This is a genomic window from Streptomyces sp. NPDC002867 (genome assembly GCF_053591895.1).
The window spans coordinates 57,672-279,453 of sequence record NZ_JBSFUR010000004.1 but is presented as its reverse complement, the minus strand read 5'-3'; the positions used below and the strand labels follow the sequence as shown (position 1 = coordinate 279,453).

The window sequence follows — 221,782 nt, the reverse complement described above, 5'->3', positions numbered from 1 at the left end:
CGATCACGTTGACCTCGTACATGCGGCGCCAGTCGGCGGGATCGCCCGTGGCGACCGGGTCGGCGCCGAGCGCGCCGCCCGCGTTGTTGACGAGGACGTCACAACGGTCCAGGGACGCCGCGAAGGAGTCGACGGCCGGCCGGTCGGTGACGTCCAGCGGGTGGGCGGTGGCCTGGTGGCCGGCGGCGGTGATCTCGGCGGCGACGGCCTCGATGCGGTCCTTCCGGCGGGCGGTGAGGACGACGTGGAAGCCTGCGGCGGCCAACTGCCGTGCGGTGGCTGCGCCGATGCCGCTGCTGGCTCCGGTGACGACGGCGACGGGGGTCCGGGCGGTTGTCATGTCGTGGCTCCTCGCGCGTGTGATCGAACTGCGGCCAGGATAGGTCGGCAAGGTGACGCGCTGATCTCCGCACGGGGAGCGCAGCGGCCCCGCGGGGGTGAGGCCGTACAGTGGCCGGACTGCGGCGGGGGTGGGTGGGATGCGCCGGGCCGTGCGGCGCATGCCCCGGCCGGCTGGCTCGCCGGGGGCGGCCGGGACGCGCCGGAGTGACGGGCAATCAGGTGTGTAACGGAAGAATCGGTATCTTCGGTTCATGTGTGTGATGCGTAGGGTGCTGTCGGCCGGGGTCGCGGCGTTGGTGTTGGTGGTCGCCTCGGGTGCGGGCGCGCGTGCGGGCGGGGACTCGGGGCCGGGGGGCGTCGGAGCGGCCGGGGCCGCCGGGGCCTCGGGCATCGTGGCGCCGGAGGCGGACGTGGCCCACCACGGTCATGTCTCCTTGGCTGACGGGTGGCTCAGGATCTCCCTGATGACCAGCAACCACGGTCCCTCCAGCCTGGAGGACGCCACGGTGAGGCTGGCGTTCTCCCTGCGGCCGATCGGTGAACTGCGGCTGCCCAAGCGCTGCCTGTGGGCGGGCGAACGGGTGGTGCTGTGCGGCACGGGCCCGCTGGGCGCGGACGGGGTCGGCCACAAGACCTCCCTCCGGCTGGGGATCACGGGCGACCCGGCCGAGGCGGTGGTGAAGATCGACACGGTGTGGAACGGCGGGGCGACCGACCGGGATCCGGCGAACAACAACCACAAGGTGGTCGCGCCGGCCACCGGGGATCCGTACGCCTTCTGACCCGTACGCCTTGTGACCTGAGCGCCTTCTGGTCCCGTACGTCCTCTGGTCCGTACGCCTTCCGGTCCGTACCTTTCGATTCCGGCCGTCCGGCCGACCGGTGCCTCACCGGCCGGTCAGACGGCCGGCCCGCGTCCCGTCGCCCAGGCGATGTAGCCGTCGGGGCGGACGAGCAGCGCGGTGCGCCGGCCGGACGCCCAGTGCGCTCTTATGACACGGCCGGGTGCGGCCGGGGCAGCGGCGGTCTCGGGGGCGGCCTCGTCGGCGGGGCCGATCAGCACGAACTCGCCCTTGCGCAGCAGCTCGTAGAGCCTGCCCTCGGCGAGCCGCAGGTCCGGGGCGCGCCGGCCGGTGAGGGGGTGTGCGCCGCGCGGTGCGCGGTACGAGATGCCGATGCCGGAGACGACGCCCAGGGCCTTGCGTGCCGCAGGCCGGACGCTGCCCAGGATGCGGGCGGCGAGCGAACGCGCTGCGTGCTGGAGGGGAGTGTGGGCCATCGCGAGGCGCACGATCGCTCCACTGCTGCGCAGGACCATCCTGCCGACGGGGTGCCGCTCCGACTCATAACTGTCGAGCAGCGCCTCGGGGTCCGGGGCGAGGCCCTGGATCACCGAGGCGAGCTTCCAGGAGAGGTTGGCCGCGTCCTGCAGGCCGGTGTTCATGCCCTGGCCGCCGGCCGGGGAGTGCACGTGCGCGGCGTCGCCCGCGAGGAAGACCCGGCCGGCGCGGTAGGCCGGGGCCTGGCGCTCGTCGCTGTGGAAGCGGGAGATCCAGCGGGCGTCGTGCATGCCGAAGTCGCTGCCGAGGGCCCGGCGTGCGATCTCGCGCACTTCGTCGAGGGTGACGGGCTCGCTGTCGGGGACCTGCCGGGTGCGGTCCCACCCCATGACGCGGTACCAGCCGTCGCCGAAGGGGGCCATGAAGGCGAACGTGCCGCCCGCTCCGTTGACCGTGAGGAGGCCGGGGGGCTCCTCGGCGAGGCGGACGTCCGCGAGCACGATGGACCTGATGACGGACGCGCCGGGGAACGGCAGGCCGAGCGCTGTGCGCACGCCGCTGCGGATGCCGTCGGCGCCGACGAGGTAGCGGGCGCGCAGGGTGCTGCGGGTGCCGTCCGCGCCGCGGAGCTCGGCGGTGACCGACGCCGGGGTGTGGGCGGGGGACTGGTCGAGGCCGGTCAGCTCCGTCCCGTGGCGGAAGTCGACGCCCGCGGACCGGGCCCGGCGCTCGAGCAGCTTCTCCACCTCGTACTGCGGGGTGATCAGGAGGAACGGGAAGCGGGACGGGAGGGTGCCGAGGTCGAGGGAGAGCCGGCGGAACAGGCGCAGTCCGGTGATCGGCGTGCCCTTCGACACCAGCTCGTCGGCCAGGCCGCGGGCATCCAGCAGCTCCAGCGTGCGGGCGTGGACGCCGAAGGCGCGGGTGAGGTTGCTGGTCTCCTGGGGACGGCGCTCGACGAGGGTGACCGAGACGCCGGCGCAGGCGAGGTCGCCCGCCAGGAGCAGACCGGTCGGGCCGGCCCCGACGACGATCACGTCCGTGTCGAACGGGCCGGGTCCGTCGGCGTGCTCGGTCGGTGTGGTGCGGGCTGCGGTGCTGGGCTTGCCGGGCATGGCTGCCTCCGGTTGGTCGACGGCTGTAGGTCAACACCTGTTGGTCAACGCTTGTTGGCAAATGTAGAGCGGTCGCCTCTGGCGTGTCAACACCTGTTGGCCTACAGTCGTTGGCATGACGACGGAAGCACCCGGCACTCCCCGCCGCTCCGATGCCACCAAGGCCGCGATCCTCGAAGCCGCCCGCGAGCGCTTCGCGGCCGACGGGTACGAGCGGGCGACGATCCGGGCCATAGCGCGCGACGCGGGCATCGACCCGTCGATGGTCATGCGCTACTACGGCAACAAAGAGGGGCTGTTCGCCGCCGCCTCCGAATTCGACCTGCGCCTGCCGGAGTTGGGCGCGCTGCCCGGCAGGCATGCCGGCGCGGTGCTCGTCGCCCACTTCCTGGACCGGTGGGAGCACGACGACGTGCTCACGGCGCTGCTGCGGGCCGGTGTCACGAACGCCGCCGCAGCCGAGCGTGCCCGCTCGATCTTCCGTGAGCAACTGGGGCCGGTCGTCGCGAGCCTGTCACCGGACCCGGCCGACGCCCCGCGCCGCGCCGCGCTCGTCGCCTCTCAGATTCTCGGCATGGCCCTCACCCGGTATGTGCTGCGCTTCCCGCCCGCCGTCGAGATGACCAAAGAGGAGGTGGTGAGCTGGCTGGCCCCGACGGTGCAGCGCTATCTGACGGGTGAGCGCCCCTGATCTGCGGTGAGTGGTCGCCCGGCAGACGCACCCGCTCCCCGGGACGGCCCGGCCTCCGGGCAGCCCGCTCCGGCGGCCGAGGCTTCGGCGGCCCCGGCCTCTGCCGGTGAAGGCCATGGAGGACTGCTCCGTACACTTTCTGCATGACGCAGAAGAACTCGGACGGCGCCGCGCGGGGCCGGCTCATGGGGGAGCTGTCCACGGCATCGCGTCGCTACATGGCCTCGTACGCCCTGTTCAACCAGGCCCTCGCCGATCATCTGGGGCTGCATCCCACGGATCTCCAGTGCCTGAACCTGCTCGAGCTCGAAGGCGGCCCGGTCACGACCGGGCGGGTCGCGGAGCTGACCGGGCTCACCACCGGTTCGGCGACCCGGCTGGTCGACCGGCTGGAGCGCGCCGGATATGTGACGCGGGAGCGCGACACGCACGACCGGCGCCGGGTTCTCGTGGCGTGCGTGCCGGAGCGGATGGCCGAGTTCGGGGCGCTGTGGGCCCGGCTGGGCGGGGCCTGGGTGTCGATGATCGACGCATACGCGGACGAGGAGATCGCGCTGCTCACGGCCCATATGCAGCGGACGGTGGAGCTGAGCGCGACACAGGTGGAGCGGCTGCGCGTGGGCGACTTCGACGCGTAGGGGCGGCAGCCGGACGGAGCGGCGGGTCCGCCCTCACGCCCCCGCCGTGCGCAGGGCCGACGCGACGATCGCCTCCAGGCGGGCGTGGTGGGCGCCGCGCCAGTAGACGCGGTCGCAGACGGTGCACCGGGCGAACACGTCGTACGTGCGCTGTGTGCCCTGCTCCAGGTGCTCCTGCACCGAGTCCTTGTCGGCGTCCGTCAGGGGCCCGTTGCACGCCGTGCACCGCGTCCAGGGCGCGAGCTCCGGCGCGAACCGCTCCAGTACGTCCGTGAGTTGGTCGTCGGGCCGGTCGCTGTAGACGTACGCGCCCGCCCAGATCTCCCGGCGCCGCAGCAGGCCCCGGTCGCGCGAGAGCAGCACCCGCCGCTCCTTCGCGGACTGGGCGGCCAGGGCGGGATCGCCGATGTCCTCGTTCTCGTACGCCGCGTCCACGCCGAGGAGGCGAAGCCGCCGCGCCAGCGTGCCCAGATGGACGTCGAGCAGGAAGCGGAGCGGCGCGCCGGGGACACGCTGGGGCCGGTCGACGCCGCGTACCTCGACGTGTTCGCCTTCCTGCGGAATGTGCGAGACCGGCACCTGGCGGCCGTCGACCAGCAGGCGGCCCGCCTCCGTGAGCGGGACACCGAGCGACTCGACGACATGTCCGAGCGTCGACGAGCCGTCCGTGACGACGGCGGTGCGGCCCTGGCGGCGCTCCGGCGGGAGGAAGAGCCGCAGCTCAGGGGCGACGCTGAAGGTGATTTCCGGTCCGTTCACAGCGCCAGCATGTCACCGGCCGCACGGTGGCAGCCACCGGTTTGCTCAGCGTCCCGCGCTAGACGCGGAACGCGTCCGCGTGCTCCTCCGCCCACTCGGCGAACGTCCGCGCCGGGCGTCCGGTCAGTTCCTCGACGGTGCGGGTGAGCGGCGCGGGTGAACCGTCCGTCGACGCCCAGTAGTCGAGCAGGGCCCGCGCGAACGCGGCGGGCAGGTAGGCGGATACGGACTCCTGCCACTGCTCCGGCGTCACCGCGCGGATCTCGATGGGCGCCGCGCGGCCCGCCGCGCGTTCCAGGATCGCGATCTGCTCGGCGAAGGTGAGGGACTCGGGTCCGGTCAGGTGGTACGCGCGCCCCCTCGGCCCGGGATCTGTGAGCACGGCCAGAGCGGCCTCGGCCACGTCCCGCTCGTGGATCGGGTCGCCGTAACTGCCCGGGTAGGGAAGGTCGATGACGCCGGTGGTGCGCAGGGCGCGCGCCCACTGGAGCGCGTTTCCGGCGAACGCGCCGGGGCGCAGGACGGTCGTGGCCACCGGTCCGGCGGTGAGGGCCTCTTCGACAGCGAGGTGGTGGCCCGCGAGGGGGTCGGTGGCCGCGTCGGCGCCGAGGACCGAGCTGGACGACAGCAGGACGATGTGGGAGACGCCTGCGGTGTGCGCCGCGTCGACGAAGGCGTCGATGTGGGACGGCTCGGCGTACAGGAAGACGGAGTCGACGGCTTCGAGGGCCGCGGGGAAGGACGACGGGTCGTCGAGGGCCAGTCGTACGGGTTCGAGGCCGTCCGGGAGGGCGAGCTTGCCGGGGGCGGCGGATGCGGCCCGGACCGAGGCGCCGCGCTCGTGCAGCAGGGAGAGCAGGGCCGAGCCGACTTTGCCGCGACTGCCGGTGACGAGGGTGGTCATGGGAGCTCCTCGGACAAGAGAGTTTTCGTGACACATAATCTGCGTGACGCAGATAAATATCCGGGGAAAGGGCCCGCCTCGTCAAGCGGGCCCTCGTCGTGCTCCCGATCGCCCGCTACGGCACGACGCGGAAGTGGGTCGTGACACGGGCGCCGCCCTCGTCCAGGACGTGGAACGCGACGCCCGGCGGTGCGGTGCGGTCGGTCAGCGTCTCGCCGCTCTCCCACGGCAGGCGCAGCGTCGAGACGACCCCCGGGGCCACCAGCAGTGGCCGGCCCGCGAAGGTCGTCGCTCCGGCAGTGTGGGCGTGGCCGGTCAGGATCGCCGGGACGTTGTCCCGCCCGGCCAGCAGGTCCGCCAGGCGGTCGGCGTTCGTCAGGTTCGTCGCGTCCAGGTACGGGTGGTGGATCACGGCCGGCGGGTGGTGGAAGGCGGGAAGGGCGGGGGTGTCGCCCAGGTCGTCGAGCGTGTGCTCCAGCCACCGCAGCGTCTCGTCGTCGAAGCGCCCGGCGTCCTCGCCGGGGATCGTCGAGTCGCACAGCAGGAGGGCGTAACCGCCCACGCGGTGCAGCCGGTTGACGGGCGACTCCGGCGCGGCGGCGGACGTGTCGCCCAGCAGCACCTTGCGGTAGGCGGCGCGGTCGTCGTGGTTGCCGGGGCAGGTGACGTGCGGTGCGCTCAGGCCGGACAGCAGCTCCGCCGCCTGTGCGTACTCCTCGGGCGCCCCGTGGTCCGCGATGTCGCCGGTGACCAGGACGGTGTCGGGTCGGCGGCACAGGGAGTTGAGATAGGCGATGGTGCGCACGGCGCGGTCGGTGGCCCGCTCCGTGCCGTCGAGATGCAGATCGCTGATGTGGGCGAGCAGCATGGATCCCCCTCCGTCATGACACGCGACTAATGGTTGGGTGAGTCTATTCCGTTAGTCGGCTGCTCGTGAGGTCGAGGCGCCAGTCGTGGGAGCGCAGCACGTTCCCCGGCGGGTACTCGACCTCGCGCTCGCCGAGGAGCGTGAAACCGGCCTTGCGGCACACGGCGTTGGACGGGACGTTGCCCACGGAGGGGAACGCGTGCAGTGTGCGGTGCCGCCGCTCGGCGCGCGCCCGCTCGATCACCGCCAGCGTCGCGGCGGTCGCGATCCCGAAGCCCTGGAACGCGGGCAGCACGGCCCATCCTGTCTCGTAGATCTGCTCGCCGTCCCAGGTCTGCTCCCAGAAGCCGACGGAGCCGGCGGACAGGCCGGCGTCGTCCCCCTCGGCCAGGACGATGCGGAACACCGGCCGCGGCCGGTGCGGTCGGCGCTCAGCTCCACATAGCGCTGATGCCGCGTGATCAGCTGTTCCTCGGTCTCGGGACCGCCGAGGTGGTCCATCAGCTCCGGCGCGTTCACGGCGCACAGGAGCTCGAAGTCGTCCTCGGACCACGGCTCGATCCGTACCTTCACTGTGTCGATGCCCATGCCCGGCACTGTAGGGGCGGGGTGCGACGAGGGGCCCGTACGGCGGGACTCAGCGCGGGGGACGTGCGTACGCGGTCGGCGGGACGCCCACCGTCGCGGTGAAGTCCCGTACGAGGTGGGCCTGGTCGCTGTAGCCGAGTTCGGCGGCGAGCGCGGACCAGTCGAGCGCGGCCGTGTCCGTCCCGGCGCGCTCCAGCGCCTCGTGGATGCGGTAACGGAGGATGACCCACTTCGGGCCGACGCCGACGTACGCGGAGAAGAGCCGTTGCATCGAGCGCGTCGACACGCCCTCCGCGGCGGCGAGTTCGGCGACGCGCCGGATCGAGCGGTCGGAGCGGACCCGGTCGACCAGGGCCATGGCCTGCGACGCCTGCGGGTCCGGCGCGGGGGCGAGGCCCATGAGGAAGGCGTCCAGGGCGGCGACGCGGGCGTCCTCGTCGTCCGGGCCGACGACCCGGCGGACCTCCGCGGCGACGTGCGACGTCCCGGTCGCGACCGGCCCGACGCGTCCCTCCGATCCGTCCGGCTCGTCGGGGCCCCGTACCGGGCCCAGGTCCGCGTACGCCTGCGTCAGCGGGACCCGCCGGCCCGTCCAGTCCGACACCGGGCGGCCCGGTGCGAAGGGCCGGAACCCGCCCGGCCGGAACTGCACGCCGCACACCCGCCCCCGGCCCTCCAGCTTCTGCGTGAACAGACCCAGGCCGATGCCCGCGATCTCGGCCCACGGCTCCTCGTCGCCGTACTGCTGGAACACCAGGTTCACGGACGGGTGCGGCACGACGTGGGAGGCGTACGGCTCGGTCAGGTCCCAGTCGATGAGCCAGTAGTGCTCGAGGTAGGGGCGCAGCTCGGGGGCCGGCTCCCGGCGGCGGAAGTCGACGCGGGCGAGCAGCTCCCGGGCTTCGACGATGCCCCGGGTGTCGCGTCGCGGACCTGCCATGCGCCGATCCTAATCCGGGCGACTGTCGCGTTTCTTCAAGACGGGGGAGGCGGTGCTGCCTACGGTCGGACGTATGACGAACACCATCAGCGACCTGTTGCGAGCAGCCGCCGAACGCTCCGTGCCGGTGGTGCGCGGCATCACCGACGACCGGCTCGGCGATGCGACGCCGTGCGCCGAGTACGACGTGCGGCAGCTGGTCGATCACCTCTTCCAGGTGGTGGTCGACTTCCAGCTGCTGGCGGCCAAGAAGGACGCCGACTTCTCCGCGGGGCCGGACCGTGTCGGGCACGGCGACTGGCGCGAGCAGTTCGCGGCGGAGGCCGAGGCGCTCGTCGAGGCGTGGGCGGCGCCGGGAGCGGACCAGGGCACCACGGGCGCCATGAACATGTCCGCGGGCCTGGTCGGAAGGATGGCGCTCGGCGACCTCGCCGTGCACGCCTGGGATCTCGCGCGGGCCACGGGGCAGGAGTACACGCCGGATCCGGTGGTGGTCCGTGAGGTGCTGACCGCGTTCGGGGAGCTCGCGCCGACCGCCCGCGCGATGGGGGTCTTCGGCGAGGAGTACCCGCTGCCGGACGGGGGAGCGGGCGCCTCCGACCTCGACCGGCTGCTGGCGCTGACGGGACGCGACCCGGGATGGCGCCGGCCCCAGCGGGCACGCGGGGCGCGCTCCGGGCGCGAGCGGCGCGCATGAGGCGTGCGTCACCACCACAGGTGACCGGCGAGCCCGCCCTGTACCGTCCACCGCCGCCGGTCACGGGCGGGCGCGCCCCCTGCACGTCCACGGCCGTCGGCCACATGCACGCGCCCGTGCGCGTTCACCTCCGTACATCTGCCGGACGGACACCGTTAAGCTGCCGGGTCACGACCGGCAACAGATGGAGATGTGGACGTGTCCCGAGCGCGTGTGGGTGTGGCCGTACTGACGATGGGCTCCCGCCCTGCGGAACTGCGGGCCCTGCTCGACTCGGTGGCCGCTCAGGACCATCCCGCCACCCGCGTCGTCGTGGTCTCCAACGGCGCCCCGCTGTCCGAACTGCCGGCAGGCGTCACGGGTGTCGAGCTGCCCGAGAACCTCGGCGTGTCCGGCGGGCGCAACGTCGCCATGGAGCGGCTGCGGGAGTTCGGCGACGTCGATGTGCTCGTCGACCTGGACGACGACGGGCTGCTCATCGAGACGGACGTCTTCAGCCGTATCGCCGCGATGTACGACGCCGACCCCGCGCTCGGGATCGTCAGCTTCCGCATCGCCGACGAGACCGGCTTCACCCAGCGCCGACACGTGCCGCGCATCGGGAAGACCGATCCGCTGCGCGGCGGCCAGGTGACCACGTTCCTCGGCGGCGGGCACGCCCTGTCGATGCGGATGCTGGAGCGGGTCGGCGGCTGGCCGGACGACTTCTTCTTCACGCACGAGGAGACCGATCTCGCCTGGCGCGCCCTGGACGACGGCTGGAAGATCCTCTACGCCCCCGAGCTGGTGCTCCAGCACCCCCGTACGCCTCCCACCCGGCACGGCGTCTACTACCGGATGACCGCCCGCAACCGTGTCTGGCTGGCGAAGCGGAACCTCCCGGCCCTGCTCGTGCCCCTCTACCTGGGCTCGTGGACCGCGCTCACCCTGGCGCGCACCCGCTCGGCGCCGGGTCTGCGCGCCTGGTTCGGCGGATTCGCCGAGGGCGTCCGTACGCCGTGCGGAGAGCGCCGTCCGATGCGCTGGAGCACGGTGTGGCTCATGGCCCGGCTCGGCCGGCCGCCGGTCGTCTGACCCGGCGGACGAGGGGCGCGCGAGGTCAGGGCCACACCAGGCAGTACGGCTGGTGGCCCGCCTCGTGCAGACGATGGCTGAAATCCTGCCATTCGTGCAGCAATTGGTAGACGTTGAACGCGTCCCGGGGGCCGCCCCGGTCCGGGACCGTCGACCAGATGAAGGCCGCCGCGCCCACCGACTCCTCGCCGATGCCCCGCAGCGGGTCCACCACGGTCATCGGCAGCTTCACCACCGCGTAGTCGGGGTGCAGCACCACGAGCTCCAGCGGCGGCACCTTGTGCAGCGGCATGCCCTGGATACCGGTCAGCACCATCGCGGCTATGGTCTCCGGCTTGATCTTGGTGAACATGCCGCCCATGCCGAGCTCGTCGCCGCCCAGCTCCTCGGGGCGCATCGAGATCGGCACCCGTGCCGCCGTGGCGCCGTCGGGCGCACCGAAGTACTTGTACGTCACCCCCAACCGGCCGCTCCTGCCTCCCACGGGATCATCCGCTTCGCCTCGCCGGTGCTTTCCACGCCGGGCAGGCTCAGGACCCAGGTCGTCGGTCCCCTCGCCCAGTCCGCCACCGCGATGCATATCTCCACCCGACCACTCGCAGCCCCCGCCGCGCAACCAGATCATCGTGACAGTGACCTCCCCCACGAACGTGTGGTGAAACACCTGTCCGCAAGATCGCCCGGGCCTCTGAGACCATGGTTTCCGTGAGCTTTCCCTATGACGCCCCAGTTTCGCAGACACTTTTCGACCGCGCGTCCCTCGTGACGCCCGGCGGCGTGAACTCTCCCGTCCGTGCTTTCCGTGCCGTGGGCGGTACGCCCCGGTTCATGGTGTCCGGCACCGGCCCGTACCTGACCGATGCCGACGGCCGCGAGTACGTCGACCTCGTCTGCTCGTGGGGGCCGATGATCCTCGGGCACGCCCACCCCGAGGTCATCGAGGCGGTGCAGGCGGCGGTCGCCCGCGGCACCTCCTTCGGCACGCCGGGCGAGGGCGAGGTCGCCCTCGCCGAGGAGATCGTGGCTCGTGTCGAGCCCGTCGAGCAGGTACGGCTGGTCTCCAGCGGCACCGAGGCGACGATGTCGGCGATCCGGCTGGCCCGCGGCTTCACCGGCCGGTCCAAGGTCATCAAGTTCGCCGGCTGCTACCACGGGCACGTCGACGCGCTCCTCGCCGCGGCGGGCTCCGGGGTCGCGACGTTCGCCCTGCCGGACACGCCCGGCGTCACGGGGGCTCAGGCCGGTGACACGATCGTGCTGCCGTACAACGACCTGGAGGCCGTGCAGGCGGCCTTCCACAACCACCCGGGCGAGATCGCCTGTGTGATCACGGAGGCGTCGCCGGGCAACATGGGCGTGGTGCCGCCGCGGCCCGGCTTCAACCAGGGGCTCAAGGACGCCTGCGCGAAGAACGGCGCGCTGTACATCTCCGACGAGGTGATGACCGGCTTCCGCACCTCGAAGGCGGGCTGGTACGGCGTCGACGGCGTGGCGCCCGACCTGATGACGTTCGGCAAGGTCATGGGCGGCGGGTTCCCGGCCGCCGCGTTCGGCGGGCGCCGGGACGTCATGGCGCACCTCGCGCCGGCCGGTCCCGTCTACCAGGCGGGCACGCTCTCCGGTAACCCGGTGGCGACCGCCGCGGGCCTCGCGCAGCTGCGCCTGCTGGACGACGCCGCGTACGAGAAGGTGAACGCGGCCTCGAAGAACATCCAGGCCCTGGTGACGGACGCCCTGACCAAGGAGGGCGTGGCGCACCGCCTGCAGACGGCGTCCAACATGTTCTCCGTCTTCTTCATCCCGACCGAGGTCAGGGACTACGAGGACGCGAAGAAGCAGGAGGCGTTCCGCTTCAACGCGTTCTTCCACTCGATGCTCGCCGACGGCGTCTACCTGCCGCCGTCCGCGTTCGAGTCCTGGTTCGTCTCGACCGCGCACGACGAGCGGGCGATCGAGCGGATCGCGGCCGCGCTGCCCGCCGCCGCCCGAGCCGCAGCGGAGGCCACCGCATGAGCACCAGGGACATCACCGTCGTCCATCTCATGCGCCACGGCGAAGTGCACAACCCGGACGGCGTCCTCTACGGCCGCCGCAGCGGCTACCACCTCTCCGAGCTCGGCCGGCAGATGGCCGACCGGGTCGCGGAGCACCTGGCGGCCCGGGACATCACGCATGTCGTCGCCTCCCCGCTGGAGCGGGCCCAGGAGACCGCCCAGCCGATCGCCAAGTCGCACGGTCTGACCCTCGAGACCGACGAGCGGCTGATCGAGGCTGCCAACGTCTTCGAGGGCAAGACCTTCGGCGTCGGCGACGGCGCGCTGCGCCAGCCGGCCAACTGGAAGCACCTGACGAACCCGTTCCGGCCGTCCTGGGGCGAGCCGTACGTGGAGCAGGTCGTGCGGATGTCGGCCGCGCTGGAGGCGGCGCGGGACGCGGCGCGCGGCCACGAGGCCGTGTGCGTCAGCCACCAGCTGCCGATCTGGGTCGTGCGCAGTTTCGTCGAGAGGCGACGGCTGTGGCACGACCCGCGTCGCCGGCAGTGCACCCTCGCCTCGCTGACCTCGTTCACGTACGAGGGGGACAGGGTCGTGTCGGTCGGATACTCCGAGCCGGCCCGGGATCTCGTCCCGCCGCATCTTCTCGCCGGCGCCAAACCCGTGAAGGGCAAGTCCAAGGCATTCGGCGCCTAGCCCGCACGGGAAATGGCGTAGAAAAACCCGTCCCGCACATCAGGAACCCCCGCGTTCCCCACGGCATCTCTCCCTGTGCCGGTTTGGAAAAGCTCCCCCCGACCAGGGGAGCGCGGATGGGGACGATATGCGCGACATCACTCGACGGGGCCTGCTCGGAGCGGGACTTGGGGCCGCGGCCGCGGTCACCGTGGCGGGCTGCGGCTCCAGTGGCCCGGGCGGCGCCGGAGGTGGTGCGCCCGGCCGGGGCGGTGACCAGGGCAAGGGCGCGAAGCCCTCACCTTCGGCGACAGGGGGCCGGCCGATCGGCGACGGCTCCACGTCCGACACCGGGAAGCAGCCCCATCAGCCGGAGCGTCCCGTTCCGCTGGAGCCCGGGCAGACGCCGCCGCAATTCGTGATCTTTTCCTGGGACGGTGCGGGTGAGGTCGGCAACGGTCTCTTCCCGCGTTTTCTCGAACTCGCCAGGAACCACGGCGCGGCGATGACCTTCTTCCTCTCCGGTATCTATCTGCTGCCCGAGTCGAAGAAAACGCTCTACCGCCCGCCGAACAACTCGATCGGCGCCTCGGACATCGGTTATCTCACCGACGAGCACATCAAGGACACGCTGAAGCACATACGCCAGGCATGGCTCGACGGCCATGAGATAGGCACCCACTTCAACGGGCATTTCTGCACCGGTTCCGGATCGGTGGGCAACTGGTCGTCGGCGGACTGGCGCAGCGAGACCGACCAGGCTGTGAAGTTCGTCACCGAATGGCGCACCAACAGCGGCTGGCACGACATCGACCCCTTGCCTTTCGACTACCGCAAGGAACTCGTCGGCGGCCGCACCCCGTGTCTGCTCGGCCAGGACAAGCTCCTGCCCGTCGCGAAGCAGCTGGGCTGGCGGTACGACGCCTCCTCGCCCGGCGGCCGCCAGACGTGGCCCGACAAGCGGCTGGGCATCTGGGATCTGCCGCTCCAGCAGGTGCCGTTCCCCGGGCGCTCCTTCGAGGTGCTGTCCATGGACTACAACATGCTGGCCAACCAGTCCCACCAGGCGACGCAGGGCGTGCCCTCGCGCTTTCCGGGCTGGCGCAGGCAGGCGACGGAGGCGTATCTCGCGGGATTCACCCGCGCCTACGAGTCCAATCGCGCACCGTTCTTCATCGGCAACCACTTCGAGCAGTGGAACGGCGGCATCTACATGGACGCCGTGGAGGAAGCGCTCAAGGGCATGGCCGGCAAGAAGGACGTACGGCTGGTCTCCTTCCGGCAGTTCTGCGACTGGCTCGACGTCCAGGATCCGCAGGTGCTCGCGAAACTGCGCACCCTTCAGGTCGGCGAGTCCCCCGCGGGCGGTTGGAACGCATTCCTTAAGGCTTCTTGACAAGGGGCCTTATCGGGCACGCAGGGGGGTGCGGAAGATCGCCGCCAGGGCCATGCGAAACTTTTCACATGAGCCTCAGCCGTGCCCCCCGCGCCGCCCTGTCGACCGCCCTGGTCGCCGCAGGCGTGCTCACCCTGTCGGCCTGTGGCGAGGGCGGGAAGTCCGGAGGCGGCGGCGACACCAACTTCGTCACCGGCTCCGGCGGCATCGACACCGTCGCCAAGGGGGAGCGGCAGTCCCCGAACGAGCTCAAGGGCGAGACCCTGGAAGGCGAACCGCTCGACGTGGCCGGCCTCAAGGGCAAGATCGTCGTGATGAACGTGTGGGGATCATGGTGCCCGCCGTGCCGTTCCGAAGCCCCCTATTTCGCGAAGGTCGCCAAGGAGACCAAGGCGAAGGGCGTCGAGTTCGTCGGGATCAACACCCGGGACAGCAAGAAGGGCCCGGCGCTCGCTTTCGAGAAGGACTACGGAATCGAGTACCCGAGCCTGTACGACCCGATCGGCAAGCTGATCGTCAACGGCTTCCCCAAGGGCAGCCTCAATCCTCAGGCCATTCCCTCCACGATCGTGCTCGACCGGGACGGAAAGATCGCGGCCCGCTCGCTCAAGGCGCTCGACGACGAGGAACTGCACAAGATCATCGACCCGTTGATCGCGGAGAAGTGATCCTGTGACGTTCCTTGCCGCGGCACCGGACGTGTACGACACGGTCTTCGGCGGCGCCCTGCTTCTCGCTCTGCCCATCGCCCTGCTCGCCGGGCTGGTGTCCTTCTTCTCGCCGTGCGTGCTGCCGCTCGTCCCCGGCTACCTCTCGTACGTCACCGGGGTCACGGGCACCGACCTCGCCGAGGCGAAGCGCGGCCGGATGGTCGCCGGTGCCTCCCTGTTCGTCGTCGGCTTCACCGCCGTGTTCGTGTCCGGCGGGGCGCTCTTCGGCTACTTCGGTTCCACGCTCCAGGGGCACCGGGAGATCCTGTCCAAGGTCCTCGGCGCGCTGATGATCCTGCTGGGTGTCTTCTTCATGGGCCTGATGCCCTGGCTCACCCAGCGCGAGTTCCGCATCCACAGGCGGCCGGTGTCGGGCCTGCTGGGCGCGCCGCTGCTCGGCGCGCTGTTCGGGATCGGCTGGACGCCGTGCATCGGACCGACGCTGTCCGCCGTGACGGCGCTCGCCGCGAGCGAGGCCAGCGCCGGCCGCGGGGCGCTGCTGACCGTCGCGTACTGCCTCGGCCTCGGGCTGCCCTTCGTCCTCGCGGCGGTGGCGTTCCGCAAGGCGCTCGGTGCGTTCGCCTGGGTCAAGCAACACTACGCATGGGTGATGCGGATCGGCGGCGTGATGATGATCGCGACCGGTCTGCTGCTGCTCACAGGTGTCTGGGACACCATGGTCCAGTCGATGCAGAGCTGGTCCAACGGCTTCACGGTGGGGATCTGAACGTCCATGAGCACGTACGACACCGACGAACGCGAACTCGGCGAGGCTGGCGCACAGCTGTCCACCGCCCCCACCGACAACGCGACGGACCAGGCCGTCGGCGGCCCCACCCTCGGCGTGATCGGCTGGGCGCGCTGGTTCTGGCGGCAGCTGACCTCCATGCGGGTCGCGCTGATCCTGCTCTTCCTGCTCTCGCTCGGCGCCATCCCCGGCTCCCTCGTCCCGCAGAACAGCGTGGACGAGATGAAGGTGCAGGCGTTCAAGGACCGCCACGAGGTCCTCGGGCCCCTCTACGAGAAGCTGCAGTTCTTCGACGTCTACAGCTCGGTGTGGTTCTCGGCGATCTACATCCTGCTGTTCGTCTCCCTCATCGGCTGCATCGTGCCCCGCTCCTGGCAGTTCGTCGGCCAGCTGCGCGGGCGCCCGCCGGGCGCGCCGCGGCGGCTGAACCGGCTGCCCGCGTACACGACGTGGCGCACGGAGGCCGAGCCGGAGCAGGTGCGCCGGGCGGCGCTCGCTCTGCTGCGTGGGCGCCGTTTCCGCGCCCACGAGGCGGGCGACGCGGTCGCCGCCGAGAAGGGCTACCTGCGCGAGGCCGGCAACCTGGTCTTCCACGTGTCGCTGATCGTGATGCTCGTGGCGTTCGCGGCGGGCCAGCTGTTCAAGTCCGAGGGCGGCAAGCTGGTCGTCGAGGGCGGCGGCTTCTCCAACACGCTCACGCAGTACGACGACTTCAAGTCCGGTTCGCTGTTCGACACCGACGACCTGTCCCCGTTCAGCTTCACGCTGGACAGCTTCACCGGCACGTACGCGAAGAGCGGCCCGCAGCGCGGCACGCCGCGCACCTACGAGGCCGCCGTGACCTGGTCCGGGCCCGGCGGCACCGAGAAGAAGCAGGTCATCGAGGTCAACAAGCCGCTGGAGGTGGACGGCACCAAGGTCTTCCTCAACGGCCACGGGTACGCCCCCGTCGTCACCGTGCGGGACGGCAAGGGCGAGGTCGTCTTCCAGGACGCGGTGCCGCTGCTGCCCATCGACAACAACATCACCTCCACCGGTGCCATCAAGGTGATGGACGGCTACCGCGACAAGGACGGCCGCAAGGACCAGCTCGGCTTCCAGGCGTTCTTCGTGCCGACGTTCGCGGGAGACGGCAAGGGCGACATGTTCTCGCAGTTCCCGGGTCTCGAGTACCCCGTGCTCGCGCTCACCGGCTACCACGGCAGCCTGGGTGTCGATGCCGGTCTGCCGCAGAACGTGTACCAGCTCGACACCAGCAAGATGAAGCAGTTCACGAACGCCGACGGTGAGATCCTCAAGCAGCGGATGCGCCCCGGCGAGACCATGAAGCTGCCGGACGGCGCGGGCTCCATCACCTTCGAGGAGGAGGTCAAGGAGTGGGCGACCTTCCAGATCACGCGTCAGCCCGCCACCGGCTGGGCGCTGACCGGCGCGATCGCCGCCATCGCGGGCCTCGCCGCCTCGCTGTTCATCCAGCGCCGCCGCGTCTGGGTGCGGGCCGTGCGCGGTGACGACGGTACGACGGTCGTCGAGATGGCGGGCCTCGGCCGCAGCGAGTCGGCGAGGCTCCCGGAGGAACTGGCCGACCTGGCCGCGACCCTCCACTCAGAGGCGCCGACGGCGCCTGAACCTGTAGACGTTCCTGCCGAAGGGGCTGAGAAGTGACTCTCGCCGCCGCAACCGCCGCCGCAGCCAACGAGAACCTGGCGCAGATCAGCAACTACCTGATCTATTCGTCGATGGCCGTCTACACGCTGGCCTTCTTCGCGCACATCGCCGAGTGGCTCTTCGGCAGCCGCAGCAAGGTGGCCCGCACGGCCGCCGCGCTCACGGCCCCCGCGGAGGAGGCCGCCGCCCCGCCGGTCACGGTCACCAAGGCGGGCGCGACCGCGGTCCTCGAGAGGCCGAAGGTCGTCACCCGGGCCGCGAGCGGCACCCGGGACGTGCCCGACGGCCCCGGCGCGCACGGCGGCACCGAGCAGGGCGACCTGTACGGCCGCATCGCCGTGTCGCTCACCGTCCTCGCGTTCCTGCTGGAGGCGGCGGGCGTCGTCGCCCGTGCCCTGTCGGTGCAGCGGGCGCCGTGGGGCAACATGTACGAGTTCTCCACGACGTTCTCCACGGTCGCCGTCGGCGTGTACCTCGCCCTCCTGCTGGCCGGGAAGAACATCCGCTGGGCCGGCCTGCCGCTGGTCACCACCGTCCTGCTGGACCTCGGCTTCGCCGTGACGTACCTGTACACCGAGAGCGACCAGCTGGTGCCCGCCCTCGACTCGTACTGGCTGTGGATCCACGTCTCCACCGCGATCTTCTGCGGCGCGGTCTTCTACCTCGGCGCGGTCGGCGCGGTGCTCTACCTCTTCCGCGACGCCTACGAGCGCAAGCTCGCCAGCGGCGGGCAGCCCGGCAGGTTCGCCACGTCGGTCATGGAGCGGCTGCCCTCGGCCGCCTCGCTCGACAAGTTCTCCTACCGCGTCAACGCGGCCGTCTTCCCGCTGTGGACGTTCACGATCATCGCGGGCGCGATCTGGGCCGGCGACGCGTGGGGCCGCTACTGGGGCTGGGACGCCAAGGAGGTCTGGTCGTTCATCACCTGGGTCGCCTACGCCGCCTACCTGCACGCCCGCGCCACGGCCGGCTGGAAGGGCCGCAAGGCCGCGTACATCGCGCTGGTCGCGTTCCTGTGCTTCCTGTGGAACTACTACGGCGTGAACATGTTCGTGAACAGCCTGCACTCGTACGCGGGCGTCTGAGGCCGCCCGTGAGGTAGCGCCCGCGCCGACCCCGCGGGACGCTGGAGGCATGAGTGACGTGATCCCCCAGGGCACCGTCGAGACCCGGGACGACGGCACTCACCTGCTGCGGTACGAGCTGCACCTGCCGCATCCGGTGATCCGGGTATGGGACGCCGTCGCCACTCCCGAGGGTCTGCCGACCTGGCTCTGCGCCGCCGACCTGCTCGAACCGAGAATCGGCGGCGCGGTGAGGTTGCGCTGGCTCAACACCGACGCGGAGGGGCGCCACACCTTCGCGGAGGGCCATGTCACGGCGTGGGACGTGGAGCGGGTCGCCGAGTACACGGTCACCGTGCACGGCCGCGTCCGCTTCCACCTGGAGCCGCACGGCGACGAGAGCACGGTGCTCCGCTTCACCAACGAACTGCGCTGCGACGACGAGGTGCTGCTCGACTGCCTGGCCGGCTGGCACAACCACTTCGAACTGCTGGTCGCCGCGCTGGAGGGCAGGCCGACCACCGACTGGTCGGCCTGGACCGCCGAGCGCTGGCAGCAGCTGCGCGACGCCTACGCGGCCGCCTGACCGCGGAACCGCTCAGTCCTTCCTGACGATGCAGTCCACCGGCGGCGGCTTCTGGTCCGGCCAGGAGAACTCCTCGAACCGCAGCGTCCCGTCGGCGGCGAGCCGCACGATCGGCACCGCCTTGTTCCGCGGGTTGCCGTAGTTGTCCAGGCAGATCCAGCCGCTCGCACCGTTCACCCGGAGCGAGCCCGTCAGGTGCGGCCACTGGGCCGTCACATCGGTCAGCGCGGGAGCCTTCGCCGAGCCGCCGGTCGCGGGCAACGTCCGCCCGGGTGTCTCGACCCAGGCGTCCGGGTGGGCGAGCGCCGCGTACTTCAGCGTCACCCGCGGCTTCTTCTCGCCCGGCCGCAACGCCAGCGCCTGCCGGTCCAGTTTGTCGTCCGAGCCCAGGTAGGACGCCTCGTCGCCGGTCAGAACGGTGAAACCGCGGCGCGCGCAGCCCGCCCTGCCGAGCTCGGAGAGGAAGATCCGCAGCGGGGTGTGGCGGCCCGCGAAGAACACCGTGTGGGCGTCGGTGTCGCAGATGTAGTGGGCGATGCTGTTGAAGACGTTGCCGAGATTGCCCGGGTTGTCCGGCTCCTTGCTGGACGTGAACTGCGTCGGCTCGTAGACCTGGTCCGGCAGTTGCTCGTTGAACGCCTCGCGCAGTGTCTGCGCGTAGCGGTCGTCCGGATTCGTGTCGTACACGAGCAGCGCGCTGCGGTCGACGGACTTGGCGTGCGACACCAGCGCCCGGGCCTCGTCCCTGTTGGTCGGGGACACCCGCGCGAGACCGGGGATGTTGGTGATGTCGTCGGCGGTGATCGTCGAGCCCACCATCGGAATGTGATGACGGGCCAGCAGGGCGACGGCCTGCTTGTTCGCGGTGTTGCTCGTCGCGATGCCCGTCACCGCGCGCAGCTGCTCGGGACCGTCCGCCATCGTGACCAGCTGGTTCGCCACGGTCTCCCAGTGGTGGCCGAGGTCGCCGGTGTTGGCCAGCAGGACACGGATCTTCGGCGGCCTGCCCTCGGCACGGTTGGCGAGCTTCTGCTGGATGTACACCCCCTGGAGCTCGTGGCGCATCTTCGTCAGCTGCTCCGGCGCCCTGGAGGTGAACGGCATCATCACCGCCACCGAGACCGTCAGCTGCTCGGAGTCCTCCGCGCTCCGGTTCTCGACGGCGATGGCGCGCGCGACCTCCCGTATCTCCTTCACCCCGAAGTCGTAGCCGGTGGCCGAGACACCGATGCACTCGTCGCTGTCCTCGGGTTTCACCACGCCCTTCGCGCACGAGCGGGTCTGATCGAGGACGCCCGGCCCGAACAGCACGCCCAGCACGACCGCGGTCACGACCCCGACACCGATGAGGATCTTCGTCAGGTTGTTCATCAGTCCATCCCCCCACTCGCCCGGCCCCGCCGGGAGCAGTCGCACTCCCGCAGCGGACGGCCCGACCGGATGCTCTCCGCCCAGTGCGTGGCGGCGTCGGTGAGTACGGAGCTGTCGGCGACGTCGTCCCGCAGGGCGTGCAGCGCCCCGTGGACCGCCGCCTCCAGCCGCGCCTCGGGCAGCTCCAGCCAGTCCTGCGCCAGCCAGGCGGCGTTCAGCAGCCGCTCGACGCGCCGCTGCGGCTCACGGTGCCCGCCCGTGAACGCCAGCCTCCGCCGCTCCGACAGCCCCTCGAAGCCGGGCGCGGACGCGATGTGCAGCAGCTCGTCCAGCCAGGCGGCCGTGTCCGCGCGGCCGAGCGAGCCGGTGAGATACGCGACCGCGCCGCCGGTCCGGCCGATCGCCAGCTCGTGTTGGTACGCCTGCCAGGAGTCGGGGCCCGCCGCCGCGTAGTGCATCACGAGCCGCGAGTGCATACCGAGCCACGACGAGTGGTCGGCGTCCAGGTGGTAGAGCCGGTACAGCAGCAGGGTGCGCAGGCAGTGGTCGGCCACGAAGTGCCGGTCGCAGCGCGGCCATCCGTCGGAGTCGAGCGCGTGGCGCAGCTCCGGCGTCGTCATGCCGGCCGCCGCCGGGAGCAGCAGCTCGGCGGAGCGCGCGTCGGCAGCAGGGGAGACCCGGGTGAGCAGGTCGCCCAGCTCCCCGGGGGCCAGCTCCTCCCGCAGCGCCTCGGCGACCGTCGGCCCGGTGGCCGCCTGCCGCGGTGTCGCCGGCCGGTGCCGCAGCAGCGAACGCAGCGTCAGCGTCGCGAGGGCGGTCGGCGCGGGCGGGCCCGCCGGGCCGGGCGGCACGGCGGCGCCGTCCGCCGTCCGCAGCTCCTCGATCGCGTCCGTCATCCGGGTCATGGCCAGCGGCCGTCCGCCCGTGAACCGGTAGAGCGCGCGCGGCAGTCCGGGCGGCAGCATCGCGTCCGGATCGACGTGGCTCAGCAGCCCGTCGGAGGTCTCGGGACCGGCCGGAGGCAGCGGCGGATACGGCACCACGACCATCGGGTGCACGCACAGCCCGTCGCCCCGGCCGCCCGCGAGGCCCACCGCGGAGCTGAGCGACGCCAGCCGGTGCGCGCCCTGCAGGACCGGCGGATCGCCGCGCCGGAACGCCGCGTACACCACCACCCGGTCCGGATGGCCGGTCGACCGGTGGGTGAGGCAGTCGCGCACCAGCTGCTCGCCCAGCTCGTCGTGGGCGTTGTCGAGCAGCATCAGCGGGCGGCCGGTGCGCAGCAGCCAGCCGGCGGTCGTCCGGTACGCCTCCTCCAGGTCGGCCCGCAGCGCCTGACCGAGGAAGTACTCGGCCCGCCGCCGCTGGTCACCGCCGAGCCGCAAGTGGCTGCCCAGCAGGGTCAGCCCCCAGCGGGCGCTGCCCTGCGCGCCCGGATAGGCCCCGTACCAGCCGACGGCCTTGCGGCTGCCGCGCTGGAACAGCTCCTGGAGCAGCACCTCCACCGACACCTCGATGAACTTCTGCACCGGCGGCAGCGGCATGGGCAGCGCCGCGTACGCCGCCATCAGCTTGGCCACCCAGCTCTGGACGACCGCTGCCCAGTTGCCCCGGGACGGCGAGATCAGCTCCAGGCGGCGCAGTTCGGCGGCGATGCGATCGTCCTGGTCGGCGTTCCACGTGCCGGAGGCGACGGCGACGAGCCCCGCGAACAGCCGGGTCATGTGCAGCGTCGGCACCCGTGGGGGCCCGGCGCTGGTGAAGCCGATGCCGAGCAGCCGCAGCGCCTCCGTCACCAGCGAACGCGACTCCGGCGACTCGGCCGCGCCGGTTCGCAGCGTGTCGTCGGCGCAGTCCAGGTACGCGGTGGGCGTGACCGGTCCGCAGACGTCCCGCAGCCAGGCGAAGTCGTACGACTTGCCCATGCCGCGGCCGCCGACGACGGCGACGACGGGAGGCGGCAGGGCCTTGCAGGAGGGGCGGGACTTCCAGCCGGCGACCTCGGTGCCGGTGAGATGGGACGTGAGCTGCGCGAGCAGTTCGCTCCTCGCGGCGAGTTGATCCCTCAAAAAACAACTCCCGAGCGGTCAAGTGGCGCCGGGGAACAGGTAGTTGATGACGATGATATGGCCCGCGAGGCAGGTGGGGGAGGGGATTGACCCGCTTTCGTGTTCAGTCCGTCACGCGCCGTCGCGGGGCTCCGGCGGGGCCGGGTCATGCGTCGCCGATGTCCTCGTTCCACAGCGCCGGATGACCTTCGACGAAGTCCCGCATCATCGCCGCGCACCCGGGATCGTCCAGCAGCACGATCTCCACGCCGTGCTCCGCCAGCCAGTCGTGCCCGCCGCTGAAGGTCCGCGCCTCGCCGATCACGACCCGGGAGATCCCGAACTGCCGCACCAGCCCGGAGCAGTACCAGCACGGCGAGAGCGTCGTCACCATGGTGGTGCCCCGGTACGACCGCTGCCTCCCGGCCGCCCGGAACGCCGACGTCTCGGCGTGCATCGACGGATCGCCGTCCTGCACGCGCCGGTTGCGGCCGCGCCCCAGCAGCGAGCCGTCGGCCCCGTACAGCGCGGCCCCGATCGGGATGCCGCCCTCGGCGAGCCCCGCACGGGCCTCGGCGACGGCGGTGGCGAGCCACCTGCGGGCCTGAGCATCGTCCATGCCCGGACTCTTCCCCCGGCGGGCCCCGGCGCCACCAACAGGTCCACGCCGAGCGAGGACTCCAGGGACCGGATCTGGCTCGTCACGCTGGACTGGGCGTACCTCAGCTCGGCGGCCGCCCGGGTGAAGCCGAGGACGGTGGCGACCTTCTCGAAGGTCACCAGGAGCCGCAGCTCCATCAGCTGTCCTTGTCCTCGCCCTGCTCGCGGCGCTTGAGCTCCTCCTCACGGCGGCGCAGGTCGGCCTCCCAGTCCTTGAGGAGCGACTCGTCCTTCTTGTTCTCGTCCTTGATGGACTTCAGGAACTCGGGGTTGTCGTCGGGAGCGACCCACTCCATGCGGTGGTTGCGGTGCCACTCGGAGGGGGTGCGGCCACCCGCCGGGGCGTGCCGCATCTTCCCGGCGGCGAACCAGACGATCGGCCCGACGATCCAGAACAGCAGGATGATGAAGATCCAGGCGATCTTGGGCAGATGCTTCGCCTCGTCCTCGGGCGTGTTCAGGCAGTCGATGAACGCGTAGATCGTCAGCGCCAGCGGCAGGATGTACATCAGCGCCCTGAGCATGTGGGACAGCCCCCTGGAGATGTGGGCGGAGCCGTGTTCCCCGGCCCCGGTGACGGGCCCAGGGTAGCCCGTGGCCGATACTTGGCCCATGGCTTACGACGATCTTCGCTCCTTGCTCCGGGCGCTGGAGCGCGAGGGCGACCTCAAGCGCATCAAGGCCGAAGTCGACCCGTATCTGGAGGTCGGGGAGATCGTCGACCGGGTGAACAAGGCCGGCGGCCCCGCCCTGCTCTTCGAGAACGTGCGCGGCTCGGCGATGCCGCTGGCGATGAACGTGTTCGGCACCGACCGCCGGCTGCTCAAGGCGCTCGGCCTGACGTCCTACGACGAGATCAGCGACAAGATCGGCGGACTGCTCAAGCCCGAGCTGCCGCACGGGTTCGTCGGGGTGCGCGAGGCGTTCGGCAAGCTGGGCTCGATGGTGCACGTGCCGCCGAAGAAGGTGAAGGACGCGCCCGTGCAGGAGGTCGTCCTCACCGGCGACGACGTCGACCTGGACGCCCTGCCCGCGCTGTTCACCTGGCCCGAGGACGGCGGCTCCTTCTTCAACCTGGGACTCACGCACACCAAGGACCCCGAGTCCGGTGTGCGCAACCTCGGTCTGTACCGCCTCCAGCGCCACGACCGGCGCACCATCGGCATGCACTGGCAGATCCACAAGGACAGCCGCAACCACTACCAGGTCGCCGCCAGGCGGGGCGAGCGGCTGCCGGTCGCGATCGCCTTCGGCTGCCCGCCGGCCGTCACGTACGCGTCGACGGCGCCGCTGCCCGGCGACATCGACGAGTACCTGTTCGCGGGGTTCGTCGCGGGCAAGCGGATCGAGATGGTCGACTGCAAGACCGTGCCGCTCCAGGTCCCGGCGAACGCGGAGGTCGTGCTGGAGGGCTGGCTGGAGCCGGGGAAGACGCTTCCCGAGGGCCCGTTCGGCGACCACACCGGCTTCTACACGCCGCAGGAGCCGTTCCCGGCGCTGACGATCGACTGCGTGACGATGCGCAAGCGGCCGCTGCTCCAGTCGATCGTGGTGGGCCGGCCGCCGACGGAGGACGGCCCTCTGGGCCGTGCCACCGAGCGCTTCTTCCTCCCGCTCCTCAAGATCATCGTGCCGGACATCGTGGACTACCACCTGCCGGAGTCGGGCGGTTTCCACAACTGCGCGATCGTCTCGATCGACAAGAAGTACCCGAAGCACGCGCAGAAGGTCATGCACGCGATCTGGGGCGCGCACATGATGTCGCTGACCAAGCTGATCGTGGTCGTCGACGCCGACTGCGACGTCCACGACCTGCACGAGGTCTCCTGGCGTGCGCTCGGCAACACGGACTACGCCCGTGACCTCACGGTCGTCGAGGGCCCGGTCGACCATCTCGACCACGCCTCCTACCAGCAGTTCTGGGGCGGCAAGGCGGGCATCGACGCGACGCGGAAGCTCCCCGAGGAGGGCTACACCCGCGACGGCGGCTGGCCCGAGATGGTCGTGTCGGACCCGGAGACGGCGGCGAAGGTCGACCGCCGCTGGAAGGAGTACGGCCTGTGACCTCCGCTGCCGCGGCCGTCCCGCAGCCCGGACGCACCAGGGCGTTCCTGCGTCTGGTGATGATCGAGCACTCGGTCTTCGCGCTGCCGTTCGCCTACATCGCCTCGCTCACCGCGATGTTCCGGCACGACCGCACCGTCCACTGGGGCGAACTGCTGCTCGTCACGGTCGCGATGGTCGGCCTGCGGACGTTCGCGATGGCGTGCAACCGGATCATCGACCGGGAGATCGACGCCCGTAACCCGCGTACCGCCTCGCGCGAGCTGGTGACCGGCGCGGTGTCCGTCCGCTCGGCGTGGACGGGCGCGCTCGTCGCGGTCGTCGTTTTCCTCGGTGCCGCGGCCCTGCTCAACCCGCTGTGCCTGGCGCTCGCGCCCGTCGCCGTGGTGCCGATGGTGGTCTATCCGTACGGCAAGCGGTTCACGAACTTCCCGCACGCCATCCTGGGGCTCGCCCAGGCCATGGGGCCGGTCGGCGCGTGGATCGCGGTCACCGGCGCGTGGTCGTGGGAGGCGGTAATCCTCGGTCTCGCGGTGGGCGTGTGGATCGGCGGCTTCGACCTGATCTTCGCGTGCCAGGACGTCCAGGCCGACCGGGCCCACGGCGTGAAGTCGGTCCCCGCGCGCTTCGGAATCCCGGCGGCGCTGTACGGGGCGCGCGGCTGCCACGTCGTGACGATGGCGCTGTTCGCCTGGTACGCGCTGGCCACGGACGCGGGGGTGTTCCTGTGGCTGGGGCTGGTGATCGTGGCGGCGGCGTTCCTCTACGAGCACACGATCGTGCGCCCGCACGACCTGTCGCGTCTGAACCGGGCGTTCTTCACGGTGAACGGTTTCATCGGGATGGCGTTGTTCGTCTGCGCGCTGCTGGACCTGGTGGTGCGTGGCCTCACCGTCTGACCGGCCCGGGGCCCGGGGCCGGATAGGCTCACCCATGTGGAGCCGCAGGAGATGAACAGTCGTCGGCCGTGGGTCGTGGGGGTGTCGGGTGCCTCCGGCACGCCGTACGCCGCCGCCGTGCTGCGGGCGCTGCTCGCCGCCGGCGAGAGCGTGGACCTCGTCGTCAGCCGGGCCTCACGGCTGACCCTGCTCGACGAGACGGGGATCGCCTTCCGGGACGCGCACTGGCGGGACGACCTGCGTCAGTGGCTGGCCCGAGGGGCGGACGGCAAGCCCGACACGTTCGACGTCGACGTGGCCGGGGTGCGCCACTGGGCCGCGGGGGACCTGGCCGCCGGTCCGTCATCGGGGTCGTACCCGGTCAAGGGGATGCTGATCGTGCCCGCGTCCACCGCCTGTGTGGCGGGTGTGGCGCTGGGACTGTCGAAGGACCTTCTCCAGCGGGCCGCGAGCGTGACGCTCAAGGAGCGGCGCCGGCTGGTGGTCGCCGTGCGGGAGACCCCGCTGAACGGGCAGACCCTCAAGCATCTGGTGACGCTGGACGAGGCGGGCGCCGTGGTGCTGCCCGCCTCTCCGGCGTTCTACGCGGGGGCGACGCACATCCAGGATCTGGTGGACTTCGTCGCGGGGCGGGTGCTGGACGCGGCCGGGGTGCCGCATCGGCTGTACCGCCGTTGGGAGGGGGAGCTCGGTGGTGGCTCCGCGGCCGATTAGCTCTTCCTGCCGCGGCGCGGTGCGCGGGTCCGGTCGGCCCGGCGGGCGGCGGAGGGCTGGTGGGCACGCGAGCGGTTGGCCAGCTCCTGCAGCTGTCGCATGTGGGCGTAGGCCATCTCGATCGTGTACACGGTGAGTGTCATCTCCTGTATGGATCCGGATCCTTGTGGGATCAGCTGTGATCGTTTGAGTAAATCGCAGGGTGTCGACCCTGCATGCCTTAGATTCTACACGTAAACTCGCGGTACCGCTGAATAATGGAAGGCTTGAGTCTATGGACGCCGTGGATAGGCAGCTCATCCAGGCCCTGCGCGAGAACGGCAGGGCCTCGTACGCCGAGCTCGGCCGGCTCGTCGGGCTCTCCGGCCCCTCCGTGACCGACCGCATCAACCGCCTGGAGGCGGCGGGGGTCATCACCGGTTACCGCGCCACCGTGGACGCGGCCTCGCTCGGCCTCGGCGTCACGGCCCTCATCGGCATCTCGCTCTCGGACGCCGCCGACCACGAGGACGTCGCCCGCCGGCTGCGGGACCTCGCCGAGATCGAGGACTGCTGGTTCATCGCCGGCGACGACTCGTACATGCTCAAGGTGCGCGCCAGCGACGTCGACGGCCTGGAGAAGACCATCCGCAGGCTCTCCGGCACCCGCGGCGTCTCGCGCACCCGCACCACGATCGTCCTCTCCACCAAGTGGGAGAACCGCGTCGGAGACCTTCCCGACGAGGCGTGAGTCACCCGCCGCCCGCCGTACCGCCCCGCCCGTGAAGGGACGCCAGGGCGGGGGAGTACGGTGGGCGGAGCCTGTTTTACGTGGAGATATGGGAGGCGGCCAGGTGGACGCTGGACTCAAGCGCGAGCTGGAGGAGAAGGTCCGGGCCGGTGAGCGGCTGACCCGTGAGGACGGCATCGCGCTCTACGCGTCGGACGACCTGGCCTGGCTCGGCGGTCTCGCCCACGAGGTCCGCACGCGCAAGAACGGCGACGTGGTCCACTTCAACGTCAACCGCCACCTCAACATGACCAACGTGTGCACCGCGTCGTGCGCCTACTGCTCGTTCCAGCGCAAGCCGGGCGAGAAGGACGCGTACACCATGCGCATCGAGGAGGCCGTCCGCCTCGCCAAGGCGATGGAGAACGAGAACCTCACCGAGCTGCACATCGTCAACGGCCTCCACCCCAACCTGCCGTGGCGGTACTACCCGCGTTCCCTGAGCGAGCTGAAGAAGGCTTTGCCGAACGTCTCGCTGAAGGCCTTCACCGCCACCGAGATCCACCACTTCGAGACCATCTCGGGGCTGTCCGCCTCCGAGATCCTCGACGAGCTGATCGAGGCCGGCCTCGAATCGCTGACCGGCGGCGGCGCGGAGATCTTCGACTGGGAGGTCCGCCAGCACATCGTCGACCACCGCACCCACTGGGAGGACTGGTCGCGCATCCACCGCCTGGCGCACGAGAAGGGCCTCAAGACCCCGTGCACGATGCTGTACGGGCACATCGAGGAGCCGCGCCACCGCGTCGACCACGTCCTGCGGCTGCGTGAACTCCAGGACGAGACCGGCGGCTTCCAGGTCTTCATCCCCCTGCGCTACCAGCACGACTTCGTCGACATGCAGGACGGCAAGGTGCGCAACAAGCTGCAGGCGCGCACGACCATGGCGACGGGCGCGGAGGCGCTGAAGACCTTCGCGGTCTCCCGCCTGCTGTTCGACAACGTCCAGCACGTCAAGGTCTTCTGGGTGATGCACGGCGTGCAGACCGCCCAACTCGCCCTCCAGCACGGCGCGGACGACATGGACGGCTCGGTCGTCGAGTACAAGATCACGCACGACGCCGACAACTACGGCACGCCGAACAAGCTCACCCGCGACGACCTGCTCGACCTGATCCGCGACGCCGGCTTCCGCCCGGTCGAGCGCAACACGCGCTACGAGATCATCCGCGAGTACCCCGGCCCGGACGCCTCCCGCCGTGAGTCCCCGCAGCCGATGCGCGTCTGACGTCCAGTGACTCCGCCCCCGAGGCCCCCGGCCCGGGGGCGGAGCGCCGCGTCCGTCTCGGACCCCGGAATTCTGTGTGCCCGCCGCCGGGCTTTTCCTACGCTGGGGCGCATGGCTCTCACCTTCGAACTCGATCCGCCCGGCGGGCCGGCTCTGCGTGACGGCGTGCTGGAGCTGTGGGCCGACGTCAGCAATGCCGGCGGGGCCGTCGGCTTCGTGCCGCCCGTCACGGCCGACGACATACGTCCCGAGTGGGTCAAGCACCTGACGGCCATGGCAGAGGGCCGGATGCGGCTGCTCGTCGGGCGCGACGAGGACGGCGAGATCGCGGCCACGGCGTTCCTCGCGCTCAACACGCACCGCCTGATGACCCACTGGATCTGGCTCTACACCGTCATGGTCCACCCCCGTTACCAGGGCAAGGGCTACGGCCGCGAGCTGATGGCCGCCGCCGCGGAGGCCGCCCGGGGGCTCGATGGCATCGAGGCGATACGCCTCACCTGCCGAGGGGGCACCGGCGCCGACCGGTTCTACACCGCCTGCGGGTACAAGGAGGTCGGCCGCGTACCGGGCGCCATCCGCGTCGCGGACGGCGACGACCGCGATGACGTCATCATGCTCCTGCCGCTGAACTGATCCGCCCTCCCTCCCCCGGCTACCGCTGGGAGGTGCACCCACCGACCACCACCCCTCATCGAGGCCCTGCGGGACGCCCCTTTTGTCGGGCGTGCTTCACTGGACGGGCACCTCTGTCGTCAAGGAAGAAGGCCCGCCGTGTCCGCAGGAAAGTCGAGCGCCGCGATCCGGTACACCGCGCTGCGGCTCGCGATCTTCGTCGGCTGCTTCGTCGTCGTCGCCGGTCTCGTCCAGGTCGGCGCCCTGCCCAAGGGCCTCGGCGACGCCAACTTCGCGTGGGTGGTCCTGCTCGCCCTCGTGCTCTCCGCACCGCTGAGCTTCGTGCTCCTGCGCAAGCAGCGCGACGCCATGTCCGAGCAGATCGTCACCAAGGTCGACCGGGCCAAGGCGCGCCTCGAGGCCAACCGCTCGCAGGAGGACGGCGTCACGCGGTAGGGACGGTCGCCTTGGGCCGACGGGGCCCGAAGGGGATCCTCCCCAAAGGGGAGCTTTGAGGTTCTCAAAGTTCAAGTGTTAACGTGTTCGGCATGAAGACAGCAGTGCGCCATCACACCGCCACGAGCGTCCCGCTCGTGGCGCGCCTGCATGTCGATCTGTGCCGCTGTATGTCCGCGGTCTGTTGCCGCCAGTTCTGACCCGGCATCACAGCGGCGCAGCGCATCCGCGCACGGGCGCCGCATCCCTGTTCCCCGTCTGTCCCCGCTACGCCCCTGTGGAGTGTGCCCGTGTCCGCGACCACTGTGTCCGCGTCCGGTAACCGCATACCGAAGATCCCCTTCTGGGCCCAGATCGTCGCCGGTCTGGTGCTCGGCGTCCTGCTCGGCTGGTTCGCCCGCAGCCAGGACGTCGCCTGGCTGAAGGACACGCTCGACCAGGTCGGCTCGATCTTCGTCCAGCTGCTGAAGCTGGCGGTCGCGCCGCTCGTCTTCTTCGCGATCCTGGTATCGATCACCAATCTGCGGAAGGTCAACAACGCCGCCCGGCTGGCCACCCGCACCCTGCTCTGGTTCATGATCACGTCGCTGATCGCGGTCGCGATCGGCCTCGCCATCGGCCTGGTGACCAACCCCGGCGCCGGTACCGGCCTCACCCCGAAGGACGGCCAGAAGCCCGAGAACGCCGGCTCCTGGATCGACTTCCTCACCGGCATCGTGCCGACCGACGTCATAACGCCCTTCACCGAGCTGAACGTCCTCCAGATCGTCTTCATGGCCGCCGTCGCCGGCGTCGCCGCGCTGGGGCTCGGCGACCGCGCCAAGCCGATCCTCGCCCTGAGCGAGTCCGTGCTGGAGCTGCTCCAGAAGGCCCTGTGGTGGGTCATCCGCCTCGCGCCGATCGGCACCGTCGGCCTCATCGGCTTCGCCATCGCCGACTACGGCTGGGACCTGATCGGCAAGTACGCCACCTTCACCGCCGACGTCTACATCGGCTGCGCCCTGGTCCTGTTCGGCGTCTACCCGCTGCTGCTGGCGACCGTGGCCAAGGTCAATCCCGTCCAGTTCTTCAAGGGCGCCTGGCCCGCGATCCAGCTGGCGTTCGTCTCCCGCTCCTCGGTCGGCACCATGCCGGTCACGGTCAAGGTCACCGAGCGCCTCGGTGTGCCGAAGGAGTACACCTCCTTCGCCGTCCCGTTCGGCGCGACGACCAAGATGGACGGCTGCGCCGCGATCTACCCGGCGCTCGCCGCGATCTTCATCGCGCAGATCTTCGACGTGCAGCTGGGCATCAAGGAGTACGTGCTGATCGCGTTCGTCTCGGTCGTCGGATCGGCCGCCACGGCGGGGCTGACCGGCGCGACCGTGATGCTGACGCTGACCCTGTCCACGCTCGGCCTCCCGCTGGAGGGCGTGGGTCTGCTGATGGCGATCGACCCGGTCCTCGACATGATGCGGACCGCGACGAACGTGGCCGGCCAGGCGCTGGTCCCGGTCCTGGTCGCCGCCCGCGAGAACATCCTCGACCGCGACGCGTACAACGCGGCCACCTCCTCCCCGATCGACGAGGCCGAGGTGCAGGGCGCCGAGCGCGAGGTCGCGGTCCCGGCCGCCGCGTAACGGCCCGTCCACAGGCGAAGCGCCCCGGATCCGGCGGATCCGGGGCGCTCGTGCGTTCGCGGGGCGGGCGGCGCCGGGGAGCGGAACCGATCACATCCGGACGATCTTTCTCCTGGCCGTTCTCCGCTGTTCGGCCCGTCCTTCCCCCGGGTCGTAGTCTTACCGCTGGGTAAGGGCACGGGGCGGGAGGAACGTTCGACAATGGGTGCTGTGAAAGGCGTGAGGGCCAAGCGGATGCCGCGGGCCGTGCGCGAGCAGCAGATGATGGACGCCGCCGTCCACACCTTCGGGCAGCGCGGCTACCGGGCCGCGTCGATGGACGAGATCGCCGAGCTGGCGGGGGTCTCCAAGCCGCTCGTCTATCTGTATCTGAACTCCAAGGAAGAGCTCTTCACGGCGTGCATCCGGCGGGAGGCCACGGCCCTGACGGAGGCCGTGCAGGCGGCCGTCGAGCCGGGTCTGTCGGCCGACCGGCAGATGTGGGCCGGCCTGGAGGCGTTCTTCCGGCACACCGCCGAGAACCCCGACGGCTGGGCCGTGCTGCACCACCAGGCGCGTACGCACGGCGAGCCGTTCGCCGCCGAGGTGGCGAGGATGCGCGAGTACATCGCCGCCTTCGTGACCGGCCTGATCGCGGCCGCGGCCCGGCAGGGCGTGCCGCCGGCGGGGCACCGCGACGCCGAGCTGGCCGAGCGGGACGTGGCCGGCCTCGCCCAGGCGCTGGTGGGCGCCGCCGAGTCGCTCGCCGGCTGGGCGAACGAGGCCGGTGGGGTCTCGGCGAAGGAGGCGGCGGGCCTGCTGATGAACTTCGCCTGGACGGGGCTCGATCGGCTCATGCGCGGGGAGCGCTGGAGCCCGCGGTGACGTCCCCGGGCCCCGGCTCGCCGTCGCTCCGTCCGGTCGGCGTTCCCCGGCGTCAGGACGGCGGCGGGCTCTCCACCATGACCACCTCGAACTCCTCCAGCGACCGCAGGGTCGCCCGCGCCTTGCTCGTGGCCTCGCCCCGCAGCGCGGCGACGGGACTGCGCGAGGCCGCGAGGCTGTCCTGGTCGGCGTAGAGCGTGCCCACCGCGCCGCGCCCGGCGGCGCGGTCGACGAGGAGCGATCCGCCGAGGAAGCCGCGCATGGTCCGCAGCCGTGGCAGGACGCCGTTCTCGAAGGCGTCGACCAGGCTGTCCGCGTCGGAGGGGGCGAAATCCAGCCGGGCCAGCCGGAAGCGGGCGCCCTCGGGGACCGACTCCGCGCGGGCTGCGACCGCGGCCTCCCAGTTGTCGACCGTCACGGTCGTCGCGAACGACGACAGCACCTGGGCGCGCACCTTCCCCATGCGGTCGGCGCTCGCCCGCATGGCCGCTTCGTCCTCCCACCACGTCCCGGTCACCAGCTTGCCGAGCTCGCGGTCCGCGAACATGCCCGCGCCGCGGAAGCCGGGTTCCGCGACGAGTTGCTGCCTGCCTTCCGTGGTCAGTGCCTGCACGGCCTGGTCGAGCGTGGCCGGATCACCTGTCGCATACGTCGTACGAACGAACATGACTCCATGCGACGTCCGGTCCGCACGGCAGGCAAGGCGGTCCGTGCGTTCGGGTGACGAGTCCGCGGGGGAACCCGGACAGCCGGGCGAAGCCGCCGGCCAGGCGGCAGCGCCCGCTCCGGAAAGGGCAGGAGCCCCGTTCCGCAGGGAACGGGGCTCCTTGGTACTGCTAAGTCGTGCGCGATCGCCGACCCGTGCCGATCAGGCCGGGGTGACGTTCTCCGCCTGCGGGCCCTTGGGGCCCTGGGTGACGTCGAAGTTCACGACCTGGTTCTCCTCGAGGGAGCGGAAGCCGGTCGCGTTGATCGCGGAGTAGTGGACGAAGACATCCGGGCCGCCGCCGTCCTGGGCGATGAAGCCGAAGCCCTTTTCAGCGTTGAACCACTTGACGGTTCCGGTAGCCATAAGCCCTCCTATGGGCCAAAGGGTTGCCCTGCTCCAGAACCTGCAAGAAGTCTGAAAACTACAAAAGCCTGCGGGTTACATGCTCCGCAGGCTCTGTACTGCAAGGGAAACCAAACTGCAACTTGCGTCGAGCCTAGCACGCAGCGTGCGCACAGCGGTAGAGGGAAAGATCACGTCACCCGGACGTTTGATTCAGGGCCCGGGGCGCTGACGAAGCGCAGTTCGGACGGGCCGCACGGAGGTCACCGCGCGGCCCCGGCGCCTGCCGCGGCAGGGCACGGGTCTAGCCTCACGATGTGGACAGTCACGGTGAAAGCACAGCAACCGACATCCGTCGCAGCCGGCCGCGCGTCGGTCACATCCAGTTCCTGAACTGTCTCCCTCTTTACTGGGGGCTTGCCAGAACGGGAACTCTTCTCGACCTGGAACTGACGAAGGACACTCCCGAGAAGCTCAGTGAGCGTCTGGTGCGCGGCGAACTCGACATCGCGCCGATCACCCTCGTGGAATTCCTGCGTAATGCCGACGACCTGGTCGCATTCCCCGACCTCGCCGTCGGCTGCGACGGCCCCGTGATGTCCTGCGTGATCGTCTCCCAGCTGCCGCTGGAGCAGCTGGACGGGGCGCGCGTCGCGCTCGGGTCCACCTCCCGCACGTCCGTGCGCCTCGCACAGCTGCTGCTCGCCGAGCAGTACCGGGTGGCGCCCGACTACTTCACCTGCCCGCCGGACCTCGGCGTGATGATGCAGGAGGCGGACGCCGCCGTCCTCATCGGGGACGCCGCGCTGCGCGCCTCCCTGCACGACGCGCCCCGCCTCGGCCTGCGGGTCCACGACCTCGGGCAGATGTGGAAGGACTGGACCGGGCTGCCCTTCGTCTTCGCCGTCTGGGCCGCGCGCAAGGACTACCTGGCCCGCGAGCCGGTCGTCGTGCACCAGGTGCACGAGGCGTTCCTCGCCTCGCGCGACCTGTCCCTGGAGGAGGTCGGCAAGGTCGCCGAGCAGGCGGCGCGCTGGGAGAGCTTCGACGCCGAGCTGCTGGAGCGCTACTTCACGACGCTGGACTTCCGCTTCGGGCCCGAGCAGCTCGCGGGCGTACGGGAGTTCGCGCGCAGGACGGGGCCGACCACCGGCTTCCCCGCCGATGTGGACGTGCGGCTGCTCGACGGCCGCCGCTGACACCCCACCCCCTAGTCTGTTGGCAGTCTGTTGACCGGACGGTCTGTGCCAGGGCCTTGCTGCCAGGGCTGACGGGGGAGTTGAGATGCAGCCGCTGGATCCGGGTGAGCCGCGCGTCATCGGTGCGTACCGGCTGCTCGGCAGGCTCGGCGCGGGCGGGATGGGCCGCGTCTATCTGGGCCGCAGCGCGGGCGGGCGTACGGTCGCGGTGAAGGTCGTCCATCCGCATTTCGCGCTCGACGACGAGTTCCGGGCGCGGTTCCGGCGCGAGGTCGAGGCCGCGCGCCGGGTCGGCGGGGCGTGGACCGCCCCCGTACTGGACGCCGACCCCGACGCGTCCGTGCCCTGGGTCGCCACCGGTTACGTCGCCGGCCCCGCCCTGTCCCGGGCGATCGCCGGTCACGGCCCGCTGCCGACGCCCTCGGTGCGCGTGCTGGGCGCCGGGCTCGCCAGGGCGCTGGTCGCGGTGCACGCCCTCGACCTGGTGCACCGGGACGTGAAGCCGTCGAACGTGCTGCTCACCCTGGAGGGCCCGCGGCTGATCGACTTCGGGATCGCGCGCGCCACCGAGGGCACGGCGTCGCTCACCTCCACCGGCGTCTCGGTCGGCTCGCCGGGCTACATGTCCCCCGAGCAGATCCTCGGCAAGGGCGTGACGGGCGCGGCCGACGTGTTCTCGCTGGGCGCGGTCCTCGTGTACGCGGCGACCGGTGAGGCCCCTTTTCCCGGCGACTCCTCGGCCGCGCTGCTCTACAAGGTGGTGCACGAGGAGCCCGAACTCGGCGCACTGGACGGCGGGATACGGGATCTGGCGAGTGCCTGCCTGGCCAAGGACCCGGCGGCGCGGCCGACGCCCGCCGAGGTCGCGGAAGAACTCGGTGACGGCGCCGAAGCGGGCTGGCTGCCGGGCCCGTTGGTGGAGGAGATCAGCCGCGCAGCGGTGGACCTGCTGCACCTGGAGTCCTTCCCCGCCGAGCCGGTCGCACCCGCGGCCTTGGACCCGGCGGCGGACCCGGCCGCCTCGGGCCCGGTCGCGTTCTCCAGCCCGGCCCTCGGCGTCTTCGGCCCGCCGGTCGAGCCGGACGGGGTCGCCGCACCGTGGGGCAGGCCGGCGCCGGCCGTCGGTCACGAGGCCGCCACGGCCTCCGGCACGTCCCGCCCGGCCGACGGCAGCGGCATCTCCCTCTCGGCGAGCGGCGGCGGCAAGGGCCGCAGGGTCAGCTGCACGCTCGCCCTCACGGTGGCCGGCGCCCTCGCGGCCGTCACCCTCGGCAGCGGCTTCCTCCTCGACCTGTGGCCGGGCCGCGGCGGCGACGGCAAGCAGGGTGCGAACGAAGCGGCCGAGCCGCCGCCCGCCGCGGACGCGTCCCCCTCCCCGAGCAAGGGCGACGAAGTCCCGGCGGCGTTCCTGGGCACCTGGTCGGGGCCCGCCACCGAACGGTCCGGCCTGCCGCACGGCACCGTGACCGTCACGTTCAACAAGGGCACGAAGGGTCAGGACGTCGTCCGCAGCACCAACGCGATCTCGGTCCTGGGAGTGAGCGTCGAGTGCTACGGCGTCGGCAGGCTCACCTCGGCCACCTCCCGGATGGTGCGCATCGAGGAGCGCACCGACCCCGAGCGCGAGGGCACGGCCGGCAAGTGCACCGGCGGGAAGGCGGCGCTGGTGTTCACGCTCGCCGACGACGGCACCCTGCGCTACCGGTCCCACGAGGAGGCCGCGGGCACCCCGACCGCGACGCTCACGAAGGTGCGGCGCTGAGCGGGCGTCGCGGGACGGGGAGGCCCGCGGCCGGGCGCCGGGGCCGTGGCGTAGCCTGGATCGGTCCGTAGATCCACAGAAAACCGCCGAAGGGTGACGCCCGGTGACCGAGAAGGCCGACCTTCAGTCCGTCCTGGACCGTGCCGCCGCAGGCGGGCGGATCACAGCCGAGGAAGCGCTCGACCTCTACCGCTCCGCGCCGCTGCACGCGCTGGGCGCAGCGGCGGACGCCGTGCGCCGGCGCCGGTACGCCGGTACGGAGCACATCGCGACGTACATCATCGAACGCAACATCAACTACACCAACGTCTGCGTCACGGCCTGCAAGTTCTGCGCCTTCTACGCCCCGCCGAAGGACACCGCCAAGGGCTGGACCCGCGACCTCGACGACATCCTGCGCCGCTGCGCGGAGACCGTCGAACTCGGCGGCACGCAGATCATGTTCCAGGGCGGCCACCACCCCGACTACGGCGTCGAGTACTACGAGAAGCACTTCGCGGCCATCAAGAAGGAGTTCCCGCAGCTGGTGATCCACTCGCTCGGCGCGTCCGAGGTGGAGCACATGGCGCGGATCTCCGGCGTCACCGTCGAGGAGGCGATCACCCGCATCCACGCGGCCGGCCTCGACTCCTTCGCGGGCGCCGGCGCCGAGTTGCTGCCGGAGCGCCCCCGCAAGGCGATCGCGCCGCTCAAGGAGTCCGGTGAGCGGTGGCTGGAGATCATGGAGATCGCGCACGGCCTCGGTGTCGAGTCGACCTCCACGATGCTGATGGGCACGGGCGAGACCAACGCCGAGCGGATCGAGCACCTGCGGATGATCCGCGACGCGCAGGACCGCACGGGCGGCTTCCGCGCCTTCATCCCGTACACGTACCAGCCCGAGAACAACCACCTCAAGGGCCGTACGCAGGCGACGCTGTTCGAGTACCTGCGCATGATCGCGATCGCGCGTCTGTTCCTCGACAACGTCGCGCACATCCAGGGCTCCTGGCTCACCACGGGCAAGGAGGTCGGCCAGCTGTCGCTGCACTACGGCGCGGACGACCTCGGCTCGATCATGCTGGAGGAGAACGTCGTCTCCTCGGCCGGCGCCAAGCACCGCTCCAACCGCATGGAGATCATCGACCTGATCCGCAAGGCGGGCCGCGTGCCGGCGCAGCGGACGACGACGTACGAGCACATCGTCGTGCACGAGGACCCGGCGGACGACCCGGTCGACGAGCGCGTGGTCTCGCACATCTCGTCCACGGCGATCGAGGGCGGGACGGCGCACCCGGAGCTGAAGCTGCTCAGCGCCAACTGAGGCCGCTTTGCTGACCATTCACGTCGCGGACCGGGCGGCCTTCACCGGCCGCACGGACGCCGACGCCGTGGCCGTGGACGGCGGGCTGATCGTCGCGGTCGGCCCGTACGAACGGCTGGCCGGTGAGCGCCCGCAGGCGCGGGTGCGCCGCTGGTCCGGGCTGCTGCTGCCCGGGCTGCGCCATCCGCAGGCCGTGCCACTGCTGGAGGGTGCGTACCACCCCGATCCGCGCGAGGCGGACGAACTCGGCACGGAGCCGCTGACGGGCGATGCCCTGGAGGCGCTCGCGATGGACGACACGCGCTGGGGCGCGAGCGCCAGGCGCGGTCTCCAGCGGCTGCTGGCGCACGGAGTCACCGCCCTCGCCGGACCCTTCACCGTGCCGGCCGTGCGGACGGCGGTCGCGCGGTCCGGGCTGAGGGTGCGCGACGCGCGGCGCGGCCGGTACGAGGGGGACGCCCTCGCGCTCGATCCCGTCGTGCACTTCCCCCTCAACGCGCTGCTCGACGGCGACTTGAGCGCCGGCGGCGCCGCCGACTTCGCGGTGTTCGACGTCCCCGTCGGCGAGCAGCCGGCCCGCGCGCTGCGCCGGGGCGGTGCGGCCACGTGCGTCGCGACCGTCCTCGGAGGCCGACTGGTGTACCGGCGGAGGTGAGCCGGGCGCGACGGCGCGCGCCGGGCGCGCCCCGAGACCTGCACACCGCGTCGGGCACGGCGATCCGCGACCTCGCCATCGACCACGCGCGGCCGGCCGGACCGGCTCCACGGACGCGCCGCCGGGCCGCCTCACGGGGGACGCCACCTGGGAGGCGCCGCGCCCGCGGGCAGTCACGGGGCGTCCGCCGGGCCGCTCGACGGGGCGGGCTGCTTGAATGGGACCGTGACCCGAGCAACCTTGGCCAAGCAGCCGCACGAAGTCGCCTCGATGTTCGACGACGTGGCGGCGAACTACGACCTCACCAACGACGTGCTCTCGCTCGGCCAGGACCGGCGCTGGCGCAAGGAGGTCGCCAAGGCCGTGGACGCGCGCCCCGCGCAGAAGGTCCTCGACCTCGCGGCCGGCACCGGCACCTCCTCGCTGCCGTTCACCGCGACCGGCGCGTACGTCGTCCCGTGCGACTTCTCCCTCGGCATGCTCCGCGAGGGCAAGAAGCGCCACCCGTGGCTGCCGCTGACCGCGGGCGACGCGACGAAGCTGCCGTTCGCCGACGACGTCTTCGACGCCGTGACGATCTCCTTCGGGCTGCGCAACGTGCAGGACACCGACCAGGCGCTGCGCGAGCTGTACCGGGTCACCAAGCCGGGCGGCCGTGTGGTCATCTGCGAGTTCTCGCACGCGACATGGGCGCCGTTCCGCACCGTGTACGAGGAGTACCTGATGCGGGCCCTGCCGCCCATCGCCCGCGCGGTGTCCTCCAACCCGGACGCGTACGTCTACCTCGCCGAGTCGATCCAGAGCTGGCCCGACCAGCCCGCACTCGCCCGCAGGCTCCAGCAGGCCGGCTGGACGAAGGTCGCCTGGCGCAACCTGTCCGGTGGCATCGTCGCGCTGCACCGCGGCACCAAGCCCCAGCAGTAGGCAGCAGGCGTGGAACACCAGTCCATCGCCGTGGACTATCAGGCGGTCCTGGAGCAGATCGCGCAGGACGTCGCCCCGCTGGTCGGCAGCGGCAGGCCCGCCGAGTACATCCCGGCCCTCGCCGGGGTCGACCCGCAACGCTTCGGCATGGCCGTCGCCGACCTGCAGGGCAACGTGTACGGGGTGGGGGACTGGCGCCACCCGTTCTCCGCACAGTCGATCACCAAGGTCTTCACGCTCGCACTGGCGCTGGCCGCGGGCGGCGACGGCCTGTGGGAACGGGTGGGCCGCGAGCCCTCGGGCAACCCCTTCAACTCGCTGGTGCAGCTGGAGTACGAGAACGGCATCCCGCGCAACCCGTTCATCAACGCGGGCGCCCTCGTCGTCACCGACGCGCTGCAGACCCTCACCGGCGACGCCAGCAGCGAACTGCTCGAATTCCTGCGGGAGGAGAGCGGGAACAAGGACCTCGCCTTCGACCCCGAGGTCGCCGAGTCGGAGTCCGCGCACGGCGACCGCAACGCGGCGCTCGCCCACTTCATGGCCTCGTACGGCAACATCACCAACCCCGTCCCGGCCCTCCTCGACCACTACTTCTGGCAGTGCTCGATCGAGATGAGCTGCGCCGACCTGACGCGCGCCGCCCGCTTCCTGGCCCGGCACGGGCTGCGCGCGGACGGCTCGCGGCTGCTGACCCGCAGCGAGGCCAAGCAGATCAACGCGGTGATGCTCACCTGCGGCACGTACGACGCGGCCGGTGACTTCGCCTACCGCGTCGGTCTGCCCGGCAAGAGCGGGGTCGGCGGCGGCATCGTGGCCGTCGTGCCGGGCCGCTGCACGCTGTGCGTGTGGAGCCCGGGTCTCGACGCCCGCGGCAACTCGGTGGCCGGGGTGGCGGCGCTGGACAGGTTCACGACGCTGACGGGGCTGTCCGTGTTCTGAGGCGGGAACCGGCGGGTGGCAGGATGAGTCAGTTGCTTACGTGCTCCTCATGGAGCGTCAACTTCCGTCCCCACCCGTTGCGTTCGGAGTCTCCCCATGGCGTCGTACTGCGGCCACTGCGGTGCCCCATCCCCGGATGAGGCCCGCTTCTGCATGACATGCGGCAAGGAGCGGCCGGCCGAGACCGCCCCGCCGGCGCCCGTTCCCGTCCCGGCGCACGTTCCCGTCCCGGCGCAGACCCCGGCGCCCGTGCCGCCCCCGCCCGCGTACGGACCCGGTCCCGCCGCTCCCTCGCCCGTGGCGGCCTTCTTCCGGCGGGCGCTGCGCGGCGACTGGGCGGCATCGGTGCGGGCCGCGCTCTGGCCGACCGGTCTGCTGCTCCTGCTCGCGACCGCGCTGGCGATCCCGTCGTACGGACAACAGGACGAGGTCGTCGTCGGCTGGAGCGACCGGCTGCGGATCGCCCTCGCGCTGCTGATGCAGGGATTCGGCGGCGGGTTCAAGCTGAAGGCCGCCGACGGGACCGGGTTCGGCACCGGAGACTCCTCGGACGGCGGCCGTTTCGGCTGGGGGGACTCCTCGGGTGGTTACGGCGACGGTTCCGGCGGCTCGGGCTTCTCCGACTCCGGCATGGAGGCCGTGACACAGGGCACCGCGTCGCTCTCGCTCGTCCCGCTGACCGTCACCGTGCTGTGGATCGCCGCACTGTGGACGGGAGCGCGGATGCTCCGTGCGCGCGGCGCGGGGCTCGAAGCGGCCGTGCGCGTCTCGCTCGTGGTCACCGCCGCCGTCCTCGTGCTCGGCCTGTTCGCCCAGCCCGGGATCGCGGGCATCGAGGTCTCGGCGTCACCGCTGCTCGCGGCGCTCGGCGCGCTGGTGCTCTCGGCGGTCGTGACGGCCGGGGTGCTCCAGCGCGACGACCTCGCCGCGTGGCTGGCGCAGCGCCCCGCCGCCCGGTCCGCGGTCCGCGCCTTCGGCACGGCGGTCCGCGCGCTCGCCGTCGTCGTCGCGCTGTGCTCGCTGACCGGCTTCGCCGTCTACGCGGCCAACGACGACGTGGACGGTACGGCGCTGCTGATGGCGCTGCCGCTCCTGCCGAACATCGGCCTCACCGTGCTCGGTCTGGGCTGGGGCGTGCCGGTGACGTACGACGTCCGGGGCGACGCCGTCTTCTTCGGCTGGGGCTCCGAGCACGGCAGCTTCGGCCTGGGCGAGATCTCCGACGTGTGGGGCCGCGGGGCGGTGGCGGGAGCGGTGGCGCTCGGCGCCGTCTCGGCGCTGATCATCGGCGTCTGGGCGGCGCGGCGTTCGGCCGACCGGCGCGAGCAGCTGCTGGCGGCAGCGTTCGTCCTGGGGCTGGTGCTGCTGTTCACCGGGGTCTGCGGTGTCTCCGCCGAAATGGCGGGCGGGCTGGCCGGCTTCGGCGGCCAGGGCTTCGCCGAGATCGCGCCGAGCGTGCCGGACGCGCTGCTGTTCGGGCTGATGTGGGTGGGCGGCGCGACGTTCGTCGGTTCGCTCCTGCCCGGGCGGCCTGGACAGTGGCCGGCGGCGCAGGCGACGCCGTACACCCCGCCGCCGGTGCCGTACGGGTCCGGGGCGGCGCCCGCACCGGCGCCGTACGCACCGGGACCGCCCGCGCCCGGGGCTCCCGCGCCCGGCCAGCAGGCGGGCGGTCCGGAAGCCCCGGCGGCCGGTGCCGCAGGCGGCGGTCCGCACGACCCGTACACCGTGCACCTCGGCGCCCCGGCGATGTCCGGCACCGCGCCGCCGGCCGCCGGACCGGGCGGGGGAGCGACCGGGGACCGCAGGCGCAAGGTCCTGCTGTGGACGGCGACGCTCACCGCCGCGTTCGTCATCGGCGGCGGGGCGACGGCCGGGCTGCTGATCTGGCAGGACCAGCAGGACACGGACCACGCACCCACGACGCAGGACCGGCGGTCCGCGCCGCCGGCGCAGACGCCGGACGCCAAGCCGCAGGCGACGCCGTCGCCCGCCGCCTCGCCCTCCTCCTCGGCGTCGCCCTCGCCGCCCGCCTCCCCCGGCGGCACCCTCCCCGCCGGCTTCGTGGTGCGCGAGGACCCCGCCGGGTTCAGTGTGGCGGTCATGGAGGGCTGGACCCGCCGGCAGGCGGGCAGCCAGGTCTTCTACGAGGCGCCCACCGGAGGCGAGTACCTGCAGATCGGCGTCATCCGGAACACCCCGATGAGCTCGTACGAGAACTTCACCGGCCTGGAGAAGAAGCACCTGGCGAACGCCGCGAGCGACTACCGGCGCCTGCGGCTGGAGCAGAACACCTACCAGGGCCGCCCGGGAGCGCTCTGGGAGTTCACGCACATCCCCGAGCCCGACGAGGGCGGCCTGGTCCGCCACGTCATCGACCAGGCCTTCGTCGCCGCCGACGGCACCGAGTACGCGATCCTCGCCGCCGGTCGCGCCGACCGCTGGGACCCGGACAAGGACGTGGTGTTCTCCACGGCGGTCGCCACGTTCACGGCCGGCTGAGGCCGTCCGCCAGCTCCAGCCGGAAGCAGTAGCCGGTCTGCTGCGACGCCGGGGTCGTGAACGTCTCGGCGAGCTCCATTCCGAGCCGCCGGACCACGGCGATGGACCGCTCGTTGCGGGAGTGCACCATCGCCACCACGCGCTCCACACCCGCCGCTCGTACCCGCTCCAGCGTGGTGCGGGCGGCGGCCGTGGCGTAGCCCCTGCCCCAGGCGGAGCGGGCGAGCCGCCAGCCGATCTCGATCTCGCCGACCGGCCCGAAGTTCTCGTGCGGCCACGGCTGCGCGCCCGTGAAGCCGACGACCTCTCCGTGCTCGTCGAGGATCGTCCAGAAACAGAAGCCGCGCTCGGCGTCGTGCTTGCGCTGCCGGGCGGTGAGCTCCTCGTACACCGACAGCTCGGCCGGCCTGCCCCCGTGGAACTCCATGACCTCGGGGTCGGCGAAGACCCGGTGCCAGGCCAGGGCGTCCTCGTCGGTGGGGACGCGCAGCTGTATGTCGGGGAGCGGCCTGCTGCTCATGTACGGAGCCCTTCGGTCGGCGGAACTGATCGCCCCCATAGACTGCCCATGTCCTGTGCCGTTCGGTACGCAATATCGAACCGAATCGAATCGAATCTTCGGGAGAATCCGCCGTGACCGAAGCCCTTACCGAGCACACTGCCGATGTGATCGTCGTCGGGGCAGGCCCGGCCGGCTCCACGACCGCGTACTACCTGGCCAAGGCCGGGCTCGACGTCCTCCTCCTGGAGAAGACGGCGTTCCCGCGAGAGAAGGTCTGCGGCGACGGTCTCACCCCCCGCGCCACCAAGCAGCTGGTCGCGATGGGCATCGACATCTCGGAAGAGGCCGGCTGGCTGCGCAACAAGGGCCTGCGGATCATCGGGGGCGGCGTGCGCCTCCAGCTGGACTGGCCGGACCTCGCCTCGTACCCGGACTACGGACTCGTCCGCAAGCGCGACGACTTCGACGAGCAGCTGGCGCGGCAGGCGCAGAAGGCGGGCGCGCGGCTGTACGAGCGCTGCAACGTGGGTGCGCCGATCGTCGACGACCGCACCGGCCGCATCACGGGCGTGCACGCCAAGCTCGGCGAGGACAAGACGCCGGTCACCTTCCACGCGCCGCTCGTCGTCGCCGCGGACGGCAACTCCTCGCGCATCTCCCTCGCGATGGGCCTGCACCGCCGTGAGGACCGCCCGATGGGCGTCGCGGTGCGTACGTACTTCACCTCCCCGCGCCACGACGACGACTACCTGGAGTCCTGGCTGGAGCTGTGGGACCGGCGCGGCCCGGGCGAGGACCGGCTGCTGCCCGGCTACGGCTGGATCTTCGGCATGGGCGACGGCACGTCCAACGTGGGCCTGGGCGTCCTCAACACCTCCGCGTCCTTCAAGGAGTTGGACTGGCGCGAGGTGCTCAAGGCGTGGTGCGCCTCGATGCCGGAGGACTGGGGCTACACCGAGGAGAACATGACGGGCCCGATCCGCGGCGCGGCCCTCCCCATGGCGTTCAACCGCCAGCCCCACTACACGAAGGGCCTGCTGCTGGTCGGCGACGCGGGCGGCCTGGTCAACCCGTTCAACGGAGAGGGCATCGCCTACGCGATGGAGTCCGGCCAGATCGCGGCCGACGTCATCGTCCAGGCCCACGCCCGGCAGACCCCCGCCCAGCGCGAACTGGCCCTGCACGGCTACCCGAAGGTCCTCAAGGACACCTATGGCGGCTACTACACGCTGGGCCGCGCGTTCGTGAAGCTGATCGGCAACCCGAAGGTCATGAAGGTCGCCACCCAGCGCGGCCTGACGCACCCGCTGCTGATGAAGTTCACGCTGAAGATGCTGGCGAACCTGACGGACCCGACGGGCGGCGACGCGATGGACCGCATCATCAACGGCCTGTCGAAGGTGGCTCCGCGTTCGTGATCATTCAAGCCGGATGGCTTGGGCCAGTTGTGGCCTACGGGGCACGCCCGTTCTCACCCCGACGTACGGCATCGACGGCGACCAGAGTCGTACCTGTACCCGCCGTCGTCCGCAGCCTGGCGGAGACCGGCGTGCTTGAACTGGTGCGCCCTGTTCATGGAGTCCACGGCGTCTTCGCCATCCCGGACGAGCCACTGAAGGTGAGCGACGTACTCGACCATCAGGCGCCGGTTGGGAGCGGCTTCGTGGCCAAGTCCCTTGCCGTGCAGAGTGACCACTGCGGCGGCCTGCCGATGCAGGGCGGCCACCAACCCCCAGCCGACCTGAAACGGTCGACGGTTCTCGGGGGCGGGAGCATGGTCGGCGGCACCGCTGACCAGCAGCTTGGTCAGAGCCTCCAGGCCAGGCACTGCCAGCCTGTTGAACTCTCCGGTATCTACGGTCATACGCAAATCGTCCCGCACGTGGTGTCCCGTGCGCACCACAGTTTCCGATCTGACACAGAACCGTCCGGTGCACCCATGAAAGGCCCTCTATGGAAACAGCACACTCTCGCGATGGGCAGCCCACTCCCGGGCGGCGGCGGTGAGGGCGGCACGGTGCGGCAGTGGCCGAGTCCGTTCCCAGAATTCCCACGCGCGGAAGACGGTGTGCGCGAACGTGGTGACTGTGGCAGGGGCGGCGGCGCTGTACGCGGGGACCTGCCGGGCGATTGCTTCGGCCTGCTCCGCAGTGTGGCCGGCGGAGATGAGCCGAGGGATGGTCAACGCGGTGTCTGCCCATGTGGGGGCGGGGCAGGCCAGAGCCCAGTCAAGTAGCAGCAGCTTGCCGACGGGGGTTACCAGCATGTTGTGCGGCGACATGTCTGTGTGAGCGAGTCCTCGACCCTGCAGCCCGGCTGGAACATCCTCGGGAAGGAAGTCGGCCCACCGTGTGTGAAGCGGCTTCTTACGCAGCGCCTCAGGCCATGGCACCTCGGACACGACGGTGAGCGTCCGCACAAGGGGGGCGAGATCGTCGGACCCCGGTGTCAGGTCCGGGTAGCGTCCATCGACGTACTCGTACCCGTACAGCAGCCACCCGCCGGCATCGACGTCCCAGAGGACGTGGGGCGCGCGAGGCGCGTTCCGGGTGACTTGCGCCTCATGGCGGTACACCCAAGCCTGTGGGTCGTCACGGCGGGTGCCCTTAACGAACATTCGGCCCGCTCGTGTGTCGACGGTGCAGGCGAGTCGAGACATGACGCCGTGCGGTGCGGTCGCGGCCTCCTCGACCGGGCCCGTGTGGTGCTCGACGGCGGTCCGGGTTGCAGCTGGTAGGTCATGCCATTCGATGCGGTCCACCGCCGGTCTCCCTGCGTTGGTCGAACAAAAGGGGCCGGCCCCCGGCCTGGCCACAGCGTGGCACAGACCAGAGGCCGGCGGGGGCACCGTCAGGGATGGAACGGGCTGTCCGAGCAGTTCGCGTGGCACTGCGAGCACTCGGCGAGATCCAGCTCGGGCCAGAACTCCATGTCGATCTCGTACCCGGCGAGTGTGATCGCGTCGACCGTCCGGGCACGGAGGGCCCTGCCGCCCCCGTGCTCCTCCGGGTCGAGGTATCCGGGCTGGTGGTCCAGGAATCGACCGAACTTTTCCTCGCAGAACTCCCGATACGCCTTGGTGTGGAGCAGGAAGGCGTGCCAGAAGTCGTCCACGAGGGGCGAGGGGCTGAGCGGCCTCTCGCTGTAGTCGCACGCGGCGAGGAAGGCGAGCATCTGCCCGACGCCGAGGTCTGCCTTCTCCTCGGTCAGCTGTGGGAACTTGGCGCGCATGTTGTCGACCAGGGTCTCGCGTAGTTCCGTGCTGATCAGCGTCCGCGCGTCGGTCGCCGTGCGCTTCTGTGTGGTGGTCACGTTCCGTGCCTCCTTGTGTTGGACGGTGCTTCGGACGTGGTGGTGCGCACCGCGGCGGGCCCCGGTTGGCGGCCTCGGCCGCGGTGGAACCCCGCCCGCCCAGGGGGAGCAGGAAGCATCCGGGCGGGCGGGGGCCTTATGCCGCTTCCGGGGCCGCGTCGGGGATGGTCAGTGCCGGGCCGTCGGCTCGCGGGCTGTCGAGGCCGGCGCCTACGAGCATCCCGAGACAGGTGAAACCGGTAGCCGTGCCGATGGCCCAGAGGACGTTGAGGAAGAACCCGACAGGATCGGAGAGGCGCCGTAAGCGGGCGGAGGCGTGGCGGGCGCTCACAGCTTGCCCCCGTGTGCCGCGTCGCGCAGTTCGAGGATGCGCCCAACCTGGTAGGCGTACAGCTCCAGCTGCGCGGGGTCGAGCACGAGCAGGGATTCGCTCGTCCCGCCGTCCTCGTAGTGGACGGTGACAGGTAGCCCGCCCTGCTCAGCGCGCTGGTCGTACATCACGTCTCGCTTCTGCGGCCTGATGCGTGTGACCTGAGCGGGGACAGGGCGCAGGGTTGTTCCGTCGTAGGGGGCGGACCACTCGTCGCCGCCTCCGGGCGGCACCAGGCCATAAGTCCGTCTGCCGTCGCCCGGCAGCGCCACGACGACGCCGATCTCGCCCTTGGCGGTATCCCGAGCGAGGTCGCCGAGTCGGGGATAGAACGGTACGGCGGTCCCTAACTCGCCGCCCTGGGAAGGGAGATGGGGGTTTCCTCGTCCAGTCATGCCCCTGACGCTAAGAGTGCGCCAGGGGCCCAATATGAATCAGAGGAATACGACCCTCATCCGTCGAGGTGGAACCGGTCCGACATGCGGCGCAGCTTCTCGCGCGTCGCGGAGCGTTCGGCGTAGACGATGCTCCGCAGCGTCGAACGGGCCATGGGGTGGTTGCGCACCAGCTGTGGGGCGATGCGCTCGGCGGTCTCAAGTTCGGCGAGTGCCTTGTCGCGGTTTCCGTCCCACAGCCAGGCCCGGGCGAGGTCCATGTGATGGTGCCCCTGCCGGGAGTTGGGCAGGGCGGCGACCAGCTCGGGACTCGTACGACGGTTTATCGCGAGTGCTCGGGTCTGGTCGCCGGATTCCAACGCGACGCTGATCGCGTGAATCTGCACGTTGCCCGGTGAGAACGTCACTGAATGCCGGTCGTAGACCGGCGGGCCCTGGTGGTTGGTGATGCGTTCGGCTGCGGCGCTGGCGTGCGCGATGCGGTCCTCGGACTCCGACGGGCGGCCCGCGCGGGCGGCCGACACAGCGGCGCGCAGGTGCAGAGATCCCCACATACGGACGGCGAGAGGGTCGCCGCGGTCGTAGTCGTCCTGGATGCTGCCGAGAGCCTTGTCGGACAGTGACAAGGAGTCGTCCCAATCGGCGGTCGCCCACATGTCCCATACGCGCATCCAGTCGGCGAGTGCGGGCATGACGGGGTCACTGGACAGGCGGGCAGACCATGCCGCACGCTCTGCGGCCATGGTGATCAGTTCCGCGTGTCCGAGGGCATGGGCGGCCGTGTGGGCGAACTTGCAGGCGACGGCGTAAATGGCGTACGCCTCTTCGCGTTCGTGGCCGTTGGAAACCTCGGCGAGCGCACGCGCCTCACGCAGGAGGTCCGGCAGCACACGCAGGATGGCCACGTTGGCGGCGGCGTCTCGTAGGCGATGCAGCCTGGTCATGTCGTGCCATAGTTCGCTGGATGGCCGGGGGTTGCCCTCGAATACCGGCGTGAGGTCGTAGCGGCGTAGTTCACGCAAGATGGACGCGGCGGCGACCTGCCACTGATTGTCAGCCGGGCTGCTGGTGTATGGGCGCCCGATCAGATCGTTGGGATGAACGTGCAGCTCTGCCGCGATGGCGTTGAGCAGGCCAACACGGTCGATCTCGATTTGTCCGCGTTCCATCTTGGACACCCACCCCTGAGACTTCCCCAGGGCGGCGGCGAGGTCCGCCTGTGGCATGCCCAGGCGCAGGCGCGCGCGGCGAACACGGCGGCCGATCTCCTCGGCTTCTTCCAGCATGCGCGGGGCTCCATCCGTTCGGGCTCTCTCAGAACGGTACCCATGAGCCGCGGTGGGCGTCTTGCGTGGCGCTGGAACGACAGCACGCCCCGGTCGTCTGCGCAAGCCGGACCTGCGCGGCAGCCACAAGGAGCTCAATACGGCTCTGCACGAGCTGCACAAGGGGCCGGGCGGCACGTCGTTGACGCCCTGGTGGAAGCCCTCGCCACACGACACCACGAACAACGCCTGACGCACTCGAAGATCGCCGATGGCCCCTGCCGAGCATCGGCGCCCTGGTCGGCCTCGTCGGCCTCATCCTCGCCGCGCAGTGAACAGGGGCTCGGCGAAGGCGCCGTCGAGCTGCTGCTCGGGGGTGGTGTCCTCGTCGAGCACGCGTCCATCGATCCACACGCACGCGAAGTGCAGACCGTGCGCCCTGCTGCCGTGCGCGTGCCGGATGTCGGCGGCGTCCGGGTCGGCGAACTCCCAACGCCGCGGGTCGTGCTGCGCCCCTGCTCGCCGTACTGGACGGTGGCGGCGAGGGTGTCGGCGAGACCGAAGATCATCCGCTCGACGGCGAGGCCGGTGTCGAGGGCGTCAAGGTTGGCCGGTGGGCCACACATCGGCGGGCGGGGTCTCGACGACGAGCAGCAGCTCGCCTCACTGCTCACGGATCGTGCGCAGTGCCGCGACGGTCTTGTGAGCGGCGACTGCTCGGTTCATCGGCTGCTCTCCTCGTCGTCGCCCGTGCACGCGCGCCGGATGTCCTCGACGAGCTGCTGCTCGCTGTCCCCCACGATCGCGGCGAGCTTGTCGGCGAGCTGCTCCACGCGGGCGAGGCGTGCGGCGTGCCGGTCGCGGTCGCCCTCGGTCTCGACGAGGCACTCGTCGGCGGTGGCGAGGGTGCGGTGCAGCCGCATCGCGGCGACCGGGTCAGCGGTCGCTCTCGCTCCGGTCGGCTGATGCGGAGCCATTGGGGAGCCGCCGGGGGGTGATGTTCGGTACGCAGTCGGGACAGGCGCAGACGGTCCGGCCCCGCTCGGCGGCTCGGCGCACGGGACGGCGTTGACATCGCCGGTGCGGGCGGGGAATTCGACGAAAGCCCGATGGCCGGTCGAGGCGACGGCATACGCTTGCCCCACGGAGGACAGCGGGGGAGCAACTGCCGAGGCGGGGGATGTCTGGCAACCAGAGCGCGAGCGGCGAGCGACGGCCCGAGGAGTCCCATTCCGCCGTCAGCATGCAGGGGAGAGCGCAGACATCGGGCTCCGTGCACCAGGCTGGGGGCGGACAACTCAACCTCACCAACAGCAGCAACAACAACGTCTTCTACCTCCCCCCGCCCGGCCACCCCGGTGCCGCGGCACCCGCCGACGGCGCTGCCGCCGACCGGTCCCGGGCCCACGGCAAGAGACGCATCGTGCTGGCAGCGGCCATCGCCGCGGTCGTCGGCGCGGCGGCCGCGTACGCGATGACCGATGGCCGGATCTCGAATGGCACCAGCCGTCAGCCCGACTCCTCACCCGACGGCACGCCGGGCGGCGGCCCGCAGACGGGTGGCGACCGACCGCGGGTGACCGGTCCCAGCGCCGCACCGGAGGAGGAGACCGGCACTACGAGCCCGTCCTCCCCGCGCCCCGAGCCCTCAGTCCAATGGAGCGGCGTCATGGTGCTCGGCCTGGAGGGCAAGGAACTGGACGACGGCCAGCCCACCAAGCCGTCGCAGTTCTCCTACGGCGATCTCGTTATCGGGTCGGGCGCCGACGGCGGTTTCGATGTATACCCCGGCAGCCAGGGGGCCGTGTCGCTGTGGCGGACCGACGGAGACCTGCCGGACCACGAGGCCTGCGCCGGCACGGTCGAAGCCGCCGCCGCTCCCTCCGTCCCCGTGCGACCGGGCACCGTCCTGTGCGTGAAAACCGACGGCGGCCGGGTCGCCCGCCTCCGGGTGACGCGGATCCCGGAAGGGGTCATCCCCGCCGTGGAGTTCGACGCGGTCGTCTGGGGTTCTCCACCCGGCGCGCCCGCGGACCGATGAACAGGCCGGACACGGTGACGCCCGCGTACCACGCCTCTCCACATGAGCCCGATTGACGACCATGCAGAACTGTCATTCCCGGAGGTTGACATGGATCCACTGGCAGCGGCCGCCGCGACCGCGCTGGTCGGTGCGATGGCCACCGACGCCTGGCAGCAGGCGCGCACCTCCGCCGTGGAGTTGTGGCGGCGCGTCCACCCGGAGCGGGTTCCGGCCGTCGAGGCCGAGCTGGCGGAGGTACGTGCCGAGGTGCTGGAGGCACGACAGAGCAACGACCCCGAAACCGAAGGCCACCTCGCTTCGGACTGGCAGCGCAGGCTCCAGCGGCTGCTGCGGGAGGATCCCGACCTGGCACGGGAACTTCGCCGTGTGCTCGACGAGGAGCTGACCCCGCTCCTGCCGACGGCGGAGGACCGGTCACACCACGGCACGCTGGTACAAGAGGCAAGGGCCTCGGGCGGCAGCCACATCTACCAGGCAGGCGGCGACCAGACGAACATCCACCGCTGAGCCGTCGAGCAGGCGGAGCAGGCCGCGCTCGCGGCCCGGGTCACCTCCGGGAGCCGCGGGATCCACCACGCCGAAACCCCCCGGGAGCGGCCCTGCTTCCCGGGCTGCGGGGCCTGCGAAGGTCTCCATGCTCATGCGAACGCCTGCGACCGAGTACCTCTGACCCGGACTTGCCAAAGTGACCCCGAAGGCGTGACCGCCCGGCGGGCACAGGGGGACGGCTGGAGGAACGGGCGGCCGAGCGGTCGTGGGTGGTTCGAGCGTCGCCCGCGTGCCGGGTCACGAAGGGGCGGACTCAGCGGTCCGCGGCCGAGACGTAGACCCGCAGGCCCGTCAGGCTGCCCAGGTCGGGCAACGGATGGGCGGGCCACGCGCGGGCGTACGCCGGGGGGCGTCCCCCGTCCGCGACCACGACGGCGACCGGCCGGTGGTGCGCCGCGGCCGCGAGTTCCTCCGGCGTGATGCTCTCGTCGTGGCCCCAGGGCTGGCGGGAGGCGCAGCCGGCGCGGAACGCGATGCGGATCGCCTCCGTACCGCTGACCACGCACGGCGGGCGCACACCCAGGGCACGCAGTTCGGCGGCGATGCGCCCGAGATCGGCGGTGCTGCGCCGCACCCGGTCCGCGGCGCTGTCGGCTACCCGGAACTGGATCGCCAGATGCACCGCCACGAACACCGCGACGATCGCGACGGCGATCCACCGCCCGCGCGGCCGGGGCCGGCACGCCCGGACGAGGCCGTACGCGACGGGCAGGGCGAGCAGGGCGTAGGCGGGCAGCAGGAAGCGCGGCGCCGCGTAGCCGACGGTGAACAGGTAGGGCGCGGCCAGCGCGGCACCGACGACGGTCGCGACCACCAGCGGCGTGCGGTGGCGGCGGGTGCGGGCGGCGGCCCACACGCCCGCGGCCACGAACAGCGGCAGGACGAAGAACCACAGGGCGGCCGCGGGGTGCCGCCAGGCCACGTCGCAGGGGCGGCACAGCAGGCGTCCGTCGAGGGCGCGTACGTGATCGTCGACGGAGAAGTACCAGCCCAGCCGGCCCTGGATCTCGCTGGCCCGCTCCAGCCGGGCGGAGAGCCCCCCGTACGAGACGTACGCCTCGACGATCCATGGGGCACAGCCGGCGACTACGCCCGCGGCGAGCAGGACCAGCAGCAGCGGCCACCGCCAGGCCCGCGTCACCACGGCCGCGACCGCGAGCGGCAGTGCGAGCCACACCGCGTCCGCGGGCCGCATCAGCGCGGCGAACGCCACCCCCGCCGCCATGCCGGCCGGCGCCCACCGGTCGCCCGGGCTCCGCGCGGCCCGCAGGAAGCAGCCGACCGCGGCGAGCGCCCCGTAGGCGACCCACAGGTTCGGCATCGCCTGCGAGGCGTAGAACATCGTGATCCACAGACTGGCGAACAGCCCGCCCGCGACGCCGAGGACGGGAGCGGGCAGCAGTCGGCGCCACACCCACAGCGCGAGGAACAGGCCACAGCCCGCCAGCACGGCCATGAAGACGCGCAGCGCCATGACGGAGGTGGTCAGTGCCGTGACGGGGGCGACGAGGAAGGTGATGCCCCGGGCGCGCGGCGCGCTGAAGAACGCCGCCGGCGCCTGCGGGCTCACCTGACTGACGTACACCGACTCGTCCCAGCCGAGCCCGAGACCCGGGGCGATCAGCGCGAGGTGGACGAGTGCGAAGGCGGCGGAGACGGCCGCGAGCCAGGGCAGAGCGTTCCCGGCGGCCGTCCCGGCGCGCGGCCCCCGCAGCACCTCGCCCGCCGCACCGGTCAGTGCCTCGTTGATCACGCCTGTTTCCCGCATGGCAGCCAAGATGCCGCTGGGTGCGGCCGGGCGCCCGGGCCGGCGCGGCAGTCGGACCAACGCGCGTTCCGAACGAGTGAGCCCGTGCCGGTCGTCTCGTCCGCTGGTTAGCATCCGGAAAGGGGCAGCCCACGGATGGCACGGAGGCCGTCATGCAGCAAGGACGCACATCCCGCCTGTCGGTGAACCGCTCACGGCTCGGCCACAAGGTGCGGTACGCAATGCGCCATCCCCGCCGCGTGGTGCCCCATCTGCGCCGGGCGGGCCGGGACGCGTGGCTGCGGCTGCGCCACCGCGGCGGCCACGTCGCGTACTACCGGGCGGTGATGGCGTCCGACACCGCGAGGAGCCCGGAGGCGGCGGTCGGCGGCGGGCCCTCGCACGACCGCTGGCTCGCCATCGGGCAGATGCAGTTCGACTACCTGCGTGAGCACGGGCTGCGGCCGCAGGACCGGCTGCTGGAGATCGGCTGCGGCAACCTGCGGGCCGGCCGGCTGTTGATCGACCATCTGGAGCCCGGCCACTACTACGGGATCGACATCTCGCCCGACATCCTCATCGAGGCGAAGAAGACCCTCGTCCGCTACGGGCTCCAGGACAAGCTGCCGTACCTGACACCCGTCGACAATCTGACCCTGGACTTCCTTCCCGACGCCGCGTTCACGGTCGTGCACGCGCACAGCGTCTTCTCCCACTCGCCGCTGGAGATCATCGACGAATGCCTCGCGCACGTGGGACGGATCCTCGCGCCCGGCGGCTTCTTCGACTTCACCTACGACCGCACCGAGACGCATGAGCACCAGGTGCTGGGCGAGGACTTCTACTACCGTACGGAGACTCTGGTACGGCTGGCCGCGCGCCACGGCCTCGCCGCCCGCTTCATGGACGACTGGGAGCGCCTGCCGCACGGCCAGTCGAAGCTCCGCGTCACCCACGCGGGGTGACGGGCGAAGGGAGGACCCATGCGGGTCGCGGTAGCGGGCGGCACGGGCCTGGCCGGGCGGCACGTCGTCGGGGAACTGCGGGCGGCGGGTCACGAGCCCGTGGTGCTGGCGCGGTCGACCGGCGCCGACGTCACCACGGGCCGGGGGCTGGACGCCGCGCTCGCCGGCGCCGAGGCGGTGATCGACGTGACCAACGCGGCGACGATCAGCCGCCGCAAGGCCGTCGCCTTCTTCGAGTCGGCGTCGCGCCATCTGCTCATGGCGGAGGAACGGGCGGGCGTGCGCCATCACGTGGCGCTGTCGATCGTGGGCGCCGACCGGGTCGGCCACGGCTACTACCAGGGGAAGATCCGGCAGGAGGAGGTCGTGGCGGCCGGTCCGGTCCCGTGGACGGTGCTGCGCGCCACCCAGTTCCACGAGTTCGCCGACGAGCTCCTCGACCGCATGCGAGGGCCGTTGGCGCCGATCCCGCCGATGCGCGTGCAGCCGGTCGCCGTCCGGGAGGCGGCCCGCGCGCTCGTCGGGCTGGCGCTGGGCCCGGCCGTGGGAATGGCCCCGGAACTGGCGGGCCCCCGCGAGGAGCTGCTGATCGACATGGTCCGCCGTGTGCTGCCGGCCCGGCACGAGCGGCGCTTGGTGGTGCCGGCCAGGTTCCCGGGCGCGGCGGGCCGCGCGATGGCGGCCGGCGGCCTGCTGCCGACGGGGCCCGGCCCGCGCGGCACGCAGACGTTCGACGAGTGGCTGACGCAACGGCGGGCGGCACGGGGCGGCCGGGCCTGAACCGCCGGGGCGCGGGCGCGCCCGGGGGGCCGGGTACGACGAAGGCCGCCGCTCCCGTTCCGGAGCGGCGGCCCGTCGAAGACGTCGACAGCCCTCAGAGCACGCGGACCGCGCCGCTCGCCGGGTAGCCGGACAGGTCCTGGATGACGACGCCCTTGCTCGGGTTCGCGGCGTCCAGGTACTGGCCGTTCCCGATGTAGACGCCCGTGTGGTACGCGGAGCCGGCGCCGCCCCAGTAGAGGATGTCGCCGACCTGGAGGTTGGAGGTGCCGACCTGGGTGCCGGCGACCGACTGGTCCTGCGAGACGCGCGGCAGCTCGATGCCGACCTGGCGGTACGCGGCCTGGACCAGGCTGGAGCAGTCCCACGCGTTGGGACCGGTGGCGCCCATGATGTACGCGTCGCCGAGCTGCGCCTTGAGGAAGGCGACGACGGTGGCGGCGGAGCCGCTCGCGGGGGCGGTGGAGGCGGACAGCGTGGTGCGCTCGGCGTTGCGCGAGGCGCGCGCCTCGGCCTCCGCCTCGGCGCGGGCCTTCGCTTCCGCCTTGGCCTTGGCCTCGGCCTCGCGCTCCGCCTCGGCCTTCGCCTTCTTGGCCTTCTTGGCCGCCTCCTCGGCGGCGGCGTCCTCCTGCGCCTGCAGTTCGAGGTCGAGCGCGACCTGCTGCGTGGCCTCGGCCGACTGCGCGACCGCGGCGGAGAGGTCGGTGGACGTGAGGACGGGCATCTCGATGGTCTGGGTCACCGGCTCGGCATTCGCCGGCCCGGCGGCTCCGGCCACCGCGATGGTGCTGAGGAAGCCACCGGCAACTCCGGTCCGGATCGCGACTTTCGACGCTCCGCGGCGGGGCTTCCGGTGGCTGGGTATGTGAGCGGTGTGGGACATGAGTACAACCGCTATCAGGGCCCGACGGTTCCCTTCAAGAAACGTGGGTTGCGCCACAGTTACGAACGGAACCTGTGAATCCGCTGCGGATGGACCTTTATTGACGCCGTAACGGGCAAACCGGGCATGCGTGATCACGGCTGTGATCATGGGCTTTCCGTAAAAGGTCCGAATTGCCGTCGGCCTATCACCCTCTCGCCCGGATGGCCAAGGCCGCTTTTGTTGAACTCTTGAGCGAGTGGCGCAGGTCACAGAACGGCCAACGTTCGGACCCTCGGAGGCTCGTGAACGCGCGCACGCGTCCACCGTTGTCCGCCCCGTCCCACGGTCGAGTGAGCGGATGTCCTCTATCACCCATTGCGGTCCATTGCCAATTTGCCTGCATGGGCCACCACTTGATAGAGCGCCACGCCTTTGACCAGCGGTAACCGCACCAGATGTCACGTCTGGTGATCACTCGGGAGCTTCACGTATGAAGATCACTGCTCATCCTCGTTCATGATCGTTCGTCGGGTGGTGGAGATCACAAACGCGATGCCCGACCCCGTGTCGCAGATCACAGACCGACAGGCATAGGATGCGGAGCAGTCGGGCTTGTGAACTGCCTCACATGTACACGATCTTCGCGAGGCGGCGAGGCGATGGCCCGGTGCGGTCCAACGGTCAAGGACGACTGGAAGGAGCGGGGAGGGTGAATGCTTACGCGCCCATCCTTGTGCTCGGCGCCCTCGGGGCAGGGTTTGCGATCTTCTCCGTGGTCATGGCCACGCTTATCGGCCCAAAGCGGTACAACCGGGCGAAGCTTGAAGCGTACGAGTGCGGCATCGAGCCCACGCCGACGCCGGCCGGTGGCGGCCGCTTTCCGATCAAGTACTACCTGACGGCGATGCTCTTCATCATTTTCGATATCGAGATCGTCTTCCTCTATCCCTGGGCCGTCACCTTCGACGCGCTGGGGATCTTCGGGCTCGTGGAGATGCTGCTCTTCGTGCTCACCGTCTTCGTCGCCTACGCGTACGTGTGGCGGCGCGGCGGCCTGGAATGGGACTGAGGGGCGAAGGAGCACTCCTATGGGACTCGAAGAGAAGCTGCCGAGCGGCTTTCTGCTGACCACCGTCGAACAGGCCGCGGGCTGGGTGCGCAAGTCGTCCGTGTTCCCGGCGACCTTCGGCCTGGCGTGCTGCGCCATCGAGATGATGACGACGGGCGCCGGGCGGTACGACCTGGCCCGGTTCGGCATGGAGGTCTTCCGCGGCTCGCCGCGCCAGGCCGACCTGATGATCGTGGCCGGGCGGGTGAGCCAGAAGATGGCGCCCGTCCTGCGCCAGGTCTACGACCAGATGCCCAGCCCCAAGTGGGTGATCTCCATGGGTGTTTGTGCCTCATCGGGCGGAATGTTCAACAATTACGCGATTGTGCAGGGTGTTGATCACATTGTCCCCGTCGACATCTATTTGCCCGGCTGCCCGCCGCGCCCCGAGATGCTGATGGACGCGATCCTCAAGCTCCACCAGAAGATCCAGAGCTCCAAGCTCGGCGTGAACGCGGAGGAAGCGGCCCGCGAGGCGGAGGAAGCGGCCCTGAAGGCGCTCCCGACGATCGAGATGAAGGGGCTGCTCCGGTGAGCGACGCGCGCGCGGCCGCCGGGCCGCAGACGAACACGAAAGCCGCACCTCTGCGCCGCGTGGGCGGAGATGGGGGCACCACCCAGGCGTCAGCTCTGGGGGACACCAAGGGGATGCAGTGATGACGGACCAGCCGAATCCGGAGAAGGAGCTCTCCGGGCAGAACCTTCCCGGGCAGCGCGGTGAGCACGGCGAGGAGATCCGCGTCCAGCGCGGCATGTTCGGCGCCAACAACGGAGGGGATACGTCCGGTTACGGTGGGCTCGTACGCTCCGTACGGCTCCCGGGACCGGCCACCCGCCCCTACGGCGGATACTTCGACGAGGTCGCCGACGAGCTCGAAGGCGCCCTGGAGGAGCAGGGCCTCCTCCCGGAGAACGCCATCGAGAAGACGGTCGTCGACCGCGGCGAACTCACCTTCCACATCACGCGCGAACACCTGGTCCAGGTGGCGAGGACCCTGCGCGACGACCCGGCGCTGCGCTTCGAGCTGTGCACCGGCGTGAGCGGGGTGCACTACCTCCATGACAAGGGCCGCGAACTGCACGCCGTCTACCACCTGCGTTCGCTCACCCACGGCCGGCTGATCCGGCTGGAGGTCACCGCGCCGGACAGCGACCCGCACGTCCCGTCGCTGGTGTCGGTCTATCCGACCAACGACTGGCACGAGCGCGAGACGTACGACTTCTTCGGGCTCGTCTTCGACGGCCACCCCGCCCTCACCCGGATCATGATGCCGGACGACTGGCAGGGCTTCCCGCAGCGCAAGGACTATCCGCTCGGCGGCATCCCCGTCGAGTACAAGGGCGCCCAGATCCCGGCTCCGGACCAGCGGAGGTCGTACTCGTGAGCGCCCACCGCCCCTCATCGACTCCCTCCGGGAGGCTCCAATGACCACCGCTTCCCCCCGCGAGACCACCGAGGGGACCGTGTACACGGTCACCGGCGGCGACTGGGACGAGGTCGTCCAGTCCGCGGCCAAGGCCGACGACCAGCGCATCGTGGTCAACATGGGTCCGCAGCACCCCTCCACGCACGGCGTGCTGCGCCTGATCCTGGAGATCGACGGCGAGACCGTCACCGAGGCCCGCTGCGGCATCGGCTACCTGCACACCGGTATCGAGAAGAACCTCGAGTACCGGACGTGGACGCAGGGCACCACGTTCGTCACGCGCATGGATTACCTGACGCCGTTCTTCAACGAGACGGCGTACTGCCTGGGCGTGGAGCGGCTGCTCGGCATCGACGACCGGATCCCCGACCGGGCGACGATCATCCGCGTGCTGCTGATGGAGCTCAACCGGCTCTCCTCGCACCTGGTCGCCATCGCCACCGGCGGTATGGAACTCGGCGCCACGACGATCATGATCTACGGCTTCCGTGACCGTGAACTGATCCTCGACATCTACGAGCTGATCACCGGCCTGCGCATGAACCACGCGTACATCAGGCCCGGCGGGCTGGCCCAGGACCTGCCGCCCGGCGCGGTGGACCAGACGCGCGAGTTCGTGAAGACGATGAGGAAGAACCTGCCGGAGTACGACAAGCTCGCCACCGGCAACCCGATCTTCAAGGCCCGTATGCAGGACATCGGGTACCTCGATCTCACGGGCTGCATGGCGCTCGGCGCCACAGGACCGATCCTGCGCGCCGCGGGCCTCGCCCACGACCTGCGCAAGACCGACCCGTACTGCGGCTACGAGACGTACGACTTCGACGTGCCGACCGCCGACACCTGTGACGCCTACGGCCGCTTCCTCATCCGCCTCGAGGAGATGCGCCAGTCGCTGCGGATCGTCGAGCAGTGCCTGGACCGCCTCGAGCCCGGGCCGGTCATGGTCGCCGACAAGAAGATCGCCTGGCCCGCGCAGCTCGCCCTGGGCCCGGACGGTCTCGGCAACTCCCTCGACCACATCAAGAACATCATGGGCACTTCCATGGAGGCTCTGATCCACCACTTCAAGCTGGTGACCGAGGGCTTCCGCGTCCCGGCCGGGCAGGCGTACGCCGCCGTCGAGTCGCCCAAGGGTGAACTGGGCGTCCATGTCGTCTCCGACGGAGGCACCCGTCCCTTCCGGGTCCACTTCCGCGACCCGTCCTTCACCAACCTGCAGGCCATGGCGGCCATGTGCGAAGGCGGCCAGGTCGCCGACGTCATCGTCGCCGTCGCGTCCATCGACCCCGTGATGGGAGGCGTCGACCGATGACGGACGTATCGCTGGGCATGCCGCAACTGCCCGCGCCCGACTACCCGGCCGATGTGCGCGCCCGGCTCGAGGCGGACGCGAAAGAGGTCATCGCCCGCTACCCGGACTCGCGCTCCGCGCTGCTCCCGCTGCTGCACCTCGTGCAGTCGGAGGAGGGCCATGTGACCCGTACGGGCATGCGGTTCTGCGCGGACGTGCTCGGCCTCACCACCGCGGAGGTCACCGCGGTCGCCACCTTCTACACCATGTACCGGCGCAAGCCGTCGGGCGACTACCAGGTGGGCGTCTGCACCAACACCCTGTGCGCGGTGATGGGCGGCGACGCGATCTTCGAGGAGCTCAAGGAGCACCTCGGCGTCGGCAACAACGAGACGACCGAGGACGGCAAGGTCACCCTCGAGCACATCGAGTGCAACGCGGCCTGCGACTTCGCGCCCGTCGTGATGGTCAACTGGGAGTTCTTCGACAACCAGACGCCCGAGTCGGCGAAGCGGCTCGTCGACGACCTGCGGGCGGGTCGGCAGGTCACGCCCACCCGCGGCGCGCCCCTGTGCACCTACAAGGAGACCGCCCGCATCCTGGCCGGCTTCCCCGACGAGCGTCCCGGCGCGGTCGAGGCGAGCGGCGGCGCCGGACCCGCGTCCCTGATCGGGCTCCGCCTGGCCAGGGGCGAGGCAGCCCCGGCGACGCGCGTGGTCCACCCGCGAGGCGAGGCGCCCCAGGAGCCGCCGCAGCCCGGCTCCGAGCACCTCAGCTCTCATGACGCACCGCAGCAGACATCGGCATCCGACCCGGAGCACCCGGCCGGACCTGTCGGCGAGGAGGGGGAGTGATGACCGTGTCCACCGAATACGGGGGCAGCTCCCGGCCGGAGACCGGCGGCGAGGCGAGCCCGGAGAAGCTGCTGGCCCCGGTGCTCTCCGCCTTCTGGGACGAGCCGGAGTCCTGGACCCTGGAGACCTACCGCAGGCACGAGGGATACGAGGGCCTGCGCAAGGCACTGGCGATGTCGCCCGACGACCTCATCGCCTACGTCAAGGACTCGGGCCTGCGCGGCCGCGGCGGCGCAGGCTTCCCCACCGGAATGAAGTGGCAGTTCATCCCGCAGGGCGACGGAAAGCCCCACTACCTCGTGGTCAACGCCGACGAGTCGGAGCCGGGCACCTGCAAGGACATCCCGCTCCTCTTCGCCAACCCGCACTCCCTGATCGAGGGCATCGTGATCGCCTGCTACGCGATCCGGTCCAACCACGCCTTCATCTACCTGCGCGGCGAAGTCGTCCCCGTGCTGCGGCGGCTGCACGAGGCCGTCCGCGAGGCGTACGAAGCGGGCTTCCTCGGCAAGGACATCCTGGGCAGCGGACTCGACCTCGAGGTCACCGTGCACGCGGGCGCCGGTGCGTACATCTGCGGTGAGGAGACGGCGCTGCTGGACTCCCTGGAAGGCCGCCGCGGCCAGCCCCGGCTCAGGCCCCCCTTCCCCGCGGTCGCCGGTCTGTACGCGTGCCCCACTGTGGTGAACAACGTCGAGTCCATCGCGTCCGTTCCCGCGATCCTCAACAAGGGCAAGGACTGGTTCAAGTCGATGGGCAGCGAGAAGTCCCCGGGCTTCACGCTGTACTCGCTCAGCGGCCATGTCGCGAGCCCCGGCCAGTACGAGGCCCCGCTCGGCATCACGCTGCGCCAGCTGCTCGACATGAGCGGCGGCATGCGGGCGGGCCACAGGCTCAAGTTCTGGACGCCGGGCGGATCCTCGACCCCGATGTTCACCGACGAACACCTCGACGTCCCGCTGGACTACGAGGGTGTGGGCGCCGCCGGGTCGATGCTCGGCACCAAGGCGCTCCAGTGCTTCGACGAGACCACCTGCGTCGTGCGGGCCGTGACGCGGTGGACCGAGTTCTACGCCCACGAGTCGTGCGGCAAGTGCACACCGTGCCGCGAAGGCACCTACTGGCTCGTCCAGTTGCTCCGGGACATCGAGAACGGGGCCGGCACCCTTGCCGATCTCGACAAGCTGAACGACATCGCCGACAACATCAACGGCAAGTCGTTCTGCGCGCTCGGCGACGGCGCCGCGTCCCCGATCTTCTCCTCGCTCAAGTACTTCCGCGACGAGTACGAGCAGCACATCACGGGCCGGGGCTGCCCCTTCGACCCGGCCAAGTCCACGGCCTGGGCCGACCGACACATCACGGAGGTGTCCGCATGAGTCCGGCGCACGCGCCCGGCACCGGCCGCGGCTTCGACTCGTCCCACCCGGAGGTGGACGCATGACCGTCACCACGTCCTCCGCCTCCGCCGGCGGAGCGGCGGCCCAGCCGCCGGAGGACCTCGTCTCGCTGACCATCGACGGCGTCGAGCTCTCCGTCCCCAAGGGGACGCTGGTGATCCGCGCCGCCGAACTCCTCGGCATCGAGATCCCCCGCTTCTGTGACCACCCGCTCCTCGACCCCGCCGGCGCCTGCCGCCAGTGCATCGTCGAGGTCGAGGGCCAGCGCAAGCCGATGGCCTCCTGCACCATCACCTGCACCGACGGCATGGTCGTCAGGACGCAGCTCACCTCGCCCGTCGCCGAGAAGGCGCAGAAGGGCGTGATGGAGCTGCTGCTGATCAACCACCCGCTGGACTGCCCGGTCTGCGACAAGGGCGGCGAGTGCCCCCTGCAGAACCAGGCGGTCTCGCACGGGCAGGCCGAGTCCCGCTTCGAGGGGAGGAAGCGCACCTACGAGAAGCCGGTGCCCATCTCGGCGCAGGTGCTCCTCGACCGTGAGCGCTGCGTGCTGTGCGCACGCTGCACCCGTTTCTCCAACCAGGTCGCGGGCGACCCGATGATCGAGCTCATCGAGCGGGGCGCGCTCCAGCAGGTCGGCACCGGCGAGGGCGACCCGTTCGAGTCGTACTTCTCCGGCAACACGATCCAGATCTGCCCGGTGGGGGCGCTGACCTCGGCCGCGTACCGCTTCCGCTCCCGCCCCTTCGACCTGGTCTCCTCGCCGAGCGTGTGCGAGCACTGTGCGGGCGGCTGCGCCACCCGCACCGACCACCGGCGCGGCAAGGTCATGCGCCGCCTGGCCGCCGATGATCCGGAGGTCAACGAGGAGTGGCTGTGCGACAAGGGGCGGTTCGCCTTCCGCTACGCCCAGCAGCGCGACCGCCTCACCACCCCGCTGGTGCGCAGCAAGGACACCGGTGAGCTGGAGCCGGCGAGCTGGCCCGAGGCGCTGGAGGCGGCGGCGGAGGGCCTGCGGGCCGCACGAGGCCGGGCCGGCGTGCTCACCGGAGGCCGGCTGACCGTCGAGGACTCCTACGCGTACGCCAAGTTCGCGCGGGTCGCCCTGGACACCAACGACATCGACTTCCGCGCGCGGGTCCACTCCGCCGAGGAGGCCGACTTCCTGGCGGCAGCGGTCGCCGGGCAGGGCCGGGACCTGTCCGGCACCGGAGTCACCTACACCTCGCTGGAGAAGGCGCCGGCGGTCCTGCTCGCCGGGTTCGAGTCGGAGGAGGAGGCGCCCGGCGTCTTCCTGCGGCTGCGCAAGGCCCACCGCAAGCACGGCCAGCGCACCTTCTCCCTGGCCACGCACGCCACGCGGGGCCTGGCCAAGGCGGGCGGCACGCTGCTGCCGGCCGCGCCCGGCACCGAGACCGAGTGGCTGGACGCCCTCGCCTCCGGCACGGGGCTGGACGGGGACGGCGCGAAGGCGGCCGAGGCGCTGCGCGCCGAGGGCGCGGTGATCGTGGTGGGCGAGCGGTTCGCGGCCGTGCCCGGCGGCCTCACCGCCGCCCTGCGCACGGCGACCGCCACCGGCGCCCGCCTGGTATGGATCCCGCGCCGGGCCGGTGACCGCGGCGCGATCGAGGCGGGCGCACTGCCGTCGCTGCTGCCGGGCGGCCGCCCGGCCACCGACCCGCGGGCCCGCGAGGAGACCGCCGAGGTCTGGCGCGTACGCGAACTCCCGCACCGCTACGGCCGGGACACCGGCCAGATCGTCGAGGCCGCGGCCACGGGCGAACTGGCCGCGCTGGTCGTCGCCGGTGTCGAGGTCGCCGACCTGCCCGACGTGGCCCGCGCGCGGGAGGCGCTCGACGCCGTCGGCTTCCTCGTCTCGCTGGAGCTGCGGCCCAGCGAGGTCACCGACCGGGCGGACGTCGTCTTCCCGGTCGCGGCTGTCGCGGAGAAGCCCGGCACCTTCCTCAACTGGGAGGGCAGGGTGCGGATGTTCGAGGCCGCCCTCAAGCCCGAGCAGATGACCCGGCCCCTCCCGCCGACCGACGCGCGGGTGCTGCACATGCTCGCGGACGCGCTCGACATCCCCTTCGGCCTCCCGGACCTGACGTCCGTACGCGCCGAGATGGACCGGCTCGGCCGCTGGGACGGTCCCCGCGCCGGCGAACCCGCCGAGTCGGCGAGGCCGCTGCCGCGGCCGGGCGCGGGCGAGGCGGTCCTCGCCGGTCACCGGCTCCTGCTCGACCAGGGCCTGCTCCAGCAGGGCGACGAGGCGCTGGCCGCGACCCGGCACGCCGCCGTGGCCCGGCTGTCGGCGGCGACCGCGGCCGAGACCGGCGTCAACGACGGCGACGAACTGCAGGTCTCCGGTCCGGCCGGATCGGTGCGGCTGCCGCTCCTGGTGAGCGAGATGCCCGACCGCGTCGTGTGGCTTCCCATGAACTCGGCCGGCGGCGGCGTGACGGCGGACACCGGTGCCCGTCCGGGCGAACTGGTCCGTATCGCGGCCGTGACGGGTGCCGCCGAGGCGACACCGGAGGTGCAGTCATGACCGCTCGAGTCACCCGCCGGCCGGCGGCCGCGCGCCTGCGCGACGCCGTGCGGCCGTCCAGGTCCTCGACCCTCGTCGGCCTGCCGGGCGCAGTCCCGGCCACCCCCGCAACGGAGGTGCACGCATGACCACGCTGGCTCATGTCGCCGAAGCACAGCGCAGCGTCCTGGCTCTCGAGGACCTGTCGATGTTCGGGCGCGACCCCTGGTGGCTCGTCGTCATCAAAGCCGTGTTCTGCTTCGCCTTCCTGATGGTGACGGTGCTCTTCTCCATCGTGTGGGAGCGCAAGGTCGTCGCCTGGATGCAGCTGCGCATCGGCCCCAACCGGCACGGCCCCTGGGGTCTGCTCCAGTCGCTCGCCGACGGCGTCAAGCTGATGCTCAAGGAAGACGTGATCGTCAAGCGCGCGGACAAGGTGGTCTACATCCTTGCCCCGATCGTCGCCGCGATCCCGGCCTTCATGGCGATCGCCGTGATCCCGTTCGGCCCCGCCGGCAACGAGATCTCGATCCTCGGCCACCGCACCACGATGCAGCTGACCGACCTGCCGATCGCGATGCTCTACATCCTCGCGGTCGCCTCGGTCGGCATCTACGGCATCGTGCTCGCGGGCTGGTCGTCCGGCTCGACGTACCCGCTGCTCGGCGGTCTGCGCTCGTGCGCGCAGATGATCTCGTACGAGATCGCGATGGGCGCGGCGTTCGCCTCCGTCTTCCTCTACTCCGGGTCGATGTCGACGTCGGCGATCGTGGAGGCGCAGGCGGACCGCTGGTACATCCTGCTGCTGCCGGTCTCCTTCATCATCTACGTCGTCACGATGGTCGGTGAGACCAACCGGGCGCCGTTCGACATGCCGGAGTCCGAGGGCGACCTCGTCGGCGGCTTCAACACCGAGTACAGCTCCATCAAGTTCGCGATGTTCATGCTGGCCGAGTACGTCAACATGGTCACCGTCGCGGCCGTGTCGGTCACCCTGTTCCTGGGCGGCTGGCGGGCGCCGTACCCGATCTCCGCCTTCTGGGAGGGCGCGAACCACGGCTGGTGGCCGATGCTCTGGTTCGTCCTCAAGGTCCAGCTCCTGCTGTTCTTCTTCATCTGGCTGCGCGGCACGCTGCCCCGCGTGCGCTACGACCAGCTGATGAAGCTCGGCTGGAAGGTGCTGATCCCGGTCTCCGTCGTCTGGCTGATGCTGGTCGCGACCGTGCGGGCGCTGCGGAACGAGAACTACGACTTCCAGCAGATCGTGCTGTACGTCGCCGGGGCCGTGATCGCCGTCCTGCTCCTGTCCTTCGTCGCCGACGTCTTCCGCGGCAAGAAGGAGAAGGAGGCCGAGGCCGCGAAGCCCGAACCGGGCCCCTTCGACCCGATGGCGGGCGGATTCCCCGTACCGCCGCTGCCCGGCCAGGAGTTGCCGCCGGTGCCGCGCAGGCGCCCGCGCCGCGACCGCGAACTGATCGCCAGCGGCGGATCGCAAACCGACAGTGATGGTCCTCGGGACGGAAAGGAGGCTGACGGTGTCTGAGGAATCCGAGAGCACGTTCCAGAATCCGGTCGCCGGCTTCGGCGTGACCTTCAAGGCCATGTTCAAGAAGCGGCTGACCGAGCAGTATCCGGAGCAGCAGAAGGTCACGGCGCCGCGCTTCCACGGCAGGCACCAGCTCAACCGCCATCCGGACGGGCTGGAGAAGTGCGTCGGGTGCGAGCTGTGCGCCTGGGCCTGTCCGGCCGACGCCATCTACGTGGAGGGCGCGGACAACACCGACGAGGAGCGCTACTCCCCGGGCGAGCGGTACGGCCGCGCCTACCAGATCAACTACGCCCGGTGCATTTTCTGCGGACTGTGCATCGAGGCCTGCCCCACCCGCGCGCTGACGATGACCAACGAGTTCGAGCTGGCCGACAGCAGCCGGGCGAACCTCATCTTCACCAAGGAGCAGCTGCTCGCCGGTCTGGAGGAGGGCATGGTCGACAGCCCGCACGTCATCTACCCCGGCATGGACGAACAGGACTACTACCGGGGGCTGGTCACGGAGGCCGCGCCCGGCACGGTCCAGCAGGTGGCCCACTCCAAGGGCGAGACCGTCCAGGAGGCCGAGTCGACGTTCGGCGAGGGCGAACCGGCCTCGAAGAAGGTGATCGGGGCATGAACCTGCTCGCCGCCTCCGTCACCTCCACGGGCGAGGCCGTCCAGTTCTGGGTGCTCGGCACCATCGCGGTCGTCGGGGCGCTCGGCACGATCCTGATGAAGCGGGCCGTGCACAGCGCGCTCAGCCTCGCCGGGACCATGATCGTCCTGGCGGTCTTCTACCTCGCCAACGGCGCGTACTTCCTCGGCGTCGTGCAGATCATCGTCTACACCGGCGCGATCATGATGCTGTTCCTCTTCGTCGTCATGCTGGTCGGCGTCACCGCAGCCGACTCGCTGAAGGAGACGCTGAAGGGGCAGCGCTGGCTGGCCGCCGCCTGTGGGCTCGGCTTCGGCATTCTGCTGATCGCCGGTATCGGCAACGCCTCGCTGAAGAACTTCAACGGGCTGGGCGTCGCCAACACCGCGAACGGCGGCAACGTCGAGGGCCTCGCCCGGCTGCTCTTCACCAAGTACGTCTTCGCCTTCGAGATCACCGGCGCCCTGCTGATCACGGCCGCGGTCGGCGCGATGGTGCTCACGCACCGGGAGCGCACCGAGCGGGCCAGGACCCAGCGGGAGCTGTCCGAGCAGCGCGTACGCGAAGGCAAGCACCTGCCGCCGCTCCCCGCGCCCGGTGTCTACGCCCGGCACAACGCCGTGGACATCGCCGGACTGCTGCCGGACGGCACCCCGTCCGAGCTCACCGTCAACCGGACCCTGCGGGACCGGGGCCAGATCCGCGATGTGTCGGCCGACGCGCTGGAGGATCTCAAGGCGATCGAGAAGCGCTCCGAGGAGCGCCTGGGACGCGGCCGGGACGAGCACGACCGGGACGGACAGGAGGCCAAGCGGTGAATCCGGTCAACTACCTGTATCTCGCTGCCCTGTTGTTCACCATCGGTGCGGCCGGTGTGCTGATCCGGCGGAACGCGATCGTGGTGTTCATGTGCGTGGAGCTGATGCTCAACGCGTGCAACCTCGCGCTCGTCGCGTTCTCCCGGATGCACGGCAATCTCGACGGCCAGATCATCGCGTTCTTCACGATGGTGGTCGCCGCCGCGGAGGTCGTGGTCGGACTCGCGATCATCGTGTCGCTGTTCCGTTCCCGCCACTCGGCCTCGGTCGACGACGCCAGCCTGATGAAGCTGTAAGGGGACGGACGAATCGTGGAGAACCTGATTGCGCTGCTCGTCGCGGCGCCCCTGCTCGGAGCGGCGGTGCTGCTCTGCGGCGGCCGCCGGCTCGACCGCACCGGCCACTGGCTGGGCACCCTGCTCGCCGCCGCGTCCTTCGTCATCGGCGCCGTGCTCTTCGCCGACATGCTCGGCAAGGGCGCGGAGGAACGCGCCCTGCACAGCACGCTGTTCAGCTGGATCCCCGTCGAGGGGTTCCAGGCGGACATCGCCTTCCGGCTCGACCAGCTGTCGATGACGTTCGTCCTGCTGATCACGGGCGTCGGCACGCTGATCCACCTCTACTCCGTCGGGTACATGGAGCACGACGAGCGGCGCCGCCGCTTCTTCGGCTACCTGAACCTCTTCCTCGCAGCCATGCTGCTGCTGGTGCTCGCCGACAACTACCTGCTGCTGTACGTTGGCTGGGAGGGCGTCGGTCTCGCCTCGTACCTGCTCATCGGCTTCTGGCAGCACAAGCCCAGCGCGGCCACCGCGGCGAAGAAGGCCTTCCTGGTCAACCGCGTCGGCGACATGGGCCTGTCGATCGCGATCATGCTGATGTTCACCACCTTCGGGACCTTCGCCTTCGGGCCGGTGCTGGAGTCCACGGGTGAGACCAGTGAGGGCATGCTGACGGCCATCGGCCTGATGCTGCTGCTCGCCGCGTGCGGCAAGTCGGCCCAGGTGCCGCTGCAGTCCTGGCTCGGGGACGCGATGGAGGGCCCGACCCCGGTCTCGGCCCTGATCCACGCGGCCACGATGGTCACCGCCGGCGTTTACCTGATCGTCCGCTCCGGCGCGATCTTCAACGCCGCGCCGGACGCCCAATTGGCGGTCGTCGTCGTCGGCGCGGTCACGCTCCTCTTCGGTGCGATCGTCGGTTGCGCCAAGGACGACATCAAGAAGGCGCTGGCCGGCTCGACCATGTCGCAGATCGGCTACATGATCCTGGCGGCCGGTCTCGGTCCCATCGGATACGCCTTCGCGATCATGCACCTGGTGACGCACGGCTTCTTCAAGGCGGGGCTGTTCCTCGGCGCGGGCTCGGTCATGCACGGCATGAACGACGAGGTCGACATGCGCAAGTACGGCGGCCTGCGCACGTACATGCCGGTCACCTTCGTCACCTTCGGCCTCGGCTACCTGGCGATCATCGGCTTCCCTGGCCTGTCCGGCTTCTGGTCCAAGGACAAGATCATTGAGGCGGCCTTCGCGTACGACGACGGCATCCGCGGCTGGATCTTCGGCGGCGTGGCCCTGCTGGGCGCCGGCATCACCGCGTTCTACATGACCCGCGTGATGATCATGACGTTCTTCGGCGAGAAGCGCTGGCAGCCCGCGCCCGACCCGGACACGGCGCCCAGCGTCGAGCCCGGTATCGAGGTGCACCCGGGTGAGATGCCGCACCCGCACGAGTCGCCCAAGTCGATGACGATCCCGATGATCGTGCTCGCCTTCGGGTCGGTCTTCGCGGGCGGTCTGTTCAGCCTGAACGAGTCCTTCGTCCACTGGCTGGAGCCGGTCACGCAGTTCGAGCACCCGCACCCCGTCATCGGCGTCCCGGCGATCACGACCTCGACGGTCGTCGTGCTGCTGCTCGGCGCGGGGCTCGCGTACCTGATGTACGGGCGCCGCCCGGTGCCCGTCACGGCGCCGCGCGGCTCGCTGCTCACCCGCGCCGCCCGCCGCGATCTGCTCCAGGACGACTTCAACCACGTGGTCCTGGTCCGCGGCGGCGAGCACCTCACGCGCTCGCTGGTATACGTCGACCACACCCTGGTCGACGGAGTGGTCAACGGCACGGCGGCCACGTTCGGCGGGCTCTCCGGCCGGCTGCGCAAGCTGCAGAACGGCTACGCCCGCAGCTACGCGGTCTCGATGTTCGGCGGTACGGCGATCCTGATCGCCGCGACCCTGCTGATGAGGGCGGTCTGATCGGTATGTCCGAAGTAGTGAACGCAGGCTTTCCTCTGCTGACGGCAACGGCCGTGCTCCCGGCGCTCGGCGCGATCGCCACCGCGGCCGTGCCCGCCGTGCGCCGGACGGTCGCCAAGTGGCTGGCCCTGCTGGTCTCGCTCGCGACACTCGTGCTCGCCGCGATCGTGCTCGTACGGTTCGAGCCCGGCGGCGACCGCTACCAGCACGTCGAATCGCACGCCTGGATCAAGGACTTCGGGGTGCGGTACGAGCTGGGCGTGGACGGCATCGGGGTCGCGCTCATCGCGCTGACCGCGCTGCTGATCCCGTTCGTGATCCTCGCCGGCTGGAACGACGCCGATCCGCAGGAGACCGGCAGCAAGCGGTGGCGGCCCACCCAGGGCTTCTTCGCGCTGATCCTGATGGTCGAGGCGATGGTGATCCTCTCCTTCGAGGCCACCGACGTCTTCCTCTTCTACATCCTGTTCGAAGCCATGCTCATCCCGATGTACTTCCTCATCGGCGGCTTCGGCGACCGCGCCCACGCGGGCACGGACGAGAACGCGGCGGCCCAGCGGTCGTACGCGGCCGTGAAGTTCCTGCTGTACAACCTGGTCGGCGGACTGATCATGCTGGCCGCCGTCATCGGCCTGTACGTCGTCGCGGGCAGCTTCTCGCTCTCCGAGATCGCCGAGGCCAGGGCGAGCGGTCAACTGGAGATGGCGACCACCACCGAGCGGCTGCTGTTCCTCGGCTTCTTCTTCGCCTTCGCGGTGAAGGCCCCGCTGTGGCCGCTGCACACCTGGCTGCCGAACGCGATGGGCGAGGCGACCGCCCCGGTCGCCGTGCTGATCACGGCGGTCGTCGACAAGGTCGGCACCTTCGCGATGCTGCGCTTCTGCCTCCAGCTCTTCCCGGAGGCGTCGAAGTGGGCGACGCCGGTCGTCATCACGCTGGCGCTGATCAGCATCGTCTACGGCGCCCTGCTCGCGGTGGGCCAGCGGGACATCAAGCGCCTGGTCGCGTACGCCTCGATCTCGCACTTCGGCTTCATCATCCTGGGCATCTTCGCGATGACCAGCCAGGGCCAGTCGGGCGCGACGCTGTACATGGTCAACCACGGCATCTCGACCGCCGCGCTGATGCTGGTGGCCGGCTTCCTGATCTCGCGGCGCGGCTCGCGGCTCATCGCCGACTACGGCGGTGTGCAGAAGGTCGCCCCGGTGCTCGCGGGCACGTTCCTGATCGGCGGCCTCGCCACCCTGTCACTGCCCGGACTCGCGCCGTTCGTCAGCGAGTTCCTGGTCCTGGTCGGCACGTTCGCCGCCTATCCGGTGGCCGGCATCATCGCGACCTCCGGCATCGTGCTCGCCGCGCTCTACATCCTCGTGCTCTACCAGCGCACGATGACCGGCCCGGTGAAGGCGGAGGTCAGCGCGATGCCCGACCTCAAGGCACGTGAACTGGCGGTCGTCGCACCGCTGATCGCGCTGCTGCTCTTCCTCGGCGTGTTCCCGAAGCCGCTGACGGACATCGTCAACCCGGCCGTGGAGCACACGATGTCCGACGTACAGAAGCAGGACCCCCGGCCCGATGTGGAGGCGGCCAAGTGAGCGCTACAGCTGTCCACAGCCTGTGGACGACGGCTGCGGAGGTCGAGCCGCTCGGCAAGATCCCCGCGCCCCACATCGAGTACGCCCAGCTGGCACCCGTGCTGATCGTCGTCGGCGCGGCCGTGCTGGGGGTGCTCGTGGAGGCCCTCGTCCCGCGCAAGGCCCGGTACCACACCCAGGTGTTCCTGACCGTCGTCGCGCTCGCGGCCTCCTTCGCCGCGGTCGTCGGGCTCGCCGCCGGTGGATACGGAACCACCAAGGCGCACATCGCCGCCATGGGCGCGATCGCGGTCGACGGGCCGGCGCTCTTCCTGCAGGGCACGATCCTGCTGGCGTCGCTGGTCGCCGTGTTCACGTTCGCCGAGCGCCGCCTCGACCCTGCCGCGCACGGCAAGCGCGTCGACTCGTTCGCCGCCGAGGGCGCAGCGGTCCCGGGCAGCGACCACGAGAAGGCCGCGGTGAAGGCCGGGTTCACCACCACCGAGGTGTTCCCGATCGTCCTGTTCGCGATCACCGGCATGCTGGTCTTCCCGGCCGCCAACGACCTGCTGACGCTGTTCATCGCCCTGGAGGTCTTCTCCCTCCCGCTGTACCTCCTGTGCGCGCTGGCCCGCCGCAAGCGGCTCATGTCGCAGGAAGCGGCCGTGAAGTACTTCCTGCTGGGCGCGTTCTCCTCGGCGTTCCTGCTCTTCGGCATCGCGCTCCTCTACGGCTACGCGGGCTCGGTGTCCTACGCCCGTATCGCCGAGGTCGTCGACGGCAGCATCCGCACCATCGACCCGGCGCTCGCCGACACGATGGGCAACGACGCGCTGCTGCTGATCGGCGGCGCGATGATCCTCATGGGCCTGCTGTTCAAGGTCGGCGCGGTGCCGTTCCACATGTGGACGCCCGACGTCTACCAGGGCGCACCGACCCCGGTGACCGGCTTCATGGCCGCGGCCACCAAGGTCGCCGCCTTCGGCGCGCTCCTGCGGCTGCTGTACGTGGTGCTGCCGGGCCTGACCTGGGACTGGCGTCCGGTCATGTGGGCGGTCGCCATCGTCACGATGCTCGGCGGCGCGATCGTCGCGATCACCCAGACCGACATCAAGCGGCTCCTGGCGTACTCGTCGATCGCCCACGCCGGCTTCATCCTCGCCGGTGTGATCGCCACGACGCCCGAGGGCATCTCGTCCGTCCTGTTCTACCTGCTCGCGTACTCCTTCGTGACGATCGGCGCGTTCGCGGTCGTCACGCTGGTCCGCGACGCGGGCGGCGAGGCGACGCACCTGTCCAAGTGGGCCGGTCTCGGGCGGCGTTCGCCGCTCGTGGCGGCGGTCTTCGCGGTGTTCCTCCTCGCCTTCGCCGGCATCCCGCTGACGTCCGGGTTCTCCGGCAAGTTCGCGGTGTTCAAGGCAGCGGCGGAGGGCGGCGCGGGAGCGCTGGTCGTGGTGGGTGTGATCTCGTCGGCGATCGCGGCGTTCTTCTACATCCGGGTCATCGTGCTCATGTTCTTCAGCGAGCCGAAGCCGGAGGGCCCGACGGTCGCTGTGCCGTCCCCGCTGACGATCACGACGATCGGCGTCGGCGTGGCGGTCACGCTGGCGCTGGGCCTCGCGCCGCAGTACTTCCTGGATCTGGCCGGCCAGGCGAGCGTGTTCGTGCGCTAGCCGCGGCACGCCCGAGGGCCCGGCCTCTCCCCGAGGAGAGACCGGGCCCTCTGCCGTGTCCGCGTACCGCCCGGGCAACCCGGCGGTGCTGCGGGTCGTCCTACCGGGGGCGGGACGAACGGCCGACGACCACGGGGGAGACATGACCCAGCAGCAGATCCGGCACCGAGCGGCGGAGGAGTCCGGCGGTGACCACATGTGGCCACTGGGGTTCCTGGGGCCCGCCCTGCTCCTGCTGCGCCTGCTCGAGGAGCACCCCTGGGCCTACTGGACCGCTGCCGTCATGGGCGCCCTGGGCTTGATCGGCGCGGTCTTCGCGATCGCGGGCGCGGGCCGGGACCTGGTGCGCCGGCGCCGCCCGTGGAAGGCGGCGTTCGCGCTGTTCATGCTGGCCTGCGGCTCGTTCATGGTCGTGGTCAGGCTCGTGGAGTTCTGACGGGCGGGCCCTCGGCCGCCCAGGATCCCGCCGCCGATGAGCGGCGGCGGGACCCGTGCGGGCCGGTCAGGCGGAGGGCACGACGCGGCCCGTGACCTCGCCGAGGCCGACGCGGACGCCGTCGGGGCCGGGGGCCCAGGCGGTGAGCGTCACCTCGTCGCCGTCCTCCAGGAACGTGCGCTTGCCGTCGGGCAGTTCGATGGCGTCGCGGCCGTTCCAGGTGAGTTCGAGGAGGGAGCCGCGCTGGTTCACCTCGGGACCGCTGACCGTGCCCGAGCCGAACAGGTCGCCCGTGCGCAGCGATGCGCCGTTGACCGTCATGTGCGCGAGCTGCTGCGCGGCCGTCCAGTACATCGTGGCGAACGGCGGCTCGGCCACCACATGACCGTTGAGCGCGACCGAGATGCGCAGGTCGAAGCCGCCGGGCTCCTCCTCGTCCGTGTCGTCGAGATACGGCTGCAGGGGGAAGTCCCGTGCGGGCGGCGCGGTCCGGGCGGCCTCCAGCGCCTCCAGCGGGGTGACCCAGGCCGCCACCGAGGTGGCGAAGGACTTGCCGAGGAACGGGCCGAGCGGCACGTACTCCCAGGCCTGGATGTCGCGCGCCGACCAGTCGTTGAGCAGGAAGAGCCCGAAGACGTGCTCGCGGAAGTCCGCGAGAGGGACGGGCCTGCCCCGCTCGGACGGGGTGCCGACGAGGAAGCCGACCTCGGCCTCGATGTCGAGCTTCACGGACGGGCCGAAGACGGGGGCCGGGTCGGCGGGCGCCTTCCGCTGCCCGGACGGCCGGACGACGTCCGTACCGGACACGACGACCGTGCCCGAGCGGCCGTGGTAACCGATCGGCAGGTGCTTCCAGTTGGGGGTGAGCGCGTCGCCGTCGGGCCGGAAGATCTTTCCGACGTTGGTGGCGTGGTGCTCGCTCGCGTAGAAGTCGACGTAGTCCGCGACCTCGTAGGGCAGGTGCATCGTCACCGCGTCGAGCGGGTGCAGCAGCGGCTCCACGTCGGGCCGGTGCGCGGGCACCGTGACCCAGGCGGTCAGGGCGCGCCGTACGTCGCGCCAGGCCGTGCGCCCGGCGGCGAGCAGCGGGTTGAGGCTGGGCTGTGCCAGCACCCCGGCGTACGGGGAACCGAGCGCGAGGGCGGCGGCTCCGACGTCGAGCACATGGCCGCCGATCCGGACGCCGAGCCTGCGGCGCTCCGGCTCGTCGGCCGTGGTGAAGACGCCGTACGGAAGGTTGTGCGGGCCGAAGGGGTCGCCCTCGGCCAGATCGAGCGGGCTCTGCTCGGACATCGGTGCCTGCCTCGCTTTCCACGGGTGTGGGTGACACGTTACGTGCCTGCCCGCCTGCCGCGGCAGGGCCCGATGGATCACACGGAGAGTGCTCCGGCGGGGGCCGTCGTCCCGTCAGTGCGCCGTGCGGGGCAGGCGCTTCTCCCAGGTGCGGTGGAACACGATCTCGTCGCCGTCGCGGCACACCATCTCGTCCGAGGCGAGGAAGCCGGCCGCGTCGCAGGTGAGGGCGGAGCGGGTCTCGACGCGGACGTCCCAGCCGAGTTCCGGCCGGTGGAGGCGGATCGTCCAGGCGGTGCGGGCCTGTGCGGAGAGCGGATCGTCCTGCCGGATCGCGTACGTCTCGCGGGCCTCCTCGGTGTGCTCCAGGCCGTCCGGGTGGACATGCGTGCCCCCTCGGTGGGGCGTCACGTCCAGGGTCCACAGGCCGTCCGCCACGTCACGCGTCAGCAGCAGGCGGGGGCGGTCCCCGTCGAGGGTCTGGGGGACCGCGACGGCCGGCGGCTCGGAGTGCTCGGGCTCGGCGAACGCGCCGCCGGGCCCGGCCGGTTCGCGGACCGGCAGGTCCAGCCGCGAGCCCGCCGGGTCCAGGCTGAAGCCCGCCGCGTCCGGATGCGGCCAGAGCCAGGGCCAGTACGCGGAGGAGACGGCGAGCCGGACGCGGTGGCCCGGCGCGAAGGTGTGCCCGGCCAGGGACAGGTCGAACGACACGTCCTCCGTCGTGCCCGGCGTCCAGGCGAGGGCCCGCTCCCGGCCCGCACGCGCGGCGAGGTCGAGGGCGCCGCGCGTGACGAGCGTGGAGGCGCCGTCCGGTGCGACGTCGCAGAGCCGGGCCACCGCCTGTCCGTGCGGCGCGTCCAGGCGCAGCCGCAGGGTTACCCGGGGCCGTCCCAGGACGACGACCGGCGCCGTGCCGACGGGGAACTCGAAGCAGAACGACCGCGCGTCCTCCTCCCGCTGGTCCGGCGGCAGATCGGCGGAGTGGCCCACGGGGCGCGTCCGGCCCGCGTCCGTCCCGGTGTGCTGCGGGGAAGAGACGGGTACGGGGGCGCCCGGGGCGGCGCCGAGCGCGTAGGGGACGACGGTGACGTGCGGCGACGGCCAGACGTCCTCGCCGGTCCAGCGGCCGGGCCCGGGCGCGGACGGTCCGAGCCGGCAGCGCAGCAGCGGCTCGGACAGCACGCCCGTGTCCCGGTCCTTCAGCCACTGGTCCCACCAGCGCAGCGTCTCCTGGAGGAAGCCGATCCCCCGTTCGGGGTCGCGGTCCGGGTACTGGCGCGGCCACGGCCCGATCAGTCCGCGCACCCGGTCCGCCGGCAGCCGCTCCACGAGCCGCAGCACGGCGTCACGGGCGGGGTCGTGCAGGCCGCTCACCGCGAGGACGGCCGCCCGCACCGCGTCCGTGTCGTCGCTGATCCCGGCGCTCCGCCAGAACTCGTCGCGCAGCGGGTGCGCCAGCCACCCGGGCACGCTGGGCTCGACGGCTTCCAGCCGCCGCAGCCACATCGCGCGCCACGCGTCCCCCGTGTGCAGCGGGTCCGGCGGCCGGGCGGCATGCGCGAGCCGGGCGGCGGCCCGGGAGTGCAGCGACTCGCCGGTGACCGATCCGCCGAGATAGGGCCCGTCGGTGTCGTACGGGTCGTCGCTCGCGCCCACCGCGACCACGGCCCGCAGGGGCCGCGGCGCGAGCGCCGCGATCTGCAGCGCGCTCCGGCCGGCCGCGCCGATGCCGATCATGCCGACCCGGCCGGTGCTCCACGGCTGCCGTGCCAGCCACTCGATCACCGCGACGCCGTCCGCGAGCTCGGCCGCACCGCCCTCCGGGCCGGGCACACCCTCGCTGTTGCCGTGCCCGCGCACGTCGACGCGGACGCAGGCGTAGCCGTGGCCCGCGTACCAGGGGTGGCGCTCCCCGTCGCGCACCGCCGTCGCGTCGGCGAGCCGGTCCGGCGCGTACTCGAGCAGGGCGGGCACGGGCTCGTCCGTCACCGGCCGCCACAGGCGCGCGTACAGGGCGATGCCGTCGGGCAGGCGGACGCGCAGGTCCTCGTGAGCCGTCTCGTACGGAAAGTCTCTGCGGATACGCATGGCTGTACCTCGGCGGCAGGGCCCCGCCGAGGGGCGGCGGGGGCCATCACAGGTAGGGGCAAAAGCCCCTGTTCCAGGTCATTGCGGCTGATCACGAACATACCGGGGGTGGCGGGAAGGCGCTCATGGTGATCGAAAGGCGACCGGATACGCTGACTTGAGTGAATCCAGCGACACATCGACAATCCGTGTGATCGTCAGCAGACAGGAGACCCCCTCGTGACCGTCGTCGGGCCGTTCGGGCTGAGCGTGCGGGACCAGGCTCTTGAGGCCGATGTCCAGACCGGATTGTCGGCTGTCGAGGCGGGCCTGCTCGACGCCACCAAGAGCGAGGTCCCGTTCATCACGGAGGCCGCACAGCACCTCGTCCGGGCAGGTGGGAAGCGTTTCCGCCCGCTGCTCGTGATGCTGGCCGCCCAGTTCGGCGACCCGCACGCGCCGGGCGTCGTGCCCTCGGCCGTCGTCGTCGAGCTCACCCATCTCGCGACGCTGTACCACGACGACGTGATGGACGAGGCGGACGTGCGGCGCGGCGTGCCCAGCGCGAACACCCGCTGGGGCAACTCCGTGGCCGTCCTCACCGGCGACTTCCTGTTCGCCCGCGCCTCGCACATCCTGGCCGACCTCGGCCCGGAGGCCGTACGCATCCAGGCGGAGGCGTTCGAGCGTCTGGTCACCGGACAGATCCTGGAGACGGCGGGCCCGCGCGACGGCCGCGACCCGGTGGAGCACTACCTCGACGTGCTGGCCGGCAAGACGGGTTCGCTGGTCGCCGTGTCCTGCCGCTTCGGCGCGATGATGTCCGGCGCCGACGAGCGGGTCGTCGACGTCCTCACGCAGTACGGGGAGCGGCTCGGCGTCGCCTTCCAGCTCGCCGACGACGTCCTCGACATCGCCTCCGACGCGCACGAGTCCGGCAAGTCGCCGGGCACCGACCTGCGCGAGGGCATCCCGACGCTGCCGGTGCTGCACCTGCGCGCCGCGGCCGAGGCGCACGGGCGCCCCGAGGACCTGGAGCTCGTCGCCCTGCTCGACGGCGACCTCAGCGACGACGAGCGGCACGCCGAGGCGCTGCGCCGGCTGCGCGAGCACCCGGCGCTGGAGCAGGCCCGGCGGGACTCCGTCCGCTACGCGGAGGAGGCGCGGGCGATGCTCGCCCCGCTGCCCGACTGCTTCGCGAAGGCGGCGCTGGAGGAGCTGTGCGACGCGGTGGTCCACCGCGCGGGCTGAGCCCCGGGACCTGCTCGCCCCCTACGGGGCGGGGGACTTGAGGGTGGCCGGTGTCATCCCAGAGGGGTACGCGGGTTTGCGCCCGCGGGCTGACGCTTCCCCGCGGCCGTTTTGGTCAGATGGTGAACACCACCCCTGACCAACCACGGAGGTAGGGCACACCATGGCACCGAACGACAGCGCACACTCCACCGAGGCGGCCGACGGCCTCGCGGCGGGGCGCCGCAAGGCCTCCCGCTATCTCGTCCCCCTCGCGGTGGCCGGGGTCGCGGCGGGGACGATCGGGCTCGTCCCGGCGCTCGCCGCCTCCGGTGACCCCGATCTGCCGAAGATCACCGCCCAGCAGCTGATCGAGAAGATCGCCGCGTCCGACACCGAGCAGCTCTCCGGCACCGTCAAGATCACCACCGACCTGGGACTGCCCGCGCTCGACGGTCTGGCCGGCTCGCTCGCGGGGGCGGGCGGCGAGGGCGCCGAGGGCTCCTCCGCCGACCCGCAGGCGCAGTTGACCGAGCTCGCCTCGGGCACGCACACGCTGCGGATCGCGGCCGACGGGCCCGACCGCCAGAAGATCTCGATCCTGCGGGACTCGGCCGAGTACAGCCTGATCCACAACGGCGACGAGATGTGGGGCTACGACAGCGCCTCGAACGAGGTCTTCCACGCCGAGGAGGCCGGCAAGGGCGAGGACGGCCCCGGTTCCGCCGAGAAGCGGGGGGAGGACCTGCCGGCCACGCCGAAGGAGCTGGCTGACGAGGTGCTGAAGGCCTCCGAGGGCACGACGTCGATCACCGTCGGCGGCACGGCCAAGGTGGCCGGCCGGGACGCGTACAAGCTGGTCGTCAAGCCCGAGCAGAAGGGCTCGACGGTCGGTTCGGTCACCATCGCGGTGGACGCGGAGACCGGCACCCCGCTGAAGTTCACGCTCACGCCGAGCAGCGGCGGCAAGGCCGTCGTCGACGCGGGCTTCACCAAGGTCGACTTCTCCCGGCCCGCCGCCTCGACCTTCGACTTCACCCCGCCCAAGGGGGCGAAGGTGACGGAGGCCGACAGGCTGGAGGGGGAGAAGCACGCCCGCGAGGAGTTCGAGGGCGGCCTGGCGGACTTCGCCGGTCCGGACGTCATCGGCGAGGGCTGGACCTCCATCGCCCGGATCGAGGCGCCCGGCGGAGCGGGCGCCGAGGCTCCGGAGAAGGGCGACGTCCCGGCCGAGGCCCAGCAGTTCCTGGACGCCTTCGGGGACAAGGTCACCGGCGCGTTCGGCGAGGGCACGGTCTTCTCGACGCGCCTGGTCAACGCCCTGCTGACGGACGACGGCACGGTCTACGTCGGCGCCGTGACCAAGGACGCCCTGGTCGAGGCGGCCAACCAGGACAAGTAGCGGCCGCGGCCGGGCCGGCTGCGGCCAGGCCCGCCGCGGTATCCGCCCCGCCGCCCCGCCGTACTCCCCGTACGGCGGGGCGCGCTCATGGGACGAGGCGCCGGACGGCCTGGCCGGCCGCGGGCCCGCGGCGGTGGCTTTCCGGCCTCGCCGGGGCCGGAGCCGTCAGAAGGTGAGCCTCCAGCTGTCGATGTAGCCGGTGTCGTACCGCGCCACGTCCTGCACCCGCAGCTTCCAGGCGCCGTTGGCCGCCTCGGTCGAGGCGTCCACCGTGTACGTCGTGATGACGTTGTCCGCAGAGTCGCCGCTGCTGGAGTTCTTCAGCCGGTACGCGGTCCCGTCCGGCGCGACGAGGTCGATCACCAGGTCGCCCCGCCAGGTGTGCTTGATGTCCACCCCCACCTTCAGGGCGGCCGGGGCGTTGCCCGTGCGCCCCGAGACGGTCACGGTCGAGGTGACGGCCGCTCCGGCGTCCGGGACGGCGACGTCGGCGGCGTTCTCGAAGAAGTCGCCGGGCGGGACGGTGGTGCCGGCCGACAGGGCCCAGATCGCATGGGCGACGGCGTCGCTGTTGCGGTCCAGCGCGGTGTCGTTGATGTTGGACGTGGTGTCGCACGAGGAGTGGTAGCAGCGGTCGAAGGCCTGACCGGCCGTGCCGCCCCACTTCTGCGCCTGCGCGCTCGTCTTGGTGCGGCTGGCGCCGGTGAACAGGCCGCCGACGGGTATGCCGACGTTCTTGAACGACGCGTGATCCGAGCGGCCGTCGCCCTCGGTCTCGATCTCCGTCGGGACGCCGAGCGCGGCGAAGTAGTCCTTGAAGGTCTGCTCGATCGCCGGGTCGTCGTCGTAGACGAAGTAGCCGGGGTTCGGCGAGCCGATCATGTCGAAGTTCAGGTAGCCGGAGATCTTCGAACGCTCCGTCGTCGGCAGGCTGTTCACGTACTGTCGCGAGCCGACCAGGCCCAGCTCCTCCGCGCCCCACCAGCCGAAGCGCAGGTGCTTGACGGGCTTCAGCTGCGCGCGGGAGACGGCGAGCGCGGTCTCCAGTACGGCGGCCGAACCCGAGCCGTTGTCGTTGATTCCGGCGCCGGAGGAGACCGAGTCGAGGTGGGCGCCGGCCATGACGGTCTGGTTGAGGTCGCCGCCCGGCCAGTCGGCGATCAGGTTGTAGCCGGTCGTGCCGTTGTACGTGAACTGCTGGACGGATGTGGTGAATCCGGCCGCGTCCAGTTTCGCCTTCACGTAGTCGACGGACGCCTTGTAGCCGGGCCTGCCGTGCGCCCGGCTGCCGCCGTTGGCGGTGGCGATGGACTGGAACTCGGTGAGGTGCGCCTTGACGTTGGCGAGGGGTATGTCGGGTGCGGCGAGCGCGGCCGCCGGGGCGCTCGGTGCACCGGGTGCGGCGGTGGCCGCAGGCGCGCCGGCCGCGAGCAGGCCGGCGAGGGCGAAGGCGGTGGCCGCGAGCGTGCGTCTGGGAACGGAGAGGTTCATGTGGGGGCTCCGGATTCCGTACGGGGATGGAACGGAACGTGCGTGACGCCCCGGGCCGGCGGGGCCCGGGGCGCTGGAGCTTGACGTGCGCTGTGCGTGCTGAATGTTCAGTGAGATGTTGACGTACCGTCAAGAGCGGGATCCGGACACGGGTGTTCGTATGCCGAACATCCGAACAGTCGTTACTGCACGCAGAATTCGTTGCCCTCCGGGTCCGCCATCACCACCCACTCCCCGCCGGGCTCCTTCACGTGCCGTACGACCGTGGCCCCCAGTCGCAGCAGCCGCTCCGCCTCCGCGTCCCTCTCGCCGGGCGCGGCGTGCACGTCGATGTGGAGGCGGTTCTTGACGGTCTTCGCCTCCGGGACGCGCTGGAAGAGGATGCGCCGCCCGAGTCCCCCGCCGGTGTTCTCGTCGTAGGGGTCGTCCGGATGGCGGACGGCGGCCAGATCGCGCCATGCGCGCCGGCCGTGCGATTCCACGGTGGCCTCGACAGGCACGCCGCCGTAGCCGAGGACCTGCTCGACGATCCGGCTGTTGTCCTCGACGAGATAGCCGAGGGTCTCGGCCCAGAAGTCCGCCTGGGCGTGCGGGTCGGAGGCGTCGACAACGAGCTTCCAGTGCAGTGTCATGGCAACCGGTCATAGTGGTTACATGGGTGGGACGGCAACGGAATCGCCGGGACTGGAACTGCGAACACGGGAAGGGCGCCCCCACCGCTTCGACGCGGGGGCGCTCTGTTCTGGACTGCTGACCACGGGCGGACCGGGTGAGTTCGCTCGCTACGAGGTGCTGGACGAGCCGGCCGGCCTCCTGCGCCGGGTGACGGCCGGCCGCCTGCCCGGGGGCCTCCTGCTGGACGTCGACGACGCCTGCCTGGCGGCGGTCCGCCGGCTGCGGGACGCCCTGTGGCGGATGGCCGGCGCCCACGTGCACGCCCGCGATCCCGACCCGGCGGATGTGGCGACGGTGGACGCGGCCGCCGCCGAGCCGCCCCTCGCCTTCGGCATCGTGGAGGACGGATCGCGGCAGTGGATGCCCGAGCGGGCCTGGGTGGCCCCGCTGCTGTCGACCGTCGCGCGCGACGCCGTGGAGCTCGTCACGGTCCGTACGCGCACCGCATCCGCGAGTGCGCCGCGCACAACTGCTACCTGCTCTTCGTCGACACCTCGCGGCCCGGCCGCCGTCGCCGGTGCGCGATGGAGCACTGCGGCAACCGCAGCAAGATGCGGGCGCACCGCGCACGCCAGGCCGAGGGAGACGGATCATGACCACCGGACTGACCAGGGACGCGGGCTGGGAGATCGGCGTGTCCAGGACCCTGCCGCTGCCGGCCGCGGCCGTGTGGGACTTCCTCGTGAGCCCCGAGGGGGTGGAGCTGTGGCTGGGCAAGGGCGCGCGGCTGCCCGCGGTGAAGGGGGAGACCTACGAGACGGCCGACGGCGTCACGGGCGAGCTCCGTTCCTGCCGTCCCGGCGACCGCATCCGCGTGACGTACGGCACGAGCACCGTGCAGGTCGCCGTCTCCGCCGCACGCTCCGGCGACGGGGCGGTGTTCCGGTTCCACCAGGAGCGCCTGGCGGACGCGGAGGAGCGCGAGCGCCGCAGGGCGCACTGGAGGGCGGTGGCCGCCGAGGTGGAGAGGGCGCTGGGCGCCGGCCGGGGACGGGAGTGACCGGCCGTCCGGCACGGGCGCTTTGCGACCGACGTCACGTCTTGAGCGCTCTGTTCCCGGTCTCACGTGAGGGGATGGATGCTTCGCCCCTCGGCGGGCCGCCCGGCTGCCCGCTGGTCGGCGTGGCCGCCGCGTACATGCCCCGGCTCTCGGAGTTCGCCTTCGAGCCGGGGCTCGTCGCCGCCGTCGACCAGCACGCGGCCGCCGTCCGGGACGCGCTGGTGCCGCTGGTGCCCAGGCAGCGCCGGTCCGGATCCCCGGTGCGCGCGGAGCCGGGCGAGGTGCTGCGCCGTGAGGATCTCACGGACTACGTCCTGGGGTTCACCGACTGGCTGTCGGAGATCGACTGGTCGGAGCCGGTCGGCTACGACTTCGCCACCCCGCGGCTCACGGCGGTCTGCTGGCTGATCCGCGAGCACGATCTGCTCGACGCCGCCTGGCGCGACCGACGGGCAGGGCCCGGTCGACGGCCGTCGACCGGGCCCTGCCCGTGCGCTGTGTCCCGGTGAGGCACACGGACCCGCGGGGTCACATCGGGTCGCGACCGGTGCCCGTCCCGGGGGGCATGTCCTCGCCCCACCCCCTGTCCTGGCTGCCACGCGTATCGGTGCCGCGGGCACGGCCGGGCCGGCGCTCGGTGACGGGCTGCCCGGCGGCGGCGTCCGCGCGGCCGCGCTGGTAGGCGGTGAGGGTGTCCTTGGCGCGGCCCGACTCGGCCTCGGCCGTGGCCAGCCAGCGCTCCCAGCGCTCGCGCATCGGGTTGACGAGACCACCGCCGACGCCCACGATCAGTATGCCCGCCATGGCGGCGAGCACGGCGATGAGGACGGGCCCGGTGACCGCCGTCGCGATCTGCGCCTGGCTGAGCGCCGCGATGACGCCGAGCGCCACGATGAAGCCCCAGGCCACGGTGGCGAGCACCCGGCCGTACGAGGTCTCGCCGAGGGCGCCCTGGACGATGTCGCGGACGGCGCGGGCGATGGCCATGGCGACGACGACGATGACGCAGGCGACGATCGCCTTCGGGATCCACGAGACGATGCCGTTGATCATCGTGCTCACCGGGTTGGGTCCGAAGACCCCGAAGCCCAGCTGCAGGGCGATCAGCATGATCGCGTAGTAGAGGATCTTGCAGATGATGCCGGTGGCGTCGTACTTCGAGTCCCTGAGGGTGTTCGAGACACCGCTGCGCTCGGCCATGCGCTCGAAGCCGGCCTTGCGCAGGAGGCGGTCGGCGACCTTGGCGATCGCCTTGGCGACGACCCAGCCGATGATCAGGATCGCCAGGAAGGCGAGGAACTTCGGAATGAACCTGGCCACTGCGGACCACGCGTCGGTGATTCCCTGACCGAAGTCGATCGAAAGTGCGAGGGGTGGGGACATGACGCGCTCGCTCCGCTCTGTGGGTTCCGCGGTCCGTGTGACCGGGCCTCGTCCTCCGGTGGTAACACCGGCCCCCAGGGGTGGCCTGCGCCCGGAGGCGGAGCTGGGCCGTTCGAGTGGAGATTGGGCCCTGCCGGGCGCGTCACCGGGAGAGGGCGAGGGTGAGGGTGTATCGACCGCCGGCGGTCGACAGGCGGCCCTGCGCACCTTGTGCCCGGGGCGCGGCCCGATCCGGGCGTGGCCCGGTGCGCGGGCGCTCCCCACCGGCAGGCGCGCTCAGTGGGGGCGGTCCCGGCCGGTCGGGGCGAGGGGTGCAGGCGTCCGGCTGCCGCGGGTCAGGCTGTGCGGTCCGGCTGGGCGGCGGGCGCCTGGGGCGTCAAGGACGCCTCCGGCAGGGGGGCGGTCTCGGGCGGCGCCGTTTTCAGGGCGTCCGCCGCGAGACGCAGCGCCTGTGCCCTGGTCCGGCGGGCCGTCCGCAGCGCGTCCCACGTCAGGCACGTCAGCGCTAGCCACACCAGCGCGAACCCGGCCCACCGCTCGGCGGGCATCGCCTCGTGGAAGTACAGGATCCCCAGCAGGAACTGGAACACCGGCGCCAGGTACTGCAGCAGCCCCAGCGTCGACAGCGGCACCCGGATGGCCGCGGCGCCGAAGCAGACCAGCGGTGCGGCCGTCACCACACCCGTCGCGGCGAGCAGCGCCGCATGGCCGGCGCCGTGGAAGCCGAAGGTCGACGAGCCGTTCGCCCCCAGCCACAGCAGGAAGCCGAGCGCCGGCAGGAACTGGATCGCCGTCTCGGCCGCCAGCGACTCCAGGCCGCCGATGTTGACCTTCTTCTTCACCAGCCCGTAGGTGGCGAAGGAGAACGCGAGCGTCAGCGAGATCCACGGCGGCCGGCCGTAGCCGATCGCCAGGACCAGCACCGCGCCGAAGCCGATGCCCACGGCCGCCCACTGCGCGGGCCTCAGGCGCTCCTTCAGCAGCAGGACGCCCATGGCGATGGTGACCAGGGGGTTGATGAAGTAGCCCAGCGAGGCCTCGACGACATGGCCGGAGTTCACGGCCCAGATGTAGACGCCCCAGTTGACGGTGATCACCGTCGCGGCGACGGATATCAGGCCCAGCTTGCGCGGCTGCCGCACCAGTTCGCGTACCCAGCCCCACTGCTTCAGCGCGAGCAGGGTGACCGCCACGATCGCCAGGGACCACACCATCCGGTGGGCCAGGATCTCCATCGCCCCCGACGGCTTGAGCAGAGGCCAGAAAAGGGGGACCAGGCCCCACATGCCGTAGGCGCCGATCCCGTACAGCAGCCCTGCCCGCTGTTCGTTCTGCGACTTCACTGACCCTCCTGCCCCTGCGCGCGCGTTCCCCCAAGAAGGTACGCGCGCGAGGGCGCTATGTCATGTCCGTATCGCCATACGGTCATGACGGATCGTGCCCGGCGCGGGCGGGGCGGCGGCCGCCGAGGCGTGGGGTCAGGAGGTGGCCAGCGCCGCCGCGACCGTCTCGGCGAGCGGCGTGGTGGGCCGCCCGGCCAGCCGCGCCAGATCGCCGGTGGTGCGGGCCAGTAGTCCGCGGCCGATGGCCCTGTCGACGTCGACGAGGATGCGGGCGAACGGCTCCGGAACACCCGCGCCGGTGAGGATGCCGAGGTGCGTCTCGGCCGGGACCTCGGTGTACGTGATGGTGCGGCCGGTCTGCCGCGACAGCTCGGCGGCGTACTCGGCGAGGGACCACGCGTCGTCGCCGCTCAGCTCGTAGGCCGCGCCCAGGTGGCCCTCGCCCGTCAGCACAGCGGCCGCGGCGGCCGCGTAGTCGGCGCGCGTGGCCGAGGCGATCCGGCCGTCGCCGGCGCTCCCGACGACGGTGCCGTGCTCCAGCACGGGGCCGAGGTTGCACGTGTAGTTCTCGGTGTACCAGCCGTTGCGCAGGAAGGTGTACGGCAGGCCGGAGTCGAGGACGAGCTGCTCGGTCGCCTTGTGCTCGGCCGCCAGGTCGAAGTCCGCGTCCGGCCCGCCCAGTACGCCGGTGTACGCGAGCTGTGCGACGCCCGCGGCCTTCGCCGCCTCGATCACGGCGGCGTGCTGCGCGACGCGTCGGCCGACCTCGCTGCCGGAGATCAGCAGCACCCGGTCCCGTGCGCGGAAGGCGCCGTCGAGGGTGGCCGGCTCGCTGTAGTCGGCGATCCGCAGCTCGACGCCGCGCGCCGCGAGGTCCGCCGCCTTCTCCTTGTCGCGGACCACCGCGGCGATCCGGTCGGCCGGGACGGTGGCGAGCAGCTCGTCGACGACGAGACGGCCGAGGGCTCCGGTGGCTCCGGTGACAACGATGCTCATGGGTGGTTTCTCCGTTTCGCGTACGGCATGTGCGTCATCCGCCTGGTGAAACCACCCTAGGGAGAGCGCTAACAATTCGAAAGTACCCACTTTGACGTAAGGTACTGGCATGGCCGTAAGCAGCAACGGGGCCGGCGCCCCGGACGTGAACCGCGAGATGTGCCCGTCCCGGCTGATCCTGGAGCACGTGACCAGCCGCTGGGGCGTGCTCGTGCTCGCCGCCCTGCTGGAGCGCTCGTACCGGTTCAGCGAGCTGCGCCGGCACGTCGGCGGCGTCAGCGAGAAGATGCTGGCCCAGACCCTCCAGACGCTGGAGCGGGACGGCTTCGTGCACCGCGACGCCAAGCCCGTCATCCCGCCGCGCGTCGACTACTCGCTCACCGGGCTGGGCAGGGAGGCCGCCCGGCAGGTGTGGGACCTCGCGCGCTGGACGGAGCGGCGGGTGGCCGACGTGCAGGCGGCCCGGGCAGCGTACGACGACGGGAAGGTCCGCGCGGCGGAGACCGCCTGACCAGGTCCGCGCCCCCGCCCGCCGACGCGCACGCGAAAGGGCCGGGAGCACTGCTCCCGGCCCTTTCGCGAGTGGGGCGGCCTCAGCCGACGACCGTCCAGGTGTCGTTGCCGGCGAGGAGCGCCGCGAGATCGCCCTTGCCGTTCCGCTCCACGGCCGTTTCGAGCTGGTCGGCCATGAGCGTGTCGTAGACCGGCCGCTCCACGCTGCGCAGGACGCCGATGGGCGTGTGGTGCAGCGTGTCGTTGTCGGCGAGCCGGGACAGCGCGAAGGCCGTGGTGGGACTGGGGTTGTGCGCGTCGTGGACGAGGACCCGGGACTCGTTCTCCGCCGTCACCCGCACCACCGCGAGGTCACCGGTCCGCTCGTCGCGGACCACGCCCTTGGACAGCTCGGGGCCGAACCGGATCGGCTTGCCGTGTTCCAGCCGGATCACGGCGTCCTCCGCCTGCTGCTTGTCCTTGAGGATCTCGAACGCGCCGTCGTTGAAGATGTTGCAGTTCTGGTAGATCTCGACGAGCGCGGTGCCCTGGTGGTCGGCGGCCTGCCGCAGCACCTCGGTGAGGTGCTTGCGGTCGGAGTCGACGGAGCGCGCGACGAACGAGGCCTCGGCCCCCAGCGCCAGGGAGACCGGGTTGAACGGGGCGTCCAGCGACCCCATCGGCGTCGACTTGGTGATCTTGCCGAGCTCGGAGGTCGGGCTGTACTGGCCCTTGGTGAGGCCGTAGATCCGGTTGTTGAACAGCAGGATCTTGAGGTTCACGTTGCGGCGCAGGGCGTGGATCAGGTGATTGCCGCCGATGGACAGCGCGTCGCCGTCCCCGGTGACGACCCAGACGGAGAGGTCGCGGCGGGAGGAGGCGAGTCCGGTCGCGATGGCGGGGGCGCGGCCGTGGATGGAGTGCATCCCGTACGTGTTCATGTAGTACGGGAAGCGCGAGGAGCAGCCGATGCCGGAGACGAAGACGATGTTCTCCTTCGCCAGGCCGAGCTCGGGCATGAAGCCCTGCACGGCGGCGAGGATCGCGTAGTCACCGCAACCGGGGCACCAGCGCACTTCCTGATCGGACTTGAAGTCCTTCATGGACTGCTTGGCCTCGGCCTTGGGCACCAGCGAGAGCGCCTCAGTCATTGATGGCCTCCTTGAGAGCTTCTGCGAGCTGCTCCGCCTTGAACGGCATCCCGTTCACCTGGGTGTGGCTCTGCGCGTCGACCAGGTACTTCGCCCGGATCAGGGCGGCGAGCTGGCCGAGGTTCATCTCCGGTACCACTACCTTCGGGTAACGCCCGAGCACGTCCCCGAGATTCCCCGGGAAGGGGTTCAGGTGGCGCAGATGGGCCTGCGCGATGGGCAGCCCCGCGGCCCGCAGGCGGCGTACGGCGGCCGTGATCGGGCCGTACGTCGAGCCCCATCCGAGCACCAGGGTCCCAGCGCCGTCCGGGTCGTCGATGTCGACGTCGGGCACCTCGATGCCGTCGATCTTGGCCTGCCGGATGCGGACCATGAAGTCGTGGTTGGCCGGGTCGTACGAGATGTTGCCGCTGCCGTCCTGCTTCTCGATGCCGCCGATGCGGTGCTCCAGGCCGGGCGTGCCGGGCAGCGCCCAGGGGCGGGCCAGCGTCTGCGGGTCGCGCTTGTAGGGCCAGAACACCTCGGTGCCGTCGTCCAGCGTGTGGTTCGGTCCGGTGGCGAACTGGACGCGCAGGTCGGGCAGTTCGTCGATGTCGGGGATGCGCCAGGGCTCGGATCCGTTGGCGAGGTACCCGTCGGACAGCAGGAAGACCGGGGTCCGGTACGTCAGCGCGATCCGGGCCGCCTCGATAGCCGCGTCGAAGCAGTCGGCCGGGGTGCGGGGGGCGACGACCGGCACCGGCGCCTCGCCGTTGCGCCCGTACATGGCCTGCAGCAGGTCCGCCTGCTCGGTCTTGGTCGGCAGACCGGTGGAGGGACCGCCGCGCTGGATGTCCACCACCAGCAGCGGCAGCTCCAGCGACACGGCGAGCCCGATCGTCTCCGACTTCAGCGCCACACCCGGACCGGAGGTGGTGGTCACCGCCAGCGAACCGCCGAACGCCGCGCCCAGCGCAGCGCCGATCCCGGCGATCTCGTCCTCGGCCTGGAAGGTGCGCACGCCGAAGTTCTTGTGCTTGGACAGCTCGTGCAGGATGTCCGAGGCCGGGGTGATCGGGTACGAGCCCAGGTACAGCGGGAGATCGGCCTGCTTGCTCGCGGCGATCAGGCCGTAGGACAGGGCGAGGTTGCCGGAGATGTTGCGGTACGTGCCCGTGGGGAAGGCGCTGGTGGCCGGGGCGACCTCGTAGGAGATCGCGAAGTCCTCGGTCGTCTCGCCGAAGTTCCAGCCGGCGCGGAAGGCGGCGATGTTCGCCTCGGCGATGGCCGGCTTCTTCGCGAACTTCGTCCGCAGGAAGGACTCCGTGCCCTCGGTCGGCCGGTGGTACATCCAGCTGAGCAGCCCCAGCGCGAACATGTTCTTGCTGCGCTCGGCCTCCTTGCGGGAGAGGCCGAAGTCCTTGAGCGCCTCGATGGTCAGCGTCGTCAGCGGCACGGGATGGACGTGGTACGCGTCCAGCGAGCCGTCCTCCAGCGGAGAGGTGTCGTAGCCGACCTTGGCCATCGCGCGCTTGGCGAACTCGTCCGTGTTGACGATGATCTCGCCGCCGCGCGGCACATCGCCGATGTTGGCCTTGAGCGCCGCCGGATTCATCGCGACCAGCACGTTCGGCGCGTCGCCGGGCGTGAGGATGTCGTGGTCGGCGAAGTGCAGCTGGAAGCTGGAGACACCCGGCAGGGTTCCGGCGGGGGCCCGGATCTCCGCGGGGAAGTTCGGCAGCGTGGACAGGTCGTTGCCGAACGACGCCGTCTCGGAGGTGAACCTGTCACCCGTCAACTGCATGCCGTCACCGGAGTCACCCGCGAAGCGGATGATCACCCGGTCCAGTCGGCGGATCTCCTTGTCGCCCGCGGGCCTGCGTTGCTCGCCGACGACGGCCTCATGGCCGCCGTTGGCCTCGTCGGCCTGATCGGCCGCGCTACTGACCTGGCTGGTCACTGAACTGGACCTCCCTCGAGGCGGCTCCTCCGGGCGGCCGGTCCACCGACCGTCCCACTGGCAACCCTACGACGGTAAGGGTCGCCTTCCCTGGACCGCTCATATGTTGGACGCCCCTATGAGACGTCGTGTCGCCATGGTTTGTCACGCTTCACCCGTCCCAGGATCCTCTCGCGTATCTCTTCCCCTCGTCATTCTTCGGTCCTGGGCCCCGGGTGTCGCCGCCGCCGCCGGATGCGGCGGGCGGAAGTTCAGGAATTCAGGTACGTCAGCACGGCCAGCACACGCCGGTGGTCCCCCTCGCTGGGGGAGAGGCCGAGCTTGAGGAAGATGTTGCTCACGTGCTTCTCCACCGCGCCGTCGCTCACGACGAGCTGCTTGGCGATCGCCGAGTTCGTCCGGCCCTCGGCCATCAGACCGAGGACCTCCCGTTCCCGGGGGGTGAGCCCGGCGAGGACGTCCTGCTTGCGGCTCCGGCCGAGCAGCTGCGCCACGACCTCCGGATCCAGCGCGGTGCCTCCGCGGGCCACTCGCACGACGGCGTCCACGAACTCTCGTACCTCGGCTACCCGGTCCTTCAGCAGATAGCCCACCCCGCGGGTGCTGCCCGCGAGCAGCTCGGTCGCGTACTGCTCCTCCACGTACTGCGACAGGACCAGCACGCCGACCGCGGGGTGCTCGCGACGCAGCTGCACCGCGGCCCGGACGCCCTCGTCCGTATGGGTGGGCGGCATCCGCACGTCGGCGACCACGACGTCCGGCAGCGCGTCCTGGTCCGCCAGCTCGGCAACGGTCTTGATCAGTGCCTGCGCGTCGCCGACGCCCGCCACGACGTCGTGCCCGCGGTCGGTCAGCAGCCGGGTCAGACCCTCCCGGAGCAGTACCGAATCCTCGGCGATGACCACCCGCACCCTGTCCTCCACAGTCCTGCGTCCCCCCTGTTCGATGATCCTTCCGCGCCTGCGCTGCCCAGCATTCCAGCTTCGTCTCGAGATCGGGTCCAGGCCGGCGGTATTGCCGGGATGCCGCGGCTGTCCGGCAGGCATGCGCAGGGCCGGGCGCCGCGCGTCCGGGGGACGCAGCGGGGGGCGGAGGGGCTGAGGGGACGACGGCGTCAGGGGGCGGGCAGGGCTTCGGGTGCGTCGCCGACCGGGGCGGGGGCGGACCGGTGGGGCCGGGCGGCTCCGGTGCGTCGCGGGGCCGGGCCGGTGGTGCCCGGGCGCGGCGTATCAGCCGCGCCAGGGCAGCTCCGCCGTGACGGTGGTCGGGCCGCCCGCCGGCGAATCGACGGCGAGGATGCCGTCCACCGCGCCCAGCCGGTCCGCGAGCCCGGCCAGACCGCTGCCCGCCGCCGGGGCCGCGCCGCCCCTGCCGTCGTCCGTCACCTGCAGCATGAGCCGGTCCTGCGAGCGCCAGACGTCGACCGAGGCCCGGGTCGCCCGCGCATGCTTGCTGACGTTCTGCAGGAGCTCCGAGACCGTGAAGTACGCGATGCCCTCGATCGCCGCCGCCGGCCTGCGGTCCAGGTCGACCTCGACCCTCACCGGCACCGCGCAGCGGGAGGCGACGGCGGACAGTGCGGCGTCGAGGCCGCGGTCGGTGAGCACGGCGGGGTGGATGCCGCGGGCCAGGTCGCGCAGCTCCTGCAGCGCCACCTTCACCTCGCCGTGCGCCTCGTCGACCATGCGGGCCGCCGCCTGCGGGTCCTCGGACAGCTTCTCCTTGGCGAGCCCGAGGTCCATGGCGAGCGCGACGAGCCGGGCCTGGGCGCCGTCGTGGAGGTCGCGTTCGATACGGCGCAGATCGGCCGCGGCCGTGTCGACGACCACGCCCCGGTCCGACTCCAGCTCGACGACGCGGGTGGCCAGCCGGGAGGGGCCGAGCAGCCCGGCCACCATCAGCCGGTCGACGCCGGTCAGCGCGCGGACGACCCAGGGTGTGGCCAGGGTGAGCAGCAGGCCGATGAGGCTGGTGACGGCGATCTCGAAGAGGGAGTCGAGGTAGAAGCTGTGCGTTCCGTCGCCGTAGAGCTGCAGCCCGTCGATGCCGGCGTACATGGGGAAGACCCACTGCCACAGCGGGTAGAGGAACAGCGCCCAGCCCGACGTCCACAGGGGCACCGCGAGGCAGAAGCCGAAGACGGCCCACGGGAAGTGGAGGACCGCGTACAGCAAATGCCGCCAGGAGGCCCCGCTCTTGAGGACGCCCCCGATCCAGGCGGCGGCGCCGCTCCTCCTGACCCGGACGGGCTCGGGCGCGGCGACGTCCACGTCCAGCAGAGCCCTGGCGCGGACCCGCTCCACCGCGCCGAACCCGCGCAGCACGGCGAACGACCCCGCGAGCAGCGGCACACCGAGGAAGGTGACGAGCAGTCCGGCGCTCGCGGCGGTCAGGGAGACGGCGAAGGCGAAGAGGAGCACGCTCATGGGCAGGCTGAGCAGGATCCATCCGAACTCCCGCCAGGTCCTGCCCTCCAGCGGCGCGCGCAGTACGGGGGGCAGGAAGTGCGTGCGTGCCCGGGGCACTGCGCCGTATCCGTGGTCCATGGCCATCGACGTGGTCCGTTCTGCGATGAGGTCTCGTTCTGCGGGGCGGGCTGTCATGTCCACAAGCCTGCTGGCGGGGCGCGTCGCCCACCATGAGGGCGGTATCCGTTCGCGCGGGGGGTTTTCCCCACCACGGGAGGCGGCCGGCGGCCCGGCGTCGCCCTCGTGCGGCGGGCCGATCCGCACCCTTCCTGAGGGCCGGCGATCCCGTCTCCTCGGCGACCGCGAATCGGAGACCCCGGTCCAGCGCCGGCGACCGCGGTCCTCGGCGCCGCGATCCCGGTCCTCGGCGCCGGCGACCGCGGGCCTCAGCGCCCGCCGTGCGCCGTCCGCGCGCGCCAGGGCAGCTCGGCCGTGACCGTGGTCGGGCCGCCCGCCGGCGAGTCCAGCGCGAAGAGGCCGTCCACGGCGCCCAGCCGTTCGGCCAGGCCCGCCATCCCGGTGCCGCCGTCCAGCCGCGCCCCGCCCCTGCCGTCGTCCACGACCTGGATGAGCAGCCGCTCGTCCGTCCGCCACACGTCCACCGACACACGGGTCGCCCGCGCGTGCTTGCTGACGTTCTGCAGGAGCTCCGAGACCGTGAAGTACGCGATGCCCTCGATCGCCTCCGCGGGCCGTTCGGTCAGATCGACCGTCACCGCCACCGGGGCTGTGCAGCGGGACGCGATCGCGGACAGCGCGGCGTCGAGCCCGCGGTCGGTGAGCACGGCGGGGTGGATGCCGCGGGCGAGGTCCCGCAGCTCCTGGAGCGCGAGCTTCACCTCGCCGTGCGCCTCGTCGACCATCGCCGCCGCGGCGTCGGGATCCTCCAGGAGCTTCTCCTTGGCGAGGCCGAGCCCCATCGCGAGCGCGACCAGCCGCGCCTGCGCGCCGTCGTGCAGATCGCGTTCGATACGGCGCAGATCGGCCGCGGCGGTGTCGACCACGACGCCCCGGTCGGACTCCAACTCGGCGATGCGCCGCTCCAGTTCGTCCGACGGCGACAGCAGGCCGCGCACCATCGCACGGTCCGCACTCGCCATGGCACGCGCCAGGAACGGCAGCACCGGCCACAGCACGATCAGCCCCACCAGCGTGAGGGCGAACGTCAGCACACCCCACGGCAGCCGGACGAACGAGTACAGCACCGTCCGCCACGCCACCGGGTCCTTCAGCCGCGACCAGACCCAGGGGACCAGGCCGCCGCCCTGGGGACGGCCGAGCGGGCTGGGCTCGTCGACCTCCACGCCGAGCAGCGCGCGGGCCCTGGCCCGCTCCGCCCGACCGATCCGGCGCGCGCCCGCGAGCCCGAGGGCCAGCAGGGGCAGGCCGATCACGGTGACCGACAGGCCCACACCGACGACCACGGTGACCGCGACGTAGACGAAGGCGAGCAGCGAGAGGGGGAAATCGCCCAGCAGGTGCGCGACCTCTTTCCAGGTGCGGCGGTCGAGAGCGAAGCGCACGGGGGGCGGTCCTCCGTTGTCCGGAGAGGCGTTGCTCGCGGTCATGAGGGCCAGCCTGCCGGGCGGGGACAGCGCACGCCATGGGGTTCCTGGGTGGGATCAGGTGGGGACAACCCCACCTGATCCCTGACGCGACTGCTTACGCTCCCTTTAGCAGGGCCTAGACTCCGGTGCGTAGGGACCGACGACGTCGAACGCCGTCGAACAGGCGCCGACGAGGTCAACGAGTCAGGGAGCGAGGGCGGACGTGCCGGAAACGACCGTGGTCGTCACCGCGGCGGACTACTTCCAGAGCTACTCGGTCGTCGGACTGCTCGCGGTGATCGGCGTGCTGTTCGTCGCCGTGGCCTTCGGCGCCGGGCGGCTGCTGCGGCCGGTGGTGCCGACGCCGGAGAAGCTGCTCACCTACGAGTGCGGTGTCGACCCCGTGGGCGAGGGCTGGGCCCACACCCAGGTCCGTTACTACGTCTACGCCTTCCTGTACGTGATCTTCGCCGTCGACTCGATCTTCCTCTTCCCGTGGGCGACCGTCTTCGCCGCCGGGGGCTACGGCGCGACGACGCTCGTCGAAATGTTCATCTTCCTCGGCTTCCTGGCCGTGGGACTGCTCTACGCGTACAAGAAGGGCGTCCTGACATGGGCGTGACTCCCGTGGACCTTCCCGAGCCCCGGCGGCTCGGCGCCCTGGCGCGCCTGGCCCCCGAGCCGATGAAGGTCGTCCTCAACTGGGGCCGCCGCTACAGCCTGTGGGTCTTCAACTTCGGGCTCGCCTGCTGTGCGATCGAGTTCATCGCGGCCTCCATGGCCCGGCACGACTTCATCCGCCTCGGCGTGATCCCCTTCGCGCCGGGCCCGCGCCAGGCCGACCTGATGATCGTCTCCGGCACGGTGACGGACAAGATGGCCCCCGCCGTGAAGCGTCTGTACGAGCAGATGCCCGAGCCCAAGTACGTCATCTCCTTCGGCGCCTGCTCCAACTGCGGGGGTCCCTACTGGGACTCGTACTCCGTCACCAAGGGCGTCGACCAGATCATCCCCGTCGACGTCTACGTGCCCGGCTGCCCGCCGCGTCCGGAGGCGCTGCTTCAGGGAATCCTCAAGCTGCAGGAGAAGATCGCCCGCGAGTCGCTCGGCGAGCGCTACGGGCACGGCGGGGGAACCCGCCCGTCCACCGCGGCACTGCGCAGCGGTCTCGTCAGCCCGCCCCTGACCCCCGGCGCGGGCCCCGACGCCGGATCGGAGGGCGAGCGGTGAACCCGTACGACAGCCTCCCGGACGCCGTCACCGAGATCTTCGGCGAAGAGGCCACCGCCGAACGCGGCTACGACCTCCTCACCGTCGACGTCCCCGCCGGCACCTGGATCGCGGCGCTGGAGATCGCCCGCGACAAGCTGGGCTGCACCTACTTCGACTGGCTGAGCGCGGTCGACGAACCGGGCATCGGCTTCCGCGTGTGCGCGCACGTCGTCTCCCTGGAGGGCCGTGCGGTCCGCCGGCTGCTCGTCCGCACCACCGTCCCGCACAGCGCCCCCTCGCTGCCGACCGCCGTCGACGTCTACGCGGGCGCGAGCTGGCACGAGCGCGAGACGCACGAGATGTTCGGCGTCGACTTCACCGGGCATCCGCACCTTGATCCCCTGCTCCTTCCCGAGGGCTTCGAAGGGCACCCTCTGCGCAAGGACTTCGTCCTGGCCGCCCGGGTGGCCAAGGCCTGGCCGGGTGCCAAGGAGCCGGGGGAGTCCGAGCACGGCGGGCCCAAGCGACGCCAGATGCTGCCGCCCGGCGTCCCCGACCCGAACGAGTGGGGCCCGCTGAAGGGCCAGCTCCCGCCCGCACCGGCCCGGCCGGCCCGCACCCCGCGTGCGGCCGCGGCCCCCGGCGCGACGGCCGACCGCCCGCCGCGCCGCACCCGCACGGCGAGCGAGGGTTCGGCGTCGCAGGCAGCTGCGGCTCCGGGCGATGCGGGCGAGGCCCGTCCGGCTCGGCGTACGCGCAGTGCGAGCGAGGGTTCGGCGTCACAAGCCCCTGCGGCTCCGGGCGATGCGGGCGAGGCCCGTCCGGCTCGGCGTACCCGCACGGCGAGCGAGGGTTCGGCGTCACAGGCGGCGGCTGCGGCGGCTGCGGCGGCTGCGGCGGCTGCGGCGGCTGCGGGGGATGCGGGGGATGCGGGCAAGGAAACTCCTGCCGGCCCGCGTACCCGCAGTTCCGACGCCCCCTGGCACCACGCCCGCCCCGCCTTCGACGATCAGCAACCGCCCGCGAGCGCGCCCGGCACGGCCCCCGAGGAGGCGGGGACGCCCGGAGAAGCCCCCGCAGCCACGCCCGCACCCGAGCCCGCGCCACGCGCCGAGCCTGAGCCCGAGCCCGAGCCCGAGCCCGCACCCGAGCCCGAGGCCGCACCCGAGCCCGAGGCCGAGGAGCCGAACCGACCTTCCGGAGGCGACCCCGCGTGAACGACGCCCTCGACGTCGCCTTCCGGCTCATCGTCGTCTTCGCCGTGTTCATGGTCCTCCCGCTGATCATCGGGCAGACCGAGCACAAGGTCATGGCCCACATGCAGGGACGCCTCGGCCCCATGTACGCCGGCGGCTTCCACGGCTGGGCCCAGCTCGTCGCCGACGGCGTGAAGTTCGCGCAGAAGGAGGACGTGGTCCCGGCGGACGCCGACCGCCGCATCTTCCAACTCGCGCCGGCCGTCGCCCTGCTGCCCTACCTCCTGGTCCTCGTCGCGATCCCCATCGGTCCGAGCGAGAGCGCGGTCGGCCAGGTCGTCGACGCCGGCATCTTCTTCGTCCTCGCGGTCATGGGCGTCGGCGTGCTCGGGTCACTCATGGCGGGCTGGGCGTCGGCCAACAAGTTCTCCCTTCTCGGCGGCCTGCGTACCGCCGCTCAGCTGCTCGCATACGAACTGCCGATGCTGCTCACCGCCGCGTCCGTCGCCATGGCGGCCGGCACGGTCTCACTGCCCGGCATCCTGAACGCCTTCGAGTGGTGGTGGCTGCCCTGGCAGATCGTGGGCGCCGTCGTCTTCTTCGTCGCCGGTCTCGCCGAACTGCAGCGTCCTCCCTTCGACATGCCGGTCGCCGACTCCGAGATCATCTTCGGTGCGTACACCGAGTACACCGGCCTCCGTTTCGCCCTGTTCCTGCTCGCCGAATACGCGGGCATCGTCGTCCTGTGCGGTCTGACCACCGTCCTCTTCCTCGGCGGCTGGCACGGTCCGTTCGGTGCCGACGGGCTCGGCTGGGTGTGGACCCTCCTCAAGACCGCGCTGCTGGCCTTCCTCGTCATCTGGCTGCGCGTGAGCTATCCGCGGCTGCGCGAGGACCAGCTGCAGAAGCTCGCCTGGACGGCCCTCGTCCCCCTCGCCCTCGCCCAGATCGCCCTCACCGGCATCGTCAAGGTGGTGATCCAGTAATGTCCCCGATCCCCGGCAGCGGCCTCGCCAAGGGCCTTGCCGTCACCCTGCGGACGATGACGAAGAAGCACGTCACCGCGCAGTACCCGGACGTCCTGCCCGAGCTCCCGCCGCGCAGCCGCGGCGTGATCGGCCTGTTCGAGGAGAACTGCACGGTCTGCATGCTCTGCGCCCGTGAGTGCCCCGACTGGTGCATCTACATCGACTCCCACAAGGAGACCGTCCCCGCGGCCTCCCCCGGAGGCCGTGAGCGCAGCCGGAACGTCCTCGACCGGTTCGCCATCGACTTCTCGCTCTGCATGTACTGCGGTATCTGCATCGAGGTGTGTCCTTTCGACGCGCTGTTCTGGTCGCCCGAATTCGAGTACGCCGAGACCGACATCCACGAACTCACCCACGAGCGAGACAAGCTCCGCGAGTGGATGTGGACGGTGCCCGCGCCGCCCGCACTCGACCCGGGCGCCGAGGAGCCGAAGGAGATCGCGGCCGCCCGCAAGGCCGCCGAGAAGCTCGCGGCCGCCGAGGAGGCGGCAGCGGTCCAGGCCCACACCGGCACCGAACCAGGCACCGAGCCCGGCGCCGAACCGGGACAGGGAGGCCCCGCATGACGCTCGCCGCCGCTTCCGCGCCCCAGGGCTTCCTCTCGCCGACCGGCGTCGAGATCGCCTTCCTGCTCGTCGGCCTCGCCACGCTCGGCGCGGCCCTCGTCACCGTCACGACCAGGCAACTGGTGCATGCCGCGCTCTGGCTGGTCGTGACGCTCGGCGGCCTCGCCGTCGAGTACCTCCTGCTCACCGCCGAGTTCATCGCGTGGGTGCAGGTCCTGATCTACGTCGGGTCCGTGGTCGTCCTCCTTCTCTTCGGGCTGATGCTCACCAAGGCCCCCATCGGCCGCTCCCCGGACGCCGATTCGGGCAACCGGTGGGTGGCCCTCCCGGTGGCCGCCGCCGCCGCGGCGGCCCTGGTCTGGGTCGTCGTGGACGCGTTCCGTACCACCTGGATCGACCTCGACGGACCCGTGCAGGGATCCACCAAGGTGTCCGGCGAGATCCTCTTCCGGCACTGGGTGCTGCCGTTCGAAGCGCTCTCCGTCCTCCTGCTCGCCGCCCTCGTCGGCGCGATCGTGCTGTCCCGCCGGGACCCGGAACCGCCCGCCGCGACCGGTCCCGTGCCGCCGGACCGGGCCGGCCGCACGGGCCGCGACGGTGCGGCCGACCGTACGGCCCGAGAGGGGAAGAGCTGATGCATCTCGCCTATCCCGCCGTGCTCGCCGTCCTCCTCTTCAGCATCGGGCTGTACGGCGTCCTGGCACGCCGCAACGCGATCCTCGTACTGATGTCCGTCGAGCTGATGCTCAACGCGGTCAACCTCAACCTGGTCGCCTTCGACGTGTGGCTGCGCGACACGCTCCACGCCGGCCAGGCACTCACCCTGTTCATCATCGCCATCGCCGCCGCCGAGATCGGGATCGGCCTGGCGATCGTGCTGATGGTCTACCGCAACCGCGGCAGCTCCGACGTCGACCGCCTCCGTGACACGGCCGAGCCGACCGGACCCGACGACAGCGGCACACCCGACGACAGCGACACACCCGCAGACCGCGAGGAGAAGGCCGAGGCCACCGCGTGACCACGACGACCCTCGCCGTTCTCGTCCCCCTTCTTCCGTTCCTCGGCGCCGCCGCCGGACTCCTCCTCGGCCGCGCCGCCCCCGGATTCGTCCGCCCCCTGGCCGTCCTGCCCACGCTCGCCGCCGCCGCTCTCGCCGTCTTCGTCGCCGCGCGCCAGCAAGGCGGGCGGACCATCACCGCGTCGACCGAGCTCACGCCCACCGGCTCGGTCCCCATCGACCTCGCCCTGCACATCGACGGCTTCGCGGCGCTCGTCGCCGTGCTGGTCGGGATCGTCGCGTCCTGCGTGCAGATCTACTCGACGGGCTATCTCCGCGGCGACCCGCGTTACCCCTCGTACGCGTCGCTCATCTCCCTGTTCACGTCCGCCATGCTGCTCGTCGTCTACTCCGGCGACCTGATGGTGCTGCTCGTGGGCTGGGAGATCATGGGCATCTGCTCGTACTTCCTCGTCGGCCACTACTGGGAGACGTCCGAGGCGCGTGCCGCCTCCCTCAAGGCGTTCCTGGTCACCAAGCTCGGTGATGTCCCCTTCCTGATCGGTCTGTTCGCGCTCGCCGCCGACGCGGGCACCTTCCGCATCAGCGGCATCCTCGGCGCCGTCGCCGCTGACGCCATCGACCACCCCACCCTGGTGGCACTCCTGCTCCTCGCGGGCGTGGCGGGCAAGTCGGCGCAGTTCCCGCTGCACACCTGGCTTCCCGACGCGATGGCGGGCCCCACGCCCGTCTCCGCGCTGATCCACGCCGCGACGATGGTCGCGGCCGGTGTCTACTTCGTGGCCCGCCTCCTTCCCGTCTTCGCCGCGTCCGCCGCGGCCATGACCGTCCTCGCCGCCATGGCGGCGGTCACGATGGTCGGTTCGGCGCTCGCCGCGCTCGCCCAGGACGACATCAAGCGCGTCCTCGCCTACTCGACCATCGGCCAGCTCGGCTACATGTCGGGGGCACTGGCCGTCGGCGACCGCGGCGCCGCCGTCTTCCACCTCCTGTCCCACGGTGCGTTCAAGGCGCTGCTCTTCCTCGCCGCCGGCGTGATCATCCATGCCGCCGGCACGAACTCGCTCGCCGCCATGTCCCGGATGAGCGGCCTGGCCAAGCGCGTGCCCGACGCCTACTGGACGATGACCGTCGCGCTGCTCGCGCTCGCCGCGATCCCTCCCTTCGCCGGCTTCTTCTCCAAGGAAGCGGTCCTGGTCGCCGCCGAGCACAACGCGCTCGGCGATTCCGCCGTCGCCCCCACCGGCGCCGGCTGGACCGTGCTGGTCGCCGGACTGCTGACCGCCGTCCTCACCGCCGCCTACGCGATGCGGCTGTGGCTGCTCGCCTTCCGCGGCCGCGGTGCCGAGGCACCCGACCACGGCCGGGAGCCGGTCGCCATGACCACCGTGCTCTGGGTCCTCGCCGTGCCGTCACTCGCCTTCGGCCTGACCCTCGACCGGCTGCCCGGCTGGTTCGACGGCCACGCCCTCACCCCCACCGTCACCACCGCCGTCCTCGGCACCGGCGTCGCCCTGGTCGGCGGACTGGTCACCTACGGGGCGTGGCGGCACACCACGGCGGCCGCCGCACGTCCCCCCATCGGCGCCGTGGCCGCTCACCCCGGCGCCGAACCGGCCGTCTCGGAGGCCGAGGCGATCGCGGCCCACACCCCCGCCTACGGATCGATCGCGGCGGCTCCCGACCCGTCCGACCCCGCCCGGCTGCTGCTCGGCCCGCTCCATCGGCACGCCGCGGCGGGATTCCACGTCGACGCTGTCTACTCCGCGCTGTTCGTCCGACCGGCACGCGCCGCCGCGCAGCTCGTCCGCTTCCTCGACCGCGAGGTCGTCGACACCTACGTCAGCGGATCGGGCACCGGCGCCCGCCTGCTCGGCAGCGCCGTGCGCCGCGCGCAGACCGGCAACGTGCAGACCTACCTCGGTGCGCTGCTCGCGGGCTCCGTCGTCCTGGCCGTCGCCGCCGTCGTCCTGTCCAACGTCAACGCGGGGTCGTGAGCCGTGATCGATATCAGCGAGTCCGTGATGCAGTTCCTTCTCGCGTTCATCGTCGTCGGCCCGCTCCTGGGCGCCGCCGCGGCGCTCCTGCCCGCCCCTCCCGGCCTGCGCGGCTCCGGCCCGGACCAGGCGGTCCTGCGGCACGGCGTGACCGTCACCGGCGCGGTCCTGGCCGCCGCCGTGGTGCTGGCGCTCGGCTTCGACCACGACCGGCCGTCGCGGATGCAGGCGACGACGGACATCAGCTGGATCCCGGCACTCGACGTGCGGATCCACCTCGGTGTCGACGGCATTTCGCTCCCCCTTCTCGTGATGACGGCGTTGCTGACCTTCCTCTGCGCGCTCCACGGCTACTTCAAGATGCCCGCCGGCCCCTCGCCGAAGGCATTCGTCGCTCTGCTGCTCGTCCTGGCATCCGGCACTCTCGCGACCTTCGCGGTCCTCGACCTGGTGCTGTTCTTCCTGGCCTTCGAGATGGTGCTCATCCCGATGTACTTCCTCATCGCCCGCTGGGGCGGTGAAGGACGGCAGCCCGCCGCCTGGAAGTTCATCCTCTACACATTGCTCGGCTCGGTCGTCATGCTGCTCGGCCTCCTGCTCATCGGGCTGAAGGCCGGCACATTCGACATGGTGGCACTCGCCACTGACAACGGCCGCGACCTCACCACATCCGTGCAGGTCATCGCCGTTCTGGCGATCGGGATCGGGCTCGCGGTCAAGACACCGATGTGGCCTCTGCACAGCTGGCTTCCGGACGCGCACACCACGGCCCCGACCATCGGCTCGGTCCTGCTCGCCGGTGTCCTGCTCAAGATGGGTACGTACGGATTCGTCCGTATCGTCCTGCCGATCACGCCCGACGGCATGCAGACGTTCGCCCCGTACCTCGCGGCCTTCGCCGTCGTCGGCATCATCTACGGATCGCTCGCCTGTCTCGCCCTGGCGCGCAAGGGCGCGGGCGGCGACCTGAAGCGGCTCATCGCCTACTCGTCCGTGGGCCACATGGGCTTCGTCCTCCTCGGCATCGCGAGCATGACGCCCACCGGCATCAACGGCGCGCTCTTCGCCAACATCGCCCACGGCCTCATCACCGGCCTCCTGTTCTTCCTGGTCGGCGCGGTGAAGGACCGCTACGGCACCGCGGATCTCGACACCCTCGCCGGAGCAACCGGCGCCGCGCTGTACGGACGCGCTCCTCGCCTCGGCGGTCTGCTCGCCTTCGCGGCCGTCGCGTCCCTCGGACTGCCGGGCCTGGCCGGGTTCTGGGGAGAGATGCTCGCCCTTTTCGGGGCCTTCGACCCGGCCGACGGGCTCAGCCGCCCCGCGTTCCTCGTCTTCATGGCGATCGCCGCCTTCGGCACGCTGCTGACCGCGGCGTACCTGCTGGTCGTCGTACGCCGGGTCTGCATGGGAGCCCCGCCCCGGGGCGGCACGGGCGCGGCGGACGGCCGGGCGTTCGCCCCGCTCACCGACGTCCGCGGATACGAGTTCGCCGCCTGGACCCCGCTCGTGGCCCTCACCGTCATCGCCGGACTGTGGCCCGCGGTCCTCCTCGGCCTCACCGACCCGGCAGTGCAGCAGCTCCTCGCAGGAGGCAAGTCGTGACCATGGCAGCCGACAGCGTCCCCAGCCTGGTCCAGTCGGTCGACTGGCTCACGATCGCGCCGCCGACCATCACGGCCGTCGTCGGACTGGTCGTCCTCGTCGCGGACCTCTTCGTCGAGGAGCGTCGCAAGCCGCTGCTCGGTGCCGTCGCCATCGCGGGCCTGATCGCCGCGATGGCGAGCCTGCTCCCGCTGCGGAAGGGCGACCGCTCGACGTTCTGCCTGACCGACGGCACCGAGGCGTGCAGCTACACCGCCGACCACTTCACCCTGGCGATCCAGTTCCTGGTCCTCGGCGGCGCGCTGCTGACCGCGGTGCTCTCGCTCACGGACACCCGCAAGGACCTTCCCGCCGGAGAGTTCTGGTTCCTGCTGCTCTCCTCGGCGGCCGGCGCGGCGCTGCTGCCCGCCTCCCGCGACCTCGCCACTCTCGTGGTCGCCCTCGAAGTCGCGTCGCTGCCCGCCTTCGCCCTCGTGGGACTCAGGCGCGGCGACCGGCTCTCCAGCGAAGCCGCCCTGAAGTTCTTCCTGTCCTCCGTGACCGCGACGGCCGTCACGCTGCTGGGCGTCAGCTTCGTCTACGCCGCGACCGGCACGCTGCACCTCACCCAGGTCGCCGCCGGCCTCGAGAACGTTCCCGGCCAGCTGGACACGCTCGCCAAGGCGGGCGTCGCCCTGACGCTCGTCGGCTTCGCGTTCAAGACCGCAGCCGTTCCCTTCCACTTCTGGGTCCCCGACACCTATGTGGGCGCGCCCCTCCCGGTCGCCGGTTATCTCTCCGTCGTCGGCAAGGCCGTCGGATTCACCGGCCTCATCCTGGTGACGGTCATCGCCTTTCCCGCGTACGCCGACATCTGGGGCCCCGCGCTCGCCGTCCTGGCCGCCCTCACCATGACCGCGGGCAACGTGGCGGCCCTGCGCCAGTCGGCCACGCGCGCGTGGAGCGCGGTACGGCTGCTGGCCTGGTCCTCCGTCGGGCAGGCCGGTTACCTCCTGGTGCCGATCGCGGCCGCCGCGTACTCCAGCGACGACCAGATCGGCGCCACCGTCGCCTACGCCCTGATGTACGCCGTCGTGAACCTCGGGGCCTTCGCGGTCGCCGCGCTCGTCGCCCGGAACCACCCGCAGAACCGGATCGCGGACTACCGGGGCCTGTACGCGGCCCGCCCCGCGGCCGCCCTGGCGATGGGCTTCTTCCTGCTCTGCCTGGCCGGCCTGCCGCCGGGCATCATCGGCCTGTTCGCCAAGGTCACCGTGTTCTCGTCGGCCGTCGACGCGGGCCTGGGCTGGCTCGCGGTCGTCATGGGCGTCAATGTCGTGATCGCGCTCTACTACTACCTCCAGTGGACAGCACTCCTCTTCCGCGCCCCCCATGGCGCTGTGAGCGGCGCGCAGGCCGAGCCGGTGCGCCGGCGCACGCCCGCGCCCGTCACCGTGGCCATCGCGCTGACCGCGGTCGGCGGTGTCGTGCTCTCCGGCTACCCCCAGCTGGTGCTGCGCTTCGCCGCGGACACGCTCTTCTGACCATCACCCGGACGGCCCACGCCCAGGGGCCGGGAGCACAGGGGAACCAGCGTCCTTCGCCTGGCGTTGACCAGTACAGAAGGGTCCACTGGTCAGTGGAGCACCACCACGCAAAGGGTTCCCCTGCCGCACCGCTTGGAGGGCGTACCGTGCACCGCCGGCACAACGGGCTGAAGACCGCCGTACTCCTCGGGGGACTGTCCGCCCTCATCCTCGTCATCGGCAGCTTCTTCGGCCGGACGGGGCTGCTCGTCGCGCTCGTCGTCGCCCTCGGTACGAACGCCTACGCCTACTGGAACAGCGACAAGCTGGCGCTGCGCGCCATGCGCGCCCGTCCGGTCAGCGAGTTCGAGGCGCCCGCGCTGTACCGGATCGTCCGCGAGCTCTCCACCGCCGCCCGCCAGCCCATGCCCCGCCTGTACATCTCGCCGACCCAGGCGCCCAACGCCTTTGCCACCGGCCGCAACCCGCGCAACGCGGCCGTGTGCTGCACCGAGGGGATCATGCGGATCCTCGACGAGCGCGAGCTGCGCGGCGTCATCGGCCACGAGCTCAGCCACGTCTACAACCGCGACATCCTCATCTCGTCCGTCGCCGGAGCCCTGGCCTCGGTCGTGATGTTCCTGGTCAACTTCGCCTGGCTCATCCCCATCGGCCGCTCGGACGACGACGACGGCCCCGGCCTCGTCGGCATGCTGCTGATCATGATCCTCGGTCCGCTGGCGGCCTCGGTGATCCAGCTCGCGGTCAGCCGCTCGCGGGAGTACGAGGCGGACGCGTCGGGCGCCCAGATCACCGGCGACCCGCTGGCGCTGGCGAGCGCCCTGCGCAAGCTCGACGCCGGGACGAAGCAGCTTCCGCTGCCGCCGGAGCCCCGCCTGGAGACGGCGAGCCACATGATGATCGCGAACCCCTTCGGGCCGGCCCGGGGCTTCTCCAAGATGTTCTCCACCCACCCGCCCATGGCGGAACGAATCGCCCGCCTCGAGCAGATGGCAGGTCATCGCCCGTGAAGACAATTCTGAACGTCATTTGGCTGATCCTCAGCGGCTTCTGGCTCTTCCTCGGATACCTGGCCGCGGGCATCATCCTCTGCATCACGATCATCGGCATCCCGTTCGGCCTCGCGTCGTTCCGTATCGGCGTCTACGCCCTCTGGCCCTTCGGCTACACGACCGTCGACCGCCGCGACTCCGGGGCGCCGTCGCTCGTCGGCAACGTGCTGTGGGTGATCCTGGCCGGTTGGTGGCTCGCGCTCGGCCACATCGTCACAGGCATCGCACTGTGCCTGACGATCATCGGCATCCCGTTCGGCCTGGCCAACTTCAAGCTGATCCCGGTGTCCCTGATGCCGCTCGGCCGCGAGATCGTCCCCTCGGACCGCCCCTTCGCGAGCCTCTGAGCCTCGTCCGCAGCACCCGGTGCCGGGCCGCCGGCCGCCGGCGGTCGTGTGCGGCGCTCAGCGGTCGGCCGACCCGTCCCGGCCGGGCCGGCGCAGCGCGTAGAGCACGGCGCCGACGGCCAGCACGCCCAGCCCTGCGATGGCCGACACCGCAGGCAGCGACAGCGCGAGGACCACGCACCCCGCCAGACCGCAGGCGGCGGTCAATTGCGCCCGCCGGGAACTCAGCGTCCAGGCCGAGACGTTGGCAATGGCGTAGTACACCAGCACTCCGAACGACGAGAAGCCGATCGCCCCGCGCAGGTCAACCGTCGCCGCCACCACCGCGACGACGGTCCCCACGGCCAGCTCCGCGCGGTGCGGCACCTGGAACCGCGGATGGACGGCGGCCAGTGCTCCCGGCAGATGGCCGTCCCGGGCCATCGCCAGCGTCGTGCGCGAGACGCCGAGAATCAGCGCGAGCAACGACCCGAGCGCCGCCACGACGGCGCCCGCCCGCACGACGGGCCCGAGTCCGCCGGCCCCCGCCGCCTCCACGGCATCGGCCAGCGGAGCCGTAGCCCTGCCCAACTCACCGGCGCCCAGCACGGAAAGGACGGCGACGGCCACACACACGTAGACGACGAGCGCGATGCCGAGGGCCAGCGGCACGGCCCGGGGGATCGTACGGGCCGGATCACGCACCTCCTCGCCCAGCGTCGCGATCCGGGCGTACCCCGCGAATGCGAAGAACAACAGGCCGGCGGCCTCCACCACTCCGCCGACCGAGACGTCGCCGCCGATTTCCAGCCGACCCGTGTCCGCAGCGCTCGACCCCAGAGAGGAGACGACCACCGCGACGAGCACAGCGAGCACCACCGCCACGATCGCCCTGGTGAGCAGCGCCGACTTCTGAACACCCGCGTAGTTCACGGCAGTCAGCGCGACCACCGCGGCGACCGCGACGGCATGCGCCTGCTCCGGCCACGCGTACGCCCCGACGGTGAGCGCCATCGCGGCGCACGAGGCGCTCTTGCCGACGACGAACGCCCATCCCGCCAAGTAGCCCCAGAAATCGCCCAGCCGCTCCCGGCCGTACACATAGGTGCCGCCCGACGCCGGGTACAGGGCGGCGAGCCGGGCCGACGACATGGCGTTGCAGTAGGCGACCGCGGCGGCCAGCGCCAGACCGATCAGCAGTCCCGTACCGGCCGCGCGCGCGGCGGGGGCCAGCGCCGCGAAAACGCCCGCGCCGATCATCGATCCCAGACCGATCACCACCGCGTCGAACACCCCGAGCGAGCGCTTCAACTCCCGTGTCATGCGTCGCACCCTACTGATCCGCGCAACCGCGCCCCGTCTCACCGTCGTCCTCGGACACGACACCATTCGAAAGGCAGGTTCATGGCATGAGCGTCATCAGCTGGATCGTCCTCGGGCTGCTCGCGGGGGCGATAGCCAAGATCCTGCTGCCCGGCCGGGACCCGGGCGGGCTGATCGGCACCACGCTCATCGGCGTCGCGGGCGCGTTCACCGGAGGATGGCTGTCGGCCCGCTATCTGGACCGGCCGATAGTCAACGAGTTCTACGACGGCGCGACCTGGGCCGCGGCCGTCGGCGGATCGCTCGTGCTGCTGATCATCTACCGGATCCTGTTCGGCCACTCCCGTTCGCGCTGACCGTACAGCCCCTCGCGTCTGCCGGGAGCCCGTGAACTCCGCCCGGCTACAGGCCCGTCTCCCGCAGGGTGATGTTCAGCCGCCCGCCGGCCATCCCGGCCGCCGGATCGGCGGTGCCCGCGTAGACCTTCGGCACACCGTGGTACGCGAAACGGGAGGGGCCGCCGAAGACGAACAAGTCCCCGGACAGCAGCTCCACATCCGTGTAGGGCCGGCCCCGGTTCTCCGTGTTCCCGAAGCGGAACAGGCAGGTGTCGCCGATGCTCAGCGACACCACGGGAGCGCCGGAGCGCTCCTCCTTGTCCTGGTGCATGCCCATCCGCGCCGCGCCGTCGTAGAAGTTGATCAGCGCCGTGTCCGGGGTGTACGCCGAGGCGTCGCCGTACGTCCGGTCGTCCCCGTACGCCTCGGCCAGCGCCTCGCGGCCCAGGTCGACCAGCCACCGCGGGAACGCGGCGACCCGTTCGCCGTTCACGTCGTCCGCGGTGCGGGAGTAGCGGTACGGCTGCCAGTGCCAGCCCACGCACACCGTCCGCACCGACATCACGCCTCCGCCCGGGAGCGCGGTGTGCCGCAGCGGCACCGGGCCGCGGGCCCAGGACCGGCATGCCTCGACGAGTTCCCGCTGCCGGTCGCGCGGCAGCCAGCCGGGCACATGGACCGCGCCAGGGGCGATGACGGCCCGCTCCCTCGGGAAGAGCGTGTCGTTCACGACGCGAGCGCGCCCTCCAGCCCGAGGAGCCGCTCCTTGGACTCGAGACCGCCGGCGTACCCCCGCAGCGCGCCGTCCGCACCGATCACGCGATGGCACGGCCGGACGACGAGCAGCGGATTGCGCCCGATCGCCGTCCCGACGGCGCGGACACCGACCGCTGAGGTGCCGACCCGTTCGGCGATCTCCTTGTAGGTCGTGGTCCGTCCGTACGGGACGTCCTCCAGCGCGCGCCACACCCGCCGCTGGAAGGCGGTCCCGCTGTCGGTGTACTCGATCTCGAAGCGGGTCAGCCGGCCCGCGAAGTACGCGGACAGCTGGCGGCCGATCTCCTCGAAGGCCGTCCGGTCGCGGCGCCAGCCGTCCTGGACGACGGCGCCGCCCTTCTGCCCGGGCAGCGAGAGCGACGCGAGCGCGGTGCCGCCCTTCGCCGAGGCCGAGACCTCGCCGACCAGCAGCAGTTCGCCCAGCGGGCTGTCGACGACGTCGTACAGGGTGGTCATGACGCGCCCCTCCTTGCGGGATCTCGGTGCGGGTGGCTTCGCCGGACGCCCCTCGGGGGCGTCCATGCCCGCTCTGTCTACGAGTCTGCGTCCCGGACGCACCCGGCGCTGGCGGAAATCGGACGTCACTGCGCGGCACGGCCCTGCGCGCTCGCTCCGACAGGGCGGGGGCGGAACGGCCCGAGCCGCTCCGCCCCCGTACGCCCCGGGTGGGCGTCCTACCTCACCGGTAGTTCACGAACTGCAGCGCGAAATCGAAGTCCTGCCCCTTGAGCAGCGCCTGCACGGCCTGGAGGTCGTCCCGGCTCTTGGAGCTGACGCGCAGCTCGTCGCCCTGGACCTGCGCCTTGACGCCCTTCGGACCCTCGTCGCGGATGATCTTCGCGACCTTCTTGGCGTTCTCCTGGGAGATACCCTCCTGGATCGAGGCGAAGATCTTGTACTCCTTGCCGGAGAGCTGCGGCTCGCCCGCCTCCAGCGCCTTCAGCGAGATCCCCCGCTTGACCAGCTTCGTCTGGAAGACGTCCAGGATCGCGTTGACGCGGTCCTCGGAGTTCGCCTGCATCAGGATCTTCTCGCCGGACCAGGAGATCGAGGCGCCGACGTTCTTGAAGTCGTAGCGCTGCGAGATCTCCTTGGCGGCCTGGTTGAGGGCGTTGTCGACCTCCTGCCGCTCGACCTTCGAGACGATGTCGAAACTGGAGTCGGCCATGTCCTGTGGCTCCTTGGATCGGGTGCGTGGAGCGTGTCCGGACCGCCCGGACCGCTCCGCCAAGCCTAGCCACCCGCACCCGCCCCGAGCGCTGATCAATCCGGTGGCGAAGCACCCCTGTGCATCAGGTATCGTTTACGTCGTTGCCACGGAGCACCGCCCCACAGCGGAGCGTCCGGGCGACATCCCATGGCGGTGTGCCCGAGTGGCCAATGGGAGCGGACTGTAAATCCGTCGGCTTAGCCTACCCAGGTTCGAATCCTGGCGCCGCCACGCGATGAGAACGGCCCCTGATCTGCGGAAACGCGGATCAGGGGCCATCTTGCTGTGCGGGGCGACGGGCCGGGCCGGTTGCCCCTGTCTCGCTCGAGCCCGCTCTCCACCAGCGGGTCCGGACGGGACGCGGACGGGGCTGCCGGCCTCCACCGGCGGCTACGGCCCCAGCACCTCGGCACGGCCCGGCCGGGCCGTGCCGAGGTGCTGCTCTGGGCCGGTGGAGTCCTTCGGCGTCGTCCTTCAGGGACTTGGCGTACACCCCTCGGACCACCGCCGCGGAGCGGCCGGCCGACCCCGCCCCTCGGGCGGTGCGGAAGGGCCGGCCGTCCTCGGCTGTGGCGTTCGCGGCGACGCGCCGCCGGAATCCGGTGCGACGGCTCACGGTGTCCCTGAGGGCCGCTCAGCTGCCGACGTAGTCCGCGAGGTGCTCGCCGGTGAGGGTGGAGCGGGCGGCGACGAGGTCGGCGGGGGTGCCCTCGAAGACGATCTGGCCGCCGTCGTGGCCCGCGCCGGGGCCGAGGTCGATGATCCAGTCGGCGTGCGCCATGACCGCCGGGTGGTGCTCGACGACGATGACCGACTTGCCGGAGTCGACGAGCCGGTCGAGCAGGCTTAGCAACTGCTCGACGTCGGCGAGGTGCAGGCCGGTGGTCGGCTCGTCGAGGACGTACACGCCGCCCTTCTCGGCCATGTGGGTCGCCAGCTTGAGCCGCTGCCGCTCGCCGCCGGAGAGCGTGGTGAGCGGCTGGCCCAGGCTGAGGTAGCCGAGCCCGACGTCGGCGAGCCGGTCGAGGACGCGGTGCGCGGCAGGGGTGTGCGCCTCGCCGGAGCCGAAGAACTCCTCGGCCTCGGTCACCGACATCGCGAGCACCTCGCTGATGTCCTTGCCGCCGAAGGTGTACTCCAGTACCTCGGCCTGGAACCGCTTCCCCTCGCACTCCTCGCAGGGTGTGGCGACACCGGCCATCATCGCCAGGTCGGTGTAGATGACGCCGGCGCCGTTGCAGGTGGGGCAGGCGCCCTCGGAGTTGGCGCTGAACAGCGCCGGCTTCACGCCGTTGGCCTTCGCGAACGCCTTGCGGATCGGGTCGAGCAGCCCGGTGTAGGTGGCCGGGTTGCTGCGCCTGGAGCCGCGGATCGGGCCCTGGTCGACCGACACCACACCCGCGCCCGCGGGGACCGACCCGTGCACGAGCGAACTCTTGCCGGAGCCCGCGACGCCGGTCACGACGGTCAGCACGCCGAGCGGGATGTCGACGTCGACGTCGCGCAGGTTGTGCGCCGTCGCGCCGCGGATCTCCAGCGCCCCGGTGGGCTTGCGCACCGTCTTCTTGAGGGCGGCCCGGTCGTCGAGATGGCGGCCGGTGACGGTGTCACTGGCCCGCAGCCCCTCCACGGTGCCCTCGAAGCAGACGGTGCCGCCCGCCGTACCGGCGCCGGGGCCGAGGTCGACGACGTGATCGGCGATCGCGATCGTCTGCGGCTTGTGCTCCACGACGAGCACCGTGTTGCCCTTGTCCCGCAGCCGCAGCAGCAGGTCGTTCATCCGGCTGATGTCATGGGGATGCAGGCCCGTGGTCGGCTCGTCGAAGACATAGGTGACATCGGTGAGCGAGGAACCGAGATGACGGATCATCTTGACGCGCTGCGCCTCACCGCCCGACAGCGTGCCCGACGGCCGGTCCAGCGCGAGGTAGCCGAGGCCGATCTCCACGAACGAGTCGAGGGTCTGCTGCAGCGCGGTGAGCAGCGGCGCGACCGACGGCTCGTCGAGGCCGCGGACCCATGCGGCCAGGTCCCTGATCTCCATCGCGCAGGCGTCGGCGATGCTGATCCCCTGGATCTTCGACGACCGGGCGCCCTCGCTGAGCCGGGTCCCGTCGCACTCGGGGCAGGTGGTGAAGGTGACCGCCCGCTCCACGAACGCCCGGATGTGCGGCTGCATCGCCTCCTTGTCCTTGGACAGGAAGGACTTCTGGATCTTGGGGATCAGCCCCTCGTAGCTGAGGTTCACCCCCTCGACCTTCACCTTGGTCGGCTCCCGGTAGAGGAAGTCCTGCATCTCCTTCTCGGTGAACTCGCGGATCGGCTTGTCCGGGTCGAGGAAACCCGACTCGGCGTAGACCCGCACGGTCCAGAAGCTGTCCGACTTCCAGCCGGGGATGGTGAACGCGCCCTCGGAGAGGGACTTGGAGTCGTCGTAGAGCTGGCTCAGGTCGATGTCGGAGACCGTCCCCCGGCCCTCGCAGCGGCTACACATGCCGCCGGTGCGGGAGAAGGTCGCCTTCACCGCCTTCTTGGCGCCGCGCTCGACGGTGATCGCACCACTCGCCCGGACCGAGGCGGTGTTGAAGGAGTACGCGCTGGGCGGGCCGATGTGCGGCGTGCCGAGCCGGCTGAAGAGGATGCGCAGCATCGCGTTGGCGTCGGTGGCGGTGCCCACCGTGGAGCGGGGGTCGCCGCCCATCCGCTGCTGGTCGACGCTGATCGCCGTCGTCAGCCCGTCGAGGACGTCGACCTCGGGCCGCGCCAGCGTGGGCATGAAGCCCTGGACGAAGGCGCTGTAGGTCTCGTTGATCAGCCGCTGCGACTCCGCGGCGATCGTGTCGAACACCAGCGAGCTCTTGCCCGAGCCGGAGACCCCGGTGAACACCGTCAGCCGGCGCTTCGGGATCTCGATGCTGACGTCCTTGAGGTTGTTCTCGCGCGCGCCGTGCACGCGGATCAGATCATGGCTGTCGGCAACGGGCAGCGCAGTCGACTGCGTGTCCGTCGTGGCCCGGCTCATCCTGTCTCCATCTACTAGGCGGGGCCGCGTTCGCGGCCTCCGTCGGCGTCGCGCTCGGCGTCGCAGCAACCAGGGGCTCCATGCCGCTTCGGCCTGTGGTGGCTCTGGGCTCCGGCCACGCGGCGTGTTGCCCCGAGGCGGCGGACCGATCAGCGGTAGGCGCGCGCCAGACCAACAAGCGGCCGGCACACGTCAGTTCGCGGCGGGTGTGTCGTTCAACTTCGCGCCAAGCCTCGCGCGGGGCGGGGTTCGTCCGCAGGGTAACGCCGGTTCGCGGGACCGGAACTCAGTTCTTGCGAGGCTGGCTGAAGCGCAGCATGTTGCCGGAGGGATCGCGGAAGGCGCAGTCGCGGACGCCGTACGGCTGGTCGACCGGCTCCTGCAGCACCTCGCCGCCCGCGGCGCGGATGCGCTCGAAGGTGGCGTCGCAGTCGTCGGTCCGGAAGATGACGCCGCGCAGCAGGCCTTTTGCCAGGAGTTCCGCCATGGCCTGCCTGTCGGCGGGCGAGGCGTTCGGGTCGGCGAGGGGCGGTTCGAGGACGATGTCCACATCGGGCTGCGACGGCGAGCCGACGGTCACCCAGCGCATGCCCTCGAACCCGACGTCGTTGCGCACCTCCAGGCCGAGAACGTCCCGGTAGAAGGCGAGTGCCTTGTCGTGGTCGTCGACGGCGAGGAAGCACTGCGAAAGCTTGATGTCCATGCGTTTCACGCTACGGGCGGCGTGCGGCTTTCGCTTCTCCATTCCTGACCGGTCGCGTGTGGATCTTGGCGACGCAGGCCGGGACGGCGGCGCCCTCGTCATGGCTGCGGGCCCGGTACGCGCTCGGGCTCTCGCCGACCAGCTCGGTGAAGCGCGAGCTGAACGACCCGAGCGAGGTGCAGCCGACCGCGAAGCAGACCTCCGTCACCGACAGATCGCCGCGCCGCAGCAGGGCCTTGGCCCGCTCGATCCTGCGCGTCATCAGGTAGCTGTACGGCGTCTCCCCGAAGGCGGCGCGGAAGCTGCGGGAGAAATGGCCCGGCGACATCAGAGCGACGCGCGCCAGCGCCGGAACGTCGAGCGGCTGCGCGTAGTCGCGGTCCATCGCGTCACGGGCCCGGCGCAGCCGGACGAGGTCTTCCAGCGTCACGCGACCACCATCCCACAGCGTCCGCCCCACAGCGTCCGCCATGTGCCGGCGCAGCACTTGGCCTGGCTGTTCGAGAGCGCCGAGCGCTGAGGACACGCCCCGCCGACTGCCGCCCACGAGACCGGCCGCCTGGAGCGCTGACCGGCCACTGAAGCGCGCGATCGGCGCGACCAGGGGTCGCGGACACCACCGGTCCGGGCCCGCGCCTCCGCGTCAGTCCGCCAGGCGGAAGGCCAGTTCGATCTCCCACTTCGACGGGTCCGGCTCCACCCGCGGATCCGTCAGGTACGACTCCAGGCGGCACGCCCAGTGCTCCACGCCGTCGACCTCCGTCATGTCCCAGGCCAGGCCCTCCCGCGCCGCCCAGGCGCGCAGCGCCGTCACGACGTCGAGGAGCTGGTCGGGGTGGCCGTGGTGGCGGACCGTCGCGTAGCGGCCCGCGGGCAGCAGGGCCATGCCGATGTCGCCCTCCGGCTCCGGCATCGAGGTGACCGGCATGCCCGCCTCGACCACCGACTCCGCGTCCATGGCGACGGTGTTGAAACGGAAGAACGGCGCGCCCGCGAAGCAGGCTCCTCCGGCGTCCAGCCAGCCGATCAGTTCGGGCAGGCGGTCGGCGATCACGGCGAAGTCGTCCATCCGTACGGAACCGCGGATGTAGGCGTAGAGCTGCTCTCCGCGTTCGACGATCGCGGGGCTGATCCGGGGTGTCTGCGGGCTCATGACCTCAAGGACCTTGCGGGCGAGGGGAATTCATCGGCCGGGGGCGGCGCATTCAGTTCCCCGCGACGTCCTTCACGGCCACCGTCACCGGGATCGAGCCGGAGACGAGTTCCAGTGTCAGCCCCGCCGTTGCCGGTGTCTCCACCATCTCGGCGAGCACCGCCGCCACGTCGTCGCGCGGCACCGACCCGCGTCCCGTGGCCGCCTCCAGCCGCACCAGGCCTTTGCCGGCGTCGTTCGTGAGCGTGCCGGGCCGCAGGATCGTCCAGTCGAGGCCGGACTTGCCGCGTACGTAGTCGTCCGCCGCGCCCTTCGCCCGCAGGTAGACGTCGAACACGTCGTCGCCCTCGTGCCGGGCGTCGGCGCCCATGGTCGAGACGACGATGAAGCGCCGTGCGCGCACCCGTTCCGCCGCGTCGGCGAAGAGCACCGCCGCGCCGCGGTCCACCGTGTCCTTGCGCTCGGCGCCGCTGCCCGGGCCCGCGCCGGCCGCGAAGACGGCCACGTCAGCGCCCTGCAGCACCGCGGCGACCTCCTCGACGGACGCCGACTCCAGATCCATCAGCACCGGTTCGGCTCCGGCCTCCCGGAGGTCGTCGCCCTGTTCCCGCTTGCGGATGATGCCCGCGACCTCGTGTCCGCCGGCCGAGAGCAGCCGCTCCAGTCGGCGCGCGATCTGACCGTGTCCACCAGCGATGACAATGCGCATGTCTACGACCGTACGTCCGAAACGGGGCGGGCGCTCAGGGACAGCCGTCCGGCCGCCCCTGGCGCGGCAGTTCGAGCGCGACGGCCGCCGCCGAGTCGCAGTACTCGCGTACGGCGCTGGTGCGTGCCACGACGCGACCGCGGTGGATGACGATCCGGCTGTACGCGAGGGACAGCACACCCGAGATCCGTTCCCCGCGCACGGCGAGCAGCTCCGCGGGGAAACCCGCCTCGACCCGTACCTCGGGCAGTCCCATCACCTCGCGCGCGGTGCCGGCCACGCGGTCGTACGCGTCCGACGGCCGCATCCCGGCCTGCGAGGCCAGCAGGTAGGCCGCCTCCAGCGGGTCCCCCCGGCCCACCGGGTTGGCGACGACGTCGCGCAGGGCGCCGCTGCCCGCGGCGACCGTCACGCCGGCGGCCCGCAGCAGCCGCACGGGCGCGTTGCCCCGCTGTTCGACGCCCGCGCAACCGCCCTGCGGCAGGGAGACCACCGTGACCCCGGCGGCGGCCAGCTGGTCGGCGGCGCGGGCGGCGATGTCGCGCGGCAGCCTCGCGAGTCCGGCGCAGGGGCCGATCGTCACTCCCGGACGCAGGCCGCCGGCCATGGCGGCCAGCCGGGCGAGGCGGGCCGGGTCGTCGCCGTGGGTGTGCAGGTCGACCGGGCAGCCGTGCTCGGCGGCGAGCTCCAGGACCGTCTCCGCGTAGCCGGTGGGGTCGGGATCGGCGTCCGGGCAGCCGCCGACCACGCCGGCGCCCATCTTCATGGCGTCGCGCAGGAGCGCCACCCCCTCGGCGCCCGCGGCTCCCGTCAGCAGCCGCGGCACGGCCACCGCGGTCAGATCGGCGAGGCCGCGCAGCGACCGCCGGGCCTGGAGCACCGCCTCCAGGGCGCCGAGCCCCTGCACGTCCCCGATGCGCACATGGGAGCGCAGCGCGGTCGCCCCGTGTCCCAGTTGCAGCAGCGCGGCCTCGGTGGCGCGCCGCTGGATGTCGTCGGGCTCGTACGAGACGGGGCCGGGCGTCTCCGCGCTGAGCGCCGTGTCGCCGTGGGTGTGCGGCTCGGCGGGAGCGGGCAGCAGCAGGAAGCCGGTCAGATCGAGCCGTGCGGCGAGCGAGGGCAGGCTGCCGGCGGTGCCGACCGCCTCGATGCGGCCGCCGCCGAGCCGTACGTCGACGGTGCGGCCGTCGGTCAGCCGCGCGCCGCAGAGCAGCAGCGCTGCGGAGTCCGCGGTCGCGCCGCCGGGGGGCGGCGGCTGGCTGTCGGGCATCGCGCTCCTGTGGGGGCGGTCGGGCTCGGGGTGTAGGACCGGTGGAAACCGGCCGTCCGGAAGGTTCGGAGGGCCGGAGGAACCGGAGAGGATCACGCAGCGTGAGACGAGCCTAGGGCGGCTCGTCATGGCCTTCGAGGAGGAGCGCAATAGTCGTACCGGTGGGGTCGCACGTGGCGTACGTGACGTCGGGTGCGCCCGGGGGGAAAGCCGGACAACGGGGCCGTGGCCGTGGGGTGACGCGTGGGGCTCCGGGGGACACCTGGGGCGGGAGTGCCGGACGCAGGGAGCCGCCCGGCACAGGCCGGACAGAGGGCCGGGAAACGGATTTGGGCGATCGGCGGGCGACCGTGTAATGTCTTCATCGCTCGCCCCAATAGCTCAGTCGGCAGAGCGTCTCCATGGTAAGGAGAAGGTCTACGGTTCGATTCCGTATTGGGGCTCTGGTGCGGTAACCCTCACCTTCGGGTGAGGGGGCTCCGTGTCAAAGCGGTGTAGCTCAGTCGGTAGAGCAAGCGGCTCATAATCGCTGTGTCACCGGTTCAAGTCCGGTCACCGCTACACACAGTAGCCGATTGTGGGGTCGGTCCTTCGATCGGCTACTCTTTTCTGCGTTCATCCGTCCATCCGTCCGTCAAGGAGCACTCACGTGGCTGCCACCGACGTCCGCCCGAAGATCACGCTGGCCTGCGTGGAGTGCAAGGAGCGGAACTACATCACCAAGAAGAACCGGCGCAACAACCCGGACCGTCTTGAGATGAAGAAGCACTGCCCGCGCTGCAACTCGCACACGGCGCACCGCGAAACGCGCTGAATCAGGCTCGTATACGAGGCCGCCCCCCTTGGGGGGCGGCCTCGTGTCGTTTCTCGCCGTCAGTCCAGGACAGGTCCCGCCTCGGGGCCGGTCCGCACACTCTGGGATCCGCCCCCACCGGGGGTCAAGCAGGAGGGAGCCAGTCCATGGCGCTCGACCAGTCGTTCGTCGGGCGGACGTATCCGCCCACAGCGCCGTACGAGGTGGGCCGGGAGAAGATCCGTGAGTTCGCCGAGGCGGTGGGTGACGCGAATCCCGCGTACACCGACCGGGAGGCGGCCGTCGCGCTCGGTCACCCTGATGTGATCGCCCCGCCGACCTTCGTCTTCGCCATCACGTTCAAGGCGGCGGGCGAGGTCGTGCAGGACCCGCAGCTCGGGCTGGACTACAGCCGGGTGGTGCACGGTGACCAGAAGTTCGCCTACCGGCGCCCGGTGCGGGCGGGGGACCGGCTGGCGGTCACTTCGACCATCGAGTCGATCAAGTCCCTCGCGGGCAACGACGTGCTCGACATCCGCGGCGAGGTGCACGACGAGGCAGGCGAGCACGTCGTGACCGCCTGGACCAAGCTGGTGGCGCGTGCCGCCGAGGAGGCGTGATGGCAGCGAAGATCGCTTACGCGGACGTCGAGGTCGGCACCGAGCTGCCGGCGCAGAGCTTTCCCGTGACGCGTGCCACGCTCGTTCAGTACGCGGGCGCCTCCGGCGACTTCAACCCGATCCACTGGAACGAGAAGTTCGCCGTCGAGGTCGGCCTGCCGGACGTGATCGCGCACGGCATGTTCACGATGGCCGAGGCGGCCCGCGTCGTGACGGACTGGCTGGGCGACCCGGGCGCGGTGATCGAGTACGGCGTCCGCTTCACCAAGCCGGTCGTCGTGCCGAACGACGACAAGGGTGCGGTCATCGAGGTCACCGGCAAGGTCGCCGCGCTCCTGGACGACAAGCGGGTGCGGGTGGACCTCACGGCCACGAGCGGCGGACAGAAGGTGCTGGGCATGTCCCGCGCGGTGGTCCAGCTCGCCTGAGCGGTGCGCACGCGTAAGGGGCGCTTCTCCCTGTGGGCGCCCCTTACGCGTTCCCTCGTCGAGAGTTGACGAGATTAGTAATTGGTCACTAACTTAGTCGCATGGTCAGGATGAGTGCGGAGGAGCGGCGCGAGAGCGTCGTGCGTGCGGCGATCACCGAGTTCGCCCGCGCCGGTTACCAGGGGACGTCGACGGAGGTCATCGCCAAGCGGGTCGGCGTCTCCCAGCCGTACCTGTTCCGCCTCTTCCCGAACAAGCAGGCCATCTTCCTCGCCGCCTCCGCGCGGTGCCTGGCCGACACGCGCCGGGTGTTCGACGAGGCTGCCGAGGGCCTCGCCGGGGAGGAGGCCCTGAGTGCGATGGCGACCGCCTACCAGCGCCTGATCGCGGACGACCCCGACAAACTGCTGATGCAGATGCAGACGTACGTCGCGGTGGCGGCGGCCGAGGCCGCCGGCGACCATGCGTTCGGCGAACAGGTGCGGGCGGGGTGGCTGGAGTTGTGGGACGCGGTCCACCTGCACCTCGGCGCGGACGTGAACGAGACGACCACGTTCCTGGCCTACGGGATGCTGATCAACGTCCTGGTGTCCATGGGTTTCCCCGCCGGTCACCGCATCTGGTCCGGCTTCTACCTCGCCGCACGTCCCGCCGGGGAGTGATCCGGCACGAGCGCGACCGGCGCTCTTCTCTGCCCGCAAAAGTTAGTCATTGATCACTAACCCTCTGGGGGAGCAGTGAACCAGAACCAGCAAGCGCCTCGCGGCAGCGCCGCCTGGGCCCTCGTGATCACCAGCGTCGCCGGCTTCATGGCGGCCCTCGACAATCTCGTCGTCACCACCGCACTCCCCTCCATACGGGAGGACCTCGGCGGCGCGCTCGAGGACCTGGAATGGACGGTGAACGCGTACACGCTGACCTTCGCCGTCCTCCTGATGCTGGGAGCGGCCCTCGGTGACCGCTTCGGACGGCGCAGGCTCTTCGTCGCCGGCCTGACGATCTTCACCGGCGCCTCCGCCGCTGCCGCGCTCGCCTCGGGGATCGACGCCCTCGTCGCCGCCCGCGCGGTCCAGGGCGTGGGGGCCGCGATCATGATGCCGCTCACGCTGACGCTGCTCACCGCCGCCGTACCCGCCGCGCGCCGGGGCGCGGCGCTCGGGATCTTCAGCGCCGTCACGGGCCTCGCCGTCGCCAGCGGGCCGCTGATCGGCGGCAGTCTCACCGAGCACCTGTCCTGGCAGTGGATCTTCTGGCTGAACGTGCCGATCGGCCTCGCCCTGCTGCCCCTCGCCCGCCTGCGCCTCGCCGAGTCGTACGCCCCCGACGCCCGTCTGGACGTCCCCGGCACGCTGCTCGTCAGCGGCGGCCTCTTCGGCGTCGTCTACGGTCTCGTCAACGGGAACGCGCACGGCTGGACCAGCACCCGCGTCCTGTTCGCCCTGATCGCGGGCACCGTGCTGCTGGTCTCCTTCGTGTGGCACGGCCACGTCGCCGCGAAGCCGATGCTGCCGATGCGGCTGTTCCGCAACCGTGCCTTCTTCGGGATCAACATCGCGAGCCTGCTCATGTTCCTCGGCATGTTCGGCTCGATCTTCCTGCTCAGCCAGTTCCTGCAGGGTGTCGCCGGCTACTCGCCCACCGAGGCTGGCCTGCGGATGCTGCCCTGGACCGGGATGCCGCTGCTCGTCGCTCCCGTCGCCGGCTACCTCTCCGACCGGATCGGCGGCCGTCCGGTCGTCGCCGCCGGACTCGCGCTCCAGGCGGTCGGCCTCGGCCTGTTCGCCCTGGTCATCGAGCCCGGGGTGTCCTATGCGGCCCAGCTGCCCGCGCTGATCCTCGGCGGCGTCGGCATGGCCCTGTACTTCGCCCCCGCCGCCAGCGTCGTGATGTCCAGCGTCCTGCCCTCGGAACAGGGCATCGCCTCGGGAGCGAACAACGCCCTGCGCGAGGTCGGCGGCGCTCTCGGCATCGCCGTACTCGGCGCGGTTTTCGCAGCTCATGGAGGGTACGAGTCGGCAGAGGCGTTCACCGACGGCACCGTGCCCGCGCTGTGGAGCGGCGCGGCCGTGGTGGCCGTCGCCGCCCTGGTCGCCCTGGTGATCCCGGGCGGCCGGACCACGCCCGACGAGCCCGAGGACGACGGCCCGGTGCGGAGCACCGCCGCCGCCGAGCCCGAGCGGATCGCCGTCTGACCGCGATCCGCCCGAACGGCCCCGGTCCGCGGCCCCGCCCGAACGGCGCGGCCGCGGACCGTACCCTTGTCCCCGTGCAGGAACTTCACGACGCCCCCCTCGCCCCCCTGACCACCTTCCGCCTCGGCGGCCCCGCGACGCGTCTCGTGGTGGCCACCACCGACGACGAGGTGATCGCCGCCGTCCGCGAGGCGGACGACGCCGGCACCCCGCTGCTGATCATCGGCGGCGGAAGCAACCTGGTCATCGGCGACAAGGGCTTCGACGGCACCGCCCTGCGCATTGCCACCCGCGGCTTCGCGCTCGACGGGACACGGCTGGAGCTCGCCGCGGGCGAGGTCTGGACCGACGCCGTGGCCCGCACCGTCGAAGCGGGCCTGGCAGGCGTCGAGTGCCTGGCCGGAATCCCCGGCTCCGCGGGTGCCACCCCGATCCAGAACGTCGGTGCGTACGGCCAGGAGGTCTCCGGCACGATCACCGAGGTCGTCGCCTACGACCGCACCACGGGCGAGACCGTGACGCTGTCGAACGAGGAGTGCGCCTTCTCCTACCGGCACAGCCGCTTCAAGCAGCACCCCGAGCGCTACGTCGTGCTGCGCGTGCGGTTCGAGCTGGAGGACGCGGGCGGCCTGTCCGCCCCCGTGAAGTACGCGGAGACCGCCAAGGCCCTCGGCGTCGAGGTCGGCGCCCGGGTCCCGGCCGCCGACGCGCGGGAGACGGTGCTGCGGCTGCGCGCCGGCAAGGGCATGGTCCTGGACCCCGAGGACCACGACACCTGGTCGGCCGGGTCGTTCTTCACCAACCCGATCCTCACCGCGGCCGAGTACGAGACGTTCCTCGGCCGCGTGCGCGACCGGCTCGGCGACGGTGTCGCCCCGCCCGCCTACCCCGCGGGGGACGGCCGCACCAAGACCTCCGCCGCCTGGCTGATCGACCGGGCGGGTTTCACCAAGGGCTACGGCTCCGGCCCGGCCCGGATCTCCACCAAGCACGCCCTCGCGCTCACCAACCGGGGCGAGGCCACCACCGAGGACCTGCTGGCGCTGGCCCGCGAAGTGGTGGCCGGGGTGCGGGACGCCTTCGGCGTGACCCTCGTCAACGAGCCGGTGACGGTCGGCGTCAGCCTCTGACGCCCGTCGCCCGAGCCGTCGGCGCGAGGCGGGTGAGAGCCGTCGGTTGTGACGGCCGGAGCCGTCGGTACGTGATGCGTCGGGCCGGAGCCGTCGGTCTGTGACGCGTCGGGCCCGAGCGGTCGGTACGTGATGCGTCGGCCGGACGTCCGTGCCGGCCCGAGCCGTCAGTAGGCGACGCCGACGCCCTGTCCCACCGTCGCGAGATCGTCGGTCATCGCGAGCATCGCGTGGGCCACGTCCGCGCGGCCGATCGTCCGGGCACTGCGCGGATTGCCGCCGACGACCGTGCGATAGCGGCCGGTCAGAGGCTTGTCGAGCAGCCGGGGCGGCCGGACGGCCGTCCAGTCCGTGGCGCTGCGCGCCAGCTCGTCCTCCATCACCCGCAGGTCCGCGTAGATGTCCTTCAGGACCGAGCCGACCACGGACATCATGGCGCGGTCCAGCAGCGGCTCCCGCTCCGCGGGCGTGCCCAGCGGGGCCGCGCTGACCACCAGCAGCCGCCGGGTGCGTTCGGCCTCCATCGCCGCCAGCACCGACCGGGTCAGCCGGGCGGCGACGCCGGCGTCGGTCTTCCTGCGGGCGCCGAGCCCGGACAGGACCGCGTCCCGCCCGGCGACGGCTGGGCGCAGCGCCTGCGGGTCCCGGAGATCGGCGCGGAAGACGTCGAGGCCGTCACCGGGCACGGTGAAGCGGGCCGGATCGCGCACCACGGCAGTGACGTGATGTCCCGCGGAGAGGGCCTGCCGGACGATCTCCTGGCCGATTCCACCGGTGGCGCCGAAAACCGTGAGCCTCATCGTGCATACCCTCCTCGGGGTGGTGAGTATTCACTCACCACGAGGGTGAGTGAATACTCACCCACTCGTCAAGCCGGTAGGAGCACGCATGGAGCAGAAGCCGACCCGCGTCCGCATCGTCGACGCCGCGCGTGAGCTGATGCTGTCCCTCGGCCTGGCGCGCGCGACCACCAAGGAGATCGCCAAGGCCGCGGGCTGCTCCGAAGCGGCGCTCTACAAGCACTTCTCCAGCAAGGAGGAGCTCTTCGTGACCGTGCTCAACGAACGGTTGCCGAAGCTCGGCGCCCTGCTGAGCACCCTGATCGTGGACCCTGGCCGGGCGGGCGTCGAGGAGAACCTGACCGACATCGCCCGCCACGCGGCCCTCTTCTACGAGCAGACCTTCCCCATGGCCGCCTCGCTGTACGCCGAGCCTCAGCTCAAGCGCCGCCACGAAGAGGCCATGCGCGAGATGCGCACCGGCCCGCACAAGCCGATCGAAAGCCTCGCCGCCTACCTGCGGACCGAGCAGCAGGCGGGCCGCATCAGCCCCGACGCCGACACGTACGCGGCCGCGTCACTTCTCCTCGGCGCCTGCGCCCAGCGGGCGTTCGCCTATGAGGCCACCGCCGACCGCAGGCCCCCGCAGCCGCTGGACGAGTTCGCCGCGGGTCTCGCGCGCACGCTGCTGCGCGGAATCTCCGTCGCGGACGGTCCCCGTTGAGCGCCACGCCGGGCCGATGACCGCCGCCCTTCGCCCCGCGCGGTGGCCGCGGGGCTTCCCGGCGTACCGGCCCTACCGCCGCTTCAGGTCCCCGGGCCGCCGAGCCAGTCGTCGACCCCGGCCAGCAGCTTCTCCTTGACCTCCGCCGGCGCCGCCGAGCCGCGCACCGACTGGCGGGCCAGTTCCGCGAGCTCTTCGTCAGTGAAGCCGTGATGGCGGCGGGCGAACTCGTACTGCGCCGCCAGCCGGGAGCCGAACAGCAGCGGGTCGTCCGCGCCCAGCGCCATCGGGACCCCGGCCTCGTACAGCGTCCGCAGCGGCACGTCCTCCGGCTTCTCGTACACGCCCAGCGCCACGTTCGACGCCGGGCACACCTCGCAGGTCACCTGGCGCTCGGCCAGTTTGCGCAGCAGTCGCGGGTCCTCCGCGGCGCGCACGCCGTGACCGATGCGGGCCGCGTGCAGGTCGTCGAGGCAGTCGCGCACGGACGCCGGGCCCGTCAGCTCGCCGCCGTGCGGGGCCGCCAGCAGGCCGCCCTCGCGGGCGATGGCGAAGGCCCGGTCGAAGTCGCGGGCCAGGCCCCGGCGCTCGTCGTTCGACAGGCCGAAGCCGACGATGCCCCGGTCCGCGTAGCGCACGGCGAGCCGCGCGAGGGTGCGGGCGTCCAGCGGGTGCTTCATCCGGTTCGCCGCGACCAGGACCCGCATCCCCAGACCGGTCTCGCGCGACGCGGTGTCCACCGCGTCGAGGATGACCTCCAGGGCGGGGATCAGCCCGCCCAGCCGGGGCGCGTACGAGGTCGGGTCGACCTGGATCTCCAGCCAGCCCGAGCCGTCCCTGATGTCCTCCTCGGCCGCCTCGCGCACCAGGCGCTGGATGTCCTCCGGTTCGCGCAGGCACGAGCGGGCCATGTCGTACAGCCGCTGGAAGCGGAACCAGCCCCGCTCGTCGGTGGCCCGCAGCTTGGGCGGCTCGCCGCCGGTCAGCGCCTCGGGCAGGTGCACGCCGTACTTGTCGGCGAGTTCGAGAAGGGTGGCTGGCCGCATCGACCCGGTGAAGTGCAGGTGCAGATGGGCCTTGGGCAGCAGGCTGACGTCTCGTACGTGCTCCATTCGGGGATCCTGCCGCACGGAACACGTCCTGGGCAGCCCTTTTCCCCGATCGGGTTCTTGCTCGAACGCAGAAACGGGCTCCCGGCCGGAGCCGGGAGCCCGTGCGCACGAAGAACGCGTCAGTCGCGGGCCTCGGCCAGCAGCTTCTGGATCCGGGACACGCCCTCGACCAGGTCCTCGTCGCCCAGCGCGTACGAAAGACGCAGGTAGCCGGGGGTGCCGAAGGCCTCACCCGGGACCACGGCGACCTCGACCTCGTCGAGGATCAGGGCAGCGAGCTCAACCGAGGTCTGCGGACGCCGCCCCCGGATCTCCTTGCCCAGCAGACCCTTGACCGACGGGTACGCGTAGAACGCGCCCTCGGGGGTCGGGCAGACCACGCCGTCGATCTCGTTGAGCATCCGCACGATGGTCTGGCGGCGACGGTCGAAGGCCTTGCGCATCTCCGCGACGGCGTCCAGGTCACCGGAGACGGCGGCGAGGGCGGCCACCTGGGCCACGTTGGAGACGTTCGACGTGGCGTGCGACTGCAGGTTGGTCGCGGCCTTGACGACGTCCTTCGGACCGACGATCCACCCGACGCGCCAACCGGTCATGGCGTACGTCTTGGCCACGCCGTTGACGACGATGCACTTCTCGCGCAGCGCCGGCACGAGCTGGGGCAGCGAGGTGAACGTCGCGTCCCCGTAGACCAGGTGCTCGTAGATCTCGTCGGTCAGCACCCACAGGCCGTGCTCCGCGGTCCACTCGCCGATCGCGCGGGCGTCGGCCTCGCTGTAGACGGCACCGGTGGGGTTGGACGGCGAGACGAAGAGGACGACCTTGGTCTTCTCCGTACGCGCGGCCTCGAGCTGCTCGACCGAGACGCGGTAGCCCGTGGTCTCGTCGGCGACGACCTCGACCGGGACACCGCCCGCGAGGCGGATCGACTCGGGGTACGTCGTCCAGTACGGAGCCGGGACGATGACCTCGTCGCCCGGGTCGAGGATCGCGGCGAACGCCTCGTAGATGGCCTGCTTGCCGCCGTTGGTCACCAGGATCTGGGCGGGGTCGACCTCGTAGCCGGAGTCGCGCAGCGTCTTCTCGGCGATGGCCTTCTTCAGCTCGGGAAGACCGCCGGCCGGTGTGTAGCGGTGGTACTTCGGGTTGCGGCAGGCCTCGACGGCGGCCTCGACGATGTAGTCAGGCGTCGGGAAGTCGGGCTCACCCGCGCCGAAGCCGATCACCGGACGCCCGGCGGCCTTGAGGGCCTTGGCCTTGGCGTCGACGGCGAGGGTCGCGGACTCGGAGATCGCGCCGATGCGGGCGGAGACCCGGCGCTCGGTGGGAGGGGTTGCAGCGCTCATGCCGCCCATGCTCCCAGACGGCAAACGGAGCCGGCACACAGGTTTCGCGGAGCGGACAACAGCGGTCAGAAGTGGACCCGAGGACATCGTGTTCGACGCCGGGCCTGGGAGCACGTACACTCACTGGTCGTTGGCCTTCACCAGCCACATCCGCACCGGGCACTTAGTGCACCCGGCCGGATGCGGTAGGTTGGGGGAACCACAAAGGGTCGTAGCTCAATTGGTAGAGCACTGGTCTCCAAAACCAGCGGTTGGGGGTTCAAGTCCCTCCGGCCCTGCTACACACACCTTCGCCAGGCTGTGTGCGCATGTACGTACATCTATGCACCGCCGTGCGGCTCCACCGGGCGCGGCACGGCCACGACCCGGAATCAGGTGAGAGATCGTGACGGACGCCGTGGGCTCCATCGACATGCCTGATGCCGAGGACGAGTCGCCGGAGTCGAAGAAGAAGTCCCGCAAGGGCGGAAAGCGCGGCAAGAAGGGCCCGCTGGGCCGTCTCGGGCTTTTCTATCGCCAGATCATCGCTGAACTGCGCAAGGTCGTCTGGCCGACGCGCAACCAGCTGACGACCTACACCACTGTGGTGATCGTCTTCGTCGTCATCATGATCGGCCTCGTGACCGTGATTGACTTGGGCTTCCAGGAAGCAGTCAAGTACGTCTTCGGCTGATCCTGCGGAGGGCGCCGGACACGGCGCCCCTTTCGCATTGTTCCACCCCATCTGTATCCAGGAAGAAGCAGCCACCGTGTCTGACCCGAACCTGAACGACTCCGCCACGTCCGGCGAGAGCTTCGAGTCCGTCGAGGACGAGCTCGACATCGTCGAGGCGGCAGACGGTGTGGAGCCGGACCAGGCCGAAGCTGCCGACGACGCCGCCGCCGGCGAGCCAGCCGAGGACGCCGCGCTGCACGTGGAGGACGAGACCGGCGCCGAGGCTGCGGACGAGGTCGCGACCGACGACGAGACCGAGGACGCCGAAGAGGCCGAGGCCGAGCCGGAGGCTCCCGCCGACCCGATCGCCGCTCTGCGCGACGAGCTCCGCGGCCTGCCCGGCGAGTGGTACGTGATCCACACCTACGCGGGCTACGAGAAGCGCGTGAAGGCCAACCTGGAGCAGCGCGCCGTCTCGCTGAACGTCGAGGACTTCATCTACCAGGCCGAGGTCCCCGAGGAAGAGATCGTCCAGATCAAGAACGGCGAGCGCAAGAACGTCCGGCAGAACAAGCTGCCCGGCTACGTGCTCGTCCGCATGGACCTGACGAACGAGTCCTGGGGCGTCGTGCGCAACACCCCCGGTGTCACCGGCTTCGTGGGCAACGCCTACGACCCGTACCCGCTGACCCTGGACGAGATCGTCAAGATGCTCGCCCCGGAGGCCGAGGAGAAGGCCGCCCGCGAGGCCGCCGAGGCCGAGGGCAAGCCGGCCCCCGCCCGCAAGGTCGAGGTCCAGGTGCTGGACTTCGAGGTCGGCGACTCGGTCACCGTCACCGACGGCCCGTTCGCGACGCTGCAGGCGACGATCAACGAGATCAACGCCGACTCGAAGAAGGTCAAGGGCCTCGTCGAGATCTTCGGTCGCGAGACCCCGGTCGAGCTGAGCTTCGACCAGATCCAGAAGAACTGACACTTTTCTGGACGCAGCGCTTCCGAACAGGTCAGACCGCCTCTCGCAGGCTGTCTGACCTGCTCGGTTTTTGGCCGCGCATGGATACCCGTTATCGTTGTGCGGTATGCCTCCATCCGGATGATCGGTTGGAGTGCTGAAAACTCTCACTAGGACCCGGAGAGAGCAATGCCTCCCAAGAAGAAGAAGGTCACGGGGCTTATCAAGCTCCAGATCCAGGCCGGTGCGGCCAACCCGGCTCCGCCGGTCGGCCCCGCCCTGGGTCAGCACGGCGTCAACATCATGGAGTTCTGCAAGGCCTACAACGCCGCGACCGAGTCGCAGCGTGGCATGGTCGTGCCGGTGGAGATCACGGTCTACGAGGACCGTTCCTTCACCTTCGTCACCAAGACTCCGCCGGCCGCCAAGCTGATCCTCAAGGCCGCGGGTGTGGACAAGGGCTCCGGCGAGCCGCACAAGACCAAGGTCGCCAAGCTGACGCGCGACCAGGTCCGTGACATCGCCACCACCAAGATGCCCGACCTGAACGCCAACGACCTGGACGCCGCCGAGAAGATCATCGCCGGCACCGCCCGTTCCATGGGCATCACGGTCGAGGGCTGACAGTCCCCGTCTGACCTCAGTGGTAGGGCCAAGCGCTGGCCCGCACCACGACTCCACGCTCAACACATCAGGAGCAGAAGTGAAGCGCAGCAAGACTCTCCGCGCTGCGGACGCCAAGATCGACCGGGAGCGCAACTACGCCCCGCTCGAGGCCGTCCGTCTCGCCAAGGACACCGCCGCCACCAAGTTCGACGGCACTGTCGAGGTCGCCTTCCGTCTGGGCGTTGACCCGCGCAAGGCCGACCAGATGGTCCGTGGCACCGTGAACCTTCCGCACGGCACCGGTAAGACCGCCCGGGTCCTGGTCTTCGCGACCGGTGACCGTGCCGAGGCCGCGCGTGCCGCGGGCGCCGACATCGTCGGCTCCGACGAGCTCATCGACGAGATCTCCAAGGGCCAGCGCCTGAACGAGTTCGACGCTGTTGTCGCCACCCCGGACCTCATGGGCAAGGTCGGCCGCCTCGGCCGCGTGCTCGGTCCGCGTGGTCTGATGCCGAACCCGAAGACCGGCACCGTCACGATGGACGTCGCCAAGGCCGTCAACGAGATCAAGGGCGGCAAGATCGAGTTCCGCGTCGACAAGCACTCGAACCTGCACTTCATCATCGGCAAGGTCTCCTTCGACGAGACGAAGCTGGTCGAGAACTACGCCGCGGCTCTGGAGGAGATCCTCCGTCTGAAGCCGTCCGCCGCGAAGGGCCGCTACATCAAGAAGGCGACCCTGACCACCACCATGGGCCCCGGCATCCCGCTGGACCCGAACCGCACCCGCAACCTCCTCGTCGAGGAGGACCCGGCCGCCGTCTGAATCTGACGGCAGTCGCGGGTCTCGCGTACGAAGCCGGCCCCCGTCGCTCCTCGGAGCGGCGGGGGCCGGCTCTTTCACCGGCGGGCCTCCGGCCGCCCCTCACGGGGCGCTGAGCGGGCGTACACGCCTTCCAGACCGGCAAGGACCTTCGGGGCCCGCAAGGGCCTCGGGCGACCGGCGACGGCTCCCAGGCGCAGGGCCGTCGCCCTCGTGGGCGGCGATGACCCGATTTGCCTCGCGGCGATCCGTTCCCGTACTCTTCCACAGAAGCCAAAGACCGCTGGTCGTTGCCGTGCTCTCCTTCCGAGGGTCCGGTGGCCGAAGGATCCGCTCAGCAGCGGACGACCCGCGCAGGTGACAGTGGAAAGCTCCCCGAACGGATTCCGTTCAGGTCGAGCTACGCCCCGTGCGCCTGCGCCGGGGCGTTTCGTTTTGTTCAGCCCCTTCTGAGCGGTCCTCATCACCCGGAAGGAGGCCGACGCTCTATGGCAAGGCCCGACAAGGCTGCCGCGGTAGCCGAGCTCGCGGAGCAGTTCCGCAGCTCGAACGCCGCCGTGCTGACCGAGTACCGGGGTCTCACCGTGGCCCAGCTCAAGCAGCTGCGCCGTTCGCTCGGTGAGAACGCCCAGTACGCCGTGGTGAAGAACACGCTGACCAAGATTGCGGCCAACGAGGCCGGGATCAACTCGCTCGACGACCAGTTCAACGGTCCGACGGCGGTTGCCTTCATCACCGGTGACCCGGTGGAGTCGGCGAAGGGTCTTCGTGACTTCGCCAAGGACAACCCGAACCTGATCATCAAGGGCGGTGTCCTTGATGGCAAGGCGCTGTCCGCCGATGAGATCAAGAAGCTTGCGGACCTCGAGTCCCGCGAGGTTCTGCTCAGCAAGCTGGCCGGCGCGTTCAAGGGCAAGCAGTCCCAGGCTGCCTCGCTCTTCCAGGCGCTGCCGTCGAAGTTCGTCCGCACCGCGGAGGCGCTTCGCGTCAAGCTCGCCGAGCAGGGCGGTGCCGAGTAATTCGGCTCGCGCATTGATCCGCGCCGTCCAGGCACGGATCGCAGCGGGCCGAACGTACGCCCGCCTCACATGTACATCGGCACCAGCCGAATTAGTGGAAGGACCGCCATCATGGCGAAGCTGTCTCAGGAAGACCTGCTCGCGCAGTTCGAGGAGATGACCCTCATCGAGCTCTCCGAGTTCGTGAAGGCGTTCGAGGAGAAGTTCGACGTCACCGCCGCTGCGGCCGTCGCCGCCGTCGCCCCGGGTGCCCCCGGCGCCCCGGTCGAGGCCGTCGAGGAGAAGGACGAGTTCGACGTCATCCTCACCGGCGCCGGCGACAAGAAGATCCAGGTCATCAAGGTCGTGCGTGAGCTGACCTCCCTGGGCCTGAAGGAGGCCAAGGACCTCGTCGACGGCACCCCGAAGCCGGTCCTCGAGAAGGTCGCAAAGGAGGCCGCGGAGAAGGCTGCCGAGTCCCTCAAGGCCGCCGGCGCCTCCGTCGAGGTCAAGTGACCTTGCGAGTCTTCTGACTCCTCGCGTGTAACGCACGCACACTGAAGGGCGATCACCCAACCGGGTGGTCGCCCTTCGGCATGCGCGGGACGGCTGCCTTGCTCTTGCCGTCCCGGCGAGTATGGTGATCTTCGCCGTGCGCTCACAGCGGCCTGTGATGATCCCGGAGCAGCAGCTCAGGGGCAGGGGCCTTGACGAACCGCACGCAGCGCGCAATTCTCAGGACGCGTCGTCACAACGATCCGTATCCGAGGCATGGATCGACGACCGAACGGGCAGTATCGATGTGCGCCTCACGGCGCATGAGGTTCGCGGAGATGAGAACAACGAGGGTCTCGAGGGTCTCGAAAACCCGCACTGGACATCAGTGTGCCAAGTGGCTACACTGACCCTTTGCGCTGCCTGTTAGCTGCCCCCTGCCCGTCACCCGGGGCATGCCCGTACCTGAGCATCGGTTGAAGATCCGTCCCGACCTGGACTTTCTCTCCGTGCACAGTATGGGACCGGTACGCGCGTAGTGAGTCCGAGCCCTCGGAAGGACCCCCTCTTGGCCGCCTCGCGCAACGCCTCGACCGCGAATACGAACAACGGCGCAAGCACTGCCCCGCTGCGCATCTCCTTTGCAAAGATCAAGGAGCCCCTCGAGGTTCCGAACCTGCTCGCGCTGCAGACCGAGAGCTTTGACTGGCTGCTCGGCAATGCGGCGTGGAAGGCTCGTGTCGAGGCGGCTCTCGAAAGCGGACAGGACGTCCCCACCAAGTCCGGTCTGGAAGAGATCTTCGAGGAGATCTCGCCGATCGAGGACTTCTCCGGGTCGATGTCGCTGACCTTCCGCGACCACCGCTTCGAGCCTCCGAAGAACTCGATCGACGAGTGCAAGGAGCGCGACTTCACGTACGCCGCCCCGCTCTTCGTCACCGCCGAGTTCACCAACAACGAGACCGGCGAGATCAAGTCCCAGACGGTCTTCATGGGCGACTTCCCGCTCATGACCAACAAGGGCACCTTCGTCATCAACGGCACCGAGCGTGTCGTCGTGTCGCAGCTCGTGCGCTCGCCGGGTGTCTACTTCGACTCCTCCATCGACAAGACGTCCGACAAGGACATCTTCACGGCCAAGATCATCCCCTCCCGGGGGGCCTGGCTGGAGATGGAGATCGACAAGCGCGACATGGTCGGTGTCCGCATCGACCGCAAGCGCAAGCAGTCCGTCACCGTCCTGCTCAAGGCGCTCGGCTGGACGACCGAGCAGATCCTCGAGGAGTTCGGCGAGTACGAGTCCATGCGCGCCACCCTGGAGAAGGACCACACCCAGGGCCAGGACGACGCGCTGCTCGACATCTACCGCAAGCTGCGCCCGGGCGAGCCGCCGACGCGTGAGGCCGCTCAGACGCTGCTCGAGAACCTCTACTTCAACCCCAAGCGCTACGACCTCGCGAAGGTCGGCCGCTACAAGGTGAACAAGAAGCTCGGCGCCGATGAGCCGCTGGACGCCGGTGTCCTGACCACCGACGACGTCATCGCCACCATCAAGTACCTGGTCAAGCTGCACGCCGGCGAGACCGAGACGGTCGGCGAGAACGGCACGCAGATCGTCGTCGAGACCGACGACATCGACCACTTCGGCAACCGTCGTCTGCGCAACGTCGGCGAGCTCATCCAGAACCAGGTCCGTACGGGTCTGGCTCGTATGGAGCGCGTCGTGCGCGAGCGCATGACCACGCAGGACGTCGAGGCGATCACGCCGCAGACCCTGATCAACATCCGGCCGGTCGTCGCCTCCATCAAGGAGTTCTTCGGCACCAGCCAGCTGTCGCAGTTCATGGACCAGAACAACCCGCTGTCGGGTCTCACCCACAAGCGCCGTCTGTCGGCTCTTGGCCCGGGTGGTCTCTCCCGTGAGCGGGCCGGCTTCGAGGTCCGTGACGTGCACCCCTCGCACTACGGCCGCATGTGCCCGATCGAGACCCCTGAAGGCCCGAACATCGGTCTGATCGGCTCGCTCGCCTCCTACGGCCGCGTCAACGCGTTCGGCTTCGTCGAGACGCCGTACCGCAAGGTCGTCGAGGGCCAGGTCACCGACGAGGTCGACTACCTGACCGCCGACGAGGAGGACCGCTTCGTCATCGCCCAGGCGAACGCGACCCTCTCCGAGGACCTGCGCTTCACCGAGTCCCGCATTCTCGTCCGTCGTCGTGGCGGCGAGGTCGACTACGTCCCGCCGGCCGAGGTCGACTACATGGACGTCTCGCCGCGCCAGATGGTGTCGGTCGCGACCGCCATGATCCCCTTCCTCGAGCACGACGACGCCAACCGTGCCCTCATGGGCGCGAACATGATGCGCCAGGCCGTTCCGCTCATCAAGGCGGAGGCCCCGCTCGTCGGCACCGGCATGGAGTACCGCTGTGCCACCGACGCCGGCGACGTCATCAAGGCCGAGAAGGACGGTGTGATCCAGGAGGTCTCGGCCGACTACGTCACCGTCGCGAACGACGACGGCACGTACACCACGTACCGCGTCGCGAAGTTCTCCCGCTCCAACCAGGGCACCTCGGTCAACCAGAAGGTCATCGTCTCCGAAGGCGACCGTGTCATCGAGGGCCAGGTCCTCGCCGACGGTCCCGCCACGGAGAACGGCGAGATGGCGCTCGGCAAGAACCTGCTCGTGGCGTTCATGCCGTGGGAGGGTCACAACTACGAGGACGCGATCATCCTGTCGCAGCGCCTCGTGCAGGACGACGTCCTCTCCTCGATCCACATCGAGGAGCACGAGGTCGACGCCCGTGACACCAAGCTCGGCCCCGAGGAGATCACCCGGGACATCCCGAACGTCTCCGAGGAGGTCCTCGCCGACCTCGACGAGCGCGGCATCATCCGTATCGGTGCCGAGGTCGTCGCCGGCGACATCCTGGTCGGCAAGGTCACGCCCAAGGGTGAGACCGAGCTGACCCCGGAGGAGCGCCTGCTCCGCGCGATCTTCGGTGAGAAGGCCCGTGAGGTCCGTGACACCTCGCTGAAGGTGCCGCACGGCGAGACCGGCAAGGTCATCGGCGTGCGCGTCTTCGACCGCGAGGAGGGCGACGAGCTTCCCCCGGGCGTGAACCAGCTGGTCCGCGTCTACGTCGCCCAGAAGCGCAAGATCACCGACGGTGACAAGCTCGCCGGCCGTCACGGCAACAAGGGCGTCATCTCGAAGATCCTGCCGATCGAGGACATGCCGTTCCTGGAGGACGGCACCCCGGTCGACATCATCCTCAACCCGCTGGGTGTCCCGTCCCGAATGAACCCGGGACAGGTCCTGGAGATCCACCTCGGCTGGCTCGCCAGCCGCGGCTGGGACGTCTCCGGCCTGAGCGAGGAGTGGGCCCAGCGTCTGCAGGCCATCGGCGCCGACGACGTCGCGCCCGGCACCAACGTCGCGACCCCGGTCTTCGACGGTGCCCGCGAGGACGAGCTGGCCGGCCTGCTGCAGCACACCATCCCGAACCGTGACGGCGAGCGCATGGTGCTCCCGACCGGTAAGGCGCGTCTGTTCGACGGCCGCTCCGGCGAGCCGTTCCCGGACCCGATCTCCGTCGGGTACATGTACATCCTCAAGCTCCACCACCTGGTCGACGACAAGCTCCACGCCCGGTCGACCGGTCCGTACTCGATGATCACCCAGCAGCCGCTGGGTGGTAAGGCCCAGTTCGGTGGCCAGCGATTCGGTGAGATGGAGGTATGGGCGCTGGAGGCGTACGGCGCCGCCTACGCGCTCCAGGAGCTGCTGACGATCAAGTCCGACGACGTGACCGGCCGCGTGAAGGTCTACGAGGCCATCGTCAAGGGCGAGAACATCCCCGAGCCCGGCATTCCCGAGTCCTTCAAGGTGCTCATCAAGGAAATGCAGTCGCTCTGCCTCAACGTGGAGGTGCTGTCCTCGGACGGCATGTCCATCGAGATGCGCGACACGGACGAGGACGTCTTCCGCGCTGCGGAGGAGCTCGGTATCGACCTGTCCCGGCGCGAGCCGAGCAGCGTCGAAGAGGTCTGACGGGCCCGGCCGGGGCTCTCGCGAGGGAGCCCCGGCCGTCCCCGGGACCGTACAGACCACTGATACAGAGCCCGTTTTCCGCTGACGCGGAGGGCACAACCCCGAAAGAGGGATTGACGAAAAAGTGCTCGACGTCAACTTCTTCGACGAGCTGCGGATCGGCCTCGCCACCGCGGACGACATCCGGACCTGGTCCCACGGCGAGGTCAAGAAGCCGGAGACCATCAACTACCGCACCCTGAAGCCCGAGAAGGACGGACTCTTCTGCGAGAAGATCTTCGGTCCGACCCGGGACTGGGAGTGCTACTGCGGCAAGTACAAGCGTGTCCGCTTCAAGGGCATCATCTGTGAGCGCTGTGGCGTCGAGGTCACGCGCGCCAAGGTGCGTCGTGAGCGGATGGGCCACATCGAGCTGGCCGCTCCCGTCACCCACATCTGGTACTTCAAGGGCGTCCCGTCGCGTCTGGGCTACCTGCTGGACCTGGCGCCGAAGGACCTCGAGAAGGTCATCTACTTCGCCGCGTACATGATCACGTTCGTGGACGAGGAGCGCCGCACGCGTGACCTGCCGTCGCTGGAGGCCCACGTCTCCGTCGAGCGCCAGCAGATCGAGAACCGTCGCGACGCCGACCTCGAGGCCCGGGCCAAGAAGCTCGAGACCGACCTGGCCGAGCTCGAGGCCGAGGGCGCAAAGGCCGACGTGCGCCGCAAGGTGCGCGAGGGCGCCGAGCGTGAGATGAAGCAGCTGCGCGACCGCGCCCAGCGCGAGATCGACCGTCTCGACGAGGTGTGGAACCGCTTCAAGAACCTCAAGGTCCAGGACCTTGAGGGCGACGAGCTGCTCTACCGCGAGCTGCGTGACCGCTTCGGCACGTACTTCGACGGCTCGATGGGTGCCGCGGCGCTGCAGAAGCGCCTGGAGTCCTTCGACCTCGAGGAGGAGGCCGAGCGTCTCCGCGAGATCATCCGTACCGGCAAGGGCCAGAAGAAGACCCGTGCGCTCAAGCGCCTCAAGGTCGTCTCCGCGTTCCTGCAGACGTCCAACAGCCCCAAGGGCATGGTGCTCGACTGCGTGCCGGTCATCCCGCCGGACCTGCGTCCGATGGTGCAGCTGGACGGTGGCCGCTTCGCGACCTCCGACCTGAACGACCTGTACCGCCGTGTGATCAACCGGAACAACCGACTGAAGCGCCTTCTCGACCTCGGTGCGCCCGAGATCATCGTGAACAACGAGAAGCGCATGCTCCAGGAGGCCGTCGACGCGCTGTTCGACAACGGCCGCCGTGGCCGTCCGGTCACCGGTCCCGGCAACCGCCCGCTGAAGTCCCTCAGCGACATGCTGAAGGGCAAGCAGGGTCGTTTCCGTCAGAACCTGCTCGGTAAGCGAGTCGACTACTCGGCGCGTTCCGTCATCGTCGTCGGCCCGCAGCTGAAGCTGCACCAGTGCGGTCTGCCCAAGGCCATGGCGCTGGAGCTCTTCAAGCCGTTCGTGATGAAGCGCCTGGTCGACCTGAACCACGCGCAGAACATCAAGTCGGCCAAGCGCATGGTCGAGCGCGGCCGCACCGTCGTGTACGACGTCCTCGAAGAGGTCATCGCCGAACACCCGGTGCTGCTGAACCGTGCGCCCACGCTGCACCGCCTCGGCATCCAGGCCTTCGAGCCGCAGCTGGTCGAGGGCAAGGCCATCCAGATCCACCCGCTCGTCTGCACCGCGTTCAACGCGGACTTCGACGGTGACCAGATGGCCGTGCACCTGCCGCTGTCCGCGGAGGCGCAGGCCGAGGCCCGCATCCTGATGCTGTCCTCGAACAACATCCTCAAGCCGGCCGACGGCCGTCCGGTCACCATGCCGACCCAGGACATGGTGCTGGGCCTCTTCTTCCTCACCACGGACGAGGAGGAGCGCGAGGTGCGCGGCGAGGGCCGTGCGTTCAACTCCACCGCCGAGGCGATCATGGCCTTCGACGCCCGGGAGCTCTCGCTCCAGGCGAAGGTCGACATCCGCTTCCCGGTCGGCACCATCCCGCCGCGCGGCTGGACGCCTCCGGTCGAAGACGGGGATGACGCCGTCGAGGCAGGGACGTGGCAGCAGGGTGACAGCTTCCGTCTGAAGACCACGCTCGGCCGTGCGCTCTTCAACGAGCTGCTGCCCGAGGACTACCCGTTCGTCGACTACTCGGTGGGCAAGAAGCAGCTCTCCGAGATCGTCAACGACCTCGCCGAGCGCTACCCCAAGGTCATCGTGGCGGCGACGCTCGACAACCTGAAGGCGGCCGGCTTCTACTGGGCGACCCGTTCCGGTGTCACCGTGGCCATCTCCGACGTCGTCGTTCCCGAGGCGAAGAAGGCGATCGTCAAGGGTTACGAGGAGCAGGACGAGAAGGTCCAGAAGCAGTACGAGCGCGGTCTGATCACCAAGGACGAGCGCACGCAGGAGCTCATCGCGATCTGGACCAAGGCGACCAACGAGGTCGCCGAGGCCATGAACGAGAACTTCCCGAAGACCAACCCCATCTTCATGATGGTCAACTCGGGTGCTCGTGGAAACATGATGCAGATGCGTCAGATCGCCGGTATGCGTGGTCTGGTGTCCAACGCCAAGAACGAGACCATCCCGCGTCCGATCAAGGCGTCCTTCCGTGAGGGCCTGTCGGTGCTGGAGTACTTCATCTCCACGCACGGTGCCCGTAAGGGTCTGGCGGACACCGCCCTGCGTACCGCCGACTCGGGTTACCTGACCCGTCGTCTGGTGGACGTCTCGCAGGACGTCATCATCCGCGAGGAGGACTGCGGCACCGACCGCGGCCTCAAGCTGCGGATCGCCGAGAAGGGCGCCGACGGCGTGCTGCGCAAGGCGGAGGACGTCGAGACCTCCGTGTACGCGCGCATGCTCGCCGAGGACGTCGTCGTCGACGGCAAGGTCATCGCGCCTGCCAACGTCGACCTCGGTGACGTGCTCATCGACGCGCTCGTCGCGGCCGGTGTGGAGGAGGTAAAGACCCGCTCGGTCCTGACCTGTGAGTCCGCGGTCGGTACCTGTGCGTACTGCTACGGCCGTTCGCTGGCCACCGGCAAGCTGGTCGACATCGGTGAGGCGGTCGGCATCATCGCCGCCCAGTCCATCGGTGAGCCCGGTACCCAGCTGACGATGCGTACCTTCCACACCGGTGGTGTGGCCGGTGACGACATCACCCAGGGTCTGCCTCGTGTCGTCGAGCTCTTCGAGGCTCGTACGCCCAAGGGTGTCGCCCCGATCTCGGAGGCGGCCGGTCGCGTCCGTATCGAGGAGACCGAGAAGACCAAGAAGCTCGTCGTCACCCCGGACGACGGCAGCGACGAGACCGCCTACCCGATCTCGAAGCGTGCCCGTCTGCTGGTCGGCGAGGGCGACCACGTCGAGGTGGGCCAGAAGCTCACCGTGGGTGCCACCAACCCGCACGACGTGCTGCGCATCCTCGGCCAGCGCGCGGTCCAGGTGCACCTGGTCGGCGAGGTCCAGAAGGTCTACAACTCGCAGGGTGTGTCGATCCACGACAAGCACATCGAGATCATCATCCGGCAGATGCTGCGCCGGGTGACGATCATCGAGTCCGGCGACGCGGAGCTGCTGCCGGGCGAGCTGGTCGAGCGCTCGAAGTTCGAGACCGAGAACCGTCGTGTGGTCACCGAGGGCGGTCACCCCGCCTCCGGCCGTCCGCAGCTGATGGGTATCACCAAGGCCTCGCTGGCGACCGAGTCGTGGCTGTCGGCGGCGTCCTTCCAGGAGACGACCAGGGTCCTGACCGACGCGGCGATCAACGCCAAGTCGGACTCCCTGATCGGCCTCAAGGAGAACGTCATCATCGGTAAGCTCATCCCGGCCGGTACGGGCCTGTCCCGCTACCGCAACATCCGGGTCGAGCCGACCGAGGAGGCCAAGGCCGCGATGTACTCGGCCGTCGGCTACGACGACATCGACTACTCGCCGTTCGGCACGGGCTCCGGCCAGGCCGTTCCGCTGGAGGACTACGACTACGGTCCGTACAACCAGTAAGCAGGGCGAACGAAGGGCGGTCACCCCGTACGGGGTGACCGCCCTTCGGTCTTTCATCGGCTCGCCATCTCCCACAGGGCGAGGCCGAGCCCGGAAGTGGCGGCGAGCGCGGCGATCGAGGCCAGCGGCCATCGGGCGCGTTCCAGCGCGTCGAGCCGGGCCTCGTGGTCGGCGAGCTGCTTGTCGGTCTGGTCGCTGCGCTGGACGAGCAGCGCGAGTGAGCCGTCGACCCGGGCGAACCCGGCCTCCAACGTGCCGCGCAGCCGTTCCAGTTCCAGCGCCACCGCCACCGGGTCGTTCGGATCAGACTCGGTCATCGGCCGCCCCCGAGGTGGTGCGCAGCCAGCCGGGGAGCAAGCGCTGGACGGCCGGGAGGGCCATCACCCGGGTGAGCGCGCCGGCGACGGCGAGGGCCCCGGCGACCCAGGGGAGGGTCGCCGGAACGCCGGCGGCGTCGACGATCGCGGGCAGCACGACGGCGATGCCGACCGCGGTCTGCAGGACGGTGCGGGCGGTCCGCTTGGTGTTCTCGGACAGGGCCATGGGAGGCTCCTCAGAGGGTGTGGGGGACTTTGAGCGCGTTCCAGGAGACGGCGCCCGGCCAGCCGTCGGCGTCGGCGTCGCGGAAGCCGAGCTTGCGCTGCCAGGCGGCGTACGACTGGCGGTCGGACTCGGACCAGCGGGGGCCCGGGCCGACCTTGTAGCGGCCGCAGCCCTCGGCGACCAGCCGGCGGCCCATCGCGGTGACGATCGGGGAACTGGGGCTGGTCCTGAAGAACGCCGTACCGGGGAAGCGCTGGTAGCGCGGGGCGGCCGGCTTCGGCGGGGCCGGCGGCTGCTTCGACGGGGCGGAGGCGAGCCGCTTCTGGACCCGGTCGCGCATGCCCGGCATCGCGAAGCCGCGCGGGTCGCTCTTCCAGTCGGACCACTCCAGGTGGCCGATGACGGACTTGGCGCCCCAGCCGTGGGCCCGGCAGAGCGCGGCGGAGGTCCGCTCGATGGCGTCGAGCTGGGCCGCAGGCCAGGGGTCGGTGCCGTTGCCGAGGTTGACGCACTCGAAGCCGTAGAAGCGGGAGTTGCCGTCGACGGCGCCGGAGCTGCCCTGGTGCTCACGGGGGGTGGGCGGGCGGGCCCCGTAGGTCTCGGTGATCACTGCCTGGAGGACCGAGGGATCGCCGCCTCCCGCGTGGTTGGCGCGTCCGTTGGCGACGAGATGGACCGTGCCGTCCTTGGCGATCACGCCGTGGCAGAGCGGGCCCGGCAGTCCGGCGTAGCCGTTGTAGCAGAGCTCGACGGACGAGGCGGTGCCGCTGGAGACGGTGTGGTGGATCATCACGCCGACGACGGGGCCCCAGGCTCCCGCCCGGTTGCGGTGGTGGGTGCGCCAGCCGTCGTGCTCGACGACCTTGACGCCTTCGGCGCGGAGCGCGGCGAGGAGCCGGTCCGCGGTGAGGGGAGTGGCCATGGGTGACCTCCAGGCTTGCGGGGCATGAAAAAGACCCGCTCGGGGGCGGGCGTCAGGGGTGGTGCCGGGGCGAGCGGACCTACGGTGCCGCGGGCGGTTCCCAGGTAGCGCACAGGGCGGCCTGCGCGGCGCGCCGGGTCTCGAAGTCGGCGAGCGCGGCGTCCACGGCCTGCTGGACGGCGGCGGTGTCCGGCGCGACCGGGGTTCCGCCCGAGGCGTTGAGGATCACGAGCCCGTTGCCGCGCAGGACCGCGCCCTCCGCGCCGTACTCCTCGATCTGGGCGGTGATGTACACAGGCGGGTACTCGCCGGTGAGCGGGTCGGGCCGGAGGACCCCGTCGAAGGTGTTGTCGTAGACGCGGATGTTGACCGTGTGGCCGCTCTCGCTCACCGCGGCGCGACCGGCGTAGTCGATGGCCACGCCCCAGGGCTGGGCCGGGTCGACGATCATGAGGTGCTCCTCAGCTCTGCCGGCCGTACATGACGTACGGCTGGGCGTACACGGTGCCGCTCGCACTGGTGACGATGGCCTGGATCTCCACGGTCACACTGGTGCCGAAGCGGGTCTGGATGTCGGCGACGATCGGGCCCGTGTGGTCGAAGGTCGTGCCCGCGTTGACGGTCGGGCCCCACTGGGCGCCGTCGACCAGGACCTTCACCTGTCCGGCGGCCCCGGAGGAGAAGCGCGTGTACACGCCCAGCCGCATCAGCGGCTGCCAGATCGGGTTGAGGGACCGGGCGATGGTGCTCCACGTCGTCGACGTGGTCTGCGACCAGTTGATCGAGGCCAGGTCCTGCGGCGGCAGCATCTGGAGCCAGGGCCGGGCGAGCCCGCCGGCGGTGATGTCGTCCGAGAAGAGCTCGTGCTCGTACGCGTCGAACAGGCGCAGTACCTGCTTGGAGGTGTCGGAGCCGTTGCCGTTGTACATGGCCAGGGCCCGCTCGCCGGTCTGGCGGCGGATCGTGAGCCCGTACTCCTTGTCGTTCTCGTCCGTGCCCCACTTGCCGACCTGGAGGACGGCGGTCTCGTTGGGCAGCTTCACGGTGAGCGCGCCGTTGGTGATCTCGTTGAGCGCGGGACGGGTGTTGACCGCGGTGGACAGCGCCTGGATCCGGCGTTCCATCTGGGTCAGCCGGTCGATGATGTCCTCGGGCAGCTGAGGCATCAGGCCTCCTCAAGGTAGAGCTCGGCGGTGTCGGGGCGGCCCCGTTGCGGCGGACTGACCTTGACGCCGATGATCCGGTAGCGGGCGTCGAGGCCTTGGGGGTGCCACTCGTCGGTGATCCGGATCCGTGCGAAGCGGCCCAGGAGCGTCGGCGGGACGACCCCGCCGAGGCGGATCTTGATCTCGGGGATCACCACGGCGCCGCGGACCTGGGCGAGGTTCGCGGCGGCCAGGGAGTTCAGCGCCGCCTGGCTGGTGATCTCGTTGTGGTCCGAGGAGAGGTCGATCCGTGGCCAGCCGCCGTCGAGCAGGTCCTGGGCGACGACCGGGGGCTTGGAGTACAGCGGCCGGGACTCGGCGGCGGCGTTGTTGTTGACGGACGCGCCGCGGGTCACGGAGGTGGTGCCACCGCGGGTCGCGTCGCGCGGGAAGGAGTACGACAGGATGGTGCCCGGACGGTCGAAGACGAGATCGGTGGCGCCGGTACGGATCTTGGGGGAGCCGAGCCGCAGCTGCCGGACGCGCTCGCCGGTGACCGGGTCCCGGAACACCATGATCTGCTGCTCGAACCCGTTCTCCAGGGTGGCGAGCTGTGCGATCGCCTCCGAGTAGACGGTCTCGTCGCCGTCGCGCCAGGCCGCGGTCCGCTTGACGGACGAGGTCTCCGCGCCGACCTTGACCCGGATGTTGCCGTCGTCGGTCTTCTGGAGGTGGTTCCAGAGAGTGCGGGCGATCTCCAGCTGGTCGGTCGGCGTCGTGAACCTGATCTCTTCGCGGATGCGGCGCCGGGCCGCGTACGAGTCGAAGGTGGCGGCCTGGACGGCCAGGGTCAGCACCCCGCGCTCGCTGCTCTGCAGGGTGCTCGTCCAGATGATGCCGCCCCACCACAGGTCCCCGCCGCGCTCCAGGTAGACCGCGGTGCGGCCCTCCTCGACCTGGCGGACGCGCTCGGCGATGGCCTTGTCCGGGATGGGTACGGTGCCGGACAGCGAGCCGGCCTTGCCGATGTAGTCGTCGAACTGGACGTCCTGCAGAGGCAGGATGTCGATGGTCTGGTCGGAAAGCAGATCGCAGAAGATCGCCCGATAGGGCGTGTCGAGTGCCATCGAGGGCCTCACAGAAGAATGTAGGTGGCGCTGACGCGGACGCTGCGGCCTGTGGTCAGCTGCGCGTTGGGGAACCAGGTACGCAGTTCGATCGGCCCGTTGTAGCTGATGACGGCGCCGCCGGAGGCGTACCCGTCAGAGGCCGGAGCCTCGATGGTGATGGCCGGGCGCCAGCCGACGGGGAGGGTGCACAGCGGTGCGTCGGCGATGTTGCCCTGGGAGTCGGAGGTGAGGGTGCCACCGGTGCGAGTGACGATGGCCGTGACGGTGCAAAGACCGCTCTTCGTCCTGCGGCCGGCGAATTGCGACACCGACCAGCCGGCCGACGCGGTCAACCCGCTGGTGGTGGTCTCCACCTCGACCGGAGGCTGGTAGTTGACCCACACGCTGCCGTTCCAGCGCTGGATCACCCCGCCGGCGTCCCGGAACTGCCCGGGGTAACTTCCGGTGGACAGCGCACCGCTGGGGGCGATGCCGCCGATCTCCTTCGGGTACGCGACCCAGGCCGTGCCGTCCCAGCGCTGGAGGAAGTGCGAGTTGTCGTTGTCCTGGTACTGGCCCGGGTACGCGCCCGGCTCGGCGCCGTTGTTGTAGACGGGAAGGATGCCGCCGACACCGGCGACCGTGACGCGCAGGTCGGTGACCGTTCCGGTGGTGGTCCAGGGAATGCCGCCCGTACCCGCGGAGGTTCCGGCCGGGACGCGGACCGAGAACAGCGTCAGCGAGAGCGCGGGTGCGGCCGGCGCCACCGGAGTGGCGGCAGCGGTGCCCCGGACGATCTCCAGGACGGCTTCGCTCCTGGTCGAGCCGTCGAACTGGTCGTCGTACACCCGCAGCACGACGAGGTCGACACGCGGGTTGAGCGGGTCGCCGTCGGCGAAGGTGATGACGGTGTCCGAGTCGAGGGCGACGGGATACGCGCCCTGGGGCTCCGGGCCCTGGATGATCGCCCGGCCGTGGTAGACCGTGGCCGACATCGGGCCGTTGGAGCTCATCCACAGGCCGCCGACGCGGTACTTGCCGTCGTACGTGCCGGGGAGGATGCCGGACCGGGAGGCGAACGGGCCGGCGGGGGTGGTGGCGCCGAGTGCGGTGTGGCGGGTGTCGAGGCGGGTCTGTCCGGTGGGGGCGAGCCAGCCGTTGCGAAGAACCATGGGAAGTCTCCTGGGGGTGCGGGTCAGGCCTGGTTGTCGACGCGGAGGAAGGTGTTGTCGAAGTGGCCCTTGACGGTGCTGTTGCCGACCTTGAACACGGCCGTCAGCGTGTAGGTGGCCCCGGGGGTCATGCCGTAGACGCGCGTCGTGGACGACATCGACGCCGGAGAGGAGCCGGTGTACAGCACGGCCATCTCGTCGCTCGGTTCCATGGCCGACGCGGTGCCCTTGGTCAGCCGGAAGCTCATGGCGACGGTGGTGGGAGTGGCGGACTCGGCGTGCATCCGCGCGCCGTAGGTGATCAGCACGGCACCCGAGGGACCGGCGACGAAGTCCACGTCGAGCGGGGTGCTCGTCGTGTCCGTCAGCGCTGCCGTGTACGTGGTCGACTGGGTCCACCCGGAGTCGTTGGAGCCGGTGAAGAACGGGCCGGGCACCGCGGGAACCCACGCCGAGCCGTTCCAGCGCTGGAGCTGGCCGCCCGTGGAGTCCCGGTACTGGCCCGTGTACGTGGCGGGCAGCGTGGACGCGCTGTTCGGGATGATGCCGCCGAGCGCCGACGGGTACGGCACCCACGCGCCGCCGTCCCACCGCTGGAGCGCGCCTCCGGAGTCCTGGTACTGGCCCGGGTAGGCGCCCGGGAAGACCGTGCCCTCGACCGGGAGGATGCCGCCGAGGGAGACCACCGGCGTGCGCAGGTCCTTGAGGGAGGTGTTCCAGTTGATGCCGCCGTTGCCCGCGCTCACGCCGGCGACGACCGTCACCTCGTACAGCGCGAGGCTCAGCGGCGGGACGGCCGGGGCCTGCGGCGCCGGGCCCGGCACGCCCTGGATGATCTCGATCTTCGCCTCGTGGCGGCCGGAGGAGTCGTACAGGGCGTCGTAGACCTTGGCGACGACCAGGTCGATCCGGCCGTACTGGGCGTCGCCCTCGGCGAAGGTGATCGTCTGTGCGACGGGCAGCGCCACCGGGTACACGCCCTGGGAGATCTCGCCCTGGATCAGTGCCCGGCCCTCGTGGACGGTCGCCGACATGGCGGCGGCACCCGCCATCCAGAAGCCGGAGAGCCGGAACTGGCCGCTGTAGGAGCCCGGCAGGATGCCGGAACGGACCTGGACGGGGTTGACCGCGGTCGTCGCGCCGATCTGGTTGAGGCGGGTGTCCTCACGGGTCTGGCCGGTCTCGGCGACCCAGCTGCTGCGCAGGTTCATGGGGTTTCTCCGATCGAAGTTGGGGGTGAGGGCGTTCGGGAGGTCAGGACTTGATCCACTCGGCGGAGAGGTTGCCGGCGTAGCCCGAACCGCCGAGGGTCTTCACCGCCGCGGTGTGGGTCTGGTAGCCGGCGAGCTGGACGGTGCTGCCCGCGGTGAGCTTGATGAGGCCCTGGCCGCCGACCACGACGGCGCCGCCGCCGGCGGGGGTCAGCCAGGTGCAGCGCGGTACGCCGACACCGTTGATCAGGACCCGGGCGCCACGGAAACCGTTCGCGGAGTCGCCGGCCCAGACGACATGGCCGGAGATCCGGTACCAGCCGGCCCGCGGAGCGGTGTAGGTGGTGGAGCCGTTCCAGCCCGCCGCGTCGTCGACGTCGATGCTCTGGAAGGTGATCGTGGTCCAGGTGTTGGGGGAGATGCTCTGCTGCGCCGTCTGCGAGACGGAGAACAGGACCGTCGCCTTGCCCTCGGCGTACTGCCAGTTCGTCCCGTCCCAGCGCTGGAGCACACCGGCGTTGTCGCGGTACTGGCCGGTGTAACCCCCGGTCGTCAGCGTTCCGTTGGGCGCGATACCGCCGATCGGCTTCGGGTACGAGACCCAGGTCGTGCCGTCCCAGCGCTGGAGGAGCCCGGCGGTGTCCCGGTACTGGCCGACGTACGCGCCTTTGAAGCCGCTGGTCGGCATGATGCCGCCGAGGGCCACGGCCGGCCAGTGCAGTGGGGCGACCGCGGAGGTCGTCCAGGGGATACCGCCGGTGCCGGCCGAGGTGCCGGCCGGCACCGAGACCGTGTACAGCGGGATCGTGCTGCCCGGACCGCTCGGCGGGGCGGTCGGGGTGGCCGAGGGCGTGCCCTTGACCAGGCGTACGACGGCCTCGGTGACGCCGGTCTTGTCGTAGCCGTCGTCGACGACGGCCAGTTCGATCAGGTCGATCCGGCCGTGCTGGGGGTCGCCGTCGGCGACGGTGAGCGTCTCGGGCGTCGTGACGGCGACCAGATAGGCGCCCTGGTCGGTGTCCTTGCCCTGCACGATCGCGCGGCCGGTGCCGATCGAGCACTGCATGGGCGAGCTGCCGGTCAGGACGAAGCCGCCCGGCACGATGCCCGGACGCGAGCGCAGCGGCGTCTCCTCGGGGGACTCGCCACTGGGGGTGAGCAGGGCGGCGAGAGTGAGGCGGGTGTCCTCGCGGGTCTGGCCGGTGGGCTGCAGCCATGCGGCACGTACGGTCATGGGTCACCTCTTCGGGAGGGGCGTGGGTGGGCGTCGGTGGGGCGTGCGCGCGGCGCTTACGGGGCGTCTGGCGCGGCGGGTCGTGCGCATGACGGATCACCGCCCGCGCCGCCGCGGTCGGGCCGGGCGGGGCGCCGGCGGGGCGGTGCGTGGGCGGTGCGGCTTGCCGCTCGGCGCCGCGGTCGGGCGGCGCGTGGGCGGCGGGTACGGCGTTCGCCGCCGTACGTGTCTGCTACGGGGTGGGGTGCAGATGCTGGACGGATCGCTGCTCGGTGCCGGTGCCGGTGCCGGTGCCGGTGCCGGTGCCGTCGGTCGCGCGGGTGCGGTCAGCGGGCGGGTGCCGGTTTCGGGCCGGTCACCATTCGGCGCTGCGCCAGCGGACGGTCATCAGCGCGTCCGCGCTGCCCTCGTCCGGCCGGAAGGACAGCTCGGTGCGGCCCGGCTCCAGAAGGAAGAGTTCCTCCGGGCTGGAGTCCGCCATGGCCGTGTGCCGCCGGGAGGCGGTGTTGTTGAGCATGACCGTGCCCGCTGCCGTGTCGACCGTGAGCTCGTCGCCGGCGGCCAGATCGATCGCGTACCGCAGCCGGCGCCGGCTGACCCGCTGCGTGACGGTCGGCATGGAGCACGGGCCGCGGAAGACGATCACCGGGTGGGCCGGCGCGGAGCCGGTGTTCTCGGCGACGGCGTCGCCGGTGCTCGTCGCCTGGCCCCAGTCCAGCGGCCAGGTCAGCGGCCACGTCAGCCCGGACTCGGGCTGCGGGGCCGTGGTGGTGGCGACCTGCTCGTTGACGACGTAGCGGCGCGGATCGGCGGCGAGCCACTGGATGGACATCTTGGACGTGCCCTGGGTGGCGAAGCCGCGGTCGGTGGGGACCACGCGCTGGGCGATCCGGGCGCGCACGGCGAGGATCTCGCCGTGCAGCCGCACCGCGAGCCAGCGCTCCTCGTCGAGCAGGGCGAGCGCCTGCCGCAGCGCACGGACGGCCTCGGCCGTCGCGCTGTACTCCGGCATCAGCACGATGGTCCCGCCCACCTTGCGCGGCTTGGCGTAGCGGGAGCCCGGCCAGGCGCCGTGGGAGGTGGGCCGGTCGGCGTCGGAGGCGTCGTAATCGGGCAGGTCCTCCCAGCCGGTGAGGCCGGAGCGGTCGACGGCGAACGGGGTGCCGGGGCCGATGAGGAGCCCGGCCCACTGGATCTGCCCGTCCTGGGTGATCAGTGAGCCGGGCGCGAGGTCGGCCGTGTGGGTGTTTCCGGCGTATGCGGTTGTGGTCTCGGCCATGGGGGCCGTCACCTCACTTCTGGGTCGGTTCAGGGGCAGGCGGTCGCGAGGAACAGCAGGTCCTCGGCGGTCGAGCGCGGACCGGCGCCCGGCTCCTCGCGGAACTCCCGTACGCGGTAAGGCTGTCGAGTGGGCTCCGTGATGGCCGGGACGCGGCGGTGCTCGAGCTCGGTGAGCGAATGGATACGCGGGGCGTCCGCCGAGCCGGGGAAGACGACACCGCCCTCGGCGAGCATCGGGATCTTGTCGAGGTCGACGCCGAACTTCTTGCCGAGAAGGCTGAAGCTGAGCTCGTTCAGCCCGTCGATGATCCAGTTGGCGAAGGCGATCAGCCCGTTGATGGGACCTTTGACGACGCCGAGGACGGTCTGCATGCCGCCTTCGAGCATTCCGCCGATACCGCGCAGGGTGCTGGTGACGGCGTCCTTGATCCGGGTGAAGAACCCGGGCACGGAGCCGGTGATCCACTTGATGACCGGCTGGACGGCGTTCCTCAGCCCGCTCCAGGCGCGGGAGGCGATCCCCCGCAGGGCGTTGGCGGCCGAGGAGACGGCCGACCCGGTCCGGGAGATCCCGCCGAACGCGGAGCCGAGGCCCTTGAGGACCCCGGTGATCACGGTCAGGTACGCCTTGAAGTAGGTGCCGACGGCCTTGCCGATCAGCTTCATGACCGGACTGATGAACTTCCAGACCGCCTGGAAGCCCTTCAGCGCCTGCGCGAAGACCTGCTTCATGATCCGCTGACCGGTCTCGCTGTGCATCGCGTACTCGATGAGCCAGGCGGCGACGGGCACAAGGATGCCGATGAGAAAGCCGATCGGGTTGGCCCGCATGGCGATGTTGATCCCGGTCATGGCAACCGCGGCGAGGGTCATGACGGTGCCGAAGGTGCTCATGAGTCCGGTGATGACGTCGGCGACCGGGAGCAGCGGTACGAGCAGGGCGAGCACTCCGCCGATCTTCGAGTTCACCTTGCCGATGCTCGCCCTTGCCTTGGACGTGGCGCTCCCCAGACGCTTGAGGCCGCTGCTCGCAACCGGGTTGGCGGCCAACTTGGCGAGCGACGTCGAGGCAGCGGAGGCGCTGTTCTTGAAGGCGCCGATGCCGCCGGCCGCGGTGCGGGCTCCCGCCCCGATCCCGTCGATACCGCCAGCCGCCGCGCGGACCGCGTCCCTGAACCTCCGCACCGACTGCGTCGCCTGCGCGGCATGCCTGCGCAGGGCGTCGAACGCCGGCGGCGACCCGGCGAGGGAGTTCAACGGCATGGCCATGGCCGCACTCATCCGCGCGCCTTCGCCAGATACATGAGCGCGTCCGCCGTTGCCTGCGGGTCACTGTTGCGGGCGGCGTGGTAGTGCTCGATGTGGAATCCGGCGCCTGCCGCGCCGGGCCGGGCCTGCGCCATGCGGGCCCGTCGGGCGGTGAGGGCGAGCAGCCGGTCCAGCTTGGAGAGCGGGAGCACGGCCTCGGCCTCGCCGGCCTCGGCGAGGATGGCGGGGACGCCTCCGCGGCGCGGCATGACGACACCGCCGGTGGCGAGCATGGGGATGGTCGGCAGGCTGACGCCGAAGGTCTTGCCGCCGACGAGCGGGACCCAGCCGGGGACGCTGACCTTGATGCCGTTCAGTCGGCGGATCATCGAGTTGATGAGGCCGATGACGGCGTTGATCGGGCCCTTCACGCCGTTCTTGATGCCGTTGAACGCCCGGGACGCGATGTCCTTCAGGCCGTTCCAGATGGACGACATCTTGTCCTTGACGGCCCGGAACGCGGCGGGGATCGCGGACTTGATCCAGTTGACGACCGGCATGATGACGGCCTTGATGCCGCGCCAGACGGCCCCGATGACGGACTTGATGGCGTTCATCACCGTGGTGATGATCTTCTTCCAGGTGTTGACGTACGTCCTGATGACGGTCGCCACGGCCTTGACGACGGTGGAGATGGCCTTCTTGATGCCGTTCCACACCGTCTTGATCAGCTGGCCGGCCTTCTTCATGATCGGCCCGATGGCCTTCATGACGGAGCTGATCACGGTCTTGATGGCGCCGAACGCCTTCTTCATGATCGTCTGCATCGTCTTGGAGCGGGTCGCCATCTCGACGACCTTCTCGATGAGCGGCATGAAGAGTTCGAGCAGGCGGGCGAGGAAGTTGCCCTTCATGGACTTGTTGAGCTTGTCCTGGCCTTTGGCGGCCTTGTCCGCCCCGGACTGGAACCGCCCGAGCTTGGTACCCGCGGACTGGCCGGTGGTGCCGGCCTTCGCCATTGCACGCTCGGCCTGGTCGGCCGCAGTCTTGAGTCCCTTGAGCTGTCCGGCGGTGCTCTGGGCCGAGGTCTTCAGCGAGCGGAGCTTGCTCTCGCCCGCACCCGCCTTCTGCTTGATGCCGTCCGCGGCGCGACCCGCGTCCGTTGCCTTGTCCTTGAATCCCTTCAGGGAGTTGGACGTGGAATTCAGCGATCTTACGAGAGACATGTCTCCCTCACTTCATTCGATGTGGGGCTTCGTTTCAGAGAAAGCCGAGTGACCGTATGAGTTCGTCGACCGAGCTCCGCAGATTCCGGACGTCCTTGGCCACCGGGCCGATTCTTGGACTCCCGGCGTCGACACCCGCGTGGTTCTTGGGGAGCCCCGTCCTGTCGTCGCGTGCGTTCTTCGCGGCGTCACGGGCGCCACGCAGGGCGCCGTAGATCTTCTCGATGTCCCGGGTGTTGATGGCGACCTTGCGCGGGAGATCGCGAATGTGCTTCTGCAGCCGCTCCTCCCGCTTCTCCTTCCGCTCCTTCTCCCTTTCCTCCTTCGCTTCGCGCTCTTTGCGTTCGGCGGCGGCCTGCCGCCAGATCGAGTCCTTCACCTTGCGGTAGAGGCTGCCGTCACCCGTGCTGGTGATCCTCTTGTCGATGCCGTTCTGGACCCTCTTGATGAGGCCCTTGAAGAGGGCCACGTTCTTCTCGTCGACCTTCTTGAGCAGAGTCAGGTCGATCTTGATGGCTTGTACGTCGATCTTGATGAAGGCCGTGGAGATGGCATAGCCGAGGAAGATCATGCGGTCGAGCTTGATCGTGTCCGACAGGGCGACGACCTTTGCTTCGAGCGCGGTCAGTCGCTCGGCCACGGTCTTCCCCTGCCCCGGTGCGGGGAGGCTGCCCAATTGGGCCCGGATGTCGCTGATTGCCTTGGTGTTCTCGGGGACCTTCTTGGGAAGGTCCAGGGGGCGGAGTTCCCCATCGAGCTTTGCGAGGGCGTCGTCGACTTCTTTGAGAGATCGCGTCATTTCTCCTCATCCTTGGCGTGTGAAGGAGAACGAAAAACCGGCCCCGAGGGGGGCCGGTTCCGTGGCGTTCCGAAGTGGTTGCTTCAGCGGGTGATTTCGAGCGCGAGCTTGACGACACCGTAGGCCGCGCCGGCGGCGCAGATGACCATCGTCGCGATGGTTCCGAATGCGGTGTGCCCGGGGTCGAGAGAGGGGACGGCTATGGTCTTCGGCCTGCGCCGGTCGTAGATGATCTCGACGCGGTCCCCGACTCGCCCCTGGGTCTCGCGCGGGGTTCCCGTTGAAGCCTCAGCCCTGGCCTTTGTGCCGTCCGGCAGGGTGAAGGCGACCACCGGGAAGTAGCGCGGAGTGCCGTCGGTGTCCTTCTGCATCTCGAATCCCACGACTTCGGCGACCGTGCGCACGCCCCGGCTGAGCAGACCGAGCCTGCGCCATGCCTCGTGGACGGCGCCCGCGAAGACCAGGACGAGGACGAGGATGAAGAAGATGCCCAGAGCGGTCTCGGCTGTCATGGGGGCAACGTAGCCATTGTCGGGGCTCGGAGTCAGGGGGTCGGCCGAGGCAGGAGCTCGTGACCGGCTGTTCGCGGGGTGTTGTTCATGAGCGGCGGCGCAGTTCGGCGAGCGCGTCGTTCCAGCCGGCGGTGTACGCGCGGGTCTCGCGAGCCGTGACTTCGGCGTCGAGGGTGGCGAGCAGTGCGCGTTTGTCGAGGGGGCCGGGGCGGTGCAGCAACTCGTTGAGGCGGTCCTGGAGTGTGCTCCGTATGCGGCTTCCCCCGGCCTGTGACGTCATGGTGCCCTGCCTTCCGTTGCTTGCCGGCGCAGTCCGATCGCGGGTGGGGCCCGCGGACTCACCTTGGAGAGTATCGAACTGGTGTGCGATGCATTGTCGAACGGCGGTTTCAGGTTTGTCGAGCGTGAAACGCCTGACGGAGTGTCTGCATGCGTCCGCGCAGGTGGGATTGGTCACCACCGGCGGCCTCGGTGCGACCGGGTACGCTGGATCCACCCTCCCTGGATCGGACCAGTTCAGGGAGGTGAGGGTTTCGGGGGCGCGAGGGGACCCTAGGGGGCGGGAAGGCATTGCTTACGCATGGACAGGGAGCCGAGCGCCAGACGGCGCGCGCAGGTCATCGACTGGCTCGAGATGAGCCCCGATCTGCCTCATCTGTTCGCACGGCTGTCCGAGCTGGTTCATGTCGCCGGATACGCGCCAGGGGACCTCGTGGTGATCGGCCGTGCCGAGATCGATCGGCGCGAGACGGCGGCCTTCACCGCCGGCTGGGCGGAGGCGGTCTCGGAGGAACTCCCGCGTATACGGCGGGAGTACGAGAGGCGCGTGGCGGACGCCTATGCGCAGGGGCAGAGTGACGCGCGTGGAATCCGGCGTCCCCAGCGACGTGGGGAGGGCGGTGAGGACGGAGCCCGGGTCATTCCGCTGCCGTTCGCGCGGTTCCTCGAACCGCCTGCCGCGGTGCGTCAGGCCGAGGAGCGGATACGCGGGGAGCGCGAGCGCCTCGAACGGCGGCCTGAGCCCGATCCCGATCGTGAGCCGGAGCCGGACCCCGACGCGGAGCTTCAGCACGCGACCGCGCCTCCGGCGGACGAGGCCTCGCGCCCTCGTGCCGACGAGTCCACCCTCGAGCAGGACGGCCCGCCGACCGCCCAGGAGGTCCGGACGCGCCGGACCGTGCAGCCGGTACGGAAGGTCGTCCGCGGCAAGGGCGGGCGCCCGATAGTGCCGCCGCTCGGGGTTCCCACGCAGTCCGGATCCGGCCCCGACCGCCGGGCGGCCGGGTCCGGTGAGGCGGACTCGCGCGCGCAGAGCCGCCGACTGTCGGAACGGGCCAGGGCCCTGGAGAAGGAGCTGGCCGACCGAGCACAGGAAGCGCCCCCGGAGACCGATCCCTGACGGGAACGGGCTCCGGGGGCCGCGAGGGTCACCCGAAGAAGTGCGCGAGTTCACCGGGTGACGGCGCGGTGGCGCTGCCCTCCGCCGTTCCCGGCGTGCCGCCCTCTCCGTCCTCCTCGTCCGGCTCGGGACCTCCCGGGCGCGGTACAGGGGTGGGCGGTTCGGGTGCGTCGTCGTCCTCGCCCGTGTTGACGCTGGCGAACATCCAGTTGGCGACGGCCAGATGATCCACCGCCGCAGCGAGGAGGTGGTCGGAGACCGACCACTCAGCCGCCTCGCCGTGGAGCTCGCGCTGGACGGCGCTGTCGCTCGGCAGATGCTTGATCAGGACCGCGACGCGCCGGCTGGAGAGATCACCCCGGTACCAGTCGAGCAGGTCGGTGCCGTAGTAGCGGAGCAGGTCCGCTTCGAGTGCCTCGGCGTGTTCGTCGACGAACTCGACGAGGCTCAGTCTTCCCCCAGGCCGAGCCCGGTCTCCTTGCCGTAGGCCTCCAGGATGGCGGCGATGTCCTGCATGGTGATGTCGTGCTGCTCGAAGCGGCTGAACTGCTTCTCACCCATCAGGAGCGCGAGCAGGCCGTCCACGTCGTTGTCGTCGAGCTTGCGGAGCGCCTTGGCGGTCGCCCGGCTGAGCTCGGTGGGGAGTTCGTAGGATTCGCCGTCCAGTTCGAAGGACCAGGAGCGACCGACGGTCTCCAGTCGCTGGGCGCGGGCGGCGTTGACGTCGAAACGGGCCATGGTGATGCGTACTCCTTGTTCGAGTGGCTGAAGAGGAGAAGGGTGGGGGGCGGGGCGGCGCTGGGCCGTCCCGCCCCCGGGTGGAGGGATCAGACGGCGAACGAGGTGTCCTTCATGACGAAGCTCGCCAGCGGCTTGCCGTCACCCTGGGACATGGCGGTGAAGGTGATGCCGAGCTGGGCCGCGGACTTGCGGGCCAGCTTGATGTCGTCGGAAGCGGTGACCTGGCCGCGCGGGATGTAGAAGCGGTATGTCACCGCGTTCGGGCCGGCCTTGTCGGTGAACTCCAGGCCGAGGGCGCGCACGTCCGCGTAGGCACGGTCGCCGATGTCGTACCGGAAGACCTCGGTGCTCGTGGCCGGCTCCGCCTTGACCGCGCCGCCGCCCATGAAGAACGGCAGCGTCTCCTCGTTGAACTGGAGCAGCGAGAACTTCAGGGAGAGGTCCCGGTCCGAGTACGTGAAGTGGACCGGGCTGACGGCCTGCCACGAGTCGACGGGCTCCAGCTTGTCCTTCTTGGCGAAGGTCACGCCGTCGGCGGTGGTGTAGCCGAGGTCCTTCCACTGCTTCGCCGTCCAGTCGGCGGCGGGATCGGCGCCGAAGGTGGTCGGCAGCTCGGCGTTGGCGGTGGCCACGTAGAGGCGACCGGTACCGGCAACGCGGATCTCGGACGAGTTGGTTCCTGCCATGGTGGGTTTTCTCCTTATAGAGGGGGTGGCGCCGCGCCCGGCCTTCCTGATCCGGGTACGGCAAAGGCCCCGCCGGACGGCAGGGCCTCGATCTGGGGAGTGGCGTGCGGGGCCGGCTGACGGGGCGTCAGGGTCAGAAGACGTCCACGGAGAGCCGGATCACGCACACATAGCGGTTGGCTGCCCGGTAGAGGTAGTCGGGCAGCCAGCGCGGGCCGTCCTGCTCCTCGACGTCGCTGATGACGTTCGTGCCGTACTGCTTGCCGATGGCGGCGAGCAGGGCGCGGCGGGCCGCGTTGGCCAGGGTGTGGGCGGTGCTCTTGTCCGGCCCGTACACCTCGAACTCGATCAGCGGCATGTCGACGTGCAGATCGCCGACCCAGGCGCCGCCGCGCCGATTGACAAGGACGGCGGGCTGGGTGCCGTCGAACCCGGTGGGCGGGGCGACGGCGACGGTGGCGGTGGAGAGGGCGGGGTCGGCCTCGAGGACGTCGACGACCAACGCCTCGACGTCTGGGAAGGCACTCGGGGGAGTGGTCATGACGGTTCTCCTCGGAGGCGTGAGGGGTGTGAGGGAGTGCGGGGCGCGAAGCACGAGCCGCTGCCGGGGCCGCCCCCGCCGGGAAGGGGGATGGGGGCGCGGAAGCGTCCCCGGACAGCGAACGGCGGAGCCGCGGCCCGACTCGCGGGCGCAGCTCCGCCGCTGCACCAACTGTGACAGAGAGCGTGCGCGCACGCAACTAATTCGTCGGTCTGCAGGGAAGTTCGTGGCCGGGACGGCCGGTGACGGCCGCCGAGGCCTTCACCGGCTCGGTCGGACCACGGGCGGTTACCCCCGCAGCCAGCCCTTCTTGGGGAGATCGAGAGGGGCCGGCTCCCGCGCCGTCACCAGCTCGCGACGCAGATGCGCATGTGCCGGTTAGGTCACGTTCGACGACCGGCACCGGTGAGTCCCGACACATGACGAAGCGCCCCGTGTCTCTTTTGAGAGACACGGGGCGCTTCGTCATGCGGTGCGTGCGGACTACGCGGTACGAGGGCGGCGGCGGGCCGCGCGTTCCGCAGCGAAGACGTCCTCCAGGCGGAACAGTTGTGCCCGGCCCGCCTTGCCGGCCGCTCGCAGGTGGCCCAGCTGGACCCATTTACGGATCGTTGCCGGGGCGACCCCGGCCTCCTCGGCGGCCAGCGGGCCGGGAATCAGGGTCTGCGGGGTCAGGGATTTCAGCACGGGCTCTCCTCGATGTCCTCGGGTGTCCTCGCCGCGATGCTCACGGTGGTGTCCATCGCCGCTTCGATCTCTTCCGTACGGGCGCACGACGCGTCGGCCAGCTCACCCCACCGCTCCTGCGGCCACAGATGCCGGTACGCGGGGTCGTCCTGGCAGCCGCAGTCCTCCACGGTGCACGTGCAGGCCGGATTGACGCACAGCACCAGCCGGCGGTCCGGGAACGCCCGCAGCGACACCGAGTCGCACCACGGGCAGCGTCCCGAGACCCGGACGACCGTCTCCGTGTCCCCGAGCGTGCGCGCGCAGCGCCGTGCCATCCGGCGCAGCTCGTCGCGCACGTGCCGGGCCAGGTCGGGGTGGCCCGCGATCTCGTCGAGCAGCGCCGTGGTCCGCCGCAGCCGCTCCACGACCGCGGCGCGGCCGGGGCGCGGAAGGCCGAGCCGGGCCCGTACCGCCTCCTCCAGCTCCACCACCCCGTCGCTGATGTCCCGGATGGCGTCGGACACGTGCAGCCGGATCGGGGCGGCCCCGTGGCCCGGCACGGCGAGCCCGTGCCGCTGCTGGAGGAACAGGGCCTCGCGGCGCTCCTCGCGGATGAGTTCGTCGCAGCCGGGGTGCGGAGCGGCGGTCGCGGTCCCGGCGGGGGAGCGGCGGCCTGGCGCCAGCTCCTCGGCGAGCTCAGGGAACTGTCGTACCAGGGAGGCGGTCCAGAGCGCGATGTCCCGCACGACCCGGTCGGTGGAGTGAACGGTGCCGTCAGTCACGAGGACCCCCGGAGTGCGCGGTGCCCGCGGAACTCCGGCCGCGGCGTGGGACGACGGGGCGGCCGTTGCGCCAGAGGCGGCCCGCGCATACGCCGTCGAACCAGCTCTCCGCAGGGGCCACGGCCGCCTCGCATTCGCGGCGGACGAGACAGGCGGCGCAGGCGCGCAGCGCCGGGGCGGCCTGCTGGGCGCGGCGGGCGAAGACGACGGACGGGGAGAGGCCGACGCACGCGGCGGCGGCCTGCCATGAGGACGAGTCGGGCAGGAGCAAGGTTCTTCTCCACGGTCCGGGCCACCGAGCATCCTGGGGCTGTGAGGCTCCTGGGGCTCATGAGGCCGACGAGTGCGGCGGCGAGTGAGAGAGTGACATGTTGCGTGCGGGCGCGCAACAATCTCATGGAGCCCTCTTCACCGATTCGACACGATTGCGCGCCCGAAAGCACGTAATTCCGTGCGCGCAAGCACGCTAGAGTGGTGCGCTCGGAAGGTGGGGGAGTTAGAGGGAGCGGTACATGAGCACTCAAGGGCTCGACGAGTTCGCAGGCTGGGTAGAAGGCCTGATGAGGGCGCGCGGCTACGACATCGACAGTCCGCGCGGCGGAGGAAAGTCACGGATCGCGGACGAGGCCGGTGTGCACCGAGCCGCCGTGACCCGGCTGCTGCAGCGACAGAGCATGCCCGACCTGGAGACCATGCGCAGGCTCGCCCCCCTTCTGGGGGTCTCCGTCCGCGACATGCTGATTCGGTCGGGCCGGGTCACCCCGGACGAGCTGCCCCTGGCGACGGACCTGCTGCCACCCAGTGACTGGCAGCCCACCATGGAGGACTTCGCCCGCTGGCTCGGCGTCCCCGACGAGCGGATGAGTGTGTTCGTCAAGGTCGTCAACCAGTTCCTGGAGCCCGGCGAGGAGGGGGCCGAGCCGCGAACCGCCGCCGAGCCGCGCCGCGCCGCCCGGGACTGACCTCACGCGACCGGGGCTTGCGCCGGCGCTCCGGGTCCGCCGGAAGGCGGGTGACAGGCGGGCCCGCGGGCCCTTCGTACCGGCCCGCGCACCGACCCGTTCCGGGATACGTTCTCCCACGTCGACCGGGCCCTCGTGCGCGTGGGCATTTGTTTTGACCGGAGTCCATGCGATAGGTACGCTCAGACCTTGTGCCTGGGGTGTGCCTGGGCTCGTGTGCGTGTCCTCAACCGCATGGCGAGTCAGATATCGGCCACCGCAATCTGCGCCTTTTCCGCTCGCGGCGGAGGTCCGCAGTATTCGACACACCCGACCGCGTGGGTCGGCGACGTTCCAGGTTAGCTTCACTGACGGCACACAGAAACCGGAGAAGTAGTGCCTACGATCCAGCAGCTGGTCCGCAAGGGCCGGCAGGACAAGGTCGAGAAGAACAAGACGCCCGCACTCGAGGGTTCTCCTCAGCGCCGCGGCGTCTGCACGCGTGTGTTCACGACCACCCCGAAGAAGCCGAACTCGGCCCTGCGTAAGGTCGCGCGTGTGCGTCTGACCTCCGGCATCGAGGTCACGGCCTACATCCCGGGTGAGGGACACAACCTGCAGGAGCACTCCATCGTGCTCGTGCGTGGTGGCCGTGTGAAGGACCTGCCGGGTGTTCGTTACAAGATCATCCGCGGTTCGCTCGACACCCAGGGTGTCAAGAACCGCAAGCAGGCCCGCAGCCGCTACGGCGCCAAGAAGGAGAAGTAAGAATGCCTCGTAAGGGCCCCGCCCCGAAGCGCCCGGTCATCATCGACCCGGTTTACGGTTCTCCTCTGGTGACCTCGCTGATCAACAAGATCCTGCTCAACGGCAAGCGTTCCACCGCTGAGCGCATCGTCTACGGCGCCATGGAAGGCCTCCGCGAGAAGACCGGCAACGACCCGGTCATCACGCTGAAGCGCGCCCTCGAGAACGTCAAGCCGGCGCTCGAGGTCAAGTCCCGTCGTGTCGGTGGCGCCACCTACCAGGTGCCGGTCGAGGTCAAGCCCGGCCGCGCCTCCACGCTGGCGCTGCGCTGGCTGGTCGGTTACTCCCGCGCCCGTCGCGAGAAGACCATGACCGAGCGCCTCATGAACGAACTGCTCGACGCCTCCAACGGCCTCGGCGCTTCGGTCAAGAAGCGTGAGGACACGCACAAGATGGCCGAGTCCAACAAGGCCTTCGCGCACTACCGCTGGTAGTCGCTACCCACATCGAGACCGAGAGAAGACTGAGCCATATGGCCACCACTTCGCTTGACCTGGCCAAGGTCCGCAACATCGGGATCATGGCCCACATCGACGCGGGCAAGACGACGACCACCGAGCGCATCCTGTTCTACACCGGTGTGAGCTACAAGATCGGTGAGGTCCACGACGGCGCTGCCACGATGGACTGGATGGAGCAGGAGCAGGAGCGCGGCATCACCATCACGTCCGCCGCGACGACCTGTCACTGGCCGCTCGACAACGTCGATCACACGATCAACATCATCGACACCCCGGGTCACGTCGACTTCACCGTCGAAGTGGAGCGTTCGCTCCGCGTGCTCGACGGTGCCGTCACGGTGTTCGACGGTGTCGCCGGTGTTGAGCCGCAGTCCGAGACCGTCTGGCGTCAGGCGGACCGCTACGGCGTTCCGCGTATCTGCTTCGTCAACAAGCTCGACCGCACCGGTGCCGAGTTCCACCGCTGTGTTGACATGATCAAGGACCGCCTCGGCGCGACCCCGATCGTCATGCAGCTCCCGATCGGTGCCGAGGCCGACTTCAAGGGCGTCATCGACCTCGTTCGCATGAAGGCCCTCGTGTGGTCCGCCGAGGCCACCAAGGGCGAGATGTACGACGTCGTCGACATCCCCTCCACGCACGCCGAGGCCGCCGAGGAGTGGCGCGGCACGCTGCTGGAGACCGTCGCCGAGAACGACGAAGAGATCATGGAGCTGTACCTGGAGGGCAAGGAGCCCACCGAGGAGCAGCTGTACACCGCGATCCGTCGTATCACCATCGCGTCCGGCGTCTCCAAGGACACCACCGTCACCCCGGTGTTCTGCGGCACCGCGTTCAAGAACAAGGGCGTCCAGCCCCTGCTCGACGCGGTCGTGCGCTACCTCCCCTCCCCCCTGGACGTCGAGGCCATCGAGGGCCACGACGTGAAGGACCCGGAGGCGGTCGTCAAGCGCAAGCCGTCCGACGACGAGCCGCTGTCGGCCCTCGCGTTCAAGATCGCGAGCGACCCGCACCTCGGCAAGCTCACCTTCGTCCGGATCTACTCCGGTCGCCTGGACTCCGGCACCGCGGTGCTGAACTCCGTGAAGGGCAAGAAGGAGCGCATCGGCAAGATCTACCGCATGCACGCGAACAAGCGTGAGGAGATCGAGTCGGTGGGCGCCGGCGACATCGTCGCCGTCATGGGCCTGAAGCAGACCACCACCGGTGAGACGCTGTGCGACGAGAAGAACCCGGTGATCCTGGAGTCCATGGACTTCCCGGCGCCGGTCATCCAGGTCGCCATCGAGCCCAAGTCCAAGGGTGACCAGGAGAAGCTGGGTGTCGCCATCCAGCGTCTCGCGGAGGAGGACCCCTCCTTCCAGGTCCACTCGGACGAGGAGACCGGCCAGACCATCATCGGTGGTATGGGCGAGCTGCACCTCGAGGTGCTGGTCGACCGTATGCGCCGTGAGTTCAAGGTCGAGGCCAACGTCGGCAAGCCGCAGGTCGCGTACCGCGAGACGATCCGCAAGGCCGTCGAGCGCGTGGACTACACCCACAAGAAGCAGACCGGTGGTACCGGTCAGTTCGCCAAGGTGCAGATCGCGATCGAGCCCATCGAGGGCGGCGACGCCTCGTACGAGTTCGTGAACAAGGTCACCGGTGGCCGCATCCCCAAGGAGTACATCCCCTCGGTGGACGCGGGCGCGCAGGAGGCCATGCAGTTCGGCATCCTGGCCGGCTACGAGATGACGGGCGTTCGCGTCACGCTCATCGACGGCGCCTACCACGAGGTCGACTCCTCCGAACTCGCGTTCAAGATCGCCGGTTCGCAGGCCTTCAAGGAGGCCGCGCGCAAGGCCAGCCCCGTGCTGCTCGAGCCGATGATGGCCGTCGAGGTCACCACGCCCGAGGACTACATGGGTGAGGTCATCGGCGACATCAACTCCCGCCGTGGTCAGATCCAGGCCATGGAGGAGCGGATGGGCGCCCGGATCGTCAAGGGTCTGGTGCCTCTCTCGGAGATGTTCGGCTACGTCGGAGACCTCCGTAGCAAGACCTCGGGTCGCGCAAGCTACTCGATGCAGTTCGACTCCTACGCCGAGGTTCCCCGGAACGTCGCCGAGGAGATCATCGCGAAGGCCAAGGGCGAGTAACTCACCCGAGTCCACGCCTTAGGCTTGACACCGTCCGCCGGGGGTTCGCCCCGAGACCTTAGGGTCGGACCCCGGCGGCCGGCTTCCCAGCAAAGATCACCTGGCGCCGATGAGTAAGGCGTACAGAACCACTCCACAGGAGGACCCCAGTGGCGAAGGCGAAGTTCGAGCGGACTAAGCCGCACGTCAACATCGGCACCATCGGTCACATCGACCACGGTAAGACGACCCTCACGGCCGCCATTACCAAGGTGCTGCACGACGCGTACCCGGACCTGAACGAGGCCTCGGCCTTCGACCAGATCGACAAGGCTCCTGAGGAGCGCCAGCGCGGTATCACCATCTCCATCGCGCACGTCGAGTACCAGACCGAGTCGCGTCACTACGCCCACGTCGACTGCCCCGGTCACGCGGACTACATCAAGAACATGATCACCGGTGCTGCCCAGATGGACGGCGCCATCCTCGTGGTCGCCGCCACCGACGGCCCGATGCCGCAGACCAAGGAGCACGTGCTCCTGGCCCGCCAGGTCGGCGTTCCGTACATCGTCGTCGCCCTGAACAAGGCCGACATGGTGGACGACGAGGAGATCCTGGAGCTCGTCGAGCTCGAGGTGCGTGAGCTCCTCTCCGAGTACGAGTTCCCGGGCGACGACGTTCCCGTCGTCAAGGTCTCGGCGCTCAAGGCTCTCGAGGGCGACAAGGAGTGGGGCCAGTCGGTCCTGAACCTGATGGCCGCCGTCGACGAGGCGATCCCGCAGCCCGAGCGTGACGTCGACAAGCCGTTCCTGATGCCGATCGAGGACGTCTTCACGATCACCGGTCGTGGCACCGTCGTCACCGGTCGTATCGAGCGGGGTGTCCTCAAGGTCAACGAGACCGTCGACATCGTCGGCATCAAGACCGAGAAGACCACCACCACGGTCACCGGCATCGAGATGTTCCGCAAGCTGCTCGACGAGGGCCAGGCCGGTGAGAACGTCGGTCTGCTCCTCCGTGGCATCAAGCGCGAGGACGTCGAGCGCGGCCAGGTCATCATCAAGCCCGGTTCGGTCACGCCGCACACCGAGTTCGAGGCCCAGGCCTACATCCTGTCGAAGGACGAGGGTGGCCGTCACACCCCGTTCTTCAACAACTACCGCCCGCAGTTCTACTTCCGTACCACGGACGTGACCGGCGTCGTGACCCTCCCCGAGGGCACCGAGATGGTCATGCCGGGCGACAACACCACCATGACCGTCGAGCTGATCCAGCCCGTCGCCATGGAGGAGGGCCTCAAGTTCGCCATCCGTGAGGGTGGCCGGACCGTCGGCGCCGGCCAGGTCACCAAGATCAACAAGTAATTGTTGCTCTGACCTGGTAGCTCGCTGAGCTGCAAGAAGGGCCCCGCACCTGTCGGTGCGGGGCCCTTCGTCATGTCCGGGAAGCGGCAGGTCATTGACCGGATCGTTCCGCCACCGGCCCGGATCGGGCCTGCTGGTCAAGGGTCGTGCCTGGTCAGAATGGGTGCCATGAGACGAGCGCTGATAGTCATCGATGTCCAGGAGTCCTTCCGGGCCCGCCCGCTGTGGGAGCAGATCGCCGATCCGAAGATCGCCGAGCCGGTGAACAGGCTGGTCCGCCTGGCCCGTTCGGCCGGGGACCTCGTCGTCTGGGTGCTGCACCACGAGCCCGGCAGCGGCGGCGCGTTCGACCCGGCCCTCGGGCACGTACGGCTGCTGGAGGAGCTGGAGCGGCCGGCGGAGGGTGAGCCGGTCCTGCACAAGACCTCGCACAACGCCTTCACCACGACCAACCTGCAGCAGCTCCTGACCGCCGCCGGCGTGGGCGAGCTGTGGGTGTGCGGCATCCGTACGGAACAGTGCGTGGAGACGACCACCCGCGTGGGCAGCGACCTCGGCTACCGGATGGTCTTCGTCACCGACGCCACCACGACGAACCCGATCGGCGACCTCAGCGCCGAGGCGATCGTCGAGCGCACGGAGGCGGTCCTGCGCGACCGGTTCGCCCGGATCGCCACGGTTGCCGAACTGGAGGCGGAACCGGGAGCATCCGAGGCGTGACCCAGGTCGTCTTCGTCCTCGTCCCCGGCGTCCACCTGCTCGACCTGGCCGGGCCCGCCCAGGTCTTCGGCACGGCGGCGGACTTCGGGCATCCCTACCGGCTCTCCTACGTGGCCGAACAGGAGCAGGTGCCCAGCGCCCAGGGTCTGCCGCTCGCCGCGCGGACCTGCTGGCCGGAGCTGGGACCGGACGACCTGGTCGTGGTGCCGGGCTGGCGCGCGCCCACGCTGCGCGGCGGCCCGCTCCCCGGGCCGGCCCTGCTGGAGCGGCTGCGTGCCCACCACGCCGCCGGCGGCAGCGTCGCCAGCGTGTGCGCGGGGGCGGAGGCGCTGGGGCTCGCGGGACTGCTCGACGGGCGCCGGTGCACCACGCACCACGGGCTCCAGGACGAGCTGGCGGCGCGCCACCCGCGGGCGGTCGTCGTCAGGGACGTGCTGTTCACCGCCGACGACCGGGTGGTGACCTCGGCCGGCATCGCCAGCGGGATCGACCTGGCGCTGCACCTGCTCGCGGGCCGGCACGGACCGGCGCTCGCCGCGCGGGTCGCGCGCGAGATGGTGGTCTACGCCCGCCGCAACGGGCACGAGCCGCAGGCCAGCGCCATGCTGCGGCACCGCTCCCATGTGGACGACACCGTCCACCGCGTGCAGGACCTCATCGACGCCCGCTTCGCCGAACCCCTCCCGCTGGCCCGCCTCGCCGCCTCGGCCGGGGTCAGCGAGCGCACCCTGACCCGGCTGTTCGCCCGCGCCACGGGCGGTCTGACGCCCCTGCGCTACCAGCAGACGCTGCGGGTCGAACGGGCCGAGCACCTGGTCAGTCACGGCGCGACGGTGGAGAGCGCGGCGCGCGAGGTGGGCTTCGAGGACGCCCGGATGCTGCGCAGACTCCGGGCACGGACGTCCTTCTGACGCGGCCTCAGCGCACCTCAGCCCTCGGTGCGGGGACGGGGGGACCACGTCCACGGGTGCGCGTCCGCGCCCAGGCCGACGACGGTCGCGGTGCCGCCGGCGCCCAGGTGCAGCGTGGGGGTGTCGATGTTCTGCGCCCCCGTCGTACGGGTCAGCAGCCGGCCCGCGAAACGGAGTTGGATCCGCCCGCGCAGGTCCTTGCCGAGCAGGACGGCGTCGCCGCCCGTGCCCGTGGCCGCGCGGACGGGCCCGTATCCCTCGAAGCGGACCGTCGGCAGCCGCCTGCCGTCGGGGCGTACGCAGGTCAGCGCGGCGGCCGCGGTGCCGCGAGAGTCCGTCGGCGTCGCTCTCCGGTAGGGCCGCTCCTGCCGGTACAGCAGCTGGAGGGATCCGTCGGCGGCGGTCAGGGCGGCCGGAGCGTCCACGGCGACCGGCAGCGCGCCGCCGGGGCGGTGGAGCACGGCCCCGCCGGGCGCGTCCTGCGCCCAGTGGTGCACGGTTTCGTGGCCCGCGGCGAAGAGATGGACGCGGCCCTCGCCGTCGACCGCCGTGGACAGCCCGTCCTGGATCTCGCCGCCCCCGAGGTCCTGCCAGCCGCTCCAGCTCCCGTCGGCCTGCCGGACCCGCCCGCTGACGCCCCTGTCCGCGTTGCGCACGAACAGGTGCACCCGGCCGTCCGGTGCCGTGACGGCCACCGGCACACCGATGCGCCGACCGCGGTCGTCGTCGTGCTCCGGATTGCCGAGCCCGCGCCAGGCGAGGAACGGGCCGCCGGCTGAGCGCTGCTCCAGCAGCACGATCTCGCGGGCGTTGTCCCCGCCGTGTCCGCCGACGGCCGCGAACCGCAGCCCGAACAGCAACTGCCTGCCGTCCGCCAGCGCGGTGGCGCCCATCGCCGGCGCGAGCGGGCCGCCGCCGAGGTCGTCCGGCTCTCCCCAGCGGCCGCTGCCGGGCTCGGTCTCACGCCAGCGGACGGCCCTCAGCCCCAGCACGCCGTAGGCGGACAGCCGTCCGTCCGGTTCGGTGGCGACCGCGGTACGGGGGCCGGGGTAGCGGTAGTGGGTCGAGCGGACCCAGCCCTTCTTGTTCTTGAGCGGCCGCTTGCCGCCGACGTTGTAGTCGCCGCAGCCGCCCGCGTTGCCGCAGTCCCAGTCGGCGTCACCGCCGTACGGGACGAGGTGGGCCGCCTTGCGGCCCAGCACGGCGGCGGGGAGGTTCTTCGGCCAGTGCCGGTTGTAGTAGCCGCGGAAGGAGGTGGCCACGAAGGCGGGCACCTCGCCCCCGTCCTGTGTCGCCTCGGCCACCCAGCGGACCATGGCCGCCCAGCTGAACGACGCCACCGCCGTGTGGTCGGCGTGGTCGGAGTAGCCGCGCTGCTCGCTGTCCTTCCTGCGGGTCGCCTCGTCGCTGTGCTGGATGTCGGGGTCCGGGTCCAGGGTCTGCACGACGGTCGGCCGGTAGCGCTCCATCAGCCCGACGAGGACATCGACGAGCTGGTCGTAGTCGTACGAGTCGGCCTTGCGGAGGGGGGAGTCGTCGGCGATCACGGTCGCGAGGCCGAGCGCCCGGTCCCGCCACAGGCTCGGCAGGCCCATCCGGCCGCCGCGGGCCGTGTGCATGGCGAGGTTGAGGAAGATGAGCTCGACCCGGCGGGCGCCGTTCGCCAGCGTGTTGATCTCGGCGCGCCGGTCGCCGCGCAGGGTGGCGACGCCCTTCTGCCAGTCGGTGAACCTGTCGAGGCCCAGCAGCTCGGCGTACGCCTGCCGAAGGCCCTGGTGACGGGCCGAGGAGTACGCGCTCTTGTCGGACGGGACGTCCCAGTTCCCCGGTATGTGGTTCTTGCCGTCCGCCTCGCCCGCGGTGACGTACACGCAGACCAGCGGGACCCCGGCGTCCAGCATCTGCTGCGTGTCCGGGTTCATGAAGTACAGGTCGTCGTCCGGGTGCGCCAGGATCTGCATCAGCTGCGCACGCCGCGAGCTGGCTATCGGAATGCCGGGCGCCGGATCGGCCACCGGCCCCTTCCGCCGAGGGGCGGGAACGGAGCAGGCACCGAGCGCGCCCGTGCCGGCGAGGGCGGCGAACGCCGTGACGGCGGCGACGAGACTGCGGCGGCGCGGTCCCGGCCGCCGGACGGCGTCCTGATGGTTCTCGCGCGCGGCCGTGGGCAGCGCGCGGACAGCTCTGTCGTTCACCCGTGATGCTCCGTCCGCTTCCCCCCGCAGCGGACGGGCAATGCCGTGCCCCCGTCTGCGTACTGTGATCTCCCCAGATGCGGACGGGCTGGTCAGGAACCCCTTCCGCGATCAGCAAGACGGCGGCGACGGGGCCCGGGTTGCCTGGGAACGCGTGTGCTCTTCGCCGCTCTCCGGCGGTCAGCGCAGCGTGGGCACGTCCCCGCCCTCGGCGCGCGTCAGCGTCACACCGGTGAGCCCCCGCAGCCACCGGTCCGCGATCCGTTCGAGCACGTCCCGGTCCGGCGGGGTCGCGCCCAGTCCGATCGCGAGGCGGACCGGGTCCCAGCCGAACGGGCGGGGCCAGGCGTGGACGTCGGGGGACACCTCGGAGAGCTCGGTGAGCAGCGCGCGCACCCGGCCCCGGACCCGGCCCTCGGCCGGACCCGGCGGCACGGTCACGACCGCCCACGCCGCGTGCCGGCGGTGCAGCGGAGGCGTGGACAGCAGGCCGGCGGGACCCTTCTCCAGCACCTCCCAGGCGCGGAACAGCTCCTGGGTGAGCAGGTCGCGCATGCCCGGTGTGACCTGGTCGCTGCACGGGCGCACGGGCTCGGAGGGAGTCGTGATCGCCACGGGCAGGTCCGGTGCGCCGGCACGGGGCGCGCCCGCGGGCAGGTCCGGTGCGCCCGCACCGGGTGCGACCACCGGTTCGCGCCAGTCCCAGGCCGCCCACGTCGCGAAGAAGTGCCGCAGCAGCTCGGCGGGCGGCAGGTCGCCCGCCGAACGGACGGTACGGGCCGCCAGCAGGGACCACGCCAGCCCGGGCAGCCCGCCGAACGGCGCCGAGTCCAGGCCGCGTGCCTTGGCCCACGCCTTGACCTCCCGGGCCAGCCGGGCGAACGCCTCCCGGCGGTCGCCGGCCAGCGCGAGGACCGCTTCGGCGTCGCTGACGGCGCTGAGCGCGATCGCCGCCGCCGCGCCCAGTTCCGTACGGCGCTCGACGGCGGTGGCGGGATCGGCCGGGCCTGTGGGGACCACGACCAGGTCCACGGTCAGGCCGCCGACGTCCGTGCGCAGACCGGGGACCCGGGCACCGACCACCTCCCGTACGTCCGCCGCCTCGGGCAGCGCCGCCACCAGCCGGGCGCGTACGTCCTCCAGCCGGGCGTCGCCCGGCAGCGCCGCCACCAGGTCCAGGTCCGCGCCGGGCAGGGCACAGCCCATGCGCCGGGAGCCCACCACGTGGACGACACCGTCGTCGAGCGCATCCGCCACGCGCTCCGCCACGCGCTCCGCGACGCGGGCGGCGCGCGGAGTGTCGTCGGCGGATTCGGCCGGCTCCGCGGATGGCGCCGTTTCCCCGGCGTCCGTCGCCTCCGTCGCGGAGGCCGCCGCGGGGGAGCGGCGTGTGCCGCCGGCCGCGTCCGCGGCCTCCGCATCCTCCGGCGTCCAGCGCACCTCGCCCGTGCCCAGCGACACCGTCGCCCGGACCCTCATCGGCTCGGCGCCCCGGCGCGACAGAAGCGCCAGTTCGCCGACGCGCACCGGCATCGGGGCGAGGCGCGCGGTGCACTCGGCGGCCAGGGCGTGCGGGTCCGTGCTCCGGCCCAGGCTGAGGTGCGGGGTGAAGCCCTCGCGGTGGCCGCGGCAGCCCGGGAAGCGCCGGGCCAGCGCCTCCCGCAGGGCAGCCCACGGCTCCTCGCTGCCGACCGCCGGGTCCAGCCACACCGTGGCGTCGTCGCGGTGCCCGAACCACTGCACGCCCGCGAGCCGGGCCTCGAAGGGCGCGCTCGCCGCGGCAGCCGCCGCGACGAGCGGGACCGCCCGCTCGAACGCGTGCTCCGGCACGAACCCGAAGAGCAGGTTGACGTGCGGCGGCCAGCGGCGGATCTGCGGGTCGTGATCCGCGCGGATCTCCTGCAGCGGAGGCCAGACCTCACGCGGCGGGATCCACGCCAGCGCCGTACGGGCCGTCGCCCGTACGTCCAGCACCTCGGCCGACTCCTCGCCCCCGAGATCCAGGTCGGCCCGTACGCCGTAGTGGTCCGAGATGTACAGGCCCTCCGCCGTGGGCGTGTCGCCGTGCAGCGCGGCCTCACGCACCCGCAGCGCCTCCGCGCGCAGCAGCACCCGGTCCAGCCGGGAGGCCCGCCCGGTCAGCGAGGACACCGCGGCCAGCGGATTGACGCCCGGGTCGAAGGTGGGCGTCGTGTCGCCCCTGCCGTGGGCCTCGCTCCAGGCGTCGCGCATCCCGAGGGCCGCCGCCGGTGCGTCCGTGCCGTCGTTGAAGTCGCCCATCAGGACGACGTCGCCGTCCAGGGACGCCAACCCCTCGGCGATGCTTGCCAGTTCGGTGTCACGCCGCCCCGCGCCGTCGTCCGAGTGGTCGCTGCTCAGGTGCGTCGCGGCCACCGTGACCGGCCCCGCTCCCGTCTCCACGACGAGAGCGCTCACCGCCTTGTGCGAGCCGAGCTCGTGGTGCCCCGCCTCCCGTACGGGCAGCCTGCTCAGCAGGAGCAGACCGCACTCGTCGACGTCCCGCGCACCCGGATCGGCGCCGAGCGTGTACGCCTCGCGCACCCAGGCCTCGCCGAGCACCATCGTGAGCAGCCGGGGCTCGACCTCCTGGAGCGCGATGACGTCGGCGTCGGCCTCGCGCAGGGCGGCCAGCAGCAGCGGCCTGCGCAGGGCGGTGTCGATGCGGTCGGCGTCGTAGCGGTCCCACAGGGTGTTCCAGGTCAGCACGCGCAGGCGGCCCGCGGGCACGGCCCCCTTGGGTGTGCGCGCCGGCACCCAGTCGGCGCCGTCCCACACGTGCGGCGTCCGGGCGGCGAAGAACGGCGCTCGCAGCCGGCGCGCCTCGCGCACCCGCCCGGCGTCCGTGTCGTCCATCCGGTCCACGCCGGAGGTCCGGTCCCAGACCACTTCGCCGTCGGCCTCGAAGAAGATGACCCGGTGCCAGGGGATGTCGCCGCCGGGCACGAACGCGGGCAGCGGTACGCGCCCCGGCGCGGCCCCGCGCTGCAGGACGCCGATCACGAAGCGGGCCGGGTCGAAACGCGCGTCCCAGCGCACCCGGTGGTAGATCTCCTCGCTGGTACGCACCGCTACACCTCCTCCTCGATCGTCCCGCTCGTCCCGATGTACCAGGTGCGGTGCGCCTGGCCCGGATACGGCGGGCCGAAACGGTGCAGCTGGGCGGCGAGGACGGCAGGCGGCACCGGGTGCTCCCGCACGCCGTTGCGCCGGACCAGCTCGTCCTCGTCGACGAGGACGACGGCGTGGGTGACCAGGGCGTCACGGCGCCGCGCGACCGCGTGCACCAGGGAGCGCTGCTGCTGGTTGAGCGAGGTCGCGTCCCACACCGCGGTGCCGCCCGCCGCCAGGGCCGCGTCCAGCCGGTCGAGTCCCGCACGCAGGATCTCCGCGTTCGCCTTCTGGTCGGCGCGGGAACCGCGGGCCTCGCGCAGGTCGTCGAGCGAGACGTACGCGTCCACCCCGGCGAGGCCCCGTGCGAACGTGCTCTTGCCGCTGCCCGCCGGGCCCACGGTCTGGACGAGCTTCGGGAAGTCGCCGGCGCGCCACTGCCAGGTCGCCGCGACGGCCTCCTCGGCCGTGCCGATCCGCCCGAGTGCGTACGCCTCGCGCGCCTCGGCGCGGCAGCGGGCCGCGGCGTCCGGCTCCAGGTCCGCGAAGACCTCGGCCAGCTCTGCGATCGGTGCGGCGTCCTCGGCGTGCAGCGCCGACCACTCCACCTGCTCGCGCGCCTCGGCGCTCGGGGCCGTCGCCCGGGCGACGGCGTGCAGGACGCCGAGGTCGGCGGCGTACGACATGCGCACCAGACCGGCCCGCCGGTCCTCGTCCGGATAGGGCCGGTGCAGCGCCGGGGACAGCCCGACGAGGTCCGCCACGCGCCGGGCGAGCGGCATGCCGAGCACCGCGGCCAGCTCGGGCGCGAGCCACGCCCGCCGGCTGCCGTGCAGCAGTGTGGCCAGGACGCCCGAGAGCCGGGCGTCGCCCGTGACGCCCGCGACCTCCAGCCTGCCGAGGGCCGCCGCGTCGCCGCCGGGCACCCCGAGCGCGGCGGCCAGTGCCGCCGCGTCGGCGGGAGCGCCCGAACGCACCGCCCACAACGGCGCGTTCGGGCCGAGCCCGTTCGCCACGACGGCCGCGTGCATCCAGTGCGTGCCGGTCTGCACATGACCGGCCCGCACCCACTTGGCCACGCGCAGCCCGAACTCCTCGGCCATGAAGCCGTCGGCTGTGCGGACGACGTACCCTTCCTGCCGCCCGAGGTCCGGCTTCAGCGCCCGCAGCGCACGCTCGTCGAAGACCCCGCGCCACAGCACACGCGGCGTCGGAACCCCCAGGTCGCGCAGGAAGCGGACGGTCCGGTCCCAGTCCAGACACCAGCCGAGCTCGTCCCAGACGGAGAACCCGTAGAAGTAGCTGTCCAGGTCGTCGTACGCGATCGAGTGCCGGGCGTACATGTTCTCGCCGCACACCCGCCAGCCCTCGGGAACGGCGTGTCCGATGCGTCCGTGCAGCGCCTTGACCCAGGCCCGGGACGGGTGGTGAGCCGAGTCGAGGGACCGGGCGTGCAGACCGTCGCGGTACAGCGTGGTGTTCTCGCCGTCGAGCTTCTCGGTGACGACGACCTCGCGCCCGAGCAGTCCGCGCAGGTCGGTGACCCGCACATCGTCTGCGGTCGCCCCTGGTGACCAGGGCAGATGTCGTGTCCTCGGATAGTGCGTACGCATGGTGACCGTTCCCCCGTGACAGCGGCTGCGCGGTCACTGTAAGTGTGCGCCCAGACGTGCTTCGACGGGTTTTCCCTGCGGGGCGTTCGTCTCGTCCCGGTATGAGACCCGAACCGGGGCCCGGCCGGGGCGCGGGCCGAAGGGGTGCCGGCGGGAGCGGCGGGCACGGGCGAGCAGCCCTGCCGTGCGGCCGGCCAAGGGCTTCCGGGGAGTGGACGGCGTGCCGCGGTTTGACACGCAACCCCCGCGGGGTAATCTCTTCGGCTCGATTGGCCACGGGCCCCGAGCGTGTGGCAGACTGTCCGGGTTGCTCGGTTGAGTGCCGATGCTGCGCGCCTCCCGCCGGGAGGACCGGAAGCGAGTCCCACAGTACTCGTCGATCCCACGCGGATCGGACGTACGGGAATCTTCCGGGAAGTGTCAGCGGGGTACCGGCCAGGCACTCGGTGGGAGCTCTTCCCCCGATGCGCGGTCTCGGCCCGTGCCCCCTTGGTTGGGAAATCCTTCGGGAGATCTGCGTAGAGGGAGTGCGACACGCCCGACCGCGTGGGTCGGAGAAGAGAGCAGGACCCGCCGAGTTCCAGAGCGTTTCACTAGACAAAGGACTACTGAGTAGCCATGGCGGGACAGAAGATCCGCATCCGGCTCAAGGCCTACGACCACGAGGTCATCGACTCCTCGGCGAAGAAGATCGTCGAGACGGTGACCCGCACTGGTGCGTCGGTCGCAGGCCCGGTGCCGCTGCCCACTGAGAAGAACGTGTACTGCGTCATCAAGTCGCCGCACAAGTACAAGGACTCGCGCGAGCACTTCGAGATGCGCACGCACAAGCGCCTGATCGACATCCTCGACCCGACGCCCAAGACCGTTGACTCGTTGATGCGCCTGGACCTTCCGGCCGGCGTCGACATCGAGATCAAGCTCTGAGAGGCGCGGAAGAGATGGCAAAGCAGATCAAGGGCGTCCTGGGCGAGAAGCTCGGCATGACCCAGGTCTGGGACGAGAACAACCGTGTCGTCCCGGTGACCGTCGTCAAGGCCGGGCCCTGCGTCGTTACCCAGGTCCGTACGAACGACATCGACGGCTACGAGTCGGTCCAGATCGCCTTCGGCGAGATCGACCCGCGCAAGGTGAACAAGCCCCTCAAGGGCCACTTCGCCAAGGCCGACGTGACCCCCCGCCGCCACCTGGTGGAGCTCCGCACCCCTGACGCCAGCGAGTACACGCTGGGCCAGGAGATCACTGCCGAGGTGTTCGAGTCCGGCGTCAAGGTCGACGTCACGGGCAAGAGCAAGGGCAAGGGCTTCGCCGGTGTCATGAAGCGTCACAACTTCAAGGGCCTCGGCGCCGGTCACGGCACCCAGCGCAAGCACCGCTCTCCCGGTTCCATCGGTGGCTGCGCCACCCCGGGCCGTGTGTTCAAGGGCCTCCGCATGGCGGGCCGTATGGGCAACGAGCGGGTCACCACCCAGAACCTGACCGTTCACGCCGTTGACGCGGAGAAGGGCCTGCTCCTCATCAAGGGCGCAGTTCCTGGTCCGAACGGCGGCCTGGTCCTGGTCCGCACTGCGGCCAAGGGGGCCTGAGGACTATGAGCACCATTGACATTCTGTCGCCCGCAGGCGACAAGACCGGGACCGTCGAGCTCCCGGCCGAGATCTTCGACGCCAAGGTCAGCGTCCCGCTGATCCACCAGGTCGTCGTCGCGCAGCTGGCCGCTGCCCGTCAGGGCACGCACAAGGTCAAGACGCGTGGCGAGGTCCGCGGTGGTGGCAAGAAGCCTTACCGCCAGAAGGGCACCGGCCGCGCCCGCCAGGGTTCGACCCGTGCGCCGCAGTTCGCCGGCGGTGGCGTCGTCCACGGCCCCGTGCCGCGTGACTACTCGCAGCGGACCCCGAAGAAGATGAAGGCCGCCGCCCTGCGCGGTGCCCTCTCGGACCGGGCCCGCCACTCCCGTATCCACGTCGTCTCCGGCGTGGTCGAGGGCGAGGTCTCCACCAAGGCCGCCAAGACGCTGTTCGGCAAGATCTCGGAGCGCAAGAACCTGCTCCTGGTCGCGGACCGCAGCGACGAGGCCGCGTGGCTGTCCGCCCGCAACCTGCCCCAGGTCCACATCCTGGAGCCGGGCCAGCTGAACACGTACGACGTGCTCGTCTCCGACGACGTGGTCTTCACCCAGGCCGCCTTCGAGTCCTTCGTGTCCGGCCCCAAGGCCGCCAACGACACCGAAGGGAGCGAGGCCTGATGTCCGAGGCCACGATCACCAGCAAGACCTACTCGGACCCGCGCGACATTCTCGTCAAGCCGGTTGTGTCCGAGAAGAGCTACGCGCTGCTGGACGAGAACAAGTACACGTTCATCGTCGACCCGCGTGCCAACAAGACCCAGATCAAGCAGGCCGTCGAGGCGGTCTTCTCGGTCAAGGTCACCGGGGTCAACACGATCAACCGCCAGGGCAAGCGCAAGCGCACCCGCACCGGTTTCGGCAAGCGCGCCAACACCAAGCGCGCCATCGTGACCCTTGCTGAGGGCGACCGTATCGACATCTTCGGCGGTCCGACCGCCTGAGGGCGGTCTGGATCGTCCGATATCGGACGAGGACTGAGAAATGGGTATCCGCAAGTACAAGCCGACGACTCCGGGCCGTCGTGGCTCCAGCGTCGCCGACTTCGTCGAGATCACGCGGTCCACGCCGGAGAAGTCGCTGGTCCGCCCTCTGCACAGCAAGGGCGGCCGTAACAACACCGGTCGTGTGACCGTCCGTCACCAGGGCGGTGGCCACAAGCGCGCCTACCGCGTGATCGACTTCCGTCGTCACGACAAGGACGGCGTGCCGGCCAAGGTCGCTCACATCGAGTACGACCCGAACCGCACCGCGCGCATCGCGCTCCTGCACTACGCAGACGGCGAGAAGCGCTACATCATCGCGCCGCGTGGCCTGAACCAGGGCGACCGTGTCGAGAACGGCCCGGCCGCCGACATCAAGCCCGGCAACAACCTGGCGCTGCGCAACATCCCGGTCGGTACGACCATCCACGCCATCGAGCTGCGGCCCGGCGGCGGCGCGAAGTTCGCCCGCTCCGCGGGTGCCTCCGTGCAGCTGCTGGCGAAGGAGGGCCAGATGGCCCACCTGCGTATGCCGTCCGGCGAGATCCGCCTGGTCGACGTCCGCTGCCGCGCCACCATCGGCGAGGTCGGCAACGCCGAGCAGTCGAACATCAACTGGGGCAAGGCCGGCCGCAAGCGCTGGCTGGGCGTTCGCCCGACCGTTCGCGGTGTGGCGATGAACCCGGTTGACCACCCGCACGGTGGTGGTGAGGGCAAGACCTCCGGTGGTCGCCACCCGGTCTCCCCGTGGGGTCAGAAGGAGGGTCGTACTCGTTCTCCCAAGAAGGCGAGCAACAAGTACATCGTCCGCCGCCGCAAGACGAACAAGAAGCGCTAGGAGCGGGTTTAGATGCCGCGCAGTCTCAAGAAGGGGCCCTTCGTCGACGACCACCTGATCAAGAAGGTGGATTCGCAGAACGAAGCCGGCACCAAGAACGTCATCAAGACCTGGTCCCGTCGCTCGATGATCGTCCCGGCCATGCTGGGCCACACGATCGCGGTGCACAACGGCAAGACCCACGTCCCGGTGTTCGTCACCGAGTCGATGGTCGGCCACAAGCTCGGCGAGTTCTCGCCGACTCGCACCTTCCGCGGCCACGTCAAGGACGACCGGAAGTCGAAGCGCCGCTAAGGCGGGGTGGAACGACTCATGACTTACACCGAAGGGACAACCATGGAAGCCAGGGCCCAGGCGCGGTACATCCGCGTCACGCCCATGAAGGCCCGCCGCGTGGTGGACCTCATCCGTGGCATGGATGCCACGGAGGCTCAGGCGGTCCTGCGTTTCGCCCCGCAGGCCGCGAGCGTGCCGGTCGGCAAGGTGCTGGACAGCGCCATTGCCAACGCCGCGCACAACTACGACCACACGGACGCCTCCACGCTGTTCATCAGCGAGGCGTACGTGGACGAGGGTCCGACCCTGAAGCGGTTCCGTCCGCGTGCTCAGGGCCGTGCCTACCGGATCCGTAAGCGGACCAGCCACATCACCGTGGTCGTCAGCAGCAAGGAAGGAACCCGGTAATGGGCCAGAAGGTAAACCCGCACGGGTTCCGGCTCGGTATCACCACGGACTTCAAGTCCCGCTGGTACGCCGACAAGCTGTACAAGGACTACGTCAAGGAAGACGTCGCCATCCGTCGGATGATGACGTCCGGCATGGAGCGCGCCGGCATCTCGAAGGTTGAGATCGAGCGCACCCGTGACCGCGTGCGGGTGGACATCCACACCGCGCGTCCCGGCATCGTCATCGGCCGCCGTGGCGCCGAGGCCGACCGCATCCGCGGCGACCTCGAGAAGCTCACGGGCAAGCAGGTCCAGCTGAACATCCTCGAGGTCAAGAACCCCGAGGTCGACGCTCAGCTCGTGGCCCAGGCCGTTGCCGAGCAGCTGTCCTCCCGCGTCTCCTTCCGCCGTGCCATGCGCAAGAGCATGCAGTCGGCCATGAAGGCGGGCGCCAAGGGCATCAAGATCCAGTGTGGTGGCCGTCTCGGCGGCGCCGAGATGTCCCGCTCGGAGTTCTACCGCGAGGGCCGTGTGCCGCTGCACACGCTCCGCGCGAACGTCGAGTACGGCTTCTTCGAGGCCAAGACCACCTTCGGCCGCATCGGCGTGAAGGTCTGGATCTACAAGGGCGACGTCAAGAACATCGCCGAGGTCCGCGCCGAGAACGCTGCTGCCCGCGCCGGCAACCGCCCGGCCCGTGGCGGCGCCGACCGCCCGGCCCGTGGTGGCCGCGGTGGCGAGCGTGGCGGTCGCGGTCGCAAGCCGCAGCAGGCTGCTGCTGCCGAGGCCCCCAAGGCCGAGGCCGCTGCCGCCGCTCCGGCTGAGAGCACCGGAACGGAGGCCTGACCGAAATGCTGATCCCCCGTAGGGTCAAGCACCGCAAGCAGCACCACCCGAAGCGCAGCGGTATGTCCAAGGGTGGTACGCAGGTTGCGTTCGGCGAGTACGGCATCCAGGCCCTCACTCCGGCGTACGTGACCAACCGCCAGATCGAGGCGGCTCGTATCGCGATGACCCGCCACATCAAGCGTGGCGGCAAGGTCTGGATCAACATCTACCCGGACCGCCCGCTGACCAAGAAGCCTGCCGAGACCCGCATGGGTTCCGGTAAGGGTTCCCCGGAGTGGTGGGTCGCGAACGTCAAGCCCGGTCGGGTGATGTTCGAACTGTCCTACCCGAACGAGAAGATTGCTCGTGAGGCGCTCACCCGCGCTGCTCACAAGCTTCCGATGAAGTGCCGCATCGTTCGGCGCGAGGCAGGTGAGGCGTGATGTCGGCCGGAACCAAGGCGTCCGAGCTGCGCGAGCTGGGCAACGAGGAGCTTCTTGCCAAGCTCCGCGAGGCCAAGGAAGAGCTGTTCAACCTCCGCTTCCAGGCGGCGACCGGTCAGCTCGAGAACCACGGCCGGCTGAAGGCCGTCCGCAAGGACATCGCCCGGATCTACACCCTGATGCGTGAGCGTGAGCTGGGCATCGAGACGGTGGAGAGCGCCTGATGAGCGAGAGCAACGTGACTGAGAACAAGACCGAGCGCGGATTCCGCAAGACCCGTGAGGGTCTGGTCGTCAGCGACAAGATGGACAAGACCGTCGTCGTCGCCGTCGAGGACCGCGTGAAGCACGCGCTGTACGGCAAGGTCATCCGCCGTACGAACAAGCTCAAGGCGCACGACGAGCAGAATGCCGCGGGCGTCGGCGACCGTGTCCTCCTCATGGAGACCCGGCCGCTGTCCGCGACGAAGCGCTGGCGCGTCGTCGAGATCCTCGAGAAGGCCAAGTAATCGCTTGAAGGGGTAACCCTTCGAGTTCGTTCCGCCAGGCTCGGTGGGGGCTTTCCCTCGTAAGAGGACAGCCCCCGCCGGGAACCGGCAGACAATCAGGAGATAGACGTGATCCAGCAGGAGTCGCGACTGCGTGTCGCCGACAACACTGGTGCCAAGGAGATCCTTTGCATCCGTGTTCTCGGTGGCTCCGGTCGCCGCTACGCGGGCATCGGTGACGTCATCGTCGCCACCGTCAAGGACGCGATCCCCGGTGGCAACGTGAAGAAGGGTGACGTCGTCAAGGCGGTCATCGTTCGCACCGTCAAGGAGCGCCGCCGCCAGGACGGCTCGTACATCCGCTTCGACGAGAACGCCGCCGTCATTCTGAAGAACGACGGCGACCCTCGCGGCACCCGTATCTTCGGCCCCGTGGGCCGTGAGCTGCGCGAGAAGAAGTTCATGAAGATCATCTCGCTCGCGCCGGAGGTGCTGTAAGCATGAAGATCAAGAAGGGCGACCTGGTACAGGTCATCACCGGCAAGGACAAGGGCAAGCAGGGCAAGGTCATTCAGGCCTTCCCCCGCGAGGACCGCGTCCTGGTCGAGGGTGTCAACCGGGTCAAGAAGCACACCAAGGCCGGCCAGACCGCTCGCGGTTCGCAGACCGGTGGCATCGTCACGACCGAGGCCCCCATCCACGTGAGCAATGTTCAGCTCGTCGTGGAGAAGGACGGCAACAAGGTCGTCACGCGCGTCGGTTACCGCTTCGACGAAGAGGGCAACAAGATCCGCGTTGCCAAGCGGACGGGTGAGGACATCTGATGGCTACCACCACCACTCCGCGTCTGAAGACGAAGTACCGCGAGGAGATCGCGGGCAAGCTGCGTGAGGAGTTCTCCTACGAGAACGTCATGCAGGTTCCCGGCCTCGTCAAGATCGTGGTCAACATGGGTGTGGGCGACGCCGCCCGCGACTCCAAGCTGATCGAGGGCGCCATCCGCGACCTCACCACGATCACCGGTCAGAAGCCGGCCGTCACCAAGGCCCGCAAGTCCATCGCGCAGTTCAAGCTGCGCGAGGGTCAGCCGATCGGTGCCCACGTCACGCTCCGTGGCGACCGCATGTGGGAGTTCCTGGACCGCACCCTGTCGCTCGCGCTCCCGCGCATCCGCGACTTCCGTGGTCTGTCCCCCAAGCAGTTCGACGGCCGTGGCAACTACACCTTCGGTCTCACGGAGCAGGTCATGTTCCACGAGATCGACCAGGACAAGATCGACCGTGTCCGGGGTATGGACATCACCGTGGTCACCACGGCGACCAACGACGACGAGGGCCGCGCCCTCCTTCGTCACCTCGGCTTCCCGTTCAAGGAGGCGTGAGCGAGATGGCGAAGAAGGCTCTGATTGCCAAGGCTGCTCGCAAGCCGAAGTTCGGTGTGCGCGCGTACACCCGCTGCCAGCGCTGCGGCCGTCCGCACTCCGTGTACCGCAAGTTCGGCCTGTGCCGCGTGTGCCTTCGTGAGATGGCTCACCGTGGCGAGCTGCCGGGCGTGACCAAGAGCTCCTGGTAATCCCTTCATCGGGATGACCGGAGTCTCTCGGTAAGCACTGGGTATGGCGGAGGCCCTTCCCTCCATGGCTTAGGCTAGGAGGGTTGGGCGTCCGCCGCCCGTACGACTTACTACGCCGTAGGTCCCCGCGCCGCACCCGTCCCGCCCCTGTGTGGGGAGAGGGATGGCGCATACAGGAAACCCCGGCGAGAGAGGCCGAAGGCCAATTCATGACCATGACTGATCCGATCGCAGACATGCTTACGCGTCTGCGGAACGCGAACTCGGCATACCACGACTCCGTGTCGATGCCGCACAGCAAGATCAAGTCGCACATCGCGGAGATCCTCCAGCAGGAGGGTTTCATCACCGGCTGGAAGGTCGAGGACGCCGAGGTCGGCAAGAACCTCGTCCTCGAGCTGAAGTTCGGCCCGAACCGTGAGCGTTCGATCGCCGGCATCAAGCGCATCTCGAAGCCGGGTCTGCGCGTTTACGCGAAGTCCACCAACCTGCCGAAGGTTCTCGGCGGCCTGGGCGTGGCGATCATCTCCACGTCCCACGGTCTCCTGACCGGCCAGCAGGCGCAGAAGAAGGGCGTGGGTGGGGAAGTCCTCGCCTACGTCTGGTAGTCGGGAACGGAGGAAAGCAAATGTCGCGCATCGGCAAGCTCCCCATCCCGGTTCCCTCCGGCGTGGACGTCACCATCGACGGCCGCACGGTCACCGTCAAGGGCTCCAAGGGCACCCTGACGCACACCGTTGCCGCTCCGATCGAGATTGTTAAGGGCGAGGACGGCGTTCTGAACGTCACCCGTCCCAACGACGAGCGTCAGAACAAGGCCCTCCACGGCCTGTCCCGCACGCTGGTGGCGAACATGATCACCGGTGTGACCCAGGGATACACCAAGGCGCTCGAGATCAGCGGTGTCGGTTACCGCGTCGCCGCGAAGGGCTCCAACCTGGAGTTCCAGCTCGGTTACAGCCACCCGATCCTGGTGGAGGCCCCCGAGGGCATCTCCTTCAAGGTCGAGTCGCCGACCAAGTTCTCGGTCGAGGGCATCGACAAGCAGAAGGTCGGCGAGGTCGCCGCGAACATCCGCAAGCTGCGCAAGCCCGACCCGTACAAGGCCAAGGGCGTGAAGTACGCGGGCGAGGTCATCCGCCGCAAGGTCGGAAAGGCGGGTAAGTAAGCCATGGCATACGGTGTGAAGATCGCCAAGGGCAAGGCCTACAAGGCTGCTGCCATCAAGCGCCGCCACATCCGCGTCCGCAAGAAGGTCTCGGGCACGGCCGAGCGTCCGCGCCTGGTCGTGACGCGCTCGAACCGCCACATGGTCGCCCAGGTCATCGACGACATCAAGGGTCACACCCTGGCGTCGGCGTCGACCCTGGACACCTCCATCCGGGGTGGCGAGGGCGACAAGTCCGCGCAGGCCAAGCAGGTCGGCGCCCTGGTCGCCGAGCGTGCCAAGGCCGCCGGTGTCGAGGCTGTCGTGTTCGACCGTGGTGGCAACCAGTACGCCGGGCGCATCGCCGCCCTGGCGGACGCCGCCCGCGAAGCCGGGCTCAAGTTCTGAGCCTGCCGTAGCTAGCGGAAACAGAGAGAGGTAAATCCAATGGCTGGACCCCAGCGCCGCGGAAGCGGTGCCGGTGGCGGCGAGCGGCGGGACCGGAAGGGCCGTGACGGCGGCGCAGCTGCCGCCGAGAAGACCGCGTACGTTGAGCGCGTTGTCGCGATCAACCGCGTCGCCAAGGTTGTGAAGGGTGGTCGTCGCTTCAGCTTCACCGCGCTCGTCGTGGTGGGCGATGGTGACGGCACCGTCGGCGTGGGCTACGGCAAGGCCAAGGAGGTGCCGGCCGCCATCGCCAAGGGTGTTGAGGAGGCCAAGAAGCACTTCTTCAAGGTCCCCCGTATCCAGGGCACCATCCCGCACCCGATCCAGGGCGAGAAGGCTGCCGGCGTCGTTCTGCTCAAGCCGGCTTCCCCCGGTACCGGTGTTATCGCCGGTGGCCCGGTGCGTGCCGTGCTCGAGTGCGCGGGCGTGCACGACATCCTGTCGAAGTCGCTCGGCTCGGACAACGCGATCAACATCGTGCACGCGACCGTGGCGGCCCTGAAGGGCCTGCAGCGTCCCGAGGAGATCGCGGCGCGCCGCGGTCTGCCGCTCGAGGACGTCGCCCCCGCGGCTCTGCTGCGTGCGCGTGCGGGAGCGGGTGCGTAATGGCTCGCCTCAAGATCACGCAGACGAAGTCGTACATCGGCAGCAAGCAGAACCACCGCGACACCCTGCGTTCGCTTGGCCTCAAGCGGGTCAACGACGTGGTCGTCAAGGAGGACCGTCCTGAGTTCCGCGGCATGGTGCACACCGTCCGCCACCTCGTGACGGTCGAGGAGGTCGACTGACATGGCGGAGCAGAACCCGCTGAAGGTCCACAACCTCCGTCCCGCCCCCGGCGCCAAGACCGCCAAGACCCGTGTCGGTCGTGGTGAGGCGTCGAAGGGTAAGACGGCCGGTCGTGGTACCAAGGGCACCAAGGCCCGTTACCAGGTTCCGCAGCGCTTCGAGGGCGGGCAGATGCCCCTCCACATGCGCCTGCCGAAGCTCAAGGGCTTCAAGAACCCGTTCCGCACCGAGTACCAGGTCGTGAACCTGGACAAGCTGGCCGCCCTGTACCCGCAGGGTGGCGAGGTCACCGTCGCCGACCTGGTCGACAAGGGTGCCGTGCGCAAGAACAGCCTCGTCAAGGTCCTGGGCCAGGGCGAGATCTCCGTGGCGCTGCAGGTGACGGTCGACGCCGTCTCCGGCTCCGCCAAGGAGAAGATCGCCGCCGCCGGCGGCACCGTCACCGAGCTCGTCTGAGACGACTCGATGGCTTGAACATCCAGCCGGGGATGCCTTCCAAAAGGGGCATCCCCGGTTGGTCGTTCCTAGGGGGGCATGGTCGCCGGTAAGGTGGCGTGCACTGTTAACTTCAGCCCGGTGTGCCTACCCGGCAAACCGTGCGGATACGTATTCGTCGATCCTCAAGACCGTCACCTCTGACGCAGAAGCGCGGGGGTCGCAGGAGGCACCGTGCTCACCGCGTTCGCCCGGGCGTTCAAGACGCCCGACCTGCGCAAGAAGCTGCTGTTCACACTGGCCATCATCGTGCTGTACCGCCTCGGGTCGCACATTCCGGTCCCGGGTGTGGACTATCAGAACGTTCAGATCTGTGTGGATGCGGCCCAGAAGGGCAACAACAGCCTGTTCGGGCTGGTGAACATGTTCAGCGGCGGGGCGCTGCTGCAGATCACCATTTTTGCGCTGGGCATCATGCCGTACATCACGGCGAGCATCATCCTTCAGCTGCTGACCGTGGTGATCCCACGGCTCGAGGCCCTCAAGAAGGAGGGCCAGTCCGGCACGGCGAAGATCACGCAGTACACGCGGTATCTGACCGTCGCGCTCGCCGTGCTGCAGGGCACCGGCCTGGTGGCGACCGCCCGCAGCGGCGCGCTGTTCAGCGGCTGCACGGTGGCCGACCAGATCGTTCCCGACCAGTCGATCTTCACCACCGTCGTGATGGTGGTCACGATGACCGCCGGCACCGCCGCCGTCATGTGGCTCGGTGAGCTCATCACCGACCGCGGCATCGGCAACGGCATGTCCATCCTGATGTTCATCTCGATCGCCGCCGGCTTCCCGGGCGCCCTGTGGGCCATCAAGGAGAGCGGCAAGCTCGCGGGCGGCTGGATCGAGTTCGGCACGGTCATCCTGATCGGCTTCGTGATGGTCGGCCTCGTCGTCTTCGTCGAGCAGGCCCAGCGCCGTATCCCTGTGCAGTACGCGAAGCGCATGATCGGCCGCAGGTCGTACGGCGGTACGTCCACTTACATCCCGCTCAAGGTGAACCAGGCAGGTGTGATTCCTGTCATCTTCGCGTCGTCGCTGCTGTACATCCCGGCGCTCGTCGCGCAGTTCTCGAACTCCAACGCAGGCTGGAAAACCTGGATCGAAGCCCACTTCGTCAAGGGTGACCACCCCTACTACATCGCTACGTACTTCCTCCTGATCGTGTTCTTCGCCTTCTTCTATGTGGCGATCTCGTTCAACCCCGAGGAAGTCGCGGACAACATGAAGAAGTATGGTGGCTTCATCCCGGGTATCCGGGCTGGTCGTCCTACTGCCGAGTACCTGAGCTACGTGCTCAACAGGATCACTTGGCCGGGCTCGCTGTACCTGGGTCTGATTGCTCTTGTTCCGACGATGGCGTTGGCAGGCTTCGGAGGCGCGAACCAGAACTTCCCGTTCGGCGGGACGAGCATCCTCATCATCGTGGGTGTGGGTCTGGAGACCGTGAAGCAGATCGAGAGCCAGCTCCAGCAGCGCAATTACGAAGGGTTCCTCCGCTGATGCGAATCGTCCTCGTCGGACCGCCCGGTGCCGGGAAGGGAACGCAGGCTGCGTACCTTGCCAAGAACCTGTCGATCCCGCACATCTCCACGGGCGACCTCTTCCGTGCCAACATCTCCCAGGGCACGGAGCTGGGCAAGCAGGCCAAGGCGTACATGGACGCCGGCAACCTGGTCCCGGACGAGGTGACCATCGGTATGGCCAAGGACCGCATGTCCCAGTCCGACGCCGTGAACGGGTTCCTGCTGGACGGCTTCCCGCGCAACGTGGGCCAGGCCGAGGCACTGGACGAGATGCTGCAGAGCGAGGGCGTCACGCTGGACGCGGTCCTCGACCTGGAGGTCCCCGAGGACGAGGTCGTCAAGCGGATCGCCGGCCGTCGCGTGTGCCGCAACGACAGCGCGCACGTCTTCCACGTCACGTACACCCCGCCGAAGGCCGAGGGTGTCTGCGACGAGTGCGGCGGCGAGCTGTACCAGCGCGACGACGACTCCGAGGAGACGGTGCGCAAGCGGCTCGAGGTCTACCACACGCAGACCGAGCCGATCATCGACTACTACAAGGCCCAGGGCCTGGTGGTCACCATCTCCGCGCTGGGCAAGGTCGCCGACGTGACCGCCCGGGCGATGGAGGCCCTGCAGAAGGACAAGGCCGCCCAGGCCTGATCCGGACAGTCTCGAGTACGGCCGCGGTGTCCGACGGACGCCGCGGCCGTATTGTTGATAAGCCCCCGATTCCCTGCCGAGAAAGGCGTCCGCCGCAATGGTGCAGATCAAGACCCCCGAGCAGATCGCGAAGATGCGCGAGGCGGGACTGGTCGTCGCCGCCATCCACGCGGCGACCCGGGAGGCCGCGGTGCCCGGCGCCACGACCCGGGATCTGGACGAGGTCGCCCGCAAGGTGATCGCCGACCACGGCGCCAAGTCGAACTTCCTCGGGTACGGCGGCTTCCCCGCGACGATCTGCACGTCGGTGAACGAGGTCGTCGTCCACGGCATCCCCGACGAGAAGACCGTCCTGAAGGACGGCGACATCATTTCCGTCGACTGCGGCGCGATCGTCGACGGCTGGCACGGCGACGCGGCGTACACGGCCTTCGTGGGCAGCGGTCACGCCCCGGAGCTCATCGAGCTGTCCCGGGTGACCGAGGAGTCGATGTGGGCCGGCATCGCCGCGATGAAGAACGGCAACCGCCTCGTCGACATCTCCCGCGCCATCGAGACGTACATCCGCCGCCAGCCGCGCCCCGCGACCGGCAAGTACGGGATCATCGAGGACTACGGCGGTCACGGCATCGGCACCGAGATGCACATGGACCCGCACCTGCTGAACTACGTCTCCCGCAAGCGCGGCCGCGGCCCCAAGCTGGTGCCGGGCTTCTGCCTCGCGATCGAGCCGATGGTCTCGCTCGGCACGCCGTTGACCGATGTGCTCGAGGACGACTGGACGGTCGTCACGACCGACGGCACCTGGTCCTCGCACTGGGAGCACTCCGTGGCGCTCACGGAGGAGGGCCCGCTCGTGCTGACGGCCCCCGACGGCGGGAAGGCGAAGCTGGCCGAGCTGGGCGTCACCGCGGCGCCGGACCCCCTGGCCTGACGGCCGGGCCGCTCCCGACAGCGTAACGATCTTCTACGGTGGGCACACTTGCCGGATTCGTCTTTTCGAAGGGCCTGGCGTAGACTGATGCGTCGGCTCTCGTGTACCCGTGTGTCCACACCCGGGGAGGAGAGTCGATCAAGGTAGCCGATTCGAAAGGCGAAGCGTGGCCAAGAAGCAAGGTGCCATCGAAATCGAGGGCACCGTGATCGAGTCCCTCCCGAACGCCATGTTCAAGGTGGAGCTCCAGAACGGTCACAAGGTCCTCGCGCACATCTCCGGCAAGATGCGGATGCACTACATCCGAATCCTTCCGGACGACCGGGTCGTCGTGGAGCTCTCTCCGTACGACCTGACGCGTGGGCGGATCGTCTACCGCTACAAGTAGATCTTGTCGCACCCCCTTCCGCGGGGTGTCGGCACTGACCCGGAGAACCTCACATCCCATGAAGGTCAAGCCGAGCGTCAAGAAGATCTGCGACAAGTGCAAGGTGATCCGCCGTCACGGCCGGGTCATGGTCATCTGCGACAACCTGCGCCACAAGCAGCGCCAGGGCTGACGCACGACCACCTGCACTCGCAGTTCTTCGCGCGACGCACGTAAAAACATGTACATACGCAGAGCCCGCCTGGCTACGGCTGGCGACACCTCCGGTGGAGGCCGGAGACCTGGGCGTACCACCCTTCTCCAAGGGTCGGCGACCACGGAACGGCTTTGCGGAAGACCTCCGACTACAACAGGAGCCATGAATGGCACGCCTTGAAGGCGTTGACCTCCCGCGCGACAAGCGTATTGAGGTCGCCCTCACCTACGTCTTCGGCATCGGGCGCACCCGGTCCAAGGAGACCCTCGCCGCCACCGGTGTCGACCCCAACATCCGCGTTCGTGACCTGGCCGAAGAGGACCTCGTCAAGATTCGCGAGTACGTGGACGTCAACTTCCAGACCGAAGGTGACCTCCGCCGCGACATCCAGGCGAACATCCGCCGCAAGGTCGAGATCGGCTGCTACCAGGGTCTGCGCCACCGTCGCGGCCTGCCGGTCCACGGCCAGCGCACCAGCACGAACGCGCGCACCCGCAAGGGCCCGCGTCGCGCCATCGCCGGTAAGAAGAAGCCGGGCAAGAAGTAGTCCGCAGCGGACGACTGTCCACGGTCTTCGCTGTAGGACCGACCACCTCCCGTAGGAGTTATAGATGCCCCCCAAGGGTCGTCAGGGCGCTGCCAAGAAGGTGCGCCGCAAGGAAAAGAAGAACGTCGCTCACGGCCACGCGCACATCAAGAGCACGTTCAACAACACGATCGTGTCCATCACGGACCCGACCGGCAACGTGATCTCCTGGGCCTCCGCCGGCCACGTCGGCTTCAAGGGCTCGCGCAAGTCCACCCCCTTCGCCGCGCAGATGGCCGCCGAGTCGGCCGCCCGCCGCGCGCAGGAGCACGGCATGCGCAAGGTCGACGTCTTCGTCAAGGGTCCCGGCTCCGGCCGTGAGACCGCGATCCGCTCCCTCCAGGCCACCGGCCTCGAGGTCGGCTCGATCCAGGACGTCACCCCCACGCCCCACAACGGCTGCCGTCCCCCGAAGCGCCGCCGCGTCTGACGCACGGCCGCTTGCGGGACGGTGTCCGGCTGGGGGGCCGGGGGTCATCCCCCGGATGTTGCAGCACGGCTGCCGTCCGCCGAAGCGCCGCCGCGTCTGACGCACGGCCGCTTGGCTGCTTGACCAGGGTGTTCCGGGCGGTACGTCCCCATTGGGGCGTACCGCCCGTACCCTGTATCAGAGGACGTCAAATAGCGGGCGTCCACGACTGAAGGAAACACACCATGCTGATCGCTCAGCGCCCCTCGCTGACCGAAGAGGTTGTCGACGAGTACCGCTCGCGGTTCGTCATCGAGCCGCTGGAGCCGGGCTTCGGCTACACGCTCGGCAACTCCCTGCGCCGTACGCTCCTCTCCTCGATCCCGGGTGCGGCGGTCACGTCCATCCGCATCGACGGTGTCCTGCACGAGTTCACCACCGTGCCGGGCGTCAAGGAGGACGTCACCGACCTCATCCTCAACATCAAGCAGCTGGTCGTCTCCTCGGAGCACGACGAGCCGGTCGTGATGTACCTGCGCAAGCAGGGTCCCGGCCTGGTCACCGCTGCTGACATCGCCCCGCCGGCCGGTGTCGAGGTGCACAACCCCGACCTGGTGCTCGCCACGCTGAACGGCAAGGGCAAGCTGGAGATGGAGCTGACCGTCGAGCGCGGTCGCGGCTACGTCTCCGCCGTGCAGAACAAGCAGGTGGGCCAGGAGATCGGCCGTATCCCGGTCGACTCCATCTACTCGCCGGTGCTCAAGGTCACCTACAAGGTCGAGGCGACCCGAGTCGAGCAGCGCACCGACTTCGACAAGCTGATCGTCGACGTCGAGACCAAGCAGGCCATGCGCCCGCGCGACGCCATGGCGTCCGCCGGCAAGACCCTGGTCGAGCTGTTCGGTCTGGCCCGTGAGCTCAACATCGACGCCGAGGGCATCGACATGGGCCCTTCCCCCACGGACGCCGCCCTGGCCGCCGACCTCGCGCTGCCGATCGAGGAGCTCGAGCTCACCGTTCGTTCGTACAACTGCCTCAAGCGTGAGGGCATCCACTCCGTGGGTGAGCTCGTGGCGCGCTCCGAGGCCGACCTCCTCGACATCCGCAACTTCGGTGCGAAGTCGATCGACGAGGTCAAGGCGAAGCTGGCCGGCATGGGCCTGGCCCTCAAGGACAGCCCGCCCGGATTCGACCCGACCGCCGCCGCCGACGCCTTCGGCGCCGACGACGACGCGGACGCCGGGTTCGTCGAGACCGAGCAGTACTGAGCACCTCCCGGTGCGGGCGGCGGGTCGTGAGGCCCGCCGCCGCGCCGGGCGGACTCGGCCGTGGGGTCCTGCCCCCCGGCACCCGGGCTACGGCCCGGGACTGGACTTCCCCGGTTCGTCCGGGGGCCCCGCGAGGGGCACGCCCCTCGCACACCCTCCGGCGACCGCCAGGAGGGAACTGACACCGGTACCTGACACGGCCGGTGCAGATCACAAGGAGAAACCCCATGCCGCGTCCCACCAAGGGAGCCCGTTTCGGCGGCAGCGCCGCGCACGAGAAGCTGCTTCTCGCGAACCTGGCGAAGTCGCTGTTCGAGCACGGCCGCATCACCACGACCGAGGCGAAGGCCCGCCGCCTGCGTCCGGTCGCCGAGCGCCTGATCACCAAGGCGAAGAAGGGCGACATCCACAACCGTCGCCTGGTGCTGCAGACCATCACGGACAAGGGCGTCGTGCACACCCTGTTCACCGAGATCGCTCCGCGTTACGCCGAGCGTCCCGGCGGCTACACCCGCATCACGAAGATCGGCAACCGTCGTGGCGACAACGCCCCGATGGCCGTGATCGAGCTGGTCGAGGGTGAGATCGCGAAGAAGGCCACCGTCGCCGAGGCCGAGGCCGCCACCAAGCGTGCGGTCAAGGAGTCCGAGGCGAAGGCCGAGGAGGCCAAGGTCGAGGAGACCGAGGCCGCCGAGGCCCCGGCCGACGAGGCCAAGGACGCCTGAACCGCGTTCTGACGGCTCACGGGCCCGCTCCCCTCGGGGGGCGGGCCCGTTCCGTGTCCGGTGCTTGAGAGGATTGATGGCGTGAGCGATGAGGTGGAGCCCGGCTTCGTGCGGGTGCGGCTGGATCTGTCGTACGACGGCAGGGACTTCTCCGGCTGGGCCAAGCAGGCCCGCGGGCAGCGGACCGTGCAGGGCGAGATCGAGGACGCGCTGCGTACGGTGACGCGGTCCTCCGTGACGTACGAGCTGACGGTCGCCGGGCGCACGGACGCCGGGGTGCACGCGCGCGGGCAGGTGGCGCACGTGGACCTGCCCGAGGAGCTGTGGGCCGAGCACCGGGACAAGCTCCTGAAGCGGCTGGCGGGACGGCTGTCGAAGGACGTGCGCGTGTGGAGCGTGGCCGAGGCCCCGGCAGGGTTCAACGCGCGGTTCTCGGCGATATGGCGCCGCTACGCGTACCGCGTGACCGACAATCCCGGCGGCGTCGATCCGCTGCTGCGCGGCCATGTGCTGTGGCACGACTGGCCGCTGGACGTCGACGCGATGAACGCTGCGGCCGAGCGGCTGGTCGGGGAGCACGACTTCGCGGCGTACTGCAGGAGGCGCGAGGGCGCCACCACCATCCGCACGCTGCAGCGGCTGTCCTGGGAGCGGGACGCCTCCGGTGTCGTCACGGCGACCGTGAAGGCCGACGCGTTCTGCCACAACATGGTGCGTTCGCTGGTCGGCGCGCTGCTGTTCGTGGGCGACGGACACCGGCCGGTGGAGTGGCCGGCCAAGGTCCTCGCGGCGGGCGTGCGGGACTCGGCGGTGCACGTCGTGCGGCCGCACGGACTGACGCTGGAGGAAGTCGGCTACCCCGCCGACGAGTTGCTCGCCACCCGGAACCGGGAGGCGCGCAACCGGCGTTCGCTGCCGACCGGTCCGCTACTGGGCGGGTGCGGTGGCTGCGGCTGAGGCCTGGGCCTCGCCGCGGCGCACGATCTGACGGAACGCGAACTCGCTGATGTCGTCGCCGGAGCGGTACGCCTTGGTGTCACCGGTCGTCACTGACTTGGCCTTCGTGTAGCCGGTGATGGTGAAGTAGGCGTAGCGGCCGTAGGAGTTGTACGTGTTCCGGCAGACCGGGCCGCCCTTGCAGAACGTGGGGACGCCGGCGCCGGGCAGCGGAGCGATGCCGCCCTTGGCCTGCTGGACGACCGTCTTGGCCTTCGCCTCGTTCTCGAAGGTCGCGACGCCGACGGTGACCGCGATGCCGTCCTTGAGGTAGGTCGCGCGGAAGACCTGCTCGCAGCCGTGCGTCTCCAGGACCGGGCCGAGGGCGCCGCTGGTGACCGACGCACAGTTGCCGGTGCGGGAGGTGGCGCCCTTGGTGTAGACGCGGTCGCCGTCACCCATCGTCAGCTTCGTGCCGGGGAAGAGGGTTTCGGCGCTGAGCGGCGCCGTGTCCTTCTTGCGGTCGGAGACGAAGTCCTTCGGGTTCGGCGGGGGCAGGGGCTCCACCGAGGAGAAGGACGGCTGCGGCTGGGTGGTGTCCTGCGGCAGGGTGGGCGCGGTGGGCAGGGTGCTGCTCTTGTCGGACGCGGTGTCGCTGCCGTCGTTGTTCGACGAGACGATCGCGGTCGCGACGATCCCGGCGATCAGCGCGGTGGCGAGCGCGCCGCCGCCGATCATCAGCCAGCGCCTGCGTCGGGCGCGGGCGGCGGAGGCGTCGGCGAGCGCGGCCCAGTCAGGGCTGCCCGAGTCCCCGCCGTACTGGCCGCGGACGCCGCCGTACGGGTCCTGGCCGTACGGATCCTGCCCGTACGGGCCCTGGTTGTACGGGTCCTGGTTCTGTCCGCCGGAACCCCACTGAGGTCCCCCCTGCCCAAAGCTCATGCCGCGCATCCTAAACCTGTTGGGCAAAGGCGGTACGGGCGGTGAGAATCGGCCCATGGGACACGTAGAGGCCGCGCATCTGGAGTACTGCCTACCGGACGGGCGGGTGCTCCTCGGTGACGCGTCCTTCCGTGTCGGGGAAGGCGCGGTGGCCGCGCTGGTGGGGGCCAACGGCGCGGGGAAGACCACGCTGCTGCGGATCATCGCGGGGGAACTCCAGCCGCACGGCGGCTCGGTGACGGTCAGCGGCGGGCTCGGTGTGATGCCGCAGTTCGTCGGTTCCGTGAGAGACGAGCGCACGGTCCGGGATCTGCTGGTGTCGGTGGCCCAGCCGCGGATCAGGGAGGCGGCGGCCGCGGTGGACGCGGCCGAGCTCGCGATCATGACGGTCGACGACGAAGCGGCGCAGATGACGTACGCCCAGGCGCTGAGCGACTGGGCGGAGGCGCGCGGCTACGAGGCCGAGACGGTCTGGGACATGTGCACCATGGCGGCGCTGGGCATCCCGTACGAGAAGGCGCAGTGGCGACAGGTGCGGACGCTGTCCGGCGGCGAGCAGAAGCGGCTCGTGCTGGAGGCGCTGCTGCGCGGCCCCGACGAGGTGCTGCTGCTGGACGAGCCGGACAACTATCTGGACGTGCCGGGCAAGCGGTGGCTGGAGGACCGGCTGCAGGAGACCCGCAAGACGGTCCTGTTCGTGTCCCACGACCGGGAGCTGCTGGCCCGGGTCGCGGAGAAGATCGTGGCGGTGGAGCCGGGGCCGGCGGGGTCGGACGTGTGGGTGCACGGCGCGGGCTTCGGGACGTTCCACGCGGCGCGCAAGGAGCGGTTCGCGCGGTTCGAGGAGCTGAAGCGGCGCTGGGAGGAGAAACACGCGCAGCTGAAGAAGCTGGTGCTCAGCCTGCGGCAGGCGGCGTCGGTCAGCCATGAGCTGGCGTCGCGGTACGCGGCGGCGCAGACGCGGCTGCGGAAGTTCGAGGAGGCGGGCCCGCCGCCGGAGCCGCCGCGCGAGCAGGACATCCGGATGCGGCTGCGGGGCGGCCGGACGGGCGTACGGGCGCTGACCTGCACCGGTCTGGAGCTGACCGGCCTGATGAAGCCGTTCTCGATGGAGGTCTTCTACGGGGAGCGGGTGGCGGTGCTCGGCTCGAACGGCTCCGGCAAGTCGCACTTCCTTCGGCTGCTGGCGGGGGACTCCGTCGCCCACACGGGGGAGTGGAAGCTGGGGGCGCGGGTCGTCCCCGGGCACTTCGCCCAGACCCATGCGCACCCGGAGCTACTGGGTCGCACGCTGGTGGACATCCTGTGGACGGAGCACGCGAAGGACCGGGGCGGCGCGATGTCGGTGCTGCGGCGCTACGAACTGGAGCGGCAGGGGGACCAGCCCTTCGAGAAGCTGTCCGGCGGCCAGCAGGCCCGCTTCCAGATCCTGCTGCTGGAGCTGGCGGGCACGACGGCGCTGCTCCTGGACGAGCCCACGGACAACCTGGATCTGGAGTCGGCGGAGGCGCTGCAGCGGGGCCTGGAGGCGTACGAGGGCACGGTGCTGGCCGTGACGCACGACAGGTGGTTCGCCCGGTCGTTCGACCGGTATCTGGTGTTCGGCTCGGACGGGGTGGTGCGGGAGACGCCGGAGCCGGTCTGGGACGAACGCCGCGTGGACCGGGCCCGGTAAGGGCCGCGCAGCTCTGTGGGGGCCTGAGCGGCCCCCGGGCGGGTGCGGCTGCCCCTCGGGCGGGGCTGTGCCTCGGCTCCGGGAGCGCGGCCGCTCCCGACGCGCCGCCGGCGTGCCCCAGACCCGATGCAGGGCGCCGTCGGAGTCGGTAGGTTGAGCGGCAACATGATCTCCGGGGGGCGGACATGCCGAGCGACAGTGTGGCGGATGCGGTCCGTCCGGGCCTCAGGTTCGGGGCGTTCACGGTGCTGGACGAACTCGCCAGTGGAGGCATGGGCCGCATCTATCTCGCCCGTTCGCCCGGCGGTCGCACCGTCGCGGTGAAGACACTGATCACCGACAGCAAGGACGACCGCCGCCGTTTCGCCCGCGAAGTCGTGCTCGCCCAGCGCGTCCAGGGAGTCTTCACCGCGAGCGTCGTGGCGGCGGACGCAGCGGCCGCCGTGCCGTGGATGGCGACCGAGTACGTCCCCGCCCCCTCCCTGCGCGACCTCGTGGAGAGCTGCGGGACGCTGGACGCGGGCGCTCTGCACTGGGTGGCGGCCGGGATGGCGGAGGCGCTGGTCTCCATCCACGCGGCAGGCCTCGTGCACCGGGACGTGAAACCGTCGAACGTCCTACTGCCGGTGGAGGGCCCGCGGGTGATCGACTTCGGGATCTCGCAGGCTCACGACGTCACCCGGACCCAGACCGCCCTCGGCACGGTCGCCTACGCCTCTCCCGAGCAGGCCCGCGGCGAGGAGACCACCCCAGCCTCGGACGTGTACTCGCTGGGAGCAACGCTGTTCTGTCTCGCCGTCGGCCGGGCTCCGTACCGAGACGGCGGCGCGGGTCCGGCCCTGGAGCAGCTCGTCCGCGCGGCGACGGGCGACCTGGACGTGTCGGGGCTGCCGGCCGAGCTGGAAGGGCTGGTGCTGCCGTGTCTGGCGCTGGACCCCGCGGACCGGCCGACCCCCGCGGAGATCCTCGCGTACTGCGCGGACAGGCTGGGCGAGCGCCCGGACGCCCGCGGCGGCGAGGACTGGCTGAACGGGGCGTGGATCGAGGCGATCGAGCGGTACCGCGAGGGGCGTGTGCGGGCGGTGGAGGCCGCCCGGCGGCGTATCGACCCGGACGCGGCGACAGCGGCGGTGCCTGCGCCTGGCCGGACGTCCCGCCTGTGGCTCCCGCCGCCCGCAGCCCCGCGGACCCGCCTGTGGTGGGCGACCGGTGCGGCGTCCGCCGTCGTCGCGCTCGCGGTCGCGGTCGTCCTGGTGGTACGCCCCTGGGACGCAGGTGCGGGGAACGCCGCTGCGGGGGTGCCGGACGAGCCCGTGCGCATCCTGGAAGTGGAGGACGAGTTCGAGGGCGTGTGCCCGACCGGCTCACCGGAGCCCGACGCGTGGCCGCCGCAGAGTCCCGCGCCCCCCGGACGGGCCTTCACCTCGGACGACCGTCAGAGCTGTGTCGTCGTCTCGACGGCTCCCGGGATGACGGTCAACCGGTTCGAGGAGGTCGCCGCCTACGAGGAGAAGGCGCCGGGGGCGGAGGGCTGGTCCGTCCGCGTCGCCCTGAAGGACTCCGACCGTGCGAAGTTCGCCGAGCTGACGGGGAAGATCGTGGGACGGGGACTGCAACCGGACGATCCGAAGGCCCGGCTGGCGGTCGTCCTGGGTGACAAGAGGCTGCTGGCCAGTTTCTTCATCGCGACCAAGCTGCCGGGAGGGACTGCGATCATCGCCACGGGACTGGGTGAGAACGAGGCCCGGTTCCTGGCCGAGGCGCTGGGAGCGCCCTGACGTCTCCGCCCGCACTGTCGTCTTTGCCCGTTCTGGGCCTGGGGCCCCTCCTGCGCACTCGGTCCGCCCGGCACCGGCGGTTTTGACCCGTGCGGGGCCTCACGGGTATTCTGCTGGTTCGTTATGCGTATTGGCTTGCTCTATCTCACGTGAGAGGCCCTTACGCCGGTCCACCGGGCCGATGACCAGCGATCGACACTCGGGTTGCGTCCCCGACGTGCGATCAGGGCTGTCGTGATCGTCCGGGTGGCCTTGTCAGGACCCACTCACTGAAGAAGCGAAGGCTACGACCGTGCGTACGTACAGCCCCAAGCCCGGCGATGTGACGCGCCAGTGGCACATCATCGACGCGCAGGACATCGTCCTGGGCCGTCTGGCGACCACCGCCGCAACCCTTCTCCGGGGCAAGCACAAGCCGATCTACGCCCCCCACGTCGACGCTGGTGACTTCGTCATCATCATCAACGCGGAGAAGGTGCACCTGTCCGGCAACAAGCGGACCCAGAAGATGGCGTACCGCCACTCCGGCTACCCGGGTGGTCTGCGTTCCGTCCGCTACGACGAGCTGCTCGAGAAGAGCCCCGAGAAGGCCATCGAGAAGGCCGTCAAGGGCATGCTCCCCAAGAACACCCTGGGCCGTCAGATGCTCTCGAAGCTGAAGGTCTACGCGGGCGAGAACCACCCGCACGCTGCCCAGCAGCCGGTCCCGTTCGAGATCACCCAGGTCGCGCAGTAAGTCCGGCCACCCCCTAAGACGAAAAGAATCTGAGGAGAATCGTGGCTGAGACCACCGCCGAGACCCCGCTCGAAGAGGTTGACGTCGAGCAGTACACCACCGAGACCGAGGTTCCGGTCGAGGGTGAGTACACCTCCGAGTCCCTGGCTTCCCGCTTCGGCGAGCCGCAGCCGGCCGCCGGCCTGGGCCGCCGCAAGAACGCCATCGCCCGCGTCCGGATCGTTCCGGGCACCGGCAAGTGGAAGATCAACGGCCGCACCCTTGAGGACTACTTCCCCAACAAGGTGCACCAGCAGGAAGTCAACGAGCCCTTCAAGGTGCTCGAGCTCGACAACCGCTACGACGTCATCGCCCGCATCTCGGGTGGCGGCGTCTCCGGTCAGGCCGGTGCCCTGCGCCTCGGCGTGGCCCGTGCGCTGAACGAGGCGGACGTGGACAACAACCGCGGCCCGCTGAAGAAGGCCGGCTTCCTCTCCCGCGACGACCGTGCGGTCGAGCGCAAGAAGGCCGGTCTCAAGAAGGCCCGCAAGGCTCCGCAGTACAGCAAGCGCTAAAGCGCACGCTGGCCTGTACAAGCTGGTACGGCTTCTGTACGGCTTCACGTTCGCCCCGGCGGCACTCCGTGCTGCCGGGGCGTTCGTTTATCGACCCTCGGACATCGGCCCGACGACCTCGGGCGTATAACGAACTCGCGCATTCAGCTTCTTCGGAGGACAACTGTGGGACGACTCTTCGGAACGGACGGTGTACGCGGTGTGGCCAACGCGGACCTGACGGCAGAGCTTGCGCTCGGCCTGTCGGTCGCCGCGGCGCACGTGCTCGCCGAAGCGGGCACCTTCGCGGGCCATCGCCCGACCGCGGTGGTGGGACGTGACCCCCGTGCCTCCGGAGAGTTCCTGGAGGCGGCCGTCGTGGCGGGCCTCGCCAGCGCCGGTGTCGACGTGCTGCGCGTCGGCGTGCTGCCCACCCCGGCGGTGGCCTACCTCACCGGCGCGCTCGGCGCCGACCTCGGCGTGATGCTCTCCGCCAGCCACAACGCCATGCCGGACAACGGCATCAAGTTCTTCGCGCGCGGCGGCCACAAGCTCGCCGACGAGCTGGAGGACCGGATCGAGCAGGTCTACGAGCAGCACCGCACCGGTGAGCCGTGGGACCGGCCGACCGGCGCGGGCGTGGGCCGGGTGGCGGACTACGACGAGGGCTTCGACAAGTACGTCGCCCATCTCATCGCCGTGCTGCCCAACCGCCTGGACGGACTGAAGATCGTCCTCGACGAGGCGCACGGCGCGGCCGCCCGGGTGTCCCCGGAGGCGTTCGCCCGGGCCGGCGCCCAGGTCGTCACCATCGGCGCGGAACCGGACGGCCTGAACATCAACGACGGCTGCGGCTCGACGCACCTGGGCCTGCTCAAGGCGGCCGTGGTCGAGCACGGCGCCGACCTCGGCATCGCCCACGACGGCGACGCCGACCGCTGCCTCGCCGTGGACGCCGACGGCAACGAGGTCGACGGCGACCAGATCCTCGCGGTGCTCGCGCTCGCGATGCGCGAGGCCGGCACGCTGCGCGGCAACACGGTCGTCGCCACCGTCATGTCGAACCTGGGCTTCAAGCTGGCGATGGAGCGCGAGGGCGTCGAGCTGGTGCAGACCGCGGTCGGCGACCGCTACGTCCTGGAGGCCATGAAGGCGCAGGGCTACGCGCTCGGCGGCGAGCAGTCCGGGCATGTGATCGTCCTGGACCACGCCACCACCGGCGACGGCACGCTGACCGGCCTGATGCTGGCGGCCCGGGTCGCCGCGACCGGCCGTTCCCTGGCCGACCTCGTCGGCGTGATGCAGCGTCTGCCGCAGGTGCTCATCAACGTGCGCGACGTCGACAAGTCCCGGGTGCAGACGTCCGCCGAGCTGGCGCAGGCCGTCGGCGAGGCGGAGCGCGAACTCGGCGCCACAGGCCGCGTCCTGCTGCGCCCCTCGGGCACCGAGCCGCTGGTGCGGGTCATGGTCGAGGCCGCCGACCTCGAGCAGGCGCAGGCCGTCGCGGGCCGGCTGGCCGACGTGGTGAAGTCGGCGCTCGGCTAGAGTGCCGTGCTTCGCGAGGGGGCCCGTACGGGGATCACGTACGGGCCCCCTCGCTCTGCGTGCCCTTGCGGCTCGCGCGCCACAGTGCCTTCTGCACCAACAGCGTCAGCGTGCCGGCCAGGACGATGCCGAGCAGGTTCAGCAGCAGCTGCTCCGTGGAGCCCCATGCCTGCTGGTACTCGGAGTAGCTGAAGGCCACGGCCGCGTTCGCCGCGGCCGGGACGGTCGTCACCGAGATGGCGACGCCGACCAGCGCGCCCGACTTGGCGGAGGTCAGCGAGAGCATCCCCGCCGAGCCGGCGAGGACGGCGACGACGAACGAGAACTCGTCGGGGGCGTAGATGAAGGCCGTGTTGGGCCGCTCGGCGTCCAGCTTCGCGGCGGAGAACAGGTCCAGCGCGTCCATGAGGAAGCTGAATCCCGCGGTCATCAGCATCGCGGCGCCGAAGCCGACGATCAGCGCGAGGAACGACCGCCAGGCGAGCTTCGGCGCACGCCGTACCAGGGCCGTGCAGAAGCCGGCCAGCGGGCCGAACTCGGGGCCGACCGCCATGGCGCCGACGATCAGGATCGCGTTGTCGAGCACCACGCCGCACGCCGCGATCATCATCGCGAGGGCCAGGAACGCGAGGTAGGTGACGCTGAGCGTCGACTCCTCGTGCGTGGCGTCGGACAGCTGCTCCCACAGGACCGCGTCCGCGCCCTCGCCCGGCGCGTCCTTCTCCGCCTTCTCCGCGCGGGCCGACAGCGACAGGCCGATGCCGTCGACGGCGATGGAGCCGCACTCGTCGATGCCGCGCTCCCGCAGCTCGGACAGGAGCGCGTCGCCGGCCTCCCGTGCCACGTCGCACAGGATCAGGTCGCCCCGGGGATCGCGGGCCGCGCCCGGGAGCACCACGAGATGGGCCGTGCCGACCGTCTTCTCCAGCACGGAGACCACCTCGGCGGTCCGGTCGGCCGGGGTGATGAGCCGCAGATGCAACACGCCGCGTTCTCCTAGAGCTTGCGCAGCGACAGGCGCTGCACCTTGTGGTCGGGGCCCTTGCGCAGCACCAGTGTGGCGCGCCCCCGGGTGGGCGCCACGTTCTCCAGCAGATTGGGCCGGTTGATGGTGCGCCACATCGTGCGCGCGTAGTCGAGGGCCTCTTCCTCGGAGACCTGCGTGTACTTGCGGAAGTAAGAGAACGGGTTCTGGAAGGCGGTCTCGCGCAGTTTGCGGAACCGGTTGAGGTACCAGGTCTCGATGTCCTCGGGCCGGGCGTCGACGTACACGCTGAAGTCGAAGTAGTCGGCGAGGCCGACCCGGGTGCGGCCGTCCTTGCCGGGCAGGGCGGGCTGCAGGACGTTGAGCCCCTCGACGATGAGGATGTCCGGGCGGCGTACCGTCAGCCGCTCGTCCGGGACGATGTCGTAGATCAGGTGGGAGTAGACGGGCGCGGTGACCTCGTCCTTGCCCGCCTTGATGTCGGCGACGAAGCGGGTCAGCGCCCGGCGGTCGTACGACTCGGGGAAGCCCTTGCGGGACACCAGCCCCCGGGCCTGGAGCTCCTTCATCGGCAGCAGGAACCCGTCGGTCGTGACGAGCTCGACGCGGGGGTGCTCGGGCCAGCGGGCCAGGAGGGCCTGGAGCAGACGGGCCACCGTGGACTTGCCGACGGCGACGGACCCGGCGACGCCTATGACGAAAGGGGTCCCGCGCTGGGCGCCCTGCCCGTTGCCGGCGTCGCCGAGGAACGTGTTGAGAGCGCCGCGCAGACCGGCCGTGGCCTGCACGTAGAGGTTCAGCAGCCGGGACAGCGGCAGGTAGACGTCCCGGACCTCGTCCAGGTCGATGACGTCCCCCAGGCCGCGCAGCCGCTCGACCTCCTCGGCGCTCAGCGGCAGCGGCGTTTTCTCGCGCAGGGCGCTCCACTCCGCTCGGGTGAGGTCGACGTACGGGGTCGACGCAGGCTCTGCCCGGCGGTGGGAGCTTCGTGGCGGCGAAGAGATCACACGGTCATTGTCGGGGCTGCGGGGCCGCTGTGGGGGGTGGAGTGGGTCACGCGGCGGGGCCGCACCCGTCCGGAATGTCAGTGGCGTGCGTCACAGTTGTCTCTGAGGTGGGCGCCGACCCGCGACGTCCGCGAAGCCCGCGAAGTCACCAGGGGGACATCCCATGACCTACGCGATCCAGGCGGAGGGCCTGGTCAAGCGGTTCAAGGAGACCGAGGCACTGGCGGGGGTGGATCTGGCGGCCCGCACCGGCTCGGTGCTCGGCCTGCTCGGCCCGAACGGGGCGGGAAAGACGACGGCGGTGCGGATCTTCGCCACCCTGCTGTCCCCCGACGGCGGCCGGGCGACGGTGGCCGGCCACGACGTCGTCCGGGAGGCGGGCCTCGTGCGCTCCCTGATCGGTCTGACCGGGCAGTACGCGGCCGTGGACGAGAATCTGACCGGCACGGAGAATCTGCTGCTCATAGGGCGTCTGCTGGGTCTGTCGAGACGTGAGGCGAAGGCCCGCGCGGCCGAGCTGCTGGACCGGTTCCAGCTCACCGACGCGGCGGGCCGGGCCGCGAAGACGTTCTCGGGCGGCATGCGGCGGCGCCTGGACCTCGCGGCGAGCCTGGTCGGCCGGCCCAGCATCCTCTTCCTCGACGAGCCGACGACCGGCCTGGACCCGCACAGCCGCGGCGAGCTGTGGGACATGCTGCGCGCCCTGGTGGCCGACGGTGCGACTGCCCTGCTGACCACGCAGTACCTGAACGAGGCGGATGTGCTCGCCGACGACATCGTGGTGATCGACAAGGGCCGGGTGATCGCCGAGGGCACCCCGGACCAGCTGAAGTCCGAGGTGGGCGGCCAGGTGCTGGAGCTTCGCCCGGTCCGGTCCGTGGACCTTCCGGCTACGCACCGGCTGGTGTCCGACGCTGCGGGGGACGGGGCCCGGATCGAGGGCGGGTCGATCACCGCCCCGGTGAAGGATCCCGAGCTGATGCCCACGGTCGTGCGCAGCCTCGACCGCGAGGGGATCGCGGTGGGGGAGCTGACCCTTCGGCGGTCCTCGCTGGACGAGGTCTTCCTCGCGCTCACCGGACACCGGGCCGCGCCCGCGTCCGGGAACGGCTCCGGGCCGGGCGGGCACGGGGGCGCGGAAGGGGACGGCGGCGGTGACGAGAGGGAGAAGGCGGTGAGTCCGGCATGACGGCCACGACGATCACCGCGCCCCTGACCGCGTCGGGCCGGGTGAAACCGCTGGCCTGGGGCCGGCAGACGCTCACGATGGCATGGCGCAGCCTGGTGGCCGTCAAGCACAACCCCCTGGAGCTCGTGGACTACAGCGTCACGCCGATCATGTTCGTGTTCCTGTTCACGTACGTCCTCGGCGGACAGATGGCCGGCTCCCCCGAGGCGTATCTGAAGTACGCGCTGCCCGGAATCATCGTGCAGAACACCCTGTTCATGACGATGTACACGGCCATGGCGCTCAACACCGACCTGACCAAAGGGGTCTTCGACCGGCTGCGCAGCCTTCCCATAGCCCGCTCCGCGCCGTTGATCGGGCGGATCACCGCGGACCTCGCCAAGCACGTGTGGGCGATGCTGCTGATGATCGGGCTCGGCCTGCTGCTCGGGTTCCGGGTCACCGGCGGCGTCGGCGGATTCCTGGCCGGGGCGCTGCTGCTGGTCGTCTTCGCGGCGGCGGTGTCGTGGAGCGCGGTGCTGATCGGCATGCTGGCCGGCGACGTGGAGAAGGTGCAGGCGTTCGCCTTCACGCTGATCTTCCCGATCACGTTCACCAGCAGTGCGTTCGTCGTGGTCGACACCATGCCGGGCTGGCTCCAGGCGTGGAGCGACGTCAACCCGGTCACCCATCTGTCGGACGCGTTCCGCGGGCTGCTGCTGGGCGGTCCGGTGGCGGAGCCGGTGCTGTGGTCGCTGCTGTGGGCCGCGGGCATCGCGGCCGTGTTCTGCCCGCTGGCGATGCGGGCCTACCGGGCGAAGGTCTGAGCGCGCGGGCCCGGCCGGCGGGGCTCGGCCGTCGGACCGGCCCAATGCCGAGCCGAGCCCCGCGCCGTAGGCTGCGCACATGTGCGGAATCGTGGGTTACGTCGGCGGGCAGTCGGCGCTTGATGTGGTCATCGCCGGACTGAAGCGGCTGGAGTACCGCGGCTACGACTCGGCCGGGGTCGCCGTGCTCGCGGACGGCGGGCTCGCCGCGGCGAAGAAGGCGGGCAAGCTCGTCAACCTGGAGAAGGATCTGGTGGAGCGGCCGCTGCCGAGCGGTTCCACCGGGATCGGACACACACGGTGGGCCACGCACGGCGGCCCGACGGATGCCAACGCACATCCCCATCTGGACAATGCGGGGCGCGTCGCCGTCGTGCACAACGGGATCATCGAGAACTTCGCCGTGCTGCGGGCCGAGTTGGCCGAGCGCGGGCACGACCTGGCGTCGGAGACCGACACCGAGGTCGTCGCGCATCTGCTCGCGGAGTCGTTCTCGTCGTGCGGCGACCTCGCGGAGGCCATGCGGCTGGTGTGCCGTCAGCTGGAGGGCGCCTTCACGCTGGTCGCCGTGCACGCCGACGAACCGGACGTGGTGGTCGGCGCCCGGCGCAACTCCCCGCTGGTGGTGGGCGTCGGGGAGGGCGAGTCCTTCCTCGCCTCGGACGTGGCCGCGTTCATCGCCCACACCCGGTCCGCCATCGAGCTGGGACAGGACCAGGTGGTGGAGCTCCGCCGTGACGGCGTGACGGTCACCGGCTTCGACGGGGCGCCCGCGGACGTGCGGTCCTACCACGTGGACTGGGACGCCTCCGCGGCCGAGAAGGGGGGGTACGACTACTTCATGCTCAAGGAGATCGCCGAGCAGCCCAAGGCGGTCGCCGACACCCTGCTGGGCCGCATCGACGCCTCGGGGGCGCTGAGTCTCGACGAGGTGCGCATCCCGGTGTCCGTGCTGCGCGAGGCGACCAAGGTCGTCATCGTGGCCTGCGGGACCGCCTTCCACGCGGGCATGATCGCGAAGTACGCCATCGAGCACTGGACCCGTATCCCCTGCGAGGTGGAGCTGGCCAGCGAGTTCCGTTACCGGGACCCCATCCTGGACCAGCGGACGCTGGTCGTCGCGATCTCGCAGTCCGGCGAGACCATGGACACCCTGATGGCGCTGCGGCACGCGCGGGAGCAGGGCGCCAAGGTGCTGGCCATCTGCAACACCAACGGGTCGACCATCCCGCGCGAGTCGGACGCCGTGCTGTACACGCACGCGGGCCCCGAGGTGGCGGTCGCCTCCACGAAGGCGTTCCTGACGCAGTTGGTGGCCTGCTACCTGGTCGCCCTCTACCTGGGACAGGTGCGGGGCACCAAGTGGGGCGACGAGATCCGGGCCGTGGTCCGCGACCTGGCACAGATCTCCGGTGAGGTCGAGCGGGTCCTGGAGACGATGGAGCCGGTGCGCGAGCTGGCGCGCTCGCTGGCGGACAAGAACACCGTGCTGTTCCTGGGGCGGCACGTGGGCTACCCGGTGGCGCTGGAGGGTGCGCTCAAGCTCAAGGAGCTGGCGTACATGCACGCGGAGGGGTTCGCGGCGGGCGAGCTCAAGCACGGGCCGATCGCGCTGATCGAGGAGGACCTGCCGGTGGTGGTCGTGGTGCCGTCGCCGCGGGGGCGTTCGGTGCTGCACGACAAGATCGTCTCCAACATCCAGGAGATCCGGGCACGGGGTGCGCGGACGATCGTGATCGCGGAGGAGGGCGACGAGTCGGTCGTGCCGTACGCGGACCACCTGGTGTGGATCCCTGCGACACCGACCCTGCTCCAGCCGATGGTGGCCGCGGTGCCGCTCCAGGTCTTCGCGTGCGAGCTGGCGACGGCCCGCGGCAACGAGGTCGACCAGCCGAGGAACCTCGCCAAGTCGGTGACGGTGGAGTGAGGGGCGGGCACGGGGCGGGAGGCGCCACCGCATGATCATCGGGGTGGGGATCGACGTCGCCGAGATCGACCGCTTCGCCGCGTCGCTGAGGCGCACGCCGCACATGGCGGAACGGCTCTTCGTGGAGCACGAGTTGCTGCTGCCGAGCGGGGATCGGCGGGGGTACGCGTCTCTCGCGGCGAGGTTCGCCGCGAAGGAGGCGCTGGCCAAGGCGCTCGGCGCGCCGGCCGGACTGCTGTGGACGGACGCCGAGGTGTACGTGGAGGACTCGGGCCGCCCCCGCCTGCGCGTGCGCGGCACGGTCGCGGCCCGCGCGGCCGAACTGGGCGTCCGTTCCTGGCACGTCTCGCTCAGCCACGACGCGGGGGTGGCGTCGGCGGTGGTGATCGCGGAGGGCTGAGGCGCGCTGTCGGGCCGGCCCGCCGGGGGCGTCCCGCCCTGACGCGGTGGGCCCGCGCGGGGCGAGTCGGCGCTGAGGCGGCCCACCGGCTGCGTTCCGCTCCCCACGCCGGGGTGCGCGCGTCCGGCGGGTTGGCGACTGAGGCGCAGCGCCGGTACCCGCCGTGCCCGGTCCTCCTGGACGCTCACGTAGCGCACGCTCGCCCCTGGTGGGGCGTGCCGCACTCCCGCCCCCCGCCCCCATCCCCGCCATGAGGCGGCGGTCGCGATCCCGGCGTGCGGGTTCGGGCGTGGCTGCCGCAAGCGTGGCCGGTCGCGTCCGCGGTGACGGTGCCCGCGACGGAGGGGCGGGCTCATTCCGCCCGGAAACGGCGGGGTGCCCAAGGGCGCGCCGGGCGTCCCCGCAGGAGGGCGCAGCGTGCCGCGCTCCTGGGCCCCGTAACTCCGGCCCGTGCCGCGAGACTTGTGACGCGGCGTCCTCGCGCGGCAGGCGCGGGCTTGGGGCAGACTCGGGGGCATGCGTACTGCCTACAGCGTCGAGACCGTCCGGCACGCCGAGGCGCAGCTCATGGCCCGACTGCCCGAAGGGGCGCTCATGCAGCGGGCCGCCGCCGGATTGGCCGCCGCCTGTGCCGGGGTGCTGGGGAGGGTGTACGGCGCGCGCGTCGTGCTGCTGGCCGGCAGCGGGGACAACGGCGGCGACGCCCTGTTCGCCGGGGCGCGCCTCGCCCGCCGCGGCGCCGGGGTCGTCGCCGTGCTGCTCGCCCCCGACCGGACCCACCCCGCGGGCCTGGCGGCCCTGCTCGCCGCGGGCGGCCGGGTGGCGGACGACCCGTTCGAGGCGCTCGCCTCCGCCGACCTCGTGCTGGACGGCATCACCGGGATCGGCGGACGCGGCGGCCTGCGGCCGGACGCCGTGCCGGTCGCCCGCGCCGCCCGCGGATCGGACGCCGTCGTCGTCGCCGTCGACCTGCCGAGCGGCGTCGAGGCCGACACGGGAGAGGTGCGCGGGGAGGCGCTGCGCGCGGACACCACGGTGACGTTCGGGACGTACAAGCCGGGCCTGCTCGTCGACCCGGCCAAGGAGTACACCGGCACGGTCCGGCTGGTCGGCATCGGCATCGAGGAGCACCTGCCGGCCGTGCCGGACCTGGAGGCGCTGCAACACGCCGACGTGGCACGGCTGTTGCCCCTCCCGGCCGCGGAGAGCGACAAGTACCGCCGCGGTGTCGTCGGCATCGTCGCCGGGTCCGCGCGCTACCCGGGCGCGGCCGTGCTGGCCGTGGCGGGCGCCCTGCGCGGCGGGGCCGGAGCCGTGCGGTACGTCGGACCGGCGGCCGACGCGGTGATCGCCCGCTTCCCGGAGAGCCTGGTGCACGCGGGACCGCCGGGGAAGGCGGGACGGGTCCAGTCCTGGGTCGTCGGGCCGGGCATCGGGGAGAACGGGGACGCGGTGCGGGATGTGCTCGCCGCCGACGTTCCCGTACTCGTCGACGCCGACGGGCTGCGGTTCCTGGATCCGGCCGCCGTGCGCGAGCGGGCCGCGCCCACCCTCATGACGCCGCACGCGGGCGAGGCCGCCGCGCTGCTCGGCGTGTCGCGCGAGGAGGTGGAGGCGGCGCGGCTCGCGTCCGTGCGGGAACTGGCCGCGCGGTTCGGGGCGACCGTGCTGCTCAAGGGCTCGACCACGCTGGTCGCCGACGCGGACGGCGGCCGCTCCCCGGTGCGCGTCAACCCCATGGGCACCCCGTGGCTGGCGACCGCGGGCAGCGGGGACGTGCTCTCCGGGCTCGCCGGTTCGCTGCTGGCCGCCGGACTCGACGCGCGCGACGCGGGCTCCGCCGCCGCCTATCTGCACGGCCTCGCGGCCCGGCTCCGCGCAGCGCGGGGCGTGCCGATCACCGCGGACGAGGTGGCGGCGACTCTCCCGGCCGCCTGGCGCGATGTGAGGGAATGACGGGCCCCGGCGCCGCCCGGCGAGTGACACAGTCGACTGCCGCCCATACGGATCGAGCCGGGCGGCTCTGAGAGACTGGGCGCGATGAGCCAGACACCGCCGCCCCCCGCACCGCCGCGAGCTCGCGCCGAGATCGACCTCGCGGCCCTGCGCGCCAACGTCCGCGCGCTGCGCGCCCGTGCGCCGCGCTCCGCGCTGATGGCCGTGGTCAAGTCGGACGCGTACGGGCACGGCATGGTGCCCTGCGCCCGTGCCGCGCTCGCCGCGGGCGCGACCTGGCTGGGCACGGCCACCCCGCACGAGGCGCTCGCCCTGCGCGCGGCCGGGATCGGCGGGCGGATCATGTGCTGGCTGTGGACGCCGGGCGACCCGTGGCGCGAGGGCATCGAGGCGGACCTCGACATGTCCGTGAGCGGCCTGTGGGCGCTGAAGGAGGTCACCACGGCGGCCAGGGAGGCCGGCGCACCGGCCCGCGTCCAGCTCAAGGCGGACACCGGACTCGGCCGCAACGGCTGCCAGCCCGCCGACTGGCCCGCGCTCGTGGCGGCCGCGCGCGCCGCCGAGGACGAGGGCCTGGTCGAGATCACGGGTCTGTGGTCGCACTTCGCCTGTGCCGACGAGCCAGGGCACCCCTCGATCGCCGCCCAGCTGGACGTGTTCCGCGACATGGTGGACCACGCCGAGAAGGCCGGCGTCGAGCCCGAGGTGCGGCACATGGCCAACTCCCCGGCCACGCTGAGCGTTCCGGAGTCCCACTTCGATCTCGTACGGACCGGCATCGCGATGTACGGCGTCTCGCCCAGCCCCGAGCTGGGCACGCCCGCGGACTTCGGCCTGCGCCCGGTGATGACGCTCGCCGCGTCCGTGGCGCTCGTCAAGCAGGTGCCGGCGGGCCACGGCGTCAGCTACGGCCACCACTACGTCACCGGCTCCGAGACGACGCTCGGTCTCGTGCCCCTCGGCTACGCGGACGGCATTCCGCGCCATGCGTCGGGCCGCGGTCCGGTGCTGATCGGCGGGGAGTGGCGGCGGGTCGCCGGCCGGGTCGCGATGGACCAGTTCGTCGTCGATCTCGGCGGGCAGACGGTCGAGGAGGGAACCGAGGCGCTGCTGTTCGGCCCGGGCGACCGGGGCGAGCCGACCGCCGAGGACTGGGCGCGGGCGGCGGACACGATCGCGTACGAGATCGTCACCCGCATCGGCGCCCGGGTGCCGCGCGTCTATGTGAACGAGGTTCCCGAAGAGTGCGACGAGCGGACCGCCGACGAGTAGGAGAGGCACGGTGAGCGAGACCAGCACGGGGGAGGTGGCCGAGGCCGCCGCAGCGGTGGCCACGGGCAACTGGCGCAGGGCGGGCATCGCCGGTGCCGCCATAGGCGTGGTCGCGGCCGGTGCCGCCGCGGGCGTCGCGCTCGAGCGCCTCACCGTCGGGCGCGGCATGCGCAGGAAGGCGCGTCTCGCCCTCGACGCGGCCGGCCCCTACGGCTCGCTGCGCGGCATGCCCGGCACGGCGGTCGCGGACGACGGCACCGAGCTCTACTACGAGGTGGAGGAGGTCGACCCGGACGTGGCAGCGCCGCGCCGCCGCCGGATGTTCGGGCGCAAGGCGCCCGCCCCCGTCACCGTCGTCTTCAGCCACGGCTACTGCCTCAACCAGGACTCGTGGCACTTCCAGCGGGCGGCGCTGCGGGGTCTGGTGCGCGCGGTGTACTGGGACCAGCGCAGCCACGGCCGTTCGGCGCGCGGCGCCGCGCAGGCGGGCCCGGACGGCGTGCCGGTCTCCATCGACCAGCTCGGCCGTGACCTGAAGGCGGTCGTCGACGCGGCGGCTCCCGAGGGCCCGCTGGTGCTCGTCGGCCACTCGATGGGCGGCATGACGATGATGGCGCTGGGCGCCCATTACCCCGAGTTCGTCCGGGAGCGGGTGGCGGCGATCGCCCTGATCGGCACGTCGTCGGGCAAGCTCGGCGAGGTCAGTTACGGCCTCCCGGTGGCGGGCGTCAACGTGGTGCGCCGGGTGCTGCCCGGGGTGCTGCGGGCACTCGGCTCGCAGGCGGAGCTGGTCGAGCGGGGCAGGCGGGCGACGGCCGACCTGTTCGCGGGCCTGATCAAGCGGTACTCCTTCTCGTCGAGGGACGTGGACCCGGCGGTCGCGCGGTTCGCGGAACGGATGATCGAGTCGACACCGATCGACGTGGTCGCCGAGTTCTACCCGGCCTTCGCCGAGCACGACAAGGCCGAGGCGCTCGTCGTGTTCGACGGGCTGCCGGTCCTCGTCCTCGCGGGTGACAAGGACCTGGTCACGCCCGGGACGCACAGTGAGGCGATCGCCGATGTGATGCCGGAGGCCGAGCTGGTGATCGTGCCGGACTCGGGACACCTGGTGATGCTGGAGCATCCCGAGGCCGTCACCGACCGGCTGGCGGACCTGCTGGCCCGGGCGGGCGCGGTCGCGGCAGCGGCTAACGTTGGCACGTATGGAAGCACCGCTGGAAGCACCGCACAGCCCGGCGGCTGAGACGGCCGTCGCCGGCTCCGCCCGCCTCTCGATCGAGTCCCCCGAGCAGATGCAGGATCTGGGCCGCAGGCTCGCGAAACTGCTCCGCCCCGGCGACCTGGTGATGCTCACGGGCGAGCTCGGCGCGGGCAAGACGACGCTGACACGCGGCCTGGGCGAGGGGCTCGGGGTCCGCGGAGCCGTCACGTCCCCGACGTTCGTGATCGCGCGCGTCCACCCGTCCCTGACGGGCGGACCGGCGCTCGTCCACGTCGACGCGTACCGCCTGGGCGGCGGCCTCGACGAGATGGAGGACCTCGACCTCGACGTCTCGCTGCCGGAATCGGTGGTGGTCGTGGAGTGGGGCGAGGGCAAGGTCGAGGACCTGTCCGAGGACCGTCTGCACGTGGTGATCCACCGGGTCGTGGGCGACACGGAGGACGACCGCCGCGAGGTGGTGCTGCGGGGGTACGGGGAGCGCTGGGCGGAGCTGGGTCTGGCCTGAACGAGTGGGACGCGGGCGCGGTCCCGACACGAAACGCCGTACGTTCCGACAAGACGTCGGGAAATTGTTGCGCCCGGCGTCCCGCGCGTGATGACATGGTGGAGAGACCTGGTTAGGTCTACCTAACCACGCCCGCCCCCGGAGCCCACCAGGAGGCGTCCATGTCGGCATCGGAGCGCGAACCGCAGAACCGGCAGCACGCGCCCGCGGCGCCCGTGCCGCACCCCCCGGTCCTGTCGATGCGGGACCTGCTGGCGTCCTGCGCGGCGGCCAGCGCGGTGTCGACCCCGCCGCGTGAGAGGCCGCGGGCAGGGGAGACGGACGAGGCGCGGCGCGACGCCGCGTAGCGCACGGGCGGGCCCGGATTCGTACAGCCGGTTCCGTACGGGTGGTCCTACGGGACCACGACCACCTTCGAGTCGATCGTCGCGAACACCCACATCGCGTCCCCGTCGGCCCGCGTCATCCGTACGCCGCCCGTCCTCCTGTTCGGGTCCGGGCTCGCCATCGAGCCGTTCACGGCCGCGCTGAAGCCGATCGACACGTCGCCGACCTTCGCGAACCGCACCACGTGTTCGACCGGGACCCCGTCCGACCCGGGGACGCTGCCCGAGCGCGAGGTGACGGTGTACGTGCCGGGAGCGGGGCTCACCGTCGACGGCATGACCTCGAAGGTGCGCGGCTTGCCCTTCGCGCCGACCAGCCACACCCGCCGCTCGCCCAGCGCGTAGACCACCCGCACGCCCGTACCGGAGTGCGCGGGCACCGCGAGCGGGTCCTTCGCCTTCTCCTGCGGGCTGCCGGAGGCCTTCGCCGACGGCACGGCGCTCGGGGCCTTGGGCGCGTTGAGGCTGTCGGGAACGTTCGCCGACGCCTGATAGGCGAGGAAGCCGACGACGGCCAGCGCGGCCGCCGTGAGCCCGGCCACGAGTCCCGAGCTGCTCCGTGCCACCGTGCCCACCTTTCGAATCTCTTCCCGGTTGTGGTGACGGTAGCAGCAGGCCCCGCGTTCGACGGGGCGGCCGTGCCTCCGCCGCCGGAGCCGTAGGCTGTTTGCGTGCTCTTGCTCGCCATGGATACCGCCACGCCCGCCGTCACCGCCGCTCTCCACGACGGGTCCGCCGTCGTCGCCGAGTCCAGCCGGGTGGACGCCCGAAGGCACGGGGAGCTGCTGCTGCCCGCCGTCGACCGGGTGCTCGCCGAGGCCGGCGTGAAACTCGACGCCGTCACCGGGATCGTGGTCGGCGTCGGACCGGGGCCGTACACGGGACTGCGCGTCGGGCTCGTGACGGCCACGACGTTCGCGTCGGCGCTCGGTGTCCCCGTCCACGGGGTGTGCACGCTGGACGGTCTCGCGTACGCCGCCGGCCTCGACGAGCCGTTCGTGGTGGCGACGGACGCGCGCCGCAAGGAGGTCTACTGGGCGCGGTACGCGGATGCCGGCACCCGTGTGACCGACGCCGCCGTCGACCGGCCCGCCGACATCGCCGAGCAGGTCGCGGGCCTGCCCGCGGTCGGCGCCGGCGCCCTGCTGTACCCGGAGACGTTCCCGGACGCCCGCGGCCCCGAGCACGTCAGCGCCGCCGCCCTCGCCGCGCTCGCGGCCGGGAAGCTGGCGGCCGGCGAGGACTTCCTCGCCCCGCTGCCGCTGTACCTGCGCCGACCCGACGCCCAGGTCCCCAAGAACTACAAGGTGGTCACTCCGAAGTGAGCGCCGCCGCCCTGCGTGAGATGCGCTGGTGGGACATCCGGCCGGTGCTCGAGCTCGAGAACGAGCTGTTCCCCGACGACGCCTGGTCGGCCGGGATGTTCTGGTCCGAGCTCGCGCACTCCCGGGGCCCGCAGGCCACCCGCCGGTACGTCGTCGCCGAGCTCGACGGCAGGATCGTCGGCTACGCGGGGCTCGCGGCGGCGGGCGGCCTCGGCGACGTCCAGACCATCGCGGTCGAACGCGACCAGTGGGGCAGCGGCCTCGGCGCCCGGCTGCTGACCGACCTGCTCCAGCACGCCACCGCCTTCGAGTGCGACGAGGTGCTCCTCGAAGTGCGTGTGGACAACACCCGGGCCCAGAAGCTGTACGAGCGCTTCGGCTTCGAGCCCATCGGATTCCGCCGCGGCTACTACCAGCCCGGCAACATCGACGCCCTCGTCATGCGCCTGACCGTACAAGCCTGACCGTTCAAGGAACTGAGACTCACACCCATGGCTGACGAACCGCTCGTACTCGGCATCGAGACCTCCTGCGACGAGACCGGAGTCGGCATCGTCCGCGGGACGACCCTGCTCGCCGACGCGATCGCCTCCAGCGTGGACACGCACGCCCGCTTCGGCGGCGTCGTCCCGGAGATCGCCTCGCGCGCGCACCTGGAGGCGATGGTGCCGACCATCGAGCGCGCCCTGAAGGAGGCCGGGGTCAGCGCCCGCGACCTCGACGGCATCGCCGTCACGGCCGGGCCCGGGCTCGCCGGCGCGCTGCTGGTGGGGGTCTCGGCGGCGAAGGCGTACGCGTACGCCCTGAACAAGCCGCTGTACGGGGTCAACCACCTCGCCTCGCACATCTGCGTCGACCAGCTGGAGCACGGCCCGCTCCCGGAGCCGACCATGGCGCTCCTCGTCTCCGGCGGCCACTCCTCGCTGCTGCTCGCCCCCGACATCACCGCCGACGTGCGTCCCATGGGCGCGACGATCGACGACGCGGCCGGTGAGGCGTTCGACAAGATCGCGCGTGTCCTCGACCTCGGCTTCCCCGGCGGCCCGGTGATCGACCGGCTGGCCAGGGAGGGGGACCCGGAGGCGATCGCGTTCCCGCGCGGCCTGAGCGGGGCGAAGGACCCGGCGTACGACTTCTCCTTCTCGGGCCTGAAGACGGCCGTCGCCCGCTGGATCGAGGCGAAGCGGGCCGCGGGCGAGGAGGTGCCGGTGCGGGACGTGGCGGCGTCCTTCCAGGAGGCGGTCGTCGACGTGCTGACCCGCAAGGCAGTGCGCGCGTGCAAGGACCAGGGCGTGGACCACCTGATGATCGGCGGCGGCGTCGCGGCCAACTCCCGGCTGCGCGCGCTCGCCGAGGAGCGCTGCGAGCGTGCGGGCATCCGGCTGCGCGTCCCGCGGCCCAAGCTGTGCACGGACAACGGCGCGATGGTCGCCGCTCTGGGCGCGGAGATGGTGGCGCGCAACCGGCCGGCCTCCGACTGGGAGCTGTCCGCGGACTCGTCGCTGCCCGTGACGGACCCGCACGTGCCGGGCACGGACCCCGCCGGCGCGATCCACGACCACGATCATGTGCACGAGGTCAGCAAGGACAACCTGTACTCATGACCGTCGTCGCCCTGATGTGGGAGGCCCGCGCCGTGGACGGCCGGGGCGCCGAGTTGCTGGAGTGGGCCCGCGCCCAGCAGCTCGCGCGCGATCCGCTGCGCCGCGAGACCTTCCGGGCCGCGCCGGACCGGGTGCTGGTCATCACCTGGTGGGAGGCGGCGCACGCCGACGCGGAGCTGCCCGAACTTCCCGAGCCCGCCCGCGATGTGATCACCCGGCCGGTGCACCGCTGGCGCTTCGAGTCGCTCGGCTGAGAACCCGCCGGGAATTCCCGGAAGAATTTTCCGGGAGGACGTCGATCCGGCCGTCTCCCGTTCGACGCACGGGTGAGAGGCGGGGAACGGCCCCGTACTCACGACCCGAGGAGTCACCATGCCCCGCTTCCTGTCGATGATCCGCGTCAACGAGAACGAGATCCCCACGGACGACTTCCCGGAGGACTTCGACGAGCGCATGGGCAAGCTGCTCGAAGAGATCACCAAGGCCGGGGTCATGCTGGACACCGCCGGCCTGCTCCCGTCCTCCGAGGGCACCCGCGTGACCTGGTCCGGCGGGAAGCTGTCGTACACCGACGGCCCCTTCACCGAGACCAAGGAAGTCATCGGCGGCTACGCCCTCATGCAGTGCAAGGACAAGGCCGAGGCCCTCGAATGGGCCAAGCGCTTCCTGGAGATCCACCCGGAGGAGTGGACCGTCACCTGCGAGGTCCGCCAGATCATGGAGGGCTGAGCCGGCCGCGGTTGCGCCCGTTCCGCCGCGGCTGCTCTGATGGGTGGCCGTGACGGCAGGAAGCGCAGCGAACACGGTCGAGGCGGTCTTCAGGATCGAGTCGGCGCGCATCATCGCCGGCGTGGCCCGCATCGTGCGGGACGTCGGCATCGCCGAGGAGATCGCGCAGGACGCTCTGGTCGCCGCGCTGGAGCAGTGGCCGGAGTCGGGCGTCCCGGACAGGCCGGGAGCCTGGCTCATGGCCACCGCCAAGCACCGCGCCATCGACCTCGTACGCCGCAAGGAGACGTACGCCCGCAAGCTGGCCGAGGTGGGGCGCACGCTGGAGGACGCGCCGCCGCCGCCAGAACCGGCCGAGGCGGACGACATCGACGACGACCTCCTGCGGCTGATCTTCACCGCCTGCCATCCGGTGCTGTCGACCGAGGCCAGGGTCGCGCTCACGCTCAGGCTGCTCGGTGGGCTGACGACCGCGGAGATCGCCCGCGCGTTCCTCGTGTCGGAGCCGACGGTCGCGCAGCGCATCGTGCGCGCCAAGCGGGCGCTGGCCACGGCGGACGTGGCCTTCGAGGCGCCGTACGGAGCCGAGCGCGCCGCGCGCCTTGGCTCCGTGCTCGACGTCATCTACCTGATCTTCAACGAGGGATACGCGGCGACCGCCGGGGACGACCTCGTGCGCCCGGCGCTCTGCGAGGACGCGCTGCGCCTGGCCCGGGTCCTCGCCGGCCTGACGCCGGACGAACCGGAAGTCCACGGCCTGGCTGCCCTGCTGGAGTTCCAGGCGTCCCGCATCCCGGCCCGTACGGGCCCCTCGGGCGAGCCCGTCCTCCTCGCCGAGCAGAACCGCGCCAAGTGGAACCGGCTGCTGATCCGGCGCGGCATCGAGGCACTGGGACGCGCGGGCGGCGGCCCGTACGGCCCGTACTGCCTCCAGGCCGCCATCGCCGCCTGCCACGCGCGGGCTCTGCGTTACGGGGACACCGACTGGGCGACGATCGCCGCGCTGTACGGGCAGTTGGTCCGTCTCACGCCGTCCCCGGTCGTCGAACTGAACCGGGCGGTCGCGGTGTCGATGACCGAGGGGCCCGGGGCCGGGCTCGCCCTGGTGGACGCGGTGGCCGGTGAACCGGCTCTGAAGGACTACCACTTGCTCCCGAGCGTCCGCGGCGACCTGCTGGCCCGGCTGGGCCGCGCCGAGGAGGCACGGGCGGAGTTCGAACGGGCGGCGTCCCTCGCCCGCAACGCGCGGGAGAGGGAACTGCTGCTGGACCGGGCCGCCCGCGCCGTGCCGTAGCCGGGGCCCGGGTGCCCCGCGCCCGAGGAAGCGCCCGGTAGCCTCATGGCCATGTCAGGACGCACCCTCCCGCCCCCGCCCCCGCCCTTCGGCGTACGGGCGTGGCCCGACCGCACGTCGCTGCTCGCCGACCGGGCGCGCGCGATGGCGGAGCTCCACCGGATGAGCATCGGCGGGGCCGTGCTGGTCCAACTGTGGTTGCTGGCCGCGGGGTTCGCGGTCGGCTGGGTGCTGGTCGCCGCCGCACTGCGGACGTTCGACGAGCCGCTCGACGCGCTGAGCAAGATGTTCGGCGGGGTGCTCCTCCTGCTGGGCGCCGCCTTCATGGTGCCGACCGGCCTGCTGATCGGCTTCGGCCTCGCCCGCGACGCGAAGGTGCGTGGGCTGCTGCGCGCGTGGAGCGGCCTGGACAGCGACCCGGCAGGCGACGCACGCTTCGCCTCGCCGGGCCTGAGCCTGACCTGGTTCCTGCCGTCGTTCCTGATGTGCGCGGGCGGTCTGTGGACGTGCTTCGCCGTCCCGGCCGGCGCGGAGCCCGGCCAGGACACGGTGCCGGGGGTGGTGCTGCTGATGGGTCTCGGGATGATCCTGTGGCTGACGGGCCTGATCGGCGTCTCGAAGGCGGTGGGCCACTACCGCTGGGCGCTGCGGCTCGTCCCGCGCCGGGCCGCCTCCGGCGCCCGCGTCTGAGCCGGCGCCCTTGCGCGTGCCCAGCCCTGAGCCGGGGACCGCGCCGCCGGATCGCTAGGCCGGGTGGCCCACCAGCATGGCCGGCGCCCCGGCCACGCGCGTGAGGAACACGGTCGCCGAGGCCGGCCCCTGGGGCTTCATCTTGCGGCGCAGTTCCTCCGGTTCGACCGCCGAGCCGCGCTTCTTCACGGTCAGGACGCCGACCTGGCGCTCCCGGAGCAGCGCCTTCAGCTTCTTCACGTTGAAGGGCAGCGCGTCGGTGATCTCGTAGGCCGTGGCGTACGGCGTCGGGTGCAGCCCGTCCGACGTGATGTAGGCGATCGTCTCGTCGATCAGGCCGCCCGAGACGTCCTCGGCGACCTCGGCGACCAGATGCGCGCGGATCGCCGCGCCGTCGGGCTCGTAGAGGTAGCGGCCGACCGCGCGGACGGCGGGGTCCGGCAGGCCGCGCCCGGTCAGGGTGTGCGGGCCCGGGAGCAGGGTCGCGCGAACCGCGGCCGGGTCCGTGCCGAACCAGAGCACCGCCTCCTTGACGTCACCCCCGTCCGAGATCCACTCGGCCTCGGCGTCCTCGGGGACGGCCTCGTGCGGGATGCCCGGCGCGATCTTGAGCGCGGCGTGGGGGCGTGTGCGGGCCGCGGCGATCGCCCAGGACAGGGGCGGCGAGTACGCCTCCGGGTCGAAGATCCTGCCCCGGCCGCCGCGTCGCGCCGGGTCCACGAACACCGCGTCGTACGCGGAGGTGTCGATGTCCGTCACGTCCGCGCAGCGGACCTCGACGAGATCGGCGAGGCCGAGCGCCTCGGCGTTGGCCCGCGCGGCCTCGGCCGTCAGCGGGTCCCGGTCCACGGCCAGGACGGAGATGCCCGCCCGCGCGAGCGCGAGCGCGTCGCCGCCGATGCCGCTGCACAGGTCGGCGACGCTGCGCACGCCGAGCGCGGCGAAGCGCTCGGCCCGGTGGGCGGCGACCGACCGGCGGGTGGACTGCTCGACGCCGTTCGGGGTGAAGAACATCCGTCCGGCGTCCTCCGCGCCGAACTTCGCCGCCGCGCGCTGCCGCAGCCGGGCCTGCCCGAGGGCCGCCGAGACGAGCTCCGCCGGATGCTCGCGGCGCAGCCGGGTGGCCACCGCCAGTTCGTCGGCGGGGTCGTAGGAGGCGAGCGACGCCAGCAGCGCGGCCCCCTCCTCGGTGCGCAGGGCCAGGAAGGCGGCGAGCGGATCGGAGGCGTTCACCCGGCCATTGTGGGCCAGGCGGGGGATGCTCCGCGCGCACAGGCGGTGTCGGCCGGGCGGGCGGGCGCCGCGCTGACAGGATGCGACGCCATGCAGCTAGTACGACAAAAGGGAAAAGTGAGAGCGTACCGGGTCGGGGTGGGTCTCGCCGCGCTCGTCGTCGCCGCCACCGGCTCGGGCTGTGCGGGCGGGGACGGGCAGGCCCCGCGTCCGGCGCCGTCCGCCGCGGGGCGTCAGGCCGAGCGGGGTCCGGCGGCGCAGGAGCAGGCGGCGGGCCCGTCCGGTGCGCTGGCCGCGTCCGCCGGAAAGGTCAGGCGGGCTCAGGCCAAACGGGCCGCGGCAGCGAAGAAGTGGGGCCTGGAGCAGACCCCGCTCGCCGCGCCCCCGCCGCCCGCCGTCAAGCCGAGGATCACCACCCGCAAGGGCTTCGAGGTCGAGGGCGGCGACGAACTGCCGCCGGTCTTCACGACCGTTCCGACCAAGGAGAAGATCGTCTTCCTGACGATCGACGACGGCGCGGAGAAGGACCCCGAGCTGCTGCGGATGATGTCCGAACTGCAGATCCCGTACAGCGCCTTCCTCAGCGACTACGTGATCGACGACGACTACGACTACTTCGAGAAGATGCGGGACCGCGGCGTCGCGCTGCACAACCACACGCTCAACCACCCCTATCTGCCCGGCCTTTCGTACTCAGCCCAGAAGCGGGAGATCTGCAGCCAGCAGGACAGGCTGCAGAAGCGGTACGGCACGCGCCCGCGGCTGTTCCGCCCGCCGTACGGCAGCTACAACAAGGACACGCTGCGCGTCGCGAAGTCCTGCGGGATCGAGGCTGTGCCGCTGTGGGCGTCCGAGGCGTTCCCCGATCGCATGGAGTGGCGCGAATGGGACCGGGACCTGCACCCCGGCGACATCGTCCTCACCCACTTCCGTGGCCGTGGGGAGTGGAAGGGCACGATGCCGGACATGATCCGGCGGGTCATGCGGACCGTGACCGCCAAGGGCTACGCCGTGGCGAAGCTGGAGGACTACGTGTGAGCCGTGCGCACCGGCTCCTCGCCGGGGCAGCGGCGGCCGGTGCGCTGCTCGCCGAGGAGGGCGGCGCACCGGCCGTGGACTCGATCGAGAACGCGGGCCGCACGGCGGGCGCAGAGGGCGCCGCTCGCCGCAGGCGGCACGGCCGTCGGGGGCGCGGCCAGGACCGGATCAGGCCGCCACGCGGCGCTGCATTGGCACTCCGCTTGACCGAGTGCTAATCGCAGTCATAGTCTCGCTCCTGGCACTCCCCACCGGAGAGTGCCAACACAGCGACGGGCAGGTCCGGCACCCGCGACGACGGATCCACCTGGTCGCCACCTCAGATCAGTTAACCCCGTGAGATCTCCGAAGGGGGAGGTCGGATCGTGACGACCACCAGCTCCAAGGTTGCCATCAAGCCGCTCGAGGACCGCATTGTGGTCCAGCCGCTCGACGCCGAGCAGACCACGGCTTCTGGCCTGGTTATCCCGGACACCGCCAAGGAGAAGCCCCAGGAGGGCGTCGTCCTGGCCGTGGGCCCGGGCCGCTTCGAGAACGGCGAGCGCCTTCCGCTCGACGTGAACGTCGGCGACGTGGTGCTGTACAGCAAGTACGGCGGCACCGAAGTGAAGTACAGCGGCGAGGAGTACCTCGTCCTCTCGGCCCGCGACGTGCTCGCGATCGTCGAGAAGTAATTCCTGCTTCACCCGGCAGATTTGCTTTGAGCTGCGCCCCTGGCCACCCCGCTGACGCCGGGCGGCGAGGGGCGCGGTTCTTTTGAACACGATTTCCGAGAGGGCTGAATCGCTCCCATGGCGAAGATCCTGAAGTTCGACGAGGACGCCCGTCGCGCCCTCGAGCGCGGCGTCAACAAGCTTGCCGACACGGTCAAGGTGACGATCGGTCCCCGCGGCCGCAACGTCGTCATCGACAAGAAGTTCGGCGCGCCCACCATCACCAACGACGGTGTCACCATCGCCCGCGAGGTCGAGGTCGAGGACCCGTACGAGAACCTCGGCGCCCAGCTGGTGAAGGAGGTGGCGACCAAGACCAACGACATCGCGGGTGACGGTACGACCACCGCCACCGTGCTGGCCCAGGCTCTGGTCCGCGAGGGCCTGCGCAACGTCGCCGCCGGCGCCTCCCCGGCCGCCCTGAAGAAGGGCATCGACGCCGCGGTCAAGGCCGTGTCCGAGGAGCTCCTCGCGACCGCCCGCCCGATCGAGGACAAGGCCGACATCGCCGCCGTGGCCGCGCTCTCCGCGCAGGACCAGCAGGTAGGCGAGCTCATCGCCGAGGCGATGGACAAGGTGGGCAAGGACGGTGTCATCACCGTCGAGGAGTCCAACACCTTCGGCCTGGAGCTCGACTTCACCGAGGGCATGGCCTTCGACAAGGGCTACCTCTCCCCGTACATGGTGACCGACCAGGAGCGTATGGAGGCCGTCCTCGACGACCCGTACATCCTGATCCACCAGGGCAAGATCTCCTCCATCCAGGACCTGCTCCCGCTGCTGGAGAAGGTCATCCAGGCGGGTGGCTCCAAGCCGCTGCTGATCATCGCCGAGGACGTCGAGGGCGAGGCCCTGTCGACCCTGGTCGTGAACAAGATCCGCGGCACGTTCAACGCGGTGGCCGTCAAGGCCCCCGGCTTCGGCGACCGCCGCAAGGCGATGCTCGGCGACATGGCCACCCTCACCGGTGCCACCGTCATCGCCGAGGAGGTCGGCCTCAAGCTCGACCAGGCCGGTCTGGACGTGCTGGGCACCGCCCGCCGTGTCACCGTCACCAAGGACGACACCACCATCGTCGACGGTGGCGGCAACTCCGAGGACGTGCAGGGCCGCGTCAACCAGATCAAGGCCGAGATCGAGACCACGGACTCCGACTGGGACCGCGAGAAGCTCCAGGAGCGCCTCGCGAAGCTGGCCGGCGGCGTGTGCGTGATCAAGGTCGGCGCCGCCACCGAGGTGGAGCTGAAGGAGAAGAAGCACCGTCTGGAGGACGCCATCTCCGCGACCCGCGCCGCGGTCGAGGAGGGCATCGTCTCCGGTGGTGGCTCCGCGCTCGTCCACGCCGTGAAGGTGCTCGAGGGCAACCTGGGCAAGGAGGGCGACGAGGCCACCGGTGTCGCCGTCGTCCGCCGCGCCGCCGTCGAGCCGCTGCGCTGGATCGCGGAGAACGCCGGCCTCGAGGGCTACGTCATCACCGCCAAGGTCGCGGAGCTCGAGGCGGGCCAGGGCTTCAACGCCGCCACCGGCGAGTACGGCGACCTCGTGAAGGCCGGCGTCATCGACCCGGTCAAGGTCACACGCTCCGCCCTGGAGAACGCCGCCTCCATCGCCTCGCTGCTGCTCACGACCGAGACCCTGGTCGTCGAGAAGCCGGCCGAGGAGGAGGCCGAGGCGGGCCACGGCCACGGTCACGGCCACAGCCACTGACGTACGGGCCTCACGGCCGTACGAGCCCCACGGCGCCGAAGACGCCGAGAAGGCCCCCGTCCCCCGCTGTCCGCGGGGGCGGGGGCCTTCGCCGTTCGCACCGGGGCGGTCGGTCACATCGCGCCGAGCTGCCGCATCAGCCGCGTCATGTCGAAGTGCCACCAGCCTTCCTTGATCTTCCCGTCCTCGAACCGGAAGATCGTCGTGCCGGTCATGGAGCACTGCTCGCCCGTGGCCGGTATCCCCTGGAAATCGCCCTTGTGCCTGCCGTTGAAGGTCCACAGCATCACGACGTCGTCGCCCTCGGTGATCTGCCGGTCGAGCTCGAAGGTGAAGTCGAAGGCGTTGCGCCACATCGTGAGGTCACGCCGGACGACATCGACGCCGACCTCCGCGTCCTCCTCGTTGGCGATGTCGTGGTCGACGTAGTCCTCGGCGAACACCTCCGCGACGGCGTCCATGTTCCCGCCCGCGGCGATCTCGTGGAAGAAGCGCCGGGCCGTCGCCGCGTTCAGCTGCTCCTCACGGACCACGTCGAGGTCGGTGAACGTGGGCATGCCGTCGCACAGGGCGACCATCTCCTGGAAGATCCGGTCGGTCTCCGGGAGCTTGGAGTTCCGCATCGCCTCCTCGTACGACGGGAACTCGACGATCTCGACGTAGTGCGAGCCCTCCGCACGGTCCTTGCCCATCATGAGGTGGGAGGTGGTCCGCTTGCCCCTGGTCTTCTCGACCCACTGGTCCATGAGCGCATTCACGCCGTCGAACCGGTCGGTCTTGTAGTCGATGATCTGTACGAATTTCATCGTGCCTCCCAGGGTCGATGACGTACCTCCATTTTAGTGACGCAGGTCACGTCGGGCGCCTCAGGCCGAGCGCTCCAGCGTCCCCGGGTGGACCGGGTCGGCGAACGGCACACCCCGCGCGAACCGCTCCACCTCGTCCAGGGCCTGGTCGGCCATCCGGTGCAGCTCGCCGCCGAGCGACCCGGCGATGTGCGGCGTCAGCAGCACGTTCGGCAGGTCGTACAACGGCGAGTCCACCGGCGGCAGTTCGGGGTCGGTCACGTCGAGCACGGCGTCCAGCCGGCCGGAGACGAGCTCGGGCAGCAGCGCCTCCTCGTCGACGAGCGAGCCGCGCGCGGTGTTGATCAGCGTGGTCCCGTTCCGCATCAGGGCCAGCCGGCGGGCGCCGATCATGTGGTGGGTGGCCGGGACCTGCGGCGCGTGGACGGTGACGACGTCGGCGCGGGCGCAGAGCTCGTCCAGACCGGTGCGCTCGACACCGAGCTCCGCCGCCCCGGCGTCGTCCACATACGGGTCGTACAGCAGGACCCGCAGGTCGAAGGGGCGCAGCAGCTCGATCACGCGCCGTCCGATGCGGGACGCGCCGATGACTCCGACCGTACGGCGGTAGTTGCCGGCGCCGTCGAGCTCACGGTGCCAGTTGTGCTCGGTGCGCAGCTGCGCGTACCGGTGGGCGGAACGCAGCACCCGCTTGCCGGCGAAGAGGACGGCGGCGAGCGTGAACTCCGCGACGGGCAGGGCGTTGGCGGCCGCCGCCGAGGTCACGGCGATGCCCCGGTCCCAGCACGCCTGGGTGATGTGGTGCTTGACCGAGCCCGCGGCGTGCACGACCGCGCGCAGCCGGGGTGCGGCGGCGAGCACCTCTGCGGTGAGCGAGGGCGCGCCCCAGCAGGTCAGCAGCACCTCGGCCTCGGCGAGCGCGGCGGCGACGCGTTCCGAGGGGGCGGTCAGGTCGTGGGCGACGAGATGCGGGTCGGTGCGGGTCAGCGCGGTCAGCCGCTCGCGGTGGCGGTCGGCGAGCAGCCGGGCGGCGACGGCCGGATTCATGGCCAGCAGCAGCGCGGGGCGAGTGTCAGTGGCGTGGTGCATGGTGGGATCCGGGCTCCTCACAGGTCGCTTGGGTCACTTGACGCTGCCGGCGGTCAGGCCGGCCTTCCAGTGCCGCTGAAGTGGGACGAAGGCGACGATCAGGGGGATGACGGCGAGCAGGGAGCCGGTCACGACGAGCGGGTAGAACTCCGGCTCGGCGTGGGAGTTGCTGTTCCACGCGTACAGGCCGAGGCTCAGCGGGAAGAGCTTCTGGTCCGAAAGCATCACGAGGGGGAGGAAGAAATTGTTCCAGATCGCGGTGAACTGGAAGAGGAAGACAGTCACGAAGCCCGGCATCAGCATGCGCAGCCCGATGGACCAGAAGGTGCGCAGCTCACCGGCACCGTCGATACGGGCGGCCTCCAGGGCCTCGCCGGGGACGTAGCCGGCGCTGAAGACCCGGGAGAGGTACACACCGAAGGGGTGCACCAGTACGGGGAGGAGCACGGCCCAGTAGGTGTTGACGATGCCCACCTCACTGGCGAGCAGGTACATCGGCAGGGCGAGCGCGGTGGTCGGGACGAGCACCCCCAGCAGGACCACGCCGAACAGCTTCTCCTTGCCCCGGAAGTGGTACTTGTCGAAGGCGTAGCCCGCCGCGACGCTGATCAGCGAGCTGACCACGGCTCCGCCGCCCGCGTACAGCAGGCTGTTGAGGTACCAGCGGAAGTAGACGCCGTCGCCGTACGAGGCCAGGGCGGACAGGTTCGCGCCGAGGTTGAACCCCTCGAAGGAGAAGGCGTTTCCGGCGAGGAGGCCGCCGGTGTACTTGGTGGCCGCGGTGACCAGCCACACGAGAGGGAAGAGCGTGTAGAGCGTGGCGAGGGCGAGCGCGGCGTTGACGGCGCCCTTCGACATCCAGCGGGAGGCGGGGGAGCTCATGCCTGCTTCTCCTTCCGGCCGGTGAGGCGGGTGACCCCGAAGGAGAGCAGCGCGGCGGTGAGCGCGAGGAGTACGGAGGCGGCGGCCGCGAGTCCGTAGTCGTTGCGGTCGAAGGCCGCGGTGTAGGCGTACATGTTCGGTGTCCAGGTGGAGGTGACGGAGGAGCCGGTGCCCTTGTTGAGGATCAGCGGCTCGGTGAACAGCTGCAGCGATCCGATGACGGTGAAGAGCGCGACCATCACGAGCGAGGCGCGGATCAGCGGGACCTTGATGTTCAGCGCGGTGCGCCAGGCGCCCGCGCCGTCCACCGTGGCCGCTTCGAGCACGGAGCGGTCGATGGCCTGGAGAGCGGCGTAGAAGATCACCACGTTGTAGCCGAGCCACTCCCACAGTGCGATGTTGATCACGGAGGGCAGGGCGCCGTCGGTGGCGAAGAAGTCGAAGCCGATGCCCCCGGCCTCCATCGCCTCGACGACCGGGCTGAGTTGGGGGGTGTAGAGGTAGACCCAGATCAGGGCCGCGATGATGCCGGGGACGGCGTGCGGCAGGAAGAGCGCGAGCTGGAAGAAGCGGCGGGCGCGGGCGAGCGCCGAGTCGAGGAGCAGGGCGAGGACGAGGGCTCCGCCGATCATCAGCGGGATGTAGGACACGCAGTACCCGAGGAGTACGGCGAAGCCCTCGCGGAAGGCCGGGTCACCCAGCGCCGCCGCGTAGTTGTCGAGGCCGCCGAAGACGGTCTCTGTGCCGCCGAAGCCCAGTCCGGACTGCTTCTCGGTGAACAGGCTCAGCCAGACCGCGTAACTGATCGGCAGCACCATCACCAGCACGAAGAGGACGAAGAAGGGGGTCAGCAGGACGCCGGCAGCGGCGTTGGTACGGGTGCGGGCCTTCATGCTCTTCCTCAGCCCTCGACCTTCAGGCCGCGCTTGTCGAGCTCGGAGACGGTCGCGTCGTGTCCGGCCCTGACGGCGTCGGCGATCGTCGCGCCGCCGGTCGTGACCTTGCCGAAGGCGTCCTTGATGGCGGTGTTCGTGGTGCCGGAGGTCGGGCCCCATGCCCAGTTCGGGCCGATGGAGGCGCCTGCGTCCTCGAAGACCTGGTAGATGTCCTGGCCGCCGTAGTACTCCGTGTCGAACGCGGACTTGGCGGCCGGACGCAGTCCGGCGGCGGCGGGGAAGGCGCTGGAGGTGCCGGATTCGATCCGGGCCTTGATGCCGTCCTCGGTGGTCGTCATCCACTTCGCGAACTCGACCGCGGCCTCGGCCTTCTTGCTGTCCTTGGTCACGGCGAACGTGGAGCCGCCCAGCATGCCGCTGGCCGGCTTTCCGTCCCAGGTGGGCATCGGGGCGACGGCCCACTTGCCGCTCTGCTCGGGCAGCGTGCCCTTGAGGACGCCGGCGCCCCAGGAGGCGCCGAGGTAGCCGACGGTGCCGCCGCTCTTGAGGGAGTTGGTCCACTCGGGGCTGAAGGAGGCGTTGCTGCGGATGAGGTCGTCGTCGATGAGTCCCTGCCAGTACGCCGAGACCTCGGCCGTGGCGGCGTCCGTGGTGTCGATCTTCCAGGTGTCGCCCGCGGCCTTGAACCACTGGGCGCCGGCCTGCCAGACCATGGCCTGGAAGGTGGTCGGGTCGTCGGGGAAGAAGGTGCCTATGCGCGCCTTCCTGTCGGCCTTCTTCACCTTCTCGGCGGCCTTGCGGAAGTCGTCCCAGGTCTTGGGGACCTCGACGCCGTACTTCTCGAACAGGTCCTTGCGGTAGTAGAAGGCCTGCGGCGAGGCGTCGAAGGGGACGGCCCAGTTCTTGCCGCCGAGGGTGGTCAGTTCGACCGCCTGCGGCAGGAACTTCTTCTTGACGTCGTCGGGCAGGTGGGAGCTGATGTCCTGGACCGCGCCCTGGCTCACGAACTCGGGGAGCATCGGGTACTCGATGGAGACCAGGTCGGGCGCGTTGCCGGCCTTCACCGCGTTGGAGATCTTGGCGTAGCCTCCGGCGTTGCCGGAGGGGGTCTCCTCGAACGTCACGCGGATGTCGCTCTGCGAGGCGTTGAACGCGTCCACGACTTCCTGCGTCCCCTTGGCCCATCCCCAGAAGGTGATGGTCACCGGCTTCCCGTCGCTTCCCTCGGTCCGGGAGTCCGCGCCGCTGCCGCCGCAGGCCGTGAGCACGGCGAGGGCGGAGGCGGCGGCGATCGCGGCGATCGCGGCGACGGAGTCTCTGGTCCGGCGGGTCCGGACATTCCTGGTAGGGCTCACGGCACAGCTCCTGACAAAGCGGCGGCATTTGCGTTGGCCGCGATCCTTGGCCGAGGCGTGAGCGAAGTCAAGAACGAATGATCGAATGATTGAAAAGGTCAGTAACTGTTTCTGTCGGCGTCGGCCCGCTCAGGCGCCGGCTCCCGCCGCGCCCCCGCTCGCACGGCGCGCCCCGCACGAGTCCCGCACCCGCAGGCGCGGCAGCAGCGACAGGTGCCGCCGCGGCTCGTCCGCGTCGGGCCGGCCCGTGAGCCGCTCCACGAGCAGCCTCGTCGCCTCCCGGCCGACCTCGCGCTTGGGCGGGGCCACCGCGGTCAGCGGGATGTCGGCGAGCGCCGCCACCTCGTCGTCGTACGCGATCAGCGCCAGGTCGTCGGGCACCCGTACGCCCAGCTCGGCCAGCCGCTGCACCATCTGGATCGCGTCGACGTCGTTGTGCACCAGTGCCGCGCTCGCGGTGCCCGAGACCACCGCCTCGTGCAGAGCGCGCACGGCCGCCTCGAACTCCTCCGGACGCTGCTCGGCGGGCACCGAGTCGATCACGGCCCGGGGGGCGCGCAACCCCAGTGCGCCGACCGCGTCCGTGTACCCGGAGCGCACCGCGAGGGCGGTCGGGCTGTCGGCCCGGGCCACCAGCAGCGGTGTGCCGTGGCCCAGGTCCATCAGGTGGCGTACGGCCAGCAGGGTGCCGTGCCCGTGGTCGGACGCGACGCGGTCCATGCCGTCCAGGGCGCTGCCCGGCGCGGCGCGGCGCTCCAGCAGCACGGCGGGCACCGGCAGGCGGGTGATCCATTCGCCGTACTCGGCCGGGTCCCCGGGGGCGCGCCAGCCCGGGGCGATCAGCAGCCCCTCGGCGCCGGCGGCCAGCAGCCCCTCGGTGCGCATCGGGTCCTCCTCGGGCCGGTAGTCCGAGATCCGCAGGATCAGCCGGGAACCGGCGCGCGCGGCCGCCTCGTGGGCGCCGCGGATCACCTCGGCGAAGTAGTACGTCGAGGAGGGCGCGAGCAGTCCGAGCACGGGGCCGTGCCCGCCCGCCGCCGACGGCGCGCCGGCCGCCGCGGGACGCCGGCCCGGCCAGGACACCGAGCCGTGGACCCGGTCGAGCCTGCCCTCCCCGGCCAGGAGCTCGACGTCCCTGCGCGCGGTCACGGGCGAGACGCCCAGCAGAGCGGCCA

232 protein-coding genes, 4 tRNA genes and 3 pseudogenes (2 of these 239 only partly in view) are annotated in these 221,782 nt (G+C 70.8%); 153 read left to right on the top strand and 86 right to left on the bottom strand.

The window, feature by feature from the left end:
- Positions 1–340, bottom strand: partial view of an SDR family NAD(P)-dependent oxidoreductase gene (locus ACWD0A_RS05990; RefSeq protein ID WP_451294992.1) — the beginning only. 425 nt of this gene lie to the left of the window's left edge; 340 of the gene's 765 nt are visible here — the first part of the coding sequence; its start codon is at positions 338–340; its stop codon lies off the left edge, out of view.
- A 466-nt stretch (positions 341–806) separates the two neighbouring features.
- On the opposite strand from ACWD0A_RS05990, the gene ACWD0A_RS05985 reads away from it, so the two are divergent.
- The gene (locus ACWD0A_RS05985; RefSeq protein ID WP_451294990.1) at positions 807–1,124 is read left to right on the top strand and encodes a hypothetical protein; all 318 of its coding nucleotides are present in this window, start codon (positions 807–809) and stop codon (positions 1,122–1,124) included.
- Between the two features lie 116 nt (positions 1,125–1,240).
- Here ACWD0A_RS05985 and ACWD0A_RS05980 read toward each other — a convergent pair whose 3' ends face one another.
- On the bottom strand, positions 1,241–2,737 hold the full coding sequence (locus ACWD0A_RS05980) for an FAD-dependent monooxygenase (protein ID WP_451294988.1): 1,497 nt from the start codon (positions 2,735–2,737) through the stop codon (positions 1,241–1,243).
- Positions 2,738–2,852: 115 nt separating this feature from the next.
- On the opposite strand from ACWD0A_RS05980, the gene ACWD0A_RS05975 reads away from it, so the two are divergent.
- The gene (locus ACWD0A_RS05975; protein ID WP_451294986.1) at positions 2,853–3,428 is read left to right on the top strand and encodes a TetR/AcrR family transcriptional regulator; all 576 of its coding nucleotides are present in this window, start codon (positions 2,853–2,855) and stop codon (positions 3,426–3,428) included.
- Positions 3,429–3,571: 143 nt separating this feature from the next.
- The gene (locus tag ACWD0A_RS05970; protein ID WP_451294984.1) at positions 3,572–4,066 is read left to right on the top strand and encodes a MarR family winged helix-turn-helix transcriptional regulator; all 495 of its coding nucleotides are present in this window, start codon (positions 3,572–3,574) and stop codon (positions 4,064–4,066) included.
- Between the two features lie 33 nt (positions 4,067–4,099).
- Here the strand turns inward: ACWD0A_RS05970 and ACWD0A_RS05965 are convergent, their stop codons facing one another.
- From ACWD0A_RS05965 to ACWD0A_RS05945, 5 genes and pseudogenes are all read right to left on the bottom strand, one after another.
- Positions 4,100–4,825: a Mut7-C RNAse domain-containing protein gene (locus tag ACWD0A_RS05965; RefSeq protein WP_451294982.1), complete on the bottom strand. Its 726-nt coding sequence runs from the start codon at positions 4,823–4,825 to the stop codon at positions 4,100–4,102.
- A gap of 58 nt (positions 4,826–4,883) precedes the next feature.
- A complete protein-coding gene (locus ACWD0A_RS05960) occupies positions 4,884–5,729 on the bottom strand; it encodes an NAD(P)H-binding protein (RefSeq protein ID WP_451294980.1) in 846 nt (281 codons plus the stop codon).
- A gap of 115 nt (positions 5,730–5,844) precedes the next feature.
- Complete coding sequence (locus ACWD0A_RS05955; RefSeq protein WP_451294978.1) at positions 5,845–6,597, bottom strand: phosphodiesterase; 753 nt, start codon at positions 6,595–6,597, stop codon at positions 5,845–5,847.
- Between the two features lie 43 nt (positions 6,598–6,640).
- Positions 6,641–7,185, bottom strand: a pseudogene (locus ACWD0A_RS05950) (GNAT family N-acetyltransferase).
- A 49-nt stretch (positions 7,186–7,234) separates the two neighbouring features.
- A complete protein-coding gene (locus tag ACWD0A_RS05945; RefSeq protein WP_451294976.1) occupies positions 7,235–8,125 on the bottom strand; it encodes a DUF6597 domain-containing transcriptional factor in 891 nt (296 codons plus the stop codon).
- A 73-nt stretch (positions 8,126–8,198) separates the two neighbouring features.
- Here ACWD0A_RS05945 and ACWD0A_RS05940 point away from each other — a divergent pair, with 73 nt between their 5' ends.
- Positions 8,199–8,822 (top strand): TIGR03086 family metal-binding protein, encoded by a 624-nt coding sequence (locus ACWD0A_RS05940; RefSeq protein WP_451294974.1) that lies wholly within the window; start codon positions 8,199–8,201, stop codon positions 8,820–8,822.
- 198 nt (positions 8,823–9,020) lie between these two features.
- Entirely contained in the window at positions 9,021–9,896 is an 876-nt protein-coding gene (locus tag ACWD0A_RS05935) for a glycosyltransferase family 2 protein (protein WP_307714093.1), read from the top strand.
- Positions 9,897–9,921: 25 nt separating this feature from the next.
- Here ACWD0A_RS05935 and ACWD0A_RS05930 read toward each other — a convergent pair whose 3' ends face one another.
- Positions 9,922–10,476, bottom strand: a complete 555-nt coding sequence (locus ACWD0A_RS05930) for a hypothetical protein (protein WP_177148705.1) — start codon at positions 10,474–10,476, stop codon at positions 9,922–9,924.
- A gap of 116 nt (positions 10,477–10,592) precedes the next feature.
- On the opposite strand from ACWD0A_RS05930, the gene hemL reads away from it, so the two are divergent.
- The 8 genes from hemL (at position 10,593) to ACWD0A_RS05890 (ending at position 18,737) form a co-directional block, all read left to right on the top strand.
- Positions 10,593–11,909 carry a glutamate-1-semialdehyde 2,1-aminomutase gene (gene hemL, locus ACWD0A_RS05925; RefSeq protein ID WP_451294971.1) on the top strand — a complete coding sequence of 439 codons (1,317 nt, stop codon included), beginning with the start codon at positions 10,593–10,595 and terminating at the stop codon, positions 11,907–11,909.
- Entirely contained in the window at positions 11,906–12,586 is a 681-nt protein-coding gene (locus ACWD0A_RS05920; protein ID WP_451294969.1) for a histidine phosphatase family protein, read from the top strand. The genes hemL and ACWD0A_RS05920 overlap by 4 nt, the downstream gene beginning before the upstream one ends.
- A 127-nt stretch (positions 12,587–12,713) precedes the next feature.
- Positions 12,714–13,961, top strand: a complete 1,248-nt coding sequence (locus tag ACWD0A_RS05915; protein ID WP_451294967.1) for a hypothetical protein — start codon at positions 12,714–12,716, stop codon at positions 13,959–13,961.
- 68 nt (positions 13,962–14,029) lie between these two features.
- Positions 14,030–14,629 carry a TlpA family protein disulfide reductase gene (locus ACWD0A_RS05910; RefSeq protein WP_451294965.1) on the top strand — a complete coding sequence of 200 codons (600 nt, stop codon included), beginning with the start codon at positions 14,030–14,032 and terminating at the stop codon, positions 14,627–14,629.
- Between the two features lie 4 nt (positions 14,630–14,633).
- Positions 14,634–15,398: a cytochrome c biogenesis CcdA family protein gene (locus ACWD0A_RS05905; RefSeq protein WP_451294963.1), complete on the top strand. Its 765-nt coding sequence runs from the start codon at positions 14,634–14,636 to the stop codon at positions 15,396–15,398.
- Between the two features lie 6 nt (positions 15,399–15,404).
- Positions 15,405–17,084, top strand: a complete 1,680-nt coding sequence (resB, locus tag ACWD0A_RS05900) for a cytochrome c biogenesis protein ResB (RefSeq protein ID WP_451294961.1) — start codon at positions 15,405–15,407, stop codon at positions 17,082–17,084.
- The gene (gene ccsB / locus ACWD0A_RS05895; protein WP_451294959.1) at positions 17,081–18,172 is read left to right on the top strand and encodes a c-type cytochrome biogenesis protein CcsB; all 1,092 of its coding nucleotides are present in this window, start codon (positions 17,081–17,083) and stop codon (positions 18,170–18,172) included. Before resB ends, ccsB begins: the two co-directional genes overlap by 4 nt.
- Positions 18,173–18,221: 49 nt before the next feature.
- Positions 18,222–18,737, top strand: a complete 516-nt coding sequence (locus ACWD0A_RS05890) for an SRPBCC domain-containing protein (protein WP_451294957.1) — start codon at positions 18,222–18,224, stop codon at positions 18,735–18,737.
- Between the two features lie 12 nt (positions 18,738–18,749).
- Here ACWD0A_RS05890 and ACWD0A_RS05885 read toward each other — a convergent pair whose 3' ends face one another.
- The 5 genes and pseudogenes from ACWD0A_RS05885 to ACWD0A_RS05865 all read right to left on the bottom strand — a co-directional run bounded on the left by ACWD0A_RS05885 (position 18,750) and on the right by ACWD0A_RS05865 (position 23,340).
- The gene (locus ACWD0A_RS05885) at positions 18,750–20,108 is read right to left on the bottom strand and encodes an ABC transporter substrate-binding protein (protein WP_451294955.1); all 1,359 of its coding nucleotides are present in this window, start codon (positions 20,106–20,108) and stop codon (positions 18,750–18,752) included.
- On the bottom strand, positions 20,108–22,177 hold the full coding sequence (locus ACWD0A_RS05880; RefSeq protein WP_451294953.1) for a hypothetical protein: 2,070 nt from the start codon (positions 22,175–22,177) through the stop codon (positions 20,108–20,110). Before ACWD0A_RS05880 ends, ACWD0A_RS05885 begins: the two co-directional genes overlap by 1 nt.
- Positions 22,178–22,322: 145 nt before the next feature.
- A complete protein-coding gene (locus tag ACWD0A_RS05875; protein WP_451294951.1) occupies positions 22,323–22,775 on the bottom strand; it encodes a nucleoside deaminase in 453 nt (150 codons plus the stop codon).
- 92 nt (positions 22,776–22,867) lie between these two features.
- A pseudogene (locus ACWD0A_RS05870) lies at positions 22,868–22,954 on the bottom strand (LysR family transcriptional regulator); the annotation flags it as partial.
- On the bottom strand, positions 22,954–23,340 hold the full coding sequence (locus ACWD0A_RS05865; RefSeq protein WP_451295076.1) for a PLD nuclease N-terminal domain-containing protein: 387 nt from the start codon (positions 23,338–23,340) through the stop codon (positions 22,954–22,956). The pseudogene ACWD0A_RS05870 and the gene ACWD0A_RS05865, both read right to left, overlap by 1 nt.
- 88 nt (positions 23,341–23,428) lie before the next feature.
- On the opposite strand from ACWD0A_RS05865, the gene ACWD0A_RS05860 reads away from it, so the two are divergent.
- From ACWD0A_RS05860 to ACWD0A_RS05850, 3 genes are read left to right on the top strand one after another with little or no spacing between them, the layout of a single operon-like run.
- Positions 23,429–24,880 carry a menaquinone biosynthesis decarboxylase gene (locus ACWD0A_RS05860; RefSeq protein ID WP_451294949.1) on the top strand — a complete coding sequence of 484 codons (1,452 nt, stop codon included), beginning with the start codon at positions 23,429–23,431 and terminating at the stop codon, positions 24,878–24,880.
- Complete coding sequence (gene mqnP, locus ACWD0A_RS05855; protein ID WP_451294947.1) at positions 24,877–25,779, top strand: menaquinone biosynthesis prenyltransferase MqnP; 903 nt, start codon at positions 24,877–24,879, stop codon at positions 25,777–25,779. The genes ACWD0A_RS05860 and mqnP overlap by 4 nt, the downstream gene beginning before the upstream one ends.
- A 51-nt stretch (positions 25,780–25,830) precedes the next feature.
- Positions 25,831–26,493 (top strand): UbiX family flavin prenyltransferase, encoded by a 663-nt coding sequence (locus tag ACWD0A_RS05850; RefSeq protein ID WP_451294945.1) that lies wholly within the window; start codon positions 25,831–25,833, stop codon positions 26,491–26,493.
- Here the strand turns inward: ACWD0A_RS05850 and ACWD0A_RS05845 are convergent.
- Entirely contained in the window at positions 26,490–26,636 is a 147-nt protein-coding gene (locus ACWD0A_RS05845) for a hypothetical protein (RefSeq protein WP_177148501.1), read from the bottom strand. The two genes, ACWD0A_RS05850 and ACWD0A_RS05845, sit on opposite strands and share 4 nt — an antisense overlap.
- A gap of 131 nt (positions 26,637–26,767) precedes the next feature.
- On the opposite strand from ACWD0A_RS05845, the gene ACWD0A_RS05840 reads away from it, so the two are divergent.
- The 6 genes from ACWD0A_RS05840 (at position 26,768) to ACWD0A_RS05815 (ending at position 32,044) form a co-directional block, all read left to right on the top strand.
- Positions 26,768–27,223, top strand: a complete 456-nt coding sequence (locus ACWD0A_RS05840; RefSeq protein WP_177148502.1) for an Lrp/AsnC family transcriptional regulator — start codon at positions 26,768–26,770, stop codon at positions 27,221–27,223.
- Between the two features lie 103 nt (positions 27,224–27,326).
- Positions 27,327–28,490 (top strand): aminofutalosine synthase MqnE, encoded by a 1,164-nt coding sequence (mqnE, locus tag ACWD0A_RS05835; protein ID WP_307714076.1) that lies wholly within the window; start codon positions 27,327–27,329, stop codon positions 28,488–28,490.
- A gap of 111 nt (positions 28,491–28,601) precedes the next feature.
- Complete coding sequence (locus tag ACWD0A_RS05830) at positions 28,602–29,126, top strand: N-acetyltransferase family protein (RefSeq protein WP_451294942.1); 525 nt, start codon at positions 28,602–28,604, stop codon at positions 29,124–29,126.
- A gap of 138 nt (positions 29,127–29,264) precedes the next feature.
- On the top strand, positions 29,265–29,561 hold the full coding sequence (locus tag ACWD0A_RS05825; RefSeq protein WP_177148505.1) for a DUF4229 domain-containing protein: 297 nt from the start codon (positions 29,265–29,267) through the stop codon (positions 29,559–29,561).
- Between the two features lie 284 nt (positions 29,562–29,845).
- A complete protein-coding gene (locus ACWD0A_RS05820) occupies positions 29,846–31,180 on the top strand; it encodes a dicarboxylate/amino acid:cation symporter (RefSeq protein ID WP_451294940.1) in 1,335 nt (444 codons plus the stop codon).
- Positions 31,181–31,381: 201 nt separating this feature from the next.
- Positions 31,382–32,044, top strand: coding sequence for a TetR/AcrR family transcriptional regulator (locus tag ACWD0A_RS05815; protein ID WP_451294938.1), 663 nt, complete (start codon positions 31,382–31,384; stop codon positions 32,042–32,044).
- A gap of 52 nt (positions 32,045–32,096) precedes the next feature.
- Here ACWD0A_RS05815 and ACWD0A_RS05810 read toward each other — a convergent pair whose 3' ends face one another.
- Both ACWD0A_RS05810 and ACWD0A_RS05805 read right to left on the bottom strand, forming a co-directional pair.
- Positions 32,097–32,711 carry a hypothetical protein gene (locus ACWD0A_RS05810; RefSeq protein ID WP_451294936.1) on the bottom strand — a complete coding sequence of 205 codons (615 nt, stop codon included), beginning with the start codon at positions 32,709–32,711 and terminating at the stop codon, positions 32,097–32,099.
- Between the two features lie 201 nt (positions 32,712–32,912).
- Positions 32,913–33,116 (bottom strand): cold-shock protein, encoded by a 204-nt coding sequence (locus tag ACWD0A_RS05805; protein WP_017948713.1) that lies wholly within the window; start codon positions 33,114–33,116, stop codon positions 32,913–32,915.
- Between the two features lie 296 nt (positions 33,117–33,412).
- Here ACWD0A_RS05805 and ACWD0A_RS05800 point away from each other — a divergent pair, with 296 nt between their 5' ends.
- The 7 genes from ACWD0A_RS05800 (at position 33,413) to ACWD0A_RS05770 (ending at position 42,382) form a co-directional block, all read left to right on the top strand.
- Positions 33,413–34,294, top strand: a complete 882-nt coding sequence (locus tag ACWD0A_RS05800; RefSeq protein WP_451294934.1) for a menaquinone biosynthetic enzyme MqnA/MqnD family protein — start codon at positions 33,413–33,415, stop codon at positions 34,292–34,294.
- Between the two features lie 85 nt (positions 34,295–34,379).
- A complete protein-coding gene (locus ACWD0A_RS05795) occupies positions 34,380–36,056 on the top strand; it encodes a serine/threonine-protein kinase (RefSeq protein ID WP_451294932.1) in 1,677 nt (558 codons plus the stop codon).
- A gap of 103 nt (positions 36,057–36,159) precedes the next feature.
- Complete coding sequence (gene mqnC / locus ACWD0A_RS05790) at positions 36,160–37,359, top strand: cyclic dehypoxanthinyl futalosine synthase (protein ID WP_451294930.1); 1,200 nt, start codon at positions 36,160–36,162, stop codon at positions 37,357–37,359.
- A 7-nt stretch (positions 37,360–37,366) separates the two neighbouring features.
- Positions 37,367–38,014: an imidazolonepropionase-like domain-containing protein gene (locus ACWD0A_RS05785; protein WP_451294928.1), complete on the top strand. Its 648-nt coding sequence runs from the start codon at positions 37,367–37,369 to the stop codon at positions 38,012–38,014.
- Positions 38,015–38,239: 225 nt separating this feature from the next.
- Positions 38,240–38,938, top strand: coding sequence for a demethylmenaquinone methyltransferase (locus ACWD0A_RS05780; protein ID WP_451294926.1), 699 nt, complete (start codon positions 38,240–38,242; stop codon positions 38,936–38,938).
- A gap of 30 nt (positions 38,939–38,968) precedes the next feature.
- A complete protein-coding gene (locus ACWD0A_RS05775) occupies positions 38,969–39,880 on the top strand; it encodes a glutaminase (RefSeq protein WP_451295074.1) in 912 nt (303 codons plus the stop codon).
- 153 nt (positions 39,881–40,033) lie between these two features.
- Positions 40,034–42,382, top strand: coding sequence for a hypothetical protein (locus ACWD0A_RS05770; protein WP_451294924.1), 2,349 nt, complete (start codon positions 40,034–40,036; stop codon positions 42,380–42,382).
- Here the strand turns inward: ACWD0A_RS05770 and ACWD0A_RS05765 are convergent.
- Complete coding sequence (locus ACWD0A_RS05765) at positions 42,369–42,902, bottom strand: GNAT family N-acetyltransferase (protein WP_451294922.1); 534 nt, start codon at positions 42,900–42,902, stop codon at positions 42,369–42,371. The two genes, ACWD0A_RS05770 and ACWD0A_RS05765, sit on opposite strands and share 14 nt — an antisense overlap.
- Positions 42,903–43,015: 113 nt before the next feature.
- Here ACWD0A_RS05765 and ACWD0A_RS05760 point away from each other — a divergent pair, with 113 nt between their 5' ends.
- Positions 43,016–44,302 (top strand): geranylgeranyl reductase family protein, encoded by a 1,287-nt coding sequence (locus ACWD0A_RS05760; RefSeq protein ID WP_451294920.1) that lies wholly within the window; start codon positions 43,016–43,018, stop codon positions 44,300–44,302.
- 53 nt (positions 44,303–44,355) lie between these two features.
- Here the strand turns inward: ACWD0A_RS05760 and ACWD0A_RS05755 are convergent, their stop codons facing one another.
- From ACWD0A_RS05755 to ACWD0A_RS05735, 5 genes are all read right to left on the bottom strand, one after another.
- Positions 44,356–44,748, bottom strand: coding sequence for a hypothetical protein (locus ACWD0A_RS05755; RefSeq protein WP_451294918.1), 393 nt, complete (start codon positions 44,746–44,748; stop codon positions 44,356–44,358).
- Positions 44,749–44,835: 87 nt separating this feature from the next.
- Entirely contained in the window at positions 44,836–45,645 is an 810-nt protein-coding gene (locus ACWD0A_RS05750; protein WP_451294916.1) for a hypothetical protein, read from the bottom strand.
- Positions 45,646–45,734: 89 nt separating this feature from the next.
- Entirely contained in the window at positions 45,735–46,196 is a 462-nt protein-coding gene (locus ACWD0A_RS05745; protein ID WP_451294914.1) for a glycine-rich domain-containing protein, read from the bottom strand.
- 327 nt (positions 46,197–46,523) lie between these two features.
- Positions 46,524–46,961, bottom strand: coding sequence for a hypothetical protein (locus ACWD0A_RS05740; protein WP_451294912.1), 438 nt, complete (start codon positions 46,959–46,961; stop codon positions 46,524–46,526).
- 56 nt (positions 46,962–47,017) lie between these two features.
- On the bottom strand, positions 47,018–48,247 hold the full coding sequence (locus tag ACWD0A_RS05735; RefSeq protein WP_451294910.1) for a helix-turn-helix domain-containing protein: 1,230 nt from the start codon (positions 48,245–48,247) through the stop codon (positions 47,018–47,020).
- 61 nt (positions 48,248–48,308) lie between these two features.
- Between ACWD0A_RS05735 and ACWD0A_RS05730 the strand changes: the two genes are divergently transcribed.
- A complete protein-coding gene (locus ACWD0A_RS05730) occupies positions 48,309–48,479 on the top strand; it encodes a hypothetical protein (protein ID WP_451294908.1) in 171 nt (56 codons plus the stop codon).
- Between the two features lie 469 nt (positions 48,480–48,948).
- Here ACWD0A_RS05730 and ACWD0A_RS05725 read toward each other — a convergent pair whose 3' ends face one another.
- Positions 48,949–49,203 (bottom strand): hypothetical protein, encoded by a 255-nt coding sequence (locus ACWD0A_RS05725; RefSeq protein ID WP_451294906.1) that lies wholly within the window; start codon positions 49,201–49,203, stop codon positions 48,949–48,951.
- Positions 49,204–49,499: 296 nt separating this feature from the next.
- On the opposite strand from ACWD0A_RS05725, the gene ACWD0A_RS05720 reads away from it, so the two are divergent.
- Positions 49,500–50,267, top strand: coding sequence for a hypothetical protein (locus ACWD0A_RS05720; protein ID WP_451294904.1), 768 nt, complete (start codon positions 49,500–49,502; stop codon positions 50,265–50,267).
- A 90-nt stretch (positions 50,268–50,357) separates the two neighbouring features.
- On the top strand, positions 50,358–50,777 hold the full coding sequence (locus ACWD0A_RS05715) for a hypothetical protein (protein ID WP_451294902.1): 420 nt from the start codon (positions 50,358–50,360) through the stop codon (positions 50,775–50,777).
- A 295-nt stretch (positions 50,778–51,072) separates the two neighbouring features.
- Here ACWD0A_RS05715 and ACWD0A_RS05710 read toward each other — a convergent pair whose 3' ends face one another.
- The gene (locus tag ACWD0A_RS05710; RefSeq protein ID WP_451294900.1) at positions 51,073–52,587 is read right to left on the bottom strand and encodes a hypothetical protein; all 1,515 of its coding nucleotides are present in this window, start codon (positions 52,585–52,587) and stop codon (positions 51,073–51,075) included.
- Positions 52,588–52,739: 152 nt separating this feature from the next.
- Here ACWD0A_RS05710 and ACWD0A_RS05705 point away from each other — a divergent pair, with 152 nt between their 5' ends.
- Positions 52,740–53,531: a class I SAM-dependent methyltransferase gene (locus ACWD0A_RS05705; protein ID WP_451294898.1), complete on the top strand. Its 792-nt coding sequence runs from the start codon at positions 52,740–52,742 to the stop codon at positions 53,529–53,531.
- Positions 53,532–53,549: 18 nt separating this feature from the next.
- Positions 53,550–54,311 (top strand): SDR family oxidoreductase, encoded by a 762-nt coding sequence (locus ACWD0A_RS05700; protein WP_451294896.1) that lies wholly within the window; start codon positions 53,550–53,552, stop codon positions 54,309–54,311.
- A 94-nt stretch (positions 54,312–54,405) separates the two neighbouring features.
- On the opposite strand, the gene ACWD0A_RS05695 is transcribed toward ACWD0A_RS05700, so the two are convergent.
- Entirely contained in the window at positions 54,406–55,194 is a 789-nt protein-coding gene (locus ACWD0A_RS05695) for a C40 family peptidase (RefSeq protein WP_451294894.1), read from the bottom strand.
- A gap of 691 nt (positions 55,195–55,885) precedes the next feature.
- Between ACWD0A_RS05695 and ACWD0A_RS05690 the strand changes: the two genes are divergently transcribed.
- The 16 genes from ACWD0A_RS05690 (at position 55,886) to ACWD0A_RS05615 (ending at position 72,728) form a co-directional block, all read left to right on the top strand.
- A complete protein-coding gene (locus ACWD0A_RS05690) occupies positions 55,886–56,245 on the top strand; it encodes an NADH-quinone oxidoreductase subunit A (protein ID WP_003974383.1) in 360 nt (119 codons plus the stop codon).
- 19 nt (positions 56,246–56,264) lie between these two features.
- Positions 56,265–56,819, top strand: coding sequence for a NuoB/complex I 20 kDa subunit family protein (locus ACWD0A_RS05685; protein ID WP_177148523.1), 555 nt, complete (start codon positions 56,265–56,267; stop codon positions 56,817–56,819).
- Between the two features lie 121 nt (positions 56,820–56,940).
- Positions 56,941–57,669: an NADH-quinone oxidoreductase subunit C gene (locus tag ACWD0A_RS05680; protein WP_451294891.1), complete on the top strand. Its 729-nt coding sequence runs from the start codon at positions 56,941–56,943 to the stop codon at positions 57,667–57,669.
- A gap of 40 nt (positions 57,670–57,709) precedes the next feature.
- Positions 57,710–59,026, top strand: coding sequence for an NADH-quinone oxidoreductase subunit D (locus tag ACWD0A_RS05675; protein ID WP_451294889.1), 1,317 nt, complete (start codon positions 57,710–57,712; stop codon positions 59,024–59,026).
- Between the two features lie 17 nt (positions 59,027–59,043).
- Positions 59,044–59,859 carry an NADH-quinone oxidoreductase subunit NuoE gene (gene nuoE, locus ACWD0A_RS05670; protein ID WP_451295072.1) on the top strand — a complete coding sequence of 272 codons (816 nt, stop codon included), beginning with the start codon at positions 59,044–59,046 and terminating at the stop codon, positions 59,857–59,859.
- Complete coding sequence (gene nuoF, locus ACWD0A_RS05665) at positions 59,856–61,238, top strand: NADH-quinone oxidoreductase subunit NuoF (protein WP_451294887.1); 1,383 nt, start codon at positions 59,856–59,858, stop codon at positions 61,236–61,238. Before nuoE ends, nuoF begins: the two co-directional genes overlap by 4 nt.
- Before the next feature lie 61 nt (positions 61,239–61,299).
- The gene (locus ACWD0A_RS05660) at positions 61,300–63,807 is read left to right on the top strand and encodes an NADH-quinone oxidoreductase subunit G (RefSeq protein ID WP_451294885.1); all 2,508 of its coding nucleotides are present in this window, start codon (positions 61,300–61,302) and stop codon (positions 63,805–63,807) included.
- Positions 63,804–63,935 (top strand): hypothetical protein, encoded by a 132-nt coding sequence (locus tag ACWD0A_RS05655; protein WP_451294883.1) that lies wholly within the window; start codon positions 63,804–63,806, stop codon positions 63,933–63,935. The genes ACWD0A_RS05660 and ACWD0A_RS05655 overlap by 4 nt, the downstream gene beginning before the upstream one ends.
- Positions 63,932–65,329, top strand: coding sequence for an NADH-quinone oxidoreductase subunit NuoH (gene nuoH, locus ACWD0A_RS05650; RefSeq protein ID WP_451294881.1), 1,398 nt, complete (start codon positions 63,932–63,934; stop codon positions 65,327–65,329). Before ACWD0A_RS05655 ends, nuoH begins: the two co-directional genes overlap by 4 nt.
- A complete protein-coding gene (nuoI, locus tag ACWD0A_RS05645) occupies positions 65,292–65,954 on the top strand; it encodes an NADH-quinone oxidoreductase subunit NuoI (RefSeq protein WP_451294880.1) in 663 nt (220 codons plus the stop codon). Before nuoH ends, nuoI begins: the two co-directional genes overlap by 38 nt.
- The gene (locus tag ACWD0A_RS05640) at positions 65,951–66,790 is read left to right on the top strand and encodes an NADH-quinone oxidoreductase subunit J (protein ID WP_307714044.1); all 840 of its coding nucleotides are present in this window, start codon (positions 65,951–65,953) and stop codon (positions 66,788–66,790) included. The genes nuoI and ACWD0A_RS05640 overlap by 4 nt, the downstream gene beginning before the upstream one ends.
- Positions 66,787–67,086 (top strand): NADH-quinone oxidoreductase subunit NuoK, encoded by a 300-nt coding sequence (gene nuoK, locus ACWD0A_RS05635; RefSeq protein ID WP_064070011.1) that lies wholly within the window; start codon positions 66,787–66,789, stop codon positions 67,084–67,086. The genes ACWD0A_RS05640 and nuoK (ACWD0A_RS05635) overlap by 4 nt, the downstream gene beginning before the upstream one ends.
- A 15-nt stretch (positions 67,087–67,101) precedes the next feature.
- Positions 67,102–69,045: an NADH-quinone oxidoreductase subunit L gene (gene nuoL / locus ACWD0A_RS05630; protein ID WP_451294879.1), complete on the top strand. Its 1,944-nt coding sequence runs from the start codon at positions 67,102–67,104 to the stop codon at positions 69,043–69,045.
- A gap of 5 nt (positions 69,046–69,050) precedes the next feature.
- Positions 69,051–70,640 (top strand): NADH-quinone oxidoreductase subunit M, encoded by a 1,590-nt coding sequence (locus ACWD0A_RS05625; protein WP_451294877.1) that lies wholly within the window; start codon positions 69,051–69,053, stop codon positions 70,638–70,640.
- Positions 70,637–72,292 (top strand): NADH-quinone oxidoreductase subunit NuoN, encoded by a 1,656-nt coding sequence (gene nuoN / locus ACWD0A_RS05620; RefSeq protein ID WP_451294875.1) that lies wholly within the window; start codon positions 70,637–70,639, stop codon positions 72,290–72,292. Before ACWD0A_RS05625 ends, nuoN begins: the two co-directional genes overlap by 4 nt.
- A gap of 142 nt (positions 72,293–72,434) precedes the next feature.
- The gene (locus ACWD0A_RS05615; protein WP_451294873.1) at positions 72,435–72,728 is read left to right on the top strand and encodes a hypothetical protein; all 294 of its coding nucleotides are present in this window, start codon (positions 72,435–72,437) and stop codon (positions 72,726–72,728) included.
- A gap of 66 nt (positions 72,729–72,794) precedes the next feature.
- On the opposite strand, the gene fahA is transcribed toward ACWD0A_RS05615, so the two are convergent.
- Both fahA and ACWD0A_RS05605 read right to left on the bottom strand, forming a co-directional pair.
- Complete coding sequence (fahA, locus tag ACWD0A_RS05610) at positions 72,795–74,021, bottom strand: fumarylacetoacetase (protein ID WP_451294871.1); 1,227 nt, start codon at positions 74,019–74,021, stop codon at positions 72,795–72,797.
- Positions 74,022–74,135: 114 nt separating this feature from the next.
- Positions 74,136–76,109 (bottom strand): CocE/NonD family hydrolase, encoded by a 1,974-nt coding sequence (locus ACWD0A_RS05605; protein ID WP_451294869.1) that lies wholly within the window; start codon positions 76,107–76,109, stop codon positions 74,136–74,138.
- Positions 76,110–76,328: 219 nt separating this feature from the next.
- Between ACWD0A_RS05605 and ACWD0A_RS05600 the strand changes: the two genes are divergently transcribed.
- Entirely contained in the window at positions 76,329–77,339 is a 1,011-nt protein-coding gene (locus tag ACWD0A_RS05600) for a polyprenyl synthetase family protein (RefSeq protein WP_451294867.1), read from the top strand.
- A 163-nt stretch (positions 77,340–77,502) separates the two neighbouring features.
- Positions 77,503–78,720, top strand: coding sequence for a LolA family protein (locus tag ACWD0A_RS05595; protein WP_451294865.1), 1,218 nt, complete (start codon positions 77,503–77,505; stop codon positions 78,718–78,720).
- Between the two features lie 165 nt (positions 78,721–78,885).
- Here ACWD0A_RS05595 and ACWD0A_RS05590 read toward each other — a convergent pair whose 3' ends face one another.
- Entirely contained in the window at positions 78,886–80,211 is a 1,326-nt protein-coding gene (locus ACWD0A_RS05590; RefSeq protein ID WP_451294863.1) for a M28 family metallopeptidase, read from the bottom strand.
- A gap of 182 nt (positions 80,212–80,393) precedes the next feature.
- Positions 80,394–80,843, bottom strand: coding sequence for a VOC family protein (locus ACWD0A_RS05585; protein ID WP_451294861.1), 450 nt, complete (start codon positions 80,841–80,843; stop codon positions 80,394–80,396).
- Between the two features lie 22 nt (positions 80,844–80,865).
- Between ACWD0A_RS05585 and ACWD0A_RS05580 the strand changes: the two are divergent.
- From ACWD0A_RS05580 to ACWD0A_RS05570, 3 genes and pseudogenes are all read left to right on the top strand, one after another.
- Positions 80,866–81,482 (top strand): annotated as a pseudogene (locus ACWD0A_RS05580) (CGNR zinc finger domain-containing protein).
- The gene (locus ACWD0A_RS05575; RefSeq protein WP_451294859.1) at positions 81,479–81,886 is read left to right on the top strand and encodes an SRPBCC family protein; all 408 of its coding nucleotides are present in this window, start codon (positions 81,479–81,481) and stop codon (positions 81,884–81,886) included. The pseudogene ACWD0A_RS05580 and the gene ACWD0A_RS05575 overlap by 4 nt, the downstream one beginning before the upstream one ends.
- A gap of 74 nt (positions 81,887–81,960) precedes the next feature.
- On the top strand, positions 81,961–82,395 hold the full coding sequence (locus tag ACWD0A_RS05570) for a DUF6401 family natural product biosynthesis protein (RefSeq protein ID WP_451294857.1): 435 nt from the start codon (positions 81,961–81,963) through the stop codon (positions 82,393–82,395).
- A gap of 19 nt (positions 82,396–82,414) precedes the next feature.
- Here ACWD0A_RS05570 and ACWD0A_RS05565 read toward each other — a convergent pair whose 3' ends face one another.
- From ACWD0A_RS05565 to ACWD0A_RS05555, 3 genes are all read right to left on the bottom strand, one after another.
- Complete coding sequence (locus tag ACWD0A_RS05565; RefSeq protein WP_451294855.1) at positions 82,415–83,269, bottom strand: membrane protein; 855 nt, start codon at positions 83,267–83,269, stop codon at positions 82,415–82,417.
- 335 nt (positions 83,270–83,604) lie between these two features.
- Positions 83,605–84,612, bottom strand: a complete 1,008-nt coding sequence (gene rarD, locus ACWD0A_RS05560; RefSeq protein WP_451294853.1) for an EamA family transporter RarD — start codon at positions 84,610–84,612, stop codon at positions 83,605–83,607.
- A 135-nt stretch (positions 84,613–84,747) separates the two neighbouring features.
- Positions 84,748–85,608, bottom strand: coding sequence for an SDR family oxidoreductase (locus tag ACWD0A_RS05555; protein WP_451294851.1), 861 nt, complete (start codon positions 85,606–85,608; stop codon positions 84,748–84,750).
- Between the two features lie 109 nt (positions 85,609–85,717).
- On the opposite strand from ACWD0A_RS05555, the gene ACWD0A_RS05550 reads away from it, so the two are divergent.
- Positions 85,718–86,119 (top strand): winged helix-turn-helix transcriptional regulator, encoded by a 402-nt coding sequence (locus ACWD0A_RS05550; protein ID WP_451294849.1) that lies wholly within the window; start codon positions 85,718–85,720, stop codon positions 86,117–86,119.
- A gap of 82 nt (positions 86,120–86,201) precedes the next feature.
- On the opposite strand, the gene ACWD0A_RS05545 is transcribed toward ACWD0A_RS05550, so the two are convergent.
- The 5 genes from ACWD0A_RS05545 to ACWD0A_RS05525 form a co-directional block, all read right to left on the bottom strand.
- Positions 86,202–87,251, bottom strand: coding sequence for a 2-oxoacid:ferredoxin oxidoreductase subunit beta (locus tag ACWD0A_RS05545; RefSeq protein ID WP_451294847.1), 1,050 nt, complete (start codon positions 87,249–87,251; stop codon positions 86,202–86,204).
- Entirely contained in the window at positions 87,244–89,190 is a 1,947-nt protein-coding gene (locus ACWD0A_RS05540) for a 2-oxoacid:acceptor oxidoreductase subunit alpha (protein ID WP_451294845.1), read from the bottom strand. Before ACWD0A_RS05540 ends, ACWD0A_RS05545 begins: the two co-directional genes overlap by 8 nt.
- 251 nt (positions 89,191–89,441) lie before the next feature.
- Complete coding sequence (locus ACWD0A_RS05535; protein ID WP_309140359.1) at positions 89,442–90,101, bottom strand: response regulator transcription factor; 660 nt, start codon at positions 90,099–90,101, stop codon at positions 89,442–89,444.
- A gap of 318 nt (positions 90,102–90,419) precedes the next feature.
- Positions 90,420–91,742 (bottom strand): sensor histidine kinase, encoded by a 1,323-nt coding sequence (locus tag ACWD0A_RS05530; RefSeq protein WP_451295069.1) that lies wholly within the window; start codon positions 91,740–91,742, stop codon positions 90,420–90,422.
- 302 nt (positions 91,743–92,044) lie between these two features.
- Entirely contained in the window at positions 92,045–93,226 is a 1,182-nt protein-coding gene (locus ACWD0A_RS05525) for a sensor domain-containing protein (RefSeq protein WP_451294843.1), read from the bottom strand.
- Between the two features lie 202 nt (positions 93,227–93,428).
- Here ACWD0A_RS05525 and ACWD0A_RS05520 point away from each other — a divergent pair, with 202 nt between their 5' ends.
- The 12 genes from ACWD0A_RS05520 to ACWD0A_RS05465 all read left to right on the top strand — a co-directional run bounded on the left by ACWD0A_RS05520 (position 93,429) and on the right by ACWD0A_RS05465 (position 104,755).
- Positions 93,429–93,827, top strand: a complete 399-nt coding sequence (locus ACWD0A_RS05520; protein WP_177148552.1) for an NADH-quinone oxidoreductase subunit A — start codon at positions 93,429–93,431, stop codon at positions 93,825–93,827.
- Positions 93,818–94,435: an NADH-quinone oxidoreductase subunit B gene (locus tag ACWD0A_RS05515; RefSeq protein WP_307714021.1), complete on the top strand. Its 618-nt coding sequence runs from the start codon at positions 93,818–93,820 to the stop codon at positions 94,433–94,435. Before ACWD0A_RS05520 ends, ACWD0A_RS05515 begins: the two co-directional genes overlap by 10 nt.
- Entirely contained in the window at positions 94,432–95,634 is a 1,203-nt protein-coding gene (locus ACWD0A_RS05510; protein WP_451294840.1) for an NADH-quinone oxidoreductase subunit C, read from the top strand. Before ACWD0A_RS05515 ends, ACWD0A_RS05510 begins: the two co-directional genes overlap by 4 nt.
- Positions 95,631–96,599 carry a complex I subunit 1/NuoH family protein gene (locus ACWD0A_RS05505; RefSeq protein WP_451294838.1) on the top strand — a complete coding sequence of 323 codons (969 nt, stop codon included), beginning with the start codon at positions 95,631–95,633 and terminating at the stop codon, positions 96,597–96,599. The genes ACWD0A_RS05510 and ACWD0A_RS05505 overlap by 4 nt, the downstream gene beginning before the upstream one ends.
- Entirely contained in the window at positions 96,599–97,207 is a 609-nt protein-coding gene (locus ACWD0A_RS05500) for a NuoI/complex I 23 kDa subunit family protein (protein ID WP_451294836.1), read from the top strand. The genes ACWD0A_RS05505 and ACWD0A_RS05500 overlap by 1 nt, the downstream gene beginning before the upstream one ends.
- Positions 97,204–97,842, top strand: coding sequence for an NADH-quinone oxidoreductase subunit J family protein (locus tag ACWD0A_RS05495; protein ID WP_307714015.1), 639 nt, complete (start codon positions 97,204–97,206; stop codon positions 97,840–97,842). The genes ACWD0A_RS05500 and ACWD0A_RS05495 overlap by 4 nt, the downstream gene beginning before the upstream one ends.
- Entirely contained in the window at positions 97,842–98,228 is a 387-nt protein-coding gene (gene nuoK, locus ACWD0A_RS05490) for an NADH-quinone oxidoreductase subunit NuoK (RefSeq protein WP_451294834.1), read from the top strand. Before ACWD0A_RS05495 ends, nuoK (ACWD0A_RS05490) begins: the two co-directional genes overlap by 1 nt.
- A complete protein-coding gene (locus ACWD0A_RS05485) occupies positions 98,225–100,225 on the top strand; it encodes an NADH-quinone oxidoreductase subunit 5 family protein (protein WP_451294832.1) in 2,001 nt (666 codons plus the stop codon). The genes nuoK (ACWD0A_RS05490) and ACWD0A_RS05485 overlap by 4 nt, the downstream gene beginning before the upstream one ends.
- Before the next feature lie 3 nt (positions 100,226–100,228).
- Positions 100,229–101,830 carry a complex I subunit 4 family protein gene (locus tag ACWD0A_RS05480; protein ID WP_451294830.1) on the top strand — a complete coding sequence of 534 codons (1,602 nt, stop codon included), beginning with the start codon at positions 100,229–100,231 and terminating at the stop codon, positions 101,828–101,830.
- A gap of 2 nt (positions 101,831–101,832) precedes the next feature.
- Entirely contained in the window at positions 101,833–103,353 is a 1,521-nt protein-coding gene (locus ACWD0A_RS05475; RefSeq protein ID WP_451295067.1) for an NADH-quinone oxidoreductase subunit N, read from the top strand.
- 149 nt (positions 103,354–103,502) lie between these two features.
- Positions 103,503–104,366, top strand: a complete 864-nt coding sequence (htpX, locus tag ACWD0A_RS05470; protein ID WP_451294828.1) for a zinc metalloprotease HtpX — start codon at positions 103,503–103,505, stop codon at positions 104,364–104,366.
- Positions 104,363–104,755 (top strand): YccF domain-containing protein, encoded by a 393-nt coding sequence (locus ACWD0A_RS05465; RefSeq protein ID WP_451294826.1) that lies wholly within the window; start codon positions 104,363–104,365, stop codon positions 104,753–104,755. Before htpX ends, ACWD0A_RS05465 begins: the two co-directional genes overlap by 4 nt.
- A 57-nt stretch (positions 104,756–104,812) precedes the next feature.
- On the opposite strand, the gene ACWD0A_RS05460 is transcribed toward ACWD0A_RS05465, so the two are convergent.
- Positions 104,813–106,057 (bottom strand): APC family permease, encoded by a 1,245-nt coding sequence (locus tag ACWD0A_RS05460; RefSeq protein WP_451294824.1) that lies wholly within the window; start codon positions 106,055–106,057, stop codon positions 104,813–104,815.
- 86 nt (positions 106,058–106,143) lie between these two features.
- On the opposite strand from ACWD0A_RS05460, the gene ACWD0A_RS05455 reads away from it, so the two are divergent.
- On the top strand, positions 106,144–106,413 hold the full coding sequence (locus ACWD0A_RS05455) for a GlsB/YeaQ/YmgE family stress response membrane protein (protein ID WP_451294822.1): 270 nt from the start codon (positions 106,144–106,146) through the stop codon (positions 106,411–106,413).
- A 46-nt stretch (positions 106,414–106,459) separates the two neighbouring features.
- Here ACWD0A_RS05455 and ACWD0A_RS05450 read toward each other — a convergent pair whose 3' ends face one another.
- From ACWD0A_RS05450 to ACWD0A_RS05440, 3 genes are all read right to left on the bottom strand, one after another.
- Positions 106,460–107,125 carry an alpha-ketoglutarate-dependent dioxygenase AlkB family protein gene (locus tag ACWD0A_RS05450; RefSeq protein WP_451294820.1) on the bottom strand — a complete coding sequence of 222 codons (666 nt, stop codon included), beginning with the start codon at positions 107,123–107,125 and terminating at the stop codon, positions 106,460–106,462.
- Positions 107,122–107,628, bottom strand: coding sequence for a methylated-DNA--[protein]-cysteine S-methyltransferase (locus ACWD0A_RS05445; protein WP_451294818.1), 507 nt, complete (start codon positions 107,626–107,628; stop codon positions 107,122–107,124). Before ACWD0A_RS05445 ends, ACWD0A_RS05450 begins: the two co-directional genes overlap by 4 nt.
- Positions 107,629–107,851: 223 nt before the next feature.
- Complete coding sequence (locus ACWD0A_RS05440) at positions 107,852–108,340, bottom strand: YajQ family cyclic di-GMP-binding protein (protein ID WP_451294816.1); 489 nt, start codon at positions 108,338–108,340, stop codon at positions 107,852–107,854.
- 191 nt (positions 108,341–108,531) lie between these two features.
- On the opposite strand from ACWD0A_RS05440, the gene ACWD0A_RS05435 reads away from it, so the two are divergent.
- A tRNA-Tyr gene (locus tag ACWD0A_RS05435) sits at positions 108,532–108,613 on the top strand.
- Positions 108,614–109,016: 403 nt separating this feature from the next.
- On the opposite strand, the gene ACWD0A_RS05430 is transcribed toward ACWD0A_RS05435, so the two are convergent.
- The 6 genes from ACWD0A_RS05430 to ACWD0A_RS05405 form a co-directional block, all read right to left on the bottom strand.
- The gene (locus ACWD0A_RS05430; protein WP_451294814.1) at positions 109,017–111,404 is read right to left on the bottom strand and encodes an ATP-binding cassette domain-containing protein; all 2,388 of its coding nucleotides are present in this window, start codon (positions 111,402–111,404) and stop codon (positions 109,017–109,019) included.
- A gap of 286 nt (positions 111,405–111,690) precedes the next feature.
- The gene (locus tag ACWD0A_RS05425) at positions 111,691–112,107 is read right to left on the bottom strand and encodes a VOC family protein (protein WP_177148587.1); all 417 of its coding nucleotides are present in this window, start codon (positions 112,105–112,107) and stop codon (positions 111,691–111,693) included.
- Between the two features lie 10 nt (positions 112,108–112,117).
- Entirely contained in the window at positions 112,118–112,537 is a 420-nt protein-coding gene (locus tag ACWD0A_RS05420) for a helix-turn-helix domain-containing protein (protein WP_177148588.1), read from the bottom strand.
- 213 nt (positions 112,538–112,750) lie between these two features.
- Positions 112,751–113,260, bottom strand: a complete 510-nt coding sequence (locus ACWD0A_RS05415; protein ID WP_451294811.1) for a GyrI-like domain-containing protein — start codon at positions 113,258–113,260, stop codon at positions 112,751–112,753.
- Between the two features lie 52 nt (positions 113,261–113,312).
- Positions 113,313–113,969 (bottom strand): SDR family oxidoreductase, encoded by a 657-nt coding sequence (locus tag ACWD0A_RS05410; protein WP_451294809.1) that lies wholly within the window; start codon positions 113,967–113,969, stop codon positions 113,313–113,315.
- Positions 113,970–114,003: 34 nt separating this feature from the next.
- Complete coding sequence (locus tag ACWD0A_RS05405; RefSeq protein WP_451294807.1) at positions 114,004–115,239, bottom strand: amidohydrolase family protein; 1,236 nt, start codon at positions 115,237–115,239, stop codon at positions 114,004–114,006.
- A 370-nt stretch (positions 115,240–115,609) separates the two neighbouring features.
- Between ACWD0A_RS05405 and ACWD0A_RS05400 the strand changes: the two genes are divergently transcribed.
- The 8 genes from ACWD0A_RS05400 to ACWD0A_RS05365 all read left to right on the top strand — a co-directional run bounded on the left by ACWD0A_RS05400 (position 115,610) and on the right by ACWD0A_RS05365 (position 120,402).
- Positions 115,610–115,682, top strand: a tRNA-Thr gene (locus ACWD0A_RS05400).
- 45 nt (positions 115,683–115,727) lie between these two features.
- Positions 115,728–115,800, top strand: a tRNA-Met gene (locus ACWD0A_RS05395).
- Positions 115,801–115,888: 88 nt separating this feature from the next.
- Complete coding sequence (rpmG, locus tag ACWD0A_RS05390) at positions 115,889–116,053, top strand: 50S ribosomal protein L33 (protein WP_003956487.1); 165 nt, start codon at positions 115,889–115,891, stop codon at positions 116,051–116,053.
- Positions 116,054–116,199: 146 nt separating this feature from the next.
- Positions 116,200–116,652, top strand: coding sequence for an FAS1-like dehydratase domain-containing protein (locus tag ACWD0A_RS05385; RefSeq protein WP_451294805.1), 453 nt, complete (start codon positions 116,200–116,202; stop codon positions 116,650–116,652).
- Positions 116,652–117,080 carry a MaoC family dehydratase gene (locus ACWD0A_RS05380; protein ID WP_307713997.1) on the top strand — a complete coding sequence of 143 codons (429 nt, stop codon included), beginning with the start codon at positions 116,652–116,654 and terminating at the stop codon, positions 117,078–117,080. The genes ACWD0A_RS05385 and ACWD0A_RS05380 overlap by 1 nt, the downstream gene beginning before the upstream one ends.
- Before the next feature lie 101 nt (positions 117,081–117,181).
- Entirely contained in the window at positions 117,182–117,742 is a 561-nt protein-coding gene (locus tag ACWD0A_RS05375; RefSeq protein WP_451294803.1) for a TetR/AcrR family transcriptional regulator, read from the top strand.
- 75 nt (positions 117,743–117,817) lie between these two features.
- The gene (locus tag ACWD0A_RS05370) at positions 117,818–119,272 is read left to right on the top strand and encodes an MFS transporter (protein WP_451294801.1); all 1,455 of its coding nucleotides are present in this window, start codon (positions 117,818–117,820) and stop codon (positions 119,270–119,272) included.
- Complete coding sequence (locus ACWD0A_RS05365; protein WP_451295065.1) at positions 119,269–120,402, top strand: UDP-N-acetylmuramate dehydrogenase; 1,134 nt, start codon at positions 119,269–119,271, stop codon at positions 120,400–120,402. The genes ACWD0A_RS05370 and ACWD0A_RS05365 overlap by 4 nt, the downstream gene beginning before the upstream one ends.
- A 167-nt stretch (positions 120,403–120,569) precedes the next feature.
- Here ACWD0A_RS05365 and ACWD0A_RS05360 read toward each other — a convergent pair whose 3' ends face one another.
- Entirely contained in the window at positions 120,570–121,202 is a 633-nt protein-coding gene (locus tag ACWD0A_RS05360) for an NAD(P)-dependent oxidoreductase (RefSeq protein ID WP_451294799.1), read from the bottom strand.
- 88 nt (positions 121,203–121,290) lie between these two features.
- Between ACWD0A_RS05360 and ACWD0A_RS05355 the strand changes: the two genes are divergently transcribed.
- Positions 121,291–121,905 carry a TetR/AcrR family transcriptional regulator gene (locus tag ACWD0A_RS05355; RefSeq protein ID WP_451294797.1) on the top strand — a complete coding sequence of 205 codons (615 nt, stop codon included), beginning with the start codon at positions 121,291–121,293 and terminating at the stop codon, positions 121,903–121,905.
- 83 nt (positions 121,906–121,988) lie between these two features.
- Here the strand turns inward: ACWD0A_RS05355 and ACWD0A_RS05350 are convergent, their stop codons facing one another.
- Together ACWD0A_RS05350 and ACWD0A_RS05345 are read right to left on the bottom strand one after the other, a co-directional pair.
- Complete coding sequence (locus tag ACWD0A_RS05350; RefSeq protein WP_451294795.1) at positions 121,989–123,017, bottom strand: adenosine deaminase; 1,029 nt, start codon at positions 123,015–123,017, stop codon at positions 121,989–121,991.
- Between the two features lie 119 nt (positions 123,018–123,136).
- Positions 123,137–124,363, bottom strand: a complete 1,227-nt coding sequence (locus ACWD0A_RS05345; RefSeq protein ID WP_451294793.1) for a pyridoxal phosphate-dependent aminotransferase — start codon at positions 124,361–124,363, stop codon at positions 123,137–123,139.
- 205 nt (positions 124,364–124,568) lie between these two features.
- Here ACWD0A_RS05345 and ACWD0A_RS05340 point away from each other — a divergent pair.
- The 9 genes from ACWD0A_RS05340 to ACWD0A_RS05300 all read left to right on the top strand — a co-directional run bounded on the left by ACWD0A_RS05340 (position 124,569) and on the right by ACWD0A_RS05300 (position 136,982).
- Positions 124,569–124,641: transfer RNA gene (locus tag ACWD0A_RS05340), tRNA-Trp, on the top strand.
- A gap of 107 nt (positions 124,642–124,748) precedes the next feature.
- Positions 124,749–125,036: a preprotein translocase subunit SecE gene (gene secE, locus ACWD0A_RS05335; RefSeq protein WP_177148601.1), complete on the top strand. Its 288-nt coding sequence runs from the start codon at positions 124,749–124,751 to the stop codon at positions 125,034–125,036.
- A gap of 76 nt (positions 125,037–125,112) precedes the next feature.
- On the top strand, positions 125,113–125,991 hold the full coding sequence (nusG, locus tag ACWD0A_RS05330) for a transcription termination/antitermination protein NusG (RefSeq protein WP_451294791.1): 879 nt from the start codon (positions 125,113–125,115) through the stop codon (positions 125,989–125,991).
- 168 nt (positions 125,992–126,159) lie between these two features.
- Complete coding sequence (gene rplK / locus ACWD0A_RS05325; RefSeq protein ID WP_003956479.1) at positions 126,160–126,594, top strand: 50S ribosomal protein L11; 435 nt, start codon at positions 126,160–126,162, stop codon at positions 126,592–126,594.
- A 79-nt stretch (positions 126,595–126,673) separates the two neighbouring features.
- The gene (gene rplA, locus ACWD0A_RS05320) at positions 126,674–127,402 is read left to right on the top strand and encodes a 50S ribosomal protein L1 (protein ID WP_451294789.1); all 729 of its coding nucleotides are present in this window, start codon (positions 126,674–126,676) and stop codon (positions 127,400–127,402) included.
- Between the two features lie 485 nt (positions 127,403–127,887).
- Positions 127,888–128,418, top strand: coding sequence for a 50S ribosomal protein L10 (rplJ, locus tag ACWD0A_RS05315; protein ID WP_410361819.1), 531 nt, complete (start codon positions 127,888–127,890; stop codon positions 128,416–128,418).
- A gap of 111 nt (positions 128,419–128,529) precedes the next feature.
- Positions 128,530–128,913 carry a 50S ribosomal protein L7/L12 gene (gene rplL / locus ACWD0A_RS05310; protein WP_307713988.1) on the top strand — a complete coding sequence of 128 codons (384 nt, stop codon included), beginning with the start codon at positions 128,530–128,532 and terminating at the stop codon, positions 128,911–128,913.
- A 547-nt stretch (positions 128,914–129,460) separates the two neighbouring features.
- Positions 129,461–132,946, top strand: coding sequence for a DNA-directed RNA polymerase subunit beta (rpoB, locus tag ACWD0A_RS05305; RefSeq protein WP_307713987.1), 3,486 nt, complete (start codon positions 129,461–129,463; stop codon positions 132,944–132,946).
- A 124-nt stretch (positions 132,947–133,070) separates the two neighbouring features.
- Positions 133,071–136,982, top strand: coding sequence for a DNA-directed RNA polymerase subunit beta' (locus ACWD0A_RS05300; RefSeq protein WP_307713986.1), 3,912 nt, complete (start codon positions 133,071–133,073; stop codon positions 136,980–136,982).
- 53 nt (positions 136,983–137,035) lie between these two features.
- Here the strand turns inward: ACWD0A_RS05300 and ACWD0A_RS05295 are convergent, their stop codons facing one another.
- The 15 genes from ACWD0A_RS05295 to ACWD0A_RS05225 all read right to left on the bottom strand — a co-directional run bounded on the left by ACWD0A_RS05295 (position 137,036) and on the right by ACWD0A_RS05225 (position 149,664).
- Positions 137,036–137,299, bottom strand: coding sequence for a hypothetical protein (locus ACWD0A_RS05295; protein ID WP_451294786.1), 264 nt, complete (start codon positions 137,297–137,299; stop codon positions 137,036–137,038).
- Positions 137,286–137,525, bottom strand: a complete 240-nt coding sequence (locus tag ACWD0A_RS05290; RefSeq protein ID WP_373429295.1) for a hypothetical protein — start codon at positions 137,523–137,525, stop codon at positions 137,286–137,288. The genes ACWD0A_RS05295 and ACWD0A_RS05290 overlap by 14 nt, the downstream gene beginning before the upstream one ends.
- A 10-nt stretch (positions 137,526–137,535) precedes the next feature.
- Complete coding sequence (locus ACWD0A_RS05285; protein ID WP_451294784.1) at positions 137,536–138,447, bottom strand: peptidoglycan-binding protein; 912 nt, start codon at positions 138,445–138,447, stop codon at positions 137,536–137,538.
- A gap of 79 nt (positions 138,448–138,526) precedes the next feature.
- The gene (locus tag ACWD0A_RS05280; protein ID WP_451294782.1) at positions 138,527–138,898 is read right to left on the bottom strand and encodes an ATP-binding protein; all 372 of its coding nucleotides are present in this window, start codon (positions 138,896–138,898) and stop codon (positions 138,527–138,529) included.
- Positions 138,899–138,908: 10 nt separating this feature from the next.
- A complete protein-coding gene (locus ACWD0A_RS05275) occupies positions 138,909–139,613 on the bottom strand; it encodes a hypothetical protein (protein ID WP_451294780.1) in 705 nt (234 codons plus the stop codon).
- Complete coding sequence (locus ACWD0A_RS05270) at positions 139,613–140,719, bottom strand: hypothetical protein (RefSeq protein WP_451294778.1); 1,107 nt, start codon at positions 140,717–140,719, stop codon at positions 139,613–139,615. The genes ACWD0A_RS05275 and ACWD0A_RS05270 overlap by 1 nt, the downstream gene beginning before the upstream one ends.
- Before the next feature lie 8 nt (positions 140,720–140,727).
- The gene (locus ACWD0A_RS05265) at positions 140,728–141,873 is read right to left on the bottom strand and encodes a hypothetical protein (RefSeq protein WP_451294776.1); all 1,146 of its coding nucleotides are present in this window, start codon (positions 141,871–141,873) and stop codon (positions 140,728–140,730) included.
- 23 nt (positions 141,874–141,896) lie between these two features.
- Positions 141,897–143,084, bottom strand: a complete 1,188-nt coding sequence (locus ACWD0A_RS05260) for a hypothetical protein (RefSeq protein ID WP_451294774.1) — start codon at positions 143,082–143,084, stop codon at positions 141,897–141,899.
- Between the two features lie 43 nt (positions 143,085–143,127).
- The gene (locus tag ACWD0A_RS05255; RefSeq protein ID WP_451294772.1) at positions 143,128–144,318 is read right to left on the bottom strand and encodes a hypothetical protein; all 1,191 of its coding nucleotides are present in this window, start codon (positions 144,316–144,318) and stop codon (positions 143,128–143,130) included.
- Positions 144,319–144,673: 355 nt separating this feature from the next.
- A complete protein-coding gene (locus tag ACWD0A_RS05250) occupies positions 144,674–145,597 on the bottom strand; it encodes a phage distal tail protein (protein WP_451294770.1) in 924 nt (307 codons plus the stop codon).
- 29 nt (positions 145,598–145,626) lie between these two features.
- Positions 145,627–146,880, bottom strand: coding sequence for a tape-measure protein (locus ACWD0A_RS05245; RefSeq protein ID WP_451294768.1), 1,254 nt, complete (start codon positions 146,878–146,880; stop codon positions 145,627–145,629).
- On the bottom strand, positions 146,877–148,073 hold the full coding sequence (locus tag ACWD0A_RS05240) for a phage tail protein (RefSeq protein WP_451294766.1): 1,197 nt from the start codon (positions 148,071–148,073) through the stop codon (positions 146,877–146,879). The genes ACWD0A_RS05245 and ACWD0A_RS05240 overlap by 4 nt, the downstream gene beginning before the upstream one ends.
- Before the next feature lie 34 nt (positions 148,074–148,107).
- A complete protein-coding gene (locus ACWD0A_RS05235) occupies positions 148,108–148,872 on the bottom strand; it encodes a hypothetical protein (protein WP_451294764.1) in 765 nt (254 codons plus the stop codon).
- Between the two features lie 83 nt (positions 148,873–148,955).
- Complete coding sequence (locus ACWD0A_RS05230; RefSeq protein WP_451294762.1) at positions 148,956–149,384, bottom strand: DUF3592 domain-containing protein; 429 nt, start codon at positions 149,382–149,384, stop codon at positions 148,956–148,958.
- A gap of 85 nt (positions 149,385–149,469) precedes the next feature.
- Positions 149,470–149,664 (bottom strand): hypothetical protein, encoded by a 195-nt coding sequence (locus ACWD0A_RS05225; protein WP_451294760.1) that lies wholly within the window; start codon positions 149,662–149,664, stop codon positions 149,470–149,472.
- A gap of 300 nt (positions 149,665–149,964) precedes the next feature.
- Between ACWD0A_RS05225 and ACWD0A_RS05220 the strand changes: the two genes are divergently transcribed.
- Complete coding sequence (locus tag ACWD0A_RS05220; protein ID WP_451294758.1) at positions 149,965–150,783, top strand: hypothetical protein; 819 nt, start codon at positions 149,965–149,967, stop codon at positions 150,781–150,783.
- 28 nt (positions 150,784–150,811) lie between these two features.
- On the opposite strand, the gene ACWD0A_RS05215 is transcribed toward ACWD0A_RS05220, so the two are convergent.
- From ACWD0A_RS05215 to ACWD0A_RS05185, 7 genes are all read right to left on the bottom strand, one after another.
- Positions 150,812–151,183, bottom strand: coding sequence for a hypothetical protein (locus tag ACWD0A_RS05215; RefSeq protein WP_451295063.1), 372 nt, complete (start codon positions 151,181–151,183; stop codon positions 150,812–150,814).
- Positions 151,184–151,230: 47 nt separating this feature from the next.
- Positions 151,231–151,521, bottom strand: coding sequence for a hypothetical protein (locus ACWD0A_RS05210; RefSeq protein ID WP_451294756.1), 291 nt, complete (start codon positions 151,519–151,521; stop codon positions 151,231–151,233).
- A gap of 89 nt (positions 151,522–151,610) precedes the next feature.
- Positions 151,611–152,210 (bottom strand): phage tail tube protein, encoded by a 600-nt coding sequence (locus tag ACWD0A_RS05205; protein ID WP_451294754.1) that lies wholly within the window; start codon positions 152,208–152,210, stop codon positions 151,611–151,613.
- Between the two features lie 133 nt (positions 152,211–152,343).
- Complete coding sequence (locus tag ACWD0A_RS05200) at positions 152,344–152,751, bottom strand: hypothetical protein (RefSeq protein ID WP_451294752.1); 408 nt, start codon at positions 152,749–152,751, stop codon at positions 152,344–152,346.
- A gap of 483 nt (positions 152,752–153,234) precedes the next feature.
- On the bottom strand, positions 153,235–153,438 hold the full coding sequence (locus tag ACWD0A_RS05195; RefSeq protein WP_451294750.1) for a hypothetical protein: 204 nt from the start codon (positions 153,436–153,438) through the stop codon (positions 153,235–153,237).
- Complete coding sequence (locus tag ACWD0A_RS05190; protein WP_451294748.1) at positions 153,432–154,202, bottom strand: hypothetical protein; 771 nt, start codon at positions 154,200–154,202, stop codon at positions 153,432–153,434. Before ACWD0A_RS05190 ends, ACWD0A_RS05195 begins: the two co-directional genes overlap by 7 nt.
- Entirely contained in the window at positions 154,195–154,473 is a 279-nt protein-coding gene (locus ACWD0A_RS05185) for a WhiB family transcriptional regulator (protein WP_398902962.1), read from the bottom strand. The genes ACWD0A_RS05190 and ACWD0A_RS05185 overlap by 8 nt, the downstream gene beginning before the upstream one ends.
- Positions 154,474–154,714: 241 nt before the next feature.
- Between ACWD0A_RS05185 and ACWD0A_RS05180 the strand changes: the two genes are divergently transcribed.
- The 7 genes from ACWD0A_RS05180 to ACWD0A_RS05150 all read left to right on the top strand — a co-directional run bounded on the left by ACWD0A_RS05180 (position 154,715) and on the right by ACWD0A_RS05150 (position 161,523).
- Positions 154,715–155,164 (top strand): helix-turn-helix domain-containing protein, encoded by a 450-nt coding sequence (locus ACWD0A_RS05180; RefSeq protein ID WP_451294746.1) that lies wholly within the window; start codon positions 154,715–154,717, stop codon positions 155,162–155,164.
- A gap of 375 nt (positions 155,165–155,539) precedes the next feature.
- Positions 155,540–155,911 (top strand): 30S ribosomal protein S12, encoded by a 372-nt coding sequence (gene rpsL, locus ACWD0A_RS05175; protein WP_003948652.1) that lies wholly within the window; start codon positions 155,540–155,542, stop codon positions 155,909–155,911.
- Positions 155,912–155,913: 2 nt separating this feature from the next.
- Positions 155,914–156,384 (top strand): 30S ribosomal protein S7, encoded by a 471-nt coding sequence (rpsG, locus tag ACWD0A_RS05170; protein WP_100108597.1) that lies wholly within the window; start codon positions 155,914–155,916, stop codon positions 156,382–156,384.
- A gap of 38 nt (positions 156,385–156,422) precedes the next feature.
- Positions 156,423–158,549, top strand: a complete 2,127-nt coding sequence (gene fusA / locus ACWD0A_RS05165) for an elongation factor G (RefSeq protein ID WP_451294744.1) — start codon at positions 156,423–156,425, stop codon at positions 158,547–158,549.
- A 149-nt stretch (positions 158,550–158,698) separates the two neighbouring features.
- Positions 158,699–159,892 carry an elongation factor Tu gene (gene tuf, locus ACWD0A_RS05160; protein WP_307713983.1) on the top strand — a complete coding sequence of 398 codons (1,194 nt, stop codon included), beginning with the start codon at positions 158,699–158,701 and terminating at the stop codon, positions 159,890–159,892.
- 168 nt (positions 159,893–160,060) lie between these two features.
- On the top strand, positions 160,061–160,612 hold the full coding sequence (locus ACWD0A_RS05155) for a cysteine hydrolase family protein (protein ID WP_451294742.1): 552 nt from the start codon (positions 160,061–160,063) through the stop codon (positions 160,610–160,612).
- Positions 160,609–161,523 (top strand): GlxA family transcriptional regulator, encoded by a 915-nt coding sequence (locus ACWD0A_RS05150; RefSeq protein WP_451294740.1) that lies wholly within the window; start codon positions 160,609–160,611, stop codon positions 161,521–161,523. The genes ACWD0A_RS05155 and ACWD0A_RS05150 overlap by 4 nt, the downstream gene beginning before the upstream one ends.
- A gap of 17 nt (positions 161,524–161,540) precedes the next feature.
- Here ACWD0A_RS05150 and ACWD0A_RS05145 read toward each other — a convergent pair whose 3' ends face one another.
- From ACWD0A_RS05145 to ACWD0A_RS05135, 3 genes are all read right to left on the bottom strand, one after another.
- Positions 161,541–163,694 (bottom strand): PIG-L family deacetylase, encoded by a 2,154-nt coding sequence (locus tag ACWD0A_RS05145; protein ID WP_451295061.1) that lies wholly within the window; start codon positions 163,692–163,694, stop codon positions 161,541–161,543.
- A 204-nt stretch (positions 163,695–163,898) separates the two neighbouring features.
- Positions 163,899–166,805, bottom strand: a complete 2,907-nt coding sequence (locus ACWD0A_RS05140; protein ID WP_451294738.1) for a poly(A) polymerase — start codon at positions 166,803–166,805, stop codon at positions 163,899–163,901.
- A 2-nt stretch (positions 166,806–166,807) separates the two neighbouring features.
- Positions 166,808–168,460 (bottom strand): RNA ligase family protein, encoded by a 1,653-nt coding sequence (locus tag ACWD0A_RS05135; RefSeq protein WP_451294736.1) that lies wholly within the window; start codon positions 168,458–168,460, stop codon positions 166,808–166,810.
- A 618-nt stretch (positions 168,461–169,078) separates the two neighbouring features.
- On the opposite strand from ACWD0A_RS05135, the gene rpsJ reads away from it, so the two are divergent.
- The 31 genes from rpsJ to truA all read left to right on the top strand — a co-directional run bounded on the left by rpsJ (position 169,079) and on the right by truA (position 186,400).
- A complete protein-coding gene (gene rpsJ, locus ACWD0A_RS05130; RefSeq protein WP_003948644.1) occupies positions 169,079–169,387 on the top strand; it encodes a 30S ribosomal protein S10 in 309 nt (102 codons plus the stop codon).
- Between the two features lie 14 nt (positions 169,388–169,401).
- Positions 169,402–170,046 (top strand): 50S ribosomal protein L3, encoded by a 645-nt coding sequence (gene rplC / locus ACWD0A_RS05125; RefSeq protein WP_005313592.1) that lies wholly within the window; start codon positions 169,402–169,404, stop codon positions 170,044–170,046.
- 5 nt (positions 170,047–170,051) lie between these two features.
- Positions 170,052–170,705: a 50S ribosomal protein L4 gene (gene rplD, locus ACWD0A_RS05120; RefSeq protein WP_177148616.1), complete on the top strand. Its 654-nt coding sequence runs from the start codon at positions 170,052–170,054 to the stop codon at positions 170,703–170,705.
- A complete protein-coding gene (gene rplW / locus ACWD0A_RS05115) occupies positions 170,705–171,028 on the top strand; it encodes a 50S ribosomal protein L23 (RefSeq protein WP_307713977.1) in 324 nt (107 codons plus the stop codon). The genes rplD and rplW overlap by 1 nt, the downstream gene beginning before the upstream one ends.
- A 40-nt stretch (positions 171,029–171,068) precedes the next feature.
- A complete protein-coding gene (gene rplB, locus ACWD0A_RS05110) occupies positions 171,069–171,905 on the top strand; it encodes a 50S ribosomal protein L2 (RefSeq protein ID WP_177148618.1) in 837 nt (278 codons plus the stop codon).
- 12 nt (positions 171,906–171,917) lie between these two features.
- A complete protein-coding gene (gene rpsS, locus ACWD0A_RS05105; protein ID WP_177148619.1) occupies positions 171,918–172,199 on the top strand; it encodes a 30S ribosomal protein S19 in 282 nt (93 codons plus the stop codon).
- A 42-nt stretch (positions 172,200–172,241) separates the two neighbouring features.
- Positions 172,242–172,589, top strand: coding sequence for a 50S ribosomal protein L22 (gene rplV / locus ACWD0A_RS05100; RefSeq protein ID WP_043264895.1), 348 nt, complete (start codon positions 172,242–172,244; stop codon positions 172,587–172,589).
- Positions 172,589–173,416 carry a 30S ribosomal protein S3 gene (gene rpsC / locus ACWD0A_RS05095; protein WP_177148620.1) on the top strand — a complete coding sequence of 276 codons (828 nt, stop codon included), beginning with the start codon at positions 172,589–172,591 and terminating at the stop codon, positions 173,414–173,416. The genes rplV and rpsC overlap by 1 nt, the downstream gene beginning before the upstream one ends.
- 5 nt (positions 173,417–173,421) lie before the next feature.
- On the top strand, positions 173,422–173,841 hold the full coding sequence (gene rplP / locus ACWD0A_RS05090; RefSeq protein WP_017949658.1) for a 50S ribosomal protein L16: 420 nt from the start codon (positions 173,422–173,424) through the stop codon (positions 173,839–173,841).
- Complete coding sequence (rpmC, locus tag ACWD0A_RS05085) at positions 173,841–174,065, top strand: 50S ribosomal protein L29 (protein ID WP_003974259.1); 225 nt, start codon at positions 173,841–173,843, stop codon at positions 174,063–174,065. Before rplP ends, rpmC begins: the two co-directional genes overlap by 1 nt.
- The gene (gene rpsQ, locus ACWD0A_RS05080; RefSeq protein WP_093656384.1) at positions 174,065–174,349 is read left to right on the top strand and encodes a 30S ribosomal protein S17; all 285 of its coding nucleotides are present in this window, start codon (positions 174,065–174,067) and stop codon (positions 174,347–174,349) included. Before rpmC ends, rpsQ begins: the two co-directional genes overlap by 1 nt.
- A gap of 108 nt (positions 174,350–174,457) precedes the next feature.
- On the top strand, positions 174,458–174,826 hold the full coding sequence (rplN, locus tag ACWD0A_RS05075; protein ID WP_003956455.1) for a 50S ribosomal protein L14: 369 nt from the start codon (positions 174,458–174,460) through the stop codon (positions 174,824–174,826).
- 2 nt (positions 174,827–174,828) lie between these two features.
- Positions 174,829–175,152: a 50S ribosomal protein L24 gene (gene rplX, locus ACWD0A_RS05070; protein ID WP_177148621.1), complete on the top strand. Its 324-nt coding sequence runs from the start codon at positions 174,829–174,831 to the stop codon at positions 175,150–175,152.
- Positions 175,152–175,709: a 50S ribosomal protein L5 gene (rplE, locus tag ACWD0A_RS05065; RefSeq protein ID WP_019888759.1), complete on the top strand. Its 558-nt coding sequence runs from the start codon at positions 175,152–175,154 to the stop codon at positions 175,707–175,709. Before rplX ends, rplE begins: the two co-directional genes overlap by 1 nt.
- Before the next feature lie 5 nt (positions 175,710–175,714).
- Positions 175,715–175,900 (top strand): type Z 30S ribosomal protein S14, encoded by a 186-nt coding sequence (locus tag ACWD0A_RS05060; protein WP_003956452.1) that lies wholly within the window; start codon positions 175,715–175,717, stop codon positions 175,898–175,900.
- A gap of 209 nt (positions 175,901–176,109) precedes the next feature.
- Positions 176,110–176,508, top strand: coding sequence for a 30S ribosomal protein S8 (gene rpsH, locus ACWD0A_RS05055; RefSeq protein WP_019888762.1), 399 nt, complete (start codon positions 176,110–176,112; stop codon positions 176,506–176,508).
- A 20-nt stretch (positions 176,509–176,528) separates the two neighbouring features.
- A complete protein-coding gene (rplF, locus tag ACWD0A_RS05050; protein ID WP_307713976.1) occupies positions 176,529–177,068 on the top strand; it encodes a 50S ribosomal protein L6 in 540 nt (179 codons plus the stop codon).
- A 3-nt stretch (positions 177,069–177,071) separates the two neighbouring features.
- Positions 177,072–177,455, top strand: a complete 384-nt coding sequence (gene rplR / locus ACWD0A_RS05045; protein ID WP_177148623.1) for a 50S ribosomal protein L18 — start codon at positions 177,072–177,074, stop codon at positions 177,453–177,455.
- Positions 177,456–177,494: 39 nt separating this feature from the next.
- Complete coding sequence (rpsE, locus tag ACWD0A_RS05040; protein WP_005313527.1) at positions 177,495–178,100, top strand: 30S ribosomal protein S5; 606 nt, start codon at positions 177,495–177,497, stop codon at positions 178,098–178,100.
- Positions 178,100–178,282, top strand: a complete 183-nt coding sequence (rpmD, locus tag ACWD0A_RS05035) for a 50S ribosomal protein L30 (RefSeq protein ID WP_071273185.1) — start codon at positions 178,100–178,102, stop codon at positions 178,280–178,282. Before rpsE ends, rpmD begins: the two co-directional genes overlap by 1 nt.
- 1 nt (position 178,283) lies before the next feature.
- Positions 178,284–178,739 (top strand): 50S ribosomal protein L15, encoded by a 456-nt coding sequence (rplO, locus tag ACWD0A_RS05030; protein WP_177148624.1) that lies wholly within the window; start codon positions 178,284–178,286, stop codon positions 178,737–178,739.
- A 213-nt stretch (positions 178,740–178,952) separates the two neighbouring features.
- Positions 178,953–180,272 carry a preprotein translocase subunit SecY gene (gene secY / locus ACWD0A_RS05025; protein WP_177148625.1) on the top strand — a complete coding sequence of 440 codons (1,320 nt, stop codon included), beginning with the start codon at positions 178,953–178,955 and terminating at the stop codon, positions 180,270–180,272.
- The gene (locus tag ACWD0A_RS05020) at positions 180,272–180,937 is read left to right on the top strand and encodes an adenylate kinase (protein ID WP_451294728.1); all 666 of its coding nucleotides are present in this window, start codon (positions 180,272–180,274) and stop codon (positions 180,935–180,937) included. Before secY ends, ACWD0A_RS05020 begins: the two co-directional genes overlap by 1 nt.
- Positions 180,938–181,034: 97 nt before the next feature.
- A complete protein-coding gene (gene map, locus ACWD0A_RS05015; RefSeq protein WP_177148627.1) occupies positions 181,035–181,871 on the top strand; it encodes a type I methionyl aminopeptidase in 837 nt (278 codons plus the stop codon).
- A gap of 166 nt (positions 181,872–182,037) precedes the next feature.
- On the top strand, positions 182,038–182,259 hold the full coding sequence (gene infA / locus ACWD0A_RS05010) for a translation initiation factor IF-1 (RefSeq protein WP_003956442.1): 222 nt from the start codon (positions 182,038–182,040) through the stop codon (positions 182,257–182,259).
- A gap of 58 nt (positions 182,260–182,317) precedes the next feature.
- Entirely contained in the window at positions 182,318–182,431 is a 114-nt protein-coding gene (rpmJ, locus tag ACWD0A_RS05005; RefSeq protein WP_003956441.1) for a 50S ribosomal protein L36, read from the top strand.
- Between the two features lie 190 nt (positions 182,432–182,621).
- Entirely contained in the window at positions 182,622–183,002 is a 381-nt protein-coding gene (rpsM, locus tag ACWD0A_RS05000) for a 30S ribosomal protein S13 (RefSeq protein ID WP_177148628.1), read from the top strand.
- Between the two features lie 64 nt (positions 183,003–183,066).
- Positions 183,067–183,471, top strand: a complete 405-nt coding sequence (rpsK, locus tag ACWD0A_RS04995) for a 30S ribosomal protein S11 (RefSeq protein WP_003948617.1) — start codon at positions 183,067–183,069, stop codon at positions 183,469–183,471.
- A gap of 224 nt (positions 183,472–183,695) precedes the next feature.
- On the top strand, positions 183,696–184,718 hold the full coding sequence (locus ACWD0A_RS04990; protein ID WP_003956430.1) for a DNA-directed RNA polymerase subunit alpha: 1,023 nt from the start codon (positions 183,696–183,698) through the stop codon (positions 184,716–184,718).
- Positions 184,719–184,945: 227 nt separating this feature from the next.
- Positions 184,946–185,443: a 50S ribosomal protein L17 gene (gene rplQ / locus ACWD0A_RS04985; protein ID WP_451294726.1), complete on the top strand. Its 498-nt coding sequence runs from the start codon at positions 184,946–184,948 to the stop codon at positions 185,441–185,443.
- Between the two features lie 81 nt (positions 185,444–185,524).
- Complete coding sequence (gene truA, locus ACWD0A_RS04980) at positions 185,525–186,400, top strand: tRNA pseudouridine(38-40) synthase TruA (RefSeq protein ID WP_451294724.1); 876 nt, start codon at positions 185,525–185,527, stop codon at positions 186,398–186,400.
- Here the strand turns inward: truA and ACWD0A_RS04975 are convergent.
- Positions 186,371–187,321, bottom strand: coding sequence for a hypothetical protein (locus ACWD0A_RS04975; protein WP_451294722.1), 951 nt, complete (start codon positions 187,319–187,321; stop codon positions 186,371–186,373). The two genes, truA and ACWD0A_RS04975, sit on opposite strands and share 30 nt — an antisense overlap.
- A gap of 55 nt (positions 187,322–187,376) precedes the next feature.
- Between ACWD0A_RS04975 and ACWD0A_RS04970 the strand changes: the two genes are divergently transcribed.
- From ACWD0A_RS04970 to glmM, 5 genes are all read left to right on the top strand, one after another.
- Positions 187,377–188,996 (top strand): ABC-F family ATP-binding cassette domain-containing protein, encoded by a 1,620-nt coding sequence (locus ACWD0A_RS04970; RefSeq protein WP_451294720.1) that lies wholly within the window; start codon positions 187,377–187,379, stop codon positions 188,994–188,996.
- A gap of 185 nt (positions 188,997–189,181) precedes the next feature.
- Positions 189,182–190,774 (top strand): protein kinase domain-containing protein, encoded by a 1,593-nt coding sequence (locus ACWD0A_RS04965; protein WP_451294718.1) that lies wholly within the window; start codon positions 189,182–189,184, stop codon positions 190,772–190,774.
- 292 nt (positions 190,775–191,066) lie between these two features.
- Positions 191,067–191,510, top strand: coding sequence for a 50S ribosomal protein L13 (rplM, locus tag ACWD0A_RS04960; protein ID WP_177148633.1), 444 nt, complete (start codon positions 191,067–191,069; stop codon positions 191,508–191,510).
- A gap of 41 nt (positions 191,511–191,551) precedes the next feature.
- Positions 191,552–192,064: a 30S ribosomal protein S9 gene (gene rpsI / locus ACWD0A_RS04955; RefSeq protein ID WP_451294716.1), complete on the top strand. Its 513-nt coding sequence runs from the start codon at positions 191,552–191,554 to the stop codon at positions 192,062–192,064.
- A gap of 165 nt (positions 192,065–192,229) precedes the next feature.
- Positions 192,230–193,588 carry a phosphoglucosamine mutase gene (glmM, locus tag ACWD0A_RS04950; protein ID WP_451294714.1) on the top strand — a complete coding sequence of 453 codons (1,359 nt, stop codon included), beginning with the start codon at positions 192,230–192,232 and terminating at the stop codon, positions 193,586–193,588.
- Between the two features lie 34 nt (positions 193,589–193,622).
- Here glmM and ACWD0A_RS04945 read toward each other — a convergent pair whose 3' ends face one another.
- Both ACWD0A_RS04945 and coaA read right to left on the bottom strand, forming a co-directional pair.
- Entirely contained in the window at positions 193,623–194,573 is a 951-nt protein-coding gene (locus tag ACWD0A_RS04945) for a DUF389 domain-containing protein (protein WP_451294712.1), read from the bottom strand.
- Positions 194,574–194,584: 11 nt separating this feature from the next.
- Positions 194,585–195,580: a type I pantothenate kinase gene (coaA, locus tag ACWD0A_RS04940; protein ID WP_451294710.1), complete on the bottom strand. Its 996-nt coding sequence runs from the start codon at positions 195,578–195,580 to the stop codon at positions 194,585–194,587.
- Between the two features lie 163 nt (positions 195,581–195,743).
- On the opposite strand from coaA, the gene ACWD0A_RS04935 reads away from it, so the two are divergent.
- The 9 genes from ACWD0A_RS04935 to ACWD0A_RS04895 all read left to right on the top strand — a co-directional run bounded on the left by ACWD0A_RS04935 (position 195,744) and on the right by ACWD0A_RS04895 (position 205,207).
- On the top strand, positions 195,744–196,769 hold the full coding sequence (locus ACWD0A_RS04935; protein ID WP_451294708.1) for an ATP-binding cassette domain-containing protein: 1,026 nt from the start codon (positions 195,744–195,746) through the stop codon (positions 196,767–196,769).
- The gene (locus ACWD0A_RS04930; protein ID WP_451294706.1) at positions 196,766–197,575 is read left to right on the top strand and encodes an ABC transporter permease; all 810 of its coding nucleotides are present in this window, start codon (positions 196,766–196,768) and stop codon (positions 197,573–197,575) included. Before ACWD0A_RS04935 ends, ACWD0A_RS04930 begins: the two co-directional genes overlap by 4 nt.
- Positions 197,576–197,654: 79 nt before the next feature.
- Positions 197,655–199,502 carry a glutamine--fructose-6-phosphate transaminase (isomerizing) gene (gene glmS, locus ACWD0A_RS04925; protein ID WP_451294704.1) on the top strand — a complete coding sequence of 616 codons (1,848 nt, stop codon included), beginning with the start codon at positions 197,655–197,657 and terminating at the stop codon, positions 199,500–199,502.
- 31 nt (positions 199,503–199,533) lie between these two features.
- On the top strand, positions 199,534–199,902 hold the full coding sequence (locus tag ACWD0A_RS04920) for a holo-ACP synthase (protein WP_451294702.1): 369 nt from the start codon (positions 199,534–199,536) through the stop codon (positions 199,900–199,902).
- A gap of 516 nt (positions 199,903–200,418) precedes the next feature.
- On the top strand, positions 200,419–201,858 hold the full coding sequence (locus ACWD0A_RS04915) for an NAD(P)H-hydrate dehydratase (RefSeq protein ID WP_451294700.1): 1,440 nt from the start codon (positions 200,419–200,421) through the stop codon (positions 201,856–201,858).
- Positions 201,859–201,942: 84 nt separating this feature from the next.
- Entirely contained in the window at positions 201,943–203,130 is a 1,188-nt protein-coding gene (alr, locus tag ACWD0A_RS04910; protein ID WP_451294698.1) for an alanine racemase, read from the top strand.
- A gap of 10 nt (positions 203,131–203,140) precedes the next feature.
- Positions 203,141–204,376, top strand: a complete 1,236-nt coding sequence (locus tag ACWD0A_RS04905; protein ID WP_451294696.1) for an alpha/beta fold hydrolase — start codon at positions 203,141–203,143, stop codon at positions 204,374–204,376.
- The gene (tsaE, locus tag ACWD0A_RS04900) at positions 204,348–204,860 is read left to right on the top strand and encodes a tRNA (adenosine(37)-N6)-threonylcarbamoyltransferase complex ATPase subunit type 1 TsaE (RefSeq protein WP_451295059.1); all 513 of its coding nucleotides are present in this window, start codon (positions 204,348–204,350) and stop codon (positions 204,858–204,860) included. The genes ACWD0A_RS04905 and tsaE overlap by 29 nt, the downstream gene beginning before the upstream one ends.
- A 161-nt stretch (positions 204,861–205,021) precedes the next feature.
- Positions 205,022–205,207, top strand: coding sequence for a hypothetical protein (locus tag ACWD0A_RS04895; RefSeq protein WP_307713957.1), 186 nt, complete (start codon positions 205,022–205,024; stop codon positions 205,205–205,207).
- Between the two features lie 47 nt (positions 205,208–205,254).
- Here the strand turns inward: ACWD0A_RS04895 and ACWD0A_RS04890 are convergent, their stop codons facing one another.
- Positions 205,255–205,788 carry a hypothetical protein gene (locus ACWD0A_RS04890; protein ID WP_451295057.1) on the bottom strand — a complete coding sequence of 178 codons (534 nt, stop codon included), beginning with the start codon at positions 205,786–205,788 and terminating at the stop codon, positions 205,255–205,257.
- Between the two features lie 129 nt (positions 205,789–205,917).
- Between ACWD0A_RS04890 and tsaB the strand changes: the two genes are divergently transcribed.
- From tsaB to ACWD0A_RS04855, 7 genes are all read left to right on the top strand, one after another.
- Positions 205,918–206,571: a tRNA (adenosine(37)-N6)-threonylcarbamoyltransferase complex dimerization subunit type 1 TsaB gene (gene tsaB, locus ACWD0A_RS04885; RefSeq protein ID WP_451294694.1), complete on the top strand. Its 654-nt coding sequence runs from the start codon at positions 205,918–205,920 to the stop codon at positions 206,569–206,571.
- Positions 206,568–207,035, top strand: coding sequence for a ribosomal protein S18-alanine N-acetyltransferase (gene rimI / locus ACWD0A_RS04880; protein ID WP_451294692.1), 468 nt, complete (start codon positions 206,568–206,570; stop codon positions 207,033–207,035). The genes tsaB and rimI overlap by 4 nt, the downstream gene beginning before the upstream one ends.
- Positions 207,036–207,062: 27 nt before the next feature.
- Positions 207,063–208,175, top strand: a complete 1,113-nt coding sequence (gene tsaD, locus ACWD0A_RS04875) for a tRNA (adenosine(37)-N6)-threonylcarbamoyltransferase complex transferase subunit TsaD (protein ID WP_307713955.1) — start codon at positions 207,063–207,065, stop codon at positions 208,173–208,175.
- Entirely contained in the window at positions 208,172–208,429 is a 258-nt protein-coding gene (locus tag ACWD0A_RS04870; RefSeq protein ID WP_451294690.1) for a hypothetical protein, read from the top strand. The genes tsaD and ACWD0A_RS04870 overlap by 4 nt, the downstream gene beginning before the upstream one ends.
- A 118-nt stretch (positions 208,430–208,547) precedes the next feature.
- Positions 208,548–208,904, top strand: a complete 357-nt coding sequence (locus tag ACWD0A_RS04865; protein ID WP_451294688.1) for a YciI family protein — start codon at positions 208,548–208,550, stop codon at positions 208,902–208,904.
- A gap of 43 nt (positions 208,905–208,947) precedes the next feature.
- Positions 208,948–210,198 (top strand): RNA polymerase sigma factor, encoded by a 1,251-nt coding sequence (locus tag ACWD0A_RS04860; protein WP_451294686.1) that lies wholly within the window; start codon positions 208,948–208,950, stop codon positions 210,196–210,198.
- 51 nt (positions 210,199–210,249) lie between these two features.
- Positions 210,250–210,888: a hypothetical protein gene (locus ACWD0A_RS04855; protein WP_451294684.1), complete on the top strand. Its 639-nt coding sequence runs from the start codon at positions 210,250–210,252 to the stop codon at positions 210,886–210,888.
- Between the two features lie 54 nt (positions 210,889–210,942).
- On the opposite strand, the gene ACWD0A_RS04850 is transcribed toward ACWD0A_RS04855, so the two are convergent.
- Positions 210,943–212,121 carry a THUMP-like domain-containing protein gene (locus ACWD0A_RS04850; protein ID WP_451294682.1) on the bottom strand — a complete coding sequence of 393 codons (1,179 nt, stop codon included), beginning with the start codon at positions 212,119–212,121 and terminating at the stop codon, positions 210,943–210,945.
- Between the two features lie 90 nt (positions 212,122–212,211).
- On the opposite strand from ACWD0A_RS04850, the gene ACWD0A_RS04845 reads away from it, so the two are divergent.
- The 4 genes from ACWD0A_RS04845 (at position 212,212) to groL (ending at position 215,579) form a co-directional block, all read left to right on the top strand.
- On the top strand, positions 212,212–213,159 hold the full coding sequence (locus ACWD0A_RS04845; RefSeq protein ID WP_451294680.1) for a polysaccharide deacetylase family protein: 948 nt from the start codon (positions 212,212–212,214) through the stop codon (positions 213,157–213,159).
- On the top strand, positions 213,156–213,377 hold the full coding sequence (locus tag ACWD0A_RS04840; RefSeq protein ID WP_451294678.1) for a hypothetical protein: 222 nt from the start codon (positions 213,156–213,158) through the stop codon (positions 213,375–213,377). The genes ACWD0A_RS04845 and ACWD0A_RS04840 overlap by 4 nt, the downstream gene beginning before the upstream one ends.
- A gap of 147 nt (positions 213,378–213,524) precedes the next feature.
- Entirely contained in the window at positions 213,525–213,833 is a 309-nt protein-coding gene (gene groES, locus ACWD0A_RS04835) for a co-chaperone GroES (RefSeq protein WP_177148652.1), read from the top strand.
- 117 nt (positions 213,834–213,950) lie between these two features.
- Positions 213,951–215,579, top strand: a complete 1,629-nt coding sequence (gene groL / locus ACWD0A_RS04830) for a chaperonin GroEL (protein ID WP_451294676.1) — start codon at positions 213,951–213,953, stop codon at positions 215,577–215,579.
- 113 nt (positions 215,580–215,692) lie between these two features.
- Here the strand turns inward: groL and ACWD0A_RS04825 are convergent, their stop codons facing one another.
- The 6 genes from ACWD0A_RS04825 to ACWD0A_RS04800 form a co-directional block, all read right to left on the bottom strand.
- Positions 215,693–216,385, bottom strand: coding sequence for an ester cyclase (locus ACWD0A_RS04825; RefSeq protein ID WP_451294674.1), 693 nt, complete (start codon positions 216,383–216,385; stop codon positions 215,693–215,695).
- A gap of 60 nt (positions 216,386–216,445) precedes the next feature.
- Positions 216,446–217,474, bottom strand: coding sequence for a hydroxyacid dehydrogenase (locus ACWD0A_RS04820; RefSeq protein ID WP_451294672.1), 1,029 nt, complete (start codon positions 217,472–217,474; stop codon positions 216,446–216,448).
- Between the two features lie 33 nt (positions 217,475–217,507).
- Positions 217,508–218,356, bottom strand: a complete 849-nt coding sequence (locus ACWD0A_RS04815) for a carbohydrate ABC transporter permease (RefSeq protein ID WP_451294670.1) — start codon at positions 218,354–218,356, stop codon at positions 217,508–217,510.
- Positions 218,353–219,249, bottom strand: coding sequence for a carbohydrate ABC transporter permease (locus tag ACWD0A_RS04810; protein ID WP_451294668.1), 897 nt, complete (start codon positions 219,247–219,249; stop codon positions 218,353–218,355). Before ACWD0A_RS04810 ends, ACWD0A_RS04815 begins: the two co-directional genes overlap by 4 nt.
- 8 nt (positions 219,250–219,257) lie before the next feature.
- Entirely contained in the window at positions 219,258–220,553 is a 1,296-nt protein-coding gene (locus ACWD0A_RS04805; protein WP_451295055.1) for an ABC transporter substrate-binding protein, read from the bottom strand.
- Between the two features lie 183 nt (positions 220,554–220,736).
- Positions 220,737–221,782, bottom strand: partial view of a substrate-binding domain-containing protein gene (locus ACWD0A_RS04800; RefSeq protein WP_451294666.1) — the 3' portion only. The gene runs 79 nt beyond the window's last position; the window shows 1,046 of its 1,125 coding nt (coding positions 80–1,125); its start codon lies beyond the right edge, outside the window; it ends in the stop codon at positions 220,737–220,739.

What these genes read in the sequence shown, in the direction of transcription:
- ACWD0A_RS04810 (WP_451294668.1), bottom strand. Translation starts at nt 219,249, where the DNA reads ATGAAGGCCCGCACCCGTACCAACGCCGCTGCCGGCGTCCTGCTGACC.
- nuoE (WP_451295072.1), top strand. Translation starts at nt 59,044, where the DNA reads ATGCCGCAACTGCCCGCGCCCGACTACCCGGCCGATGTGCGCGCCCGG.
- rplK (WP_003956479.1), top strand. Translation starts at nt 126,160, where the DNA reads ATGCCTCCCAAGAAGAAGAAGGTCACGGGGCTTATCAAGCTCCAGATC.
- ACWD0A_RS05385 (WP_451294805.1), top strand. Translation starts at nt 116,200, where the DNA reads ATGGCGCTCGACCAGTCGTTCGTCGGGCGGACGTATCCGCCCACAGCG.
- ACWD0A_RS05380 (WP_307713997.1), top strand. Translation starts at nt 116,652, where the DNA reads ATGGCAGCGAAGATCGCTTACGCGGACGTCGAGGTCGGCACCGAGCTG.
- ACWD0A_RS05710 (WP_451294900.1), bottom strand. Translation starts at nt 52,587, where the DNA reads ATGCGGGAAACAGGCGTGATCAACGAGGCACTGACCGGTGCGGCGGGC.
- ACWD0A_RS05605 (WP_451294869.1), bottom strand. Translation starts at nt 76,109, where the DNA reads ATGCGTATCCGCAGAGACTTTCCGTACGAGACGGCTCACGAGGACCTG.
- ACWD0A_RS05570 (WP_451294857.1), top strand. Translation starts at nt 81,961, where the DNA reads ATGGATGCTTCGCCCCTCGGCGGGCCGCCCGGCTGCCCGCTGGTCGGC.
- ACWD0A_RS05945 (WP_451294976.1), bottom strand. Translation starts at nt 8,125, where the DNA reads ATGGCAGGTCCGCGACGCGACACCCGGGGCATCGTCGAAGCCCGGGAG.
- rplD (WP_177148616.1), top strand. Translation starts at nt 170,052, where the DNA reads ATGAGCACCATTGACATTCTGTCGCCCGCAGGCGACAAGACCGGGACC.
- fusA (WP_451294744.1), top strand. Translation starts at nt 156,423, where the DNA reads ATGGCCACCACTTCGCTTGACCTGGCCAAGGTCCGCAACATCGGGATC.
- ACWD0A_RS05715 (WP_451294902.1), top strand. Translation starts at nt 50,358, where the DNA reads ATGGATCCACTGGCAGCGGCCGCCGCGACCGCGCTGGTCGGTGCGATG.
- rplB (WP_177148618.1), top strand. Translation starts at nt 171,069, where the DNA reads ATGGGTATCCGCAAGTACAAGCCGACGACTCCGGGCCGTCGTGGCTCC.
- ACWD0A_RS05410 (WP_451294809.1), bottom strand. Translation starts at nt 113,969, where the DNA reads ATGCGCATTGTCATCGCTGGTGGACACGGTCAGATCGCGCGCCGACTG.
- resB (WP_451294961.1), top strand. Translation starts at nt 15,405, where the DNA reads ATGAGCACGTACGACACCGACGAACGCGAACTCGGCGAGGCTGGCGCA.
- alr (WP_451294698.1), top strand. Translation starts at nt 201,943, where the DNA reads ATGAGCCAGACACCGCCGCCCCCCGCACCGCCGCGAGCTCGCGCCGAG.
- ACWD0A_RS05265 (WP_451294776.1), bottom strand. Translation starts at nt 141,873, where the DNA reads ATGGTTCTTCGCAACGGCTGGCTCGCCCCCACCGGACAGACCCGCCTC.
- rpsS (WP_177148619.1), top strand. Translation starts at nt 171,918, where the DNA reads ATGCCGCGCAGTCTCAAGAAGGGGCCCTTCGTCGACGACCACCTGATC.
- ACWD0A_RS05275 (WP_451294780.1), bottom strand. Translation starts at nt 139,613, where the DNA reads ATGCCTCAGCTGCCCGAGGACATCATCGACCGGCTGACCCAGATGGAA.
- ACWD0A_RS05985 (WP_451294990.1), top strand. Translation starts at nt 807, where the DNA reads ATGACCAGCAACCACGGTCCCTCCAGCCTGGAGGACGCCACGGTGAGG.
- ACWD0A_RS05430 (WP_451294814.1), bottom strand. Translation starts at nt 111,404, where the DNA reads ATGAGCCGGGCCACGACGGACACGCAGTCGACTGCGCTGCCCGTTGCC.
- ACWD0A_RS05425 (WP_177148587.1), bottom strand. Translation starts at nt 112,107, where the DNA reads ATGGACATCAAGCTTTCGCAGTGCTTCCTCGCCGTCGACGACCACGAC.
- ACWD0A_RS04990 (WP_003956430.1), top strand. Translation starts at nt 183,696, where the DNA reads ATGCTGATCGCTCAGCGCCCCTCGCTGACCGAAGAGGTTGTCGACGAG.
- hemL (WP_451294971.1), top strand. Translation starts at nt 10,593, where the DNA reads ATGGTTTCCGTGAGCTTTCCCTATGACGCCCCAGTTTCGCAGACACTT.
- ACWD0A_RS05530 (WP_451295069.1), bottom strand. Translation starts at nt 91,742, where the DNA reads ATGGCCATGGACCACGGATACGGCGCAGTGCCCCGGGCACGCACGCAC.
- ACWD0A_RS05290 (WP_373429295.1), bottom strand. Translation starts at nt 137,525, where the DNA reads ATGGCCCTGTCCGAGAACACCAAGCGGACCGCCCGCACCGTCCTGCAG.
- nuoH (WP_451294881.1), top strand. Translation starts at nt 63,932, where the DNA reads ATGACCACGCTGGCTCATGTCGCCGAAGCACAGCGCAGCGTCCTGGCT.
- ACWD0A_RS05860 (WP_451294949.1), top strand. Translation starts at nt 23,429, where the DNA reads ATGGCTTACGACGATCTTCGCTCCTTGCTCCGGGCGCTGGAGCGCGAG.
- ACWD0A_RS05240 (WP_451294766.1), bottom strand. Translation starts at nt 148,073, where the DNA reads ATGTCTCTCGTAAGATCGCTGAATTCCACGTCCAACTCCCTGAAGGGA.
- rplE (WP_019888759.1), top strand. Translation starts at nt 175,152, where the DNA reads ATGGCTACCACCACCACTCCGCGTCTGAAGACGAAGTACCGCGAGGAG.
- ACWD0A_RS05405 (WP_451294807.1), bottom strand. Translation starts at nt 115,239, where the DNA reads ATGCCCGACAGCCAGCCGCCGCCCCCCGGCGGCGCGACCGCGGACTCC.
- ACWD0A_RS05970 (WP_451294984.1), top strand. Translation starts at nt 3,572, where the DNA reads ATGACGCAGAAGAACTCGGACGGCGCCGCGCGGGGCCGGCTCATGGGG.
- rpsK (WP_003948617.1), top strand. Translation starts at nt 183,067, where the DNA reads ATGCCCCCCAAGGGTCGTCAGGGCGCTGCCAAGAAGGTGCGCCGCAAG.
- fahA (WP_451294871.1), bottom strand. Translation starts at nt 74,021, where the DNA reads ATGTCCGAGCAGAGCCCGCTCGATCTGGCCGAGGGCGACCCCTTCGGC.
- rplL (WP_307713988.1), top strand. Translation starts at nt 128,530, where the DNA reads ATGGCGAAGCTGTCTCAGGAAGACCTGCTCGCGCAGTTCGAGGAGATG.
- ACWD0A_RS05060 (WP_003956452.1), top strand. Translation starts at nt 175,715, where the DNA reads ATGGCGAAGAAGGCTCTGATTGCCAAGGCTGCTCGCAAGCCGAAGTTC.
- ACWD0A_RS05135 (WP_451294736.1), bottom strand. Translation starts at nt 168,460, where the DNA reads ATGCGTACGCACTATCCGAGGACACGACATCTGCCCTGGTCACCAGGG.
- ACWD0A_RS05545 (WP_451294847.1), bottom strand. Translation starts at nt 87,251, where the DNA reads ATGACTGAGGCGCTCTCGCTGGTGCCCAAGGCCGAGGCCAAGCAGTCC.
- rplR (WP_177148623.1), top strand. Translation starts at nt 177,072, where the DNA reads ATGGCATACGGTGTGAAGATCGCCAAGGGCAAGGCCTACAAGGCTGCT.
- ACWD0A_RS05180 (WP_451294746.1), top strand. Translation starts at nt 154,715, where the DNA reads ATGAGCACTCAAGGGCTCGACGAGTTCGCAGGCTGGGTAGAAGGCCTG.
- ACWD0A_RS05845 (WP_177148501.1), bottom strand. Translation starts at nt 26,636, where the DNA reads ATGACACTCACCGTGTACACGATCGAGATGGCCTACGCCCACATGCGA.
- ACWD0A_RS05615 (WP_451294873.1), top strand. Translation starts at nt 72,435, where the DNA reads ATGACCCAGCAGCAGATCCGGCACCGAGCGGCGGAGGAGTCCGGCGGT.
- ACWD0A_RS05705 (WP_451294898.1), top strand. Translation starts at nt 52,740, where the DNA reads ATGCAGCAAGGACGCACATCCCGCCTGTCGGTGAACCGCTCACGGCTC.
- ACWD0A_RS04855 (WP_451294684.1), top strand. Translation starts at nt 210,250, where the DNA reads ATGTCAGGACGCACCCTCCCGCCCCCGCCCCCGCCCTTCGGCGTACGG.
- ACWD0A_RS05205 (WP_451294754.1), bottom strand. Translation starts at nt 152,210, where the DNA reads ATGGCAGGAACCAACTCGTCCGAGATCCGCGTTGCCGGTACCGGTCGC.
- rpsM (WP_177148628.1), top strand. Translation starts at nt 182,622, where the DNA reads ATGGCACGCCTTGAAGGCGTTGACCTCCCGCGCGACAAGCGTATTGAG.
- ACWD0A_RS05770 (WP_451294924.1), top strand. Translation starts at nt 40,034, where the DNA reads ATGACATGCGGCAAGGAGCGGCCGGCCGAGACCGCCCCGCCGGCGCCC.
- ACWD0A_RS04930 (WP_451294706.1), top strand. Translation starts at nt 196,766, where the DNA reads ATGACGGCCACGACGATCACCGCGCCCCTGACCGCGTCGGGCCGGGTG.
- rplP (WP_017949658.1), top strand. Translation starts at nt 173,422, where the DNA reads ATGCTGATCCCCCGTAGGGTCAAGCACCGCAAGCAGCACCACCCGAAG.
- ACWD0A_RS05700 (WP_451294896.1), top strand. Translation starts at nt 53,550, where the DNA reads ATGCGGGTCGCGGTAGCGGGCGGCACGGGCCTGGCCGGGCGGCACGTC.
- ACWD0A_RS05940 (WP_451294974.1), top strand. Translation starts at nt 8,199, where the DNA reads ATGACGAACACCATCAGCGACCTGTTGCGAGCAGCCGCCGAACGCTCC.
- ACWD0A_RS04970 (WP_451294720.1), top strand. Translation starts at nt 187,377, where the DNA reads ATGGGACACGTAGAGGCCGCGCATCTGGAGTACTGCCTACCGGACGGG.
- ACWD0A_RS04865 (WP_451294688.1), top strand. Translation starts at nt 208,548, where the DNA reads ATGCCCCGCTTCCTGTCGATGATCCGCGTCAACGAGAACGAGATCCCC.
- ACWD0A_RS05445 (WP_451294818.1), bottom strand. Translation starts at nt 107,628, where the DNA reads ATGACCACCCTGTACGACGTCGTCGACAGCCCGCTGGGCGAACTGCTG.
- rplW (WP_307713977.1), top strand. Translation starts at nt 170,705, where the DNA reads ATGTCCGAGGCCACGATCACCAGCAAGACCTACTCGGACCCGCGCGAC.
- ACWD0A_RS05740 (WP_451294912.1), bottom strand. Translation starts at nt 46,961, where the DNA reads ATGACTGGACGAGGAAACCCCCATCTCCCTTCCCAGGGCGGCGAGTTA.
- ACWD0A_RS05255 (WP_451294772.1), bottom strand. Translation starts at nt 144,318, where the DNA reads ATGACCGTACGTGCCGCATGGCTGCAGCCCACCGGCCAGACCCGCGAG.
- ACWD0A_RS04825 (WP_451294674.1), bottom strand. Translation starts at nt 216,385, where the DNA reads ATGAAATTCGTACAGATCATCGACTACAAGACCGACCGGTTCGACGGC.
- ACWD0A_RS05495 (WP_307714015.1), top strand. Translation starts at nt 97,204, where the DNA reads ATGACGCTCGCCGCCGCTTCCGCGCCCCAGGGCTTCCTCTCGCCGACC.
- ACWD0A_RS05890 (WP_451294957.1), top strand. Translation starts at nt 18,222, where the DNA reads ATGAGTGACGTGATCCCCCAGGGCACCGTCGAGACCCGGGACGACGGC.
- ACWD0A_RS04965 (WP_451294718.1), top strand. Translation starts at nt 189,182, where the DNA reads ATGCCGAGCGACAGTGTGGCGGATGCGGTCCGTCCGGGCCTCAGGTTC.
- ACWD0A_RS05460 (WP_451294824.1), bottom strand. Translation starts at nt 106,057, where the DNA reads ATGACACGGGAGTTGAAGCGCTCGCTCGGGGTGTTCGACGCGGTGGTG.
- ACWD0A_RS05695 (WP_451294894.1), bottom strand. Translation starts at nt 55,194, where the DNA reads ATGTCCCACACCGCTCACATACCCAGCCACCGGAAGCCCCGCCGCGGA.
- ACWD0A_RS05295 (WP_451294786.1), bottom strand. Translation starts at nt 137,299, where the DNA reads ATGACCGAGTCTGATCCGAACGACCCGGTGGCGGTGGCGCTGGAACTG.
- ACWD0A_RS05230 (WP_451294762.1), bottom strand. Translation starts at nt 149,384, where the DNA reads ATGACAGCCGAGACCGCTCTGGGCATCTTCTTCATCCTCGTCCTCGTC.
- rplC (WP_005313592.1), top strand. Translation starts at nt 169,402, where the DNA reads ATGGCAAAGCAGATCAAGGGCGTCCTGGGCGAGAAGCTCGGCATGACC.
- rplQ (WP_451294726.1), top strand. Translation starts at nt 184,946, where the DNA reads ATGCCGCGTCCCACCAAGGGAGCCCGTTTCGGCGGCAGCGCCGCGCAC.
- ACWD0A_RS05980 (WP_451294988.1), bottom strand. Translation starts at nt 2,737, where the DNA reads ATGCCCGGCAAGCCCAGCACCGCAGCCCGCACCACACCGACCGAGCAC.
- rpsQ (WP_093656384.1), top strand. Translation starts at nt 174,065, where the DNA reads ATGAGCGAGAGCAACGTGACTGAGAACAAGACCGAGCGCGGATTCCGC.
- ACWD0A_RS05270 (WP_451294778.1), bottom strand. Translation starts at nt 140,719, where the DNA reads ATGGCACTCGACACGCCCTATCGGGCGATCTTCTGCGATCTGCTTTCC.
- ACWD0A_RS04915 (WP_451294700.1), top strand. Translation starts at nt 200,419, where the DNA reads ATGCGTACTGCCTACAGCGTCGAGACCGTCCGGCACGCCGAGGCGCAG.
- ACWD0A_RS05915 (WP_451294967.1), top strand. Translation starts at nt 12,714, where the DNA reads ATGCGCGACATCACTCGACGGGGCCTGCTCGGAGCGGGACTTGGGGCC.
- ACWD0A_RS05865 (WP_451295076.1), bottom strand. Translation starts at nt 23,340, where the DNA reads ATGCTCAGGGCGCTGATGTACATCCTGCCGCTGGCGCTGACGATCTAC.
- ACWD0A_RS05235 (WP_451294764.1), bottom strand. Translation starts at nt 148,872, where the DNA reads ATGACGCGATCTCTCAAAGAAGTCGACGACGCCCTCGCAAAGCTCGAT.
- ACWD0A_RS05975 (WP_451294986.1), top strand. Translation starts at nt 2,853, where the DNA reads ATGACGACGGAAGCACCCGGCACTCCCCGCCGCTCCGATGCCACCAAG.
- ACWD0A_RS04920 (WP_451294702.1), top strand. Translation starts at nt 199,534, where the DNA reads ATGATCATCGGGGTGGGGATCGACGTCGCCGAGATCGACCGCTTCGCC.
- ACWD0A_RS05585 (WP_451294861.1), bottom strand. Translation starts at nt 80,843, where the DNA reads ATGACACTGCACTGGAAGCTCGTTGTCGACGCCTCCGACCCGCACGCC.
- ACWD0A_RS05360 (WP_451294799.1), bottom strand. Translation starts at nt 121,202, where the DNA reads ATGAGGCTCACGGTTTTCGGCGCCACCGGTGGAATCGGCCAGGAGATC.
- ACWD0A_RS05475 (WP_451295067.1), top strand. Translation starts at nt 101,833, where the DNA reads ATGGCAGCCGACAGCGTCCCCAGCCTGGTCCAGTCGGTCGACTGGCTC.
- rpsH (WP_019888762.1), top strand. Translation starts at nt 176,110, where the DNA reads ATGACCATGACTGATCCGATCGCAGACATGCTTACGCGTCTGCGGAAC.
- ACWD0A_RS05245 (WP_451294768.1), bottom strand. Translation starts at nt 146,880, where the DNA reads ATGAGTGCGGCCATGGCCATGCCGTTGAACTCCCTCGCCGGGTCGCCG.
- ACWD0A_RS05885 (WP_451294955.1), bottom strand. Translation starts at nt 20,108, where the DNA reads ATGAACAACCTGACGAAGATCCTCATCGGTGTCGGGGTCGTGACCGCG.
- ACWD0A_RS05260 (WP_451294774.1), bottom strand. Translation starts at nt 143,084, where the DNA reads ATGAACCTGCGCAGCAGCTGGGTCGCCGAGACCGGCCAGACCCGTGAG.
- ACWD0A_RS05815 (WP_451294938.1), top strand. Translation starts at nt 31,382, where the DNA reads ATGGGTGCTGTGAAAGGCGTGAGGGCCAAGCGGATGCCGCGGGCCGTG.
- ACWD0A_RS05960 (WP_451294980.1), bottom strand. Translation starts at nt 5,729, where the DNA reads ATGACCACCCTCGTCACCGGCAGTCGCGGCAAAGTCGGCTCGGCCCTG.
- ACWD0A_RS05840 (WP_177148502.1), top strand. Translation starts at nt 26,768, where the DNA reads ATGGACGCCGTGGATAGGCAGCTCATCCAGGCCCTGCGCGAGAACGGC.
- rpmD (WP_071273185.1), top strand. Translation starts at nt 178,100, where the DNA reads ATGGCTCGCCTCAAGATCACGCAGACGAAGTCGTACATCGGCAGCAAG.
- rplV (WP_043264895.1), top strand. Translation starts at nt 172,242, where the DNA reads ATGGAAGCCAGGGCCCAGGCGCGGTACATCCGCGTCACGCCCATGAAG.
- ACWD0A_RS05575 (WP_451294859.1), top strand. Translation starts at nt 81,479, where the DNA reads ATGACCACCGGACTGACCAGGGACGCGGGCTGGGAGATCGGCGTGTCC.
- ACWD0A_RS05795 (WP_451294932.1), top strand. Translation starts at nt 34,380, where the DNA reads ATGCAGCCGCTGGATCCGGGTGAGCCGCGCGTCATCGGTGCGTACCGG.
- rplO (WP_177148624.1), top strand. Translation starts at nt 178,284, where the DNA reads ATGGCGGAGCAGAACCCGCTGAAGGTCCACAACCTCCGTCCCGCCCCC.
- ACWD0A_RS05155 (WP_451294742.1), top strand. Translation starts at nt 160,061, where the DNA reads ATGAGACGAGCGCTGATAGTCATCGATGTCCAGGAGTCCTTCCGGGCC.
- rpsG (WP_100108597.1), top strand. Translation starts at nt 155,914, where the DNA reads ATGCCTCGTAAGGGCCCCGCCCCGAAGCGCCCGGTCATCATCGACCCG.
- map (WP_177148627.1), top strand. Translation starts at nt 181,035, where the DNA reads ATGGTGCAGATCAAGACCCCCGAGCAGATCGCGAAGATGCGCGAGGCG.
- ACWD0A_RS05640 (WP_307714044.1), top strand. Translation starts at nt 65,951, where the DNA reads ATGAACCTGCTCGCCGCCTCCGTCACCTCCACGGGCGAGGCCGTCCAG.
- ACWD0A_RS05625 (WP_451294877.1), top strand. Translation starts at nt 69,051, where the DNA reads ATGTCCGAAGTAGTGAACGCAGGCTTTCCTCTGCTGACGGCAACGGCC.
- ACWD0A_RS04870 (WP_451294690.1), top strand. Translation starts at nt 208,172, where the DNA reads ATGACCGTCGTCGCCCTGATGTGGGAGGCCCGCGCCGTGGACGGCCGG.
- ACWD0A_RS05675 (WP_451294889.1), top strand. Translation starts at nt 57,710, where the DNA reads ATGACCACCGCTTCCCCCCGCGAGACCACCGAGGGGACCGTGTACACG.
- ACWD0A_RS05955 (WP_451294978.1), bottom strand. Translation starts at nt 6,597, where the DNA reads ATGCTGCTCGCCCACATCAGCGATCTGCATCTCGACGGCACGGAGCGG.
- ACWD0A_RS05415 (WP_451294811.1), bottom strand. Translation starts at nt 113,260, where the DNA reads ATGAGCCCGCAGACACCCCGGATCAGCCCCGCGATCGTCGAACGCGGA.
- ACWD0A_RS05250 (WP_451294770.1), bottom strand. Translation starts at nt 145,597, where the DNA reads ATGGCCGAGACCACAACCGCATACGCCGGAAACACCCACACGGCCGAC.
- rpmJ (WP_003956441.1), top strand. Translation starts at nt 182,318, where the DNA reads ATGAAGGTCAAGCCGAGCGTCAAGAAGATCTGCGACAAGTGCAAGGTG.
- groL (WP_451294676.1), top strand. Translation starts at nt 213,951, where the DNA reads ATGGCGAAGATCCTGAAGTTCGACGAGGACGCCCGTCGCGCCCTCGAG.
- ACWD0A_RS05350 (WP_451294795.1), bottom strand. Translation starts at nt 123,017, where the DNA reads ATGGAGCACGTACGAGACGTCAGCCTGCTGCCCAAGGCCCATCTGCAC.
- rpmC (WP_003974259.1), top strand. Translation starts at nt 173,841, where the DNA reads ATGTCGGCCGGAACCAAGGCGTCCGAGCTGCGCGAGCTGGGCAACGAG.
- ACWD0A_RS05590 (WP_451294863.1), bottom strand. Translation starts at nt 80,211, where the DNA reads ATGAACCTCTCCGTTCCCAGACGCACGCTCGCGGCCACCGCCTTCGCC.
- ACWD0A_RS05920 (WP_451294969.1), top strand. Translation starts at nt 11,906, where the DNA reads ATGAGCACCAGGGACATCACCGTCGTCCATCTCATGCGCCACGGCGAA.
- ACWD0A_RS05830 (WP_451294942.1), top strand. Translation starts at nt 28,602, where the DNA reads ATGGCTCTCACCTTCGAACTCGATCCGCCCGGCGGGCCGGCTCTGCGT.
- ACWD0A_RS05285 (WP_451294784.1), bottom strand. Translation starts at nt 138,447, where the DNA reads ATGGCCACTCCCCTCACCGCGGACCGGCTCCTCGCCGCGCTCCGCGCC.
- ACWD0A_RS05655 (WP_451294883.1), top strand. Translation starts at nt 63,804, where the DNA reads ATGACCGCTCGAGTCACCCGCCGGCCGGCGGCCGCGCGCCTGCGCGAC.
- ACWD0A_RS05910 (WP_451294965.1), top strand. Translation starts at nt 14,030, where the DNA reads ATGAGCCTCAGCCGTGCCCCCCGCGCCGCCCTGTCGACCGCCCTGGTC.
- ACWD0A_RS05525 (WP_451294843.1), bottom strand. Translation starts at nt 93,226, where the DNA reads ATGACCGCGAGCAACGCCTCTCCGGACAACGGAGGACCGCCCCCCGTG.
- ACWD0A_RS05345 (WP_451294793.1), bottom strand. Translation starts at nt 124,363, where the DNA reads ATGAGCGCTGCAACCCCTCCCACCGAGCGCCGGGTCTCCGCCCGCATC.
- rpsE (WP_005313527.1), top strand. Translation starts at nt 177,495, where the DNA reads ATGGCTGGACCCCAGCGCCGCGGAAGCGGTGCCGGTGGCGGCGAGCGG.
- ACWD0A_RS05735 (WP_451294910.1), bottom strand. Translation starts at nt 48,247, where the DNA reads ATGCTGGAAGAAGCCGAGGAGATCGGCCGCCGTGTTCGCCGCGCGCGC.
- ACWD0A_RS04815 (WP_451294670.1), bottom strand. Translation starts at nt 218,356, where the DNA reads ATGAGCTCCCCCGCCTCCCGCTGGATGTCGAAGGGCGCCGTCAACGCC.
- ACWD0A_RS05280 (WP_451294782.1), bottom strand. Translation starts at nt 138,898, where the DNA reads ATGATCGTCGACCCGGCCCAGCCCTGGGGCGTGGCCATCGACTACGCC.
- glmS (WP_451294704.1), top strand. Translation starts at nt 197,655, where the DNA reads ATGTGCGGAATCGTGGGTTACGTCGGCGGGCAGTCGGCGCTTGATGTG.
- ACWD0A_RS04820 (WP_451294672.1), bottom strand. Translation starts at nt 217,474, where the DNA reads ATGCACCACGCCACTGACACTCGCCCCGCGCTGCTGCTGGCCATGAAT.
- ACWD0A_RS05220 (WP_451294758.1), top strand. Translation starts at nt 149,965, where the DNA reads ATGGACAGGGAGCCGAGCGCCAGACGGCGCGCGCAGGTCATCGACTGG.
- ACWD0A_RS05210 (WP_451294756.1), bottom strand. Translation starts at nt 151,521, where the DNA reads ATGGCCCGTTTCGACGTCAACGCCGCCCGCGCCCAGCGACTGGAGACC.
- rpsC (WP_177148620.1), top strand. Translation starts at nt 172,589, where the DNA reads ATGGGCCAGAAGGTAAACCCGCACGGGTTCCGGCTCGGTATCACCACG.
- ACWD0A_RS05660 (WP_451294885.1), top strand. Translation starts at nt 61,300, where the DNA reads ATGACCGTCACCACGTCCTCCGCCTCCGCCGGCGGAGCGGCGGCCCAG.
- ACWD0A_RS05930 (WP_177148705.1), bottom strand. Translation starts at nt 10,476, where the DNA reads ATGCATCGCGGTGGCGGACTGGGCGAGGGGACCGACGACCTGGGTCCT.
- ACWD0A_RS05375 (WP_451294803.1), top strand. Translation starts at nt 117,182, where the DNA reads ATGGTCAGGATGAGTGCGGAGGAGCGGCGCGAGAGCGTCGTGCGTGCG.
- ACWD0A_RS05565 (WP_451294855.1), bottom strand. Translation starts at nt 83,269, where the DNA reads ATGTCCCCACCCCTCGCACTTTCGATCGACTTCGGTCAGGGAATCACC.
- ACWD0A_RS05515 (WP_307714021.1), top strand. Translation starts at nt 93,818, where the DNA reads ATGGGCGTGACTCCCGTGGACCTTCCCGAGCCCCGGCGGCTCGGCGCC.
- rpsJ (WP_003948644.1), top strand. Translation starts at nt 169,079, where the DNA reads ATGGCGGGACAGAAGATCCGCATCCGGCTCAAGGCCTACGACCACGAG.
- ACWD0A_RS05550 (WP_451294849.1), top strand. Translation starts at nt 85,718, where the DNA reads ATGGCCGTAAGCAGCAACGGGGCCGGCGCCCCGGACGTGAACCGCGAG.
- rplX (WP_177148621.1), top strand. Translation starts at nt 174,829, where the DNA reads ATGAAGATCAAGAAGGGCGACCTGGTACAGGTCATCACCGGCAAGGAC.
- rplJ (WP_410361819.1), top strand. Translation starts at nt 127,888, where the DNA reads ATGGCAAGGCCCGACAAGGCTGCCGCGGTAGCCGAGCTCGCGGAGCAG.
- ACWD0A_RS05755 (WP_451294918.1), bottom strand. Translation starts at nt 44,748, where the DNA reads ATGACCGTAGATACCGGAGAGTTCAACAGGCTGGCAGTGCCTGGCCTG.
- ACWD0A_RS05850 (WP_451294945.1), top strand. Translation starts at nt 25,831, where the DNA reads ATGAACAGTCGTCGGCCGTGGGTCGTGGGGGTGTCGGGTGCCTCCGGC.
- nuoI (WP_451294880.1), top strand. Translation starts at nt 65,292, where the DNA reads ATGGTCCTCGGGACGGAAAGGAGGCTGACGGTGTCTGAGGAATCCGAG.
- ACWD0A_RS05725 (WP_451294906.1), bottom strand. Translation starts at nt 49,203, where the DNA reads ATGGCTCCGCATCAGCCGACCGGAGCGAGAGCGACCGCTGACCCGGTC.
- ACWD0A_RS05500 (WP_451294836.1), top strand. Translation starts at nt 96,599, where the DNA reads ATGTCCCCGATCCCCGGCAGCGGCCTCGCCAAGGGCCTTGCCGTCACC.
- ACWD0A_RS05680 (WP_451294891.1), top strand. Translation starts at nt 56,941, where the DNA reads ATGACGGACCAGCCGAATCCGGAGAAGGAGCTCTCCGGGCAGAACCTT.
- ACWD0A_RS05200 (WP_451294752.1), bottom strand. Translation starts at nt 152,751, where the DNA reads ATGACCACTCCCCCGAGTGCCTTCCCAGACGTCGAGGCGTTGGTCGTC.
- ACWD0A_RS05555 (WP_451294851.1), bottom strand. Translation starts at nt 85,608, where the DNA reads ATGAGCATCGTTGTCACCGGAGCCACCGGAGCCCTCGGCCGTCTCGTC.
- ACWD0A_RS05355 (WP_451294797.1), top strand. Translation starts at nt 121,291, where the DNA reads ATGGAGCAGAAGCCGACCCGCGTCCGCATCGTCGACGCCGCGCGTGAG.
- ACWD0A_RS05455 (WP_451294822.1), top strand. Translation starts at nt 106,144, where the DNA reads ATGAGCGTCATCAGCTGGATCGTCCTCGGGCTGCTCGCGGGGGCGATA.
- ACWD0A_RS05875 (WP_451294951.1), bottom strand. Translation starts at nt 22,775, where the DNA reads ATGGACGATGCTCAGGCCCGCAGGTGGCTCGCCACCGCCGTCGCCGAG.
- ACWD0A_RS04845 (WP_451294680.1), top strand. Translation starts at nt 212,212, where the DNA reads ATGCAGCTAGTACGACAAAAGGGAAAAGTGAGAGCGTACCGGGTCGGG.
- ACWD0A_RS05765 (WP_451294922.1), bottom strand. Translation starts at nt 42,902, where the DNA reads ATGAGCAGCAGGCCGCTCCCCGACATACAGCTGCGCGTCCCCACCGAC.
- ACWD0A_RS05020 (WP_451294728.1), top strand. Translation starts at nt 180,272, where the DNA reads ATGCGAATCGTCCTCGTCGGACCGCCCGGTGCCGGGAAGGGAACGCAG.
- ACWD0A_RS04935 (WP_451294708.1), top strand. Translation starts at nt 195,744, where the DNA reads ATGACCTACGCGATCCAGGCGGAGGGCCTGGTCAAGCGGTTCAAGGAG.
- rplF (WP_307713976.1), top strand. Translation starts at nt 176,529, where the DNA reads ATGTCGCGCATCGGCAAGCTCCCCATCCCGGTTCCCTCCGGCGTGGAC.
- ACWD0A_RS05595 (WP_451294865.1), top strand. Translation starts at nt 77,503, where the DNA reads ATGGCACCGAACGACAGCGCACACTCCACCGAGGCGGCCGACGGCCTC.
- ACWD0A_RS04895 (WP_307713957.1), top strand. Translation starts at nt 205,022, where the DNA reads ATGTCGGCATCGGAGCGCGAACCGCAGAACCGGCAGCACGCGCCCGCG.
- nuoK (WP_451294834.1), top strand. Translation starts at nt 97,842, where the DNA reads ATGCATCTCGCCTATCCCGCCGTGCTCGCCGTCCTCCTCTTCAGCATC.
- ACWD0A_RS05225 (WP_451294760.1), bottom strand. Translation starts at nt 149,664, where the DNA reads ATGACGTCACAGGCCGGGGGAAGCCGCATACGGAGCACACTCCAGGAC.
- ACWD0A_RS05440 (WP_451294816.1), bottom strand. Translation starts at nt 108,340, where the DNA reads ATGGCCGACTCCAGTTTCGACATCGTCTCGAAGGTCGAGCGGCAGGAG.
- ACWD0A_RS05685 (WP_177148523.1), top strand. Translation starts at nt 56,265, where the DNA reads ATGGGACTCGAAGAGAAGCTGCCGAGCGGCTTTCTGCTGACCACCGTC.
- ACWD0A_RS05810 (WP_451294936.1), bottom strand. Translation starts at nt 32,711, where the DNA reads ATGTTCGTTCGTACGACGTATGCGACAGGTGATCCGGCCACGCTCGAC.
- tsaD (WP_307713955.1), top strand. Translation starts at nt 207,063, where the DNA reads ATGGCTGACGAACCGCTCGTACTCGGCATCGAGACCTCCTGCGACGAG.
- ACWD0A_RS04975 (WP_451294722.1), bottom strand. Translation starts at nt 187,321, where the DNA reads ATGAGCTTTGGGCAGGGGGGACCTCAGTGGGGTTCCGGCGGACAGAAC.
- ACWD0A_RS05805 (WP_017948713.1), bottom strand. Translation starts at nt 33,116, where the DNA reads ATGGCTACCGGAACCGTCAAGTGGTTCAACGCTGAAAAGGGCTTCGGC.